The 229,476-nt window shown below is 67.7% G+C and carries 218 protein-coding genes and 1 pseudogene (2 of these 219 running past the window's edge); 96 read left to right on the top strand and 123 right to left on the bottom strand.

What is annotated here, in order from left to right; genetic code table 11:
- The 6 genes from ACH438_RS32035 to ACH438_RS32010 form a co-directional block, all read right to left on the bottom strand.
- On the bottom strand, positions 1-195 hold the 5' end (the start) of the coding sequence (locus ACH438_RS32035) for a hypothetical protein (RefSeq protein ID WP_397012017.1). 936 nt of this gene lie to the left of the window's left edge; 195 of the gene's 1,131 nt are visible here — the first part of the coding sequence; it begins with the start codon at positions 193-195; its stop codon lies beyond the left edge, outside the window.
- A gap of 374 nt (positions 196-569) precedes the next feature.
- Complete coding sequence (locus ACH438_RS32030; protein ID WP_397012015.1) at positions 570-818, bottom strand: hypothetical protein; 249 nt, start codon at positions 816-818, stop codon at positions 570-572.
- 117 nt (positions 819-935) lie between these two features.
- Complete coding sequence (locus tag ACH438_RS32025; RefSeq protein WP_397012013.1) at positions 936-1,292, bottom strand: nuclear transport factor 2 family protein; 357 nt, start codon at positions 1,290-1,292, stop codon at positions 936-938.
- Positions 1,293-1,424: 132 nt separating this feature from the next.
- Positions 1,425-1,988, bottom strand: coding sequence for a hypothetical protein (locus ACH438_RS32020; RefSeq protein WP_397012011.1), 564 nt, complete (start codon positions 1,986-1,988; stop codon positions 1,425-1,427).
- A 133-nt stretch (positions 1,989-2,121) separates the two neighbouring features.
- A complete protein-coding gene (gene cbiE / locus ACH438_RS32015) occupies positions 2,122-3,366 on the bottom strand; it encodes a precorrin-6y C5,15-methyltransferase (decarboxylating) subunit CbiE (protein ID WP_397012009.1) in 1,245 nt (414 codons plus the stop codon).
- Positions 3,363-4,124 (bottom strand): SDR family NAD(P)-dependent oxidoreductase, encoded by a 762-nt coding sequence (locus ACH438_RS32010; RefSeq protein ID WP_397012007.1) that lies wholly within the window; start codon positions 4,122-4,124, stop codon positions 3,363-3,365. Before ACH438_RS32010 ends, cbiE begins: the two co-directional genes overlap by 4 nt.
- Before the next feature lie 43 nt (positions 4,125-4,167).
- Between ACH438_RS32010 and ACH438_RS32005 the strand changes: the two genes are divergently transcribed.
- Entirely contained in the window at positions 4,168-4,581 is a 414-nt protein-coding gene (locus tag ACH438_RS32005) for a PPOX class F420-dependent oxidoreductase (protein WP_397012005.1), read from the top strand.
- A 98-nt stretch (positions 4,582-4,679) separates the two neighbouring features.
- Positions 4,680-5,831 carry a serine hydrolase domain-containing protein gene (locus ACH438_RS32000; RefSeq protein WP_397012003.1) on the top strand — a complete coding sequence of 384 codons (1,152 nt, stop codon included), beginning with the start codon at positions 4,680-4,682 and terminating at the stop codon, positions 5,829-5,831.
- A 1-nt stretch (position 5,832) separates the two neighbouring features.
- On the opposite strand, the gene ACH438_RS31995 is transcribed toward ACH438_RS32000, so the two are convergent.
- Complete coding sequence (locus ACH438_RS31995) at positions 5,833-6,960, bottom strand: M24 family metallopeptidase (protein WP_397012001.1); 1,128 nt, start codon at positions 6,958-6,960, stop codon at positions 5,833-5,835.
- A gap of 47 nt (positions 6,961-7,007) precedes the next feature.
- Between ACH438_RS31995 and ACH438_RS31990 the strand changes: the two genes are divergently transcribed.
- Positions 7,008-7,979, top strand: a complete 972-nt coding sequence (locus ACH438_RS31990; RefSeq protein WP_397011999.1) for a 5'-3' exonuclease H3TH domain-containing protein — start codon at positions 7,008-7,010, stop codon at positions 7,977-7,979.
- Here the strand turns inward: ACH438_RS31990 and ACH438_RS31985 are convergent, their stop codons facing one another.
- The 13 genes from ACH438_RS31985 to dop form a co-directional block, all read right to left on the bottom strand.
- Complete coding sequence (locus ACH438_RS31985; protein ID WP_397011997.1) at positions 7,980-8,390, bottom strand: hypothetical protein; 411 nt, start codon at positions 8,388-8,390, stop codon at positions 7,980-7,982.
- A gap of 69 nt (positions 8,391-8,459) precedes the next feature.
- Positions 8,460-9,209 (bottom strand): DUF4333 domain-containing protein, encoded by a 750-nt coding sequence (locus tag ACH438_RS31980; RefSeq protein ID WP_397011995.1) that lies wholly within the window; start codon positions 9,207-9,209, stop codon positions 8,460-8,462.
- Positions 9,210-9,333: 124 nt separating this feature from the next.
- Positions 9,334-12,024: a DEAD/DEAH box helicase gene (locus tag ACH438_RS31975; RefSeq protein WP_397011993.1), complete on the bottom strand. Its 2,691-nt coding sequence runs from the start codon at positions 12,022-12,024 to the stop codon at positions 9,334-9,336.
- Positions 12,025-12,027: 3 nt separating this feature from the next.
- Positions 12,028-12,996 carry a twin-arginine translocase subunit TatC gene (tatC, locus tag ACH438_RS31970; RefSeq protein ID WP_397011991.1) on the bottom strand — a complete coding sequence of 323 codons (969 nt, stop codon included), beginning with the start codon at positions 12,994-12,996 and terminating at the stop codon, positions 12,028-12,030.
- Between the two features lie 94 nt (positions 12,997-13,090).
- Positions 13,091-13,372 carry a Sec-independent protein translocase subunit TatA gene (gene tatA, locus ACH438_RS31965; protein WP_397011989.1) on the bottom strand — a complete coding sequence of 94 codons (282 nt, stop codon included), beginning with the start codon at positions 13,370-13,372 and terminating at the stop codon, positions 13,091-13,093.
- 66 nt (positions 13,373-13,438) lie between these two features.
- The gene (locus ACH438_RS31960) at positions 13,439-14,470 is read right to left on the bottom strand and encodes a 2-dehydropantoate 2-reductase (protein WP_397011987.1); all 1,032 of its coding nucleotides are present in this window, start codon (positions 14,468-14,470) and stop codon (positions 13,439-13,441) included.
- Positions 14,467-15,528 carry a helix-turn-helix transcriptional regulator gene (locus ACH438_RS31955; RefSeq protein ID WP_397011985.1) on the bottom strand — a complete coding sequence of 354 codons (1,062 nt, stop codon included), beginning with the start codon at positions 15,526-15,528 and terminating at the stop codon, positions 14,467-14,469. The genes ACH438_RS31960 and ACH438_RS31955 overlap by 4 nt, the downstream gene beginning before the upstream one ends.
- On the bottom strand, positions 15,525-16,517 hold the full coding sequence (locus ACH438_RS31950; RefSeq protein WP_397011983.1) for a helix-turn-helix transcriptional regulator: 993 nt from the start codon (positions 16,515-16,517) through the stop codon (positions 15,525-15,527). The genes ACH438_RS31955 and ACH438_RS31950 overlap by 4 nt, the downstream gene beginning before the upstream one ends.
- A 230-nt stretch (positions 16,518-16,747) precedes the next feature.
- A complete protein-coding gene (pafA, locus tag ACH438_RS31945) occupies positions 16,748-18,106 on the bottom strand; it encodes a Pup--protein ligase (RefSeq protein ID WP_397011981.1) in 1,359 nt (452 codons plus the stop codon).
- Between the two features lie 192 nt (positions 18,107-18,298).
- Positions 18,299-19,066: a proteasome subunit alpha gene (gene prcA, locus ACH438_RS31940; protein ID WP_397011979.1), complete on the bottom strand. Its 768-nt coding sequence runs from the start codon at positions 19,064-19,066 to the stop codon at positions 18,299-18,301.
- Positions 19,063-19,917, bottom strand: a complete 855-nt coding sequence (prcB, locus tag ACH438_RS31935; protein ID WP_397011977.1) for a proteasome subunit beta — start codon at positions 19,915-19,917, stop codon at positions 19,063-19,065. The genes prcA and prcB overlap by 4 nt, the downstream gene beginning before the upstream one ends.
- On the bottom strand, positions 19,914-20,108 hold the full coding sequence (locus ACH438_RS31930; RefSeq protein WP_397011975.1) for a ubiquitin-like protein Pup: 195 nt from the start codon (positions 20,106-20,108) through the stop codon (positions 19,914-19,916). The genes prcB and ACH438_RS31930 overlap by 4 nt, the downstream gene beginning before the upstream one ends.
- A 138-nt stretch (positions 20,109-20,246) precedes the next feature.
- Positions 20,247-21,746 (bottom strand): depupylase/deamidase Dop, encoded by a 1,500-nt coding sequence (gene dop, locus ACH438_RS31925; RefSeq protein ID WP_397011973.1) that lies wholly within the window; start codon positions 21,744-21,746, stop codon positions 20,247-20,249.
- Positions 21,747-21,890: 144 nt separating this feature from the next.
- Here dop and ACH438_RS31920 point away from each other — a divergent pair, with 144 nt between their 5' ends.
- The gene (locus ACH438_RS31920; protein WP_397011971.1) at positions 21,891-23,102 is read left to right on the top strand and encodes a DUF418 domain-containing protein; all 1,212 of its coding nucleotides are present in this window, start codon (positions 21,891-21,893) and stop codon (positions 23,100-23,102) included.
- Between the two features lies 1 nt (position 23,103).
- Here ACH438_RS31920 and ACH438_RS31915 read toward each other — a convergent pair whose 3' ends face one another.
- A complete protein-coding gene (locus ACH438_RS31915; protein WP_397011969.1) occupies positions 23,104-23,808 on the bottom strand; it encodes a TetR/AcrR family transcriptional regulator in 705 nt (234 codons plus the stop codon).
- A gap of 95 nt (positions 23,809-23,903) precedes the next feature.
- On the opposite strand from ACH438_RS31915, the gene ACH438_RS31910 reads away from it, so the two are divergent.
- Both ACH438_RS31910 and ACH438_RS31905 read left to right on the top strand, forming a co-directional pair.
- The gene (locus tag ACH438_RS31910; protein WP_397011967.1) at positions 23,904-24,815 is read left to right on the top strand and encodes a diiron oxygenase; all 912 of its coding nucleotides are present in this window, start codon (positions 23,904-23,906) and stop codon (positions 24,813-24,815) included.
- Positions 24,812-25,159: a DUF4873 domain-containing protein gene (locus ACH438_RS31905; RefSeq protein ID WP_397011965.1), complete on the top strand. Its 348-nt coding sequence runs from the start codon at positions 24,812-24,814 to the stop codon at positions 25,157-25,159. Before ACH438_RS31910 ends, ACH438_RS31905 begins: the two co-directional genes overlap by 4 nt.
- A 16-nt stretch (positions 25,160-25,175) precedes the next feature.
- On the opposite strand, the gene ACH438_RS31900 is transcribed toward ACH438_RS31905, so the two are convergent.
- Positions 25,176-25,865, bottom strand: coding sequence for a TetR/AcrR family transcriptional regulator (locus ACH438_RS31900; protein ID WP_397011963.1), 690 nt, complete (start codon positions 25,863-25,865; stop codon positions 25,176-25,178).
- Between the two features lie 129 nt (positions 25,866-25,994).
- On the opposite strand from ACH438_RS31900, the gene ACH438_RS31895 reads away from it, so the two are divergent.
- Positions 25,995-26,450, top strand: a complete 456-nt coding sequence (locus tag ACH438_RS31895; RefSeq protein WP_397011961.1) for a nitroreductase family deazaflavin-dependent oxidoreductase — start codon at positions 25,995-25,997, stop codon at positions 26,448-26,450.
- An 8-nt stretch (positions 26,451-26,458) separates the two neighbouring features.
- Here ACH438_RS31895 and ACH438_RS31890 read toward each other — a convergent pair whose 3' ends face one another.
- From ACH438_RS31890 to glnA, 4 genes are all read right to left on the bottom strand, one after another.
- Positions 26,459-26,821 carry an arsenate reductase family protein gene (locus tag ACH438_RS31890; protein ID WP_397011958.1) on the bottom strand — a complete coding sequence of 121 codons (363 nt, stop codon included), beginning with the start codon at positions 26,819-26,821 and terminating at the stop codon, positions 26,459-26,461.
- A 24-nt stretch (positions 26,822-26,845) separates the two neighbouring features.
- A complete protein-coding gene (locus tag ACH438_RS31885; RefSeq protein ID WP_397011956.1) occupies positions 26,846-29,047 on the bottom strand; it encodes a hypothetical protein in 2,202 nt (733 codons plus the stop codon).
- Between the two features lie 228 nt (positions 29,048-29,275).
- The gene (locus ACH438_RS31880) at positions 29,276-29,635 is read right to left on the bottom strand and encodes a nuclear transport factor 2 family protein (protein ID WP_397011954.1); all 360 of its coding nucleotides are present in this window, start codon (positions 29,633-29,635) and stop codon (positions 29,276-29,278) included.
- A 75-nt stretch (positions 29,636-29,710) separates the two neighbouring features.
- A complete protein-coding gene (glnA, locus tag ACH438_RS31875; protein WP_397011952.1) occupies positions 29,711-31,147 on the bottom strand; it encodes a type I glutamate--ammonia ligase in 1,437 nt (478 codons plus the stop codon).
- A gap of 334 nt (positions 31,148-31,481) precedes the next feature.
- Between glnA and ACH438_RS31870 the strand changes: the two genes are divergently transcribed.
- Together ACH438_RS31870 and ACH438_RS31865 are read left to right on the top strand one after the other, a co-directional pair.
- The gene (locus tag ACH438_RS31870; RefSeq protein WP_397011950.1) at positions 31,482-33,284 is read left to right on the top strand and encodes an AMP-dependent synthetase/ligase; all 1,803 of its coding nucleotides are present in this window, start codon (positions 31,482-31,484) and stop codon (positions 33,282-33,284) included.
- A gap of 10 nt (positions 33,285-33,294) precedes the next feature.
- A complete protein-coding gene (locus ACH438_RS31865) occupies positions 33,295-34,500 on the top strand; it encodes a PucR family transcriptional regulator (protein WP_397011948.1) in 1,206 nt (401 codons plus the stop codon).
- 15 nt (positions 34,501-34,515) lie between these two features.
- On the opposite strand, the gene ACH438_RS31860 is transcribed toward ACH438_RS31865, so the two are convergent.
- Both ACH438_RS31860 and ACH438_RS31855 read right to left on the bottom strand, forming a co-directional pair.
- Positions 34,516-35,763 carry an FAD-dependent oxidoreductase gene (locus tag ACH438_RS31860; RefSeq protein WP_397011946.1) on the bottom strand — a complete coding sequence of 416 codons (1,248 nt, stop codon included), beginning with the start codon at positions 35,761-35,763 and terminating at the stop codon, positions 34,516-34,518.
- A gap of 18 nt (positions 35,764-35,781) precedes the next feature.
- Positions 35,782-36,267, bottom strand: coding sequence for a MarR family winged helix-turn-helix transcriptional regulator (locus ACH438_RS31855; RefSeq protein WP_397011944.1), 486 nt, complete (start codon positions 36,265-36,267; stop codon positions 35,782-35,784).
- A gap of 151 nt (positions 36,268-36,418) precedes the next feature.
- Between ACH438_RS31855 and ACH438_RS31850 the strand changes: the two genes are divergently transcribed.
- Both ACH438_RS31850 and ACH438_RS31845 read left to right on the top strand, forming a co-directional pair.
- A complete protein-coding gene (locus ACH438_RS31850) occupies positions 36,419-37,657 on the top strand; it encodes an alpha/beta hydrolase family protein (protein ID WP_397011942.1) in 1,239 nt (412 codons plus the stop codon).
- Between the two features lie 33 nt (positions 37,658-37,690).
- A complete protein-coding gene (locus tag ACH438_RS31845; RefSeq protein WP_397012123.1) occupies positions 37,691-38,134 on the top strand; it encodes a pyridoxamine 5'-phosphate oxidase in 444 nt (147 codons plus the stop codon).
- 22 nt (positions 38,135-38,156) lie between these two features.
- On the opposite strand, the gene ACH438_RS31840 is transcribed toward ACH438_RS31845, so the two are convergent.
- The 4 genes from ACH438_RS31840 to ACH438_RS31825 all read right to left on the bottom strand — a co-directional run bounded on the left by ACH438_RS31840 (position 38,157) and on the right by ACH438_RS31825 (position 40,268).
- On the bottom strand, positions 38,157-38,480 hold the full coding sequence (locus ACH438_RS31840; protein ID WP_397011940.1) for a hypothetical protein: 324 nt from the start codon (positions 38,478-38,480) through the stop codon (positions 38,157-38,159).
- Complete coding sequence (locus ACH438_RS31835; RefSeq protein ID WP_397011938.1) at positions 38,473-38,772, bottom strand: hypothetical protein; 300 nt, start codon at positions 38,770-38,772, stop codon at positions 38,473-38,475. The genes ACH438_RS31840 and ACH438_RS31835 overlap by 8 nt, the downstream gene beginning before the upstream one ends.
- Positions 38,773-38,871: 99 nt before the next feature.
- Positions 38,872-39,312 carry an SRPBCC family protein gene (locus ACH438_RS31830; protein ID WP_397011936.1) on the bottom strand — a complete coding sequence of 147 codons (441 nt, stop codon included), beginning with the start codon at positions 39,310-39,312 and terminating at the stop codon, positions 38,872-38,874.
- Positions 39,313-39,356: 44 nt separating this feature from the next.
- Complete coding sequence (locus ACH438_RS31825) at positions 39,357-40,268, bottom strand: RNA polymerase sigma-70 factor (RefSeq protein WP_397011934.1); 912 nt, start codon at positions 40,266-40,268, stop codon at positions 39,357-39,359.
- 210 nt (positions 40,269-40,478) lie between these two features.
- Between ACH438_RS31825 and ACH438_RS31820 the strand changes: the two genes are divergently transcribed.
- Positions 40,479-42,536 carry a CocE/NonD family hydrolase gene (locus tag ACH438_RS31820; RefSeq protein WP_397011932.1) on the top strand — a complete coding sequence of 686 codons (2,058 nt, stop codon included), beginning with the start codon at positions 40,479-40,481 and terminating at the stop codon, positions 42,534-42,536.
- 219 nt (positions 42,537-42,755) lie between these two features.
- Positions 42,756-44,498, top strand: coding sequence for an SDR family oxidoreductase (locus ACH438_RS31815; protein ID WP_397012121.1), 1,743 nt, complete (start codon positions 42,756-42,758; stop codon positions 44,496-44,498).
- A gap of 18 nt (positions 44,499-44,516) precedes the next feature.
- On the opposite strand, the gene ACH438_RS31810 is transcribed toward ACH438_RS31815, so the two are convergent.
- Positions 44,517-45,632: a PDR/VanB family oxidoreductase gene (locus ACH438_RS31810; protein WP_397012119.1), complete on the bottom strand. Its 1,116-nt coding sequence runs from the start codon at positions 45,630-45,632 to the stop codon at positions 44,517-44,519.
- Positions 45,633-45,676: 44 nt separating this feature from the next.
- Positions 45,677-46,555: a metal-dependent hydrolase gene (locus tag ACH438_RS31805; RefSeq protein WP_397011930.1), complete on the bottom strand. Its 879-nt coding sequence runs from the start codon at positions 46,553-46,555 to the stop codon at positions 45,677-45,679.
- 164 nt (positions 46,556-46,719) lie between these two features.
- On the opposite strand from ACH438_RS31805, the gene ACH438_RS31800 reads away from it, so the two are divergent.
- Positions 46,720-48,222 carry an ABC1 kinase family protein gene (locus ACH438_RS31800; protein WP_397011928.1) on the top strand — a complete coding sequence of 501 codons (1,503 nt, stop codon included), beginning with the start codon at positions 46,720-46,722 and terminating at the stop codon, positions 48,220-48,222.
- Here ACH438_RS31800 and ACH438_RS31795 read toward each other — a convergent pair.
- Positions 48,155-49,699: an ArnT family glycosyltransferase gene (locus ACH438_RS31795; protein WP_397012117.1), complete on the bottom strand. Its 1,545-nt coding sequence runs from the start codon at positions 49,697-49,699 to the stop codon at positions 48,155-48,157. The genes ACH438_RS31800 and ACH438_RS31795 overlap by 68 nt on opposite strands.
- 156 nt (positions 49,700-49,855) lie before the next feature.
- Between ACH438_RS31795 and ACH438_RS31790 the strand changes: the two genes are divergently transcribed.
- Positions 49,856-50,362 carry a nitroreductase family deazaflavin-dependent oxidoreductase gene (locus tag ACH438_RS31790; protein ID WP_397011925.1) on the top strand — a complete coding sequence of 169 codons (507 nt, stop codon included), beginning with the start codon at positions 49,856-49,858 and terminating at the stop codon, positions 50,360-50,362.
- Positions 50,363-50,365: 3 nt separating this feature from the next.
- Here ACH438_RS31790 and ACH438_RS31785 read toward each other — a convergent pair whose 3' ends face one another.
- Complete coding sequence (locus ACH438_RS31785; RefSeq protein WP_397011923.1) at positions 50,366-50,746, bottom strand: nitroreductase family deazaflavin-dependent oxidoreductase; 381 nt, start codon at positions 50,744-50,746, stop codon at positions 50,366-50,368.
- A gap of 153 nt (positions 50,747-50,899) precedes the next feature.
- On the opposite strand from ACH438_RS31785, the gene ACH438_RS31780 reads away from it, so the two are divergent.
- Positions 50,900-51,418 carry an NUDIX domain-containing protein gene (locus ACH438_RS31780; protein ID WP_397012115.1) on the top strand — a complete coding sequence of 173 codons (519 nt, stop codon included), beginning with the start codon at positions 50,900-50,902 and terminating at the stop codon, positions 51,416-51,418.
- Between the two features lie 130 nt (positions 51,419-51,548).
- Here the strand turns inward: ACH438_RS31780 and ACH438_RS31775 are convergent, their stop codons facing one another.
- The 7 genes from ACH438_RS31775 to ACH438_RS31745 are packed head-to-tail and all read right to left on the bottom strand — an operon-like array spanning position 51,549 to position 58,642.
- Entirely contained in the window at positions 51,549-52,697 is a 1,149-nt protein-coding gene (locus ACH438_RS31775) for an ABC transporter substrate-binding protein (RefSeq protein WP_397011921.1), read from the bottom strand.
- Positions 52,694-53,467 carry an ABC transporter permease gene (locus ACH438_RS31770; protein WP_397011919.1) on the bottom strand — a complete coding sequence of 258 codons (774 nt, stop codon included), beginning with the start codon at positions 53,465-53,467 and terminating at the stop codon, positions 52,694-52,696. Before ACH438_RS31770 ends, ACH438_RS31775 begins: the two co-directional genes overlap by 4 nt.
- A complete protein-coding gene (locus ACH438_RS31765; protein WP_397011917.1) occupies positions 53,464-54,315 on the bottom strand; it encodes an ABC transporter ATP-binding protein in 852 nt (283 codons plus the stop codon). Before ACH438_RS31765 ends, ACH438_RS31770 begins: the two co-directional genes overlap by 4 nt.
- Complete coding sequence (locus tag ACH438_RS31760) at positions 54,312-55,238, bottom strand: ABC transporter permease (RefSeq protein WP_397011915.1); 927 nt, start codon at positions 55,236-55,238, stop codon at positions 54,312-54,314. Before ACH438_RS31760 ends, ACH438_RS31765 begins: the two co-directional genes overlap by 4 nt.
- A gap of 41 nt (positions 55,239-55,279) precedes the next feature.
- Positions 55,280-56,362 carry a TIGR03842 family LLM class F420-dependent oxidoreductase gene (locus ACH438_RS31755; RefSeq protein WP_397011913.1) on the bottom strand — a complete coding sequence of 361 codons (1,083 nt, stop codon included), beginning with the start codon at positions 56,360-56,362 and terminating at the stop codon, positions 55,280-55,282.
- 22 nt (positions 56,363-56,384) lie between these two features.
- Complete coding sequence (gene hydA / locus ACH438_RS31750) at positions 56,385-57,809, bottom strand: dihydropyrimidinase (protein ID WP_397011911.1); 1,425 nt, start codon at positions 57,807-57,809, stop codon at positions 56,385-56,387.
- On the bottom strand, positions 57,806-58,642 hold the full coding sequence (locus tag ACH438_RS31745; RefSeq protein ID WP_397011909.1) for a nitrilase-related carbon-nitrogen hydrolase: 837 nt from the start codon (positions 58,640-58,642) through the stop codon (positions 57,806-57,808). The genes hydA and ACH438_RS31745 overlap by 4 nt, the downstream gene beginning before the upstream one ends.
- A 123-nt stretch (positions 58,643-58,765) precedes the next feature.
- On the opposite strand from ACH438_RS31745, the gene ACH438_RS31740 reads away from it, so the two are divergent.
- Both ACH438_RS31740 and ACH438_RS31735 read left to right on the top strand, forming a co-directional pair.
- Positions 58,766-60,160, top strand: coding sequence for a PLP-dependent aminotransferase family protein (locus ACH438_RS31740; protein WP_397011907.1), 1,395 nt, complete (start codon positions 58,766-58,768; stop codon positions 60,158-60,160).
- A 117-nt stretch (positions 60,161-60,277) separates the two neighbouring features.
- Complete coding sequence (locus ACH438_RS31735) at positions 60,278-61,009, top strand: peptidylprolyl isomerase (protein ID WP_397011905.1); 732 nt, start codon at positions 60,278-60,280, stop codon at positions 61,007-61,009.
- A gap of 25 nt (positions 61,010-61,034) precedes the next feature.
- Here ACH438_RS31735 and ACH438_RS31730 read toward each other — a convergent pair whose 3' ends face one another.
- From ACH438_RS31730 to ACH438_RS31720, 3 genes are read right to left on the bottom strand one after another with little or no spacing between them, the layout of a single operon-like run.
- Positions 61,035-62,567 (bottom strand): serine/threonine-protein kinase, encoded by a 1,533-nt coding sequence (locus tag ACH438_RS31730; RefSeq protein WP_397011903.1) that lies wholly within the window; start codon positions 62,565-62,567, stop codon positions 61,035-61,037.
- 4 nt (positions 62,568-62,571) lie between these two features.
- Positions 62,572-63,798, bottom strand: coding sequence for a hypothetical protein (locus ACH438_RS31725; protein ID WP_397011901.1), 1,227 nt, complete (start codon positions 63,796-63,798; stop codon positions 62,572-62,574).
- A 4-nt stretch (positions 63,799-63,802) separates the two neighbouring features.
- Positions 63,803-65,323: a serine/threonine-protein kinase gene (locus ACH438_RS31720; protein WP_397011899.1), complete on the bottom strand. Its 1,521-nt coding sequence runs from the start codon at positions 65,321-65,323 to the stop codon at positions 63,803-63,805.
- A 233-nt stretch (positions 65,324-65,556) separates the two neighbouring features.
- On the opposite strand from ACH438_RS31720, the gene ACH438_RS31715 reads away from it, so the two are divergent.
- Positions 65,557-65,961 (top strand): hypothetical protein, encoded by a 405-nt coding sequence (locus ACH438_RS31715; RefSeq protein WP_397011897.1) that lies wholly within the window; start codon positions 65,557-65,559, stop codon positions 65,959-65,961.
- Between the two features lie 85 nt (positions 65,962-66,046).
- Here the strand turns inward: ACH438_RS31715 and arc are convergent, their stop codons facing one another.
- On the bottom strand, positions 66,047-67,807 hold the full coding sequence (gene arc / locus ACH438_RS31710; RefSeq protein ID WP_397011895.1) for a proteasome ATPase: 1,761 nt from the start codon (positions 67,805-67,807) through the stop codon (positions 66,047-66,049).
- Positions 67,808-68,037: 230 nt separating this feature from the next.
- On the opposite strand from arc, the gene ACH438_RS31705 reads away from it, so the two are divergent.
- From ACH438_RS31705 to ACH438_RS31690, 4 genes are all read left to right on the top strand, one after another.
- Positions 68,038-68,478: a hypothetical protein gene (locus tag ACH438_RS31705; protein WP_397011893.1), complete on the top strand. Its 441-nt coding sequence runs from the start codon at positions 68,038-68,040 to the stop codon at positions 68,476-68,478.
- Between the two features lie 31 nt (positions 68,479-68,509).
- Positions 68,510-68,935 (top strand): hypothetical protein, encoded by a 426-nt coding sequence (locus tag ACH438_RS31700; RefSeq protein ID WP_397011891.1) that lies wholly within the window; start codon positions 68,510-68,512, stop codon positions 68,933-68,935.
- A gap of 158 nt (positions 68,936-69,093) precedes the next feature.
- Positions 69,094-69,324: a helix-turn-helix domain-containing protein gene (locus ACH438_RS31695; RefSeq protein WP_397011889.1), complete on the top strand. Its 231-nt coding sequence runs from the start codon at positions 69,094-69,096 to the stop codon at positions 69,322-69,324.
- A gap of 2 nt (positions 69,325-69,326) precedes the next feature.
- Entirely contained in the window at positions 69,327-69,815 is a 489-nt protein-coding gene (locus tag ACH438_RS31690) for a Clp protease N-terminal domain-containing protein (protein WP_397011887.1), read from the top strand.
- On the opposite strand, the gene ACH438_RS31685 is transcribed toward ACH438_RS31690, so the two are convergent.
- Positions 69,741-70,799, bottom strand: a complete 1,059-nt coding sequence (locus tag ACH438_RS31685; RefSeq protein WP_397011885.1) for a DUF418 domain-containing protein — start codon at positions 70,797-70,799, stop codon at positions 69,741-69,743. The genes ACH438_RS31690 and ACH438_RS31685 overlap by 75 nt on opposite strands.
- A gap of 123 nt (positions 70,800-70,922) precedes the next feature.
- Positions 70,923-71,756, bottom strand: coding sequence for a tRNA (adenine-N1)-methyltransferase (locus tag ACH438_RS31680; RefSeq protein ID WP_397011883.1), 834 nt, complete (start codon positions 71,754-71,756; stop codon positions 70,923-70,925).
- 111 nt (positions 71,757-71,867) lie between these two features.
- Here ACH438_RS31680 and ACH438_RS31675 point away from each other — a divergent pair, with 111 nt between their 5' ends.
- Positions 71,868-72,755, top strand: a complete 888-nt coding sequence (locus ACH438_RS31675; RefSeq protein ID WP_397011881.1) for a RecB family exonuclease — start codon at positions 71,868-71,870, stop codon at positions 72,753-72,755.
- Here ACH438_RS31675 and hisG read toward each other — a convergent pair.
- From hisG to ACH438_RS31645, 6 genes are all read right to left on the bottom strand, one after another.
- Positions 72,752-73,603, bottom strand: a complete 852-nt coding sequence (gene hisG, locus ACH438_RS31670) for an ATP phosphoribosyltransferase (RefSeq protein WP_397011879.1) — start codon at positions 73,601-73,603, stop codon at positions 72,752-72,754. The two genes, ACH438_RS31675 and hisG, sit on opposite strands and share 4 nt — an antisense overlap.
- 87 nt (positions 73,604-73,690) lie before the next feature.
- A complete protein-coding gene (locus tag ACH438_RS31665; RefSeq protein WP_397011877.1) occupies positions 73,691-73,954 on the bottom strand; it encodes a phosphoribosyl-ATP diphosphatase in 264 nt (87 codons plus the stop codon).
- Positions 73,955-74,072: 118 nt separating this feature from the next.
- The gene (locus tag ACH438_RS31660; RefSeq protein ID WP_397011875.1) at positions 74,073-75,875 is read right to left on the bottom strand and encodes a choline/carnitine O-acyltransferase; all 1,803 of its coding nucleotides are present in this window, start codon (positions 75,873-75,875) and stop codon (positions 74,073-74,075) included.
- Between the two features lie 208 nt (positions 75,876-76,083).
- Positions 76,084-77,445 carry an NAD(P)/FAD-dependent oxidoreductase gene (locus ACH438_RS31655; protein ID WP_397011873.1) on the bottom strand — a complete coding sequence of 454 codons (1,362 nt, stop codon included), beginning with the start codon at positions 77,443-77,445 and terminating at the stop codon, positions 76,084-76,086.
- Between the two features lie 140 nt (positions 77,446-77,585).
- The gene (locus ACH438_RS31650) at positions 77,586-78,422 is read right to left on the bottom strand and encodes a class I SAM-dependent methyltransferase (protein ID WP_397011871.1); all 837 of its coding nucleotides are present in this window, start codon (positions 78,420-78,422) and stop codon (positions 77,586-77,588) included.
- Between the two features lie 14 nt (positions 78,423-78,436).
- The gene (locus ACH438_RS31645) at positions 78,437-79,273 is read right to left on the bottom strand and encodes an arpA protein (protein WP_397011869.1); all 837 of its coding nucleotides are present in this window, start codon (positions 79,271-79,273) and stop codon (positions 78,437-78,439) included.
- Positions 79,274-79,638: 365 nt separating this feature from the next.
- On the opposite strand from ACH438_RS31645, the gene ACH438_RS31640 reads away from it, so the two are divergent.
- The 3 genes from ACH438_RS31640 (at position 79,639) to ACH438_RS31630 (ending at position 84,015) form a co-directional block, all read left to right on the top strand.
- Positions 79,639-80,853, top strand: coding sequence for a glycosyltransferase family 4 protein (locus tag ACH438_RS31640; RefSeq protein WP_397012113.1), 1,215 nt, complete (start codon positions 79,639-79,641; stop codon positions 80,851-80,853).
- On the top strand, positions 80,850-82,949 hold the full coding sequence (locus tag ACH438_RS31635) for a glycogen debranching N-terminal domain-containing protein (RefSeq protein ID WP_397011867.1): 2,100 nt from the start codon (positions 80,850-80,852) through the stop codon (positions 82,947-82,949). The genes ACH438_RS31640 and ACH438_RS31635 overlap by 4 nt, the downstream gene beginning before the upstream one ends.
- 139 nt (positions 82,950-83,088) lie before the next feature.
- On the top strand, positions 83,089-84,015 hold the full coding sequence (locus tag ACH438_RS31630; protein ID WP_397011865.1) for a toprim domain-containing protein: 927 nt from the start codon (positions 83,089-83,091) through the stop codon (positions 84,013-84,015).
- Here ACH438_RS31630 and ACH438_RS31625 read toward each other — a convergent pair.
- Positions 84,012-84,728, bottom strand: coding sequence for a response regulator (locus tag ACH438_RS31625; protein WP_397011863.1), 717 nt, complete (start codon positions 84,726-84,728; stop codon positions 84,012-84,014). The two genes, ACH438_RS31630 and ACH438_RS31625, sit on opposite strands and share 4 nt — an antisense overlap.
- Positions 84,721-85,980, bottom strand: coding sequence for a sensor histidine kinase (locus ACH438_RS31620; protein WP_397011861.1), 1,260 nt, complete (start codon positions 85,978-85,980; stop codon positions 84,721-84,723). Before ACH438_RS31620 ends, ACH438_RS31625 begins: the two co-directional genes overlap by 8 nt.
- Positions 85,981-86,144: 164 nt before the next feature.
- On the opposite strand from ACH438_RS31620, the gene ACH438_RS31615 reads away from it, so the two are divergent.
- The gene (locus ACH438_RS31615; protein WP_397011859.1) at positions 86,145-86,744 is read left to right on the top strand and encodes a hypothetical protein; all 600 of its coding nucleotides are present in this window, start codon (positions 86,145-86,147) and stop codon (positions 86,742-86,744) included.
- Here ACH438_RS31615 and ACH438_RS31610 read toward each other — a convergent pair whose 3' ends face one another.
- Together ACH438_RS31610 and ACH438_RS31605 are read right to left on the bottom strand one after the other, a co-directional pair.
- Positions 86,745-87,062 carry a hypothetical protein gene (locus tag ACH438_RS31610; protein ID WP_397011857.1) on the bottom strand — a complete coding sequence of 106 codons (318 nt, stop codon included), beginning with the start codon at positions 87,060-87,062 and terminating at the stop codon, positions 86,745-86,747.
- A 132-nt stretch (positions 87,063-87,194) separates the two neighbouring features.
- The gene (locus ACH438_RS31605; protein ID WP_397011855.1) at positions 87,195-88,154 is read right to left on the bottom strand and encodes a helix-turn-helix transcriptional regulator; all 960 of its coding nucleotides are present in this window, start codon (positions 88,152-88,154) and stop codon (positions 87,195-87,197) included.
- 62 nt (positions 88,155-88,216) lie between these two features.
- On the opposite strand from ACH438_RS31605, the gene ACH438_RS31600 reads away from it, so the two are divergent.
- A complete protein-coding gene (locus ACH438_RS31600) occupies positions 88,217-89,341 on the top strand; it encodes an epoxide hydrolase family protein (protein WP_397011853.1) in 1,125 nt (374 codons plus the stop codon).
- Here ACH438_RS31600 and ACH438_RS31595 read toward each other — a convergent pair.
- From ACH438_RS31595 to metH, 5 genes are all read right to left on the bottom strand, one after another.
- Complete coding sequence (locus ACH438_RS31595; RefSeq protein WP_397011851.1) at positions 89,338-89,748, bottom strand: MmcQ/YjbR family DNA-binding protein; 411 nt, start codon at positions 89,746-89,748, stop codon at positions 89,338-89,340. The two genes, ACH438_RS31600 and ACH438_RS31595, sit on opposite strands and share 4 nt — an antisense overlap.
- Positions 89,749-89,800: 52 nt before the next feature.
- On the bottom strand, positions 89,801-90,472 hold the full coding sequence (locus tag ACH438_RS31590) for an HAD family hydrolase (RefSeq protein WP_397011849.1): 672 nt from the start codon (positions 90,470-90,472) through the stop codon (positions 89,801-89,803).
- A gap of 117 nt (positions 90,473-90,589) precedes the next feature.
- Positions 90,590-92,092, bottom strand: coding sequence for a carboxylesterase/lipase family protein (locus ACH438_RS31585; RefSeq protein WP_397011847.1), 1,503 nt, complete (start codon positions 92,090-92,092; stop codon positions 90,590-90,592).
- A gap of 122 nt (positions 92,093-92,214) precedes the next feature.
- Positions 92,215-93,987 (bottom strand): protein kinase, encoded by a 1,773-nt coding sequence (locus ACH438_RS31580; RefSeq protein ID WP_397011845.1) that lies wholly within the window; start codon positions 93,985-93,987, stop codon positions 92,215-92,217.
- A gap of 81 nt (positions 93,988-94,068) precedes the next feature.
- The gene (metH, locus tag ACH438_RS31575; protein ID WP_397011843.1) at positions 94,069-97,647 is read right to left on the bottom strand and encodes a methionine synthase; all 3,579 of its coding nucleotides are present in this window, start codon (positions 97,645-97,647) and stop codon (positions 94,069-94,071) included.
- A gap of 232 nt (positions 97,648-97,879) precedes the next feature.
- On the opposite strand from metH, the gene ACH438_RS31570 reads away from it, so the two are divergent.
- A complete protein-coding gene (locus ACH438_RS31570; protein WP_397011841.1) occupies positions 97,880-98,773 on the top strand; it encodes a PAC2 family protein in 894 nt (297 codons plus the stop codon).
- 145 nt (positions 98,774-98,918) lie between these two features.
- On the opposite strand, the gene ACH438_RS31565 is transcribed toward ACH438_RS31570, so the two are convergent.
- Complete coding sequence (locus ACH438_RS31565) at positions 98,919-99,224, bottom strand: hypothetical protein (RefSeq protein WP_397011839.1); 306 nt, start codon at positions 99,222-99,224, stop codon at positions 98,919-98,921.
- Positions 99,225-99,414: 190 nt separating this feature from the next.
- Between ACH438_RS31565 and ACH438_RS31560 the strand changes: the two genes are divergently transcribed.
- Positions 99,415-100,608, top strand: coding sequence for an XRE family transcriptional regulator (locus ACH438_RS31560; protein WP_397011837.1), 1,194 nt, complete (start codon positions 99,415-99,417; stop codon positions 100,606-100,608).
- A gap of 25 nt (positions 100,609-100,633) precedes the next feature.
- Complete coding sequence (locus tag ACH438_RS31555) at positions 100,634-101,398, top strand: DUF2127 domain-containing protein (protein WP_397011835.1); 765 nt, start codon at positions 100,634-100,636, stop codon at positions 101,396-101,398.
- An 81-nt stretch (positions 101,399-101,479) separates the two neighbouring features.
- Here the strand turns inward: ACH438_RS31555 and ACH438_RS31550 are convergent, their stop codons facing one another.
- Positions 101,480-101,986, bottom strand: coding sequence for an RNA-guided endonuclease InsQ/TnpB family protein (locus ACH438_RS31550; protein WP_397011833.1), 507 nt, complete (start codon positions 101,984-101,986; stop codon positions 101,480-101,482).
- Positions 101,877-102,674 (bottom strand): RNA-guided endonuclease InsQ/TnpB family protein, encoded by a 798-nt coding sequence (locus tag ACH438_RS31545; protein ID WP_397011831.1) that lies wholly within the window; start codon positions 102,672-102,674, stop codon positions 101,877-101,879. Before ACH438_RS31545 ends, ACH438_RS31550 begins: the two co-directional genes overlap by 110 nt.
- Before the next feature lie 149 nt (positions 102,675-102,823).
- Here ACH438_RS31545 and ACH438_RS31540 point away from each other — a divergent pair, with 149 nt between their 5' ends.
- Genes ACH438_RS31540 through ACH438_RS31530 form a run of 3 tightly spaced genes read left to right on the top strand, consistent with a single transcriptional unit; the run spans position 102,824 to position 110,306 of the window.
- Complete coding sequence (locus ACH438_RS31540) at positions 102,824-104,638, top strand: TIGR02677 family protein (RefSeq protein WP_397011829.1); 1,815 nt, start codon at positions 102,824-102,826, stop codon at positions 104,636-104,638.
- Positions 104,638-106,053 (top strand): TIGR02678 family protein, encoded by a 1,416-nt coding sequence (locus ACH438_RS31535; RefSeq protein WP_397011827.1) that lies wholly within the window; start codon positions 104,638-104,640, stop codon positions 106,051-106,053. The genes ACH438_RS31540 and ACH438_RS31535 overlap by 1 nt, the downstream gene beginning before the upstream one ends.
- Positions 106,050-110,306: a TIGR02680 family protein gene (locus ACH438_RS31530; protein WP_397011825.1), complete on the top strand. Its 4,257-nt coding sequence runs from the start codon at positions 106,050-106,052 to the stop codon at positions 110,304-110,306. The genes ACH438_RS31535 and ACH438_RS31530 overlap by 4 nt, the downstream gene beginning before the upstream one ends.
- A gap of 56 nt (positions 110,307-110,362) precedes the next feature.
- On the opposite strand, the gene ACH438_RS31525 is transcribed toward ACH438_RS31530, so the two are convergent.
- Positions 110,363-110,719: a DUF4189 domain-containing protein gene (locus ACH438_RS31525; protein WP_397011823.1), complete on the bottom strand. Its 357-nt coding sequence runs from the start codon at positions 110,717-110,719 to the stop codon at positions 110,363-110,365.
- Between the two features lie 251 nt (positions 110,720-110,970).
- Here ACH438_RS31525 and ACH438_RS31520 point away from each other — a divergent pair, with 251 nt between their 5' ends.
- Positions 110,971-114,909: a hypothetical protein gene (locus ACH438_RS31520; protein ID WP_397011821.1), complete on the top strand. Its 3,939-nt coding sequence runs from the start codon at positions 110,971-110,973 to the stop codon at positions 114,907-114,909.
- A 238-nt stretch (positions 114,910-115,147) separates the two neighbouring features.
- Positions 115,148-116,344 (top strand): hypothetical protein, encoded by a 1,197-nt coding sequence (locus tag ACH438_RS31515; protein ID WP_397011819.1) that lies wholly within the window; start codon positions 115,148-115,150, stop codon positions 116,342-116,344.
- Positions 116,345-116,916: 572 nt separating this feature from the next.
- Here the strand turns inward: ACH438_RS31515 and ACH438_RS31510 are convergent.
- The 5 genes from ACH438_RS31510 to ACH438_RS31490 form a co-directional block, all read right to left on the bottom strand.
- On the bottom strand, positions 116,917-117,186 hold the full coding sequence (locus ACH438_RS31510) for a hypothetical protein (RefSeq protein ID WP_397011817.1): 270 nt from the start codon (positions 117,184-117,186) through the stop codon (positions 116,917-116,919).
- 257 nt (positions 117,187-117,443) lie between these two features.
- Positions 117,444-118,841, bottom strand: coding sequence for a metallophosphoesterase (locus ACH438_RS31505; protein WP_397011815.1), 1,398 nt, complete (start codon positions 118,839-118,841; stop codon positions 117,444-117,446).
- A 268-nt stretch (positions 118,842-119,109) separates the two neighbouring features.
- On the bottom strand, positions 119,110-119,685 hold the full coding sequence (locus ACH438_RS31500; RefSeq protein ID WP_397011813.1) for a M15 family metallopeptidase: 576 nt from the start codon (positions 119,683-119,685) through the stop codon (positions 119,110-119,112).
- Positions 119,686-119,787: 102 nt separating this feature from the next.
- Entirely contained in the window at positions 119,788-120,333 is a 546-nt protein-coding gene (locus ACH438_RS31495; protein WP_397011811.1) for a M15 family metallopeptidase, read from the bottom strand.
- 18 nt (positions 120,334-120,351) lie between these two features.
- Complete coding sequence (locus ACH438_RS31490) at positions 120,352-122,028, bottom strand: fumarate hydratase (protein WP_397011809.1); 1,677 nt, start codon at positions 122,026-122,028, stop codon at positions 120,352-120,354.
- 187 nt (positions 122,029-122,215) lie between these two features.
- Between ACH438_RS31490 and ACH438_RS31485 the strand changes: the two genes are divergently transcribed.
- The 7 genes from ACH438_RS31485 (at position 122,216) to ACH438_RS31455 (ending at position 128,090) form a co-directional block, all read left to right on the top strand.
- The gene (locus ACH438_RS31485; protein ID WP_397011807.1) at positions 122,216-122,728 is read left to right on the top strand and encodes a MarR family winged helix-turn-helix transcriptional regulator; all 513 of its coding nucleotides are present in this window, start codon (positions 122,216-122,218) and stop codon (positions 122,726-122,728) included.
- A gap of 175 nt (positions 122,729-122,903) precedes the next feature.
- Positions 122,904-123,797, top strand: a complete 894-nt coding sequence (locus ACH438_RS31480) for an STAS domain-containing protein (RefSeq protein WP_397011805.1) — start codon at positions 122,904-122,906, stop codon at positions 123,795-123,797.
- Positions 123,798-123,812: 15 nt separating this feature from the next.
- Positions 123,813-124,199, top strand: coding sequence for an STAS domain-containing protein (locus ACH438_RS31475; protein WP_397011803.1), 387 nt, complete (start codon positions 123,813-123,815; stop codon positions 124,197-124,199).
- Positions 124,189-124,602 carry an anti-sigma regulatory factor gene (locus ACH438_RS31470; RefSeq protein ID WP_397011801.1) on the top strand — a complete coding sequence of 138 codons (414 nt, stop codon included), beginning with the start codon at positions 124,189-124,191 and terminating at the stop codon, positions 124,600-124,602. The genes ACH438_RS31475 and ACH438_RS31470 overlap by 11 nt, the downstream gene beginning before the upstream one ends.
- The gene (locus tag ACH438_RS31465) at positions 124,595-125,248 is read left to right on the top strand and encodes a SpoIIE family protein phosphatase (protein ID WP_397011799.1); all 654 of its coding nucleotides are present in this window, start codon (positions 124,595-124,597) and stop codon (positions 125,246-125,248) included. The genes ACH438_RS31470 and ACH438_RS31465 overlap by 8 nt, the downstream gene beginning before the upstream one ends.
- Positions 125,245-127,563 carry a SpoIIE family protein phosphatase gene (locus tag ACH438_RS31460; RefSeq protein ID WP_397011797.1) on the top strand — a complete coding sequence of 773 codons (2,319 nt, stop codon included), beginning with the start codon at positions 125,245-125,247 and terminating at the stop codon, positions 127,561-127,563. The genes ACH438_RS31465 and ACH438_RS31460 overlap by 4 nt, the downstream gene beginning before the upstream one ends.
- 191 nt (positions 127,564-127,754) lie before the next feature.
- The gene (locus ACH438_RS31455; protein ID WP_397012111.1) at positions 127,755-128,090 is read left to right on the top strand and encodes an STAS domain-containing protein; all 336 of its coding nucleotides are present in this window, start codon (positions 127,755-127,757) and stop codon (positions 128,088-128,090) included.
- A 91-nt stretch (positions 128,091-128,181) separates the two neighbouring features.
- On the opposite strand, the gene ACH438_RS31450 is transcribed toward ACH438_RS31455, so the two are convergent.
- Positions 128,182-129,222 carry an LLM class F420-dependent oxidoreductase gene (locus ACH438_RS31450; protein WP_397011795.1) on the bottom strand — a complete coding sequence of 347 codons (1,041 nt, stop codon included), beginning with the start codon at positions 129,220-129,222 and terminating at the stop codon, positions 128,182-128,184.
- A 139-nt stretch (positions 129,223-129,361) separates the two neighbouring features.
- Here ACH438_RS31450 and ACH438_RS31445 point away from each other — a divergent pair, with 139 nt between their 5' ends.
- Positions 129,362-130,012, top strand: a complete 651-nt coding sequence (locus ACH438_RS31445; protein WP_397011793.1) for a cyclodeaminase/cyclohydrolase family protein — start codon at positions 129,362-129,364, stop codon at positions 130,010-130,012.
- Between the two features lie 232 nt (positions 130,013-130,244).
- Positions 130,245-130,994, top strand: coding sequence for a L,D-transpeptidase family protein (locus ACH438_RS31440; protein WP_397011791.1), 750 nt, complete (start codon positions 130,245-130,247; stop codon positions 130,992-130,994).
- An 18-nt stretch (positions 130,995-131,012) separates the two neighbouring features.
- On the opposite strand, the gene ACH438_RS31435 is transcribed toward ACH438_RS31440, so the two are convergent.
- Complete coding sequence (locus ACH438_RS31435) at positions 131,013-131,861, bottom strand: bifunctional 5,10-methylenetetrahydrofolate dehydrogenase/5,10-methenyltetrahydrofolate cyclohydrolase (RefSeq protein ID WP_397011789.1); 849 nt, start codon at positions 131,859-131,861, stop codon at positions 131,013-131,015.
- Positions 131,862-132,045: 184 nt separating this feature from the next.
- On the opposite strand from ACH438_RS31435, the gene ACH438_RS31430 reads away from it, so the two are divergent.
- The 5 genes from ACH438_RS31430 (at position 132,046) to ACH438_RS31410 (ending at position 136,334) form a co-directional block, all read left to right on the top strand.
- Positions 132,046-132,906: a YdcF family protein gene (locus ACH438_RS31430; protein ID WP_397011787.1), complete on the top strand. Its 861-nt coding sequence runs from the start codon at positions 132,046-132,048 to the stop codon at positions 132,904-132,906.
- A gap of 73 nt (positions 132,907-132,979) precedes the next feature.
- The gene (locus tag ACH438_RS31425; RefSeq protein ID WP_397011785.1) at positions 132,980-133,885 is read left to right on the top strand and encodes a putative protein N(5)-glutamine methyltransferase; all 906 of its coding nucleotides are present in this window, start codon (positions 132,980-132,982) and stop codon (positions 133,883-133,885) included.
- Positions 133,882-134,577: an HAD family hydrolase gene (locus tag ACH438_RS31420; protein ID WP_397011783.1), complete on the top strand. Its 696-nt coding sequence runs from the start codon at positions 133,882-133,884 to the stop codon at positions 134,575-134,577. Before ACH438_RS31425 ends, ACH438_RS31420 begins: the two co-directional genes overlap by 4 nt.
- Positions 134,578-134,907: 330 nt before the next feature.
- Positions 134,908-135,957: an alkaline phosphatase family protein gene (locus ACH438_RS31415; RefSeq protein ID WP_397011781.1), complete on the top strand. Its 1,050-nt coding sequence runs from the start codon at positions 134,908-134,910 to the stop codon at positions 135,955-135,957.
- Between the two features lie 89 nt (positions 135,958-136,046).
- Positions 136,047-136,334 (top strand): hypothetical protein, encoded by a 288-nt coding sequence (locus ACH438_RS31410; RefSeq protein ID WP_397011779.1) that lies wholly within the window; start codon positions 136,047-136,049, stop codon positions 136,332-136,334.
- 50 nt (positions 136,335-136,384) lie between these two features.
- On the opposite strand, the gene ACH438_RS31405 is transcribed toward ACH438_RS31410, so the two are convergent.
- The 8 genes from ACH438_RS31405 to ACH438_RS31370 all read right to left on the bottom strand — a co-directional run bounded on the left by ACH438_RS31405 (position 136,385) and on the right by ACH438_RS31370 (position 144,725).
- Positions 136,385-136,816: an SRPBCC family protein gene (locus tag ACH438_RS31405; protein WP_397011777.1), complete on the bottom strand. Its 432-nt coding sequence runs from the start codon at positions 136,814-136,816 to the stop codon at positions 136,385-136,387.
- A 47-nt stretch (positions 136,817-136,863) separates the two neighbouring features.
- Positions 136,864-137,658 carry a 5'/3'-nucleotidase SurE gene (surE, locus tag ACH438_RS31400; protein ID WP_397011775.1) on the bottom strand — a complete coding sequence of 265 codons (795 nt, stop codon included), beginning with the start codon at positions 137,656-137,658 and terminating at the stop codon, positions 136,864-136,866.
- Between the two features lie 94 nt (positions 137,659-137,752).
- Entirely contained in the window at positions 137,753-138,454 is a 702-nt protein-coding gene (locus ACH438_RS31395; protein ID WP_397011773.1) for a cupin domain-containing protein, read from the bottom strand.
- 146 nt (positions 138,455-138,600) lie between these two features.
- The gene (locus tag ACH438_RS31390) at positions 138,601-139,104 is read right to left on the bottom strand and encodes a hypothetical protein (protein WP_397011771.1); all 504 of its coding nucleotides are present in this window, start codon (positions 139,102-139,104) and stop codon (positions 138,601-138,603) included.
- 23 nt (positions 139,105-139,127) lie between these two features.
- Positions 139,128-140,228 carry a hypothetical protein gene (locus tag ACH438_RS31385; RefSeq protein ID WP_397011769.1) on the bottom strand — a complete coding sequence of 367 codons (1,101 nt, stop codon included), beginning with the start codon at positions 140,226-140,228 and terminating at the stop codon, positions 139,128-139,130.
- 723 nt (positions 140,229-140,951) lie between these two features.
- On the bottom strand, positions 140,952-142,118 hold the full coding sequence (locus ACH438_RS31380; RefSeq protein ID WP_397011767.1) for an SPFH domain-containing protein: 1,167 nt from the start codon (positions 142,116-142,118) through the stop codon (positions 140,952-140,954).
- Between the two features lie 176 nt (positions 142,119-142,294).
- Positions 142,295-143,119 (bottom strand): SDR family NAD(P)-dependent oxidoreductase, encoded by an 825-nt coding sequence (locus tag ACH438_RS31375; protein ID WP_397011765.1) that lies wholly within the window; start codon positions 143,117-143,119, stop codon positions 142,295-142,297.
- A 34-nt stretch (positions 143,120-143,153) separates the two neighbouring features.
- Entirely contained in the window at positions 143,154-144,725 is a 1,572-nt protein-coding gene (locus ACH438_RS31370; protein ID WP_397011763.1) for a succinic semialdehyde dehydrogenase, read from the bottom strand.
- Between the two features lie 102 nt (positions 144,726-144,827).
- Between ACH438_RS31370 and ACH438_RS31365 the strand changes: the two genes are divergently transcribed.
- The 4 genes from ACH438_RS31365 to ACH438_RS31350 all read left to right on the top strand — a co-directional run bounded on the left by ACH438_RS31365 (position 144,828) and on the right by ACH438_RS31350 (position 146,980).
- Entirely contained in the window at positions 144,828-145,496 is a 669-nt protein-coding gene (locus ACH438_RS31365; RefSeq protein ID WP_397011761.1) for a TetR/AcrR family transcriptional regulator, read from the top strand.
- A 22-nt stretch (positions 145,497-145,518) separates the two neighbouring features.
- Complete coding sequence (locus ACH438_RS31360) at positions 145,519-145,881, top strand: cupin domain-containing protein (protein ID WP_397011759.1); 363 nt, start codon at positions 145,519-145,521, stop codon at positions 145,879-145,881.
- 42 nt (positions 145,882-145,923) lie between these two features.
- Positions 145,924-146,253 carry an ArsR/SmtB family transcription factor gene (locus ACH438_RS31355; RefSeq protein ID WP_397011757.1) on the top strand — a complete coding sequence of 110 codons (330 nt, stop codon included), beginning with the start codon at positions 145,924-145,926 and terminating at the stop codon, positions 146,251-146,253.
- Positions 146,254-146,398: 145 nt separating this feature from the next.
- Entirely contained in the window at positions 146,399-146,980 is a 582-nt protein-coding gene (locus tag ACH438_RS31350) for a GNAT family N-acetyltransferase (protein ID WP_397011755.1), read from the top strand.
- A gap of 29 nt (positions 146,981-147,009) precedes the next feature.
- On the opposite strand, the gene ACH438_RS31345 is transcribed toward ACH438_RS31350, so the two are convergent.
- The 3 genes from ACH438_RS31345 to ACH438_RS31335 form a co-directional block, all read right to left on the bottom strand.
- Positions 147,010-147,933: a hypothetical protein gene (locus ACH438_RS31345; RefSeq protein ID WP_397011753.1), complete on the bottom strand. Its 924-nt coding sequence runs from the start codon at positions 147,931-147,933 to the stop codon at positions 147,010-147,012.
- Between the two features lie 220 nt (positions 147,934-148,153).
- Positions 148,154-148,708, bottom strand: a complete 555-nt coding sequence (locus tag ACH438_RS31340) for an adenylate kinase family protein (RefSeq protein WP_397011751.1) — start codon at positions 148,706-148,708, stop codon at positions 148,154-148,156.
- A 32-nt stretch (positions 148,709-148,740) separates the two neighbouring features.
- Positions 148,741-149,148 (bottom strand): hypothetical protein, encoded by a 408-nt coding sequence (locus ACH438_RS31335; RefSeq protein ID WP_397011749.1) that lies wholly within the window; start codon positions 149,146-149,148, stop codon positions 148,741-148,743.
- Positions 149,149-149,556: 408 nt separating this feature from the next.
- Here ACH438_RS31335 and ACH438_RS31330 point away from each other — a divergent pair, with 408 nt between their 5' ends.
- From ACH438_RS31330 to ACH438_RS31320, 3 genes are all read left to right on the top strand, one after another.
- On the top strand, positions 149,557-150,081 hold the full coding sequence (locus ACH438_RS31330; RefSeq protein WP_397011747.1) for a DUF6879 family protein: 525 nt from the start codon (positions 149,557-149,559) through the stop codon (positions 150,079-150,081).
- Positions 150,078-150,902: a helix-turn-helix domain-containing protein gene (locus tag ACH438_RS31325; protein WP_397011745.1), complete on the top strand. Its 825-nt coding sequence runs from the start codon at positions 150,078-150,080 to the stop codon at positions 150,900-150,902. The genes ACH438_RS31330 and ACH438_RS31325 overlap by 4 nt, the downstream gene beginning before the upstream one ends.
- Positions 150,903-151,061: 159 nt before the next feature.
- The gene (locus ACH438_RS31320; RefSeq protein WP_397011743.1) at positions 151,062-151,430 is read left to right on the top strand and encodes a YbjQ family protein; all 369 of its coding nucleotides are present in this window, start codon (positions 151,062-151,064) and stop codon (positions 151,428-151,430) included.
- 54 nt (positions 151,431-151,484) lie between these two features.
- On the opposite strand, the gene ACH438_RS31315 is transcribed toward ACH438_RS31320, so the two are convergent.
- Positions 151,485-152,438 (bottom strand): GlxA family transcriptional regulator, encoded by a 954-nt coding sequence (locus ACH438_RS31315; RefSeq protein WP_397011741.1) that lies wholly within the window; start codon positions 152,436-152,438, stop codon positions 151,485-151,487.
- Positions 152,439-152,511: 73 nt separating this feature from the next.
- On the opposite strand from ACH438_RS31315, the gene ACH438_RS31310 reads away from it, so the two are divergent.
- Entirely contained in the window at positions 152,512-152,895 is a 384-nt protein-coding gene (locus tag ACH438_RS31310; protein ID WP_397011739.1) for an avidin/streptavidin family protein, read from the top strand.
- 4 nt (positions 152,896-152,899) lie between these two features.
- On the opposite strand, the gene ACH438_RS31305 is transcribed toward ACH438_RS31310, so the two are convergent.
- Entirely contained in the window at positions 152,900-154,021 is a 1,122-nt protein-coding gene (locus tag ACH438_RS31305) for an epoxide hydrolase family protein (protein WP_397011737.1), read from the bottom strand.
- Positions 154,022-154,141: 120 nt separating this feature from the next.
- On the opposite strand from ACH438_RS31305, the gene ACH438_RS31300 reads away from it, so the two are divergent.
- Both ACH438_RS31300 and ACH438_RS31295 read left to right on the top strand, forming a co-directional pair.
- Positions 154,142-154,696: a CGNR zinc finger domain-containing protein gene (locus ACH438_RS31300; protein ID WP_397011735.1), complete on the top strand. Its 555-nt coding sequence runs from the start codon at positions 154,142-154,144 to the stop codon at positions 154,694-154,696.
- A gap of 223 nt (positions 154,697-154,919) precedes the next feature.
- Positions 154,920-155,837, top strand: a complete 918-nt coding sequence (locus ACH438_RS31295) for a TIGR03620 family F420-dependent LLM class oxidoreductase (RefSeq protein WP_397011733.1) — start codon at positions 154,920-154,922, stop codon at positions 155,835-155,837.
- On the opposite strand, the gene ACH438_RS31290 is transcribed toward ACH438_RS31295, so the two are convergent.
- The 6 genes from ACH438_RS31290 to recC all read right to left on the bottom strand — a co-directional run bounded on the left by ACH438_RS31290 (position 155,759) and on the right by recC (position 167,496).
- Positions 155,759-157,246: a flavin-containing monooxygenase gene (locus ACH438_RS31290; protein WP_397011731.1), complete on the bottom strand. Its 1,488-nt coding sequence runs from the start codon at positions 157,244-157,246 to the stop codon at positions 155,759-155,761. The genes ACH438_RS31295 and ACH438_RS31290 overlap by 79 nt on opposite strands.
- Positions 157,247-157,292: 46 nt before the next feature.
- Positions 157,293-158,135, bottom strand: a complete 843-nt coding sequence (locus tag ACH438_RS31285; RefSeq protein WP_397011729.1) for an alpha/beta fold hydrolase — start codon at positions 158,133-158,135, stop codon at positions 157,293-157,295.
- A gap of 23 nt (positions 158,136-158,158) precedes the next feature.
- Entirely contained in the window at positions 158,159-160,300 is a 2,142-nt protein-coding gene (locus ACH438_RS31280; protein WP_397011727.1) for an AAA family ATPase, read from the bottom strand.
- A complete protein-coding gene (locus tag ACH438_RS31275; protein WP_397011725.1) occupies positions 160,297-160,539 on the bottom strand; it encodes a hypothetical protein in 243 nt (80 codons plus the stop codon). The genes ACH438_RS31280 and ACH438_RS31275 overlap by 4 nt, the downstream gene beginning before the upstream one ends.
- Positions 160,536-163,880 carry a UvrD-helicase domain-containing protein gene (locus tag ACH438_RS31270; RefSeq protein ID WP_397012109.1) on the bottom strand — a complete coding sequence of 1,115 codons (3,345 nt, stop codon included), beginning with the start codon at positions 163,878-163,880 and terminating at the stop codon, positions 160,536-160,538. The genes ACH438_RS31275 and ACH438_RS31270 overlap by 4 nt, the downstream gene beginning before the upstream one ends.
- A 292-nt stretch (positions 163,881-164,172) precedes the next feature.
- A complete protein-coding gene (recC, locus tag ACH438_RS31265; RefSeq protein ID WP_397011723.1) occupies positions 164,173-167,496 on the bottom strand; it encodes an exodeoxyribonuclease V subunit gamma in 3,324 nt (1,107 codons plus the stop codon).
- 199 nt (positions 167,497-167,695) lie between these two features.
- On the opposite strand from recC, the gene ACH438_RS31260 reads away from it, so the two are divergent.
- The 5 genes from ACH438_RS31260 to ACH438_RS31240 all read left to right on the top strand — a co-directional run bounded on the left by ACH438_RS31260 (position 167,696) and on the right by ACH438_RS31240 (position 172,562).
- Positions 167,696-167,881, top strand: a complete 186-nt coding sequence (locus ACH438_RS31260; protein WP_397011721.1) for a hypothetical protein — start codon at positions 167,696-167,698, stop codon at positions 167,879-167,881.
- 108 nt (positions 167,882-167,989) lie between these two features.
- The gene (locus ACH438_RS31255) at positions 167,990-168,868 is read left to right on the top strand and encodes a tat pathway signal sequence (RefSeq protein WP_397011719.1); all 879 of its coding nucleotides are present in this window, start codon (positions 167,990-167,992) and stop codon (positions 168,866-168,868) included.
- 185 nt (positions 168,869-169,053) lie between these two features.
- A complete protein-coding gene (locus ACH438_RS31250; protein ID WP_397011717.1) occupies positions 169,054-170,502 on the top strand; it encodes an NAD(P)/FAD-dependent oxidoreductase in 1,449 nt (482 codons plus the stop codon).
- Positions 170,503-170,631: 129 nt separating this feature from the next.
- On the top strand, positions 170,632-171,573 hold the full coding sequence (locus ACH438_RS31245) for a hypothetical protein (protein ID WP_397011715.1): 942 nt from the start codon (positions 170,632-170,634) through the stop codon (positions 171,571-171,573).
- A gap of 209 nt (positions 171,574-171,782) precedes the next feature.
- Positions 171,783-172,562, top strand: a complete 780-nt coding sequence (locus ACH438_RS31240; protein ID WP_397011713.1) for a hypothetical protein — start codon at positions 171,783-171,785, stop codon at positions 172,560-172,562.
- A 75-nt stretch (positions 172,563-172,637) separates the two neighbouring features.
- On the opposite strand, the gene ACH438_RS31235 is transcribed toward ACH438_RS31240, so the two are convergent.
- Positions 172,638-173,903 (bottom strand): MFS transporter, encoded by a 1,266-nt coding sequence (locus ACH438_RS31235; protein WP_397011711.1) that lies wholly within the window; start codon positions 173,901-173,903, stop codon positions 172,638-172,640.
- A 68-nt stretch (positions 173,904-173,971) separates the two neighbouring features.
- Positions 173,972-174,232: a TetR-like C-terminal domain-containing protein gene (locus tag ACH438_RS31230; protein WP_397011709.1), complete on the bottom strand. Its 261-nt coding sequence runs from the start codon at positions 174,230-174,232 to the stop codon at positions 173,972-173,974.
- A gap of 28 nt (positions 174,233-174,260) precedes the next feature.
- Here ACH438_RS31230 and ACH438_RS31225 point away from each other — a divergent pair, with 28 nt between their 5' ends.
- Complete coding sequence (locus tag ACH438_RS31225) at positions 174,261-174,674, top strand: hypothetical protein (RefSeq protein ID WP_397011707.1); 414 nt, start codon at positions 174,261-174,263, stop codon at positions 174,672-174,674.
- 55 nt (positions 174,675-174,729) lie between these two features.
- Here the strand turns inward: ACH438_RS31225 and ACH438_RS31220 are convergent, their stop codons facing one another.
- From ACH438_RS31220 to ACH438_RS31210, 3 genes are read right to left on the bottom strand one after another with little or no spacing between them, the layout of a single operon-like run.
- Positions 174,730-175,380 carry an urease accessory protein UreD gene (locus ACH438_RS31220; protein WP_397011705.1) on the bottom strand — a complete coding sequence of 217 codons (651 nt, stop codon included), beginning with the start codon at positions 175,378-175,380 and terminating at the stop codon, positions 174,730-174,732.
- Between the two features lie 8 nt (positions 175,381-175,388).
- Positions 175,389-176,096, bottom strand: a complete 708-nt coding sequence (gene ureG / locus ACH438_RS31215; protein WP_397011703.1) for an urease accessory protein UreG — start codon at positions 176,094-176,096, stop codon at positions 175,389-175,391.
- Positions 176,097-176,144: 48 nt separating this feature from the next.
- On the bottom strand, positions 176,145-176,744 hold the full coding sequence (locus ACH438_RS31210) for a TetR/AcrR family transcriptional regulator (RefSeq protein WP_397011701.1): 600 nt from the start codon (positions 176,742-176,744) through the stop codon (positions 176,145-176,147).
- A gap of 67 nt (positions 176,745-176,811) precedes the next feature.
- Between ACH438_RS31210 and ACH438_RS31205 the strand changes: the two genes are divergently transcribed.
- From ACH438_RS31205 to ACH438_RS31195, 3 genes are read left to right on the top strand one after another with little or no spacing between them, the layout of a single operon-like run.
- Positions 176,812-177,657: a class I SAM-dependent methyltransferase gene (locus ACH438_RS31205; RefSeq protein ID WP_397011699.1), complete on the top strand. Its 846-nt coding sequence runs from the start codon at positions 176,812-176,814 to the stop codon at positions 177,655-177,657.
- Positions 177,658-177,688: 31 nt separating this feature from the next.
- Positions 177,689-177,949, top strand: coding sequence for a hypothetical protein (locus tag ACH438_RS31200; RefSeq protein ID WP_397011697.1), 261 nt, complete (start codon positions 177,689-177,691; stop codon positions 177,947-177,949).
- Complete coding sequence (locus ACH438_RS31195) at positions 177,946-178,362, top strand: hypothetical protein (protein ID WP_397011695.1); 417 nt, start codon at positions 177,946-177,948, stop codon at positions 178,360-178,362. Before ACH438_RS31200 ends, ACH438_RS31195 begins: the two co-directional genes overlap by 4 nt.
- Positions 178,363-178,402: 40 nt before the next feature.
- On the opposite strand, the gene ACH438_RS31190 is transcribed toward ACH438_RS31195, so the two are convergent.
- The gene (locus tag ACH438_RS31190; RefSeq protein ID WP_397011693.1) at positions 178,403-179,035 is read right to left on the bottom strand and encodes an urease accessory protein UreF; all 633 of its coding nucleotides are present in this window, start codon (positions 179,033-179,035) and stop codon (positions 178,403-178,405) included.
- A gap of 142 nt (positions 179,036-179,177) precedes the next feature.
- Between ACH438_RS31190 and ACH438_RS31185 the strand changes: the two genes are divergently transcribed.
- Complete coding sequence (locus ACH438_RS31185; RefSeq protein ID WP_397011691.1) at positions 179,178-180,155, top strand: zinc-binding dehydrogenase; 978 nt, start codon at positions 179,178-179,180, stop codon at positions 180,153-180,155.
- A 15-nt stretch (positions 180,156-180,170) separates the two neighbouring features.
- Here the strand turns inward: ACH438_RS31185 and ACH438_RS31180 are convergent, their stop codons facing one another.
- A complete protein-coding gene (locus tag ACH438_RS31180; protein ID WP_397011689.1) occupies positions 180,171-180,404 on the bottom strand; it encodes a hypothetical protein in 234 nt (77 codons plus the stop codon).
- A gap of 118 nt (positions 180,405-180,522) precedes the next feature.
- On the opposite strand from ACH438_RS31180, the gene ACH438_RS31175 reads away from it, so the two are divergent.
- Together ACH438_RS31175 and ACH438_RS31170 are read left to right on the top strand one after the other, a co-directional pair.
- Positions 180,523-181,524 (top strand): MauE/DoxX family redox-associated membrane protein, encoded by a 1,002-nt coding sequence (locus ACH438_RS31175; protein WP_397011687.1) that lies wholly within the window; start codon positions 180,523-180,525, stop codon positions 181,522-181,524.
- A 76-nt stretch (positions 181,525-181,600) separates the two neighbouring features.
- On the top strand, positions 181,601-183,346 hold the full coding sequence (locus ACH438_RS31170; protein ID WP_397011685.1) for an amidohydrolase family protein: 1,746 nt from the start codon (positions 181,601-181,603) through the stop codon (positions 183,344-183,346).
- Here the strand turns inward: ACH438_RS31170 and ACH438_RS31165 are convergent, their stop codons facing one another.
- Complete coding sequence (locus ACH438_RS31165; RefSeq protein ID WP_397011683.1) at positions 183,347-183,961, bottom strand: TetR/AcrR family transcriptional regulator; 615 nt, start codon at positions 183,959-183,961, stop codon at positions 183,347-183,349.
- Positions 183,962-184,033: 72 nt separating this feature from the next.
- The gene (locus tag ACH438_RS31160) at positions 184,034-184,924 is read right to left on the bottom strand and encodes an SDR family NAD(P)-dependent oxidoreductase (RefSeq protein ID WP_397011680.1); all 891 of its coding nucleotides are present in this window, start codon (positions 184,922-184,924) and stop codon (positions 184,034-184,036) included.
- A gap of 139 nt (positions 184,925-185,063) precedes the next feature.
- Between ACH438_RS31160 and ACH438_RS31155 the strand changes: the two genes are divergently transcribed.
- Positions 185,064-185,903: a hypothetical protein gene (locus ACH438_RS31155; RefSeq protein ID WP_397011678.1), complete on the top strand. Its 840-nt coding sequence runs from the start codon at positions 185,064-185,066 to the stop codon at positions 185,901-185,903.
- Between the two features lies 1 nt (position 185,904).
- Here the strand turns inward: ACH438_RS31155 and ACH438_RS31150 are convergent.
- A pseudogene (locus ACH438_RS31150) lies at positions 185,905-186,111 on the bottom strand (PaaI family thioesterase); the annotation flags it as partial.
- 51 nt (positions 186,112-186,162) lie between these two features.
- The gene (locus ACH438_RS31145) at positions 186,163-187,659 is read right to left on the bottom strand and encodes an MFS transporter (protein ID WP_397011676.1); all 1,497 of its coding nucleotides are present in this window, start codon (positions 187,657-187,659) and stop codon (positions 186,163-186,165) included.
- Positions 187,660-187,773: 114 nt separating this feature from the next.
- Between ACH438_RS31145 and ACH438_RS31140 the strand changes: the two genes are divergently transcribed.
- Both ACH438_RS31140 and ACH438_RS31135 read left to right on the top strand, forming a co-directional pair.
- Positions 187,774-188,442 (top strand): TetR/AcrR family transcriptional regulator, encoded by a 669-nt coding sequence (locus tag ACH438_RS31140; RefSeq protein WP_397011674.1) that lies wholly within the window; start codon positions 187,774-187,776, stop codon positions 188,440-188,442.
- A 151-nt stretch (positions 188,443-188,593) separates the two neighbouring features.
- Positions 188,594-189,376, top strand: a complete 783-nt coding sequence (locus ACH438_RS31135) for a VOC family protein (protein ID WP_397011672.1) — start codon at positions 188,594-188,596, stop codon at positions 189,374-189,376.
- A 57-nt stretch (positions 189,377-189,433) separates the two neighbouring features.
- On the opposite strand, the gene ACH438_RS31130 is transcribed toward ACH438_RS31135, so the two are convergent.
- Both ACH438_RS31130 and ACH438_RS31125 read right to left on the bottom strand, forming a co-directional pair.
- Positions 189,434-189,844, bottom strand: a complete 411-nt coding sequence (locus tag ACH438_RS31130) for a YchJ family protein (RefSeq protein WP_397011670.1) — start codon at positions 189,842-189,844, stop codon at positions 189,434-189,436.
- Positions 189,845-189,857: 13 nt separating this feature from the next.
- Positions 189,858-190,268 carry a nuclear transport factor 2 family protein gene (locus ACH438_RS31125; protein WP_397011668.1) on the bottom strand — a complete coding sequence of 137 codons (411 nt, stop codon included), beginning with the start codon at positions 190,266-190,268 and terminating at the stop codon, positions 189,858-189,860.
- A gap of 98 nt (positions 190,269-190,366) precedes the next feature.
- Between ACH438_RS31125 and ACH438_RS31120 the strand changes: the two genes are divergently transcribed.
- Entirely contained in the window at positions 190,367-190,918 is a 552-nt protein-coding gene (locus ACH438_RS31120) for a PadR family transcriptional regulator (protein WP_397011666.1), read from the top strand.
- Between the two features lie 18 nt (positions 190,919-190,936).
- Here ACH438_RS31120 and ACH438_RS31115 read toward each other — a convergent pair whose 3' ends face one another.
- The 9 genes from ACH438_RS31115 to ACH438_RS31075 all read right to left on the bottom strand — a co-directional run bounded on the left by ACH438_RS31115 (position 190,937) and on the right by ACH438_RS31075 (position 205,835).
- On the bottom strand, positions 190,937-191,605 hold the full coding sequence (locus tag ACH438_RS31115; protein WP_397011664.1) for an O-methyltransferase: 669 nt from the start codon (positions 191,603-191,605) through the stop codon (positions 190,937-190,939).
- Positions 191,606-191,622: 17 nt separating this feature from the next.
- Positions 191,623-193,344, bottom strand: coding sequence for an urease subunit alpha (locus tag ACH438_RS31110; RefSeq protein WP_397011662.1), 1,722 nt, complete (start codon positions 193,342-193,344; stop codon positions 191,623-191,625).
- Positions 193,344-193,655: an urease subunit beta gene (locus tag ACH438_RS31105; protein WP_397011660.1), complete on the bottom strand. Its 312-nt coding sequence runs from the start codon at positions 193,653-193,655 to the stop codon at positions 193,344-193,346. The genes ACH438_RS31110 and ACH438_RS31105 overlap by 1 nt, the downstream gene beginning before the upstream one ends.
- 4 nt (positions 193,656-193,659) lie before the next feature.
- Entirely contained in the window at positions 193,660-193,962 is a 303-nt protein-coding gene (locus tag ACH438_RS31100) for an urease subunit gamma (RefSeq protein ID WP_397011658.1), read from the bottom strand.
- Between the two features lie 102 nt (positions 193,963-194,064).
- On the bottom strand, positions 194,065-194,454 hold the full coding sequence (locus ACH438_RS31095) for a PaaI family thioesterase (RefSeq protein WP_397012107.1): 390 nt from the start codon (positions 194,452-194,454) through the stop codon (positions 194,065-194,067).
- A gap of 278 nt (positions 194,455-194,732) precedes the next feature.
- Positions 194,733-195,413 (bottom strand): formyltransferase family protein, encoded by a 681-nt coding sequence (locus ACH438_RS31090; RefSeq protein WP_397011655.1) that lies wholly within the window; start codon positions 195,411-195,413, stop codon positions 194,733-194,735.
- Positions 195,410-198,406 (bottom strand): non-ribosomal peptide synthetase, encoded by a 2,997-nt coding sequence (locus ACH438_RS31085; protein ID WP_397012105.1) that lies wholly within the window; start codon positions 198,404-198,406, stop codon positions 195,410-195,412. Before ACH438_RS31085 ends, ACH438_RS31090 begins: the two co-directional genes overlap by 4 nt.
- A 183-nt stretch (positions 198,407-198,589) precedes the next feature.
- The gene (locus ACH438_RS31080; RefSeq protein ID WP_397011653.1) at positions 198,590-205,351 is read right to left on the bottom strand and encodes an amino acid adenylation domain-containing protein; all 6,762 of its coding nucleotides are present in this window, start codon (positions 205,349-205,351) and stop codon (positions 198,590-198,592) included.
- Positions 205,352-205,454: 103 nt separating this feature from the next.
- Positions 205,455-205,835: a tautomerase family protein gene (locus ACH438_RS31075; protein WP_397011651.1), complete on the bottom strand. Its 381-nt coding sequence runs from the start codon at positions 205,833-205,835 to the stop codon at positions 205,455-205,457.
- 81 nt (positions 205,836-205,916) lie between these two features.
- Between ACH438_RS31075 and ACH438_RS31070 the strand changes: the two genes are divergently transcribed.
- Positions 205,917-206,282, top strand: coding sequence for an ArsR/SmtB family transcription factor (locus tag ACH438_RS31070; protein ID WP_397011649.1), 366 nt, complete (start codon positions 205,917-205,919; stop codon positions 206,280-206,282).
- Positions 206,283-206,369: 87 nt separating this feature from the next.
- On the opposite strand, the gene ACH438_RS31065 is transcribed toward ACH438_RS31070, so the two are convergent.
- Complete coding sequence (locus tag ACH438_RS31065; RefSeq protein ID WP_397011647.1) at positions 206,370-207,077, bottom strand: hypothetical protein; 708 nt, start codon at positions 207,075-207,077, stop codon at positions 206,370-206,372.
- A 116-nt stretch (positions 207,078-207,193) separates the two neighbouring features.
- Here ACH438_RS31065 and ACH438_RS31060 point away from each other — a divergent pair, with 116 nt between their 5' ends.
- The 11 genes from ACH438_RS31060 (at position 207,194) to ACH438_RS31010 (ending at position 218,454) form a co-directional block, all read left to right on the top strand.
- Positions 207,194-208,231: a FecCD family ABC transporter permease gene (locus ACH438_RS31060; protein WP_397011644.1), complete on the top strand. Its 1,038-nt coding sequence runs from the start codon at positions 207,194-207,196 to the stop codon at positions 208,229-208,231.
- On the top strand, positions 208,228-209,304 hold the full coding sequence (locus ACH438_RS31055) for a FecCD family ABC transporter permease (protein ID WP_397011642.1): 1,077 nt from the start codon (positions 208,228-208,230) through the stop codon (positions 209,302-209,304). Before ACH438_RS31060 ends, ACH438_RS31055 begins: the two co-directional genes overlap by 4 nt.
- Positions 209,301-210,116: an ABC transporter ATP-binding protein gene (locus ACH438_RS31050; RefSeq protein ID WP_397011640.1), complete on the top strand. Its 816-nt coding sequence runs from the start codon at positions 209,301-209,303 to the stop codon at positions 210,114-210,116. Before ACH438_RS31055 ends, ACH438_RS31050 begins: the two co-directional genes overlap by 4 nt.
- Before the next feature lie 146 nt (positions 210,117-210,262).
- Positions 210,263-210,670, top strand: coding sequence for a BlaI/MecI/CopY family transcriptional regulator (locus tag ACH438_RS31045; protein ID WP_397011638.1), 408 nt, complete (start codon positions 210,263-210,265; stop codon positions 210,668-210,670).
- A 39-nt stretch (positions 210,671-210,709) separates the two neighbouring features.
- Positions 210,710-211,651 (top strand): M48 family metalloprotease, encoded by a 942-nt coding sequence (locus tag ACH438_RS31040; protein WP_397011636.1) that lies wholly within the window; start codon positions 210,710-210,712, stop codon positions 211,649-211,651.
- Entirely contained in the window at positions 211,644-213,065 is a 1,422-nt protein-coding gene (locus ACH438_RS31035) for a DEAD/DEAH box helicase (RefSeq protein WP_397011634.1), read from the top strand. Before ACH438_RS31040 ends, ACH438_RS31035 begins: the two co-directional genes overlap by 8 nt.
- A 156-nt stretch (positions 213,066-213,221) precedes the next feature.
- On the top strand, positions 213,222-213,350 hold the full coding sequence (locus ACH438_RS31030) for a hypothetical protein (protein WP_397011632.1): 129 nt from the start codon (positions 213,222-213,224) through the stop codon (positions 213,348-213,350).
- Positions 213,351-213,402: 52 nt separating this feature from the next.
- A complete protein-coding gene (locus ACH438_RS31025; RefSeq protein ID WP_397011630.1) occupies positions 213,403-214,839 on the top strand; it encodes a GuaB1 family IMP dehydrogenase-related protein in 1,437 nt (478 codons plus the stop codon).
- 300 nt (positions 214,840-215,139) lie between these two features.
- Complete coding sequence (locus ACH438_RS31020) at positions 215,140-216,516, top strand: hemolysin family protein (protein ID WP_397012103.1); 1,377 nt, start codon at positions 215,140-215,142, stop codon at positions 216,514-216,516.
- Complete coding sequence (locus tag ACH438_RS31015) at positions 216,509-217,573, top strand: hemolysin family protein (RefSeq protein WP_397011628.1); 1,065 nt, start codon at positions 216,509-216,511, stop codon at positions 217,571-217,573. Before ACH438_RS31020 ends, ACH438_RS31015 begins: the two co-directional genes overlap by 8 nt.
- Positions 217,570-218,454, top strand: a complete 885-nt coding sequence (locus ACH438_RS31010) for a 3-methyladenine DNA glycosylase (protein WP_397011626.1) — start codon at positions 217,570-217,572, stop codon at positions 218,452-218,454. The genes ACH438_RS31015 and ACH438_RS31010 overlap by 4 nt, the downstream gene beginning before the upstream one ends.
- On the opposite strand, the gene ACH438_RS31005 is transcribed toward ACH438_RS31010, so the two are convergent.
- The gene (locus tag ACH438_RS31005; protein WP_397011624.1) at positions 218,451-219,260 is read right to left on the bottom strand and encodes a helix-turn-helix domain-containing protein; all 810 of its coding nucleotides are present in this window, start codon (positions 219,258-219,260) and stop codon (positions 218,451-218,453) included. The genes ACH438_RS31010 and ACH438_RS31005 overlap by 4 nt on opposite strands.
- A gap of 96 nt (positions 219,261-219,356) precedes the next feature.
- On the opposite strand from ACH438_RS31005, the gene ACH438_RS31000 reads away from it, so the two are divergent.
- The 4 genes from ACH438_RS31000 (at position 219,357) to ACH438_RS30985 (ending at position 223,677) form a co-directional block, all read left to right on the top strand.
- A complete protein-coding gene (locus ACH438_RS31000) occupies positions 219,357-220,286 on the top strand; it encodes an alpha/beta fold hydrolase (RefSeq protein WP_397011622.1) in 930 nt (309 codons plus the stop codon).
- Between the two features lie 150 nt (positions 220,287-220,436).
- Positions 220,437-222,014, top strand: coding sequence for an LVIVD repeat-containing protein (locus ACH438_RS30995; protein WP_397011620.1), 1,578 nt, complete (start codon positions 220,437-220,439; stop codon positions 222,012-222,014).
- Positions 222,011-222,724 (top strand): DUF305 domain-containing protein, encoded by a 714-nt coding sequence (locus ACH438_RS30990; RefSeq protein ID WP_397011618.1) that lies wholly within the window; start codon positions 222,011-222,013, stop codon positions 222,722-222,724. Before ACH438_RS30995 ends, ACH438_RS30990 begins: the two co-directional genes overlap by 4 nt.
- 95 nt (positions 222,725-222,819) lie before the next feature.
- A complete protein-coding gene (locus ACH438_RS30985) occupies positions 222,820-223,677 on the top strand; it encodes a hypothetical protein (RefSeq protein WP_397011616.1) in 858 nt (285 codons plus the stop codon).
- Positions 223,678-223,729: 52 nt separating this feature from the next.
- Here the strand turns inward: ACH438_RS30985 and ACH438_RS30980 are convergent, their stop codons facing one another.
- Positions 223,730-224,701, bottom strand: coding sequence for a sigma-70 family RNA polymerase sigma factor (locus ACH438_RS30980; protein WP_397011614.1), 972 nt, complete (start codon positions 224,699-224,701; stop codon positions 223,730-223,732).
- A 101-nt stretch (positions 224,702-224,802) separates the two neighbouring features.
- Here ACH438_RS30980 and ACH438_RS30975 point away from each other — a divergent pair, with 101 nt between their 5' ends.
- Entirely contained in the window at positions 224,803-225,198 is a 396-nt protein-coding gene (locus ACH438_RS30975) for a PPOX class F420-dependent oxidoreductase (protein ID WP_397011612.1), read from the top strand.
- Positions 225,199-225,333: 135 nt separating this feature from the next.
- A complete protein-coding gene (locus tag ACH438_RS30970) occupies positions 225,334-225,981 on the top strand; it encodes a PaaI family thioesterase (RefSeq protein ID WP_397011610.1) in 648 nt (215 codons plus the stop codon).
- Here the strand turns inward: ACH438_RS30970 and ACH438_RS30965 are convergent.
- The 4 genes from ACH438_RS30965 to ACH438_RS30950 are packed head-to-tail and all read right to left on the bottom strand — an operon-like array spanning position 225,978 to position 229,072.
- A complete protein-coding gene (locus ACH438_RS30965) occupies positions 225,978-226,343 on the bottom strand; it encodes a VOC family protein (RefSeq protein WP_397011608.1) in 366 nt (121 codons plus the stop codon). The genes ACH438_RS30970 and ACH438_RS30965 overlap by 4 nt on opposite strands.
- 53 nt (positions 226,344-226,396) lie before the next feature.
- A complete protein-coding gene (locus ACH438_RS30960; protein WP_397012101.1) occupies positions 226,397-227,686 on the bottom strand; it encodes an acyl-CoA dehydrogenase family protein in 1,290 nt (429 codons plus the stop codon).
- Between the two features lie 10 nt (positions 227,687-227,696).
- On the bottom strand, positions 227,697-228,329 hold the full coding sequence (locus tag ACH438_RS30955; RefSeq protein WP_397011606.1) for a TetR/AcrR family transcriptional regulator: 633 nt from the start codon (positions 228,327-228,329) through the stop codon (positions 227,697-227,699).
- On the bottom strand, positions 228,326-229,072 hold the full coding sequence (locus ACH438_RS30950; protein ID WP_397011604.1) for an SDR family NAD(P)-dependent oxidoreductase: 747 nt from the start codon (positions 229,070-229,072) through the stop codon (positions 228,326-228,328). The genes ACH438_RS30955 and ACH438_RS30950 overlap by 4 nt, the downstream gene beginning before the upstream one ends.
- A gap of 195 nt (positions 229,073-229,267) precedes the next feature.
- On the opposite strand from ACH438_RS30950, the gene ACH438_RS30945 reads away from it, so the two are divergent.
- On the top strand, positions 229,268-229,476 hold the start of the coding sequence (locus tag ACH438_RS30945; RefSeq protein WP_397011602.1) for a malate synthase G. The gene runs 1,993 nt beyond the window's last position; only the first 209 of its 2,202 coding nucleotides appear in the window; the start codon lies at positions 229,268-229,270; its stop codon lies beyond the right edge, outside the window.

Raw genomic sequence — 229,476 nt, 5'->3', positions numbered from 1 at the left:
GTTGTCGTAGTTGTCGGCGATGGTGACTATGCGGTCGCCGCGGTGGTGGCGCACTTCGCAGCCCCATTTCCGCGCGAGGGCGTCGACGATGCGGTCGACGATCAGTTGCAGGGCGTGGGGGCCGGCGGTGGGGTCGGTGAGGTCGCGGATGGTCAGGTCGTGGGCGAGTTGATCAGCGGAGAGGTGGGCAGACATGGCGAGCTCCTGGGTGAAGGGCGGTCGAAGGGGTGCGGAAACCCCCGAGCCCTCGAGACAGATGCTGCTGCGGGTCAGCTCGCTGAACGTGGCGAGATTCGGCCCCGGCGGCACCTCGGGAGGGCGCGGGGGCCGAGAAATCGGTGCGTACGCACGACGATGGCCACACCTGGGATCCTAGCCACGGCGGCCGACGCCTTCCACCGAATTGTCTTGCGGCTAGCCTGCAATCACCGCTGAGGGATCGAGCGGGGCACAGAGAGCTCCAGGAGTCGGACGGAAAGACAAGTCCGAGAACTTACCGATCGGAATGAATCCGCACACGGTATTGACTCGCCCCGATCCAAACCCTGTCCGGCGCACCCGCTCCGGGACTACGGGCTGGGCTGGGGCAGCTTGACATCGCAGTTGGTGACCTTGGGATTGGCCCCGGTGTAGTTGAGCGGACCGGCCAGGATGGTGACCGCGATGGTGCCGGCACTGGCGCAATTGGTGGACGCGTTGTCGTAGTAGTGCCGCTGCCCGGCGGCCACGGCGCCGATGATCAGCCACACCACCAGCAGCAGGGTCACCACACTGCCGAGCCGCACGCCCCCTCGCACTCTGCTGTCTCCATAGATCATGTCGATCACTCCGTCTGTCGATTCCGGACATTCGGGTCATCCGGATCTGCGGTGGCGATACCCGCCCCGACCCCGGGCAAACGGTGGCGACGCACTCCCGTACCGGCGGTTGGTGATTCAGAGCTGGTTGTTCCACATGCGGAACATGCGGCGCTTGGCCCGCTTGTCGAAGGTCACCGTCCACAGATTCGCGAAGGTGCCCAACTCCCGATAGCGGCCGATGCCGTCGATGGCGGCCGTATCACCGTTGATGGTGAGGATCTTCCACTCGAATTCCCACCCGCCCTGCTGCCATTGCCAGCGCGAGCGCCATCCGTCGACGATCGCCTCGCGCCCGGCCCAATCGGTCTGATAAGGCCATTCGTGATACTCGGCCGCCGGGGTGAACAACGCGGCGATGTCCTTCTTGCTGTTGCTGGTCCAGGCCCGCACATACCCGTCGACCCAGTCGCCTACCTGCTGTTCGGTCACCATCGCAGTTCCGCCCTTCGGAGTCGGTCCGGCGGCCGCGTGCTGTGCCGCCCGGTGCCGTCAGGATGTCTCCTGGAGCAGGCGGGTGGCAGGGCGCGTCTTCCTGGGTGCCCGGTTCCTAGGAACGGTGGGTGGTCACCAGTCGGTGGTGCGGCGGCGGATCACGCGGCTCCAGTCGCGATCCCAGGCGGTGGCGCGGCGGCGGGCCAGCAGCCAATCGGCGGCCCGAAACAGGATCAGGGCGCCGCAGCAGATGGCGGCCAGGATCAGCATGCCGATCTCGATGCCGTGGGTGCGGGCGTCGTGCACCGAGCGTGGCGGCCAGGTCTGGTGGCCGGAGGGATCGACCCAGATCCGCATGGTATCGCCCTTTTTCGCACCCGCGGGCACATCGATGGTCGCGGTGTAGGGGTGACCGTTGGCCGTCCAGGTGACGGCGGTCGCGGGCTGCACCACCGGCACCCGCTGATCGACCGGAAGCATGACCGGATCGGCGGCGATCGTGGCCGTGACGGCCGATTTTCCGCTGTTCTGTGCGGTAATGCGGGCCGCGGCGTGCGCGGCCGCGGTGCTGCCGCAGAACACGCCGATCGGCACCGCCGCCAGCAATACCAGCAGCAGGAACAGGCGCAGCACCCCCTCGACGCGATCGGATCGCCGCATGAGCCGGTTGCGGCTCCACGGCGCCGTACGCAGCACTCGCCGCATCCTCGACGGATACCCTGCCATCTCGATCGCCTCCCGCTCCGGCGCGCCGACCATCCACCACCGGCCTACCCGCCGGTGCGGCAGTGAAACAAGTTTCCTACCAGTATGATTCAGCGGCGCCGAATCAGGCGCCGATCGGGCTCTTCACCACAGACCACTGGGTCACGGGCAGGTGCGGGCGCCAGGAGGTGAACCCGCCGAGCGGTTCGGCGCGATAGACCTGGAAGCGACGCAGCTCCCCGCCATGGGCCGCGGCCAGCCGCAGCAGCAGCGATTCCGATTCGGCGGTCACCGCATTGGCCACCAGCCGCCCACCCGCAGGCAGGCGCTCCCAGCAGGCTTCGAACATGCCGTCCTGGGTCAGTCCGCCGCCGATGAACACCGCGTCCGGGGCGGGCAACGCGGAGAACTCGGCCGGGGCGGGTCCGCGGACCTCGACCTGCGGGACGCCCAGCGCCGCGGCGTTCTCGGTGATCTGTTCGCGGCGGCTGTCGAGGCGTTCGAAAGCGACTGCGCGACAGCTCGGGTGCGTGCGGCACCATTCGATGGCGATGGTGCCCGAACCGCCGCCCACATCCCAGAGCAGTTCACCGGCGGCCGGTGCCAGGGCTGCCACGGTCAGGGTGCGGATCTCGGACTTGGTCAGCTGACCGTCGCCGCCGTACACCGAGTCCGGCAGACCCGGGAGCCGGCTCAGGCGCGGGGCATCGGCGCTGCGGACGCATTCGATGGCGACGATATTGAGCGGATCCCCCGCCGCCGCATCCCAGTTCGCCGCGAGCCCGGAGGCGATGTGTTCCGCCGGTCCACCGAGCTGTTCCAGGACCGTGAGCCGCGATTCGCTGAAACCATTGTGCGACAGCAGATCCGCCAGCCGGGCAGGTGTGTGCTCGTCGGGGCTCAACAGCAGAATCCGGCGGCCGTCGGCTAATTCGGGCAGTACCGTCTCCAGTCGCCGCGCGACCGCGCTGACCACCGGCGTTTCGGCCAGTGCCCACCCCAGCCGTGCGCAGGCCAGGGCGGCCGAGGACGGCTGCGGCAGCACCCGCAATCGGTGCGCGCCGACGAGTCGGGTCAGTGTCACGCCGATCCCGAAGAACATCGGATCACCGCTGGCGAGCACGCAGAGCCGCTGTCCCGCATACCGTTCCAGCAGACTCGGCAGCGCGGGCACCAAAGGTGAGGGCCACGCCACCCGTTCGGCAGCGCTCTCCTCCGCCGGAACCAGCGCCAGCTGCCGCTCCGACCCGAAAAGCACCGCCGCCCCGGCGATCTCACGCCGGGCCGGCCCACCGAGACCGTCCCAGCCGTCCGCCCCGATCCCCACCACGGCGATCGGGGCACTGTCGCCGTGCGACGGCACGCTCATCGCGGCGCCCGCCGCCACAGCGACGGTGGCACCAGATGCATGGCCAGGAACACCAGCCGCAGCGCGCGCGGCACCACGGCGGTGCGAGCGCGCCGATACAGGCCCGCCACCACGGCATCCGCGACCTGATCCGGCGTGCTGGACAGCGGGGCGGGTTCCATCCCCGCGGTCATACGGCCGATCACGAATCCGGATTGCACCAGCAGCAGGTGAACCCCGCTGCCGTACAACGCATCCTGCAGCCCGCGCGCGAACCCGTCGAGCCCGGCCTTGGCCGAACCGTAGACGTAGTTGGCGCGCCGCACCCGGATCCCCGCGATCGAGCTGAAGACCACGATCTGCCCGTCGCCCTGCGCACGCAGTAAGTTAGCCAGACTGGTCAGCACGTTCACTTGTGCCACGAAATCGGTGTGCACCACCGCCACCGCATGCGCCGGATCCTGTTCCGCGCGCGCCTGATCCCCGAGTATGCCGAAGGCCAGCACCGCCACGCCGATGCGCCCGTGCTCGGCGATCACCTTCTCCAGCAAGGGCTGATGGCTGCTCAGGTCGTCGGCGTCGAATTCCATGCAGTGCACGGCCTTCGCCTCCGAGGTCACCAGCTCGCGGACCTGTTCCTGTAACTGATCACTGCGCCGCGCGGCCAGAATCACCACCCGGCCGGGCGAGAGTCGCCGCGCCACCTCGAGTCCGATTTCACTGCGCCCGCCCAGCAGCAGTACGACGCCCTGGTCGACGTCCCGCGATCCGAATGCCATGGCCCACAGTTTGCCATCCGCGCGGGTCGGATAGCGTCGGGATATGACCAGTACCGCCGCGCGCCCGCGACTGTCGCCGGCCGCCGAGGAATTCCTCGCCGAACGCCACATCGCCACCGTGTCCACGCTGCGCGCGAACGGCACCCCGCACATGGTCGCGGTCGGCTTCACCTGGGATCCCGAGGCCGGGATCGCCCGCATCATTACCGACCGGTCCACGGTGAAGGTCAAGAACGTGCGCCGCACCGGATACGCCGCGGTCAGCCAGGTCGACGGCGCGCGCTGGCTCACCCTGGAGGGTCCGGCCACCGTCCTCGAGGACGCCGACTCGGTCACCGCGGCCGAACAGCGCTACACCGGGCGCTACAAGACCCCGCGCGAGAACCCGACCCGCGTGGTCATCGCCATCACCGTGACCCGCGCGCTCGTCAGCCAGCGGCTCAAAATCGCGGACTGAACCGGGTCCGGTCACCGAATCTCGCGGCGACCGACCAATTTCCGGCGCGAGCCCCGTCTACCTTCTCGAATTCATCTGATCAGAGAAAGGATTCGGCCATGGTCGGGCTGGACGATGTCATCGGTAAACACATCACGAGCGGCGCGCTGCCGGGCGCGGTAGCGCTTGTCGCGCAAGGCGATCGCTACGAGGTCGCCGCGGCGGGCCTGGCCCACGCGGGCGGCACGGTACCCATGGCGCCCGATTCCATCTTCCGGCTGGCCTCGCTGACCAAGATGGCCACCGCGGCCGCGCTCATGATGCTGGTCGACGACGAGACGCTCGGCCTGCACGATCCGGTCGCGCTGTGGCTGCCGGAACTGGCCCACCCCATGGTGGTGCGCACCCCGTTCAGCCCGATCGACGACGTGGTCCCGGCGCACCGGCCCATCACCGTGTTCGATCTGCTGAGCTCGCAGGCCGGGTATGGCTTCGCCTCCGATTTCACGCTGCCGGCCATGCAGGCGCTGTTCCCGGTCCAGCCCGACGGGCGCGAACCGCGGCGCTTCCTGCCCGCCGACGAATGGCTGGCCGCGCTGGCCCGCGTTCCCATGCTGTGCCAGCCCGGCACCGCCTGGCTCTACGACGTCTGCTCGATGTTGCAGGGCATCCTGGTCGCCCGCGTGTCCGGGCAGTCCCTGCCGGATTTCCTGGAGGAACGCCTCTTCGCGCCCCTCGGTATGGGCGACACCGGGTTCATCGCCCCCGCTGCCACTCGTGACCGGTTCACCAGCTACTACCGGGTGGGCGATACCGGTCTCGAACTCGCCGACGCGCCCGATGGCCAGTGGGCGAGTCCGACCCCGCAGCCGATGGGCAATGGCGGCTTGGTCGGCACGGCCGGTGACTGGCTGCGGTTCTGCCGTCTGCTGCTGGCCGACGGCGTCACCGAGGACGGCCGAAGGCTGTTGTCGGACAAGGCCGTCCGGCTCATGACCACCGACCACACCACGCCGCGCACCCGCGAATTCGCCGACCTGTTCCTCGAGGGCCAGGGCTGGGGTTTCGGCGGATCGGTGGACATCGCGCCACTGCAACCGTGGAACATCCCCGGCCGCTACGGCTGGGTGGGCGGCACCGGGACCACCGCCCACATCACGCCCGCCACCGGCGCCATCGGCATCCTGCTCACCCAGGTCGGTCAGCACAGCCCGGTGCCGGACCCGTGGATGATCGACTTCTGGCGCTACACAGCCGAATTCGCCGCGTGACTCACAACCGGGTGAGGCCGTGCGGGCGCGTGTTCATCGACTCGCAGCCGTCCTCGGTGACCACCACGATGTCCTCGATGCGCGCACCCCACTGGCCCGGGAAGTAGATGCCCGGCTCGATGCTGAACGCCATGCCCGGCTCCAGCACCAGGTCGTTGCCGGCCACAATGTAGGGCTCCTCGTGCACCGACAGGCCGATGCCGTGCCCGGTGCGGTGCACGAAGTACTCGGCCAGCCCGGCCGCGGCGAGCACGTCGCGTGCGGCGGCGTCCACCGATTCCGCGGTCACGCCCGGGCGGGCGTGCGCCACGGCGGCGGCCTGCGCCTTTTCCAGCTCGGCGAACTGCGCCGCCACTTCCTCGCTCGGTTCGCCCAGCACATAGGTGCGGGTGGAGTCGGAGTAGTAGCCGGGCGCGACCGGGCCGCCGATATCGATGACCACCACATCACCGTCCTCGATCACCCGCGGCGACACCAGGTGGTGCGGGTCCGCGCCGTGCGGGCCGCTGCCCACGATCACGAAATCGGCCTCCAGATGGCCTTCGTCGACGATGGCGGCGGCGATATCGGCGCCCACCTCGGCTTCGGTGCGGCCCGCGCGCAGGAACTCGCCCATGCGTGCGTGCACGCGGTCGATGGCCGCACCCGCACGCCGCAGCGCGTCGATCTCGCTGGGGTCCTTGGTCATTCGCAGCTGGCGCAGTACCGGGGTCGCCGAAACCGGCAGTGCGCCCAGCTGATCCGCGATCGGCAGCAGGTGCAGGGCGGGCATCACATCCGTAACGGCCACGCGCGCACCGGCATTCAGCACGCCCTTGACGATCCGGTACGGATCCACGCCGTCCACCCAGTCCAGGACCTGCAGTCCCAGCTCACCGGTGGCCGAATCCTTCAACTGGGCCAGTTCCATCTTCGGGATGACCACCGAGGGCGTCTCGCCGCTCGCGGGGATCACCAGGCAGGTCAGCCGTTCGAAGGACTGCGCCCCCGATCCGAGGAGAAACCGCAGGTCGGGACCGGGAGTGATGAGCAGGGCATCCAGATGCGCATTCCGCGCCAGCTCCGCCGCCCGCTCCAACCGCGCCCCGTAGACCTGCGCCGGAAACCGTGACTCGTCATGAGAGCTCATGCCCATCGACGTTACCCGGTCGGAGGGAGACGGTAGGGTCGAGGTCCATGAGCACCCCCGCCGCCGGACCGCTGCTGCTGCTCGACGGAGCCAGCCTGTGGTTCCGCGCCTTCTACGCCATCCCCGAGAAGATCACCGCCCCCGACGGGCGGCCGGTCAATGCGCTGCGCGGATTCACCGATATGGTTGCGGCACTGGTCAAACAGCATGCGCCGAGCCGGCTGGTGGTGTGCCTGGATCTGGATTGGCGACCGCAGTACCGGGTGGATCTGATCCCGTCCTACAAGGCGCATCGGGTTGCCGAAGAATCCGCGGGCGCCCCGGCCGGCGGCGTCGAGGCCGAAGAGGTGCCCGACACGCTCACCCCGCAGGTCGACATGATCATGGCGGTCCTGGCAGCCGCGGGCATCGCCACCGCCGGCGCCGAGGGACTGGAAGCCGATGACGTGATCGGCACCCTCGCCACCCGCGAGAACCAGGACGAGGTGATCGTCGTCAGCGGCGACCGCGACCTGCTGCAACTGGTGCGCGACACCCCGGCACCGCCGGTGCGGGTCTTCTATGTGGGCCGCGGCCTGGCCAAGGCCGAGCTGTGGGGACCGGCCGAGGTCTCGGCCAAATACGGTGTGCCGGAAGAGAATGCGGGCCCCGCCTACGCCGATATGGCCACCCTGCGCGGGGACGCCTCCGACGGCCTGCCCGGCGTCGCGGGCATCGGCGACAAGTCCGCGGCACAGCTCATCTCACGCTTCGGTTCGGTGGAGGCGCTGCGCGCGGCGGTCGTTGATCCGGAATCGGATCTCGCCAAGGGTGTGCGCGCGAAACTCGCTGCGGCCGACGACTATCTGAAGGCCGCCGCCCCGGTCGTCCGCGTGGTGCGTGACGCCGAGGTCGACTACTCCGGTCCGGATCTACTCCCCCGCACGCCCGCGGATCCGGATCGGCTGGCCGAACTGGCCGTCACCTACAACGCCGAAAACCCGGTCAAGCGGCTCATTTCGGCGCTGGCCAAGCGCTGATCAGCGCGGCGGCGCGATCGGCCAGGTCTCGGGCTTGCCGTCCACGCCGGTGATCAGCGCTTCGGTGTAGTAGCCGTTGACCAGCTTGTCCAGCGTGATGTGCGTCGGTGCGCTGGCATCGTGGCCGCCCGCGCAATTGGGCACGCAGACCCGGCTGTATTCGGTGCCGTCACCCTGCGCGGTATCCGCGCCCCAGCTGGTCCAGTTGATGTTCTTGACCCACAGCCCGCCGTCGCCGCAGGCCAGCAGCATGTCCGCGGGCTGGCTGACCGGCTTGTTCGCGGTGCAGTCGTTGACCACCGGTGTCGAATCCGCTTCGGCGGCACCGAGACTCGGCTGTGCGATGCTCGCGACCGTCGCGGCCACGGCGACCGCGACGCCCCAGCGGGCCAGGTGTGCAAGGTTTTTCATAGTTCCCCCGTAATACGGCAATGGGCGTCCGGATGACCCGCTGGGTTATCCGAACGCCCATCCGAGACGTTAACTGGGACGACCGACCTCATAGGTCCCGTCATCCTTGGTGATCTTGATAGTGACCTTCTTGGCCTCGCCACCCACCTTGAGGGTGCAGTCGAAGGTGTGGTCCACCTCGACCTTCTGGCCCGACGGGCAACTCACGTTCTGCACGTCGTCGATGCCGTAGGAATCCTTGAGCACCTTCGTGACACCGTTCTGCACGGCCGAGTTGTCCAGCTTGTCCTTCGACGTCAGCGCGAACACACCGACGACGACCGCGGCGATGACGATCAGGACCACCACGCCCGCACCGACGAACAACCAGGTCTTCTTCTTGCCGCCACCGGAGGCGGGCTGCTGCGGCTGCGGCCACGGCTGTCCCGGACCGGGCTGGCTCAGCTGCGGATTCCAGCCTTCCTGGCCGGGCTGCTGGGGCCACTGCGGCTGGCTCTGCTGCCAGGGCTGACCCGGAACCTGCTGCTGCGGTGCGCTCTGCTGCCATTCCTGGCCGGGCGCCGACTGCTGCCACTGCGGCTGACTCTGCCCCCACGGCTGACCCGGAACCGGTTGCTGCGGCTGGCTCTGCCCCCACGGCTGCTGCGGAGGCTGCTGCTGTCCACCCCACTGCGTGGTCGGTTCCGCCGGAGGCTGCGCACCCCACTGCGGAGCCTGCCCGGCGCCGGGCGCGGGCTGGCCGCTACCCCACTGCTGCGTCGGATCGTTGCGTCCCTCCCCTGTGCCAGGGGCGTCGTTCGGTCCATAAGGGCCGCTCATTGGCTTGCCTCCACTCGCATCCGTCTCACACACGCTACCCCCCGAGCGGGCGCACGCTCGTGAACCCACCGCGGTCGGTGTCCTTGGAATCAAATCACAGTCGTATGTCTCGCGCCCACACCTACTACGCCGCGTCGACAGCTACCACGCCGCGGCGAATCGCCCGCACCGCCTTGGATGCCGTCGCCGCCACCTCCACATCGTCGGCGGTGTTGTGGATCTGATCCAGCAGGTCGATCACCTGACGGCACCAGCGCACGAAATCGCCCGCGGACAGCGAATTTCCACGATCACCGCTGGCCAGCAGGGCATCGGCGAGATCATCGCCACGCGCCCAGGTGTAGATGCCGGTGACGAAACCGAGATCGGGTTCGCGGGTGGGCTGCAGGCGATGCCGGGCCTCGTCGGCACGCAGCTTCGTCCACACCCCGATAGTCGCATCCACCGCACGCCGGATGGGCGCGGTCGGACCGGACGCACCCAGGTAGCCGCCCTCCTGGCGGGATTCGAACACCAGGATCGAGACCACCGCGGCGAGTTCGGCCGGGCCCAGGCCACGCCAAATGCCTTGGCGCAGGCTCTCGGCCACCACCAGATCGGCTTCGGCGTAGATGCGGGCCAGGCGGCGCCCGTCGGCGGTCACCTCACCGTCCTCGACATAGCCGCGTTCGTCGAGCAGCCCGAGGATGCGGTCGAAGGTGCGGGCCAGCGAGTTCGTCGTGGCCGCGACCTGCTGGCGCATGGACTCGGTCTCGCGCTGCACGCGGTTGTAGCGTTCCCCGATGCGCGCCAGCTGTTCTCGATCGGGCCGGTCGTGCCCGGGGTGATTGCGCAGCGCGCGGCGCAGCGCCAGCAGCTCGTGATCGTCGGCGGCCTTGGACTTTCCGCCGTGCCGGCCCCGGCTCGGCGCGACCAGCCCGGTGCTGCGCAGCGCCGAGGCCAGATCCCGGCGCACCCGCGCGGTGCGGTGGTCCACATGCTTGGGCAGCCGCAGCCGGCCCAATGTCTGTGCCGGCGTGGGGAAATCGGCGGCCGAGACCCGGCCCGCCCATTTGTCCTCGGTGAGCACCAGCGGCCGCGGATCACCCGGTGTGGCATCCGGTTCCAGGATCACCGCGAGGCCTTGGCGGCGACCGGACGGGATCGCCACCACATCACCGCGGCGCAGCGTGGTGAGCGCGGCGACCGCGGCCTGGCGGCGATCGGTGCGGCCCTGGCGTTCGATATCGCGTTCACGGCCGCGAATGCGTTCGCGCAGTTGGATGTACTCGAGGAAGTCGTCATCGCCGAGCTGGGAGCGCAGTTTGCGCATTTGCGACTCGTTGCGTTCGATGCCGCGCACCAGGCCCACCACCGAGCGGTCGGCCTGGAACTGGGCGAAGGAACGCTCCAGCAGCGCCCGCGACTCCGAGGCGCCCATCCGGTCGATCAGATTGATCGACATGTTGTAGCCCGGGCGGAACGAACTGCGCAGCGGATAGGTCCGGGTCGAGGCCAGACCGGCCACCGCGCTGGTGTCGACCTCGGGCTGCCACATGACCACCGCGTGGCCCTCGACATCGATGCCACGCCGCCCCGCACGACCGGTGAGCTGCGTGTACTCCCCCGGCGTCAGCTCGGCATGGCTCTCGCCGTTGAACTTGACCAGCCGTTCCAGCACCACCGTGCGCGCGGGCATATTGATGCCCAGAGCCAGTGTCTCCGTGGCGAATACGGCCCGCACCAGGCCGTGCACGAACAGTTCCTCGACCGTGTGCCGGAAGGCGGGCAGCATCCCGGCGTGATGAGCGGCGAATCCGCGATGCAGCGCCTCGCGCCACTCCCAGTAGCCCAGCACCTCGAGATCGCTGCGCGGCAGGTCACCGGTGTGCTTCTCGATGATCTCGTCGACCCGCGCCCGCTCGTCGGGGCGCGAGAGGTCCAGTCGCGAGCGCACGCACTGTGCCAGCGCGCCATCGCAGCCCGCGCGGCTGAAGATGAACGTGATGGCCGGCAGCAGCCCTTCCTCGTCGAGGCGCGCGATCACCTCCGGGCGCGGCATCGGCCGGAACGAGCGCCGCGGCCCGCCCCGATGACCGGGCACCGCCCAGTTGTCCATGCGGTCGGTGGCCTCGCGGTGCTTGATGTAGCGCTGCAGATCCTGATCCACCATCACCTTGGCGTCACTGGACTTGGGATCGAACAGGTCGAACAGCCTGCGGCTCACCATGACGTGCTGCCACAGCGGCACCGGCCGGGTCTCGTCCACGATGACCGCGGTATCCCCGCGCACCGTCTCCATCCACGCACCGAATTCCTCGGCATTGCTCACCGTGGCCGACAGGCTGACCAGGCGCACTTCCGGGGGCAGGTGCAGGATGACCTCCTCCCACACCGCGCCGCGGAAGCGGTCGGCCAGGTAGTGCACCTCGTCCATGACCACATATGAGAGCCCGTGCAGCGCATCGGATTCCGCGTACAGCATGTTGCGCAGCACCTCGGTGGTCATGACCACGACCGAGGCGTCCGGGTTGATGGACTGGTCACCGGTGAGCAAGCCGACCGTCTCGCGGCCGTATCTTTCGGTGAGATCCGCGAACTTCTGATTCGACAGCGCCTTGATCGGCGTGGTGTAGAAACACTTTCCGCCGGAGGCCAGTGCCAGATGCACCGCGAACTCGCCGACCACGGTTTTACCGGCGCCGGTGGGCGCGCAGACGAGCACACTGTGCCCGCCTTCCAGCGCCGCACACGACTGCCGTTGGAACGGATCGAGATCGAATTTCAGTTCGGCGGCGAATGCCGTCAGTTCGCCAGCAAGCGACCTTGATGTCACTCGTCAGAGAGTATCCGAGTAATCCGACATGCCTCGAGTGGTTTTCTCCGGCGGTGTCGCGGCGACCGGTTCGGGCGCCTCGACCGGGCTCGGCGCATCCAGGCCACCGGGCTCGTACAGCGGGGACGCCTCGTCGTCGGAGAGGTTCGCCCATTCGGCGTTGCGGGCCTTGCGCTTGTCGTTGACGCGCGCGATCTGCACCGCCACCTCGAACAGCACGGTCAGCGCGAGGGCCAGCGCCAGCATGGAGATCGGGTCCTGCGGAGTCACGATGGCCGCGAAGACGAACAGGCCGAAGATCAAGCCGCGCCGCCACTTCGTGAGCCGCTCGTAGGTGAGCACCCCCATGAAGTTCAAACCGACTATGAGCAAGGGAGTTTCGAAGCTCACACCGAAGATCACCAGCAGTTTGATGATGAACCCGAAGTACTGCGAACCGCTCAGCGCGGTGATCTGCACATTGCTGCCGATGCCCATCAGGAACCGCAACGCGTGCGCGACCACCCAGTACGCCAGCACCGCACCGGTCACGAACAGCAGCGCGCCCGAGGTCACGAACGACAGCGCGTACTTGCGTTCCTTCGAGTACAGGCCCGGGGTGATGAACCCCCACAGCTGATACAGCCAGACCGGGCAGGCCAGCACGATGCCCGCGGTCAGACCGACCTTGAACCGCAGCATGAACTGCTCGAACGGCGCGGTCGCCAGCAGCCGGCACTGGCCGTCGGGGCTCAGATTCGCGCGCAGATGCGACGGCAGATCACAGTAGGGGCCGGTCAGCACATCGCCGAGGCTCTTGATGCCGAAGAACGACGCGTCGTACCAGATGAATCCGATGATGGTGGTGAGCGCGATGGCCGCCAAGGCGATCAGCAATCGGCGCCGGAGCTCCTCGAGGTGCTCCACCAACGACATGGTGCCGTCGGGGTTCGTGCGGCGCTTGCTGCGCCGGGGATCGAACGGAATGCGCATGGTGTGTGTTTATGCCTCGCTGCGAGTGAACGCCCCGGACCCGGACAACGACTCACCCGGGATGAGCACGGCTCATCCCGGGTGGTGCGAGGGCTCAGGCCTTGTGCTGGTCGTTCGGCTGCGGTGCGGCCGCGGGAGCGGCCGGCGGCTGGGCCGGAGGCAACTGCTGCGGCTGCACTGGCTGCTGGGCCTGCGCTTCCGGAGCGGCCTGGCCCGCGCTGCTGTTCTCGCCCGACATCTGGCTGACCTCGGACTTGAAGATCCGCATGGAGCGACCCAGGCTACGGGCCGCATCGGGCATGCGCTTCGAACCGAAGAACAGCAAGAAGATCAGCACGACGATCAGCAAGTGCCACGGGCTGATGGCGCCTGTCATTCCAATTACCTCCAAAGACTGTGGTGGGTTCGATGCTACCGGACCCGCATATAGCGAACGTTCTTGTCAACCCTTGTTTGCCGCGCCGCCACGGGCCGCGGCGCGCAGCTCGGCCAGCAATTCCGCGCCTGACCAGGTGCGGCGGTCACCGTTCTCCGCAGCTGTCACGAGTTGGACGAGCCTGCGGTTCACCGGTGTGGGCACATCGACCAAAGTGCCCAAGGTCACGATTTCGCCACAGAGCCAAGCGATTTCGGTCTTACGCCCCGCGGCCAGGTCATCGGCCATGGACGAACGGGCCACCGGATCGATGGCCAGCACCTTGCCGGCAACCCTTTGAAACATACCGTCTGGAACGGTCAGCAGTCGCGTCATGAGCTCGGGCGGGACCGGCGTGAGCCGGGCCGGGCGAATCCGGGCGTGCGCCATGACCGTCAGCGCCTCACGCTGGGTCAGGGCCAGGCAGCGGCGGTAATCGCGGGTGCCCAGCTCCTCGCGCAGCGGACGCCCGGACAGGGCATTGATGGGATTGTTCAGATTCAGCAAGAGTTTCGCCCACTGGATCGACAGCAGATCCGCGCGGCGATCGAAACCCAGCCCCGACGCCTTGAACACCGGCGCGAAACGGTTCAGCACCGGATCATCGGCGATCTCCACCGCACCGGTGGTGCCGCGATGGAAATGCCCGCCACCGTGCTGCACGACATTGAACATGACCATGCCGGCCAGCACCACGCAGGTGGGCAGGATCTCGCGGATGACCGCGTCGTTGCCGATGCCGTTCTGCAGGCTGATCACCACGGTCCCGGGCTTCAGCACGCCGACGAGCTGCTCGGCCGCCGCGGCCGTACCCGCGGACTTCACCGCGATGAGCACCAGATCGGTATCCCCCGACGGCTCGGTCGCTGTGTGAAAGGCCGTGGGCTGGACCCGCACATCGTGGCCGTCCAGATCGGTCAGGCGCAGCCCGTGCGCGTTGATCTCGTCCAGGATGCGTGGCCGGCCCACGAACGTGACGTCCGCACCCGCCGCGGCCAGTTTGCCCCCGACGAACACCCCGATACTGCCGGCGCCGAGCACCGTCACGCGAAAACTCAAGCGGGACCGACCTCCTCGAATCCCGGCGTCTGTAGGACGCCGTCCGCCGCCAGCTCCGCATACGCCGACAAGGCCGTACCGGAACGATCGCGCACCGCGGCCACCAGCTCCTGCGGGCCGAGCACGGTCACCCCCGCACCGAATCCGAGCAGCAGGCGCGCCATCCAATCCAGGGTGGCGAAGCGCATGGTGGCCTCGACACTGCCGTCGGGATGCGTGGTCACCCGGTGCATCGGATACTGATCCACCACCCAGGCGTAGTCCGGGCGAATCAGCAAGCGCGCCAACGGCACCGCCGGATCGTCCACGAACAGGTCCAGGGCCGCGGTCTCGTCGGTGGCATCGGCGGGCGGGCGCGCGGGCTCGTCGAGCTCGGTGGCCTCCTCGATGCGGTCCAGCCGGAACAACCGCACACCCTCGGCCTGGCGGCACCAGGCCTGCAGATAACTGTTGTTGTCCACCAGCACGATTCGGATCGGGTCCACCACGCGTTCGGAGACCTCGTCGCGGCTGGCCGAGTAGTAGACCAGGCGCAGCGCGTGCACGTTCTCCAGCGCCGAGCGCACGGTCGCCACCGAAGGCGCCTCCACCGGCACCGGCAGCGTCGGGCCCTCGAATTTCGTTCCGGAGATGGCGGATTCGATCTTCGCGATGGCCGAGTGCGCCGCGCTCGGATCGACCATGCCGGGCAGGTCCGCGATCGAACGCAACGCCACCAGCAGGGCCGTCGCCTCCGGGGAGGTCAGCCGCAGCGGGCGGTCGATGCCCGCGGAAAAGGTGACCTCGATGCTCTCCTCGGAGAAGGACAGATCGATCAGATCACCGGGGCCGTAACCCGGAAGTCCGCACATCCACAGCTGATTCAGGTCGGTCATCAGCTGCTTGGTGCTCACGCCGAGTTCCACGGCGGCCTCGGCGGCGCTGATGCCCGGATTGGCCTGGAAGTACGGGACCATGTTCAGCAGGCGCGCCAAGCGCACCGACAGCCGGCTGCCGGCCGCGGCGGCCGCGCGGTTCTTGCCGTCCGAGGGGCGGGTCACCCGTATCGGCTCGCTCATCGGGAGACCTCCGTCCGCTCCAGCACCGACTCCAGCCGGGCAATCACGTTGTCGCGCAACTCACGTGGCGCGATCACCAGCGCGTCGGCGCCCAGACCGGTGATGAGCCGGGCCAGCCAGTCGCGCGAGCGGATCGGCACCTCCACGATCGAGCCGGGCCGGCCGCCGATCACGCGGTCCTCCATGGTGGCGCCCATGCGGCGGATCTCCTGACCGCGGCCCTTGGCGACCCACACCGTGGCCGAACCGGTGATCGGGGTCTGCGCGGTCACCTCGGCGACCAGGGCGCGCAGGTCGATGTCCTCGGGCTTGTGCACGGTATTGGCCGGGCCGTATTCGACCACGTCCTCACCGATGCGCGAGATGCGGAACACGCGGGTGGCATCGCGGGCATTGTCGTGGCCGACCAGGTACCAGCGGCCGCCGTGGGTGACCACACCCCACGGTTGCACATCGCGTTCCACCGGATCGCCGTGCGACTGGCGATGCTGGAACTTGACCGACCGACCGGCATCGATGGCGGTGAGCAGCTTGCCCAGCACCGGTTCCGAACCACGCGTACGCGCCGGCACCGCGGGCACCGCCGCCACCCCCGCATCGGGTTCCAGATGGATGCCGGCCGCGCGTAGCTTGAGCAGACCGCCCTCGGCGGCCGCCGCCAGCTCCGGCGACTCCCACAACTGCACCGCCACCGCGACCGCGGCCGCTTCCTCACTGGTCAGATCGATATCGGGCAGTTCGTACGCATCCCGGTTGATGCGGTACCCCTCGACGCTCGAATATCGGCTCACCGGACCGATTTCCAGCGGAATCCCCAGATCGCGCAGCTCGTTCTTGTCGCGCTCGAACATTCGGCTGAACGCCTCGTCGCTCGCGGACTCCTCGTACCCGGCAACACTGTCCCGGATCCGCTCCGCGGTCAGGAACTGCCGGGTGGAAAGCAGCGCGATAACCAGATTCATCAGCCGCTCAACCTTGGATATCGCCACGGGATAGAGAGTAATGTGCGCCGCCGGACGACGTCGGGGCCGGTGCCCATTTCCCCACAGCATTCTCTGCCCTCCGCTGCCCTCCGCTGCCCTCCGGGCGGGTTCGCGGCCCTGAAAGTCTCGTTCTTCCCTCCCTCCGCTCCTCCGCTTCGCTCCCCCGCTCCACTCAGTCCAGACCGAGACGGGCCGCGAACCTCGAAGGTTCACGGCCCGACCGTTTTTGGTGCTGTCTACATGGAGGCGATGAGGCGATCCACGCGCTCGTCGACCGAGCGGAACGGGTCCTTGCAGAGCACCGTGCGCTGGGCCTGATCGTTGAGCTTGAGGTGCACCCAGTCGACGGTGAAGTCGCGCCCGGCCTCCTGCGCGGCGGTGATGAAATCACCACGCAGCTTGGCGCGGGTGGTCTGCGGTGGCGTGGTGACCGCCGCGTCCACGGCCTCGTCCTCGGTGATCCGCTTGGCCAGGCCCTTGCGCGCGAGCAGGTCGAAGACGCCGCGGCCACGCTTGATGTCGTGGTAGGCGAGATCGAGCTGAGCGATCTTCGGGTCGGACAACTCCATGTTGTAGCGGTCCTGGTAACGCTGGAACAGCTTGCGCTTGATGATCCAGTCGATCTCGGTGTCCACCTTGGCGAAGTCCTGCGCCTCGACCGCGTCGAGCGTGCGGCCCCACAGATCCACCACCGCGTCCACCTGCGGATCGCGGTCGCGGTTGCGGAGGTGCTCGACGGCGCGGGCGTAGTACTCGCGCTGGATGTCGAGCGCCGAAGCCTGACGCCCGCCCGCCAGCCGCACCGGACGCCGGCCCGTGAGATCGTGCGAGACCTCGCGGATCGCGCGAATCGGGTTGTCCAGAGCGAAGTCTCGGAACGTCACACCCGCCTCGATCATCTCCAGGACGAGCGAGGCCGTGCCCACCTTCAGCATGGTGGTCGACTCGGCCATATTGGAGTCGCCGACGATCACGTGCAGGCGCCGGTACTTCTCGGCGTCGGCATGCGGCTCGTCCCGCGTATTGATGATCGGCCGGGACCGGGTGGTCGCCGAGGAGACGCCCTCCCAGATGTGCTCCGCGCGCTGCGAGAGGCAGAACGTGGCGGCCTTGGGCGTCTGCAGCACCTTGCCGGCGCCGCAGATGAGCTGACGGGTCACCAGGAACGGCAACAGCACGTCCGAGATGCGGGAGAACTCGCCGGCCCGCACGACCAGGAAGTTCTCGTGACATCCGTAGGAGTTGCCGGCGGAGTCCGTGTTGTTCTTGAACAGGTAAATATCGCCGCCGATACCTTCCTCTGCGAGTCGCTGCTCGGCATCTATGAGTAGATCCTCGAGCACCCGCTCACCGGCCCGGTCGTGGGTTACCAACTGCACCAGGCTGTCGCATTCGGCCGTCGCGTACTCCGGATGCGAACCGACATCGAGGTAGAGCCGGGCACCGTTGCGGAGGAACACGTTCGAGCTACGGCCCCAAGACACCACCCGGCGGAACAGATACCGGGCCACCTCGTCAGGGCTCAACCGACGGTGGCCGTGGAACGTACACGTCACACCGAATTCGGTCTCGATCCCCATAATTCGTCGCTGCACCCTATCGACATTACAGCGATGAGCAGCGTCAAGAGGGTGGTCGAGCAGACATGATGCAAACGTCTTGGCAACGATTTCGCACGGGATGTCATACCGCACCCGGTGTAGCCAGCGAAAAAGCAAGGCCCCTTTGCACTCTGCTAGGCAGAGTGCAAAGGGGCCTCATCCCGGATATCGGGATTCGCTTCGGGCCTAGGAGGGGTCGCCCGCTCCCGGCTTGTCGGCCTCGGCGGCAGCCTTGGCCGTGGCTTTCTTACCGGTGATCAATTCCTGCAACGCCGCACCCTGCACCCGGCGGAAGGACCGCCGCGGCCGGGACTGCTCCAGCGTCGCCACCTCGAGCGAGGACGAGCCGACGGTCCGCTTCTCCTTGTCACCCTCGGGAACGGCCTTCTGCAGCGCCTGCATGGCCACGGTGACCGCGGAATGCAGGTCCATGCCCGCCTGGTAGGAAGCCTTGAGGGCGGTGACGATCGGCTCGGTATTGCCGCCCATCACCACGAATTCCCGTTCGTCGACAATGGATCCGTCGAAGTTGATCCGGTACAGCACCGAGTTCGATTCCTGCTCCGGATAACCCACCTCCGCGACACAGATCTCCACCTCGAACGGCTTGAGCTGATCGGTGAAAATCGTGCCGAGGCTCTGCGCGTAGAGATTCGCCAGGAAGCGCCCGGTGACATCGCGCCGGTCGAACTGGTAGCCGCGCAGATCCGCCTGCAGAATGCCGCCGCGGCGCAGGCTTTCGAACTCGTTGTACTTGCCGACCGCGGCGAAACCCACCCGGTCGTACAACTCACTCACCTTGTGCAGTGTGGCCGAAGGGTTCTCGGCCACGAACACCACACCTTTGTCGTACACCAGCACCACGACACTGCGGCCACGTGCGATGCCCTTGCGCGCGAGCTCGGTCTTGTCGCGCATTATCTGTTCGGCCGATGCGTAATACGGCAGTGTCATGCTTCGCCGCCCCCTTCCGCGGCCAGCGCGGACCGATCGTCCACGACCGTGCGCGTGATCCCCGCCAATCGATCCTCGGTAACCTCAACGGAGCCTTCGGAATCGATGACGATCGCCGTCGGATAGATGCCCCGCATGGTGTCGGGGCCGCCGGTGGCGGTGTCGTCATCGGCGGCGTCGAACAGCGACTCCACGGCGATGCGAAGCGCCTGGTCCTGATCGATACCGCGACGGTAGGTCTTCTTCAGCGACGACTTGGCGAACAGGGAACCCGACCCCACCGCGGTGTAACCGAAGCGCTCTTCGCTGCGACCGCCGACCACGTCGTAGGACACGATGCGGCCCTGCTTGTCCGCGTCCAGCGCGTCCGGATCGAAACCGACCAGCAGCGGCACCACCGCGAGGCCCTGCAGGGCCGCGGGGAGGTTGTCGCGCACCATCTTCGACAGCTTGTTGGACTTGCCGTCGAAGGTGAGGGGGACGCCCTCGATCTTCTCGTAGTACTCGAGCTCCACCGCGAACAGGCGGATCATCTCGATGGCCATGCCCGCGGTGCCCGCGATGCCGGCCGCGGAGAAGGTGTCGGTGATGTACACCTTCTCGATGTCACGGCTGGCGAGCAGGTTCCCCTGGGTAGCCCGGCGATCGCCGGCGATCAGCACGCCGCCGCGGAAGGAGACCGCGACGATGGTGGTGCCGTGCGGGGCGATATCCGCCGGCGCACCCGAGGGAGCGCCGGCGCTACGGAAATCATTGCCCGGCAACAGTTCCGGGGCGTGCATCCGCAGGTATTCCGAGAAGGAGGATTGGGCGAACCCCGTCTGGAGCCGCAGGGGGTCACCTTGGGTCACTGGCCGCCCTTCTGCACGTAGGCGCGGACGAAGTCCTCCGCGTTCTCTTCGAGGACATCGTCGATCTCATCGAGCAGGTCGTCGGTTTCCTCGGCCAGTTTCTCGCGGCGCTCCTGTCCGGCAGCACCGTCCCCGACTGGGCCCTCGTCCTCGTCGCCACCACCGGTGCGCTTGGTCTGCTCTTGTGCCATAGCAGCCGACCTCCTCTGTGATCATCGGCGAGCACCGGTGATTACCCGATGCTCGTTCCACAACACTACCTATCAGCGGGGACAACATGCCGGATTAAACCCGAATGTGGCTCCGCCGCGATCTTCCGTACGCAAGCCCTAGTGCGTGAGTTGGCGCACCAATTCCGCGGCGGTGTGCACTCCGTCCAGGAGTTTGCCGACGTGGTTCTTGGTGCCGCGGCGCGGTTCCAGCGTTGGAATCCGCACGAGCGAATCCCCGCCCAGGTCGAAAATCACCGAGTCCCAGCTGGCCGCGGCGATATCGGCGCCGAAGCGGCGCAGGCATTCACCGCGGAAGTAGGCGCGGGTGTCGGTGGGCGGGTTGGTCATCGCCTCGAGCACGTCCTGCTCGTTGACCAGGCGCTGCATCGAGCCGCGGGCGACCAGCCGGTTGTAGAGGCCCTTGTCCAGGCGGACATCGGAATACTGCAGGTCCATCAGGTGCAGTTTCGGGGCGGCCCAGGTCAGGCCCTCGCGGTTGCGCATGCCTTCCAGCAGGCGCAATTTGGCGGTCCAGTCCAGCAGATCCGCGGTCTCCAGCGGGTCGCGCTCGAGCAGATCCAGGACATGGGCCCACTTCTCGACGACGTCCTGCACGCGCGGATCGTCGTTGCCGATGCGGTCCATGTACTTCTCGACGCGGTCGAGGTAGATGCGTTGCAGCGCAAGGCCGGTCAGTTCGCGCCCGTCCGAGAGCGCGACGGTGGCGCGCAGGGTGGGATCGTGGCTGATGGTGTGCACGGCGGTGACCGGGCGGGCCAGCTGCAGATCCGAGAGATCCTCACCCGCCTCGATCAGATCGAGCACCAGCGCGGTGGTGCCGACCTTCAGGTAGGTCGACCATTCCGCCAGGTTGGCGTCACCGATGATGACGTGCAGGCGGCGGTACTTGTCGGCATCGGCGTGGGGTTCGTCACGCGTGTTGATGATGCCGCGCTTGAGCGTGGTCTCCAGGCCGACCTCGACCTCGATGTAGTCCGCGCGCTGGGAGAGCTGGAAGCCGGGCGTATCACCGGACTGCCCGATGCCCACGCGGCCCGAACCACACACCACCTGACGCGAGGCGAAGAACGGCGTGAGCCCCAGAATGATCTGGTTGAACGGCGTTTCGCGGCTCATCAGATAGTTCTCGTGGGTGCCGTAGGAGGCGCCCTTGCCGTCGACATTGTTCTTGTACAGCTGCATGCGCGGGGCGCCCGGCACGCTGGAGGCATAGCGGGCGGCCGCCTCCATGACCCGCTCGCCGGCCTTGTCCCAGATGACCGCGTCGATCGGGTCGGTGACCTCGGGCGCGGAGTATTCGGGGTGGGCGTGATCGACGTAGAGGCGGGCCCCGTTGGTGAGGATCATGTTCGCCGCACCGACCTCGTCGGCGTCGATGACCGGCGCGGGCCCGTTGAGCCTGCCGAGATCGAAACCGCGCGCGTCGCGCAGCGGGGATTCCACCTCGTAGTCCCAGCGCGTGCGCTTGGCGCGCGGCACGCCCTCGGCCGCGGCATAGGCGAGCACCGCCTGGGTGGACGTGAGAATCGGGTTGGCCGACGGCTCGGAAGGCGTCGAAATGCCGTACTCGACCTCGATTCCGATGATGCGCTGCATGGTGACGAGCCTAGGCGACGCCGGCGCGAATCGGGCGCGCCCGGGTCAGGGTTGCCCCGGAATCCCTGGTCATTCCGGAGAGGGATGCGCCGTCGTCCTCACGAGCGATCCGCCCGCACCCACCCGCGCGGCACGATTGCCCCCATGGCCGAACCGCTACCCCCGATTCCCTCAGGCGGTTCGGCCATCTCGGCGATCGAGGCCCCGAATTCCGTTCCTGGACATGCGGGTTCGTCCCGGCTGCCCGCGCTCGACGTGCTGCGCGGCATCGCCATCCTGGGCACATTGGGCACCAATATCTGGATCTTCACCGATGCCGACGGACTGCTCGGCTACGTGCGCGGCGCCGATCAGCCCGCCGGGGCCTGGCTGTGGACGGAAAAGATCCTGGAACAGCTGGCGCAGGGCAAGTTTCTGGGGCTGCTGACCATCATGTTCGGCATCGGGCTGGCAATTCAGCAGCAATCCGCGGTGCGCGGCGGGCGGCGCTGGCCGGGCGGCTATCCGGTGCGGGCGGGGCTGTTGTTCCTCGACGGGCTGGTGAATTTCCTGTTCGTCGCCGAATTCGACGTGCTCATGGGCTATGCGGTGACCGGGCTGGTGGTGGCGTTCATCCTCGCGCGCAGCCCGCGGGCGCAGCGCCGGTGGCTGATCGTGGCGGCGAGCATCCACCTCGCGATACTGACCGTTCTCGGGGTGGGGATGGCGCTTGCGCCCCACAAGGATTCGGGCCCGCCGACGCGGCTGGCGCCGAATCCCTATGTGGACGGCTCGTTCTGGGATCTGGTGGTGTTCCGCGTCCAGCACGCGCTGGAGTTCCGGTTGGAGCCGATCTTCATCTTCCCGATGTCGATCGCGTTGTTCCTGCTGGGTGCGTTCCTGTTCCGGACCGGGGTGTTCGAGGCGCGGGGTGCGCGCATCCGCAAGCGGCTGATGATCATCGGTTTCGGCATCGCCGCGCCGATCGATCTGATCGCGGGTGTGCTCGGCGACAATCTGCTGCTGACCCGTTACGGCACCGCGCCGTTCGTGTCGCTGGGCATTCTCGCGCTGGTCGCGGAGTTCTACACCCGCCGCCCCGCGCCGGGTGTGGTCGCACGGCGCTTCGCCGAGGTCGGCCGGATGGCGTTGAGCTGCTACATACTCCAGAACCTGGTGTGCGGATTCCTCTGCTACGGCTGGGGTCTCGGCCTGACCTCGCTGGTATCGCCGAACGCGCGAGTGCCGTTCACCGTCGGCGTCTATCTGCTGGTCTGCGCGCTCATGCTGGCCTTCGCGCACTTCTGGTTGCGCCGCTTCGCGCGCGGCCCGGTGGAGTGGCTCTGGAATCGCGGCTACACCGCGCTGACTCGCTGAGTCAGGCGCGCGCGACCTCGGCGCGGGCGATCACGTCGGCGATCACCGTATCGCGGGTGAGCGGGACGTCCAGGCTGCGCGCATTGCCTTCCAGCAGGGCCAGCACCGATTCGGTGAGGATGCCTTCGACCTGTTCGGAGGTGAGGGTGGGGGCGGCGCGCCAGCTGTTGACGACGCCGTCGACGAACCCGACCATGCCGAAGGCCATGGGGCGGGCCCGATTGCGGTCGATGCCGAAGCGGCTCAGGGATTCGGCGAACAGGTCGGCGAGCTGACCGCCGATGCGGTCGCGGGCGCCGGCCAGCGCACCGGAGGATTCGCTGTGCGGGTCGGCGGCGGTGAGGAAGCGGTGCAGATGCGGGTGGCGTTCGATCCAGCCGACATAGGTGCTGATCGCGCCGCGCACAGCGTCTTTCATGGTGCCGTCGGGGCGCAGGCGCGGAAGCAGTTCGGCGAGCAGCGATTCCAGGATGTGGCGGCGGATGGCGTCGTCGAGGTCGGCGCGGCCGTCGAAGTGGCGGTAGACGACCGGGCGCGGCACGCGCAGGCGATCGGCGATCTGCTGCACCGAGATATCGGTGCCGTGCTCCTCGATGACGGTGACGGCGGCATCCAGCATGTCGGCGCGGCGGCGGGCCTTGTGGCCGTTCCAGCGAGTGCTGCGGCCGTCGGCGGCGGGCGGCGTGGGTGAGCTGGTACCGGTCATTCGCCTCACGATACCTACCCGTTCATTGACCGCTACAGCATGTAGCACTAATCTGAGTGTAACAGCCTGTATCAGTAAAAGAGTCAGGAGCCGTCATGGGCGACGACGTTGTCACCAAGGACGCGGCAATCTCCCGCGAGTCCTTCGCACAGCGCCTGCTGATCGGATCGGTGAAGAAGTCCTACGACCCCGTGGTCGACATGGACTGGGACGCACCGCTGGACCCCGGCAAATTCTTCCTCCCACCCGAGGTGGTCTCCCTCTACGGCACCCCGCTGTGGGACGCCATGACCCCCGAACAACGCCGCGAACTCTCCCGCCAGGAACTGGCCAACGTGCTCTCGGTGGGCATCTGGTTCGAGAACCTGCTCAACCGGCTGCTGCTGCGCGAACTCATGTCCGGCGACCCCACCTCGCGGCACGCGCACTACACGCTCACCGAAATGGGCGACGAATGCCGGCACATGATGATGTTCGGCAAACTCATCGACCGCATCGACGCGCGACCCTACTGGCCCAGGCCCGCAGGACGACTCGTGATCAGCTCCCTGCAGGTGTTCCTGCGCGGGTCCATGGTGTGGGTGGGCGCACTGGTCGGCGAGGAGATCTTCGACGCCCTGCAGCGGCGCACGCTCGACGATCCGGAACTACAGCCACTCGTGGCGCGCGCCATGCGCATTCACGTCACCGAGGAGGCGCGCCACATCGGGTTCGCACGAGATGCCCTGGCGCGCCGCGTACCCGAGCTGTCGCGTTCCGAAATCGCCTACACGCGGCTGTGTGTCGCGGTGGCGGCGCCGCTGTTCGTCTACCTGCTCACCAACCAGCACATGTACCGGCGGGCCGGTCTGGACGATCCGCGCGCCGCGCGCCGGGTGGCGCGGCGCAATCCGGCGGCCAAGCGCGCCTTGGGCATCGGGGCCGCGAGCCTGGGCGCCTTCCTGGAGAAGCAGGGGCTCATGGGCTCGATCGGCAAGCGGATCTGGCAGCAGCAGGGGCTGCTGTGAGGTTCGGGCGGCGCCGCAGCCGCCACGCGGATCTACCCGAGACACCCGAACCCGAACCGGCGCCGGAGTATTCGGGGCCGGCGCTGCTGGACGCACCCGGTATCGAGGTGGCCGTGACGGTCAGCCTGAACGGGCATCTGGACCCGATAGACGGCGTATTTCACTGGTACGGGCGTATTTCCGCGGCCGAAGGCGTCGACATGCCGGATCCCGGGCGCGGGCAGGTATTCCTGACCGTGCCCGGCAGCGCTCCCGCGCGGGGCGTGCTGCAGGAGCGCGATCCCTGGGACAATCTGCGCATCACCGGCGTGGGCACGCCGCCGTTTCCGTTGGAAGCGGCCTGATTCCGGCGAGGCAGGCTCAGGCGGGCAGGCCGACGAGGTCGGCCATGGTGTCGATGGCGTAGTCGAAGAACGGACCGGCCGGATCCATGCTGTTGTTCAGCTGGCCGATCAGTTCGAAGGTCACCACGCCGAACATCTGCGTCATCGCCAGGAACGTGCGCGCCACAGTCGATTCCGGTAGGCCGGGCCCGATCATCGCTGCGATGGCGGCGGATTGGGCCGACAGGTCCGGGGCGAGGGTCTCCTGCGTGGGCGCGAGGGCGCCGTCCTGCCATGCGCGAAACACCAGACCGAGGATCGCGACGCCGGTCCGGGATGCGGGGCCGATGGTTTCCTGCGGCGCCTCGTAGCCGGGCACCGGCGAGCCGTAGATCAACGCGTACTCGTGCGGATGCGCACGGGCCCACGCGCGCACGGCGCCGGCCGCGGCGCGCCACTGCGCGCGCGGCGTGGCCGCGTTCTCGACGGCTTTCTCCACGTCCTCGCCGAGGGCGTTGTACGCGTCGATGATCAGCGTGGTGAGCAGCTCGTCGCGACTCGGGAAGTAGCGGTACAGCGCGGAGGAGACCATGCCCAGTTCGCGGGCGATGGCGCGCAGGGAGAGTGCGGCGGCGCCGGATTCGGCGAGCTGGCGGCGGGCGGCGTCGGTGATCTCGCGGGTGATTTCGGCTCGGGCCCGGGCGCGGGCGGTGCGGGGGACGCTCATTCGGACAGTGTGCCACGTTTCGGATCGGCAGCATATTTCGAGAGCACTGCTCTTGACAGTCGGGTCCGGATGCGTGGACACTGTCCTTATCAGAGAGCACTGCTCTCGCATCGAGCGAAGGAACACCTCATGGACGCCCACACCGCCGCCACCCGCTACCTCGGCCCCACCGGCCTGGACCCGATCATGAACCGCATCTTCAACCTGGTCCCCCGCCTCGGCATCAGCGTCGCCGGCTCCCGCCTGCTCGCCGTGCGCGGCCGCAAGACCGGCGAATGGCGCACCACCCTGGTCAACCTGCTGACCACCTCCGACGGCACCCGCTACCTCGTCGCCCCGCGCGGCCACACCCAGTGGGTGCGCAACCTGCGCGTCGCCGGCACCGGCGAACTGCGCTTGGGCCGCAAAACCGAAACCTTCACCGCCGTCGAACTCCCCGACGCCGACAAGATCCCTGTCCTGCGCGCCTACCTCGAGCGCTGGGGCTGGGAGGTCGGCAAGTTCTTCGAAGGCGTCACCAAGGACGCCACCGACGCCGAATTGGCCGACATCGCACCGGGTTTCCCGGTCTTCGCCCTCTCCTGAGAACGCGCTCAGCGCAAGGCGTCGAGGGATTCCTCGTCGCGGGCTACGTAGGCGCGGCCGGCGGCGGTGATCACGATGGGGCGCTGGATGAGGCGGGGGTGCGTCGCGAGGGCTTCGATCCAGCGGTCGCGGCCGGCGGGGGTTTTGGCCCACTTGGCGAGGCCCAGTTCTTTGGCCTGGGCTTCGGCGGTGCGGGTGATCTCCCAGGGTTCGAGGCCCAGTTTGCCGAGGGCGGCGCGGATTTCGGCGGCGGTGGGAGGATTGTCGAGGTAGCGGCGCTCGACGTAGTCGGCGCCGGTCTCTTCCAGCACCGCCTTCGCGGTGCGGCTCTTCGAGCACTGGGGGTTGTGCCAGATTTCAGTCGCTGCCATGGCTGCAGCCTAGGCGGAACGCTGTCAATACCAATCCACGACCCAGTGGTACGGGCGCATCCAGTACAGGCTGGCATCGGGCGGAATCGGCGTGCCCCACCGTTGTTCGGCGGCGACGAGCAGGCCCTGGTACTCCGGGGGCGGCTCGCCCTCGTGGATCTCTTCCAGGTGCCGGCGCCAAGTGTTGATCATCAGCGGCACGGCCTGCTGATCACTCTCGTAGGCCCACTCGACCGACTCGAACATGAGCGTGTCGACCGCGGCATTGCTGGCATTGCGGTCACCGGTGCTGAGCGAGTGCAGGAATGCGGAGATGAGTTTGTAGGCGATCGCGTCGTGGCGCGAGGTCTGCCCGTTCTCGAGCGCCCAGATACCGCCGTAGGTCGGGCCGTGCTCATCGATCCAGACCGCATGCGCTTCGGCGAACCGATCATCGAAGATCAGCGCCGTCAGCAGGCTGAGCACCGACTTGCCGAGAATCAGCATGTCCGGATTGCCGGTCGAGACGGCTTCGTCGATCAGCGCGCGAAAGGCGGCCGCGGCGACCGCGGGCCGTCCCGCTTCCAGCAGCGCATCGGCGGTCTCGCCACCGGCAACCTGATCTGCGGGCGGCTGTTTGGACCCCGGAATGAGGTTCACTCCCCCGGTGGTCGGCAGCAGCTGCGTCGCGGTCGTATCGGCCGGTGAGGACACCCCGATCATCGACAGCGACGGCACACCGGTCAGCGGATCCTCCGAAATCAGTGGCCGCTCACCGCCCGGTGGCACCAGCGGGCGGACCTCGGCGAGCACATCCTGCGAGTTCAGCATCGTGGTCTGCGCATCACTCGATGCCGCGAACTCCGACGGCGGATACAGCGGGGCCTGTCCCCCGCCGAACGGATTACCCTCTCCCGGACCGCCTACCAGCGGATTCCGCGCGGCCGCCGGCTGAAAGTAGGGATCGGGCGCACCAGGCCCACCGGCGAATGAACCTGCCGGACCAGGAAACTCGAACTCCGGATCAGCGGCATTCACACCACCGCCGAAGGAACCCGCGGGCCCCGCGAACTCGAACTCCGGATCAGTGGCATCCACACCACCGGCGAAAGAACCCGCCGCGCCCGGAAACTCGGGCTGCGGGACGCCCGTACCGACACCACCGGCGAAGGAGCCTGCCGGGCCCGGAAATTCGACCCGCGGCTCCCCCGCAATGAACGAACCTGCTGCGCCCGCGAATCCGGGCTGCAGATCACCGGCATCCGGAGCGCCGGGCGGCTGGTTCGTCAGGCTCGGAGTTCCGGCCAGCTGATCGGCGTCACTCAGGCGGTCTGCCAGCGGGTTTGCGCGGTCCGCGATTCCCGGCGACGGATCGACCAGGTTCGGTTCGGCGGCCGGAAAGTGCGGTGTGCCGGGAAATCCCGGCGGCGGGTCACCGGGAATGGGGCCGCCGGTGAAGGGTCCTGCCGGGCCTGCGAAAGCGGGCTGTAGATCGCCGGCACCCGGGCCGTTGACCGGCGGGTAGGCCGGGCCGGGAGCTCCTGCCAGATCGATCGGGGGCGGGCCGGCGGGTGGTGCGCTGGGGATTCCGAGTGGGGCGTCCTGCATGACCGGGGAGTTCTGCAGGTATTCCAGTGCCACGCGCGCGAATTCGTTGTCGTGGCTGGTCAGCCAGTCGCGCCCGGCGCGGAGCAGGTTGATCTGGTGGGCGCCACCGCCGTTTTCGATGGCGGCGCACAGGGCGTAGTAGCCGTAGGCGCGGGGTTCGTCGCGGCCTTCGCCCTCCACGACCAGCAGTTCGGCGTATCTGCTTGCCAGGTCGTGTCTTTCGATGTCGCCGAGCAGGGTGCAGGCGGTCATGGCCGCCATCAGCACTTCGTCGTGGTCGCCGTGCGCGCGGCGCAGGTCGATGCAGCGGTCGGCCATGGTGACGGCGCTGTCGGGGCGGTCGAGCTGGGTGGCGGCCTCGATGGCCATCGAGTACATGGTGGCGAGGGTGGCGGGCGGGATGTCGGCGGGGAACCGGGCGGGGCCGTGTTCGGCCAGGTGCAAGGTCTGGGCGAAATCGCCCGCGGCGAAGGCGGACCGGAAGCGGTAGGAGACGATCCAGCCGTAATCCTTGGGGTCGGGCGCGGTGGTCAAGGCGTCGTCGAATGCGGTCAGGCGCGCGAGGGCAGCATCGGCCTGCCCGGCATCCAGCATGCCGCTCGCCTCGTTCATCACTTCGACGAACGCACTTCGATCCATGGCCATGTCGCCTTCCCGCATAATTCAGCCCCGGATCGTATGGCGCACCGCACGACTCGCGGGCGCAGTGAGGGCAACGTCATAGTTTGAAATCGCCCCGCATGACCGGCCTTGCGCCCCAGTCACATTCGTCACCCTAACCCGCACCCCCGACAGTGGAGCAAAGGCGCAGGCACTGCCGTTGTTTCGCAGTGCCCGCACCTCGCTGTGCGACTTCTCCAGGCTAGCTCAGGCCGGAACCTTGTCCAGGAAGCCCTGTACGCGGCCGATGCGGCCGTCCTCAAGGGTGATCACATCGAAGCCGATCACCAGCGGTTCGGTGGCGCCGGGCGCGCCGAGGGTCCAGGTGAACCGGGCGATGTCGTGATGCCCGTCGACGGGTCCGAGCCCGAATTCCAGTCCCGCGAACTGTTCCTGTGCGCCGGCGACCATGGCGTCGACGGCTTCGGTGCCGCGGAGGTCCACCAGCGGATCGGTGAATTCCACGTCCGTCACGTACAACTCGTCGATCAGTGCGCGGCGCTTGCCCGCGTCCTTCTCGTTCCAGGTGTCGATGTAGCGCTGTGCAATGGTGTCGTATTCGCTCATGCGCCAAGCTTCTCGGACTCGGTGCATGGAGTCGATTACGTGTCAGGTAATGCTGTGGCCTGCCACGATGGCGTTCTAGACGTCGTAGTAGAGCTCGAATTCGTAGGGGTGCGGGCGGATGTTGATCTCGGCGATCTCGTTGTCGCGCTTGATGCGGATCCAGGTGTCGATGAGGTCCTCGGTGAACACGCCGCCCTGGGTGAGGTATTCGTGATCGGATTCCAGGCGATCGATGACCTCGGAGAGGCTGCCCGGCGTCTGGGTGACTTCGGCGCTCTCCTCGGGGGTGAGTTCGTAGAGGTCCTTGTCGACCGGGATCGGCGGCTCGATCTTGTTGGTGATGCCGTCCAGACCGGCCATCATCATGGCGGCGAAGGACAGATAGGGGTTGCCGGAGGAGTCCGGGCAACGGAATTCGAGGCGTTTGGCGGCCGCGCTGGTGCCGGTCACCGGAATTCGGACGGCGGCCGAGCGATTGCGCTGGCTGTACACCAGATTCACCGGCGCCTCGAAGCCGGGCACGAGCCGCTTGTAGGAATTCACGGTCGGATTGGTGAAGGCCAGCAGGGACGGCGCGTGATGCAGCAGCCCGCCGATGTAGTGCCGGGCCAGATCCGACAGCCCCGCGTAGCCCGCCTCGTCGTAGAACAGCGGTGAGCCGTCCTTCCACAGGGATTGGTGCACGTGCATGCCGGACCCGTTGTCGCCGAACAGCGGTTTGGGCATGAAGGTGACGGTCTTACCGCCCGCCCAGGCGGTGTTCTTGATGATGTACTTGTAGAGCATGAGGTCATCGGCGGCGGCGAGCAGCGTGTTGAACCGGTAGTTGATCTCGGCCTGGCCGGCGGTGCCGACCTCGTGGTGGCCCTTCTCCAGGTCGAAGCCCGCGGTCATGAGATTGGTGCACATCTCGTCGCGCAGGTCCACGTCGGCGTCGTAGGGGGCGACCGGGAAGTAGCCGCCCTTGGGCCGCACCTTGTAGCCGCGGTTGGGTGTGCCGTCGGGGTTGTGCTCGGCCCCGGTGTTCCAGTCCGCGGAGACGGAATCGACCTCGTAGAACGCCCCGTTCATGGTGGTGTCGTAGCGGACGGAGTCGAAGATGTAGAACTCGGCCTCGGGCCCGAAATAGGCGGTGTCGGCGATGGCGGTGGAGCGCAGGTATTCCTCGGCCTTGCGCGCCACGTTGCGGGGGTCGCGGCTGTAGGCCGCGCGGGTGTGCGGGTCGTGCACGAAACAGTTGATATTGAGTGTCTTGGCGGCCCGGAACGAATCCAGTTGCGCGGTGCGCAGGTCCGGCAGCAGCAGCATGTCGGATTCGTGGATGGCCTGGAATCCGCGGACCGAGGATCCGTCGAAGGCGATGCCGTTCTCGACCAGATCCTCGCCGAACATGCTCGCGGGTACGGAGAAGTGCTGTTGCACGCCGGGGACATCACAGAAGCGGATGTCGACGTATTCGACTTCCTCGGCGTTGATGAATTCCTGCACTCCATTGGTAGTAGGGGTGATCACCGCTGGCTCCTCACGGCCGCACCGCTACCCGATCGGACGGCTCCCGGTGGGTATCCGGCGGTCCTCATTAGTGCTAACACGATACGTCGATCGCGGTGGCGTCCGGACTCGAATTCGCCTGCGTAACAAGATCATTCGTTAATTCTGGGATACGCGGTCCGCAGGCGCGATATGGCGACGGTAAACCTTCCCCATAGACTTGTGCATCATGCACAAACTGAAAAGCGCAGTTCTTGTCCATTGCCACTGGTTCCGGGCGCCCTTTGTGCGGTCTGCTGGATAGCATCCCGAGGGCACGCCTGCCCTCGTCGACGCTCGAGCCCTGAGGTAGGTCGTGAATTCATCAACGGTTGCCGGCCCCGCCCCGCGCACGCTGTGCGAGGCGTTCCAAGCCAATGTGACCCGCTATCCGGACGCGGTCGCACTGCGCACCATGGGCGGCGGCACCACCGTCACCTGGCGCCAGTACGGCGACCGGGTGCGCGCCATCGCCACCGGACTCGCGGCCCGCGGCATCGGCCACGGCGACACCGTCGCCCTGATGCTGACCAACCGGCCCGAATTCCATCTCATCGATACCGCCGTGCTGCACACCGGCGCGACACCGTTCTCGGTGTACAACACCAATCCGGTGGATCTGCTCGTCTACCAATTCGGCAATGCCGGCAACAAAGCCGTGGTATGCGAGGGCCAGTTCGCGCCACAGGTTTTGCAAGCCGTGGAAAAAGCGGCGGCCCAAGGCATTAACGTAGAGCTCGTGATCTGCGTGGACGAGGACGTGGCGGGGACGGTCTCACTTGCCGCGATCGAGGCGACGGAGAACGAGGACTTCGATTTCGAGGCCGCCTGGCGCGCAGTCGATCCCGAGGATCTGCTCACCATCGTCTACACCTCCGGCACCACCGGCCCGCCCAAGGGCGTGGAGTTGACCCACACGAACTTCCTGGAGAACGCCCGCGTGGTCGAGGAGTTCGGCGGCGGGTCGACCGAGGATCGAGTGGTCTCCTATCTGCCGGACGCGCACGCCGCCAATCGCTGGTTCGCGCACTATCTCTCGATGATCACCGGCGCGCAGATCACCACCTGCCCCGACCTGAAGAAGGTCGCCGAGGCGCTGATCGAGGTGCATCCGACGGTGTTCCTGGGCGTGCCGCGGGTGTGGGTGAAGGTCAAAGCGGCACTGGAGGATCGGTTCGCCACCGAACCGAGCCCGATCAAGCGCCTGCTGGTGGACTTCGCCATTCGCACCGGCCGTGCCCGCGCCCGCGCGATCTCCGCGGGCCGCAGCCAGAACCTGCTGGAGAAGGCCCAATTCCAGCTTGCCGACCGCCTCGTGCTGTCGGCCGTCCGCGAGCGGCTGGGCCTGGACAAGGTGCGCATCGCCGTCACCGGGTCCGCGCCGATCCCGAAGGACACCCACGAGTTCTTCCTGGGCCTGGGCCTGCCGCTGTGCGAGGGCTACGGCATGACCGAATGCACCGCCGGCGCCACGGTCGGGCGCCCCGAACGCATCAAGATCGGCACGGTCGGCACCGCGCTGCCCGGCGCCGAGGTCCGCATCGCCGAGGACGGTGAGGTGCTGGTGCGCGGCAAGATGGTGATGCGCGGCTACCGCAATGCGCCCGACAAGACCGCCGAGACCATCGACGCCGAGGGCTGGCTGCACACCGGCGATATCGGCGAACTCGACGCCGAGGGCTACCTGTCGATCGTCGATCGCAAGAAGGAACTCATCATCAATGCGGCCGGCAAGAACATGTCGCCGACCAATATCGAGAACACTGTGACCGAATCCACACCGCTGGCGGGCACGGTGGTCGCCATCGGTGAGGGCCGCGCCTACAACACCGCACTGATCCTGCTGGACCCGGATCTGGCCGCCGCCTTCGCGGAGCGCCACCAGCTACCTGACCGCACCATAACCGCCCTGGCCACGGATCCGACCGTGCTGGCGAGCCTGCAGGAGGGCATCGATGCGGCCAACACCAAGCTCTCCCGGGTGGAACAGATCAAGAAGTTCGCAGTCGTCCCGGAGGTGTGGACACCGGGCAACGACTGCCTCACGGCGACCGGAAAACTCAGGCGCAAACCCATAGCTACCGCATACGCGGCTACTATCGAAGCGCTGTACGCGTAGTAGGAGAGTTATGCAGACGCGAACCCGGGACCGAGCGCTGGAAGAGCTGTATCGGCGTGCGGTTGCGGCCAGGGAAGAATTCCCGACCGCGCTGCCGCCGTACCGAACCCTGCCGCAACCGCTGGTCGCCAGCGGTTTCGAACGCGGGGCCAAGCTGAATGTCGACCTGTTCTTCGACTTCCTGCGCAGCGGCATCACCCCGACCGAGGACGACACACGAGAAATCGTGGAGATCGCGGTCGGGCGGGTTCGCGACGGAGAACCCCTCGAGGAAGTGCTCGGCCGCTATCGCGCCGGGGCCGAGCACATTTGGCAGCGCCTGCGCGATGCCGCCTCGACCGCCGAACGCGAACTGCTCGCCGATGCCGCACTCCCCCTGCTGCACTACGTGACCGTGGTGACCACGCGCATCGCCACGGCCTACGTGCAGCGCGTGCACGATCCGCGCTGGGAGCTGCTGGAACGGCGCCGCACCATCGCCGATGCGCTGCTGACCGGCCACGATCCCATCGAATGGGCCGACGAACCAGCGATCGCCGTGCCCGATGCCTTCCTCGTCGCGGTCTTCCGGCTGAGCTCGGCGCGCATTGCCGATACCAGCGAACTGCGCCATCGCATCGAAGCCATTCCGGGGGTGTTCCTGCGCCTCGACAGTGGCGGCTGGACGGCGCTGCTTCCTTTGCAGCCCGGCGATGACGGGACCGCTACCGCGGGGTCCCTGGCTTCGCGGCTGCCGATGCTGCCTTCTGGGCAGTCTGCACAAATCGCGCATCGCGCGAACCCGCCCGCGCCGTTCTGGGTGGGGGTGTCCATGGCGCGCACTCGTGCGGAGGTTCCCGAGGTTTTCGCCGAGGCTCGCCTGCTCGCGGAACTGGGCCGGTGCCTGGATCGGCCGCAGGTGGTGTGCCGGCGCGCGGATCTGATGTTCGAATACACCGTCGCCGCAGGCGGTTCGGCGCGGGCCGGGCTGGCCGCCGTGCTCGCGCCCCTCGATACGCAGCCGCTGCTGGCGGAGACGCTGGAAGTGTTCGTGGACACCGGTTTCAATCAGCTGGCCACGGCACGGCTGCTCAATATCCACCGCAATACGGTCACCTATCGGCTGGCTCGCGTCCACGAGCTCACCGGCCTGGATCCGCATCGGCCCACCGATGCCATGACATTGTCCGCGGCGCGGATTGCCCGGCGACTCGAATCGGCCTCGTTCGCACCGTGATTCGCGGGCCGGTGGTCAGTGCACGGTGACACGATGCAGTCGAGGTAGGGCACGCAACAGGATCCAGAGCCGCACCGGGTTCGTGCCTTTCAGGCGGCGCAGTTGCTTGGAGGCGTCGTCCACGGCTTCGAACGCGTACGGGATCATTTCATCCTGGTAGGCCGTCAGCGCTTGTTCGAGTGATTCACCTTGCGCGACGGCATGTTCCAGTTTGCTCGCCAGCAGGGCTGCATCGCGCAGGGCGGTATTGCCGCCGTGTGCACCCGCCGGAGGCATCACGTGGACCGCGTCCCCCATCAGCGTGACTCGCGACAATTGCCACGTGCGCGGGCGCTGCGCGATCACCAGCGGCACTCGCATCGTGAATTCCGGCTGGGATTCGGCGATGAGTTCCCTTATCGCAGGGTGGAATTCGCCGACCAGGTCGGTGGCGAATTCGTGCAGTTGCGCCGAGGTGGGCTGGGAATCGGTGAACGGTTCGTCGCCGCCGGGAAAGACCAGACCCCACATCACATAGTCGTCGTCCACGGGTGCCTCGGTGTCGGGCGCGAGCCGCGCGAACGCCGCCGAGGGCCGCTCGCGAAATCGCATGGAGGTGAAGAACACCGATCGTCCCGGCTGGTCGCCGATGGCCAGTACCCCGCTCGAGGTGAGCGTCGGCGGCATCATGCAGCGGTCTCCGACCTGTAGTGGAGTGCGGCCGTACAGCGCGCGCATGCCCGAATCGATCGGTTCGCAATCGGGTAGCACCGCGGCCCGCAGTGCCGAGCCGATGCCGTCGGCGCCGACGATCACGTCAGCACGCGTCGAGGTGCCGTCGGCGAAGTGCAGTGTCGCGCTGTCGTTGTCCTGCTCGACGCCGATCGCGCCCTTGCCGAAGTGCACGCGGTCCTCGAGGCCGCGCAGCAGGATCGTGCGCAGGGTCTGGCGATCCATCTGGCCGGTCTGGTCGGTTTCGTTCTCGTCGAAATGCAGGGCGAACGCGTCGCGCAGGTCCTTGTTGGTGAACCGGAAGTATCCGCCTGGCGCGCCGGAGACCGCGGATATCAGCTCGAACAGTTCGGCCGGAACGCATTGCCGCAGGGCCGCTCTGCCGTTCTTGTCGACGGTGACGCGGTAGCCCTGGCGGCGTACGACCGGGCCGGCGTCACGCTCGTAGACGTGGACGTCGATCCCCGCGCGGTGCAGGGATTGCGCCAGACACAGCCCGGCCAGGCCGGCGCCGGCGATGGCGATCGAGGGTCGGGAGTTGCTGGTATCCATGGTATTTCCGCCTCTGTGTCAGATTCGGCTCCAGCCGAATCGATTCGGATTGCGCGACCCTGCGCGCTGTTGTTGCCCGGGGCCCGCCGTGGCCCAGGATTCGATCAAGCGGTCGAGCAGTGCGGTGAGGGTGACGACGTCCTCGGCGGTCCAGTCGGCGATGACCGCGGCGAAGACCTGGTCCCCCACGTCCAGGAACTGGCGGAGTTCGGCCCGGCCGGCCTCGGTGGCCTCGACCAGGACCGCGCGCCGGTCGACCGGGTCCGGTGCGCTCGTGGCCAGGCCCGAATCCGAGAGCGCGCGAACATGTCTGGTCACCGAGGAAGGCAAGGCGTCGAGTCGTTCGGCGATCTCACCGGCGCGTAGTGGCCCGGATTCGGCCGCGAGCTGGAGCACGCCGACGCGGACCGGGTCGTAGGCCCGCGAGGTGCCCTGCCGCATCGCCTCGGCGAAGCGGGAGGTGGTGCGCGCCAGCTCCGAGATCTGGTCTTTGTTTGCTTCCATGAAACAAATTTATCATTTGTTTCATGGAAGCAAAAGAGTTTGCTCCTGGCTCCCGGTTTTTCCTGCCACGAGACTCGCCGTCAACGGGGACGTTTAGGACGAATGCGATCTGCCAGGATGGGGCGCATCGAGGAGGAAGAGAGGGGTGTCGATGCGCCGCAGGCAGGCGTTCGCACTGGCTGCGGGTGTGCTACTGGCGGCCGTGTGCCCGATCGTGAGTGATCCGAAGCAGGCCGCGGCCGATGGGCGGACGCGGATCACGCTGCCACCGCTCAGTGGCCGCTACCCGGTCGGGACCATCGATCTGCATCTGGTGGACACGCGGAACGATCCGTGGCGCGCGGGCGAGCCGCGCGAATTGATGGTGACGGTGGCCTATCCGGCGCAGCCCGGCGGGACGCGGGCGGCGTGGGTATCGGAGCCCGTGGCCGCGGTGCTCGATCGCAGCGCGCCCGAATCGCTGGACATCCCGGCGGATACGGTCGACTGGGCCTACACCCGGCGGCACGCGGTCGAGGCCGCAGCGGTCGATGATTCCGGGCCGTGGCCGCTGGTGTTGTTCTCCCCCGGTCTGGGCAGTCCGCGTGAGCTCAATACCGTGCGCGTCGACGATCTGGCCAGTTACGGCTATGTGGTGGTGTCGATCTCCCATACCGGGGACGCGGAGGTCGTCGAATTCCCCGACGGCCGGCTCGTCACCGGAATCCCCGATCGGAACCAGACCTACGTCGAGACCGCGCTGGATACCCGGATCACCGATACCCAGTTCGTCCTGGACGCGATGAACCGGCTACGCGACGGCGAGAACCCCGATGCCGGGAACCGCAGTCTTCCAACCGGTCTGGCGGAGGCGTCGGATCTGGACAAGGTCGGCATGTTCGGGCATTCCCTGGGGGGTTACACGGCCGGTGAGGTCATGTGTGTCGATCCGAGGGTGCGCGCGGGGGTCAATCTCGACGGCGGGATGGCGCTGGGCAGGCTGCGCAGTATCACCGAGCACGGCGTGGATCGCCCGTTCATGCTGATCGGCTCCGATCCGATCATCGACCCCGCCAGCGGGCGCACCTACGAGCATTCCCACGCCACGCCGCAACTGGACTGGTCGTGGACCCAGTTCTGGCTCAATCAGCGGGCCTGGAAGCGAGACCTGCACTTTCACAACAGCTCCCACTACAGCTTCACCGACCTGCAGGCCGTCATCCCCCAGCTCGCGGAACTCATCTCGCCGAAGGCCTGCCACCAGATGGTCGGCTCGATCGATCCCACCGAGTCCCTGCAAGCCCAAAGCGCCTACCTGACCGCCTTTTTCGACCTGCACCTGAACCAGGTCCCCACCACCCTGTTCGACACGAACAGCCCCGACTACCCCGATGTCCGCTTCGTCTCCTGACCACACGATTACCGAGTGCGTAGACTTCCCCAGGTGACGGATCTGGGCGATTTCGAACGGCTCATCGGCGACGACCACGGCCTCTGCGTCGTCTCGACCCTACGCCCCGACAACACAATTCAGTCCTCCTTGGTCAACGCAGGCGTCCTCAAACACCCCCTGACCGGCGAACCTGTAGTAGGCATGGTCCTCCGCGGCGGCACCCGCAAACTCACCAACCTCCGCGCCCGCCCCCGCATGACCGTGGTGGCCCGCTCCGGCTGGCAATGGGCCGCCGCCGAAGGCCCGGCCTGGATCACCGGCCCCGACGACCCCACCCCCGCCATCGACCCCGAACGCCTCCGCCTCCTCCTCCGCGAGGTCTTCACCGCCGCCGGCGGCACCCACGACAACTGGGAAGAATACGACCGAGTAATGGCCACCGAACGCCGCGCCGTAGTCCTCATAACCCCCGACCGCATCTACAGCAACGGCTGAGAGCCCGTACTCACGAGTCGAATCAGGCAGCGTGCCGCAGGAATTCGAGGATCAACGGCAGGTCGGCAGTGGTGAGCGGCCGTGCCGTCCGCGTGGATACATCACGTTCGATCAAGGACCGGATATAGGCCGACTGCGACAACCCGAGTTCGGTGGCTCGCGCCTTGCATCGAAGGTCGAGTTCCGGCGTCAACTTCACCGAGCGCGGGATCGTCGTTCCGGTCGTATCGAAACCTAGAGACTCCGGAGTGGCTTCTTGCGATGCGTCCAGTTCCAGTGATGCCATGATCCGCTCGGTTAGTGCGGCCACATCATTGATGCTCATGTCGTCGAAAGAGTCAGTCATTGCGGTGCTCCCATCGTTCATGGTCGGCGATCAGTTCGGGGGTGGGGTGGAGGGCATTGATCACGTACAGGTCGCGGCCGTCGATGCGGGCAATGATCACCAGCAGTTGCCCACTGTCGGTGCGGCCCATCAGCACCGACGCCTTTATCCCGGTCGTGTGATCGACACCGGATAGCAGCCGCAGTGACCGTTGCCCGCGCAGCCACGCGCTGACAAGGTCGTAAAGATCGTCGAGGTCAATACCTGATCGGGCCAGCAGCGTAGCCAGTCCCCAAAACCACGTAATTGCCACACCAACCAGACTACCACAGACTACCGCAGGTCAAGGCCATAATTTACCCGTCGGACCGACCTGCAACGGACCTACATGAGCACCTCCCACATCCTGCCGTCACCCGAGATCGGCGGCGCAGGCGTCGAGGATTCGGCCGAAGACGTGGGCTATGACGGGTTTGGCGAGGTGGCGGGTGATGAAGGGGGCGGCGAGGGGGAGGGCGGCTTCGGTGGTGGTGGTCCAGGTGACGTGGGTGCCGGTGGGGACTTCGGTGAAGGTCATGCGGCCGCCCTCGTGGCGGGAGGGCGGGAAGCTGCGGTCGACGGTGTAGGCGTAGGAGTGGGGGGCGTCGTAGGCGGTGATGCGTTCGTGGAATCGGCCCAGGAGCCAGGTGTGTTTGCGGAGGGCGCCCACTCCCCAGGGGGCGTCTTCGCCGGGGCGGGTGAGGGTGTCGCGGAGAACCCAGGGGCTGCGCTCGTAGTTCGTTGTGACGGCGCACCATTCGAAGACCCTGTCGATGGGGGCGGGGATGGTGCGTTCGACGGTGATCGTTTCCATGACCTTCGGACACCGCTCCTTCGCGGACTGTGACAGGTCGGCCGTCAGGTGGGTTGGGCGGCGCGGTCGAGGAGGTGGGTCTTGTCGGCGAGCTGCAGTTTTTCCGGGTTGCGGATTGCGTAGAGGGCGGTGATTCGGGTGCCGTCGGTTTCGATGAGGAGGATGGAGTCGAGGGCGCCGGTTTCGGGGGAACGGGCCATGAGGGCGGGGAGGGCGTTGAAGGTGGCGGGTTCGTAGTGCATGCCGGACATGGCGTTTCGGGAGAGGGCCAGGAGGAATTTGGCTACCTGTTCGGCGCCGGTGATGGGGTGGCGGGCCGCGGTGACCACGCCGCCGCCGTCGGAGATTTGGACTACGTCGGGGGCCAGCAGGTCCATGAGCGGTTGGACTTCGCCGGTTTGGGCGGTGTGGAGGAAGCGGGCGATGACCGCGCGGCTGGTGTCGGTGTCGGGGGTGAAGCGTTTGCGGCGGGATTGGATGTGGGTGCGGGCGCGGTGGGCTATCTGGCGGACCGCGGGGGCGGATTTGCCGATCATGTCGGCGATTTCGGCGTGGGTGTGGCCGAAGACTTCCGACAGGACGAACACGGCGCGTTCGGTGGGAGTAAGAGTTTCGAGAACCAGGAGCATGGCCATGGAGACCGATTCAGCCAGCAGGACATCGTGGCTGGCGTCGTTTTCGGTGCGGATGGGTTCGGGGAGCCAGCTGCCGATGTAGTCCTCGCGGCGGCGGCGCACGGTGCGCAGGCGGTTGAGGGCTTGGCGGGTCACGATTTTGATCAGGTAGGCGCGGGGGTGCTCGACCGCGGCGGGGTCGATGTCGCGCCAGCGCAGGTAGCTGTCCTGCAGGACGTCCTCGGCGTCGGCGGCGCTGCCGAGGAGCTCGTACGCGATGGTGAACAGCAACGGCCGTAAGGTATCGAAGGTTTCCGGCTCGCCCACCCCATGCTCGCTCACCCTTCGGATCCTCGTCGAAACGCGGGGGCAGTGCAATGGTCTCGGTGACGTGTCGGGCTTGGTCGGGTGCACAAGCCGGTGGTGCGGGGTTCTGGGGATTGCCGGTAGCGGTGGGCGGTGACTGTGCGGTGTGCTGAATTTCGACGACGGGGTCATGTGGCGGCGCCTGCCTGCCCGCTGGCCTCCCGACCTATTCGCAGAGGTAGATCGTTGAAGATCATTCCCGGGGCGCGGCTTTGCCGGTGGGCCCCTCTCGCCGCGGCGGGCCTGTCCGCGCTGGCGGTGACCATTACGTTCACCACGCCGGCCGGGGCGGTGCCGGTGTCGGGTCCGGTGCCGAGCGCGCCCGCGAATTTCGGCCTGCCCGCCGATTATCAGCCGTCGCCGGAGAAGTACGGCGTGGGTTATGAACTGGGACATGTGGTTCCGCTCTCCGACGGCACCCAGTTGCAGGCCGAGGTGCGGTATCCCACCGATCCGGCGACCGGGCAGCGCGCCGCCGGGGACTTCCCGGTGGTCGTCAACTTCACCACCTACGGTGCGGTGACCAGTGCGCTGACCGCCGCGATCACTGGTGTCATCGACGATCTGCACATTCAGCTGCCCGATAACCTCAAAGACGCTCGGCGCGTGATCAATCAGGCCACCTCCGCGCAGGACATGCTGGTCAAGCACGGCTATATCGAGGTGATCGCGGATGTGCGCGGCACCGGCGGTTCCACCGGCGCCTGGAACCCGGCCTCCAAGCAGGACGGCCAGGACGGTGTGGAACTGGTGGACTGGGCGGCGAAACTGCCCGGCTCCAATGGCAAGGTCGGCATGTTCGGCTATTCGTTCCCGGCCCTGGACGCCATGCGCACCGCGGAGGCGGTCGGCCCGGATTCACCGCTCAAAGCCATTGTGCCGATTGCCATGCCGAACAATATCTTCAACGAGGTGCTCAATCACGACGGCATGATGAGCCCGCTGCTGCTGACGGCGATCTGCTTCATGGTGCCGTATCTGAGCCTGATCGGGCCGTTCCTGACGGCGGTGGTGTCACCGCAGACCTTCCTGACCTCGCTGATCGATCATTTGAAGGCGGTCATCGCCAACGACAGCCCGATCAAGCTGCTGATCGAGGGCTACGCGGGCGGCCCGCTGGCCTATGACACCTCGTGGTGGCAGGAGCGCCGCTTCGAGACGGATATGCACAATCTGACCGATCGTGGCATCGCGATGTATCAGATCGGCGGCTTCTGGGACCTCTATCAGGAGGGCCCGATGCGCAATTACTCGCAGCTGCAGAACCTTTCGGCCGGCCGCGATCAGTTCGCGCCCATGGCGCCGGATCAGCAGCCCGACGGCCGCTACCAATTGCTGATGGGCCCTTGGTATCACGTGGCCATCGGCATGGGCCCGGGTTCACGGCTGGACACCGATCAGATCACCCTGGCCTGGTTCGACCGCTGGCTCAAGGACATCGACAACGGCGTGGACAAGACCGACACACCGTTGCATGTGATCGATGCCAATAACAATGCGGCCGATACCGCCCGCTACCCGTTCCAGCAGGCGGCGGTCACGCAGCGCTGGTTCGACGGTGATCGCTTGAGCGACAAGCCGCCCACAGTCACCGATGCCTCGGACAAGCTGGACTACACCGGCATCGACAATCTGTGCAATCGCCAGACCCTGGGCCAATACACCGCCGGCCTGCTGGATTTCGTGTTCCGCGTCTTCAATGCGTTCAACCCGTGCACCGAATGGGTGCAGCAGCCGACGGCGGGCATGAAGTACACGATGGATCCGGTGACCGAGCCGACCGTGCTGGCGGGCCCGTCCAGCGTCACCCTGTACGCCTCGTCCACCGGCACCGATGCCGCCTTCCAGGTGTGGCTCGACGATGTGGCGCCGGATGGTTCGTCGGTGAACATCACCGGCGGTTCGCAATTGGCGAGTCAGCGCACGCTCAACGATGACAAGACCTGGCGCTCCCCCGACGGCCTGGTCTATGCGCCCGAGCATGTGATCACCACGGAGAACGAGCAGCTGCTCACTCCGGGTGACGTGGTGAAGATGGAGATCAAGCTGCGCCCGACCTGGTACCGCCTGGATCCGGGTCACGCCCTGCGGGTGCGCATCACCACCGGCACGTTCCCGTCCACGATTCCGATCCCGACGGATCTGCCGCGGCTGCTGGGTACCTCGCAGCAGATTCAGCGCAATGCGGCGTTCCCGTCGAGTCTGGTGGTGCCGCTGGCACCGGCGAGCAGCTTCTCACGCTAATGGAATCAGATTGTCCCAGACACTCGTTGACACGAGTGCCTGGGACGATTCAAGCTGAACTCCACAACTGTCCGAGACAGAGGGAGAGCAGCAGTGGCGCCGCGAACCGACACCAGAGCCGAGACAGCCGACACCGGGAAACCCCCCACCCCCAAGCGACCCGCACGGCGGGCGAAACGCACTCAGCCGCAGGTACTCACCGAACCCCGGCAGCGCACCGTGCGCAACGGCGATATCGAACTCGCCGTCTTCGAACAGGGCCAGCTGGACGGTCCGACCATCGTCCTGGTGCACGGCTGGCCCGATTCACACCATTTGTGGGACAACGTCGTTCCGCATCTGGTGGACCGGTTCCACGTCGTCACCTACGACTCGCGCGGGCACGGGCAATCCACGAATCCGCCCGATTACCAGGCCTTTCGAATCCCGGAACTGGCCACCGACTTCTTCGCCGTGCTCGATGCGGTGAGCCCGGACGCGCCGGCACACGTGCTGGCCCACGACTGGGGGTCGGTAACAGTCTGGGATGCCGTGTGCGAACCCGATGCCGAAACCCGCATCGCCTCGTTCACGTCGGTCTCGGGCCCCAATCTCGATCATGCCGGGCGCTGGGCGCGCAAGCGTTTCGCCCGCCCGACCCCGTTCAATCTGGCCGGGCCGTTGGCGCAATTGGCCTCGGTGGCCTACCAATTCGCCTTCATGGCCCCGATGACGCCCGCGCTGGTGCGTTTCGGGCTGCGCGAGCAGACCTTCCGCCTCGGCCTTCGCCTGGCTCAGGGCACGCCGTTCGAGCAGGTCACCCTGGGTGACAGCTTCACCGCCGACGCCGCCAACGGCCTGAAGATCTATCGCGCGAACCTGGTGGTGGGCAAGGTGTTCTCCGCGCGCGACCGCCATACCAAGGTGCCGGTGCAGTTGATCGTGCCCGCCTACGATCCGGCGGTGCGGCCCGCGGTCTACGCCGACGAATCCGAGTGGACCGATCAGCTGTGGCGGCGGGATCTCAAAGCGGGCCACTGGGTGCCGTATTCGCATCCGCAGGTGCTCGCGCGCGCCGCGATCCAGCTCATCGACGCGGTCTCCGGCGCCGAGCCGTCGCGCGAACTGCGCCGCGCCGAGGTGGGCCGCCCGCGGCCTCGCCCGTTCGACGATCACCTGGTGGTGGTCACGGGCGCGGGTTCGGGCATCGGCCGCGAGACCGCCCTCGCCTTCGCCCGCGCGGGCGCGGAACTGGTCATCTCCGATATCGACGAGGCGGCCGTGCGCGAAACCGCCACCCTCATCGCCGAATTCGACGGCCTGGCCTATCCGTATCGCCTCGACGTCTCCGACGAGGCCGCGGTCCAGGCACACGCCGACGAGGTCGCCGCGGTGCACGGTGTCCCGGATGTGGTGGTCAACAATGCCGGTATCGGCCAGGCCGCCCCGTTCCTGCACACGCCGAGCGAAAGCTTCAAACGCGTCTTGGACATCAACTTCTTCGGCGTCGTCAACGGTTCGCGCGCCTTCGGCCGCTTGATGGCCGACCGCGGGACGGGCGGTCACATCGTGAACGTGTCCAGCATGGCGGCCTACACCCCGCAGCAGGGTTTCAGCGCCTACTCGACCAGTAAGTCGGCGGTGTTCACCTTCTCCGATTGCCTGCGCGCGGAACTGGCCAAGGACGGTATCGGCGTGAGCACCATCTGTCCCGGCATCGTGCACACCAATATCGTTCGCACCACCGAGTTCTCGGGTGTCGGCAGCGAGAAGGAGCAGGCCCGCCAGCAGTTGTTCGACACGCTCTACCGCTGGCGCAGCTATCCCCCGTCCAAGGTGGCCAAGGCGATAGTGCGTGCGGTGCAACACAACAGCGCGGTCGTCCCGGTGACCCCGGAGGCGTGGGCGGCCTATTACGGCACCCGGCTGACCCCGCCGTCGCTGCTGCGCTTCGGCGCGGCGCGGGCCGCGCTGGCCCGCTGAGGACCGGTGGTCCTGGATCTACCGCAGCGAGCTCGGTAGATCCAGGACCAGCCGGGCACCGGGCGCCGCGCGTGAGACGCAGATCAGCATGTCCCCCTGCGACCGCTGCGCGTCGTTGAGCACGGTGTCCCGGTGGTCGGCCGCTCCCATGAGCACCCGCACCTTGCAGGTGGTGCAGAAGCCCTGGCGGCAGGAATAGGCGACCGACGGTTCAGCCGCGGCGACGACCGACAGCACGGTGCGGTCGGCGGGTACCTCGAGAATCTTTCCGCCCCAGCCCAATTGGACGGAGAAGGGTTGCCCGTCGCGGATGGGCGGCGGCGAGAAGCGCTCGTGGTGGAATTCGATCTGCGGGACGGTCGCCACGCGCGCGGCCACCGCGTCCAGCAGCGGCGGCGGACCGCAGACGTAGACGGCCTGTCTCGCGTCGAGGTCGGGGACCAGGTCCGCGCCGGTGGGCAGGCCGTGCAGGTCATCGGTGCGCACGGTTACGCGGCTGCCGTAGGCCAGGATCTCGTCGAGGAACGGCAGCGAATCCCGATGCCGGCCGGTGTAGACCATCGACCAGTCGGCGCCGGCGCGGTCGGCGGCGCGCAGCATGCCGAGGATCGGGGTGATGCCGATACCGCCGGCGATGAAGCGGATGCGGCGCGCGCCGACGTCGTGCCCGGTCAGGGTGAGCGGAAAGGCATTGCGCGGCCCGCGGATTCCGATCAGGGCGCCGGGCCGCACCTCGTCGTGCAGTTCGATCGAACCGCTACCACCGGGTATGCGCCGCACCGCGATCCGATAGTGGAACGGATCGCCCGGATCACCGCACAGCGAATACTGGCGCATGCGCCCCGACGGCAGCACCACGTCCAGATGCGCGCCGGGCCGCCAGGAGCGCAGTACCGCGCCCTGCGGATGCGCGAACACGAAGCTCACCACATCCTGATCGGCGGCGACCACCTCACGCTCCACGAGCACGAGCTGCCGCGTGTGCACACCCGGCGGGGCGCCGGCCGGGGTGCCACGCGGGGAGAGCCACGCCAGCACCCGGGCACCGGGCGCGATCAGCTTGTCCGCCAGCCGCAACAGCGGATCGTGGCGCAACGGCGCCCAGAAGGCGGGTGGCACACCGCGCGCACGCATTTCGGCGATGCGCCCCTCGATGGTCTGCAGTTCGGGTGCTCGGGTCATGAAGCGTGCGCCATCTTCGCCGCGGGCGATTTCGCCAGATAGGCCACGGCCTGGGCGGTGTCGCCGGTGTCTTCGGGGTTGTAGTCGGCGCGAACGAAGGAGGCGAAACCGTTGCCGATCAGCCGCCAGCGCGGCAGCACCCCGCGCCGCATGGCACTGTTGACCTCGCGAAAGACCTTGATCGGCCCCATGTTCCGCAGGGTCGGGTCCTGCCGGACCAGCCACCACGCGACGGCGATGAGCCCCAGCGGCAGACCGGCGCTGGCGCCGAGGTAGATGGTGACCAGCCGGGGTCGGCGCGCCCCGAAGTAGCGTGCGACATCGAAGGCGACACTGCGATGTTCGACTTCTTCGGCGCCGTGCCAGCGGAACAGATCGGTCAGGGCCGGATCCGCTTGCAGGGCTTCGAAGTCCTGGTTGAGCAGCCAGTCCCCGCCGAGGGCGGTGAAGTGTTCCACCCCGGCGATGGCGGCGAGCATCTGCACCACGACCCGGTGCCGCAACTGCTCGGGCAGCGTGTCCAGGCGCGAGATGGCCCGGTCGAAGAGGTATTCGACCTCGGTCAGGATGGGTTCGGGGTCGATGCCGTGGCGCTGCAGGAATTCCCAGATGGCGCGATTGTGGGATTCGGCGTGCTGGCTCTCCTGGCCCATGAAGCCGATCATCTGTTCGCGCAGTTCAGGATCGGTGACGTAGGGCAGGGCCCGGCGGAACATCTCCACGAAGCCGCGCTCGCCCAGCGGCAGGATCAGATTGAGACCGGAGATGGCGTGGGAGGCGACGGGTTCGCCCGGTATCCAGTGCAGCGGTGAGTGCGAGAAGTCGAAGTGCACCTCGCGCGGGCGCAGCGCCACCGGGCCCACGTGCTCGTTCATGATCATCACCTTTCGACTCGGACAGTGCGGGCAGCCCCGTTGCCGCCCGCACATTCCGGTCACTCTCCACTGTAATTGTCTGAGACAGATCAAGCCATGAGTTGAGGCTATCCGAAAAGATCGGCCGCATGACACACTGAGACACTCGATCTCGGAGGTCATCGATGCCCGAACCGCGCCAGGGATTCCGAAGACTGCGCCGCCGCACCGTTTCCGACACCGTCGGACAACCCCCCACCCGCACCGCCGTACGCAATGCCAAGATCGTCGCGCTGCCCGTCGCCTATGCCGCGCGCCGCGCGGGCGGGCCGGTACAGCGGGCCTTCGGGAAATCCGCCCGCGAGGTCGAACTCGACATCCAGGCACGCACCGCCCAGCACATGTTCGAGGTGCTCGGCGAGCTCAAGGGCTGCGCAGCCAAATTCGGCCAGATCCTGGCGCTCTACGAACTCGCCCTCCCGCCCGCGCTGGGCGAACCCTATCGGGAGGCGCTGAGCAAGCTGCAGGATTCCGCGCCCGCCATGCTGCCGGCCTCGGTCAGCGCCGCCATGGCCGCGAGCCTGGGCCCGGACTGGCGCGACAGTTTCCAGGAGTTCGATCTGCGCGCGAGCGCGGCCGCCTCGGTGGGTCAGGTGCATCGCGCGCGCTGGCACGACGGCCGCACGGTCGCGGTGAAGCTCATGTATCCCGGCGCCCGCGAGGCGGTGCACTCCGATCTGGAGCAGTTGCGCCGCCTGGCCCCGATCGGCACGGTCTTCGCACCCGGCATGGATATGCGCGCCGCGGCCGACGCCTTCTCCGAATGCATCAGCGCCGAACTCGATTACACCGCCGAGGCCGCCAATCAGCGCGCCTTCCACACCGAGTACGCCGACGACCCGGACTTCCTCGTCCCCGAGCTGATCCACCAGCAGGGCGATGTGCTGATCAGCGAATGGGTGGACGGCATCCCGCTGACCCGGGTGATCGAATCCGGCGCCCAGGAGGAACGTGACCGGGTCGGAATCCTGGTGCTGCGCTTCGTCATGTCGAGTTTCGCGCGCACCGGCCTGCTCTACACCGATCCGCATCCGGGCAACTTCCGTGTCATGCGCGACGGCCGTATCGGCGTCGTCGACTACGGCGCCTGCTCGGCGATCCCGCCCGAATTCCCCGCGGTGGTCGGCGATATCGGGGAGGCCGCCCTCAACGGCACCGACGCCGACCTCGAGACCACCCTGCGCCGGCACGGATTCGTCGCGCCGGAAAAGGATTTCGACATCGCGGCGCTGGTCGAGCTGATCGACCCGATTCGCGAGCTGTTCCTGGAACCGGTCGTGCACATCACCATGCGCTGGCTGCGCGCCCGCGTCCTGCACGCGACACAGCCGACGCTGTCGAATGTGGGCCGGCAGTTGAAGTCGCCGCCGGAGTACACCCCGATCGGGCGGACCATCCTGTCCACCGCGGGCGTGTTGTGCCAGCTGGGCGTGCAGGGCCGGTTGCGTGACGAATTGACCGCTCCCCTACCGGATCTGGCGGCCGCGGTGGAGCGCTATCAGCTCGGCGAGGGCCCCTCGACGGTGGTCCTGCTGCACGATCGGCGCCGGCAGCACGCGCTCAGAGGTGCATCCAGTTCGGCCACACCTGCGCCCACGGCTTCTTCAGGCCCGTACATCTCCAGATAGTGACGTTCTGGGTATTGCCGGAGAAGCCGAGCCGCGTATCCACCTTCCCGACCGCGTCGACATGGTCGAACTGGGTGCGCAGCACGGCTTCGTAGCCGCCGACGGCGAGCACCGCGCTGGCATCGTCGGGCGGGGTGCCGAAGTAGCCGAAGCCGCGGCTGGGACTGTAGATCGGGGGCAGTTGCTTGCGCCCCATCTGGTCCAGAGCGCTTGCCTGCCAATAGGTGTCGGCGATGATCACCGTGTGCGCCCGCTCGGCCGGTGGCAGCGCGTCGTAGTCGCGGACGACCTCGTCGGTGAGTTCGTGCCAGCCGAAGGAGCCGTAGGTGCCGATATTGATGGCCGCCTCGGCATCGTCCTTGGGCGGGTGGATGTCCCCGGCCGCGCGCCACGGGGTCGCGTACAGCACGAAAACCGTTGCGGCCAGCGACAGTAACGCCGTGCCCGTCACCAGTACCCGCCGCCAGACCGGTTTCACCCGTTCGGCCGTGGCCACCAGGGCGAATGCGCCCGCGGCGATCATGGCCGCGTACATGCCCGCCGCGTAGTAGATCCGCCCGCCGGTGGCGATGAACGCCACGAACAGCGCGATCAGCGTGGCACCCAGAAACCGGAAGGGCCGCAAGGAATCCCAGCGCAGCAGCGCCCACAGGCCCCAGATCAGCAGCACCGAACCGAGATAGCCCGCCAGCATGACGGCCATCGGCACGAACAGCACCTTGCCACCGAAGATCCCCTGCTCGTCGGCGATGATGCGGCCCATCTCGAGCTGCGGCCAATCGTGTTTGTGCTGCCAGAGCAGTTCGGGCACGGTCGCGGCCACCACGATCACCCCGCCCACCCACAGCAGCGGCCGCCGGACCAGCTCGCGCGGCCCGAACACCAGGCTGGTTACGGCCACCGCGAGCCAGAAGAACGGGATCAGCCATTTCACCTGCATGTCCACGGCGGTGATCAACGCCGCGGCCAGCAGCAGCCAGTCGTTGCGGGTGTGCACCCACCGCACCACCAGCCAGGTGATCATCGCCCACAGCGCGGTATCCACCGCATTGGTGGTGAGCATCGCGCCCTGCAACAGCAGAAACGGTGAGGTCGCATAGCCGAGCGCGGCCAGGGCCTGCGCCCAGCGCCCGCCGCCGAATTCGCGGGCGATCATGGCGCACAGCACGATCGCGACTACGGTCAGCAGCACCGCGGGCAGCCGCAGCACGAAGAACGAGCCGGGGTCGATGGTGTCCATGAGCCGGGCCAGCAGCGGCAGCACCGGCCCCTGGTCGGCGTAGCCGACGGAAGGCCGGCGCCCGGCGGCCAGGAAGTACATCTCGTCGCCGAAGTAGCCGTATCGGGTGGCCGACAGCAGCAGCACGATGGCGGCCGGGCCGGTCACGGCGAGGATTGCGGGCCAGGACAGCGGCGGCCGGGCCTCGGGCGCGGCGTGCCTGCCGGACGAACCTGGTCGAGCCGGAAGATCAACCACGTCGGTCAACGGTGTGCTCCTGGAACGGCGGATTACTGCTCCGGACATCGGTGAATCTACCCGGTCGGGCCGGGAGCCCGTCCCAGCGACGCGGACCGTCCTATACTCGATCGGTATCACGATGCCGTGCAACACATTTCAGCCGAGGAGGCCGGCATGACCGATCAGACCCCTGGATCCAACCCCTACGGCACCCCGTCGACGAGCGGGCCGCAGCCGATCCGCTCGTATCAAGGCGCCCTCAACCGGGTCATCCGCGTATTGCTGCGGATTCCGGTGCTGGGTGAGCAGGTGGGCAAGAGCCTGCTGGTGCTGTACGTGGTCGGGCGCAAGTCCGGCAAGGTGTACGAGGTGCCGGTCGCCTATACCCGCCACGAGGGCGACCTGCTGGTGGGCACCGCCCTGCATCCGTGGGTGAAGAACATCCGCAAGGACGTCCCGGTGCAGGTGTCACTGGGCGGCTCGCGCCGGCGCACCGCCGATGCCGAGCTGGTCACCGACAGCGAATCGGTGGTGCGCCTGTCGGAGGTCCTCGCCCGCGACAACAAGCAGTGGGCGGCCTTCAACGGCGTGGGCCTGGACGCGGCGGGCAATCCGAACAAGGCCGACGCCTATCAGAGCTGGCAGCAGGGCTCGGTGATCATCCGCCTGCACCTGCACTGAGGCTCAGTTCTCCGGGCGCGCCTGCAGGTAGTACTCCGCGGACAACGCGATCAGCACCTGCCGCACACCCGGCGGCGCCCACGACGCGGAGGCGTCGTGCCCGAGGACCGGGTCGGTGAGGGTGATGACCCGCCCGCGCGTCTCGAAACCGAAGCTGCCCGCCGCCCGAATGTTCTTGAGCCAGTCCACCTTCGGCCCGTAGGTGAGGGCGATGCGGTAGCCGCCGTCGCGCTGGAAGACCATGACCGGGGCGCGGTATTCGCGGCCGGATTTGCGGCCGTGGTGGATGACGATGCCGAATCCGGGCGCGAAGCGCGCGAACACGCCCAGCACCGGGTTGGACACCCGCCGATTGATCTTGGCCAGGGTCTGCGGCAGCGGCATGGCCTCGTCCTCTCCGACGAAAACGGTTGCGTCCCAGAGGCTACGCCGCCGCCCCCGCGGGTGCGCCCGGGATGGCCGCTGCGAACCCCGCATCGTTAGGGTGCAGAGGTGACCGCCTGTCCGGGCGGCGGGCCGGAAGGAGCGCGCACCACCATGTCGGAGCTGATCGCGGTATACGACGCCGCGGGCCGGGAGATCGGCGCGGAGGATCGTGCGGTGGTGTACGCGCAGGGCATCTGGCATGCCAGTGCGGGCGTGCTGGTGCGTTCCCGCGACGGGGACCGCGTCTATGTGCACAAGCGCACCGACACCAAGGCCGTGTTCGCGGGCATGCACGACTGCCTGGCCGGTGGTGTGGTGGGCCCGGGCGAGGATCCGGCCGAGGCCGCGTTGCGGGAGCTGAGCGAGGAGCTGGGCATCGAGGTCGGCCCGCACGACGAGCCGCCGCTGCCGCTGGTCAGCGCGGCCTGGGACGGCATGTGGGCGGGTAAGCCGATGCGCTGTCATCTGTTCGCCTACGAGGTGCGCTACGACGGCCCGATCCGCCATCAGCCCGAGGAGATCGTGGACGGCTGGTGGTGGACCGATGACGAGTTGCGCGCGCATCTGGCCGATCCGGACTGGCCGTTCGTCCCCGATACCCGCGAGATGATCCCGGATCTGCTGCGCTGAGCGGCCCGGCACAACGGTCAGCCCATCGAGTCCCGCGCGAACTCGATGGGCTGAACATCTGAAGCATGCATGATTCAGATAACTCTCGGGGCCGTTTTCCCTGTGAATCCGGCCGCGAGCCTGTTGGTGCTTATTTGCCGCCCTCGGTGAGGGTGACGGTCTTCGGCGTGTACCCCGCGCCGGTCACGTCCACGCCCTGGGCCTTCAGCATCACCAACGCCTTGACGACGTAATCGTTGGTGTAGGCATCGGCATCGGGATCCTTGGTCAGCACGGTCTGACCCTCCTGATTGCGGGTGGTCTTCGCGATCTGCACGGTGTGATCCCACGCGGCCTTGTTGATCGTGCCGACCCCGTCGGGCGAGGGCCAGATCAGCTTGTTCACCTCGTTGATCTGCCACTCCTGATGACTGGCCCCCAGCGTCGACCCGGCCGCAACGGTGATGTCGCGGCACTTTTCGAGATTGTCGCGGCAGAACGCCCAGCCCTTGAGCGAGGCCGCGATGAACTTCACCGTCTGATCGGCGTACTTCGGATCCTTCAGCTTCGCCGAATTGGCCCAGATGGCATCCTGCAGCATCCCCACGCCGTCGGACTCCCAGTCGATGAGGTTGAAATCGTCGGGGCTGTAGAGCTTTCCGGTGGCCGGGTTCTTGACCTCGAGCACCTGGGCGTACTCGTTGTAGGACATGGCCTGTGCGGCATCGATATCGTGGTTGAGGAAGGCGTTCATATCGAACTGCTGCTGCACCAGGGTGACGTCCTTGGCGGGGTTGAGGCCCGCCTTGGTCATGCCGGCGAAGAGTTCGAATTCATTGCCGTAGCCCCAGTTTCCGACCTTCTTGCCCTTGAGGTCCGCGGCGGTGGTGATGTTCTGGGATTTGAAGGAGATCTGCTTGGTGCCCGACCGCTGGTAGATCTGCGCCACATCGGTGATGCCGGCCCCGGATTCGCGCGAGGCCAGCGCCTTGGGCACCCAGGCGACGGCGTAATCGGCCTGGCCCTGGGCGAGTACGGTCTGCGGCACGATATCCGTTCCGCCGTCCAGGATCTGGACGTCCAGGCCCTGATCCTTGTAGAAGCCCTGATCCAGCGCGGCCAGATATCCGGCGAACTGGCCCTGTTTGAACCATTGCAGCTGCAGCTTCACCTTGGTGAGACCGTTGGCGGTGGTCGTCGAGGAATTGTCGGTGGTGCTGCATCCGGTGAGGGCGGCCAGGCCCAGGGCGGCCGCCGCGAGACAGGCCCGGAAGCGGTAACGGCGTGCGGTGGATCTCATTTCGTTCTCCAGAAGGTGGTGCGGGGACGACGGGTGAGCTGCTCGAGCAGCAGCACGACGGCCAGGAACAACAGACCGAGCACCATGGCGGCGGTGACATAGGCCCAGGCCCTGGGATAGGCGGTATCGGCGGCGGCCGAGGTGATGCGACTGCCCAGCCCGTGCTGCAGCCCACCGAAGTACTCGGCGATCAGGGCCGCGATCACCGCGCCCGGCGCGGCGATCCGCAGACCGGTGAACAGGTGCGGCAGCGCGGCGGGCAGCCGCACGGTCCGGGTGACCTGCCAGCCGCTGGCGGCATAGGCGGTCATGAGATCGGCGTGCACGCGCGGGACCTGACGCAATCCCCGGGTGGTGCTGACGAAGACGGGAAAGAACACCACGATGGTGGCCACCAGCCGGCGCGGCAGATCGGTGGTGGTGGAGTACATGGAGTTGAGCAGCGGGGCCAGCGCCACGATGGGCACCGCCGCCGCTCCCATGGCCAGCGCGCCGAGCACCCCGTCGACCGTCCGGAACCGCACGGCCAGGATGGCCGCGGCGATACCGAGGACCGCGCCGACGATCAGCCCGACGAGCGCGTTGACACCGGTGGCCTGCGCGGCCTGGGTGACCGCATCGAAGTTGTCCGACAACGCCTTCCAGATGGAGGACGGCGAGGGCAGCAGGAACGACGGCACCTTGCCCACGACCGTCACGATCTGCCACAGCGCGAGCAGCGCGATGCCGAAAACCACCGGCGGCAGCCAGGTGTGGAGCAGTCTTCTCATCGCACGTCCCGGCCCGCCACGGATTCGGCCGCGCTGCCGTGCCCTTCGTGCAGCGCCGCGCGCACGGCGGCGACCGAGGCGAAGAACTCGTCGCTGGAACGCACATCGTCCTCGCTGTCGCGGCCCCAGTCACCGGTCCCTAGCACCGCGGTGATGCGGCCCGGACGCGGCGACATGACCACCACCCGATCCGACAGGAACACCGCCTCGGGAATGGAGTGGGTCACGAAAAGCACCGCGGCGCCGGTCTCCCCGGCAATGCGCAGCAGCTCGCCCTGCATGCGTTCGCGGGTCATCTCGTCGAGCGCGCCGAAGGGCTCGTCCATGAGCAGCAGCGGCGGTTTGCGGGCCAGCGCGCGGGCGATGGCCACACGCTGCTGCATGCCACCGGAGAGCTCGGCCGGGAAGCGCTGGGCGAAGTCGGTCAGGCCGGTGATGTTCAGCAGTTCGGCGCTGCGTTGCCGTCGTTCTTTCTTACCGACGCCGTGCAGTTGCAGCGGCAGTTCCACGTTCTCCTGCACGGTCCGCCAATCCAGCAGGCCGGCCTGCTGGAAGGCGATGCCGTAGTCCTGGTCCAGGCGTGCCTGCCGCGCGGTCTTGCCGTGCACCACAACGGTTCCGGTGGTGGGCTGCTCGAGATCGGCGACGATGCGCAGCAGCGTGGACTTGCCGCATCCGGACGGTCCGATGAGGGAGACGAATTCCCCGGCCGCCACGGTGAGCGATACGTCCTGCAGTGCGGTCACCCGGCCCGCGGTGAATACCTTGCCCAGTTCGCGCAGTTCGACCGCGGGCGTCGAATCCGCTGCTGCGACACCGTCTCCGGCGCGCGATGTCTCGACGGTCAACGGGAACCTCCTGAGGAAACGCCGGCGGGCCGGCTGTAGCGGCGCAGGGCCAGCTCGGCCAGTGACACCAGCGTGGTGAGCACCAGCCCGAGCAGTGCGGCCGTCAGCACGGCGGCATACAACCGCGCGGCATTACCGGTGGACTGCTGTGAGAACACGATGATCTGGCGGCCGATCCCGCCCGCGGTGCCGGTGGATATCTCGGCCACCACCGAACCGACCACCGCGGCCGCCGCGCCCAGGCGCAGCGCGGGCAGCAGATGCGGGACCGCCGCGGGCAATCGCAAGTGCAGCAACGTCGCCCACCAGCCGGCCGCGCAGCTGTGCAGCAGTTCCACCGAGGCCCGCGACGGCGACTGCAGCCCGCGCAGCATGCCGATGGCTACCGGGAAGAACACCAGGTACGAGGCGATGACCACGATCGACATCCAGGGTTGCCACGGCTGTCCGGCGATCACGATGCGCCCACCCCACCCGGCCACCAGCGGTGCCAGGGCGATGAGCGGAACGGTCTGGGAGACGATCACATACGGCAGCAGCCCGCGTTCCACCCAGGCGAACCGTTGCATGATCACGGCGAGTGCCACCCCGACCACGGTGCCCACGGCCAGGGCGAGCAGCGCCAATTCCAGTGTGAACAAACCGGTCCGGACCAGCGTGGCCCCGACCGTGGTGCGGCCGTCGGACTCCTCCAGCACGGTCAGGACGTTCCATACATGCGGCAGCGCCCCGTCATTGGTGCGCGGCAGCACCCGCTGCTGCCCGATGCTGACGCCGTTGGCGGGCACCAGCAGCTTCACCAGTTCCCAGACGACCAGCAGCAGCACCAACGCTGCGATCGGGTAGAGCACTCCGCTCGCCCGGCGACCGGTCGTGTATGCCCGGCGCAGGATCGAATCCGGTTCCGGCACAAGAGATTCCACGCCCGATCCCCCTTCGGGGACCGGGCGCTGTAGTGCGGCGGTCATGTCGTGCTCGCCGCCTCGGTGGAATTCGTTCCGGCCACGGGGGCGGCCGTGTGCTCGGTCGCGGTGACCGGATGGGCGAGTCGCGGCAGTACGGATTCGCCGTAGGCCTCCAGCGTCGAGGTCTTGGCATCGTGCTGCAGGTACACGGCGAACTGGTCCACGCCCAGGTCTTCCAGTTCACGCAACCGGGCCAGCTGCTCGTCCGGGGAGCCGAGCAGGCAGAAGCGGTCCACGATGGCATCCGGCACGAAGTCGGCGTGCGTATTGCCCGCCCGCCCGTGCTGGTTGTAGTCGTAGCCCTGCCGGCCCGCGATGTACTCGGTCAGCGCGGCCGGAACCTCGCTGGCCGCACCGTATTTGGCGACGATGTCGGCGACGTGGTTGCCGACCATCCCGCCGAACCACCGGCACTGTTCCCGCGCGTGTTTCAGCGCGGCCGCGCTGCCGTCGGTGACATAGGCGGGTGCGGCCACGCAGATCCGCACATCCTTCGGATCCCGCCCGGCGCGTTCGGCGGCGCCACGCACCCGCGCGATGGTCCAGCGGGTGATGTCGGGGTCGGCGAGCTGCAGGATGAATCCGTCGGCCACCTCCCCGGTGAGATCCAGCACGCGCGGCCCGTACCCGGCCGTCCACACCGGCAGCCGCGAGGCCGAGGCCCACGGGAACCGGATGGTGGTCTCACCGATCTCGGCGCTGCGGCCATTGCCGAGTTCCCTGATCACACCGATGGATTCGCGCAGTTCCGCCACCGTGGCGGGCCGCCCGCCGAGTGTGCGCACGGCCGAGTCGCCCCGGCCGATACCACAGATGGTGCGGTTGCCGAACATGTCGTTGAGGGTGGCGAAGGTGGAGGCGGTGACCGTCCAGTCCCGGGTGGACGGGTTGGTCACCATCGGCCCCACCACCACCTTGCGGGTGGCGGCGAGGATCTGGCTGAAGATGACGTAGGGCTCCTGCCACAGCAGGTGCGAGTCGAACGTCCACACGTGCGAGAAGCCGTGCGTCTCCGCGATTCTCGCCAGTTCGATCACGCGGGACGCGGGCGGAGTGCATTGCAGCACTACACCGATATCCATGCGGCACACTCCGATCGGTACATCAGATGAGGTTCTGCGACAGTTCGCGTTTGACGAACCGGCCGTGCCCGGCGCGGCCCAGATACTGCCCGCCGTCGATGATCACGCGACCGCGCGAGAGCACGGTGTCCACGTGGCCGTCGATCTCGTAGCCCTCGTAGGCCGAGTAGTCCATGTTCATGTGATGGGTCTTGCCCAGCCCGATGCTGGTGTGCCCGTTCGGGTCGTACACCACGATGTCGGCATCCGCGCCCGGGCTGATGATGCCCTTGCGCGGATACATGCCGAACATGCGCGCCGGCGTCGTGCAGCACACGTCCACCCACCGTTCCACGGACAGCCGCCCGTCCTTGACGCCCTGGAACATCAGATCCATCCGGTGCTCGACGCCGCCGATGCCGTTGGGGATCTTGCTGAAATCGCCGATGCCCATATCCTTCTGGCCCTTCATGCAGAAGGGGCAGTGATCGGTGGCCACGGAGGTGACGTCGCCGGTGCGGATGTAGCGCCACAGCTCGGACTGATGGCCCTCCTCGCGCGAGCGCAGCGGGGTCGAGCACACCCATTTCGCACCCTCGAAACCCGGTGCGCCCAGCTGATCTTCGAGCGAGAGATAGAGGTATTGCGGACAGGTCTCGCCGAAGACGTTCTGCCCCTTGCCGCGTGCGGTCGCGATCTGCTCGAGGGCCTGTTTGGCCGACACGTGCACGATGTAGAGGGGTGCGCCGGTCACCTGCGCCAGCATGATGGCGCGGTGGGTGGCCTCCTCCTCCAATTCCCAAGGGCGCGAGACGCCGTGGAAGTAGGGAGAGGTGTCCCCGCGCTGTATCGCCTGCTCGACCAGGACGTCGATGGCGATGCCGTTCTCGGCGTGCATCATCAGCAATGCGCCCAGATCCGCGGCGGACTGCATGGCACGCAGGATCTGCCCGTCATTGGAGTAGAACACGCCCGGATAGGCCATGAACAGTTTGAAACTGGTGACACCCTCGGACACCAATTCGGCCATGCCCTTGAGGGATTCGGCGTTCACATCGCCGACGATCTGGTGGAAGCCGTAGTCGATGGCGCAGTTGCCGCCGGCCTTGGCATGCCAGGCCGCCTGACTGTCCTGCACGCGCTGACCCGGCGTCTGCACCGCGAAGTCGACGATGGTCGTGGTGCCGCCCCACGCCGCCGCGCGGGTGCCGGTCTCGAAGGTATCGGAGGCCTCGGTGCCGCCGAAGGGCATCTGCATATGGGTGTGCCCGTCCACGCCGCCCGGGATCACGTACTTGCCGGTGGCGTCGATGACGGTGTCGGCGCTGCTCGCGAGATCCACGCCGAGCGCGGTCGAACCCGGTTGCAGCACAGCGGCTATGGTCTCGCCGTCGATCAGGACATCGAGGAGCTGGGAGCCGGTCGGCGACACCACCGTGCCGCCGTGGATGAAGACCCGATTGCTCACGGCTCGACCAGCTTTCCGTAGGCGTCCGGGCGCCGGTCGCGGTAGAAGGCCCAGCGGTCGCGCACCACCTTGATCAGGTCCATGTCGAGGTCGCGGAGGACCAGTTCAGGGGCGGTGTCGGAGGCGACCTCGCCGACGAACTTGCCCTCCGGATCGACGAAGTAGCTGGTGCCGTAGAAGTCGTCGTCGCCGTACTCTTCGATGCCGACGCGGTTGATGGCGCCGATGAAGTATTCGTTGGCCACCGCGGAAGCGGGCTGTTCCAGCTTCCAGAGGTAGGCCGAGAGTCCCCGGGAGGTTGCCGAGGGGTTGAAAACGATCTCCGCGCCGGCCAGGCCGAGCGCGCGCCAGCCTTCGGGGAAGTGCCGGTCGTAGCAGATGTAGACGCCGACCTTGCCCACCGCGGTGTCGAAGACCGGCCAGCCCAGGTTCCCGGGCCGGAAGTAGAACTTCTCCCAGAAGCCCTGCACCTGCGGGATGTGGTGCTTGCGGTACTTGCCCAGATAGCTGCCGTCGGCGTCGAGGACCGCCGCGGTGTTGTAGAGCAGGCCCGACTGCTCCTGCTCGTAGACCGGCAGCACCATCACCATGCCGAGTTCCCTGGCCAGGGCCTGGAAACGCTCGACGGTGGGGCCGGGTACGGACTCCGCGTACTCGTAGAACTTCGCGTCCTGCACCTGGCAGAAGTACGGCCCGTAGAACAGCTCCTGGAAGCAGATCACCTTCGCGCCGGCCGCCGCGGCCTGCCGGGCGTAGTCCTCGTGCGCCTTGATCATGGATTCTTTGTCACCGGTCCAGTTCGTCTGGACCAGCGCAGCTCGAACGATCGCCATGCTTTGTTATACTGCACTTCGAACCAATTCCGTTGTGTTACAAGGAAGCGGAAACAGTTTCGAAATAGTAAATCCTGGGGCCGGTGTGGGTTGCACGCCGGTCGCCCACGCAGAATTAACCTTGTGACAACGGAACTCGGGCCGCCCGACACGGGCCTGGCCGGCACCCTGGACGACCGCTCCGCGGCCGGTATCGCCGCTGCCGTGAGCCGCCGAATCCGTTCCGGCGCACTGGCTCCCGGCACCCGCCTGCCCACCGTGCGCGAACTCGCCCGCGAACTCAGGGTCTCCCCCGCCACCGTCAACCAGGCTTGGCGGGCACTCGCCGCTACCGGCGCCATCGTGGCCCGCGGCCGGGCCGGCACCTTCGTCGGCACGACGGCACAGGCCGCTCCGGTCGCGGGGCGATACCAGCGACTGCACTCCCAGTCCGACAACACCTTCCGCATCGACCTCTCCCGCGGCACCCCCGATCCGGCCCTGCTGCCCGATCTCACCGCCGCCCTGCGCGTGCTGGCCCGTGAGGACGCCATCGACGATCTGTCGGCCACCTACCTCGGTGAGGCGGTGCTGCCGGATCTGGAGACCACCGTGCGCGCGGACTGGCCGCTGCGCTCGGAACGCTTCACCGTGGTCGACGGTGCCCTCGACGCGGTCGACCGGCTGCTCAATGCCCATATTCGCCTCGGTGATGCGGTGCTGGTCGAGAATCCCTGTTTTCCGCCGTTTCTCGATCTGCTGTCCCGGATCGGCGCGCGGGCGGTCCCGGTCGGCATGGACGAATCCGGGCTGCTGCCCGAGCAGGTGACCGAGGCGCTCACCCGCCACGGGCCCGCCGCCCTGCTGCTGCAGCCCCGCGCCCAGAATCCGACCGGCGCCTCCATGACCGCCCGGCGGGTCCGCGAACTCACCGACGTGCTGGCCGGGGCACCGATCCTGATCATCGAGGACGATCACTCCGACGGCATCGCGCACGCGCAGGTCCGCTCGCTCGGCAGCCGGCTGCCCGCGCGGACGGTCCACATCCGTTCGTACTCCAAATCCCACGGCGCCGACCTGCGCCTGGCCGTGGTCGGCGGACCCGCCGCCTATCTGGACCCGGTGATCGAGCGCCGCATGCTCGGTCCCGGCTGGTCCAGCCGCCTGCTGCAGCGCGTGCTGCTGCACATGCTCGCCGACGACACCGCCCGCGCCACCGTCGCCGACGCCCGCACCACCTACCGCGCCCGCGCCGCCACGCTCCGAAAAGCCCTCTCCCGCCACGGGATTCACGTCCCACCTGGCGACGGCATCAACCTCTGGTTCCCCGTCGCCGATGAGAACGCGGCCATGATCTCGCTCGCGGCCGCGGGGATCAAGGCCGCTCCGGGCGGGCCGTTCGAAGTCACCGACAATCACACCGATCACCTGCGTCTGACGGTCGCGGCCCTGCGCGATGCCGAGATCCCGGAGGTGGCAAGCCGACTCGCTACCGCCGCCGCGGCCGTGCCCACCTACCGGCGCATCCGCCGCGCCTGACGAACCGCCGCGCCCGTGTCTCGCTGCGGGTGGTTTACCGTACCGACCGTCGTGGTACATGGCAGGATGCGCCACGACATCCACCCGACGCACGTGATTCGACGGAGGCTCCCACCAGTGAACAGCGGCCAGCACACGCAGCGACCCGGTATCGAATTACCTCGGGCGCACCATCCGGCGCGCCGAGCGGCCCGCCGCGGACTCGCCGCGGCAGCCGCGGGACTCGCCCTCGCGGCCGCCATGACCACCGGTCCCGCGACCGCCGCGCCTGCCCCGCTGCACATGGACGCACCCGGTTGCATGCCCGCCGCGCCCGCACAGCCCAATGGCATGCAGTGGCCCGCGGAACCGCAGATGACCATCGACACCGGCAAGGCCTACAACGCGACCCTCGCCACCAACTGCGGCGCGATCACCGTCGCGCTGAGCGCCGACAAGGCGCCGCACACCGTGAACTCGTTCGCTTTCCTGTCGGATCAGCACTACTTCGACAACACCAAGTGCCACCGCCTCACCACGCAGGGCATCTTCGTGCTGCAGTGCGGTGACCCCACCGGTACCGGCACCGGTGGTCCCGGCTACCACTTCGCCGATGAGAACCTCGCCGGCGCAACCTATCCCGCCGGCACCGTGGCCATGGCCAACGCCGGGCCCAATACCAATGGCAGCCAATTCTTCCTGGTCTACGCCAATAGCCAGCTTCCTCCCAGCTACACCCCGTTCGGTCGCATCACCACCGGCATGGACGTGCTGACCAATATCGCCGGCGCCGGCACCAAGGACGGATCCGCCGACGGCGCACCGGCTTCCGATATCGTCCTGACCTCGGTGACCACCGCCCAGGGCTGAGCCGCGTTTCACAGGGCAACGAGTTTCACAGAGGCGCGGAGTTCCACCAGCCGTCCACGAGATCCTGGCCGGTGCTGCCACCGACCACGGTGATCCGGCAGAAATCGCGTGCGGCGCCGTCGAACACGATCTGCAGCGTGCCACTGTGCGGGGAGTCCAGTCCGGGTCCGGTGCCCCACATGATGCGGCCGCTGCCCGTGGATCGCTGCCAGTCGCGCTGACCGGTGAGTGTCACATCGCTGTCCGAGCTCTGGTCGATCGGTTTCCGGCCCGGATCGCAGGTCACGAAGAGCGCATCCACCAGAGCGCCGCCGCCACGGCAGGTCATCCCGCCCGCCTGATCCGGTGACACGCTCAGCGTGGTGTGCTTGCCATCGGTATCGGTCGGAGTACAGCGCAGGTCCTGGGCGCCACTCGCCACCGGCACGGGCGGCAGCAGCGATGGGAACGCGTCGACCATGTATTGGAAGGGCCCCCAGCCCACCGCGGCGGCCGTCGAGGTGGCGGCGGTGGAGGTCACTGTGCTCGAGGTCGTCGCGGCGGTGGGTGCCGAGGAGGTCGCGACCACGGGCGTCGAATCGTGCGGCCGGACAAGGAACACAGCGACGACGGCCGCCACGGCAACCACGACCGTGGCGGCCAGCAGCGCCTGCACCCGGCGGGAAGGCCGTCGCCATCCGCTCGTGTGCGTATCGAAAGCTGCTGTCGCGCCCGAGTCGAACGCCGCCGTCGCGGCCGCGGCGAGCGCACCACACGACTCGTATCGTTGCGCCGGATCCTTCGCCAGTGCGCGGGCGACGACCGCGTCGAGGGCAGCGGGCAGTGCGCGCGCATATCGTGACGGCTGCGGGGGCGCCTCCGTCATATGTGCACGCACTTGCGCGGCGGCCCCGGTCTCCGGGAAAGGGGCCGAACCGGTGAGCAATTCGAACAAGGTGCAGCCGAGAGCGTAGACATCGGCCCGGTGATCGGCCGGCTGTCCCGCGAGCAGTTCCGGCGCGGCATAGGAGAGGCTCCGCACGAGATCACCCGCGACGGTGAGCGTCCCGACATCCGCGGCCGACCGGGCCAGCCCGAAATCGGAGACGTACACCCGATCCGGTTCTCCCCCACGCGATTCGAGCAGGATATTCGCCGGTTTGATATCGCGATGCAGCAGCCCGCGCCGATGCGCCTCGTCCAAGCCACGCGCCGCCTCACGCACGATGTGCAGCGCCCGCGCGGGCTCGACACCCGCCGGATACCGGCGGATCAACTCGCCCGCATCGATGCCGTCGGCGAATCCCATGGCCAGCCAAAGGCATCCGCGCTCCAGGCCGCGGTCGTACACCGCGACCACATTCGGGTGTTCGAGGGTCGCCACCAGCTCGGCCTCGCGGGCGAAGCGGGCGCTGAACTCGAAATCCCCACTGTGCGAGGGCGACAGCACCTTCAGTGCGTCGTGCCGCGGCAGCCGGGGATGTGCCGCCAGATAGACGGTGCCCATCGAACCGCGGCCCAGCACGCGCTCGATACGGTATCCGGCGAAGACGGTGCCGGGTTCCAAGATCTCCGACATCTGCCTAACCCATGGTGATGAGCAGCCCGTACTCGGCTGCGGCCCGCTGTGCCAGGACCTTCGGATTCTCCCCCAGCATCATGGCGATGTAGCGGCCGTAGACGACGCGGCAGTCGTACTTGGCATCGGTGCCCGCCGCCCGGTCGCTGTGATCCCCGCACAGGGCATCGGCTATGCCCGACGGCGCGCCCGCGACGTGGAAAGCGGTGTCCCCCATGATCTTCTGGGTCATCTCGCTGTAGCGCTGCCGTGCCGCCGCCGCGGTCGTGAACCGTTCCAGCTGCGTCATGCCGTTGACGGCCTCGAGATCGATCGACTGGTTCTTGCCACGCAGATTCCACAGGTAGGAGGCGCGCGGCCCGAACACCACGCCCTCACTGCGGACCACCGCATTCCACTCCGCGACGCCCACCGGCATATCCGTGACGACCGCCGGATACGACCACCGCCGCGGCGCGGACGGCACCATGCGCGCCAGCATCCCCTGCTGATCCAGCGGCAGCGCCGCGATCCGCTCCGCCGGCGTGGGCGCGAAGTCCCGCAAACGGCGCAGCTGCGCGTCGAACGCCTTCTGCGCCAACCCGGTCAGGGCATTCACATCGGTGGAGGTGTGCCCTGTCAGCACACTCACCACATAGACGCCGTCGGACATGGTCGCGGCGAGGGTGGGCACCGACGGCCGCCAATGCGCATGCGCGGCAGGATATTGCGGAATCGGCACCGACACGTTCTGCGGATTCACCGCGGCATCGACCGAATCGATCTCCTGCGCCGCGCGCTGTGCCGCGTCCGCGTCCGGGAACCGCAGTATCACCACCGACAGCAGCCGCGCCTGCCCGACGGTGGGCGTGTAATCGGGATTATCGACATCGGAGCCGCCGTCCGCGCACCCGGCCAGCAGCCCCTCCTTCGCCAGCACCGCCCTGGCCGGCTGGGCCAGCAGCATCGACGCCTTGGCCGGCGTCGACAGCAGCATCACCCCGTCGGCGGCGATCGAATACTTCAGCGCGGGATCGGCTTCGACCGGATCGATCAGCACCTCGGCCATGCGCGCCGACTCCAGGATCCGGCCGTATCCCTCGTTGCCGTCGGCCGGCATGGCCAGCGGCTGCACCCCGTACGCACCGGCATCCAGGGACTTCGGATCCGGGTACGCGCCGGACGGATGTCCTTGCACCACACAGCCACTCGCACACAATGCGACGACGACAGCCAGAGCGCTCAGCAGCATCCGGTTACAGCGGGGCATTCGGCCACCACCCCGCACGCAGTTCCGCACCCGTGGTCGAGACGCCGAGCACCTCGATCCGGCAGAAGTTCCGTTTCGGGTCATCGAAATACAGATCCAGCACTCCCCGCGACCGACCGTCCAGCGTTGTCCCCGTACCCGATTCGGCACCGTAACCCCAGAACAGATGCCCGGTCCCGGACGGCCGCGTCCACGCCTCGTCGCCCTCCGGGCGCGCGATCTCCAGATTCGGCGAGATCCGCGACCGATCGGTATTGCACTGCAGATTGACCGCATAGGCAGGATCGGAGTTCCCCACGCACTCGAGCTCCGCGACCGGGCCGCTCACCGAGAACCCGTGCAGCTCGATATCGGAGCCGATCGGATCACACGAGGTCAGCTCCTGGTATCCGGCCCCGAACGGCACCGGCGGCAACAGATCCGGAAAGGCCTGCGGAATGAACCCGTACACACCCCACTCCCCCGGTTCCGTGGTCCCGGTCTGCGGGCTGACATACACGACCTGCGCCGCAGTGGAGGCGGCCGGACGCAGCCCGTACATCACCGCGGCCGCGGCCACCACCGCGACGAGCGCGATCACCGCGCCCGCCAGCAGAATTCGCGTCCGCCGCCCGATCCTGACCGGTCGAGGCTCGGGAACGTCCCGGCTGTACCGCGGTATGCCGGGAGCCGTCAATGCGGCGCGCGCGGCCGCGGCCAGCTCGCCACAGCTGCGGTATCGCTCTCCGGGCGCTTTCGCCATGGCCTTGGCCACCACGGCATCGAACCCCACCGGCACCAACGGATTCGACTGCGAGGGTCGCGGCGGCGCCTCGTGCATATGCGCGTAGATGACCGCGCCGGTACTGGTCCGCGGAAACGGCACCGAAGCCGTCAACATGTGAAACAGCGTGCAGCCCAGGGCATACACGTCGATCCGATGATCGAACCGCCCCTCCTCGAACTGCTCGGGTGCGGCATAGGCGAGAGTCCCGGTGAAGCCGCCGTCGGCGGCCAGCGTCGTGGAATCATCAGCGGGACGCGCGATACCGAAATCGCTGACCAGCACCTGATCCGGCCGATCCGGTTCCTCGGCAATGAGGATATTGCCCGGCTTCACATCACGATGCAGATGCCCGGACCGATGGATCTCATCCAGCCCCTGCGCCACCTCGGTCAGAATATGCACCGCCCGAAAGGGATCCAGCCCGATCTCGCTCCGCACGATCAACTGCGACAGGTCGATCCCGGCCACATACTGCATGGCGATCCACAGCCGGCCGTCCTGTTCACCGCGATCGCGTACCGCCACCAGATTCGGATGTCGCAGCCGCGCCGCCACTTCCGCCTCACGCAGAAACCGCGCCCGGAACTCCGCACCCGCGGATCGCTCGGCCGACAACACCTTCAGCGCGTCCTTGCGCGGTAGCCGAGGATGCTGCGCCAGATACACCGCGCCCATTCCCCCGGAACCGAGTGTGCGTTCGATCCGATATCCCGCGAACACCGTCCCCTCGGTGAAATCCAACGGGGTCCCCTCCCGAAACAAGCTGTCTAGCAGTAGATCTGCACGGGAGCATAACAGCGATCTCCGGGGTGCGGCGTTCCGTCCGCTATCGCCGATGTGCTGTCGCGCACCCATCAGGATTGATGGTGATCCAGGTCACTCACAGGAACAAGCCTGTTACACGCAGCGAACTCTCAGCGATGGAGTGATCGATGCCGAACATCAGTCGAAGTTCGAATGAGGGGAGACAGTTCATGAATGCCCGAAGCGTCACCAGGATCGCCATTGCCACCACGGCCGCGGGCGCGGCCGTCGCCCTCGGCACCGGTACCGCGGCGGCCGACGAGTGGCCGGTCCAGCAGCCCAACAGCGCGATCTCGGTCGACGATGTGACCGGATTCCTCACCCCGTCCGATCTGGACTACTGGAATCCGCTGGTCAATCGCATGCGCGTGACCTCGCCGTACGGCAACACCACTCGCGTGGTGTGCACCTCGTTCCATGGGGTGACCATGTCGTGCTTCCAGGCCGACCGGGACGGCAATCCGCATCAGCTGGTGCGGTTGCAGGCCAATTTCCCGAATGTCACCGGTTCGTCCGCGCCGGGCGGCGGGGTGGGGCACTACGTGTACCCCGGCTACCTTCCCGGCATCGGCTGAGCCGCGAGGCTATTGCCGGGCAACGTGAAGGGGCTCGCTTCCGAAAGGAAGCGAGCCCCTTGCTCGTTGCGGCTACGCCGCCGGCTTACAGGTACTGGCCGGTGTTCGACTCGGTGTCGATGGCGCGGCTGGCGCTGGCGTTCTTGCCGGTGACCAGCGTGCGGATGTAGACGATCCGCTCGCCCTTCTTGCCCGAAATGCGAGCCCAGTCATCCGGATTCGTGGTGTTGGGCAGGTCCTCGTTCTCGGAGAACTCGTCCACGATCGAATCGTAGAGGTGCTGGATGCGCAGGCCGGGGGTGCCGGTCTCGAGCACGGACTTGATGGCGTACTTCTTGGCCCGGTCCACGATGTTCTGGATCATGGCGCCGGAGTTGAAGTCCTTGAAGTACAGGACTTCCTTGTCACCGTTGGCGTAGGTGACCTCCAGGAAGCGGTTGTCATCGCTCTCGGCGTACATGCGGTCCACCACTCGCTCGATGGTGGCCTGCACGCACTTGCCGCGATCGCCGTCGAACTCGGTCAGATCCTCCGAGTGCAGGGGCAGCGTCTCCGTGAGGTACTTGGAGAAGATGTCCTGCGCCGCTTCGGCATCCGGGCGCTCGATCTTGATCTTCACATCGAGGCGGCCGGGCCGCAGGATGGCCGGATCGATCATGTCCTCGCGGTTGGAGGCGCCGATGACGATGACGTTCTCCAGGCCTTCGACACCGTCGATCTCGGAGAGCAGCTGCGGCACCACGGTCGTCTCGACGTCGGACGACACGCCCGAACCACGAGTACGGAAGATCGAGTCCATCTCATCGAAGAACACGATCACCGGAGTGCCCTCGGACGCCTTCTCGCGAGCCCGCTGGAAGATGATCCGAATGTGCCGCTCGGTCTCGCCCACGAACTTGTTGAGCAGCTCGGGACCCTTGATGTTGAGGAAGAAGGACTTGGCCTCCTTGGCATCCTCACCACGCGCCTCGGCGATCTTCTTGGCCAGTGAGTTGGCAACCGCCTTGGCGATCAACGTCTTACCGCAACCGGGAGGACCGTAGAGCAGCACACCCTTCGGGGGCCGCAGCGCGTATTCGCGGAACAGATCCTTGTGCAGGAACGGCAGTTCCACCGCATCGCGGATCTGCTCGATCTGGCGCGACAGACCGCCGATGTCCTCGTAGTCCACGTCGGGCACTTCCTCCAGCACGAGGTCCTCGACCTCGGCCTTGGGGATGCGCTCGAACGCGAAACCCGCCTTGGTGTCGACGAGTAGCGAATCTCCCGGCCGCAGTTTGCGAATCGGGCGATCCGGATCTTCGAGATCATCGACGTCGACGAGCGAGGCCAGCGGTCCGGCCAGCCAGACCACCCGCTCCTCGTCGGCATGCCCGACCACGAGCGCACGGCGCCCGTCATCGAGAATCTCACGCAGCGTGCCGATTTCACCGATGGCTTCGAACACCCCGGCCTCGACGACGGTCAGTGCCTCGTTGAGACGCACGGTCTGACCGTAAGCAAGGGTGGTGGTGTCGATATTCGGCGAACACGTCAGCCGCATCTTCCGTCCGGAAGTGAACACATCGACCGTCTGATCGTCGTACACGCCGATGAGAACGCCGTAGCCGGAGGGTGGCTGGCCCAGGCGATCCACTTCCTCGCGGAGAGCCACCAGTTGCTGGCGTGCTTCCTTCAAGGTGTCCATCAGTTTGGTGTTGCGAATCGTCAGCGAATCGACGCGCGCTTCCAATTCCCGTGTGCGATCCGGCGTGTCGGCGAGTTGCCTCCGGAGTGCAGCCGCCTCGGCACGTACCGCCTCGAGTTCCCTCCAGGCTGCCGAATCCGAATGTTCGATGGGGCTCATGATGCTGCTCCTCCCAGTCCCGGTCTATCAACGCTACCGGGCTCTAACCGTTCTCGCTTTCCGACATGGTTTCGTCGTGATCACATCTAGGCTGCGGCGCACTATTCAGGCCAGCATGTTAGCCTCCCCTAACGTGTGTCCGGCGAGTTAACAGCCGGCCGTAGCCCGAAAGAGTGCCGTCGATGCTCCTTCCCACCAGTCGTCCTACCGGTATGCGCAACGTCGCGCAGGTGCTTCGTGTTTCCGTAGCTACCGTCGCCGCGGCGCTAGCCGTTACCGCAACTTTGACCGGCTGTGGCTCCAACGACAAGAGTTCTTCGCAAAGTTCTTCCGCGCCGGCGCCCACCGCGGATCAGCTCCAGGGCGTCCTGACGGCCTTCACCGATCCCGCGAAATCGGCCGATGACAAGGCAAAACTCGTCATCGACGGCGACAAGCGGATCAGCAATATCAACACCATGAACCAGGGCCTGGCCAACTACCAGGTCGGTTACAAGGTCGGCGACATCAAGGCGGACGGGAACAAGGCCGACGCCAAGGTCTCCATCACCTCCCCGCACGGCACCATGCCCGATGTCCCGATGAGCTTCCAGTACACCGACGGCAGCTGGAAGCTCTCCGATTCCGGCGCCTGCACCCTGCTGGGAGCAGCGCGCGCGGCCTGCCAGTAAGCCCCACCTTCCCGAAAGGCATGTAGTCCCCATGTTCGCCCGTTCCGCCCGACTATCCCTGGCCACCCTCGGCGTCACCGCCGCCCTCATCTCCGGCGCGGGCCTGGCCCACGCCGATACGCCCGCGCCCTCGGCCGACGATCTGCAGTCGACCCTGACCAAGTTCACCGACCCGGGCATCGCCGCCGGTGACAAGGCGCAGCTGATGGTGAACGGCGGCGCGCACACCGCCAACCTGGACAAGATGAACCAGGGCCTGGCCAACTACGGGACCATCGGCTGGAACGTGTCGAACGTGCAGGCCAACGGCGACAACGCGAATGCGTCGGTCGCCATCGTCTCCCCGCACGGCACCATGCCGGGCGTGCCGATGACCTGGCAGCACTCCGCTGCGGGCTGGCAGCTCTCCGAGGGCACCGCGTGCACGATCCTCGCCATGGGCAAGGCGCCCTGCTGAGAGATATATCTTGCGGCGCCGGTCTCCGGTGCACCGAAGACGCCCTTCCGGCTCGGCCGGAGGGGCGTTTTTCGTTCCGCGCCCGCGTGTTTCGGCTCACCTCCCTGTTAAGCAACATTGGTTGACTAACGCCGGATTAGTCAACTAGAGTTGCTCTCATGCCCGATCTGGATATCCCCGATTCCACCGACCCCGCCGGCCGACTCGCCGCCGTCGTGGCGCTGCGGCGCCTGGCCGATCGGCTCGAGGACGTCGCCGTCGAGGAGGCCATGCGGGCCGGCTGGAGCTGGCCGCAGGTGGCCGAGGCGCTCGGCGTCACGCGCCAGGCGGTGCACAAGAAGCACATCCACCGGCTCATCGCCGCCGGTGTCAATCTCAGGAGGCGTTGAACATGCCGGTAATCGACAAGAAGGTCCTCGGGAAGTACTTCGAGGCGGTCATCCTGCGCGGCGTGCAGGAGGCACAGCAGGACGGTTCGGCCACCGTCGAGGCGCAGCATCTGCTGCTCGGCGTCGCCGCCCAGGACGGCACCGAACCGCAGCGCATCCTGCGGGCCGCCGGACTCGACCACGACGGGATCCGCGCGGCGCTGGACCGCGAATTCGAGCAGAGCCTCGCCGTCGCCGGTGTCACCGCCAGCATCGCCGATCTGCCTCCGGTCCCCCGCTTCGACCGCAAGCCGGGGCTGGGCGCCACCGGCAAACTCGCGATCGAGCGCATGGCGACCTCGACCACGAAACGTGAACTGCGCCCGCAACATCTGTTGCTGGGGATCCTGCTCGCCGAGGTGGGCACGGTGCCGCGGCTACTGGCCGTCGCGGGGGTCGACCGCACCGAACTCATTGCCGCGGTGCGCGATTCCCTCGACAGCGCCAGATGAGCCGACCGGATTCCTGCGCAGCGGGACGACGGTGAGCCAGGTGGCGCAGCGCCACAGCCATTCGCACGGGCCGTACCTGAAGGTGCGCAGCCAGTACGTGCACAGGATGGCCTGCACGGCCACGAACAGCGCGGTGAAGCCGAAGGTGACCACCGCGTAGTTCCAGGCGCGAATATCGCAGACCGCCGCGAATATCGTTGCCGCGGCGGCCTGGACGAGGAAGTTCGTCAACGCCATCCGGCCCAGCGGCGACAATGCCGCCAGCATCGGACGCCGCATCCCGGTGCGCAGCAGCAGGAGCAGACCGGTCACGTAGACGGTCGAGGTGGCCAGCATGGCGAACTCCTCGACCACGGACCCGAGCACGGTCCCGGAGTCCGGATCGACCGCGTTACCGGCGATCGCCACCGGTAGCGCGATCAGGAACGCCGCGCGAATCTGCTTGCCCCAGCGAGCCGGATCGGCGTGGATCCCGTATTCGACGGCGGTGGCGCCCAGGATCAGCAACCCGGCGGTGATGGCCGGGATCTTCACGAACTGGCCGTCACCCTCGCCCAGGAACGGCAGGGACACCAACAGGAACACGATCCCGGCCACCAGCATGCCGCGGCGCGGCAGATAGGAGATCGGCAGCAGGACAACCAGTCCGAAGCTCGCATAGACCACCAGTTGCAGGTTCCCGTCGAGCAGGAACACCTGGAACACCCCGAAGGCGAGCAGTGCGAGCAGCCGCCGCACCAGTACCAGCCGCGGGCGCGGAACGTGCTCGGCCGCACTGTGCAGCACCAGTCCGAAGCTGAGGCCGAACAGCAGGCAGAAGATCGTCACGAACCGATGCAGGAACAGGTCGTTGTAGAGCGCGGCCTCGATCGAATCGGCCACGGGGTAATCCTTCTTCCCCACGGTCAATCCGAAATTCACCACCGGCAGCCCGCAGAGCGCCAGGCCCCGCACCGCATCGATTTCCGGAATCCGTTTCGCCACACCGCCATTCGAACACCGGCGATCGGTGCGAGGCGTCGGCCCACAGGCGAGATCCCGCCTCCGACCACGGGATGACGTGGCGGGATCCTCAGCCTGCGGTGGGAGCTCCGGGTGGACCCGGGTCTAGCCCTTGGACGGTCGCCGCTGCGGGCGCGGTGCGGTCACGCCGTCGGCGAGGCGGCGCGCGCTCACCAGGAAGGCGGTGTGGCCCTGCATGCGGTGCTCAGGGCGCACGGCCAGCCCGACCACGTGCCAGCCGCGGACCATGGATTCCCAGGCGCGCGGTTCGGTCCAGCACTGCTGGCGGCGCAGCGCCTCGACCACCTCGGAGAGCTGGGTGGTGGTGGCGACGTAGGCCATGAAGACACCGCCCGGGATGAGCGCTTTGGCGACCGCGTCCAGGGCGTCCCACGGCTTGAGCATGTCCAGGATGATCCGGTCGACCTGCTCGCCGGAGTACTCGGCGACGTCGCCGAGGGTGAGTTCCCAGTTCTCGGGGCGTTCGCCGAAGAATCGCTCGACGTTCTTGACCGCGTGCTCGGCGTGGTCCTCGCGGATCTCCCAGGACACGACCTTGCCCTCGGGGCCGACCGCGCGCAGCAGCGAGCAGGTCAGCGCGCCGGAACCGGCGCCGGCCTCCAGCACCTTGGCGCCGGGGAAGATATCGCCCTCGTGCACGATCTGGGCGGCGTCCTTGGGGTAGATGACCGCGGCGCCGCGCGGCATGGACAGCACGTAATCGGTGAGCAGCGGGCGCAGGGCCAGGTACGGGGTGTTCTTCGCGGAGTTGACCACGCAGCCCTCGTCGGAGCCGATGAGGTCGTCGTGGTTGATGTGCCCGGCGTGGGTGTGGAATTCCTTACCCGCCTCCAGGATCACCGTGAACTTGCGCCCCTTGGCGTCGGTCAGCTGTACCCGGTCACCGATCTGGAAAGGCCCGGTCCGTCTGGCCGTCATGGATCTCCGTTCTGTGTAGATAGCGCATCATGCCGAGTGCAGTAGGTGCTGTGACATTGCCGCGTCGAATTCGTGCTCACCTTGTCGGTGCGTGCGTCTAGCCTGCCAGGTATGTCGGTACCCGCGATCACTACCCCGGAGACTGAGGGCTCGGCCCCACGGGGCCCAGCGCTTTCCCCTTCGCGGGCAATCGATTTCAAACAGTGTCCGTTGAAGTACCGGTTGCGGGCCATCGATCGGATTCCGGAGAAGCCCTCGCGGATCGCGGTGCGTGGCACGCTCGTGCACTCGGTGCTCGAGGCATTGTTCGGGCTGCCCGCCGGTGAGCGCGATATGGATCATGCGCTGACCCTGATCGTCCCGGCATGGGAGCGATTGCGCGCCGGGCGGCCCGAGGTCGACGAGCTGATCGCCGCCGCGGACCTGCCCGCCTTCGTGGCCGAGGTGCAGGAGCTGGTCGGGGTGTACTTCCGGCTCGAGGATCCCTCCGGATTCGAACCGGACTCGTGTGAGACCTATATCGAAACCGAACTGGCCGACGGCACTCCGCTGCGCGGCATCGTGGACCGCATCGACCGGACCGACGGTGGCGCGTTGCGGGTCATCGACTACAAGACCGGCCGCGCGCCCGGGGTGGCCTACGAGACCAGGGCGTTGTTCCAGCTGAAGTTCTACGCCCTGGTGCTCATGCGCATGTTCGGGTCGGCGCCGGCCGAGCTACGCCTGATGTACCTGGCTGACGGCACCACCCTGAGCTACGAGCCCGATGCCGAGGAACTGGACCGGTTCGAGCGGATCGTCTCCGCGCTCTGGGCGGCCATCACGACCGCCGCCGAGACCGGAGACTTCCCGCCCAACCGCAGCTGGATGTGCCAGTTCTGCGAATTCAAGGACCTGTGCCCCGAATTCGGCGGCACCCCACCGCCTTTCCCGTCCGGCGAGACCGAATCTCGCCCGTCCGGCGAGACCGAATGTCTCCCGGCCGGTGACTCGGCCTAGAAGGCGCGGCAGGACCGGATGTCGGTGGCCAGGATGGCCTTGGCCCCGAGATCGGCGAGCTGGTCCATGACCTCGTTGCCGTTCTTGCGCGGCACCAGCGCACGCACCGCCACCCAGCCGGGATCGGTGAGCGGGGACACCGTCGGCGACTCCAGGCCCGGGGTGATCTCCACGGCCGCGTCCAGCAGCTCCTTGGGGCAGTCGTAGTCCAGCATCAGGTACTGCTGGGCGAACACCACGCCCTGGATGCGGGCCACGAGCTGGTTGCGGGCCTTGTCGCGGTGATCGGAGCCCTTGGCCTCGATCAGCACACCTTCGGAGTCGCACAGCGTCTCACCGAAGGCGACCAGGTTGTGCTGGCGCAGGGTGCGGCCCGAGCCCACCACATCGGCGATGGCATCGGCCACGCCGAGCTGGATGGAGATCTCGACCGCGCCGTCGAGGCGGATGACCTCGGCCTCGATGCCGCGCCGCTGCAGATCGCTCAGCACCAGGTTCGGGTAGGAGGTGGCGATGCGCTTGTCGTAGAGGTCCTCGACCTTCCAGTCGCGCCCGGCGGGGGCGGCGTAGCGGAAGGTGGAGCGGCCGAAGCCGAGGGAGAGCCGTTCCTGAACGGGCGCACCGGAATCCAGCGCCAGATCGCGGCCGGTGATGCCGAGGTCGAGCTCGCCGGAGCCGACGTAGATGGCAATGTCCTTGGGCCGCAGGAAGTAGAACTCGACCTGGTTGACCGGATCGATGACGCTCAGGTCCCGGGCGTCGGAACGCTTGCGGTAGCCCGCCTCGGACAGGATGGCGACGGCGGATTCGGACAGAGCGCCTTTATTGGGGACGGCGACGCGAAGCATGGGGTGTCCTTTCGGGACGGATGGGAGGACATGAATGACAGGGACGTTCGGATTCGTGCCGTACCGGGGGTACGGCGAGTCGTCGCGTCACAGATGTCGGTAGACGTCCTCGAGCCGCAGTCCGCGGCCCACCATCAGCACCTGCGTCCAGTAGAGGAGCTGGGAGATCTCCTCGGCAAGTTCCTCATCGCTCTGGTACTCGGCGGCGATCCAGACCTCGCCGGCCTCCTCGAGCACCTTCTTGCCCTGCGCATGCACGCCGGCGTCCAAGGCGGCGACGGTGCCGGACCCCTCGGGGCGGTTGGCGGCACGATCCTGCAGCTCGGCGAACAGGGCTTCGAAAGATTTCACGGTGAGCCATTCTCGCAGACGGCCGCATACGGCCCGCAATTCGCCCGGTGTGTACCTGGTTGCCAGGTGAGCGTGCCGCGGGCGCGAGGCCCGCGGCACGGTGGTTCACGCGGTCATTTCACACGGTCAGCAGGTCGGCGAGCTCGGCGACCGCCAGGCGGAGGTTGTCCGCGAACTTGTGCATCTCCCCCGCCACCGACTTGGGTGTGGCGAGGTAGAGGTTCCAGCGGTCGGGCAGCAGCACGTAGGCGATGCCGATGCATTTGGGGCTCGTCGACCCGAAACCGAAGAACCGGATATTGACCGACGGCGCCGAGCTGGTGCTCAGGTAGTCGTCGCGGGAGATGATCCAGCCGGGGCTCGAGTAGAACGCCATCGGCGCGGTGGCCCCCAGCTGTTCGCCGCGGCGGCGCTGGATCCATTCCAGCTCCCACAGATGCTGTTCCGGCGCGTCCCCACGCTGGCATTCCTGCGCGCGCCGCACATGCGCCTCACCGGCCGTGCGCAGCGCCACCAGCTTGCGGTCCCGGTCGACCTCCGGGTTCTCCATGGCCGCAACGAAATCCAGGATCTCGGGGGTCACCACGCGCATGGCCTCGGTGCGCCCGTTGCGGAACTGGCGGGTGGCGATGGATTCGTAGGTGGCCCCGATCAGCCCCTTGCTGCGCTGGTGCGCGAGCTGATAGCTCAACTGCGCGAACGCATCCGGGGAGATACCGAGCTTCTTGATGTGCCCGGTGCCGAAGTCGAACGACACCGTGGTGGTGGCGTTCTCGGCGGCGTACTGGGCGAACGAGGCTGCGGCCGAGGCGATCTCGGTGCGACTCTCGGGGCCGAGGGTGAACTCCACCGGCTCGGTGGCGGGCAGCCCTTGTGGCTGTGCGCCGGCCTGCGCGGCGTGGTCGGCGACGCTCTGCTCGAGCAGGGTGTCGACGAAGGACAGGATGGTGGTGCCGTCGAGCCCGCAGTGCTCGACATTGATGCCGGCCTGCCCGTCGGAGAACACGATGAACGACACCGACTTGTCGAACCAGCGGTTACCGCTGTCACCGTGCAGCAGTTGATCGCAGGCGTGCAGTTCGTTGCGCGGGGCGAAGTCCTCCAGGTTGATGCAGAACAGCGCCGTCTCGATGGTGTCGAAGGCCTCGGCATTGAGCGGGCGCAGCGCGGCGTAGACCGGCGCCCATTCCGCGCGCGCCAGGCTGGTGAGATGCCCGGGTGAGGCATTGGTGGCCGCGCGCCTCGCGCCGGCCTTCATCACCCCGCGCAGTCCGGCGGCGAGGTCCTCGGGGGTGTAGGGGATGCCGCTGGGCCCGACGACATCCATGCGGAACATATTGCCGCGGTAGAACACGATGATGTGCCGGGCCTCGGAGTGCCCGGGCCATTCCGGGCTGTAGGGCACGCGCACGGTGTCCTGCGGCGCGCCCGGAATCCGGGTCTCGGAGAACAGGAACTTGTTCTGCGCCATATTGAGTCGCTGCCCGCGCTGGGTGGCGGGCGGGATCTCTTCGCGGTCCAGGCGCAGCTTGTAGTTGACGGCGGCCGCGGTCAGGGCGGCGGCGCGCTCGGCCTGGTCGGCGGTGGTGGAGCCGGCCAGCACGGTGTCGTCGCGGAAGAGGAAGAAGAAGTTGGCGTTCAACGCGATTCGGTCGCGCCGGCCCAGGTAGCGGGAGGGCCAGAACTCGTCGAGCCAGCTGCCCACGCCGGGTTCGGCGTCGTAGCGTTGCAGGTCGGCGTGCAGGGTGCGGGCCGGACTGTCCGGGCGCAGTAGGTCTTCGACGGTGGCAGCGGTGGCGGCGTATTGGTCCCCGGTCAGCAGTGGCGCGCACCAGTGCAGGAACCGGGTGCAGCTCTCCTCCAGGGTTGGCAGCGGCACGCGGGGCAGCTGCTCGTCATAGGCGAAGGTGCTGTCGCTCAAGGAATGTCCTCGTGGTCGATGGATGGGTCCGGGGCAGCCCGCTCGTGCGCATGTGTGTCCGCCCCCCGGTCACAGTCACAACGCACCATTCTGGTCATCGAACCGCCCGGCGCGCCAGGATTCGCGGGAATCCGACACGCCGGGCGGGAGAAAGCTGTTTTACTGCGCCACAACAGTTTCGGTGCGAGTGCCCGAACCCTCCCCCGGATCAGGCCGTCTGATCCAGCGACTTGAGCAGCAGCGGCACCTCGTCGGCGGCCAGGTAGCAGCCGGTCTGCTCGAAACCGCCGATGGTGTGGGTGCCGTAGTCGCCGTAGCCGATCCGCAGGAAGTCGTCGCCGCTGAGCCCGTGCACGGTCCAGTCGAAGGCGACCCGGGCGCGCGCGACCAGGGTCCGCAAGGCCATCAGGTGGTAGCCGCGGGCCACGAATTGCGCTGGGATGCCGCGCAATCCGATCTTCAGCGGGCGGGCGAGCGCGTCCTTGCCGCCGAGATCGACCACCATGCCCAGGTCCGGATGCTTGTAGGGCTCGAGCTGCTCACCGCGCAGCGTGGCCGCGAGGTTCTTGCCCAGATGCCGGCCCTGGCGCATGGCGTGCTGGGCGGTGGGCGCGCAGATCTTGTCCTCGCCCTCGGCCAGATCCGGGACCGCCGCCGCGTCACCGCACGCCCAGACGCCGGGCTGGCTCGGCACGCTGAGTTCGGCGCAAGCCACGATGCGGCCGTGATCGGTATCCGCGCCCAGGTGCCCGGCCAGCGGGCTGGGGGCCACCCCGGTGGTCCACAGCACCGTGCGGGTGGGGATGAAGCGCCCGTTGGTGAGCGTGACACCGTGCGCGGTGACCTCTTTGGCCGAGGCGCCGGAGATGAGTTCGATGCCGCGTTCGGCGAGGATCTTCTTGCAGTTCGCGCCGAGGCGTTCGCCGAGTTCGGGCATGATCCGGTCGCCGTGGGTGACCAGATGCCACTTCACCATGCTCGATTCGAGTTTGGGGAAGTAGCGTCGCGCCGCGGCCTGGGTGACCTTGTTGAGCACGGCGGTGGTCTCGGTGCCGGCGTAGCCCGCGCCGATGGTGACGAAGTTGAGCCGTTCGCGGTCCTCGTCCTCCTCGCCGCGCACGGCTGCGACATCGAGCTGCCGCAGCACGTGGTCGCGCAGGAACATGGCCTCGGGCAGAGTCTTCATGCCGAAACCGTGCTCGTGCAGGCCGGGCACGTCGAAGGTCTTGGTGATCGATCCCGCGGCCAGCACCAGGTGGTCGTATTCGAGGGCGAGTTCACCGCCCGAGGGCCGGCGCACGATGCACTGCCGCGTATCCGGATCGACGCCGATGGCCATGCCCGGCACCACCTCGGTGCGGCGCAGCACGCGGCGCAGCGAGACCGAGATCGAGCGCGGATTGAGTACTCCGGACGCGACCTGCGGTAGCAGGGGCAGGTAGAGCAACCCGGCGTCGGGCGTGACGAGTTGGACGAATGCCTCTTCCGGTCGCAGATGGCGTTCCAGGTAGCGGGCGCACTCGACACCCGCGAAGCCACCGCCGACGATTACGATCTTCGCTGGTACCACCGTTTCACCGTAACCTTCGTCGGAGCATTTCAGGGGAAACCCAGGTGTGGTTCCCGGATACGTCTGTCTAGACGATGCCTTATCGCCATGCGTCTCGCAGTGTTCATCGGCGCGGCGACGCCCAATGTTTACCGGGCCGCTCAGTGTTCGGTGGCGACGCTGAATTTGGGCCGGGACAGATACAGCTGGGCGTAGAGCCAGCCGTCGGATTCGTGGCCTTCGGGGTCGATCCCATTGGCGGCCAAGGTGTCCAGTACGCGCTGTTGCTCGTCGGCGGAGGCGAAGCGGCGCTGCTGGTGCAGGCCGGGTACGCGTTCGGTGCGGTAGCCCAGTGCGGCCAGGTGCGCGGAGATGGGTTCGAAGCTGTACATGCGCAGCACGAAATGCGCCATCCAGGGCAGTTTTCCGCCGTGTGCGCCCGCGACGCGCAGCAGGGTGCGCTCGGTGATGTAGCCGACGCAGCCGGTGGAGATTACCAGGTCCGCGCGCGCGAGGATGCGGCGCTGGGCCTCGGTGGGGTCGGCGGCTTCCAGGTCGGCGTGCACGGCGCCGTGCAGGAAGCCCGCGGCGCGACCGTAATCCAGGGCCGGGCTCGAGGCGTCCATGCCGAGGAACCGCACGCCCGGTAGCTGGTCGCGGGCGGCGAGCAGTTCGCGGTCGTGGGCGATGAGGTCGGCGGTGCGGGCGTCGGGTTCGCTGAATTCGCGGTAGTGCTCGGCGAGTTCGGCCATGGTCAGGTCCAGGCGCAGCAGGGCCGCGTTCACGCCGTAGGAGCAGCCGATATCGAGCACGGTGGGTGCGGCGATGCCGGTGGCGACACGGTGATCGGCGATGAACCGTTCGAAATGGGGTTTGGCCAATTCCGGTATCCGGTAGTCCAATTCGGACATACGGGCGTAGTAGGCGCGGGGGTCGGGACGCTCGTAGATGTCGTCGAACGAGGCTTTTCCGGTGGTGGTGTGTAACGAAACCGGCACGTGTTGGTTCCCTCTCAGTCGAGCAGTCGATCGCCGCGGACGCCGCCCGCGGCCAGATGGTCCGGTAGGACCCGGCCGAACAACTGCCGGGAACGCTCGGCACTGCCGATCACGCCCCGGATATCGCTGTAGGCGAAGATCGCCGAATGTCGTTGCACGGTCCCGCCGACCGGGGCCACCCGGTGCAGGGAGAAACGGCCCTGGAACAGCTGCAGATCACCCGGACGTAGCTCGAGGCGGCGGATCAGCTGGTCGCCGTGGCCGGTGAGCACGGCGTGCACGTCGTCGAGATGCTCGGCCGTGCGCGAGCGAATATTGGGGCAATACTCGAACACCCCACCGCATTCGGGTTCCTGGGTGAGCATGCTGACAGTGAACTCGTTGGTGTCGAAATGCCAGGGATGCGACATACCGGGCGCGACCACATTGAGGCAGAGGCCCGCCAAAGGGTCGGTGTACTCGTGCAATTCGCTCAAACCGAAGCAATCGGCCACGAAGCGCTGGAACCGGGCATCGGTGTAGAGGCGCTGGATGAGCGCCTCACGCGGGATGAGATCGCGTGCCACGAAGGCGTTTCCGCGGCGCAGTACGATGCGGCCGGGATGATCGGGCGGTAGCTCGGTATCGAGGGGAATGTTGTAGGCATTCACCTGCTGCACGGTGTAATACGCGTGCGGGGCCAGTTCCACGCCCTCGCCACGTAGTGTCGCCAGCTCGCCGGGGCGGATGAAACCGCGTAGGACACAACAACCATCGGCCGCCAGTTCGACCCGCGCCGCCCGCACGGCCGCCGTCCACCGCTCGCTACCCGGTGCGTCGAGCGGATAACGCGCGATATCGACTCCGGGCACGGAAGCTTCCACTCCCCTGCCGTTCGTATCGCACGCGTCGGCCCGACCCCCTGTCCCAACCATGCGGCTCATTCTGTCCATAAAACCGGCCGACACGCCCGGGAAGCTCTCCGATTGTGGATTTTCACAATTCCTGCTAGCGGCAGTTTTCGTGCGGGTGCGGACTGTTAGCTGTACCCGCTCCCGACCGGCATAAACATACATATAACCATCCGGTTACGAATACGGTCGAAGTCCGAATACTTCCTTGCCGAGTGGTTACCCCGGTGCCAGAGTGGATGACGGTTTGGCTCAATTCAACCTCAACGACGAGGAGCTTTGAAATGAGTTACCGACTTTCGGACAAGGCATCATTGGCGAACGCCATGAATTTGCTGAGTCCAGATCCCGTCTATTCTTCGCAGGCGGGAGCGAATATCGAGGAAAATCGTTCTCTGCATATCGTGCTGGTAGCTCCGCCGTACTTCGACATCCCGCCCGCCGGCTACGGCGGCGTCGAGGCCGTCGTCGCGCACCTGGCCGATGAGCTGGTGGATCAGGGCCATCGGGTGACACTGCTCGGCGCAGGTCGCCCGGGCACCCGCGCACGATTCGTCCCGGTATGGGACGAGACGTTGCCCCACCGGCTGGGCGAGCCCTACCCCGAGATCGTCAACGCGATGAAAGCCTGGCGCATCATCGAGGAATTGCACGCCACCGACCCGATCGACATCGTGCACGACCACACATTTGCCGGACCCGGCAATGCGGCCGCCTATCGAATGCTGGGAATCCCGACCGTGGTGACCGTGCACGGGCCGGTAGACGCCGAAATGGACAATTACTACCGATCGCTCGACCGGAGCGTACAGCTGGTCGCCATCAGCGACCGGCAGCGCCGATTGGCGCCGGATCTGAATTGGATCGGCCGCGTCCACAACGCGATTCGCCCCGAAGAATGGCCATTCCGCACCGAAAAGCTCGATTACGCATTGTTCCTGGGCCGCTACGCCCCCTACAAGGGCCCGCACCTGGCCCTGCAGGCCGCGCACGCGGCCGGGCTGCGGCTGATCCTGGCCGGCAAGTGCAACGAGCCGCCGGAGAAGGCCTTCTTCGAGGAGGCCGTGCGCCCGCTGCTCACCGACACCGACGATGTCTTCGGCGAGGCCGACGCGGTCGCCAAGCGGCAATTGCTCGCCGGCGCACGGTGTCTGCTGTTCCCCATCCAATGGGAGGAACCCTTCGGCATCGTCATGATCGAGGCGATGGTCTGCGGCACACCGGTGATCGCGCTGCGCGGCGGCGCGGTCGAGGAAGTGGTGGAACACGGTGTGACAGGCTGGATCTGCGACAGCCCCGAGGAACTTCCCGAGGCCATCGCGCGGGCCGGGGAGATCGATCCCTACGCCTGCCGCCAGCGGGTCGAAGACCTGTTCTCCACCGGCAGCTTCGGCCGCGGCTACGCGGCGGCCTACCACCGGGTGATCGCGAAAGCCGCTGCGCGCGTGCGGCCCGCGACCGCGGTGATCCGGACGAATCGACTCCCGGGTCCGAACGGCGCACGCCGCAGCGGCACCCAGTTGCGGAGCGGCCGTCGATGACCGTCTTCAACGCCGGCCCGCCGACGCCGATCGACGGCGGGACCGGCGTTGTCACGCTGGTCGAGGCGAGCACCTTCTGCCTGTCCGATCAACTGGGCGATATCCATCCGGGCACCGCGCAGGGTCTGTTCTACCGCGATGCCCGAGTGCTCACCCGCTGGGAACTGCGCCTGGACGGGCAACCGCCCGAACAGCTTTCGGTGGTGCTGCGCGATCCGTTCCGAGCGCGGTTCGTGGCGCGCAAGCCGCCGCCGCACGGTGTCGCCGATGCCACGGTGCTGGTGCAGCGCCGCCGCATGATCGGCGAGGGCATGCGCGAGGTCGTCACCGTGCAGAATCTCGGTGACGAGGACACCGCCATGACCGTGACCCTGGATGTCGACGCGGATTTCGCGGATCTGTTCGCGGTCAAGGAGGGCCGGGTGAGCGGTCACGGCTGCGAACTCACCGCCACCGCCGACACCCTGCGCCTGACCGACCGCACCGATCCCGGACGCGAGGTGGCCATTCAGGCCGACGGCGAGCCGGCCATCCAGCCGGGCACGCTGTTGTGGCACATCGTGATTCCGCGCCGGGGCTGCTGGCATACGGTGATCCAGTGCCGGCCGGTGATCGGGCATCGGGCCGCGCCGATGAGTTTCGACGAGGGGGACGAGGACAGTCCGGCCTACAAGATCCGCCGCTGGCGCGCCACCACGACCAGCCTCACCGCCAGCGGCGCGGGATTGAACGCCATATTGCAGCGCACCGAAAGCGATTTGGGCGCACTGCGGCTCGACGATCCCTCCGACGGCACCTCCTATGTGGCCGCGGGTGCGCCGTGGTTCATGGCGCTGTTCGGGCGCGACAGCCTGCTCACCTCGTGGATGGCGTTGGTGCTGGACTCCGACCTGGCCTTGGGGACGCTGCGGCAGCTCGCGAAACTACAAGGCACGCAGGACAATCCGGTAACCGAGGAGGAGCCGGGCCGGATCATGCACGAGCGGCGCTACGGTCCGGGCAGTGATCGGGTGCTGGGCGGTTCGGTCTATTACGGCACCGTGGACGCCACCCCGCTGTTCGTCATGTTGCTGGCCGAATGCCGGCGCTGGGGAGTGGACGCCACGGCGCTCGCGGCCCTGCTGCCCGCCGCCGATGCCGCGCTCGCCTGGATCGACGACTACGGCGACAGTGACGGCGACGGGTTCGTCGAGTACCGGCGCAAAACCGATCGCGGACTTGCCAATCAGGGCTGGAAGGACAGCTGGGACGCGATCGCTTTCGCCGACGGGCGCCTGGCCGAACCGCCGATCGCGCTGTGCGAGGTGCAGGGCTATGTCCATGCGGCGTGGCTGGGGCGCGCCGAACTCGCGGAGTCCGCCGGTGATACCGCGACCGCGGCGCGACTGCGCGCGCAGGCCGAGGCGCTGCGAGCGCGCTTCGACGAGGCGTTCTGGATACCGCGGCACGGCTGTTACGCGCTCGCCCTGGACGGGTCCAAGCGGCAGGTCGATGCCGTCGCCAGCAATAACGGCCACTGCCTGTGGACCGGCATCGTGCCGGACGAGCGGGCCGAGGAGCTCATCGCCCGGCTCGGCGCCGCCGATCTCGACAGCGGATTCGGCCTGCGCACCCTGTCATCGACCGTGCGGCGGTTCAATCCGATGGGCTACCACACCGGTTCGGTGTGGCCGCACGATACGGCGATCACGGTCGCGGGACTGCTGCGCTACGCCCATGTTCCCGGCGCCACCGAGCTGGCCGAGCGGCTGGCCGGCGGACTGCTGGAGGCGATCCTCGAATTCGGGGCGCGCCCACCGGAGTTGTTCTGCGGTTTCGGCCGCGCCGAGCTGCATATGCCGGTGCCGTATCCGACGTCGTGCTCGCCGCAGGCCTGGGCGAGTGCGGCGCCGCTGCTGCTCATGCGGTCCTTCCTCGGCCTGCTGCCCGATGTGCCGGCACGCACGCTCACCATCGCGCCGCGGCTACCCGAGCGCGCGGGCACGGTCCGGCTCACCGATCTGCGGCTGGGCCCGGCGACGGTCACCATCGAAGCGAGCGGGCGTGAGGCCTCGATCCAGGGGCTGCCCGCGGAGTGGCAACTGAACCGGCTGTGAGCCCGCCGGTGTGCGCTCGTTCGCGCGCACACCGGTAAACACGTTCGCGCGGACGTTGATAACCTTTGCGCCACAGGGTCATTCACCGTGGTTGACACCTCTCTCGAACCGGGTACACCGGTAGTGAGAGGACCGCAGCATGGGGACCAACGGATCCTGGGACACCATCACCGGCGCATTGCATCGCGTTTCCGGGCCGGGGAAGCGCGGCGGCGACTGGATGACCTTCCTGTGCCCGGTGCACGAGGCCGACGGCCGGCATCACCATCCCTCCCTCGGCGTGGTCTACAACCGGCAGCGGCAGCGCACCATCGTCAAATGCTTCGCCGGCTGCTCCGACGAGGAAGTGCTCGAACGCCTCGGCCTGCATATCCGTGACCTGTTCGACGGCCCGCCACCCGATCGCACCGGCCCGCGCCGGACCGGGCCGGCACCCGAGCTCGCGGTGGCCGATCGGGCCTTGCTCGCGGCGGGACTGCCGTTGTCGGTGCACAAACCCGATCCCGGCCCGCAGCTGGGCCGCCCGCGCCGGGTCGCCGCCTACATCTATCGCCTCGCCGACGGTACGCCCGCCGGGCGGGTCATCCGGGTGCGTACGCTGTATCGGCGCGGTCACGTGAAATCCTTCTGGCAGCAGCGCCGGACCGAATACGGCTGGGAATCAGGTGGTTTCGCGCCGCTGCCGTTCCATCTGCCCGAGGTGATCTCCGCGGTGCGCGCCGGGCGCGAAATCTACATCTGCGAGGGCGAATCCGATGTCCTCACCGCCACCCGCGCGGGCCTGACCGCCACCTGCAATGCGGGCGGCGCACAGGGCTGGCGGCGCGAGCACGCGGACTGGCTCGACTGCGCCCCGCGGGTGTGGATCGTCGCCGACCGGGATGCCCCGGGTTATCGGCATGCCGCCAAAGTCGCTGCGACGCTGAGTGATCGGGTCGGCGAGATCCGCATCGTGCAGGCCCGCGACGGCAAGGATCTCACCGATCACTGCAATGCGGGCCACGATATCTCCGACCTGGAACCCGTGCCGGTGCTCGACGAGCATTTCCGCCGCGCTTCGGCCTAGTGGGTGCCGGGTACCACCGTGCCGGATTCGTAGGCGAATACGACGAGCTGGGCGCGGTCGCGGGCCTCGAGTTTGGTGAGCAGGCGGCCCACGTGGGTCTTGACCGTGGCGATGCTGACGTAGAGCACGGCGGCGATCTCGGCATTGGAGCGACCGGCGGCGATGTGGCCGAGCACTTCTCGCTCCCGATCGGTCAGCGCGCTCAGGGCGTCCGCGCGCGGGGCGGGGGCGGCGGGGCGGCGGGCGAAGGCGTTGATCATGCGGCGGGTGATGCTCGGGGTCAGCAGGGCGTCACCGTGGGCGACGACCCGGATCGCGTGCAGGAGTTGTTCGGGCGGTGAGTCTTTGAGGATGAAGCCGCCCGCGCCGTTGCGCAGGGCGCGGAAGACGTGTTCGTCCTGGTCGAAGGTGGTCACGATCAGCACATGCGGCCCGCTGCCGGGCAGGTCGCCGTCGGCGGTCGTCTTCCGGCTGTCGGCGGCGATGTGCTGCATGGCTTCCAGGCCGTCCATGACCGGCATACGGATGTCCATCAGCACCACATCGGGGCGCAGCTGGCGGGTGAGCCGCACCGCTTCGCCGCCGGTGCCGGCCTCGCCGACGACGGTGAGGTCGGGTGCGGAGTCGACCAGGATGCGGAATCCGGCCCGTACCAGCGCTTCGTCGTCGGCGATCAGGACGCGGATCGGGTCGGCGGGTGCGTGGTCAGGCATGGTCCTCCTCGGTGATGGGGAAGGTGGCGGTCACGGCGAATCCGCCGGTAGCGCGCGGGCCGGCCGCGAATCGGCCGCCGAACAACGAGACTCGCTCCCGCATGCCCGCCAGGCCGAGACCCGATCCGCTGGTATCGATCTCGGCGGGCGGGCCGTCCGGGGATCCGTCGTCGGTGATGACGGCGGTCAATTCCGCCGGGGCATGGCGGATCTCGACGCGGGCGTGTTCGGTGTGCGCGTGTTTGACCACATTGGTCAGGGCCTCCTGCACGATGCGGTACACCGTGGTCTGCAACAGCGCCGGATACTCCCCCGGCACCCCGATCACCTGATATTCCACCACGAGTCCATCGTGGCGCAGCCCGTCGACGAGCCCGGCCACCTCGGCCAGTCCCGGCTCGGCGAGCTCATCGTTCCACCCGGGTTCGCGGAATTGCGTCAGCACGCCGCGCAGTTCGCGCAGCGCCGAGCGGCTGGCGGTCTCGATGGTGGTCAGCGCCCGGTGGGCTTCTTCCGGGTTCTCGTCGATCAGCAGCCTGGCCACCCCGGATCGCACGGCCACCATGCTCAGCGTGTGCGAGATCAGATCGTGCACATCGCGCGACACCCGCAATCGTTCCTCGGCCCGGATGCGCCGCTCGGTCTCGGCCGCGTGCTGGCGCTCCTGCTCGGCCAGACTCCGCTGATACTCCCGCCGCGTCCGGAACATATCCCCCAGCAGCCAGGCCGGCGCCGCGATCAGCGGTTGCACGAAATCCTGATCCTGATCCGAATACGCATGGAACGCATACGATCCCGCCGCGCACAATGCCACGAGCGCGATCCCGGTGGCGATCAAGGATTCCCGCCGCGGCCGCCGATCCGCCAGCGTGAGCACCGCGACCGCGATCACCGGCCCGGTATTGCTCACCCACGGCGTGAACCGCACATCGGCCAGCGAGGCCGCGCACAACACCACCGTCACCGCGACGAGCACCGCCAGCGGCCACCGCCGCCGCACCACCAGCGGCGCCGCGGCCGCGACCCCGAATCCCGCGATCTCCGCCGTGGACCCGATCCCGCGCGTCATCCCGACCAGCAGCGGCCCGGTGAACAGCACGAAGCATCCGACCGCGATCGCGATATCGATCGCGTCGGGCCCGATCGAGTCCTCCCGATGCCGGACCATCCACCGCTCATGCCACGGCGGTTCCGGCCGCGCGGCCGCGCTCCACCCGTCCGGGGCAGCCGAGAGTACTGAGGTAGACGACATAGACCGACGGTAATCGCCGCTCCGCCGCCCGCGCATCGGACCACGGGCCAGCCGCCGCGTCATCCCCAGGTCTGACCCGCCCCGAACCTCCGCCCGCAGACCAAGCCCACGTCCCGGCCCCAGGATGACGACTCGGCACCCACCCGCCCGCCAAGGTTGACGACATGAATCCACAAGGCGCCGAACGCACCTCGCCCCAACCTCATCCCACCCACCGACCCGCATCGCACACCACGGTCCAGTCGCGCCTGTCCCGCCCACTGACGGCGCTCGCCGCGTTCTCCGTCACAACGGGCGTCATAGTCGGCGGCATCCAATACGCCATGCGCTCCCCCCAGCGGGAAGCGCACGTCGCAGGCACCGCCGCTTGGTGGCAACACCTCATCGTCCTACTGCTCGCGATCGCGATCATCATCGTGCTGGCCCGCCGCGGTTTCCGCCCGGCCGACCTGCTGACCCCACTGACTTCCCAAGCCGCACAACGCCTCCGCACCACAGCGAAGGCCGCCACCCACCACCCCGGCCCCGCCCTCCGCCTCCTTCTGTCCTTCCTGCCGCTGCTGATCCTGGTCTACCTGCCGTGGCGCATGGGCGAACAAATCCTGGGCGGCCTCGACCCCAACTTCACCGCCAACGCCTGGGGCGGCCCGGGCTACTTCGGCGCGATGGCGTGCCATTACATGGACTGTGCACTGCTGATGGGCGTATCGGCCGGGCTGCTGCACCTCCTGCTGCTCCCGGCCACCGCCCCTGCCGAGCGCTGACTACTGCGGGCTGTACCCGTGATAGTGGTCCGGTCCTTCGTCGTCGCTGATGTGCCCGCCGCCGGCGCCGCCCTTACCCCCGCCTCCGCCTTTGCTGCCGTGCGGTTCGTTCCCCCAGGTGTCGGCGTCGCCCGGGTCTTGGCTGCACGGGCATTTGGATTCGCTGCTGTTGTCGACGGTCGTGCCGGTACTGCCGTGGTTGTGGTGGCTGTACCCGGGGTCGACCGCGCGATTGTGACTGTCGGCGTGGGCGAGCGGCGCGGCGAGCACTATCGCTCCTGCCGCCAGGAAAGCGATACGTATCGCACGTTCGAGCATTGGTCCGGCCTTTCTCGATGCGCGCAGTGCCCAAGTGGCGCTGCGTGTTTCGATCCTGGCGGGTGGGCGATAATTTTCTGATCCACGAACCCGTCAAGTTGACGGTTTCCTGATGCGGCGGTCTCCGGCTGTTTACACCTTTGTCCCGACCGCGCGCTGGTATCGGGCGATCAGTGTGTGCAGTGCCTCGACCAGTTCGGGGGCGTCGATGATTTCGAAGTCGGCGTCGAGCAGGCCGAGATAGAGGGCGAGCATGCGGGGGTCGTCGGAGCCGGGTTCGAAGGCGCAGGTGGTGTCGGACAAGGGTTCTACGTCGACCGAGATGGGGATCTTGGCGCGGACGTGGGCGGCGCTGGCGTGCACGATGATTCGGGCGCGGAAGCGCCAGGTGGCCTCGCCTACACCGCGTTCGACGCGGGTGGCGATGTCGGCGTCGGGGGGTAGGGGGCGGGGGGTGAAGCGGGGGCCGGTGGGGGTGCGAGGGTCCATGCGGTCGACGCGGAAGGTGCGCCAGTCGTCGCGGTCGAGGTCCCAGGCGAGGAGGTACCAGCGTTGGACGTGGCTGACCAGGCGGTACGGTTCGACCGTTCGGCGGCCGGGGGTGCCGGAGTGGGTGCGGTAGTCGAAGCGCAGGCGTTCGTGGTCGCGGCAGGCGGCGCCGATGGCGGTGAGCACGTCGGGGTCGACGCGGGGGCCGCGGGCGGGGATCGGCATGGCGTGCTGGAAGGCGCTCACCCGGTGCCGCAGGCGCGAGGGCAGGATCTGCTGGAGTTTGGTCAGGGCACGTACCGCTGTTTCCTCGATGCCGGCGACGGAACCGCTTGCGGCCGTGCGTAGTCCGATGGCCACGGCGACGGCTTCGTCGTCGTCGAGCAGCAGCGGGGGCAGCGCGCCGCCGACGCCGAGCCGATAGCCGCCGTCCACGCCCGGGCGCGCTTCGACCGGGTAACCGAGTTCACGCAAGCGGTCCACGTCATTGCGGATGGTGCGGGTGGTGACGTGCAGGCGTGCAGCGAGTTCCGGGCCGGTCCAGTCACGCCGGGACTGCATGAGGGACAGCAGTCGCAGCAGTCGCGCGGAGGTCTCCAACATTTCTCGATCGTAGTTCGCAATCGCGGAACGAACCTTTCCGCAATGGTTCATAACCTTGGTTCATGAGCAAAGAGATCCGCCCCTTCCGCATCGAGATTCCGCAGTCCGACCTGGATTACCTGCACGATCGCCTGGCCCATGCGCGTTGGGCCGCTCAGATCCCCGGCACCGGCGCGGAGCGCGGCATCACCGCCGCGCGGTTGCGGGAGCTGGCCGAGTACTGGCGCACCGAATACGATTGGCGCGCACAGGAAGCCGCGCTCAATGCCTTCCCGCAGTTCACGACCGAGATCGACGGTCAGACCATCCATTTCCTGCATGTGCGTTCCGAGCGCCCGGATGCGCAGCCGCTGCTGCTGACCCACGGTTTCCCGAGTTCGGTGGCCGAGTTCAGCAGTCTCATCCCGCTGCTCACCGATCCGGCCGAGGGTCAGGCCTTCCATGTCATCGCCCCGTCGCTGCCCGGGTATGCGTTCTCGACCCCGTTGAGCGCGGCGGGTTGGTCGATGGGCCGGACCGCGCGGGCCTGGATCGAGCTCATGGCCCGGCTCGGCTACGACCGCTACGGCGTGCACGGCGGGGATGTGGGCAGTGGTGTGTCGGGCATGGTGGCCGGTTTCGATGGCGGGCATGTGACGGGTGTGCATGTGGTGACCGATCCGCAGACCGCCTCGAATGTGGCGACCTTCCTGCCCGGTCTGGCCGACAGCCTGGATCCGAACGACCCGGTGGACAAGCTGATTCTGACCCGGATGGACGAATTCCGCCGGGACGGTTCGGGTTACCTCGCCATCCAGAACAGCCGCCCGCAGACCATCGGTTACGGTCTGACCGATTCGCCGCTGCTGCAATTGGCGTGGATCGCCGAGAAGTTCGAGAACTGGACCGATCTGCCGATCGATCTCGATCAGCTGCTCACCACGGTGTCGCTGTTCTGGTTCACCGGTGCGGGGGCCAGTGCCGCACACACGCTCTACGAGCAGGCCCATTCCACCGATTGGGGTGCACCGGCGGCGGTGCCGCAGGGTTTCGCGGTCTTCGGCGCGGATGAGACTGTGCGCCGGGTGGTTCCGGCTCCGGCCGATGCGCATTGGACCGAATTCGCGCGCGGGCGGCACTTCCCGGCCATGGAGGATCCGGTGAATCTGGCCGGAGATCTGCGGGCCTTCTTCGGGCCGTTGCGCTAGCCGCGCGTCCCGGATCGCCGATCGGCGCCCGTTTCCCGCTGCGGCGGGAGGCGGGCGTCGAGTTCGGCAATGAGCCGTTTGGGCGCGACCATGCGGTAGGCGTCCTCGACGATCTCGGCGATCTCCGCCCAGTCGACGTCGACGTCGAGATACACGCCGAGCCAGCCGCGATGCCCGACATAGGGCGGCCGGAAGAACCGTGCGGGCTCGGCCGCGACCAATTCCTCCTGCACGCCCGCGGGCGCGGCGCACCAAAACCCGTAGCGGTCGTCGTGGTGATGGTCGGACAGCATGACGAACGTCTTCTTGTCGCGCACGAACCAGGTCGGCTCGCCGTGACTGAGGCGTTCGGTCACCTCCGGCAGCGCGGTACACAGTGCGCGCAGCGAGGCCGGCGGATCACCCATGATTCGCAGGCTAGTCCGCACCGGCGGCGCGGGCTTGGACGAATGGGAAAGCTCAGCTGGCGCGGGCGGCGCGCAGACCCGATAGCTCGGTGTGGGTCAGCCCGATGAGGCTGTCGCGGAAGACCCGCCCCGGTCCCTCGGGCACCGCGATCTCGCACGGCACCACCAGCAGCGTGCAGCCGGCGGCCTCGGCGGCCAGCGATCCGGTGGGTGAATCCTCGATGGCGACCGCGTGTTCGGGTGCGACGCCGAGCAGTTCGGCGGCGCGCAGGTAGAGATCGGGTGCGGGTTTACCGTGTTCGACCTCGTCGGCGCAGACCGTGGCGTGGAAGTTGTCGCGGCCCAAGGTGTTCAGCGCCAACTCCGTCAGCGACCGCTTGGTATTGGTGACCAGCGCCATCGGCACCCCCGCCGCGCGCAGCCCCGCCAGCACATCCTGGGCGCCCGGCCGCCACGGAATCGGCCCGTGGAACAGTTCGGTGACCCGCTCCTCGATCCAGTCCGCGGCCGCGGTGGTGGCCTGCGGGGTCGCCTCGACGCCCAGCCCCGCGAACAGGATTCGCATGGCATTGGGTCCCGACGCCCCGATCAGCGCGTGCCGGATGGCATCGGTCAGCTCGTGCCCCATCTCGGCCGCGAGCTCCCGCAATGCCATATCCCAGAGCTTCTCCGAGTCGAGCAGCGTGCCGTCCATGTCCCACAACACCGCATCCAACCGCGCCACCGCGCCGCCACTCCTTCCGCACCCCGACATCCGGGGCCATATCCAGCGAGAACCGCCGCCCAGCCTATCGGTGCCCACCGACACCGCCCGAGGCCGGGCAGCAGCAGCTCGCCGCGCTCAGTGCCGGAAGGCCGCGTGCAAGGCGTCGAGCTCGTCGAGCGCGCGCGGCGCGCCGGTCGAGGAGGCGGGACTGCCGAAGTGCCGCACCAGCGGCGCCGCGCTCTCGTATCGCGCCCAGCCGGGATCACCGTGCACCGCGAAATCGACCCAGGCCCGGTGCATTTCATCGGCCAGCGGCTGCGGCGGGTTGGGTCCGGTCAGCGTCTTGCCGAGGGCGAGTGTGTCGAAGACGAACGGAATCTCGAGGGCATGACACGAGCCGATCCCGTCGATGCCACTGGGCCAGCCGAATTCGTAGACGTGGCAGGCGGTACCCGCCGAGGAGACGATATCGGCGATCCGCATGGTGTCGGTCCGGAAGGCCACATCGGTGATGATCGCGCTGTAGATATCTCCCGGCGTGGCATCGGGCCGTGCGGCGAAGTAGATCTTCGCCACGTCCGGATCGATCCCGCTGCGTGCCAGCAATGCCGAGAGCGCAGTGGCGGCCATGGCGGCGGCCAGTCCCGCGGGGACGGTGAAGAACCGGAATTCCTCGGAGGTATTGCCGATCAGCAACGGCCGGATGCGTTCCGGCCGTGCCACCAGGGTGTCCGCCTGCGGACCGGGCAGTACTTCGCCGTCGGCCACCGGGAACAGGCTCATGACGCCGAGCCCGCTGGCGATCACCGACGCACCCCAGCGTTGCGGATCGGGTTCGAGGGTCAGGGCCAGGCCGATCGCGTCCTGTGCGGACTGCAACCGCGACGGCTCGACCGCCGCGAATTCCGCTGCCGTCGCACCGATCCCGAGAAACTCCGCGATGGCGGCGGTCACCTGGGCGGCATCCGCCGGATCGGCCACCGCGGAACCGTTGCCGCTCTGCATGATCGCGCGCTCGAACAGTCCGGCCGAGAGCGGGGAGGCCAGCAGGCTCCCCACGCTCATGGCGCCCGCGGATTCACCGAAGATCGTGACGCGGCCCGGATCTCCGCCGAAGGCGGCGATATTGTCCTGCACCCACTGCAGTGCCAGCAGCTGATCATGCAGGCCGCGGTTCATGGGCGCGTCGGGCAGCACCGCGAATCCCGAGATGCCGAGCCGGTAGTTGATCGAGACCAGCACCACCCCGTCGCGGGCGAAGGCGCTGCCCTCGTACAGCGGCAGCGAATTCGCGCCCCGGGTGAACGCGCCGCCGTGGATCCACACCATGACCGGCAGCCCGGAGCCGCCCGGATCCGGTGTCCACACATTGAGATTCAGGTAATCGTCACCGATGACCGGCGACTCGCCCAGTAGTGCCCGGATCGGACCCGGATACGGCGATTGGACGCAGGCGGGCCCGAGGTGCTGTGCCGGGCGCACCCCGTCCCAGCTCGGCGCGGGCCGGGGCAGTTCGAAGCGCGCCGCGCCGATGGCGGGTGCCGCATAAGGGATTCCGAGAAACGCGCTGATTCCCGCTTCGGTGCGCCCGCGAATCCTGCCGCCGCGCACGGTCACTTCCGGTTCTGTCTCACTCACCACGCCACCACCGCATGCATCATCGGCCTGCTCTCCTCTCCCCGCCGATCGATCGGCGGGCCGTGATCAGAGTCACAGGCGGGGCGGGCGGTCGTCAACCGCCCGCCCCGTCGGGTGCGCGCTCAGACCCCGGAGGCGGTGATCAGCAGGCGACCGGTCGAGGAATCCAGCTGCACCCAGCGGCTCTCGCTGGTCGTCTGGCCGTTCTTGAGCACGTAGGTCAGGTTCACGACGGCACGGTTGCTGCCCTGTGTGGTGACCCCGCCGACGCTGACCGACGCGATCCCGCCCCAGAACTGGGAGTAGGCGCCGTAGCCGCCGGTGGAACTCTGATAGCCGGGCGACAGCTCCGACCACGCGCCGCTCACATTGCCGGGCAGCATGCCGTAGTAGCCCTGCACGAAGGAACTCACCGACTGCACCGAGGCCGGACCGTACGGGGTCGTCGTCACCGGGGGCGTGGTGGTCGGCGGCAGCGTCGTGGTCGGCGGGACGGGCGCATTGCTCGGCACGGGCGCTCCCGGCACCAGGCCCGAGGTCGGGGCGGGCACGGTGGTCGGCGCGACGGCGGAGGCGGGCGGGTTCGAGCTACGGGTCGCCTGCCCGGCGGTGCCGCCCGATTGCGGCTGGGCATTGCCGCCGCCGTCCGCCGGTGCGCCGCCCTGTGGTGAGGAGGCCACCGCCGTGGTCGGATTCACCGGCGCGGTGGCCGGGCTGGTGCCGTTGGCCGCGGGTGCATTGCTGCTGCTGTTGCGGTTCACCGCGACCGCGACCACGCCCGCGATGATCAGCGCGCCCACGATGCCGGCGGCGACCAGGGCGAGCAATCGCCGATTCCGGTCCATGCCACCGTTTTTCGACCCCGGTGGTCCCGGCGGCACCGGCGTCTGGGGCGCGGTGCCCGAGCCGCCGGATCGCGAGGCGCCCATGTCCACGTGCACGGTGGGGTCGGTGGCATTGGCCGTGGACGCGCGGGCGGCGGAGGTGGCCAGCACCGTGGTGGCGCCCGAAGCATCCACTGCCGCAGCGGCATTCGCCGCCGGCATCACCTTGGTGACCGGCAGCGGTGCGGGCGTGCGGCCCTCGGCCACGGCCTGCAGCTGCTCGGCGGCCTGGACCATGGTGGGCCGGTCCGCCATCTCGGCGGCCAGCAGTTCCATGAGCACCGGTCCGAGCGCGCCGGCCCGCTTGGGCTCCGGCACGGTCGCGCGCGCCACCGAATGCAGTACGGCCAGCGGGTTGTCGCCCTCACCGAACGGGGGCGAGCCCTCCACGGCCGCGTAAAGCGTTGAGCCCAGCGCGAATACGTCGGAGGCGGGTTCGGGGTTCTCGCCGCGCGCGACCTCCGGGGACAGGTAGGCGGGCGTGCCGGCCAGGAAGCCGGTGGAGGTGACGGTGACATCGCCGATGGCGCGGGAGATGCCGAAGTCGGTGATCTTCACCGTGCCGTCGTCGGCGACCAGGATATTGGCGGGCTTCACATCCCGGTGCACGATCCCGGCCTTGTGCGCGGCGGCGAGCGCCTCGGCGACCTTGGCCCCGATGCGGGCGACCTCGGCCGGATCGAGATGGCCCTTCTCGCGCATGAGCGCCGCGAGACTGACCGCGTCGACGTATTCCATGACCAGCCAGGGCTGGCCGTCCTCCTCCGCCACATCGAAGACCGTGACGGCATTGGGGTGATGCAGGCGTGCGGCGATGCGCCCCTCACGCATCGCCCGCATCCTGGCCTCGACGGCCTGGGACCGGGTCAGCCCCGGTGTCAGCAGCAGCTGTTTGACCGCGACCGTGCGGCGCAGCCGAACATCGGTCGCGCGCCACACGACCCCCATCGCACCGGTGCCGATCGGATCCGTAAGTCGGTACCGCCCCGAAATCAGCCGGTCTGCGCTCATGTGGTTGTGCCCCTCCTGCTGGCTTTCGCGCCGAGCCACCCTGCACCGTTGCGCGAAAAGCCCGGAAACCTCTTGGAAATTCTAAGCGTTGAAGTACTTGGCTTCCGGGTGCAGCAGCACGAACGCATCGGTCGACTGCTCCGGATGCAGTTGCAACTCCTCGGACAGTGTCACCCCGATCCGGCCGGCGTCCAGCAGGTCGACGAGTTTGGCGCGATCCTCCAGATCTGGGCAGGCGCCGTAGCCGAACGAGTACCGAGCGCCACGGTATCCCAGTTTGAAGTATTCCTGCACATCGGCAGGGTCCTCATCGGCGACCGAATGTCCTTCCAGCGTCAGTTCTTCACGCACGCGCCGGTGCCAGAACTCGGCCAGCGCCTCGGTGAGCTGCACGCCGATGCCGTGGACCTCGAGGTAGTCGCGGTAGTTGTTCTCGGCGAAGAGCACATTGGCGAAATCGGCGATCGGCTGTCCCATGGTGACCAGCTGGAACGGCAGCACATCCACCTGACCGGTCTGCACTGCGTGTTCGCGCGAGCGGATGAAATCGGCGATGCAGAGGAACCGGTCGCGTTGCTGACGCGGGAAAGTGAACCGATACCGTTCCGGCGCATCGGGTTTCGGCTCCGTGAGAACAATCACATCATCGCCCTCGGAGACCGCCGGGAAGTAGCCGTACACCAGCGCGGCATGCTGCAGCACGCCCTCGGCGGTCAGGCGGTCCAGCCAATACCGCAGCCGCGGACGGCCTTCGGTCTCCACCAGCTCCTCATAGGAGGCACCCTCGCCGCCACGCTGACCGCGCAGCCCCCACTGACCCAGGAACAGCGCACGCTCGTCGAGCAGACCCGAGTACTCGCTGACCGATAGGCCCTTGACGATGCGGGTCCCCCAGAACGGCGGCGTCGGCACCGCCAGATCGGCGGCCACATCCGAGCGCGCGGGCACCTCGACCGGCACCTCGACGGCCTTGCGCTGCTCGGCGATGCGCTTGGAACGCTCGTGGCGCGCCTTGCGCTCGGCGGCCTTCTCCCGCGCCGCGATGGCCTCGGGCGAATCCGGATCGATGCCACCGCCGCGCTTGAGGGTCATGATCTCGTCCATCAGCCGCAGGCCCTCGAAGGCGTCGCGCGCGTAGTGCACATCGCCCTGATAGACCTCGGTGAGATCGTTCTCGACGTAACCGCGGGTGAGCGCCGCGCCACCGAGGAGCACCGGGAACTGCTCCGCGACGCCGCGGGTGTTCATCTCCTGCAGGTTCTCCTTCATGACCACGGTGGACTTCACCAGCAGTCCGGACATGCCGATCACGTCGGCGCGCTTGTCCACGGCGGCCTCGAGAATGGTCGAAATCGGTTGCTTGATACCGAGATTGACGACCTCGTAGCCATTGTTGGACAGGATGATGTCCACCAGGTTCTTGCCGATATCGTGCACGTCGCCCTTGACCGTGGCCAGCACGATGCGGCCCTTGCCGGAGTCGTCGGTGGACTCCATATGCGGTTCCAGGTGCGCGACAGCGGTTTTCATGACCTCGGCCGACTGCAGCACGAACGGCAGCTGCATCTGGCCCGAGCCGAACAGCTCACCGACGGTCTTCATGCCCGACAGCAGCGTCTCGTTGATGATCTGCAGCGGCGGCACCTCCTGCATGGCCGCGTCCAGATCGGCTTCCATGCCGGCCTTCTCACCGTCCACGATGCGCCGCTCGAGGCGCTCGAACAGCGGGAGCGCGGCCAGTTCCTCGGCGCGCGAGGCCTTGGAGGAGGCCGCGGACACGCCTTCGAACAGCGCCATGAGCTTCTGCAGGGGGTCGTAGTCCTCGGTGCGGCGGTCGTAGACCAGATCGAGGGCGACCTCGCGCTGCTCCTCCGGAATCCGGGACATGGGGAGGATCTTGGAGGCGTGCACGATGGCCGAATCCAGACCGGCCTCCACGCATTCGTGCATGAACACCGAGTTCAGCACCTGCCGCGCGGCCGGGTTGAGGCCGAAGGAGATGTTCGAGAGACCCAGCGTGGTCTGCACTTCCGGGTGCAGGCGCTTGAGTTCGCGGATGGCCTCGATGGTTTCGATGCCGTCGCGGCGCGACTCCTCCTGGCCGGTGCCCAGGGTGAAGGTCAGGGTGTCGATGATGATGTCGGACTCGTCGAGTCCCCAGTTGCCGGTGATATCGGCGATGAGCCGCTCGGCGATCTCCACCTTGTGCGCGGCGGTGCGAGCCTGCCCGTTCTCGTCGATGGTCAGGGCCACCACGGCCGCACCGTGTTCGGCGACCAGTGCCATGGTCTGCTGGTAGCGCGACTCCGGTCCGTCACCGTCCTCGAAGTTGACCGAGTTGACCGCGCAGCGCCCGCCCAGATGCTCCAGACCGGCCTGCAGCACCGGGGTTTCGGTGGAGTCCAGCATGATCGGCAGGGTGGACGCGGTGGCCAGGCGCGACGCCAGTTCGGCCATGTCGAGGCTGCCGTCGCGGCCCACATAGTCGACGCACAGGTCCAGCATGTGGGCGCCGTCGCGGGTCTGGTCCTTGGCGATGTCGAGGCACTTCTGCCAGTCGCCGGCCAGCATGGCGTCGCGGAAGGCCTTGGAGCCGTTGGCATTGGTGCGCTCGCCGATCATCATGATCGAGGCGTCCTGCTCGAAGGGCACCGCGGTGTAGATGGAGGACACGCTCGGCTCGTGGGCCGGGGTGCGGCGGGCCTGCTCGACCTCGCGCACCGCGGCGGCCACCTGGCGGATGTGCTCGGGGGTGGTGCCGCAGCAGCCGCCGACCAGCGAGAGCCCGAACTCGGACACGAACTGGCTCAACGCGATCGCCAAATCCTCGGCGCTGAGCGGGTATTCGGCGCCATTGGCGCCGAGAATGGGCAGACCGGCGTTCGGCATGACCGACACCGGCAGCTGCGCGTGCTTGGACAGATGACGCAGGTGCTCGCTCATCTCGTCCGGACCGGTCGCGCAGTTGAGGCCGATCATGTCGATGCCGAGCTTCTCGAGCGCGGTCAGCGCGGCGCCGATCTCGGAGCCGACGAGCATGGTGCCGGTGGTCTCCACGGTCACGTGCGTGATGATCGGGATGCGCCGGCCCGCGCGCAGCATGGCATTGTGGCTGCCGGTGATCGCGGACTTGACCTGCAGCAGGTCCTGGCAGGTCTCGATGAGGATGGCGTCGGCGCCGCCGTCGAGCATGCCGAGCGCGGCCTCGGTGTAGGCATCGCGCAGGGAGACATAAGGAGCGTGGCCCAGGGTCGGCAGCTTGGTGCCGGGTCCCATCGAGCCCAGCACGTAGCGCGGGGTGCCGTCGGCGGAGGGGCCCATCTCGTCGGCGACCTCGCGGGCCAGCCGGGTGCCGCGCTCCGACAGATCGCGGATGCGATCGGCGATGTCGTAGTCGGCGAGGTTGGGCAGGTTGCACCCGAAGGTGTTGGTCTCGACCGCGTCCGCGCCGGCCTCGAAGTAGGCGCGGTGGATGTGTCGCAGCACGTCGGGGCGGGTTTCATTGAGGATCTCGTTGCAACCCTCGAGGCCACGGAAATCGTCGAGCGTGAGATCCGCGGCCTGCAGCATCGTCCCCATCGCACCGTCCCCGATCACAACACGTTTACTGAGCGTGTCGAGTAGGGTGGTGTCGAATTCGGCGCGGCTGCGTACTGACATGTACTCAAGAGTAGTGGGATGCGCAGACAACCTGTATCCGACTGTGTCTTCTGCCTCCGCTTCGCTCCGGCGGGTTCGCGGCCCTGTAAGTCTCGGTCTTCCCTCCTTCCGCTCCTCCGCTTCGCTCCCCCGCTCCACTCAGTCCAGACCGAGACGGGCCGCGAACATGAGCGGCGGGGGTCGATTGCGCGTCGTTTATACGCAGGTGTGCGGCACACCGTAGGCTGACCGGGTGAACGCCAGTGAATCCCCGGTGCCACCGGAATCGGACCTTCCCACCCTGCGGGATCCGGTGCTCGTCGCGGCCTTCGAAGGCTGGAACGACGCTGCCGACGCCGCCAGCGGTGCGGTCGAGCACCTGGAATTGATCTGGGATGCGCAGCCGCTGGCTGAGCTCGATTCCGAGGACTACTACGACTATCAGGTGAATCGTCCCACCGTGCGTCAGGTGGATGGCGTGACGCGGGAGATCCAGTGGCCGTCGACCATGCTGTCGGTGTGCTCGCCGCCGGGCAGTGATCGTGATGTGGTGCTGCTGCGCGGTGTGGAACCCAATATGCGGTGGCGGTCCTTCTGCAGTGATCTGCTCGAATTCGTGGAACAGCTCGGCGTGTCGACGGTGGTGATCCTGGGTGCGCTGCTGGCCGATACCCCGCACACCCGCCCGGTGCCGGTCACCGGAACCGCCTACAGCAAGGAAGCCGCCGAGCGCTTCAATCTGGAACAGACCCGCTACGAGGGCCCGACCGGCATCACCGGCGTCTTGCAGGATGCCTGTGTGCGCGCGGGTGTTCCGGCCATCTCCTTCTGGGCCGCGGTGCCGCACTACGTTTCTCAGCCGCCGAATCCGAAAGCCGTGATCGCACTGCTGCACCGGGTCGAGGATGTGCTCGATGTGGAGGTGCCGCTGGGCGGGCTGCCCGAGCAGGCCGAGGAGTGGGAGGCCGCGGTGAACGAAATGACCGCGGGCGATGAGGAAATCGCGGAGTACGTGCGCTCGCTCGAGGAGCGTGGCGATGCCGAGGTGGATCTGTCGGAGGCCATGGCCAAGATCGACGGTGACGCCATCGCGGCCGAGTTCGAGAAGTACCTGCGCCGGCGTGGGCGCGGCGGCTTCGGGCTCTAGCGAACATCCCCGATAGCACGCGCTGCCGCAAACTCCGAGTTACCATTCGCCAACCAGCCAGTCGGTACTGAAATCCGGTCCCAGCACCGGATTTCAGTACCTTCTGTTCTGTTTGTGAGCTTTCCGTACCGGATGGTTCGCGAGCTCAGTGCTCGACGGTCCACACCTGCGCGGAGGCCTCGTGGGCCAGCTTCGCGATCAGCAGGTCACGCGGAATCGTCTGACCGGCAAGATGATCGAGAGACGGCACCACCACGTGGTGCGCGTCGGCACGCTTGAGCTCCGCGGTCAGCTCCGCGAACGCGGTGCCGTCACCCGAGGTCGATTCATGGAACGTCGCGGCGAAGCACAGTCCGGCCGACTGGGCCAGCCCGCACATGGCGTCCTCCAGCTCATCGGTGCGGCCATCGGCCAGGTCGTCACGCACGTACCCATAGATCAACGCTTCCACCCGAACCTCCGTTGGATTGGGGATCGCTGTTCTTTAGTGTGCCCGTAGTCAGCTTGGCGTACGCGAAGATGCAATTGCAGATGTCAACCCACTGACATTCGCGTGCCCTATCCGGGTCCATCCGGCGTTAACTGGTGAGATACTACAGAGCGTGTCCGCTGGTGACGATCGACCCGTCTGGGCTGTCCGAATGCGCGCCGAACGCGATGCTCGGGGGTGGTCTCAAGCGGATGCGGTCCGCGCGGTGCGCGCCAAATCCCCCCACAATCTGCCGACCGACAGCACGCTGTTGCGCAATTGGCGGCGTTGGGAATCGGGCGAATCACGCCCCGACGACTTCTACGCGCCGATCATCGCGGCCGCCTTCGACACGGTGACCGCGGCTTTCTTCCCCAAGGCCCGCCCGAATCGCGACGATGAGCTGTTGTCGGCCACCGGGATGGACACGCTCGAATTCATCGGCCGGCTGCGCATGTCGGACGTGTCCTCAGCAACCTTGGACGCCATACGGATAACCGCCGACCGGTTGTGTTCGGAGTATCCGTGCGCCGATCCGCACGAGCTGCACTCGGAGGGGACGGCGTGGTTGCGGAGGATTACCTCCCTACTGGACGGTCGCCTTACTCTCGCGCAGCACCGCGAAGTCCTGGTGCTCGCGGGTTGGGTTGCCCTACTGGTCGGTTGCGTTGATTACGACCTCGGCTGGCGCACCGCCGCCGAAGCCACCCGTCGGGCCGCGCTCTCGCTCGGGCAGGAAGCCGAGCATGCCGAAATCATCGGCTGGGGTGCGGAAATGGCCGCTTGGTTCGCGCTGACCCAGGCGAACTACCGCGGCGCCGTCGAAGCCGCCGAGGCCGCGCACTCCGACACCATGAATCTGGGTGTGGGCGTACAGCTCGCGGCCCAGCGGGCCAAGGCCTGGGCACGACTCGGTGATCGGCGGGAAGTGGAAAACGCGCTCGCCCAGGGCCGTTCAATTCTGGACAAACTCGAACATCCACCCAATCTGGACAATCACTTCGTGGTGGACCCGCGGAAGTTCGACTTCTACGCCATGGATTGCTGCCGGGTCTCCGGCGACGACCGGCTCGCGGAAAACTATGCCCGCCAGGTCATTCAGAGCAGCACCCGCCCCGACGGCAGCATCCGCAAACCCATGCGGGTGGCCGAGGCGCATCTCACCCTGGCGGTCGTCGCGGTGCGCGATCGCAATCTGGAGCTCGCCCTGGACGAGGGCCTGCGCGCCTTCGCCGGCAAGCGCCGCTCACTGCCCTCGCTCATGTGGATCGCCGGCGAAACGGCCCGCGAACTGATCGAGCGCTACCCCGGCGACCCGCGCACCCATACTTATCTCGATCAACTGCGGGCCCTGGCGGCAGGCTGAGTGATCTCCGGTTAGGCTCCCGCCCATGGACTTCAGTCTGTGGACCTGCGCTGCCCGAGGGCACGAGACCTTTGCCCCGAACGAGCCCGAGCTCGCGGCACGCCTCCATGTGGCCACCCCGGCCGGCGAGTCCTGGCGCTGCCTGCGCTGCGGCAACTTCGTGCCCGGCGAGCCGCGCGGCAGCGGCCCGGCCGACGACGCACCCGAGGTGCCGCGCGGGCGGCTGCTGCGGGACAAGTTCATCATGCGGCTGCTGGCCGTGGAGCGGATCATCCGCTGCGTCGTGTTCATCCTGCTGGGCGCGGGCGTGCTCAAACTGCGCGGTTCCCAGCAACATTGGAAGAGCAACTGGGACAACGACATGCCGATGGTCCGGCAGCTCGCCGATCAGATCGGCTGGAATCCGGACCATTCCAAGATCATCCGCAGTATCGACAAGGCCTTCACCCTGTCCCCGCACGTCCTGGTGTGGATCGCGGTGGGGCTGTTCGTCTATGCGCTCATCGAACTGATCGAAGCCGTGGGGCTGTGGCTCGGGCAGCGCTGGGGTGAGTACTTCGCCGTCATCGCCACCGGCATCTTCCTGCCGCTCGAGGTCTACGAGCTGACCGAGAAGGTCACCGTGCTGCGGGCCGGCGCGTTCATCATCAATGTGGCCGCGGTGGTCTGGCTGCTCTGGTCGAAGCGGCTGTTCGGTCTCAACGGCGGCGGCAAGGCCTACTACGCCGAGCACCACGACGAGAGCCTGCTCACCGTCGAGCGCTCGGCGGTCGCCACCCACACCGCCTGAGTTGCAATCGGACCGTGGCCACCAGGGTATTAACCTCACCCCGTTGATTCCTCTCTGCCTCGGAGGGCAAGGATTCGTGGCTCAAACAGCCTGAACGCTCAGCGAGCGCCCCGGTCTTATGTTCTCGACACCAGCAGGGTTGAAACCAGCCCTGTTCAGTACCACCAATGCGGCGTTCTCGTCCCTGTTCGACTCGAATCCGCAAGTTGTGCAGTTATATACGCGTTCGGACAGCGGCAGACGGCGCTTGGCTCTTGCACCGCAGACACCACAGTCCATCGTGGTATAGGCAGGATCGATCAATCGCAACTCACGACCGTGCTTGCGCGCCATGTTCAACAGTTCCATCTTGACCATGCCGATGGCGGCGTCAGCAGCTTTGCGGGCCATGGTCGACGACGCAAGAAACCGAGGGTGAAAGTCCTCCACGGCAATCCGATCAAAATCTTGCACCACAGCCTTCGCCCACTTCCGGGCCTCATCTTGACGGCGCCTCGCCACTTTCTTCTGCAGCTTGGCCGACCGCCGCTTCGCGGCGCGGTACCCGGTCGAAGCAGGTTTGCCCCTGGGCGACTTCCGACGGGCCATCGTCCGCTGATAGCGAGCAAGCTTCACAGCAGCGGCCCGACCATGCTGGGGGGTGCGGCAGGTTATGCCCGTCGCTGGTAGTGGTGGCAGTCTCCGTCACGCCCCAGTCGATGCCGATAGCGCGGCCTGTCGGTGGCAACGCCTGAACTCTCACGGCCACCACGAAGGACACATACCAGTGCCCCAACCCGTCTTGAAAAACACGGGCGCTCGTAGGCGGAGCCGGAAGCTCTCGCGACCAGACCACCCGGAGTACCGCGCCACCTGCCAGACGCAGGAGATCATCCTTGATTCGGAACCCCCGTCGCGAGTAGTTCAGCGAGGGACGAGCGATGCCTTTCTTCTTGAACCGTGGCATCCCGGTGCGCCGATGCTGCGGCACTCTCGATTCGATGTCCTTGATCGCCTTCGAACGAGCCCTGCCGAAGTCACGAATCATCTGCTGCTGCGGCACCGATGGGCCTGCGCTCAGCCATTCATGCTCGCTACGCCACCCGGTCAGCTTCTTGTCCAGCGCAGCCGGTCCTATCGGCATACCACTTTCACGCGCTTGCCGAGACGTTGCAACACACTGGTTCCAGACCCATCGGCATCGATCCCAGTCGGCAAGGAGTGCACAACGCGCCGTGTTCGACACGCGGAGACGGTACGTGTAGCGCCCGTTTACAACCCCATCCGACTCGCACATGCGTTCGCATGTTTGCACAATTCACAACGCCACGTTGGGATTTCCGCACTCTTTCTGGTCTCGCTGCCAAGGACTCACCCAAACGAGAGCTGGAGCGACGCGCTTCCGCCCCGTCCCGAAGGCCACTGCGACCACGCTATTCTTCTCCGGTGACCGAGTCCGCTGACGGATTGCTGACCGACCCGACGGGGGGCGGTGCCGAGGAGTTTCCAAGCGCGGAGAGGCGGAGCGACGCCGACCGGCTGCGGTTGTTCTCCTTCGCGACGGCCGAGAAGCGGGCGGACTACCTGTGGGTGCTGCGGGCCTTCGATACGGCCCGCGCGGCGTACGTGGTGTTGCTGCACGCCTCCGATGTCGCGGAGACGCTGACGCGGTGCCCGGGTGCGCCGGCGTTGACGCCGACCGAGGTCGGGCCGCTGCTCGAGCAGTTGCATCAGTGGGGCGTGCTGGAACGCAGTTACGACGGGACGCGGGCGGCGACGCTGGCCGAGTATCGGAACCGGCATTTCGTGTACCAGTTCTCACAGGCGGGGTATCAGGCCTATCGCGCGGTCTCCGATGTACTGGCCGCGCGGCTCGACGAGGCTGCGCTGTCACGACTGGTGCTGCCGGAATTGCTGGCCGATCTGCACACCCTCGCCGAGGCGAATCGCGGCGGAGACGCGCCACGCGTGTACCGCCTGCTGAACCGCCTCGATCGGGCGCTGTCGGATCTGGCCGAGCGGGCCGCGCATTTCTATCTGACGCTGGGCGATCTGGTGCGCACCACCGAGGCGACGCCGGAGGCGTTCCTCGCGCACAAGGACGCACTGCTGGCGCATATGCGCGAATTCTCCATGGACCTGGCGCGATTCGCGCCGCGGCTGGCCACCGCCATCCTCGAGGTAGAGGAGACCGGGGTCGACGAACTCATCGAGCGGGCCGCCCGCGTCGATGAGCGCGTCCTGCTGAATGCGACCGAACGCGAGGCGGATTGGCGCGCCCGCTGGGAGGGCATGCGCGACTGGTTCGTGGCCGACGGCGAGAGCGGGCTCACCGAATGCGAGCGCATGCGCGAGGCGACCATGAGCGCCATCGCCGCCGTGCTCTCCCTGCTGCGCCGCGTCACCGAGACCCGCAAGGGCGGCGTCTCCCGCGAATCGGCCCTGCGCCACCTGGCCGGCTGGTTCACCGCCGCCCCCACCGCCGATGCCGCGCACGCCCTCTACGACGCGGTCTTCGGCCTCGGCCGCCCCCGCCACCTGGCCATGCAGCACCCCGACGCCGACGTCATCCCCGCCATCCGATCCTGGTGGGACGCACCGCCGTTGGAGATCGCCCGCACCCTCGCCGAAACCGGCCGCCCGCCGACCCCCGGCGCTCCCGCCCGCCTGCAACGCAATGACGCCGGCATCCGCCGCCTGCGCCAGGCCCAGCTCGACGCCCAGCGCGCCCGCGCCGAGGCAGCCCAATCCCTGGCCTCCGCCGACGTCCACGACCGCGAACTCGACGAAGGCGAAACCGAGGTCCTGCTCCGCCTGCTCGACGCCGCCTCCACCGCCTGGGTCCCGGTCAGCGGCCGCGTCTCCAGCACCGGCTCCGACAGCGGCGTCACCCTCACCGTCTCCGAATTCGACGGCTCCACCGTCGTCCGCACCGCCCGCGGCCTCCTCCACCTCAACGGCCGCCAACTCCAGGTCCGCGAGACGTCAACTCTCCGCAAGACGAAAGCGCCCGCACCGCAAGGGAAACGCGCAGGATCCAAGCGGCCTGGCGCAGCGAACGGAGAACTCCAGCACGGGAGCATCACCACCGGTGGAGACCCGTCGGGGCAGGCCGACCGCACGGCCGACAGCGGTTCACCAGTCACGAGCATGGTCGACTCGGATCCGACCGATCTGCCCAATGCCGGTGCCGGCTCGACCGACTCGGGCGCAAATGATCAGACCGTCGCGGACGCAGCTGCCGGAAAGGAGGTGGGCTGATGCATGCGCGGTCCATTGATTCGCTGGCGCTGGACAGTTATCAGCGGGCGGCTCGGGTGATGCTGGCCAATCATCTGGTGACGCGAACTTATCCGGATCGGATTGCGCTGCCGTTGATTCGGCGGTGGGCCACCGAGTTGCGGGAGGATCTGGCGGAGCTGTTCGGGTATCGGCTGGAGGTCACCGAGACGACGGCGCGGTTGTTCCCGGTGCTGGATCGGCTGGATGCGGGGCGACCGGCGCGGACCACCGGGGAGCGGCTGTTCGATCGGCGGCGGTATGCGTATCTGGCGTTGTCGCTGGCGGCGCTGGGGCGGGCCGGGGATCAGATCACGTTGTCGGAGTTGGCCAATCAGGTGGCCGCCTATACCGAACGGGTGGATGGGCTGGAGCTGGCGCCGGATCGGGCGGCGGATCGGGATGCGTTCGTGGATGCCGTCGGCTGGCTGGCGGCGCGGGGCGCGGTGACGCTCGCGGACGGCGATGCGGGCGGGTGGGCGACCGATCCCGAAGCGGGCGAGGCGCTCTACGACATCGATCGGGCGGTGGTGTTCGCCTTGTTCCGGCCGCCGCGGGCGCTGCAGCATCTGCAGAGTGTCACCGGGCTGCTCGGCGAAGAGGCGGGCGGTTCCGACATGCGTTCGGCCACCGCGGCTTCGGCGGCGCGCAAGGTGCGGCGGGCGCTGGTGGAGCAGCCGGTCGTCTATGCCGATGAGCTGGACGAGACCGAGCGGGCGCTGCTGGGCCAGGAGAAGCTGGTCACCGAGGTCGAGTATGTGACGGGTCTGCGCGCCGAACGCCGCGCGGAAGGTGTGGCGCTCATCGACAGTTCGGGTCGGCTCTCCGATGTGCGGTTCCCGGGCACGGGCACGCTCGCGCAGGTGGCCCTGCTGCTGGCAGGTGAGATCGCGGATCTGGTGCTGGATATCGACAATCCGGTCGAACGCCGGCCGCGACCGGAGCGGCCGTTCACCGATCTGGCCGAGCAACTCGACTCCGCGATCCCCATGACCACGGTCTTCGCGCCGTTGGCCGATGCCGTCGATATCTTCGGGTTCGACGAGGACTCGAACGAGCCGGAGGAACCGGAGATTCCGGACTATCCGTTCGTCGAATCCTCGTGGATCCGCGACACCGTGCAGATGCTGACGGCCCGCTACGGCAATACCTTCGCCGCGCAATGGCAGGCCGATGTGCCGGGTCTGATGGCGGAGGTCGTCTCGCTGCTGGAGCGGTTGCGCCTGGTCGAACTGGTGGACGGCGGGTTACTGATCCTGCCCGTGCTGGCGCGCTATCGCGGCGCGATCGTCACCATCCGCACCCGTGCGGAGACCGAATTGTTCATTTCTCCAACGCAAGTCGGCGCGGAGCAGTCCGCCGTGAGCTCCACAGAGAAGGGATCCGGGAACCGATGACCGACCTCATTCACGGTGGCATCCGCTTCGTCCCCACCCGCGCGGGCATCGTCAACCTGTGGGACTACCGCGACCAGGAGTTCTGCTTCGCCGACGGCCGCCTGGTGTTGCGCGGCCCGAACGGTTCGGGCAAGACCAAGGGCCTGGAGGTCCTCTACCCCTTCGTGCTGGACGGTCGCATCGAGCCGCGGCGGCTCAACCCGTTCGCGGGTGAAGAACGCACCATGAAGTCGAACCTGCTGTACCGCAAGCAGGAATCGGCGTACTCCTACGTGTGGATGGAGTTCGCGCGCGGCGAATGGGACGACCCGGAGGTCGTCACCATCGGGATCGGCATGCGCGCCACCCGCTCTTCGGACAAGGTGACGCGCTGGTATTTCGTCGCGGACGGCCGTGTCGGCGTGGACTTCTCGCTGCTCGGCCCCGATGATCGCCCGCTGACCCGAAAGCAGCTGGCCGAGCAGATCGGCTCCGACGCCATCGTGGACCGGCCGGTCGAATACCGGTCCGCCATCGACGCCCGCATGTTCGGTCTCGGGCAGCAGCGCTACGACCAGCTCATCAATCTGATTCTGACGCTGCGCCGTCCGCAGCTGGCCAAGAACCTGGACCCGCGCGGCTTGTCGCAGGCGCTCACCGACGGTCTGCGCCCGCTCGACGAGCAGCTCATCCTGGACGCCGCCCGCTCCTTCAGCGATATGGAAGAGGTCGGCCGCACCCTCGAGGGCCTGATCCAGGCCGACACCGCCACCCGCACTTTCGTCGACGTCTACCGCAAATACCTTGCCGTGCAGGCGAAGACGGATATCGACCAGGTCCGCACCCGCCTCGACGCCGTCACCCACGCCAGCACCGCCCTGCACGCCGCCGCGGCCCTGCGCAAGCGCCGCGAGACCGACCGCGCCGCCGCCGAGACCCGCGCCGAGGACGCCGACCGCGCCTACGAGCAGGCCCTCTCCGACCGCGAAACCCTGCAGCGTTCCAGCGCTTACGAGGGCAAGCAGCAGCTCGACGATCTCGCCGACGCCGTCAAACGCCTGGAGACTTCGGCCGCCGTCCACACCGACAAGTCGCTGAAGGCCCGCCAGACCGTCGACCAGCGCAACGAGGAATCCGAACGCGCCCGCTCCGCCGTCCAGCATGCCGCCTCGGCCCTGTCCCGCGGTGAGGACGAACTGCGTTCCGCCGCAGAGGAAGCCGGCATCCCCTGGACCGACCTTCCCGAACAGGCCCGCGCCGACCACCTCACCACCACCGTCCGCTCGCACGCCGAGGAACGCGACGCCGACGTCCGCGCCGTCCGCCGCGCCCTCACCCTGGTCGACGCCGCCGTCACCGAGCGCACCCGCGCCGAACGAGCCGCCCAGCGCGCCACCGAACTCCGTGACTCCGCCGCCGCCGAACTCGCCGAAACCGAAGCGGCAGTGGCCCTCGCCCGCTCCAATACCGCGGCCTCCCTGCGCGAATGGTGGGACACCCACCGCGAGGTCTACTCCCCCATCCGCGAGGGCCTCTTCGAAGCCATCGACGACGCCCTCGGCCAGGTGGGCACCGAACAGGTCGCGGTCACACCCGCCGAGGTGCTGGCCGAGCGGACCGAGCCGCTGACCGAAGAGGTCCGCGGCCGCCGCCAAGAGGCCCGCACCCGCGCCGCCCAGGGCAAGGCCCGGAGCGCGGAGTTGCGTGCCGAGCGGGAGCAGGTCGCGGCCGAACGCGATGACGCCCCACCGGCTTTCGCCGCGCGGACCGATGTGCGCGGTGAGGTGCCGGGCGCGCCGCTGTGGCGGTTGGTGCGGTTCGCCGACAAGGTCACACCCGAAGCCGCTGCCGGTATCGAGGCGGCGCTGCAGGCCTCGAACCTGCTCGATGCGTGGGTGTGTGCCGGTTCCGAGCTGCCGGCGCATGCGTCGGAGCAGTTCCTGGTGCCGCTACCGGCGAAGGAGCGACCCTCCGGGCGCACGCTCGCCGATGTCCTTGTCGTCGAGGATGATTCGGACACCTTGACGGTGCCGCGGCAGACCGTGGCCGATGTGCTGGCATCCATCGCGCTGCACGAAACCGCGACGGCGAAGAAGAAGGACAGCTCGGCCGGTGTGTCCGGAGCCGCCGCGCAGCCTGTCGACGGCTCGCTCGCCATTGCCACCGACGGCCGATTCCGTCAGGGCGTACAGGTCGGTCGCCATTTCAAGGCCGATGCCGAGTTCATCGGCACCACCGCGCGGGCACGCCGGCGGGAGCTGCGGTCGGCGGAGCTGGCGGCGGCCATCGAGACCGCCGAGACCGAGGTCGCGACCGCACTGGCCGAGGAGCAGGCCGCCACCGATGAGCTGGCGCGGATTTCGGCCGCGGCCAAGGCGCTTCCGCGGACGACCGCGGTGACCGCCGCCCTGCGGGCCGTGTCCGAGGCGGCCGGTATGTTGCGGTCGCGGTCCGAGGCGGCCGGACAGGCCGAGCGGGATCTGGATCAGGCCGTGGCCGAATACTCGGCGGCGGACAAGAAGGTTCGGGCCATCGCCGCCGATCACAAGGCGCCGCGGGATCCGGCCGAGCTGGATGCGCTCGCTGCCTCGGTGCGGCACTTCGAGAATGCGGGCACCGCGCTGCTGCGTCTCCGCGGCGATCATCAGCGCGAGCATGAGCGGGCCCGCGAGGCGTCGGACCGGCTCGATGAATCCAAGGATCTCGCCGAGGCGTTCGCCGAGGAAGCCGAGGCCGCGCGTAGCGGTTACGAGGAGCAGCTGCGCAAGCTGGAGACGCTGCGAGAAGCCTTGGGCGCCGGTGCCGACGACATCGATCGGGAACTCGAGCTGGCGCGCGAGCGCATCGATGCCGCGCGTGCCGAGCAGAAGGCGGCCCGCAAGGCGGCACACGAGGCCATCGAGGGTGTCGGCACCGCCGAGGGCGCGCATCGCGCCGCGCACGACACGCTCGGCACCGCGCTCACCGAATTGCTCGCCGACGTACGGCATCTGGCCCCGTACGCCCGTCCGGACCTGCTCAGCCTGCTGGGCGCGCCCCCGGAGAGCCGCTGGCCCAGCAGTGATGCGGCTTGGTCGACCCCGGAGCAGCTGCTCTACCGCATCGAGAACGGCGACCCCGAGCAGGAGCCGAAGGTGCTGCCCGACGAGGTGGCCGAGCTGTTCGAGAACCTGGCCACCGCAACATCTTCGGTACGAGCCGGTGAAGCGGCCCGCAAGTCGACCCGCAGCAATGTCACCACCGCCCTGCAGGAATTCGACGCGGCCCTGGCGGCGGCCCGGCAGGATTACCGCCTGCACTGGGATGCCGCCGACGGCCTCACCGTCGTGCAGGTCCACGACGATCACGGCCTGTCCGCGCTGGCCGATTTCGCGGGCCGCATCGGCTCCGCGCGCCGCGATCAGGAGCTGCTGCTCACCGACGCCGAGCGCCGCATCCTCGAGGACGCGCTGCTGACCGGCCTGGCCCAGCAGATCCACGAACGCACCAGCGACGCCCGCGATCTCATCTCCCGCATGGGCATGGAGATGAAGCAGCGCCGCATGTCCTCGGGCAATACCATCGGCGTGCACTGGGTACTGGCCGACAACCTGTCCGAACCGGCCCGCGCGGTCTGCAAACTGCTGGATCGGGATTCCTCGGAGCTCACCCCCGAGGACTTGTCCACCATCCGTGCGTATTTCGCCGCCGAGATCCGCACGGCCCGCGCCGCGCATCCGGAGCGTTCCTTCCCCGAGATCCTCGCCGCCACCCTCGATTACCGCGCCTGGCGGGTGTTCTCCTTCACCATCATCACCGCCGACGGCACCGAGGACCGCCTCACCGTGGCCCGCCACAGCGCGCTCTCCGGTGGCGAACAGTCGGTCTCCCTGCACCTTCCGCTGTTCGCCGCCGCCCACGTGATGCTCGACTCCGCCGACCCCCAGGCCCCGCGCCTGCTGGCATTGGACGAGGCGTTCGCCGGCGTCGACGACAACGGCCGCAGCGAACTCCTCGGCCTGAGCGTCCAATTCGACCTGGACCTGTTCATGACCGGCTACGACCTCTGGATCACCTACCCCCACGTCCCCGCCTGCGCCCACTACGACCTGGCACACTCCGCCGCCGAGAACACCGTCAGCGCAACCCTGCTGGTCTGGGACTCCGCCGACCTGCTCGCCGAACACGACGGCACCGACCTCACCGCCGCCCTCGGCTCCCCCAACCGCCGCCGCCTCCCCCACGGCCTGGAAGGCGCGATCCCCATGGACGAGGAACTAGAGCTGACTTCCTGACCCTCGAAACCGGTAGGCACTCATCCCCCTGCGATGCGTGCCTACCGGCTCGGCGGTTACGACCCGTTACAGGCCCACCGCTCGGTGTACGAGTCCGAGTACCAGTGCGCCGAATTCTCGGCCTCGGCAATCGAATCGCCGCGGCCACCGGTGTAGTCACCGGTGCTGGGTGAGTAATCGATGGCGCCGCAGTGGAAGAAAGTGGTCAGCACCGAGCAGTCCGAGTAGCCGCACTGGTCCAGGGCCGCCGATTCGGCGTCCGACTCCGATCCGTAGTTCAGACCCCATCCCATGGCGCCGCTGCGCGCCACGGCGATCGCACCGTAGTAGGTGTACGCGTGCGCGGTGGCCGGAACCAGGAACGACACCGCGATGGCGGATAAAGCGACGAGTCCTATAAGAATCCTTTTCATGGTGTTCCCCCGATGAAGCGTTGAGACGATTCGACGCTACGAACCTGTCGGCGTAATCCCTAGAGCTTTGCCGCTGGTCACGCGCGAAACACCAGGTCAGCGCCTTGTACCGGTTTTCCGGTCCGGAAACCCCGAAATGCCTTTGGCCAGCGGGTTTTCGGGATCCGCGGCAGCTTCGGCCCTGCGGGGCGGAACCGGTGGTTAGCGTCGGCGCCGTTCATGTCAGGGTGTGAGGGGTTCGGGAGGAAGTCATGGTTTCGGGGGCAGGCGAGTCACGCTGGCAGGAGACGCCGCGCGCCGCGTTCGCGCGGCGGTTCGCGGAACTGTATGAGGCGGCGGGTAATCCGAAGCTGAAGCGGGTCGAGTCGGCGGCCAAGGCGCGGATGGCGGCGGCGCAGCCGCGGGGGCCGTTCGCATCGGCGCAGCGGATCAGCGATTGGCGGACCGGGCGCAATGTGCCGGCGAAGTTCGACTTCTTCCTGCCGGTTTTGCTGCCCCTCGTCGACGAGGCGCGCAAGGCGACCGAGCCGGTGCCGCAGCTGCTGTTGTCGGTGCGCGAATGGGAGGAGTTGTGGCGCAGCGCGGATGGCTGGAATCCGGATGCGGCGGATGCTCCCAGTCCCTATCTGGGCCTGGAACCTTTCGGCCGCGCGGATACCGAGGTGTTCTTCGGCCGCACCCGGCCGACCGAGGAAGTGGCCGAACTGATTCGGCGCGTGACCGCGGCGGACGGCAGTGGCGGGATCGTCATGTTGGTCGGGGCGTCCGGAGCAGGGAAGTCCTCGTTGCTGGCCGCAGGAGTGATCCCAGCCCTGACCGGCGACGGCAGCGTCGCAGGTGAAGACTGGGCCGGCGCGACACTCACTCCTGGCGCTGATCCCCTGGCGGCCTTGACTTCCGCGCTCGGCGGCACAGCCCCGCAGGAGTGGGCGACGGATCGGCCCCGACTGGTCGTGGTCGATCAGCTGGAGGAGCTCTTCACCCTCGGCGCCGGCGACCAGCAGTGCGACGAATTCCTCTCGGCCCTACAAGAGTTGGCCCTGCCCAGGCCTGCCAACCGGTCGGTCGTCATCCTGGCGATCCGTGCCGACTTCTACGGCCGTTGCCTGGACTACCCCATCCTCGAGGAATCGCTGAAGCACCGCAGCTACCTCCTGGGCCCGATGCGCCTGAACGAATTGGCCGCCGCCATCACTCGCCCCGCCGAGCTGGCCGGCTACCGCCTCGAACCCGGCCTCGAAGAGCTCGTCATCACCGAATTGTGCGGCGCGAGCGGCCGAGCCGACCGCCGCGGTTACGATCCCGGCGCACTCCCCCTGCTGTCCCACGTCATGCGCGCGACGTGGCAACGCCGCGACGGCGGCCGCCTCACCATCGACGGATACCGCGCCGCCGGTGGCGTTCTCGGCTCGGTCGCCGCCACAGCCGAACACGCCTGGGAAGGCCTCTCCGAATTCCAGCGGTCCGCCGGCAAGCAACTCCTCCTGGAATTGATTGCCATCGGCCAGGACTCGAAGGACACCCGCCGCCGAGTCCCCCGCGCCGACCTCATCGGCCTCGCCGTCCACACCGCCGAAGCCGCCCTGGAAGCCCTCACCCGAGCCCGCCTCATCACCGTCGACGCCGACTTCGCCTACCTCACACACGAAATCGTCCTCGACGCCTGGCCCCGCCTGCGCGGCTGGATAGACCAGGACCGCCTCGGCTACCTGGAACGCCAACGCCTGCAAACAGATGCCGCCGACTGGCAGTCCGCCGGCCGCGACCCCTCCCGCCTCTACCGCGGCGCCCGCCTCGACGCCCTCGCCGACCTCGGCGACGACGACCCGATCGGCTCGATCCCCCGAGACTTCCTGGCCGCCTCCCGAACCGCCCACACCCGAGCCCGCCGCCGCTCCCACACCATCAAGGCGATCTTCGGCCTCCTCGGCGTGATCGTCACAGTGCTGGCCGCAGTGGCCTTCATCCAACGCGATTCCATGTCGTCCCAGCGCCAGGACGCGATCGTCGCGGCCGTGCTGGCCAACGCGGATCGACTACAGGACACCGACCCGTCGATCAGCGCACAACTCGATCTCGTGGCGAACAACCTGCGGCCCAACGATCCTGCGATCCGGGCGCGCCTGCTCAGCACCCAATTGCTGCCGCTGGGAACACCGCTCCCCGATGCCTCGGCCCGGGACGACTTCGTGGTGCCGGTGGCCTATCGCCCGGACGGTCACGTCATGGCGACGACCGATGGCAAACGCATCAGCCTGTGGGATGTCACCGATCCGCATCACCCGAAAGCGGCGGGCGCCATCGATCTGCACAAGCACGTCCTCATTTCCGAGCTTGCGTTCAGCGGTGACGGGAATGTGCTGATATCGGCGGACACGAGCGCCGGCGCAACCCTGTGGGACGTCCACGATCCGCAACACCCGGCGGCGGTGGGCCGGCCCATTCCAGGGAGCCAGGTGGACATCACCGCATACGGGTTCGCGGTGAGCGGATCGACGCTGGCAGTGACGACGGCCGCGAACACGGTGCAGCTCTGGGACATCCGAAATCCGGCTGCCCCGCTGCTGCTGCACACACTCTCGGGCATCCACAGGGGCAACATTTCCGCGGTCGCCTTCTCGGCGGACGGAACTCGATTGGCCACCGCCAGCACCGATGATCTCGTAGTACGGCTCTGGGATACCACGAATCCGGCAGCGCCGGTCGCGCTCGGGACGTCGGCACTGACCGGAATGACGCAGCCGAACGCGATCGCGTTCAGTCCGGATGGGCATCTGCTGGCCGTGGCGGGCGACGGCCCGAGCGTACCGCTGTGGAACATCGACGATCCACGAAACCCACGCTCCGTCGGCACGATTCAATCCGGGCACACCGGTCGGATCATTTCGCTGCAGTTCGCGCCCGACAATCGGACAATCCTGACCGCCGCGGTGGACGGCGTCGCGAAACTCTGGAAACTCGACGACCTCACCCAGCCCCGCCCGTGGGGCACGCCCCTGCAGACGGCCGAGCACAATACGTTCGCGGCCACCTTCAGCCCCGACGGCCGCACCGTCGTCACCAATGGCACCGACGGCACCGTCCGGCTCTGGTCGCTGGCGGACGAATTGCTCGCCGGGCTTTCGGAAGGGTTGCTGGGGATGGCATTCAACCCCGACGGCAGCCTCCTGGCAGTGTCGTGGGACAACGGCGAGATCCAGCTCTGGGATACGCACGACCCGCGACATCCACGGCGCCTCGCCCGGCGCGAGCACGGCGACTGGGCCAGCAGTCTCACCATCAGCCCGGACGGCCGGACGCTCGTCGGCTCCGAGGGGGAATTCACCTCGCTCTACGACATCACCGATCCGACGGCGATCCGGCCGCGCGCGCGCTGGCAGTCGCTGCCCAACCCGACCGGCGATCCGATGAACAATGTCCAGTTCGCCTTCTCCCCCGATTCGAAAACCCTTGTCACGATGGGTGACAACTTCACCGGCGCGAATGTCACCGAGCACGGATACCTGCAGGCCTGGGACATCTCTCAGCGCGAAAAGCCCACCTCGCTGCAGTCTCCTGCCGAGCTGGGCGATGTCGTGCGGTCCGCCGATCATGCTCGAACAGGCTCGATCCTGGCGACGACGCTGGGCACCCACACCATTCAGCTGTGGCGGCTCGTGAACGGCGCCCCGCCGAGCAGGATCGGGTCACCCATCACCGAACCGGACGCGGACGGCCTGGTCCCGGCGCTGAGTGCGGACGGAAAGCTCCTGGCCGCTCTCGTGAACGGAGCGCTCGAAGTATGGGACATCAGTGATCCCGTGCACCCGGAACCGGTCGTATCCACCACGCACGACGCGCAACTGACGAACTTCGAAGTCATGTTCAGCCCGGATGGAAACACGCTCGCCACGGTCGGCAATCCGGACGGGGTACGCCAAGCGACGCTCGTGCTCTGGAATTTCGCCGATCATCGGCGCCTGGTTCCGGCGCCGCAGACCCTCATCCCCGCAACGAACTACGGCAACGTGGTCTTCAGTCCCGCGCCCGGGACGCTCGCCGGGCAATGGTCCGGCGGCATACAGCTGCTCGATCTGGATGTGCGACACGCCGAGGACCGCATCTGTTCGGTTACGAGGGATGTTCTCACTCCGGACAATTGGAGCAAGTATGTCCCGCAACTTGCCTTCCGCCGCCCGTGCGGAGCCTGAAGTGATCGGTTCCGAGCAACCGGCAACCCCACTGGACGTGGGGTCCGATCGACCCCCCGTCCTGCCCCGATCATCGATAGCTCTCAGCGTGTCGCATGGCGGCACGCCGTAACGATTGGACCTTCGGCAAATCAACAGTTTCGCCGATGGGCATTTATCGACTAGAAATGTTAGCCGTGCCGATCCTCCGTACCGGAAACACCTGTCAGCCATCGCAACTCCCTGGACGGGGGTCCAAATGACGATCGAACATCCCCATGAGGACGACGTCTCGCAGCTGGCCCGGCGGGTCGAGAAGGCCCGTGGTCGGCTTGCCTACCAATACGATCCAGCGCTCACCGATGCGCTGTCGGAAAACGAACTCATCGCCGAGCGGGACCTAGCCGAGCGCATCCGCGAGCAGGAGCGTGCGCAACGCTGGAAACATGCCGAGGCGGCCGCGGGCGCGGCCGACCGCGCCCGGCAGACCACCGAAGAGATTGAGAAGGCCGACATTCGAGACCTTTTGATGGCTCGTAAGGCCATCGCCGCCCAGCGGCGCGAATCGAGCCCGCACGCAAAACTGGCCTCCCTGTACAAGCACCGGGCGTGGTCGCAGCGCGCTCTCGCCGGTGTGGTGGCCGCCGGAATGCTCTGGTCCGCGGTCAATGTGCAGCACAACATCGCACCCGGTGGTGCGAGCGATCCGCTGTACTGGTTCAGCTATCTGCTCGAAGGCATGATCAGTGTCTGCCTCGTGATCATCATGATCGGCACCAACAAGGTCGCCGAATGGGGTGTGATCGACAGCCGCCGGCAGGTCATCGTCGCCGAATTCGCGCTGCTGGCACTGACTGTCACGCTGAACACCTACCCGTATCTGAAGACGGGCAGCTGGTACGACGTGGCGGTGCACGCCATCGCACCGGTCATGATCGGTGTGGCGCTGCTGATCCACAATTCGGCCGCCGCCCGCTACGGGCTCGCCATCGTGCGCGCCACCGACCAGATCCGGGATCTACCCGACCCCGGCGAACAGATCCGGCGCGCCATGCCCACCGTCGTCGCCTGGCCGCAGCAGCGCCAGTCCGGCCAGAGCATGCCCCCCGCCACCCCGGCCCTGACGGCCGCGCCCGAGGCCGAAACCGTCGAAGCCGCAACGGTCGTGGAGAGCACCCCTACCAAGGCCGAGCCCGTCGCCGCTGAGGCGCCGAAGCCGGCCGAGAAGGAACGCCGCACCTCCGCCACCGCCAAGCCGCGCAAGGAGGCCGAGGAGGAGGAACGCTCCCCCCTGGCCGATATCGCCGACCCGGTGCCCCCGCTGAACGTCTACGACACCGGCCAGTTCCGCATTGCCGAGACCCTCGAGCAGGAACTCGCCGAACTCCAGGCGGCCCGCCGCCGCGCCCGCGCCGCCTCGCGCTCGCGCAACGGCGCCTCGGCCAACGCCGAGTAGCACGCGCCCACGGCACCGCCGAGATTGCCCGCAGGACAACGGTCCTGCGGGCAATTGGCCGTCTGCACCATCCCGAGGAGTGCCTGCCGCGCACACCCGGGACCGTCGGCCCGCGAATCAGCAAGGTCGAGCAGCGCGCCCTGAAGGCCCGTTGCGGCCCCAAGGCAATCTCGACTACGCCAGCAGCCATCCAACGCGCTGACGGCCACGTGAGGCGCCCGCAATGGTCATGTCCGCCAATGGACATGACCGCGCGAGGCACCGCGGCAGCGGGAAACCCGCTCGGAGGCAACCGAGCCGGGGCGACGAGCCGGTGCGCAGGAGGGATTCGGGCCGGTGCGCAGAGGACATTCGAGTGGGCGCGGCCGGCCCGGCTCCGGCACGCCATCTTCCTGATCGACCGGCAACGCGCCCGGCAGACCCCGTCTACCCATCGGGGACACGCCCGGCAGACCCGTTCCCAATCGGCAATGCCCCCGGCCACGGAAGGCCGGGGGCGTTCTATAAGCGATGCGCCCATGTCAGGGCTGGTGGTGCGGCGCAGCGGGTTTCAGTGGCCGCGCGCCACCTGTTCAGTGGCCGCGCGCCACCTGGTCGGCGGGGATGACCACGGCGGGGCGGGGCTGGGCGGGGGTGCCGCCGTGCTGGGCGTAGCCGAGCCAGCCGGTGCCGACGAAGATGGCGAGCAGGACCGCGGTGGGGAGTTCGAAGGCGAGCCAGCCGGGGGTGAAGACCACTTCGCGGACCTGGCGGACGGGGCGGCGGGGAGTCGCTTGGACGGGCGGGCGTTGGTTTCGCAGCGTGCCGTGGGTCGAACCGCCGTGCCTGCCTTGCCTGGCCACCCAAATGCCTCCGTAGCTAGATATGTGCCGCACACCAGCATGCCGAAACGCGGGCGTGTGCACAGCGGCGAATGACCGGACAACGCGATGTCCGGTCGGCTCTCGTATTGCTCGCAAGAGTATGCACAAGATCGCCCGGAATTCGGGGAACAATCACCGGACATACCGGTACGACACGACATTCCGCGGCGGGTCGTGCACGGCGCGCGGGATGATCATGATCCGCGAGGTTGCCCGATGGTTGTCACCCCGCGCGGTCAGCGCTCCGCACGCGCCGAGGCGAGACCCGAGAAATCCCGCCGGACAACGTGATTGCGATCCCGGCAGCTGCCCAGCGCGTGATCCGGGTGCAGACCCAGATACTGACGGCGCGTGCGGGTGCTCCAGCAGCGGGCCGCCTCCGCGCGGGTCTTGTAGTAGTTCACCATGTAGCCGCCCTCGTAGATCCGCAGCAGCGCATACCCGCCCGGATATTCCTTCATCGCCGCCACCTCGAGGAACTCCACGCCCATCCCGGAATCGGCGCGGTTCAACCGATTCCGGTGCGTGTGCCCGCTGTGATGCAGGAACACGCCCGACGAGCGATGGTAGAGCGCGTGCAGGGCGCCGGCGGTGAAGCGATCCATGACGAATCCGGGCCCGCCCGGATTGCTCACGGCCGCATGCCGGGTCACCGGGTGATGGCCGAAAACCAGGGTGGGCCGGTCCGGATCGGAGTAGAGCAGATCGCGCAGCTGCTCGAGCTGCTCCCGGGACAGCGTGCCGCCCGCGCCCTTCGGCCGGGTGGTGTCCAGCCCGACGATCCGCAGTCCGCCCGCGAAGTACTCGACGAGCTGGCCGCGCGGATGGAAGACCGCACCCCAGTGATCCTCACCCGATTTGGCCGGCATGTCGTGATTTCCGCGGCAGACGAAGTAGTCCCGGCCGAGTTCACCCCAGCTGTCCAGCGCCGCACGCACCGCACGCGACTCCTCCGCGGTGCCCGAACTCGTCAGATCGCCCGCCGCGACGAGATGATCCGCACCCCGATCCGCGCCGCGCAGCTCGTCCAGCGCCGAGCGCAGCATGACCTCGGGGTAGTGCTCGGTATCGAGCTTCAGCCCGTCACCGAACCCGCCCCAGACGATGCCGCTGCCGAGCTCGCCGTAGTGCAGGTCATTGGCCAGCGCGATGGTGCGCAGCAGCCGCCCGGGCGGCGGTGTCAGCGTGGTGAAAATGCCGGTGGATTCCGGGGTTCCGGCCCGCCGCGTCACCAGGGTGCGGGCGGGGACCGCGCGGCGGCCGTCCGAGTACGCCTCGAACCGATAGGCGCGACCCGGTTCCAGCCCGGTGAGCTCGGCATAGTGGAAGGCCGTGCGCCGCTCCTCGTAGTGGGCGGTGAGCATGGGCCCGCCGTCCGCGGGCGCGATCCGCACCTCGGTGTCCGCGACCACCGGCCACAGCCGGCCGGCGCGGCCGCGGGTGCGGGAGGTCCAGGTCAGGATGGCCGAGGTAGCGGTGACGGTCACCACCTCGAGATCCGAGGCCACCACCGGATTCCGCACCGCGCGTGCGGATTCCACGGTGAAGACGGGTCGTGGCGCGCGCACCGCGACGGCTGCCGCCCCGGTCGCCGCATTGGCCAGCCAGATGGTTCGAAGTCGCGGGTCCAGCATGGGGATCTCCGTCCGCCGAGCCAGGCGCCGTCCCGGCGACCTGCCGCCCATTGCTACAGGTCGAACGGTACGGTTCGCAGTTGAACGCCCCGCCGACCTTGTATGACGGCTCAGCTGCTGTAATCAGACAATTCCCGTGCCCGATCCACCGACCCGTCACCCCGAATTCGCCCCCGGCACACATCCGTGCCGAATTCGATACCCGGGACGGGTTTCGAGGGCCGTCCCGGCAGTTCCGCCCGGAATCACGCCGTGCGGCCGTCCGGGCTCAGCGCATACTCGCATCGGGCAAGCGCGCCGGGCAACCCTCCCCGGGCCGGGTGGCGAGCTCGAAATGCCACCACTCGTTGTCGTACATCCGGCACAGGCCCCAGCGATTCCCGTTGTCCTCCAACCATTGCGCCCCCGCCCGCGGCCCCACATCGATCGCGTGCCCGGTCACATGCGTCGACTCATCGGGCGGCAAGACCCAATGACGCGCCGCCTCCGCGCTCCCGTATGTCCGTATCCCGTCCTCCCACAACCACTCCTGCTCCCCCGGCGTCCGATACCCCGACGTAATCGACAAGGTCACCCCCTCGGACTGCGCCTCCGCCGCCGCCTGCCCATACGCGGCCGCCAACTCCGGATCCAGCCCCTCCGCCCCCGCCGCGATCGCCGTCGCCGTATTCGCTCCCGCCGGGGTTCCGTTCGCCGCCACAGCCGGCGTGATCGCCCTGGCGGGCGCGGCGGCCGGTCGCGCGTGCGCGGTGGTGCCCGTCGCCGTCACCCCGACCAGCCCCGCGCCCGCCAGCAACGCCGCCACAGCCGCCCGGCCGACGCCGGGCGCCGCTTTCGCGGCCATCCGGCGAGGCTCCGACGCCGCCCCACCATGTCGCTCCACCCGCATCAACCCGCCTCTCGCCGATTCAGCTCTGCCGGACAGCTTTCGCACCGCCGACGCGACTCAGCGCATGCTGGCGTCGGGAAGCCTTGCGGGGCAGGCGAAGCCCGGGAGGGTGGCTACTTCGAAGTGCCACCATTCGTTGTCGTACATGCGGCACAGGCCCCAGCGGTTGCCGTTGGCTTCCAGCCAGGCCGCGCCCTCGCGGGGGCCGACATCGATGGCCTGGCCGGTGACGTGGGTGGATTGACTCGGGGGCAGCACCCAGTGGCGGGCGGCGTCGGGGCTGCCGTATTCCCGGATACCGTCTTCCCACAGGCCTTCCTGCTCGGCGGGGGTGCGGTAGCCGGAGACGATCCACAGCGGAACGCCTTGGGCGTGCGCCTCGTTCGAGGCGAGGTTGTAGGCGAAGGCCAGCATGGGCTGCAGGCCGTCGGTCCCGGTGGGCGAGGGCCCGAGGGAATCCACCTGGCGCACAGGCGGTTCCGGGGCGATCGATGCGGGGTCCGCCGGATCGGCTGCCGCGCTGGGCAGCGTGGCGCACACGGCGGCCGCTGCGGTCAGTGCGACTACGGCGGCGGTGCGCATTGCGGCGCGGCTGTCCCGCATCGATCGTCCTCCTGAGGGTTAGACGCGCTCCTTGGAGCGCTCACGCACGCGCAGTGCGATGGGCTTGGTGGTTTCGGCGAAGAAGTCGTTGCCCTTGTCGTCGACGACGATGAAGGCGGGGAAGTCCTCGACCTCGATCTTCCAGACGGCTTCCATGCCGAGCTCAGGGTATTCGAGCACCTCGACGGACTTGATGCAGTCCAGGGCGAGTCGCGCGGCGGGTCCGCCGATCGAGCCGAGGTAGAAGCCGCCGTGCTCCTTGCACGCCTTGGTGACCTGCGCGGACCGGTTGCCCTTGGCCAGCATGACGAAGGACCCGCCCGCGGCCTGGAACTGATCGACATAAGAGTCCATGCGCCCGGCGGTGGTCGGGCCGAACGAGCCGGAGGCGTACCCGTCGGGCGTCTTGGCCGGGCCGGCGTAGTAGACGGCCATATCGCGCAGGTACTGCGGCATCGGGTTGCCCGCGTCGAGCAGGTCCTTGATCTTGGCGTGTGCGATGTCACGCGCCACCACCAGCGGCCCGGTCAGCGAAAGCCGGGTCTTCACCGGGTATTTCGACAGTTCGGCACGAATCTCGTCCATCGGCCGGTTGAGGTCGATCTTGACCACGTCACCGCCGAGGATGGAGTCGGTCTGCTCCGGAAGGTAGTGCGCCGGTTCACGTTCCAGCTGCTCGAGGAACACGCCCTCGGGGGTGATCTTGGCCAGCGCCTGCCGGTCCGCCGAGCACGACACCGCGATGGCGACCGGGCAGCTCGCCCCGTGCCGCGGCAGCCGGATGACCCGCACGTCGTGGCAGAAGTACTTGCCGCCGAACTGCGCGCCGATCCCGAAGGACTGGGTCAGCTTGAAGACCTGCTCCTCGAGCTCGAGGTCGCGGAAGCCGTGCGCGGCCATCGAGCCCTCGGTCGGCATATTGTCCAGGTAGTGCGCGGAAGCGTATTTGGCTGTCTTCAAAGCGAATTCGGCCGAGGTACCGCCGATCACGACCGCCAGGTGGTACGGCGGGCAGGCCGCGGTGCCCAGCGAGCGGATCTTCTCGTCCAGGAACTCCAGCATGCGATCCGGATTCAGGATGGCCTTGGTCTCCTGGTACAGGAACGACTTGTTCGCCGACCCGCCACCCTTGGCCATGTAGAGGAACTTGTAGGACGGCTGCGCGGGATCGCCTGCCTGCGAGTACAACTCGATCTGGGCGGGCAGGTTGTTGCCGGTGTTCTTCTCGTCCCACATGGTGATCGGCGCGAGCTGGGAGTACCGCAGGTTCAGCTTGGTGTAGGCGTCGAACACGCCGCGCGAAATCCATTCCGCGTCGTCGACTCCGGTGAGCACGCCCTCGGACTTCTTGCCCATCACGATGGCGGTACCGGTGTCCTGGCACATGGGCAGGATCCCACCGGCGGAGATGTTCACGTTCTTCAGCAGATCCAGTGCCACGAAGCGGTCGTTACCGCTGGACTCCGGATCGTCGATGATCTTCCGCAGCTGCGCCAGATGCGCCGGCCGCAGGTAGTGGCTGATGTCGTGCATCGCCTCCGCGGTCAGCATCCGCAGCACCTCGGGATCGACCTGCAGGAAGGTCCGCCCGCCCGCCTCGAACGTGCTGACACCTTCGGTGGTGAGCAATCGGTAAGGCGTCTCGTCCTTACCGATGGGCAGCAGATCCGAATACAGGAAATCAGGCGCGGTCACGAATCGCACTCCTCGAGCAGGGCTGGGGCTGGTCAGCCAACGGTTCAAGCAGACCGACTCTATCGACCGCCCCCGCTTCCCCTGCCGTTAGGGAAGGCTTACCACCCGCTCGGCCACAGGTTGCACCTTCAACCCCGGCGGTGTTACCTGTCCATGATGCGCTTGTCGTCGGGGGGAAGGACTTAGCATGGCAGCAGAGATCGGGAGTGGAACTGTGACCGAAACCCGTTGGCTCGACGATGTCGAGACGCGTGCGTGGCTGGGGTTCGTGTTCACTCGTGACCTGATTGCTGCTGCCGTGGGACGGGATTCCCTACGCGAGGCCAATCTCACCTACGTCGAGTACACCGTGCTGGCCCGGCTCGCCGACGCGCCCGATCATCAGCGCAGTTTCGCGGAATTGGCTGCGGTACTGGAGTGGTCGCAGAGCCGGCTCTCGCATCAGATCACCCGGATGGAGAAGCGGGGGCTGGTCGCCCGGGAATCGATTCCCGATGACGCGCGCCGCACCGCGGCCGTCCTCACCGACAAGGGCGCACAGGTCCTCGACGGCGCGGCGCCCGCGCATGTGGACAGTGTGCGGCGTCACATGATCGACGTGCTGGACCGCGGCCAACTCACCGCACTCGCCGACATCTACGACACGTTGCTGGAACATCATCGAAGACCCGAGGCCCGTGACGGTCATCATTCTCGATAATCAACCTGCCGACCACTGTTTGGTTTGGCACCCATTGGGTACTGGGTAAGACTAGGCTCGGCACCGGCTTCCGACCCCGGTCGGCACCGAGCGCACGGCCGGCAAACCGGACTCCGGTTCCGCCGACCGAGAAGTGAGCACCCGACCTGGCCTTACGAAAGGGGCAGGAGTTTCCATGTCCGACGTGTCCATCGGCCTCTCGCCGGACTCGCTGCCGGCGGGTTCCGTCGACAACCTGCTTCCGCAGCTGGTCGAGCACCTGCGGCAGAACCGAACCGAACTGCGCGAGGAGTGGGCCCGTCGTATCACCGATGCCCAGCTGCTGACCGCCATGACCCCGGAGGAGATCTTCTCCGAGGCCACCTCGGTGTACGACAACTACGTGGAGGTGCTCGAAACCGGTAGCGTCGAGGCGCTGCAGGCCTATGCGCGCGACCTGTCCGAACGCATCATCCCCCGAGGCGTCGAAACCGACGAGGTCCTCGGCATCGTGCTGCTGCTGCGAGATGTGCTGGCCCGCTCGCTGTTCGAGAAGTACCAGGCCGATTTCGAACTCCTGAACAAGGTGCTCGACGCCTACGAGCCCGCCGCCAACCGCATCGCCAATACCGTGGGCGTGTCCTTCGTCCAGGAGCGCGAGCGCGTCATCCGCCAGCAGCAGGAGGCGATTCGAGAACTCTCGACTCCTGTGCTCCAGGTGCGCGAGCAGTTGCTGATTCTTCCCATCATCGGCGTGCTGGATTCCCAGCGTGCGCGGCAGCTCACCGAGCAGCTGCTACGCGCGATTCGCGCCAACCGCGCCAAGGTCGTCGTCATCGATATCACGGGTGTGCCCGCGATCGACTCGACCGTGGCCAACCACCTGGTACAGACCGTCGACGCATCGGGCCTGATGGGCGCGAGCGTCATCATCACCGGTCTGTCGTCGGAGATCGCGCTCACACTGGTCACCATCGGCCTGGACCTGTCCAAGATGAACGCCGTGGGTGACTTGCAGGGTGGCATCGAGGAGGCGGAGCGGCTGCTCGGCTACGAGGTGTCGCGTGTGACCGATCGCGACGGACGGTAACCCGGGGCGGGCCAGATGCCGGTACCCATTCTGAAGCAGGGCACTTATCTCATCGCGTCGGTGCAAGCGGCACTCACCGACGCGGATACCGAACGCTTGCAAGACGATTTGATGAAGTACGTCAGCAGGTACCGGGCACAGGGGATCATCGTCGATGTCACCGCAATCGACGTAATGGATTCCTTCGCAGCCAGATCGCTGCGTACCATCGCCCACATGACCAAGCTCCGAGGCGCGGAAACGGTCATCGTGGGCCTGCAGCCCGAGGTCGCCTTCGCCATGGTTCAACTGGGCCTCACCTTCGAGGACATGCACACCGCACTCGATCTCGAGGAGGGGCTGGCCTGGCTGAATCGTCAAGTGCCCAACCGCCGACGAGACGGTCGTGACCGTGGCCGCTGAAAATGTGGTGATCCAGGTCAAGGTGTCCAACGACATTGTGACCGCTCGGCAGGCGGGGCTCGAGATGGCAAGCAAACTCGGGTTCTCGCTTTCGGATCGCACCATGATCGCGACGGCCATCTCGGAGGTGGCACGCAATATCACCAGTTATGCCGGTAGCGGTGAGATCCGGCTCAATGTGCAGGATCGCGAGGGCCGCAGATCCATGGTGGTGCAGGCCCAGGATCAGGGCCCCGGCATTCTGGATATCGACCGTGCGATGGAGGACGGCTATTCCACCGGACACGGTCTGGGACTGGGTCTTCCGGGTGCACGCCGCCTCATGGACGGCATGATCATCAACTCGAAACCCGGGCAGGGCACGCTCGTGGAGATGTGGAAGTGGGTGCCCACCAGTGCGTGAGGACGGTTTCATCGGCGCGATCGAATGGGCCGTCGCCGGCCGCGCGCTACCGGGACAACGGGTTTCGGGAGATCGCTGCGTGGTACTCGATGCGGGTGGGGGTTCCGCGCTTTTCGCCGTACTGGACGGTCTCGGTCATGGAGCGGCCGCGGCCGACGCCTCCGATCGCGCGGCGCAGGTGCTGTCGGAGAACCGGGCCGAACCCTTGGACGTGCTGATGCTGCTGTGTCATCGGGCCATGTCCGATACCCGCGGCGCGGCAGTGTCGCTGGCGCTCTTCGATTCCGCGGACCGGCTGCACTGGCTGGGCGTGGGCAATGTGGATTCCCGGGTGGTCGCCGCGGCGCCGGGCAAACCGGCCGTGCGCGCGGCCGCGCTGCTGGTGGGCGGCATCGTCGGCTATCTGCTGCCGCCGACGCTGGTGTCGCAGACCGTCTCGGTGCGGCCGGGTGATCTGCTGCTCATGTCGACCGACGGCATCACCAGCGACTTCGCCGACGGCATCGATCTGGCCAAACCGGCGTCCGAGATCACCGGTGAAATTCTCGCCAAGCACGCCAAGGACACCGACGACGCGCTGGTGCTGGCGGCCCGGCATCGAGGACATACGCACACCCATCATCCGCCGGCGGGCACCCCGAAATGAGTGCCGTGCTGGCAGCTTTCCGCGACGCGTATGCCGCCGCGCTCCGGCTGCATCTGCGGGCGCCGAATCAGAACAGTCTCGCCGAGGGCTACGAACTCGGGCGGCGGGCGCTGGTCGAGGGCGTGAGCATTCTCGACCTGACCGAGCATCACTTCCGGATTCTGGAAGACGAAGGGCTGGTGCCACTGCCGGACGGCACCGACCGGTCGGAAGCGGCGCTGGAGTTCCTGCTGCAGACCATGGCGGCACTGGACGTGGCGACGCGCGGCTTCCTCGACGGCACCCGGCGTTATGAGCAACAGCGTTCCCGCGCAGACGATCTCGCCGGGCGCGACGCCTTCCGCACGGCGCTGGTCGAATCGCTGCAGGACGGGTTCTTCGTCGTCGACTCGCAGGGCACGCTGGTCGAGGTCAACTCCTCCTTCGGCGCGCTCACCGGCTACGGGCCGGACGGTGTGCCCTACTCGCTGCCCTACCCGTGGGCCTTCCCCGAAGGACCCCGCTACCCCGATCTCGGCACCGATGCCGCGCGCTTCGTGATGCCGATCCAGCATCGCGACGGGCGCCGGCTGTGGCTCGCGGTCAGTACCAGTTCGCTGGTGAAACCCGAGAACGGCGAACGGATCTTCGTCGGGACCATTCGCGATGTCACCGCCGAACACGATGCGCAGGCCCGTGATCAGGCGGTTTCCCGCCTGGCGACCGCGGTGGGCGCGGCGACGAGTGTCGTCGAGGTGCTCACGGTCGGTCTGGAGGAGCTGCGCCGCACCATCGGCGCCGAAACCGCGGTGGTGTCGGTCTGGCCGAATCGGCACACCGGGCCGGAACTCTATGTCTCCGAAGGAGATACGGACAAGCCGCCCAATGAGCTGCAATCCCACCACACCACGCGCGGTGGCAACTCGGCACGCAACGGCGATCATCCGGCCCCGGCGGACGGGAACGAGACCCGGCAGGTGCTCGACGCACGGGCGCGGGCACTGCTGGATCGGGCGCGATTGCGGCCGGGCCGCACCATGTTCGCCATTCCCGAGGGCGCATCCAGCTCGGAGGGCATTGTCGCGCCGCTGGGCGAGGCCGCCGATTCGGCGCTGTGGCTGCGTTTTGCCGCGCCGCGGGTCATCACGCCCGGGGACTGGGCCTTGTTCTCTTTGCTGGTCGGGCATTTGAGCCTGGCCGTGCAGCGGGCCCGGAACTTCGACCAGGCGCGATCGACCTCGCTCACCCTGCAGCGGGCCATGCTGGGCCCGATCGAACTGCCGCCGCGGTTCTCGGTGCATTACGAACCGGCTTTGCCGCCCTTGGAGATCGGTGGCGACTGGTACGACGTGGTGCGGCTCGAGGACGGCACCATCGGCCTGGTGGTCGGCGACTGTGTCGGCCGTGGCCTGGCCGCCGCCGTGGTGATGGGCCAATTGCGCACGGCGGCACGGGCACTGCTGCTGCGCGGTGCGGGCCCGGCGCAGCTGCTGTCCGAACTCGATACCGTGGCCGCGCGGATTCCGGGCGCCATGTGCACGACCGTGTGCGCCGCCATCCTGGATCCGGTGCGCGGGCTGATCCGCTACTCCAGTGCCGGGCACATGCCGCCGGTGCTCGCCGAACCCGGTACGCGCGGAAGGCTTCTCGAAGGCGGGCGCGCGGTACCGCTGGCCACCTTCGATCCGCCGCGCCGCCCCGAGGCCACCACACCGATGACGCCCGGCTCGACCCTCGTGCTGTTCACCGACGGGCTGGTCGAGCAGCGCGGCGTGGATATCGACGAGCGGTTCGTGGAGCTCGCCGACGAATTGACCGGCGCCGCGACCCAACTGCCGCGCGAGGTGGCCGATGCGGTGCTGTCGCGGCTGCGGCCCACCGGCGGCTACGACGATGACATCGCCATGGTGGTCTACCGGCAGCCGCCGGAACCGCTGCGGCTCGACGTGCCCGCGGATGCGAGCCAGCTCTCCGTCATGCGGCGGGCGCTCAAATCCTGGCTCGCGGCCGCCGCCATCCCGCAGGACCTGGCCGGTGACCTGATCTCGGCCGCGAACGAGGCGTGCAGCAACAGCATCGAGCACGCCTATCGGGACGGCAGCCCGGGGCGGGTGGAGCTGACCGCCGAATCCGGGCTGGACACAGTCACTCTCGTGGTGACCGACACGGGTACATGGAGACCGTTGCCCGCGGATCCGGGTGATCGCGGGCGCGGCATAGCCATGATGCGGGCACTCACCGATCGATTGGACATCGATCACACGCCCGGTCCCGGCACACTGGTACGGATGACGGTGCGGTTGCCGGCGGTATCTTTCTCCGCCGGAAGGGTATGACACACCAACGGCACAAAAGCGCCATCCGGACGCTGTCAACACCGAAATGATGCGGTAACTAGGCTTTTCACATGTTGTGTCAGCTACCGCCGCGATGCCAATGTGGAAGACGATGCAACACGAACGGACGGATCATGGCAGATTGTTCTAACGTGACCAACACTTCCGGAGACGCTCCTTTCGGCGACGCGATGACCACCTCGGTCACCGTGCAAGACGATGCGACGGTGCTGACCGTGGCCGGTGAGGTCGACCTCGCGACAGCGCCCGCGCTGGAGAACGCCATCGACAGCACCCTGGCCGGCAAACCCGGCGCACTCGTCATCGACCTGTCCGAGGTGAGCTTCCTCGCCTCCGCGGGCATGGCGGCCCTCGTGGCCGCCCACAAACGCGCCGGCGGCACCCGCATAGCCGTGGTGGCCGATGGCCCCGCCACCAGCCGCCAACTCAAAATGACCAACCTCGACCAGGTTTTCGCCCTCCACCCCACCCTCGACGACGCCCTCAGCGCCCTCCGCCAGAACTGAACAGCCCCCGATGTAGCGCTGATCGGCAGGACCAGACGCAAACGCCCCGACCACCAGTGGTGGTCGGGGCGTTCTTGTTCGGACCGGGGTGTCAGTCGCAGATCGCGCGGAGCTGTTCGACCAGCTTGACGCGGTCGGCCGGGGTGGCGGCCAGGGGGACGACGTTGAGGGCGGTGACGCCGGCCTCGCGGAAGGCGGCGACTCGCTCCTTCACGAAGCCGGGGGTGCCGATGAGGGAGATGTCGCGGACCAGGTCGTCGGGGACCACCTTGGCGGCCTCGTCCTTCTTGCCGGCGAGGTAGAGCTCCTGGATGCGGTCGGCTTCGGCGCCGTAGCCGTACTTGGTGGCCAGGGTGTGATAGAAGTTCTTGCCCTTGGCGCCCATGCCGCCGATGTAGAGGGCCAGGTGCGGCTTGACGAATTCGCGCAGGGGCTCGACGTTCTCGCCGATGGCGAGGGCGGGACCGGCGAAGACGTCCAGGTCGCCGAGGGCCGGATCACGCTTGGCCTTACCGGCTTTCAGCGATTCGCCCCAGATGGACTCGGCCTGCTCGGGCAGGAAGAAGATCGGCTGCCAGCCCTCGGCCATTTCCGCGGCGAGCTCGACGTTCTTGGGGCCGAGCGCGGCGAGCAGCACGGGGATGCGTTCGCGCACAGGGTGATTGATCAGCTTGAGCGGCTTGCCCAGCCCGGTGCCCTTACCCTCGGGCAGCGGCACGGTGTAGTACTTGCCCTGGTACTCCAGGCGTTCGCGCTTCCACACCTTGCGGCAGATCTCCAGCACCTCGCGGGTGCGGCCGATGGGCGCGTCGTAGGGCACGCCGTGGAAGCCCTCGATCACCTGCGGGCCCGAAGCGCCCAGGCCGAGGATGTAGCGGCCGTCGGAGACATAGTCCAGCCCGGCCGCGGTCATGGCGGTCAGCGTGGGTGTGCGGGTGTAGAGCTGCAGGATGCCCGAGGCCAGCTGCACCCGTTCGGTCTTCGCGGCCAGGTAGCCGAGCGCGCTCACCGCGTCGAACGAATACGCCTCCGGCACGAACACGATGTCGAGGCCCGCTCGTTCGAGGTCGGCGACCTCCGCGGCCACCTCTTTGAAGCCGTCGGTGTAATTGATCGACAATCCGATACGCATGATTCGGACCTTACCGGCAACCGGTCAACAACCTCGCGGCGGCCGGGTGTCGCCCTGCGCGGGCCCGCCGCGCCCGAGCCGGTACGGTAGTCGCGGACATCGCACGAATTCGCCGCAATCCCAAGGGAGGCCACCCCTCATGACTCAGGACGCCACGCAGGCCACCACCTTCGGTGACTCGACCCTGCGGGGATACCTGGATCAGCTGGCCGCCAAGGTGCCCGCGCCGGGCGGCGGGGCCGTGGCCGCGCTGCATGCCGCGCAGGGCGCCGCGCTGGTCGCCATGGTCGCGCGCTACACCACCCGCGCCAAGGATGCCGAGAACCGGCCGGTCATCGACCGGATCATCGAGGCCGCCGACACCGCCCGCGAGCGCTCGCTGGCCCTGGCCGACGCCGATGCCGCCGCCTTCACCGCTGTCGGCAATGCCTACAAGCTGCCCAAGGACACCGACGAGCAGCTGGCCGCGCGCAAGCAGGCCATCACCGAATCGCTGCTCAACGCCGCCCGCGTGCCCGCCGCCGTGGTCGCCGAGGCCGACGAAATCGTCTCTCTCGCAGCCGAATTGCTGCCCATCGGCAATCCGAACGTGGTCACCGATATCGGCGCGGCCGCCGACGCCGCCCGCTCGGCCGCGGCCAGCTCGCAGCTGAACATCGCCATCAATGTGGCCTCCCTCGATGCGGGCGCGGGCGCGGAGTTCGCTCCGGTCCTGAAGCAGATCGAGGAGATCATGGCCCGCGCCGACGCCCTGCACACCGACGTCGTCTCGGCCATCACCACCGCCTAGGACCTGCGGGAATCCGCCGGGCCCGGACCGGGCCGGATCGTACCCGATTACTGTGCCCCGTTCTGTTACGGAACGGGGCACAGTCGTTTCCGCTCCACTACCGGGCGACACGGGCTTCGCAAAGGCTCCACGCCGGGACATAGGTCACGAAGCGGGCACATTTCCGGATGGGAACGATCATCAGGCCATAGTCTGAGAAATCCAGGCCCACACCCTTTCGAAGGGATGGAACATGCGGAAAGCGCTTCGCTACCTGTTCGTCGCTAGTTTTGTCGCGGCGGCAGCCGCATTCGGTTCCGGGGCCGCAGGCGCGGCCATGGCAACCCCCGGTCTCCCGGCCGTGCAATCGTTTTCATTGAGCGAAGGCCAGGTGGTCGGCATCGCAGCCCCGGTCACCATGCGTTTCGCCGCCCCGATCACCGATCGGGCCCGTGCCGAACGCGCCGTCGACGTCCGCGCCGACACCTCGCTGGCCGGCACCTTCACGTGGCAGGACAACCAGCAGGTCACCTGGACCCCGACCCACTTCCTGCCCGTCTCCTCCCCCATCACGGTGTCGGCGGGCCGTAGCCATATCCGGTTCGAAACCAATGGCGGCACCACCGCGGACGCCGACATGTCCGCGCACACCTTCACGGTGTTCATCGGTGGCGCCCCGGTCCGGACCATGCCCGCGTCCATGGGCAAACCCGGCCGCGAGACCCCGGTCGGCACCTTCCCGGTGTTGTCCCGTGAGCGCACAGTCATTTTCGACTCGCGCACCATCGGCATCCCGCTCAACGACCCGGAGGGCTATTACCTCACAGGCGAATTCGCGGAACGCCTGACCTGGGGCGGTGTCTACGTGCACTCCGCGCCCTGGTCGGTGGACTCGCAGGGCAACGCCAATGTCAGCCACGGCTGCATCAATCTCGCTCCCGCGGACGCGGAGTGGTACTACGACAATGTGGGCATCGGCGATCCGGTGACCACCCACTGGTAGAAAACTGCCGCACTGCTCTCAGCGTGCTGATTCTGCGGCCTGGACCACGTGGCGCAGGAGCAGCGCGGTGGTGACCTGACCGACGCCGCCGGGCACCGGAGTCAGGGCCGAGGCCTTGCCGGTGACCGAGGCGGCATCCACATCTCCCACGAGATTGCCGTTCTCGTCTTCATTCGTGCCGACATCGATGACCACCGCGCCCTGGCGGATGTGCTCGGCGGTAACGAGTCCCGCGCGACCGACCGCGGCGACCACCACATCGGCGGTCGAGGTGACCGCGGGCAGGTCGGTCGTCCGCGAATGCGCGACGGTCACCGTGGCGTTCTCGGCCAGCAACAGCTGAGCCAGCGGCTTGCCGACCACATTCGAGCGGCCGATCACCGTGACATTGCGGCCCGACAGCGGAATGGCATGGAACTTGGCCAGTTCCACCACGGCCTCCGAGGTCGCGGGCGGGAAGCCCGGCAGGCCGGAAGCCAGCAACCCCAGGGACAGCGGGCTGACCCCGTCCACATCCTTGGCCGCGGCGATCGCCGAGCCCACATCCTCGAGGCTCACGCCCTTGGGCAGCGGCGTTTGCAGCATGATGCCGTCCACCGAGGCGTCCCCGGAAAGTTCGGTAAGCTTGCTGCGGATCTGCTCGGCGGTGGCGTCGACACCCAGATCGACGTTCTCGCAGGCAATTCCATTACGTTCGGCCGCGCGGTTGAGTGACTTCACATACCACGTGCTGGCCGGATCATCATTGGCGATCACCAGCGCCAACCGGGGCGACCGGCGTGCTTCGGTGAGCGCGGCGGCGCGTTGCTTGGTATCGGCATTGATGGCGGCGGCGAGTTCCTTGCCGGGGAGCGAAGTCGTATCCACGGAATCACACCCTATCGCGACGCAAAATCACAATGACAAATCACCGACATCCACGGCGCGCAGTCGTATCGTGTCCCCATTCGGTACCGAGTCAACAACCAGCAAAGCATGTAGGTAGCCAGCAACACAGTGTGTAGATAGCCAGCAAGAAAGCAATGCGTGACCCCGACGAAAGGTCCAAGCAGTGCAGATCGCCCGGCGTTTTCCCACCCTCCTGGCGGCCACCGCCGCCGCTCTGGCCCTCTTCGGAACCGGTGCCGCGCAAGCGGACCCCGGACAGCTCTACAACTCCGCACAGGACAACTTCACCGACGGCAACGAGCAGGCAGGCCTGTCCGATCTGCGGCAGCTGCTCACCGAATCCCCCGATGACGCACAGGCGTTGTCACTGCAGGCCATCTGGTCCGATTACACCGGTGACCTGGTCACCCGCGAGGTGGCGCTGAACCGGCTGAACGGGGTCAACCCCGGACTGGCCGACGGCACCCGCAATGTCTTCCACGCCATCGGCGCGGCCGTGGGCACGCTGCCGAATCCGATTCCGGCCATTGCGGGTCCGCAAACCGGCATCGCGGTCATGGGTTACGGGCTGCTGCCCGACGGATCCATGCGGCCCGAACTCGTGAACCGGCTGCAGGCGGCCTGGCTGCAGGCGATCGTCTCGCCGCTGTCGCCGATTCTGGTGACGGGCGGCAACCCGCAGAACGGCATCACCGAGGCGGCGGCCATGCAGGGCTGGCTGATCGGGCACGGGATTCCGGCGAGCCGGATTCTGGCCGACCATCGCGCGGGCTCGACCGTGCAGAACGCCCTGTTCGGCGTCGGCATGCTGCGTGACGCCGGCGCGACCAGCGCCATCGTGGTCACCTCGCCCAACCACATTCGCCGCGCCGTCGGCGATTTCATCGTGGCGGGCATGCCGGTGGTGGGTGCGACCACCTCACTCGAACAGCTGGTCTCGCAGTTGCCCCCGCCGTCCCGCAGCGGTCAGCGCGGCATCTACCTCGACGCCACCCGCACCCTGCGCCTGCCGACCGAACGCTGATCGAACCTTCCCGGTCGATCGGGGCCACACCCCGGTAGACCCGGTCGAATGTCCGAGTGTGCACAATGGCTCGGTGAGCGCTCCCGACACCGATACCCTCGTGGCCCGCCTGCGGGCCGCCGGATGCGTGTTCGCGGAGGACGAGGCAGCCCTGCTGCTCGGCGCCGCCACCGACCCCGCCCACCTGGAATCGCTTGTCGTACAGCGCATTGCCGGTTACCCACTGGAACATCTGCTGGGCTGGGCCGAATTTCGCGGGCTGCGCGTCGGGGTCGCGGCCGGAGTATTCGTACCCAGACAGCGGACCGGCTTCCTGGTGGAGCAAGCGGTGGCGCTGGGCCGCGGTGCGCTGACAACCGCCGATGTGGCTACGACTCGGACTGCGACGAAGGCTACGACGTTAGCTGCGACGAACACTGCGACGGAAGTTACGACAGACGCCACCTCTGCCGTGGGCGATCGCACGCTGGTGGCACTCGATCTTTGTTGCGGCTGCGGCGCACTGGGTCTGGCGTTCGCGACCGAGGCCGCGGCCGCAGGTATCCACGTGAATCTCACGGCCGCCGATATCGAGCCGGCCGCGGTAGCGTGCGCTCGCACGAATCTCGCCGCACTGGGCGCGTCCGTGTACGAAGGTGATCTGTTCGACGCGATTCCCGTGGATTTGGCCGGGCGCGTGGACATTCTGCTTGCGAACACGCCTTATGTCCCGTCGGCCGAAATCGCCCGGATGCCGCCGGAGGCGCGCGATCACGAGCCGCGGGTGGCGCTCGACGGTGGTGCGGACGGGCTGGATATTCTGCGGCGTATCGCGGCCGTCGCGCCGGAGTGGCTGGCGCCGGGCGGGCATCTGCTCGTCGAGGAGAGCGAGGAGCAGGCGAGCGCGGCGGCCGAGATCATGCGGCGGCACGGGCTCATCGCGCGGATCGCCGAGGATGACGAGCTGGGTGCCACCGTCGTGATCGGAACCCGCCCATGACGATTCGCGGCATCCTCTTCGATGTCGACGACACGCTCATCGACTACGCGGGCACGGCCCGCAACGGCATCCTGAAGCATCTGGCCGCGGAAGGGCTGCTCGACCGGTTCAGTGCGCCGGACGAGGCGGTAGCACTGTGGCGGGCCCTCGAAGAGGAGGACTATCCGCGGTATCTCGCGGGCGAGCTCACCTTCACCGGTCAGCAGCAGTCGCGCACGCGGCGGTTCCTCTCGCATATCGGCGTGACCTCCGACGATCCGGTGGCGTGGTTCGCCCGCTATGTCGCGCTGCGCGACACCGAATGGCTGGTCTTCCCCGACGTCCCGCCCACCCTGCGCGAGCTGACCACTCGCCTGCGCCTGGGTGTGGTCTCCAATTCCTCGCGCAACCACCAGCGCATGAAGCTGGGCGCGGTGGGCCTGCTCGACCATTTCGGCGAGGCCATCCTCTGCTCCAGCGAATTCGGCACGCCCAAGCCGGATCCGAGCATCTTCCACGCCGGCTGCGCCATGCTCGACCTCGCGCCGGAAGAGGTCGCCTATGTCGGCGACCGCTATGACGTCGACGGTGTCGGCGCGAGAGACGCAGGCCTGCAGGCCTATTGGCTGGATCGCACTGAGCTCGGCGTCACCGGCGGCGATGGAATCACCGTCATCCACTCCCTCGCGGCCCTGGGCCCGTTCTCACCGTAGGCTCAGCGACTTCGCAGAAAGTGTGCAAGACGAGCCAGGTGAACACTGCCTGACCTCCGCGTCGAAAAGTGCACCGGAAGCCGGATCCGAACAAGCAGAACGCGCTTCCGTGACGAGGATCCCGAGCATTCGCCCAGTTTCACGACCAAAGTGCATGACACGTCTCGTAAATCGTGTCCCGGACAGGCAACCCGCCATCTGGTTTCATATTTGGTTATGTTCCAGCAATCTCATTGAGCCACAACGGATGCAGATCACCGCATGAATCGTCGGTGAACAGTCCCGCGAAGGTCTAGACCGCAAGCGGGGCCGCTTGGCACGGTCTAGACCATGGAACTTCCAAACAGAAATGTCCTGAACTCCCTGGCTATCACCCTCTTTGCCGCACTGCCGGCACTCGCAGGGGTCGCGGCGGCCGCACCCGCATCCGCCGACGCCACCGTCAACAAGGTGGTCGTCATCGGGCTCGACGGCACGATGTACAAGAAGGTTCAGGAGGCCAAGGCGCCCAATCTACTGAAACTCGCAAGCGAGGGCACTCTCGGGCAAACCTCCATCGCACCCCACACCACCATCTCCGGCCCCTCCTGGGCTACGGTCCTGACCGGCGTATGGGACACCAAGCACGGCATCTACGACAACAACGTCACCGCAGCGCCTTTCGCCAAATACCCGACCGTCTTCACCCAGCTGGAGAAGGCCAACCCCAACCTGAAGACCGAATCCATCGCCACCTGGCACACCATCGGCATCATGGCCGGTTCGGGTGATCCGCACGCCGACGTGAACATCGGAACCCCCGACCAGCCCGACGATCCCACCGAGGCCAAGATCGATTCGGTCACCGCCGACACCAGCGCCGCGGCCATCGCCAACGACGCCCCCGATTTCCTCTTCACCCACCTCGACCAGGTCGACGAGGCCGGCCACGGCCACGGCGGCGCCTCCCCCGAATACCTCGAAGCGGTCAAGCGAGTCGACGCCGAGGTAGGCAAGATCGTCGCCGCGGTCGACGCCCGCGCCAAGTCCCACCCCAACGAGAAGTGGAACATCCTGGTCACCTGCGACCACGGCCACAAGCCCGGCGGCGGCCACGGCGGTCAATCCGCCGACGAGACAGCCAATTTCCTCATCGCCCGCGGGCCCGCCTTCAAGGCCGGCGTCACCAACTCGACGAACTCCCTCGTCGACATCACCCCGACCGCGGTGGCACTGCTCGGCGTCAAGCCCAGCCCCGACTTCGACGGCAAGCCGATCGCCGGCGGCGGTGGCACCGCTCCGAGCACCGGTTCCTTCGGCCTCGACCTCCCCGGCACCGGTTCCGGCAACGGCTCCATCAGCGAAGCCGAACCCCTCGAAATCCCCGCCGACCAGAACTGACCCGGACGCCGGCCCTGCCCACCTCCACGCGGATCGGGCCGGCCTCCGGTTTCTCCCACGGTGAAAACCCACCAGCGAAAGACACAACCATGAAACCACAGCACCCCGCCCGCACCTTCCTGGCCAAGTCCCTCGCCCTCGCCACCCTCGCGGCCGCCCCCCTCGCAGCCGTAACCCTCACCGCCACACCCGCATCCGCCGCCACGGCCACCCCGGTAGGCCTCACCACCGGCTCCGCCGACACCGCAGGCAACCTCAGCCAGATCCTGACCGGCTCCTCCAACTCCCTCGACGCCCTCAGCCGCCTCCTGGGCGGATCCGGTTCCGCCTCAGGCTCTTCCAGCTCCAACAACAACGGCTACACCTACAACCACTAGCCCATCCCCCGAGATCCCCGGCCGCCTCCCGCAGCCGGGGATCTCCCTCGTCATCCCCCCAACCGGGCCGCATAATCCGCAAGATCATCAGCCATCCGCTGCATGACCTTCGGAAGAACGAACGGCATCAGCCACCCGACACCGGCCCGCATCCCATAAGTCCCACTCCACCGAATAGCAGTACCCCCGCTGGTAGTCACCTCCAACTCAACAACAGCCCGATAGTCCTTCAAAGCAAAATTGAACGCATCCTCATACGAAATCGACCGCCCCTCAACAACTCCCGTCAACCGCTCCCCCGTAACCGACCGCCCACTCCGAAACGCCCGCACCGCCCCCACCCCATCCCGCCCGAGGGGATCGAGCCCACTGGACCGCCCCTCCACAAGCTCATCCAACCCCGAAGCCCACCGCGGCCAACTCCGCCCATCGATCAACAGCCCCCACACCCTTTCGACCGGAGCCGACGTCGTGGATTGCACTCGATACTGAGGCACCTCATGTCCTTTCGTCGCTTCATGCAGGCGAATTACCAGTGCTCCCTCAGTTGTTCGTCGAGGACCTTCATGGCCGGTTGCGGGACCACCAAGTCCAGGCTAAGCGGGCTGACGGAGACTCTGCCCTGCGCGAGGGCGTGGAGATCCGTTCCGGCGGAAGCGTTCTCGAAGCTGACGAGCGGACTCCTCATCCGATATGTGGTCCCGCTCTTGTGAAACACCTGGCCGTAGGCGTTCTTGAACGGCACCGTTATCTCGAATTCGGTGTCCGTACGAGCTTCGAACGGGATGTTGACAGACAGCAAGTCAAAGCCCGCAACGGCTTCCGAACGCAGCAGGATGTCGATGATCTTGCAGGCGATCGCGGCCGCGTGCCGGTAGATGTGGAAGTTCTCCCGGTCGAAGAAGTCGATCTCGTTCTCGCGTTCGGGCGGGATGTAGAGCGAGAAGGCGACGGATCTGATGCCGTCGATCGCCGCCTCCATCGCCGCTCCCACGGTCCCCGAGCTGAGGATCAAGCCGTGGCCTACGTTCTCGCCGATATTGATTCCCGAGACCGCGATCTTCGGCTTCCCATCCAGGACGTGATACAGGCCGACCTGAACGCAATCTGCCGGCGTTCCGGTTACGGCCAGCATCGGAACGCCTTCTACCTCTACGTTCTCGATCTCGAGGTGCGCGTGTGCCGTCAGAGACTTGCCGACCCAACTCTTCTGAGTACTGGGCGCGATCGCGCAAACCGTGTATCGCCGGAGTAATGCACGCAGCAGTGGATAGAAGCCGATCGACGAATATCCATCGTCGTTGGTCAGCAGTATGTCCGGCATGACCCACCTCTACGACCGTGTCCAGTCGAGCAGCCCACTGGTTATAACCAGTTGTGACACTAGAGGCGGCCATGGACCCTGTCAACGCACAGGATTAGCGATGCCGGGTGATCACCACCGGTTTGATCTCGGTGGGCACATTTGCGAAGGCCGACTCGGGGACACCGAAGGCCGCGGCAAGGACGTTGCGGGGCAAGGCATTCAGCGAGCCGACTATTCCGATGTCGTCGTTGGGTTCCTTGGCGCTGGTGTTGAAGATGACGAGGACTTCGAGAGGGACGTCGGGGCTGGCGTTTTCGAAGTAGTGGAAGTGGCCTTGGGGGGCGAAGACGAGGTCGCCTTGGCCGGCTTCGAAGACATTGTTGCGGTAGCCGCCTTCGGGGTGGGTGCCGAGGATGGTCCAGCGGGCCTTGCCGGAGATTATGTAGTTGAGTTCCCAGGCGGAGGGGTGCCAGTGGGGTTCGCGGAGGCCACCTACTTCGAGGTGGACGAAGTAGACCGAGCCTTGCTGGCCGCGCAGGATGGGGAAGGTGTCCTCGTTGGCGCCCTGGAGGTAGCCGCCGTCGTAGTTGTCGCGGTCGGCGGCAGTGAGTTTGAAGAGGTGTGACGCCTGGTTGAGGTTGGTGTCGAGTTCGCCCTGGGTGCCTGATGGGGTGGCGGCGGGTGGAGCCGCTGCGGCGGCGCCGACGAGGCCGCCGCCTACCGCGGCCGCCGCTACCGCGCCCGCGCCCAGTACGAATCGACGATCTATGCCGCGATGGCCGTTGGTCTGCTGTGCGTTCGACTCTTCCGACATGCCGGTAATCCCCTCTCGTACCCACTGAATCGAATACGTCGGCGCTGGTCACAGCGCTGACGCCTACCTATTCGAATCGTAGGCCGCTCATCGCGAATTTCGTGAGATCGGTGGGTGAAAACGAAATTCGCGATGAATCGGGGCGGCTAGTTCGCTTCCAGGGACTTGCGTATCTGAGCCTGGATGTCGAGCTGGGTGCGGACGCTGGAGAGGCCCGCTTGCAGTTCGGCGGTGGCGCTCGTGGTGGAGGCCGAAACGTATTGCGCCACGCCGTCTTCGATGGATTGCACCGCCTGGGCGGCGGCCTCGCGCTGCCGTTCGCGGTGGGGTGCGGGCAGGGCGGCGATGGCCACCAGGCGGTCGTCCCAGGCCAGGGCGGCCTGTTCGAGTTCGGCGCGCAGGACGATGGTGGTGCCGTCGTCGAGGGCATTGGCGGTGCGCAGGGTAGTCATGGCATCGCGCAGGCGGCGGTGCAGGCGGGGTTCGGGATCGTGCGAACCCGCCCAGGAGGCGGGAGCACGCGTGGGCGTGCCCGGCACCACCTCGTTGGCGGCCGAGACCGACTGCTTCTGCTTCGACGACACCACCATGACCGCGGCCACCACCGCGGCAATGACGATCAGCAGTAGGAGGACCAGCGTCAACACCATTGCGAACACACCTCTCTCATCGGTCAGTTGTGATGCTTGGGCGTGGGCGTCACATGGTTACCCGGCGCGGGACCCGACCCGTGATGCATATGCGAGTACACCAGCACGATGACCAGGATCACCGCGATCACGGCCAGGATCGTGGAGATGATCTTGACCTTGCTCCACGGCCGATCACCCGACACCTGACCGGTCAGGCCGTTGATGTACACCTGATAGGTCTTGTCCATGTAGACGACCGTGAGCAGCCAGATCGGCAGCAGCAGATGCTTGTACGCCAGCCAGTTCCACGCGGTCTGCAACTGGTGGATGCGCTGGTGATCACCGCCGATATCGTGACGCACCGTCGACTCGATGGCCTGCTCCATGCGCTGCTGCGCCTCGGGCAGAGTCTCCTCGGCATCGTGGTCGTAGGTGCGGCACAGGTGCCCGGCCACGAACTCCGGTGAGTAGGTCCGCGCCTGCTCCACCGGCCACGGCTCCAGTGCGCGAATACGATTGCGGCTCAGATTGTCATTGGCCAGCACCGGCAGATCGGCGAACTCGTTGCCCACCTGACCCTGCACCGGATACCAGCGAGTCCGGGTCTCATAGATCGGATCCCCGTCCGAATCCGTGCCGACCCGCACCTCGTAGTTGTCGCCGCGCTCACCGGTGTACCAGGATTCGGTATCCGCGTCGTAGGTGAAATACGCGGTGTACAGGCTCGAAAACGCCCCGATCTTCCGGTATTTCCGGAAATTCGACGGCGCGAACCAGCGGCCCGACACCCACTTCTCGACGAGGTCGTGCGCCTGCTTCTCGCCGATATGGAACGGCACCACGCCGTCCACCGGCAGCCGAGCCGGCGCATTGTGCACATCGTCGCGCTGAATCGGCGTCGCGCAGTACGGGCAGCGCGTGGCGGTGAGGCTGCCGTTGAATCCCGTGGTCCCACCACAGTTCTGGCACTTCACCTCCCACTCCCCCGTCACCTGCGGGCCGGCCGCCTGCGACTGCCGCGCCCGCAGATCCGCAATGGCGGGCGCCAATTCCCGGGCCTGCACGGGCGTATCGGCAGCCTGGATCGGCGACCGATTCCCGCAACTCGGGCACAGCAAATCCTGCCCCACCGGATCGAACATCAACTGCGCACCACACGCGCTACACGGATAGGTTCGAGTCAGCTCCGTCTTGTGCAACATGGCCCGATCAGGCGCATGCGGAACCTGTTGCGGCGCAGCATGACCCACAGGAGGCTGTTCCACCTCGGGCACCGGCATCACAAACACCGGCTGCACAGTCATCCCACCTGGCTGCTGCGGCATCCCACCCGGCAGCGGCGGCGGACCCGCGGGCCGCGGCATGGTGGGCATCGGCGGCGGGCCTGACGGTCCCAGACCCATCTGCTGCGGCGCACCCGGCATCGGCGGCGGCCCCGACGGTCCAGACCTCATCTGCTGCGGCGCACCCGGAATGGGCGGCGGCACAGGCATTCCCGGACGAGCCCCTCCCGCGGGCGGCGGTGGCACCGGGCTCCTTGGAACGGTCCCCTGCGGAAGCGGTGGCGGCATCGGACTTCCCGCGCCGACACCTTGCGGAAGCGGAGGCGGCACCTGGCCGGGCACGGGCTGGCCGGGTACGGGCGGCGTCCACGGTTGGGGTTCGCGGGTTTGCGGGAGTGGGGGCGGGCCGGGTTGCTGCGGCGGCTGATTGTCGTTCACTGTGGCTCACTCGATACGGCGGATACGACGATCGCGCCTGTGCTGCTGGGGAATTCGGGGCACTGCCGGGTGGGTATGTCGGATCCCACCCGGCCGGCGCGTCGTACGGCGTCGAAGGCGAGCCGAGGTGCCGGAGGGCGGACGCTACTGCGGGGGCAGCGGCGGCGGAGTACCCGGCAGCGGGGGCGGGGCGGCGAAGAGGGTCTGCAGCGCCGGCACCGTGGAGGCGGGAGCCCATCCGGGCATGCCCTCGGTCCAGACATTGGTGTCGCGGGTCAGCTGCCCACTCGCGACGAACTGGCGTAGCTGATCCACCGGATACGGTCCCGCGGCCTGACCGCCGTTGTCGAAGTGGAACGGCTGCTGCCCCGGAAGCGGCGGCGCAACGGGTTGCGGAGCCTGCGGGGCCGGAGCCTGCTGCTGCGGCTGGGCGTAGCTGCCCTGCATGGCGCCCGCCATCTGCCCGCCCAGCACCACACCCATCCCGGCCTGCATCGCGGCACCCATTCCGCCGCCAGGGTTCTGCGCGGCGGCGAGCATGGCGTCGGCGGCCTGCATCTGCTGATACCGGTTGAGGTCCACATTGTTCATGAACCCGCCGGCCTCCACACCGCGCGCGACACCGCGGGTCATGGCCTGCTGGATCTCCTCCGGCAGCGAGATGGTCATGGTGACCTGCTCGACGCCGACGCCGAACGGCGCGAGCCGCTGGCCCACGAATTCCTGCAGCTTGCCGGACAGTTCGACCTGCCGTCCCTGCAGATCGATGGCGCCCAGCCCGCTGGCCAGCACCATGTCCGAGAAGGACAGCGCCACATTGTTGCGCAGCATCTCGCTCAGCACATCGGCGTCGACCTCACCGTTGGTGCCGATCATCTGGCGCAGGAACACCTCGATATCGGTGACCCGCACATTGGCGGTGCCGTTGGCGCGGATCTGCACCATGCGGAAGTCGGGATCGCGGACGGTGACCGGTTGCGGTGTCCCCCAGCGCATATCCGTCACCGCGCGGGTGTTGATGAAGTACACCTCGGACCGGAACGGCGAGTTGAAGCCGTGCTTCCACCCCTGCAGGGTGGACATGATCGGCATGTTCTCGGTGGTCAGCGTGTAGTGGCCGGGCCCGTACTTGTCCGCCAGCTGCCCGCGGTAGACGAAGACGGCCTGCTGCCCCTCGCGGACGATCAGCTCGGCGCCGTTCTTGATCTCGTTGTCGTAGCGGGGAAATCGCCACGCCAGCGTCGTACGCGTATCGTCCAGCCATTCGATGATGTCGACGAATTCGCCACGGATCATGTCGAACAAGCCCATTGAGTCTCTCTTCCTCCCTCGGGCGCAGCACGCCCCGCAGCGCGAGTATTGCATAACGGCATGCGGTGCCGGCCCCCGTCATCTCAGTATCCGATGACACCACACCAAGTGTTAACGAATCATGAAGACGGCCCGTGCTTCCGCACGGGCCGTCTGCGACGATCGGGGATGGCTGCCTATTTGCGGCCGGTGAACTCGTCCATCGAGTGGTAGACGCCCACGGTGTTCAGGTAGAAGTCCCGTACGCGTAGTGGCAGCAGGCCGGAGATGGCGCGGTTGAGCCGCGACGTCCACGGCATGACGACCAGCGCCGACCCCTTCTTCATCTCTTCCCAGGAGGTGTTGACGACCTCGTCCTGTTCCAGGATCGGGGTGAACCAGAAGCCCTTGGCGCCGTCGAACATTCCGGTGTTGATGTAGGTCGGGCAGACCGTGGTGAACTTCACGTGCTCGTTGCCGGACTGCTCGAGCTCGAGCCGCACCGAATCCGACCAGCCCAGCGCCGCCCACTTGGATGCGGCGTACACGCTCATGCGCGGGTTGGCGACCAGACCGGCCGACGACGCGATGGTCATCACCCGCGACTCCTGGCCGTTCTTCACCATGGCGGGCAGGAATTCCAGCGTGATGTACATGGGCGCAAGGGAATTGATCGCCATCGTCTTGTCGATGTCGGCGCGGTTGGCGGTCTCCCAGAAGTACCCGTTGCCGCGCACGATGCCCGCATTGTTGACCAGCACATCGATATCGCCGACCTCGGCGCGCACCGCCGCGCCGGCCTCGGCGATGGCGTCACGATCGGACACGTCGACCACATAGTGGTGGATCTTGCTGACGCCCTGCGCGGCCAACTCGGCCGCGGTGTCGCGCAGCGCCTGCTCGTTGATGTCCCACAGCACCACATCACTGGCCTGTTCGCTGACCGCCCGCTGCGCAAAGGTTTTGCCCAGACCCATGGCGGCGCCGGTGACCAGGACCTTCTTGCCCGCTGCCGTCTTCATTTCCCGCTGTACCCCTGTCTCGTGTGTGTGCGGATCACTTCTGCCGCAAGGTCTTCATGACGCCCAGGTAGAGCGTCATGGTCTTGGCCCACAGTTGCTCGGACATGCCCGGCAGTGGAGCGATGGGCAGTACGCGCTGCACCGCGATGGTCTGGGTGTCGATGTATTTCAGCAGGCCCTCGGGTCCGTGCCGGCGACCGGTGCCCGAAATACCCAGGCCGCCCGACGGTGCGGCCACCGAACCCCAGGCGGCGATGAAGCCTTCGTTCACGTTCACCGAGCCGGCGTTCACGCGCGCGGCGACCTCGCGGCCGCGGTCGGTGTCGCGGCTCCACACGCTGGCGTTCAAGCCGTAGGCGGTGTCGTTGGCCTGGGCGATGGCTTCCTCGTCGCCGCGCACGCGGTAGACGGAGACGACCGGGCCGAAGGTCTCCTCGCGGAAGACGGTCATGCCCTCGCGGACGTCGGCGAGGATCGTGGGCTCGTAGAAGTACGGGCCGAGCTCCGGTCGCGCCTTGCCGCCGGCGAGCACGGTCGCGCCCTTGGCGACCGCGTCGTCGACGTGCTTGCTGACGGTGTCGATCTGGCGCGGGAAGGTCAGCGAGCCGATCTCGTAGCCGAAGTCGAGGGTCTTGCCGAGGGTGAGTTTCTTCGTGTTCTCGACGAATTCGGTGACGAACTGGTCGTAGACGCTGTCGTCCACATAGATTCGCTCGATCGACTCGCACAGCTGGCCCGCCGAGGCGAAGCAGGCGCGCACCGCGATCTTGGCGGCGGCGGAGACATCGGCGTCGGCGAGCACGAGCAGCGGGTTCTTACCGCCCAATTCGAGCGAGTAGCCGATGAGCCGCTCCCCCGCCTGCTGCGCGATGGTGCGGCCGGTGGCGCTGGATCCGGTGTAGTCGACGTAGTCGGCGCGCGCGATGACCTCGGCGCCGACGACCGCACCGCGTCCTAGTACGGCCTGCCACAAGCCCTTCGGCAGTCCCGCGCGTTCGGCGATATCGATGGCCCACAGCAGGGTCAGCGCGGTCTGGTTGTCCGGGCGCCCGATGACGGCATTGCCGGCGAGCAGCGCGGGCAGCGCATCGGAGGCGCCCAGCGCGAGCGGGTAGTTCCACGGCGAGATGACCGCGACCACGCCCTTGGGGCGATTGCGCACCTCGACCTGGGTGAGCACGGGCATGACGCCGCGCGGCTTGCGGTGCGCCAGAATGCGTTTGCCCTCGGCGGCGTAGAAGCGGGTGTTGACCGCGACGTCGGAGACCTCGTCGAAGGCGTGCACGCGGGACTTGCCGGTCTCGATCTGCACGATGTCGAGGATGGTGTCCTGTTCGGCGAGCACCAGATCGTGGATGCGGCGCAGCAGGGCGGCACGCTCCTCGACCGGGACCCGGGCCCATTCCTGCTGCGCGGTGCGTGCGGTGGCGAAGGCCGCCGCGATATCGGCGACCGAGGACTGCGGCAGGTCGGCGATCTTGCGTCCGGTGGCGGGTGCGAACACCTCGACCGAGGGCGCTCCGCCCGCGCGGGCGTGGCTCAGCAGGCGCTGTACCAGGTCGAATGGTAGTGCGTCGGCCGCGGCGAGCTGCGGGGCTGTCGTCATTGGTCGCCCTCTCGAGAGTCCGGCCCGAGTTCGAGCCCTCTATTTATTGAACACCAGTGTTACGTGAACACCAGTGTTAGATTAATAGGCGTGACGCACCTCATGTCAAGCCGTCGCGGCCGGCCACCGCAGACCGAAAAACAGGCCGACCAGGTGCGCGCCCGCATAGTCCTGGCCACCGCCGAGGTGTTCGCCGCGCACGGATCCCGCGGGCTGAACGTGGCCCGCATCATCGAGCAGGCCGGACTGGCCCGGCCTACCTTCTACCGCTACTTCGCCAATGCGGTGGAACCCCTGCACGCGGTGCTCGAGGTCTCCAACGAGGACCTGGTCGGCGGCATCCGCTCGGCGCTGGAACGGACCCAGGAACCGGTGCAGCTCGGCATCAACATGATCGACGCCTACCTGTATTGGGCCAGCGGGCACGGGCCGATGCTGGCCCCGCTCTTCGCGGAACTGCACGATCCGGGCTCGCCCGTGTCCACCTATCGCGAACAAGCCCTGGAAGATATCCGGGCGCTGATCCGCGTCAAGTTCGCCGAACTCGGCCGGCCCGCGCCCACCGACCTGGATCTGGATACGTCACTGCAGATCTGCGAGTACGTCGTCTTCCGCATCTCGGCCGCGGCCCCGCACGCCGAACCCGATCCGGAAACCATTGCGGCAGCACGTGTCACGATGATCCGCGGCGTGCTGGCCATGCTGGGCCGGCGCGCGGATGTCGAATACGCACTCACCATCGACGGTATATTCGATTCGGGCGCTTCGTAATTCGGCCTCTACGATGGCGATCATGTCCGAAACTTCCGAACAACAGCTACCCGCCACCGTCACCCGCACCGTCGTGCTCGACGTGGACGTGACTCCCGGCAAGCCGACCGACCGCATCCAGGCGCGCCGCATCTCGATGGCCGCGGGCACCGCCGCCGGCCTGCACGTGCACAACGGTCCCGTGGTGGGCAATATCGTCTCGGGCTCGGTGGCCTACCGCGTCGAGGGCGAGCCGGAGGTCGTGCTGCGACCCGGCGACGTGTTCTTCGAACCCGAGGGCGCCCGCATCGCGCAATTCGACGCCCTCGACGAAGACGTCGTCTTCCTCGGCTTCTTCCTGCTGTCCGCCGATCAGGAACCGAAGCTCGAGCTCCTGGAGAGCTAGACCTCGTATCGACGAACCCCGATTCGTCGGTAAGCTGGGGCGATGACCCCGAGTGAGGAACCGGATCCCGAGATGGTGCGAGCGCTCCGCGCGCTCGCCAATCCGGTTCGGCTACAACTCCTCTCCTGGCTCCGCGACCCCGAGCGCCACTTCGACCTCACCGGCGCCACCATCGACCCCCACGAACACGGCGTCTGCGTCAGCCACATCCAAGCCAAAGTAGGCCTCGCCCAATCCACCGTCTCCGCCTACATGGCCGAACTCGAACGCGCCGGCCTCGTCCGCTCCACCCGAATCGGCAAGTGGACCCACTACAAACGCGACGAACCCCGAATCTCCCAACTCGTCACCACCCTCAGCCAGTCCCTCTGAACCAATGTCGGCAGAGGCAGTACTGGTTCACGCCCGGGCGTTGTGGGAAGGGCTCGCGGCAGTCCCCGTCTCCTTCGCCACTGGTCATCTCGAAGTGGTGGTGTCACCAGAGTCGTTGATGTGCCCGCCAGGATGGGCCGGTGCCGTGGTCTTGCAAGATTCGGCAATCATCACCGCACCCGATCCCGCTGCGGCAGAGAAGATCCGAACCGCCACCGCACAGATATCAACCCCGGAAATCGTCATCCCAGAGCGTCTCGGCACCGTCCTGGATATCGCAGAGGTACGGGGCCCCGCAGCGCTGGCCTACACCAGCGACAAGCTCTTCCAACCTGCGCCACTGGGCGCGAGCACAATCGAGCAATTTCCCGCCGGAGATCCCGCACTGAATGAACTCCTGGAATCGTCGCCAGAGGCCGACAGAGACGAGAGCGGATTGGACGAAATCACCTCGCCCGCCTTCAGTCTGCGCTCAGCCGGATCACTCGTCTCCGCCGCCGGACACCAACTATGGCCGAACCACACCGCCCACATCTCAGTCTTCACCGCCCCCGATCAGCGCGGCCACGGCCTAGCCCGCACCACCGCATCCGCCGCCGCCCAACACGCCCTGACCTCCGGCCTGATTCCCCAATGGCGAGCCCGCACACCAGAATCCAGGCGAGTCGCAACCACCCTCGGCTTCCACGAACTAGGCACCCAACTCAGCTTCCGCTTACAGCCCTGACCCGGCACCGTACGAAGTCGGGCGCCTTGTTATCGGTACAGGTCGCCTACCCAAGGTTCGGAGCAGAAATGTTCCTCGGCTGTCGCTGGATCGATCCCCGCCGCAACCAAGGCCGCATTTCGGTCGGCCATCGCCCGACCATCCGTCACGTCGGTGCGGCCGCTGGTGCGGTCCAGTGCGCACTTCGCCGAACCGTTGGTCTGCCATTGCGGATGGTACGGATCAGCGGATGCCTCGACGTCGAGCACTGCCAACGTCACCAACTTGTCGTCGACGAATCGATACAGAGTCACCACACCGCTGCCCGCGCCGCCGTGCGTGTAGATGGCAATGAACCCGTCGACGGTCTGCTGCACCCCTTGCGGAAACCCGAACATCGTTCCTGCGAAGGAGAATCGGTCGGAATCTCCGATGGCGTGCCACACTGCGACATCTTCGCCACCGGTGCCGCCCGAAGTGGTCACCACTAGTAATTCCTGACGTCCGGTCCCATCAAGGTCCGACAGAAAGGGCATTTCGTACCCGGGCCGGTCGACTTGCTGGCGCAACGTCTGCCGAAACCGCCCTTGCGTGTCGTAAACGTTGATCGTTATCGCCGGCGAACCCAACACCTCGAAAAGCAGGCCCGTGTGATCTTCAGCGCGTAGCACACAGTGCAATCCCGGATCAGGGTCCGGCCCTTCATAATTGGACTTCACGTCGCCGCAGTCGAGCAGACCGGCCAACCGCCCCGGCAACGTACTGCGAACCGGATTCTCCGATGTCGTGACCGGCACGGAACTCGTCGGCTGCACCGTCGTCGACGGCATGCTGCGCGCGCTGGCCGGCGCTGTCGTCGACGACACCAGGACACTCGGGCCATCATGATCGGCTGAACAACACACGCACATCAATCCGACACTGCACAGCACCGACGCCCGAACAGCCTTGTGCACAATATCGATCAGTCTCATCGCCCACCCCGTCGTATGTGTCCCTCACCCCCGGTATCCCCGCGCAAACGCCCCAGCGTTAACACCCCTGAACTTCGGTCAGCGCGTATCTACCGTGCGAGGATCGCGTGGATTCCGCGCCGGTCGGAGCGGTAGGCGAATGGCGGTGAACCTCCCGGCGAGTCGGTTCAGTGACTTTCATGGAGCTGGGACCCAAGCCCCTTGTACCGCAAGTACCTCTTCACCTCAGGTCGAGTGCGGTCAGTGCACGGACGCGGATCAGGTCTTCGTCGCCGACGGCATCGATCTCGGTGGCTCGATCGCCGTAGTGCTCGAATACCGAGTCGGCGTTATGTTGCTGATGGCGATATTCGCTGCGGACTTCCGCGCCGGACATGACCGACACGGGCCACTGCTGCAGGATCACCTCCACGGGCACCACGAAGCGCAGCACTCGGTCGAGGCGAGTGCCCAACCTGCTCAGGGCAGCGTCCAGGTCGCGGGCGCACTCGGCCGTGTAGGGGTAGCCGGACAAGACGAAGCCGTCCGCGACGTCGGGCTCAGCCAATCGATCGGCCACGACGCGACCAGCCAGTGGGATGGGCGTTCGGGCCGCGGGCCCGCTTACCAGATACTCGTCGACTTCACGCCCCAGCGGCGTCCGCTTGGTCCCGCACGCACGCACCATCTCTTCGAACGAAAAGCCTGGTACCCCAAGCTTTTCAGCAAGCATGTCACGTCCATCCAGATGCATGAAGCCTTCACCGAACGGCGTCGCGAGCAAACCGATCCTCACTCGAACAACCGTAACCCCCTCCACCGCGAGAGCTAAGCATCGCCGCCATCTGGGATACCGGAATATCGGAATGGCTGAAGGGCAAGAGTCAATCTGGTCTGGCGGGCAGCGTCTTCGCCGGCGGCCCAGCGGAATCGGCCGGCGGGTTTCACCGTCAGCAGCTCCGCGAACTTGGTCACCACGACCGGTGAACCTCCGACGTGATCAAGGTTCGGAGTGATCACTACGGCCGCGTCCATCTGCCGGAGTGCGTTGTGTAGCTTCTGGATTCCGGCCTCGATGTGGTCGGCCACGATGACGTGACCGATCCGAAGGTTCTGTTCGGTCGCCCGCTGCCTGGCGTAGAACTCCGCCCAGTCGAGCCGCGCCTTCGTCGCCACGAGCGGCCTGTAGAGGAAGATGACCGCCTTGGCCGGCGGTCCCTGCGGAGTGTCGGTCATATCCGCCCCTGTCGTCGTCGGTAGAGCCGCTCGGGAGCGGTGACCTGCGCCGGCCCCGAACGCCCGACATTGACGCTAGGGACAGGTAGAGGGCTCTGACCAGTAGTTTGCTGTTCTTTGCAGGGATTAACTGCAAACCATTGACCTGACCTGCGGATAAGGATCACCCTCGTAGGTGAATTATCAAAACTCTGACCGTCAGGTATCCATCATGCTTCTGCGCTTCCTCGGAGTAGACACTCGTAACGGCGGTTCGCCGACGCTGTACGCCTCGGATCGAGAGACGTACGTGGTCCTGGGATGGGAAGTCCCGGAATGTCACCGATCCCGCAGCGCTGGACGCGATCAGCGCGCCGGCCGGGGAACGCAGTATCGAAGTACCGATGGGAAAGGAAATCCGCCCGGACGATGCGACTACTCACCAGTGAGGAGCAGGAACAGCTGTTCAGGAACTGCCGGCGGCGGGCATTCCATCTGGAAGTCCAAGACAGCTACGCGGTGGAGGACGAGGCCGAAGCCTTGGCCAAGTTCCTCGAAACCGGCGAGTTCGAATACGACCCCGAGTGGCAGCACTGGGATGACCTCATGCGGGAGGTCACCGAGTCCGGTCGCCTTGTTCAACGAGTACGCGTGGTGACCGAACCCCATACCGACTACACCCGATTCCTGTATGCCACAACGGGAAGCAACATCGACTCGGGCGAGGACATTCGCTGGCTCCCCCGCCATGCGATCGCTCCCGCGGAACTGACGACAGATGATTGGTGGCTCTTCGACGACGACGCGGTAGCGTTCACAACCTTCAGGCCCGACGAAACCCTGGGAGGGTTCGCGGTCACTCGTGATCCGAAGATCGTCGAGTACTGCCGAACCGTCCGAGACCGCGTGTGGCCCTTGGCGATACCGCACGCGGAATATCGCATCACGCAGTGAGCAGCGTCCAGCAAGCACGAGAAACCCTCGGTGCACGGCTCCGAGAACTCCGGAGACAATCCGGCCTGACAGGCCTGGAGCTGGCCAGGCTCGCAGGCTGGGACAACTCCAAAGTGTCCCGATACGAGCACGGCAAACAGACCCCCTCCGAACAAGACATCCACACCTGGTGCGCACTGACCAACGCGCCCCTGCACGTCGCCGACCTGATCGCCTCCGTACGAAACGTCGAAGCAGCGTGGCTGGAGTGGAAACGAATTCAGACCCACAACGCCCAGAAGAAGACAGCGCAGGTCGAGACCGATTCCAAACTGATCCGCGGCTACGACCCGGACCTCGTCCCAGGGCTGTTGCAGACCCGCGACTACGCGACTGAAGTTCTCAGAGAGTGCATCCAGTTCATCGGCGGCCCCGATGACCTGCCCGCTACCATCGAAGCGCGTATGGAACGTCAGCAGGTCTTCCGGAAAGGAACCCGGCGCTTCCACTTCCTGATCGCCGAACAAGCGCTGTACACCACGGTCGGATCCAACGAGATCATGATCCACCAGCTCGAACGCCTTGCCGCCCATGTCCGTTCATCACGCGTCGCGATAGGGGTGATCCCGAGGACCGCAAGGTTCCGGGTACCAGTGACCAACTTCCTGATGTACGACGTTCGACAGGTCCACGTAGAAACCGTCAGCGCCGAACTCACGATCACCCAACCCCGCGAAGTAGCGCTCTACGACCGAGCATTTCAAATCTTGGTCCGACAAGCGGCCAAAGGCGAGTTGGCCCAGGAACTGATCAATACAGCCCTCGAAGTACGGTCCACATAACCCAGAGGGGGTACCCGGGGTTCATCTACCTCGCTGGTCATACTCCCGCCATTCGACCCGCGACCTGAGGATGACGGGAGTCGGGACTTCAGGGCGATGCCGAGGAAAGGGCGAATGCAGAGGATCGGAGGGGTAGAGAATCGGACGAGAGGACATGTTGTGAGCATCAATGAGTTCGGTGCGGCCGCGGGTTCGCGTACGGACGCGATGATCGTCAGCACTATGAACGATCTGCCCGGGTATGAGGTGGTTGAGGTGCTCGGGGATGTTTTCGGGTTGACGGTGCGGAGCCGGCATCTCGGGTCGCAGATCGGGGCGGGGCTCAAGTCGATGTTCGGCGGAGAGCTCAAGGGGATGACGAAGATGCTGTACGACAGCCGGGTGGAGGCTCAGGAGCGGATGATCGAGCTTGCCCAGGAGAAGGGGGCGCAGGCGATTCTTGCGATGCGCTTCGATGCCAACGACTTCGGTGACAGTGGCCAGGAAATCTGCGCTTACGGCACCGCTGTCAGAATCCGCAAGCTGTAGTCGGCGCCGCTGGCAGCCGAGCCCTCTCCTCACACGGCGAATGGCCCTGACCTGTCAGGGGGTTGGGGGTGGGGTGAAGGTTTCTCGGTAGTGGTGGGGGTTTACGCCGGTGGCGGCGCGGAATTGTTTGCGGAAGTTGGTGGGGTCGGGGAGGCCTACGGCTGCCGCTATGGATGAGATGGGGAGGGTGGTGGTTTGGAGGAGGGTGGCGGCGTGGGTGAGGCGTTGGGATTGGACCCAGGCTGCGGGGGTTACGCCTAGTTGGGATTCGAAGCGGCGGTGCAGGGTTCGGGGGGAGAGGTCGGATCGTTTTGCGAGGGCCTGGAGGGTCAGGTCTTCGGAGAGGTGGGATTTGCACCAATCCAGTAGGGGGGACATGGATTCCGGGGGGTGGCCTCGGTGGGGTGGGATGGCGTATTGGCGTTGGCCGCCCACTCGGTGTGGGGGGAGGACCATGTGGCGGGCGAGAGTGTCGGCGAGGGTGGGGCCGGAGTGGCGGCGGACCAGGTGGAGGGCCAGGTCGGCGGCTGCGCCGGAGCCGCCGCTGGTGGCTACGTCGCCGTGATCTATGAAGAGGACGTCGGGGGTTACCTCGATGGAGGGGTGACGGTGGGAGAGGTCTTCGGTTTGGGACCAGTGGGTGGTGGCGGTTCGGCCGTCCAGTAGGCCCGAAGCCGCGAGTAGGTAGGTCCCTGAGCACAAGCCGGCGAGGGTGGCGCCGTCGGCGTGCGCTCGCCGGAGGGCCTCGAGGAGTGAGTTGGATGGGGGCTCATCGGGTTTCGGCCAACCGGTGAGGAATACGACGTCGGCGTCGGTCAGTGCGTTCAGGCCGTGCTCTACGAGGATCTGGTAGCCGGCCTTGGTTCGGATCTGGCCCGGGTGTTCGGCGGCGACTCGGAAGTCGGCCCAGGGCGGGACACCATCTCGTTCGATGCCGAAAATATCTGCGACGCAGGCGAGTTCGAAGGATGCCTGCGGCTCGGCCACCAGCGCGACGACACGAAGCATTTGGCATGATAACCACAAATAGAGGCAAATATGCCACTCACGATCGGCGGCCTCGCTCGACGACGCTGAAAGTATGAACAACACAACCGACACTTGGACCGGGACCTGGATCAACGAATACGGGTCGCACCTGCACATCACCGACGACAGCGACGGCCGCATCGAAGGGACGTTCACCACCGCGCTCGGTGACAGTTCCTTCGCCGGTGCGACCGTGCCGATCATCGGGTTGAGCAAGGGGAACGCGCTGCATTTCGCGTTCAGCACCGCCCAGGCCCCCGCGGCGATCGCCTCGTTCACCGGGCTGCTGCGCGAGGACACGCTGCACATGGCCTGGCATGTGGCTTCTGACCGGGCCGTGAAACGACCGCGGCCGGGAGCGGAACCTACCGAAATCGAGCTGCCCTGGGCGCATGCCGTACTCGCCAATACGGACTCGTTCCGCCGCCGAGCATGAGGGATCAGCGGAAAAGACGGAAGAACCCGCGCACCTGCTCGACCAGCGACTTCGGCTGTTCCAGCGCGGCGAAGTGGCCACCATGCGGCAGTTCCTCGAACCAACGCAGGTCGGTGAAGCGCCGCTCGGCCTCCCGCCGCGACGGACGGGTTATGTCGCGCGGGTAGACCGACAGCCCGCACGGCGCGGTCACCTTGGCCCGGAAGTTGGCGAAGCTCTCCCAGTACAGGCGCGCCGACGACGTGGCCGACGCAGTGAACCAGTAGACCGAGATCTCATCGAGGATCTGCTGCCGCGACACCGCGTCCTCGGGATGGCCGTTGTTGTCCGTCCAGGCCCAGAACTTCTCGGCAATCCAGGCGGCCTGGCCCGCCGGGGAATCGGTGAGGCCGTAGCCGAGCGTCTGCGGCCGGGTCGCCTGGATCGCCGAGTATCCCCGGCCGGTGCGCTGGAACTGCTTCTCCGCGTTGAGGTTCGCCAGTTCCGCGGGCGTCGGGTCGTCGAACGTGCCCGCCGCCACGGATCCCAGGTTCAGGTGCACGCCGGCGACCCGCTCGGGCGCCACCTCGCCCAGCGCGCCGGAGACCGCCGAACCCCAGTCACCGCCCTGTGCGCCGTACCGCTGGTAACCGAGCGAGACCATCAACGTGTCCCACGCGCGCGCGATGTGTTCGATGCCCCACCCGGCCGTCGAGGGCTTGTCACTCCAGCCGTACCCGGGCAACGACGGCGCGACCACATGGAATGCGTCCGCTGGGTCACCGCCGTGCGCGCCCGGATCGCTCAGTGGGCCAAGGATCTCCAGGAATTCGAGCACCGAACCCGGCCACCCGTGCGTGAGCACCAGAGGGAACGCGTCCGGCTCCGGTGAGCGAACGTGCAGGAAGTGGATGCCCAGCCCGTCGATGATGTCGCGGTACTGCGGGAAAACGTTCAGCCGCTCGGCGAACCCGAAGTCGTAGTCCTCGGCCCAGCTGCGGCAAAGCTCCTGCGCATACGCCAGCGGCAGACCCTGTGACCAGTCGTCCACCGGCTCGGGCTCGGGCCACCGCGTCCGTCGCAATCGCTCCCGCAGGTCCGCGATCTCGCCTTCGGTGATGCTGACCTCGAATGGCTCGGCAGACATGGCGAGACTCCTTACCGGTCAAGGCGTTATCAGATCAGAGGCAGGTCGACCGTCAATACGCATGTGACATGCAAAAGTTACTATGGGTGTCACGCTATGTACGAGGAGGAGACACGTCAAATGCTTGATGCGTGTAACACCGAGTCGGCGGTCCAGACGGCCGTGGATCTTGCCAACACCTTGATGCCGATCAAGGGACAGGACACGCTCGAGACCGTGGAGCAGCTGCGAGACTTCCTCGATGACCACTCCCTGGCCGGTGTGCGGCAGCGCCTCACCCGCGCCGACCTGGCGGAGGTCCGCGCAGTGCGCGAGACGGTTCGTGGTGTGCTCGAACGAGCGAGCACCGACGCGGCCGGGGCCGCGGCCCTGATCAATGACGGCCTGCGTCGCAGCCGCGCCACCCCGGCGCTGCGCCACGATCACGACCGCTGGTGGACCGAGGTCACCTCCGACAGCGACCGCTGCTCGGCACACCTGGCAGCGACCACGCTCAGCGCACTGGCCTCCGTGATCGCCACGCTCGGTCCGACTCGTCTCGGCGTATGTGCCGGGCCGACCTGCCGGGCCACTTTCGTGGACCTCTCACGCAACGGCTCGAAGCAGTACTGCACCCGGACCTGCACGCACCGGGCCAGCGTCGCGGCCTACCGGAGTCGGAACAGCTCGAATTGAGTGTCGGCACATGCCCTGTCAGGGTCGACTCCGGGGTTCCGCACGAGCCGGTGATCGGAGGCCGGGCGTGCGAATCGCAGCGGATCTCGACCACCTGGGCAAGACCGTAGCCCGGTAGTCAGCTCGAAAAGCTCTCCCACCACGCTTCTTCCACTCTCCTGGCATTCATATCGAGAATCTGCGATACTTCGATTTATCGGTACCACACGTTCGAAGGAGACCAATGAGCGGCATCGACGGCATGGATCTGGGCAAGTTCGGCGTCTGGACCTTCGACTTCGAGCAACAGCCCGCGGCACTCATCCGGGAATCCGCGCAGGAACTCGAGGAACTCGGATGGCAGGCGCTGTGGATCCCCGAAACCGTTGTGCGCGAAGCCTTCACGCACGCGGGGCTGCTGCTCGCGGCCACCGAGCGGATACACATCGTCAATGGCATCGCCCAGATCGCCTCACGCGAGGCACGGCGCACCTTCGGCGCGGCGACACTACTGGCCGACGCCTACTCGGACCGGCACGTGCTCGGCCTGGGCTACGGCGGCAAACGCCCGGATGTCAGCCCGCTCACCGCAATGCACGACTACCTCGACGAACTGGATGAACTCGGGCAGGAAAGCACCCTGCCGCCGCAGCCGATCCGCCGCATCCTCGCCGCCTACGGTCCGAAGATGCTGGAGCTGGCCCGGGATCGCTCGGCCGGCGCGCACACCTATCACGTGAATGTCGCGCACACCGCGCAGGCGCGCGAAATCCTCGGCCCCGGCGCGTTTCTCGGCGTCGAGCACGCGGTGGTCTTCGAAACCGATCCGGACAAGGCCCGCGAGATCGCGCGCACGCATCTGGCCGGATACCTGCAGAGCCCGTACAACTTGGCCAAGTTCCGCCGCCTCGGCTACACCGAAGCCGATCTCGCCGATGGCGGCAGTGACCGTTTCGTCGATGACCTCGCGTTCTGGGGCGACCTCGACCACATCGTGGCCAAGCTGAACGAGCATGTCGAGGCGGGCGCGGATCACGTCGGCATCCAGGTCCTGGGCACCCGCCCCGGCAGCACGGCCATGCCCTACTGGCGGCTGCTCGCCGAAGCGCTGGTCTCCCCCGCCGGTTCGAACACCATCGCCGAGTCGGTCACCGCGCCGTAGCGCAGTTTCGGCAGATCACGCAGGTAGTTCATGCGCAACCGCCATGGCGTGCGGTCGCCTTGCTTGGGCAGGATATCCACGGAGCGCAGCACATATCCGGGCTCGAAATCGAGGAACGGGGTGGTGCCGACGGACGGGTCCCGCACCGGCGTCGCCTTGGCGTAATCGTGCGCATCCATATGCCGCAGCAGGCGAACGACATACTCGCACACCAGATCCGCCTTCAAGGTCCACGAGGCATTGGTGTATCCGATGATGTACGCGAAGTTCGGCACATCGGACAGCATCATCGCCTTGTAGGCCATGGTGTCGGGCAGGTGCACCTTGTCGCCGTCCACCTCGAGATCGACGCCGCCGAACGGGATCAGGTTCAAACCCGTTGCCGTGATGATGATGTCGGCCTCGAGGTCCCGGCCCGAACCCAGGTGCAGGCCGGTCTCGGTGAAGGTGTCCACGGTGTCGGTGACCATCTCCAGCTTGCCGTGGCGGATGGCGCGGAACAAATCCCCGTTGGGCACCAGGCACAGTCGCTGATCCCACGGGTTGTAGCGGGGATTGAAGTGGGTGTCGATGTCGTAGCCCTTGGGCAGCCAGCGCTGCTGCAGGCCGTGGATCCAGGCGCGCATGCGCTTCGGATAACGTTGCGACAGTTGATACATCGCGGTGCTGAGCAGCACGTTCTTGGCGCGCGCCACCCCGTAGGCGGCCTTCGCGGGCAGGAGGCGCCGCGCCTGGTTCGCGAAGCCGTCACGCGCGGGCAGGGAGATGATATACGAGGGCGACCGCTGCACCATCGTCACCTGCGCGCCCTGCTCGACCAGCGCCGGGCCCAGCGTCACCGCGGTCGCGCCGGACCCGATGATCACCACTCGCTTACCGTCGACGTCCACCCGTTCCGGCCAGTGCTGGGGATGGATGATCGGTCCCCGGAAGCGTTCGGTGCCAGCGAAATCCGGCGTGTACCCCTGGTCGTAGCGGTAATACCCGGAGCAGCTGAACAGGAAGTTCGCGGTAATGGTGACCGGCTCCCCCGCATGGTCGGCCGTCACGGTCCATTGATCATCGGCCGACGACCATTCCGCGCGCACCACCCGGTGCCGGTAGCGGATGTGGCGGTCGATGCCGTTCTCGGCGGCGGTCCCGCGCACATAGGCGAGGATGTCGTCGCCGTCGGCAATCGCCTTCTCCCCCAGCCACGGCCGGAATCGGTAGCCCAGGGTGAACATATCCGAATCCGAGCGGATGCCCGGGTAGCGGAACAGATCCCAGGTTCCGCCGAGCGCCTCGCGCATCTCGAAAATGGCGTAGGTCCGCCACGGGAAGGCCTGCTGCAGATGGTAGGCCGCATCGATACCGGACAAACCGGCTCCGACAATGAGCACATCGACGTGCTCGGGCACGCTCGTCATGCCTTCCATACTCGCGCACCAAGGCCCACGCTCGCGAAGAAAAAGACTACGAACGGGCCAAGAAATCGCCGATCACGGCCGCGACCCGCCGCGGATCCCCTTTGTCGAGGCCGAAATGATCGAGACCGGAGAGGGTGCGAACTTCACTTTCCGGGATAACCCTGGCCAGCCGTGCATGATTGGCGTCGGTGGTGGGCCGGCGGTCCTTGTCGCCGTCGAGAATCAGCACGTCAGCTATGATTTCGGCATAGTTCGGGTAGGTATTGTCCAGGCGCGCGAGCTCCCGATGCTCGCGCAGGTTTTCTGGCAGCTGCCCGACGACCGTGTCCTTTTCGGGAGCTTTCATGAACATCGGCATCATGCGGCGGAACATCCAGCGCGGCATCCGGCGCACCGCATCCGGGCCGTTCGAGCGGACGAATTCGACGAACGCATCGAATGGCTTGCCCTGATTCAAGAACTTTTCGTAGGCCGGCATCCAGTCGGTGGGTATCGAACCGTCGATGGATACGCCGGGCTCGTAGACCGCCAGCTTGGTGATCGCCGGATTCTTCCGGGCCGCTTCGAGGGCGACCGCGCCACCGAAACTGTGGCCGACGACCAGGCTCGCACCGGTCTTGTCGAGCAGCGCCGCCAGGTCCGCGACATCGGTTCCGATACGGTAATCCGCCGGCTGGGGCGCACTGTCGCCGTGTCCGCGTCGCTCGATGGTGTGCACGGTGAACCGTTCACCCAGCGCCGCCGCGAAGCGGCCGTATCGGCTCGCCAGCGACAGGGCGCCCGGCACCACGACCACGCCCGGGCCCTGCCCGACGGTCAGATACGGAATCCGGGCGCCATCCGCGGCGATCACGCTGTCGCGCGCTTGCTCAGGTGCTGCATCGGCCATGAGAATCCCCTCCGGCCAGGACTTTACGCCCGCAAACCACTCGCTCGCAGCACCCTTCGCCCGATCGCGGCGCGAATGGACTCCTCGGTGCCGAGCACCCGCACATGCTTACGGGCACGAGTAATGGCCGTATACAGCAACTCCCGCGTCAGCAACGTCGACTCCGGTCCGGGCAGTACCACGGACACATCGTCGTACTGGCTGCCCTGACTGCGGTGAATGGTCATGGCGTACACCGTCGTCACACCCGGGAACTGGGTGGGATGCACCAGATACGGTTCGGTGCCGCGCTGCAATGCCGCCCGCAGCGTCCCATCCGGGATACGGACGATGACGCCGGTATCGCCGTTGTAGATCCGCGCCTCGTGATCATTCGCGGTGACCAGCAGCGGCTGCCCCGGATACCAGTGCCCCACACCGGAATCCGTATTGATCCCCGCCGCGGCCACCCACCCCGCGGCCATCCGATCCCAGCGCTCCACACCGTAGGGCCCCTGCCGATGCGCGCACAGCAGCCGATGCGATTCCAGCGCGGTCAGCGCCGCGATCGCATCCCCGGCAATGGCCGCCTCGGTGGCGGCCCGCGACGCACGCAATACATCCGCGCGCACCTCGGTGATGTCATCCGGCGCATGCAACGACAACTCGGTGCCCCCGGCGGCCAGCAACTCCAGCGCGGTATCCGCATCCCCGGCCCGCACCGCCACCGCCAGCTCGGCAATCCGCCCACCGAACCGCCGCCCGCGCGTGAGCCGGACAATCCCGCCGCGCAACCGTTCCCGCTCCCGCGGCGTCAACGCATCCGGGTGAGCCGCGGCCTGTCCCCACGTACCGCCGGGCTCGTCGTCACGTGCGGGATCGCCGACCATGTCACCACGATCGCCGGACGCGGCGCCACGTCCACGACCCGCCGGCACTTCGCTGCGCCCACGATCGCCGGACGCGGCACCAGATCCACCACCCGCCAACAGTTCGCTGCGCCCACGATCCCCGGACGCGTCACCAGATCCGCGACCTGCTGACACTTCGCTGCGCCCAAGATCGTCACGCCGAGCCGCCGGATCCGCCGCCACGGCACCGAATTCCGCGCCCAGCACCTGCTCCAGCGCCGGATTGGGTTGCCCCAGTACAGGTCCCGCGACCAGGTCGGCGAGCACCGCGCCCGCGTCGACCGAGGCCAGCTGGTCCGGGTCGCCGACCAGGATCAGCCGGGCGTCCGGGCGGACCGCGGGGAGCAGTCGGCTCATCATGGTCAGCGACACCATGGAGGTCTCGTCGACCACGATCAAGTCATAGGGCAGGCGGTTGAATTCGTTGTGGCGGAAGCGGCCCGCGCCGCCGCGCTGCCAGCCGAGCAGGCGGTGCAGGGTGGCGGCGGTGAGGTCGGGCAGGCCGATATCGCCTGCTTGCTCGCGCACGGATTCCTGGAGTCGAGCCGCGGCCTTGCCGGTGGGTGCGCCGAGCGCGATGCGCAGTGCGGGCGCGCCCGGAATGGCTTCCTGATGGGCCACGAGCAAGGCGAGTACGCGGGCGATGGTGTGGGTCTTACCGGTACCCGGGCCACCCGCGACCACTGTCGTCCACTGGGTCGTCGCCAAGGCCGCAGCCAGTCGCTGCCGGTCCGGCGGCTCATCCGGCGCGCTCTGCTCGGGGAAGAGCCGATCCAGTTCGCGGCGAATCAAACCCGCGTCGACCATCGGATAGCTGGCCGCCCGCTCGGTCAGCACCCGGCGGATCGTCTCCTCTTGCCGGTAGTACCGGTCAAGATAGAGCAGCGGCCCACTCTCCGCGCCACCCGCCGGATCGATCAGCCGCAGCGGCCGCAACGGGCCCGCCGGGCTGCCGCACACCAGCGGGCTCACCCGCAGCGCGGCGATCACCTGCTCGACATCCGGCCACGGCAGAGTCGCCGGATCGATGGACGTCTCCTCGGTCCCCTCCGCGTCGACGCCGATCTCGTGCATGCGCCGCACTTCCAGGCACACCGACCCGGATCGCACCGCTCGCACCGCCAGCGCGGTCGCGAAAACCGCGGCCTCCGACTGCTCGCGCCCCAGCCGCGCCAGCCGCAGCGCCACATGCACGTCCGCCGCCGACAGCACGCCGGCCGCATTGAACACCTGCAACAGCCCGGTCCCGCGCTGCGCCAATTGAATAGCCGTCACCCAGCCACCTCCACAATCGACCGCCCGAAGAACCAGGTCCGGGCCCCCGCCCCCGCCCCCGCCCCCGGCACCGGCACCGGCACCGGCACCGGCACCGGCAGGGTGCGCCAGCTGCAAGTCGGCGACCGGAAGGCATGGCGTCCGTAATCCACCCGCGCAGAGCCGCTTTCGCCATACGCGATCATCGAGCCGCTTTTGTCGTAGGCGCTCATCGAGCCGCTTTTGCCGTCCGCGGTCATCGGCTCGCCCCTGTCGTCTCGCCGGCCAGCAGCGCGGACAGCGCGATGACCAGGTCGGCGGGCGGATACCAGTCGAATACTCCTGCGCCGCCGGGGGTTTCGGGGCCGATCATGCCGCGCACGAACAGGTAGCGGATCCCGCCGAGGTGCCGGGCCGGGTCGTAGCCGGGCAGCCGCCAGCGCAGATACCGGTGCAGAGCAACGGAATACAGCATGGCCTGCAACGGGTAGTGCGAGCGGATCATCTCAGCTGCCATGCGCTCGTGCGTGTAGTGGGCCACGGTGAGATCGCCTGTGCCGAGGCGGTTGGTCTTGTAGTCGACGACCACGAAACGCGGGCCGTCGATGCGCAGCACGGCATCGATACTGCCGGTGAGGAACCCGCGCAGCGGGGTGTCGTCGAGGGCTTCCAGATGGTCGGCGTACGGCGCGAACACATCATCGGCGGGCAGGTGCCGGCGCAGCAGGTCGGCCAGGCGCGGCACCGTGACCCGGGCCGCGGCGGGTGAATCACCGCCCGCCAGCGGCAGTTCGAAGTCGAGTTCGCTGAGCCGGTCCTCGGTGGGAATGCTCGCCAGGGTGCCGAACCCGATGGGCGTGTGCATGACCGCCAGCAGCGCCGAGGACAGCACCTCGGGATCGGCGTCGAACATCTGCTCGGCGACCGCGTGATCGCATCGGTCGCGGATCTCGGCGGCCAGGTCCGCGGCATCGGTGTCGACGTACTCGAGCACCTCGTGCACGAGCGTGCCGAACTCCGCACCGTAGGGCAGCGAATTCATCAGCGAGGGCGCCGCATTCGCGAGCACCGCCAGCTCGTCGGCGAGCACCGACGGCGCCGTCGGCTCATCGGACACGCCACCGCCCTCGGGCGTATCAGTGGCGGGCATGGCCTCGTGGGCACCGGCGGTCAGCGCCGAATAGGAGGTGCGCCGCCAATCCTGGTCGAGGGCCCGATCGAAACGCGCCACCGCCAGCCGCTCGGCCGTCCCCGCTGTCGCATCCCGGCGCAAACGGGCCCGGGTGATCTTCTGAACCGGCTCGATCGAGATCAGGTCCGGTTCCACGGTCGAGGCCGCCCACGCCGAGAAGCGTTCCAGCACCACCGAATCGGCGGGCACCGCGGCCTTGTCCGCCACGATCGGACTACCCGGCTCACGGCCCAGGATCATGCGGTGCAACGGCGCGGTCTGGGTATCGAAGGCCGGCGCCCACCAGGCCACCACCTGCGCGCCCGCACGAGTCAGCGCCACATACAGCAGTCGCAGTTCCTCCGCGGCCTCCTCGGCCTCGGCGCGCATCCGGCGCGCCGTGTAACCGGGAGCGTCCGGACCACCGACATCGAGCACGCGACGACCCTGCTCGTCGTGGAACAACAGTGTCGGCGGATTGCGCAGCTTGGCGGCATCCCACGCGAAAGGCAGATAGACGACAGGGAATTCGAGACCCTTACTGGCGTGCACGGTGGCGATCTGCACCGCCGCCGAATCCCGGTCCAGGCGGCGACTGCGGTCGGCCACACTGCCCGATGCCGGATCTCGCACCCGATCCGCCAGCCAGCGCGTCAGCGCCGACAGGCCCAGCCCCTCCCGCAGGGCGGCATCGTCGAGCAACTGGGCGATCTGCCGCAGGTCGGTGAGCTGGCGCTCGCCACCTTCCAGACCGAGCAGGCGCGGCGCCAATTTCGTTTCCGCGCTCATCTTCTCGAAGACCGCCGCGAATCCGGCACGCGCGAACACGCGGGCCGAATCCCGCAGTTCCGCACTGAGCCGACCGACCAGATCCGCGCCGCCCGAGCCGATCTCCTCGGCGCTCAACCCCAGCAGCGCGGTCCCCGCCGCCAATCGCACCCGATCACCGCGATGCGGCTGTTCCAGCGCGTGCAACACCCACAGCCACTGCATGGCCGCGGGCGTGCCGAACACACTCGCGCCGCCCGCCAGCACCGAGGCCACCCCGGCCAGTTCGAGTTCCTTGCGCACCAGGTCGAGTTGATTGCGATTGCGCACCAGCACCGCGATATCGCCGGGGCCCAGCGGCCTTTCGTCTGGCGTTCCGGCATTGATCGTGGTCCCCGACTCCAGCAGGCCCACGATATCGGCCGCCACATCCGCGGCCACGCGTTCGCGCTGCCGGCCCACGGTCGGAAAACCGGACTTGTTGAGCGGGCCCGCACCGGACCGCGGAAAACACCGCAGCCGCAAGGGAATCAGCCGCTCCGAAGCCCCGTCGAGCCGGGAGAAAGGGCGCGTCGCGGCCACCCGGTGCACGGTGATCTCCTTGTGCCCCAGCGCCGCACCGCCGTGCAGATGTTCGAGGGCGGCCAGCAGCCCTGCATCGCTGCGCCGGTTGGTGGTCAGCTCCCGGCGGCTGTCGGCGTGCGCCACCGCGTCCAGGTAACTGAGCACCTCCGCGCCGCGGAAGGCATAGATCGCCTGTTTGGGATCACCGACCAGCACCAGCGTGGAATGCCCGTGGAAGGCGCGGCGCAGAATATCCCACTGCAGCGGGTCGGTGTCCTGGAATTCGTCGACCAGCGCCACCCGGTAGCGGTCGCGGATGCGGCGGCAGGCGCGCTCACCGTGCTCGGCGTCGGCGAGCACCTCGTGCAGCAGCACCAGCAGATCGTCGAAGTCACGCAGGCTCGAAAGCCGTTTGCGCCGTGCGGTTTCCACCCGGGCCTCGGCGGCGAAGGCCACCCGCTCCCCGGCCGGATCGTCTTCGCTCTCGGCCTCCGGCACCAGCACCGCATGCCGGTCATTGACCGCCGCGGTGGCCAGACGCTGCGCCTCGGCGGGACCGAACGGTGCGGGCGTGCGCGCATAGCGGCTCAGATACAGATCGTCGGCCACCGTGGACACCACGTCCTCGATGCTCTCGACCTGCCGCACACCGCGATCCTGCTCGCCCGCCAGTCCCAGCTCGTCGAGCATGCGCTGGCAGAAACTGTGGGTGGTGGCAATGGTGCCCGCGTCGAAATCCGACAGCGCGGCCAACAATCGCTCCCGCCGCTCGGCCACCTCCCCCAGATTGCCCTGGGCCAGATGCCGGATCAGCTCGTCCGGCGCATTCCGGGCGCGCTCCGGATCCATCAGCGCCGCAGCCACTCCGACGAACCGATCGCGGGTGCGCTCCCGCAGTTCCTGGGTCGCCGCCCGGCTGAAGGTCACCAGCAGCAGCTCCGAGATATCCACGCCCATCTCGGCCACGAACCGCACCGCCAGGCCGACGATGGCATAGGTCTTGCCGGTTCCCGCGCTGGCCTCGAGCACCGTAGTGCCGACCGGCAACGGGCCGGTCAGCGCGAAACCGTTCCCCGAATCCGCGTCATCCACGGCCATCTCACCCCCAGCTGTATCGACCGCGGTCACCTCGAGACTCAGGTCGGCGCCGAGGTCGAAAAGGTCTGTTTCCTGTGCGGGTTCAGGTTCGGCCGGGGCAGTCTCGACGGGGACGGGCTCGGTGCGGTGGCGCGCACGGGTCCGTGCGGGGGCGGGAGCGAGTTCGGCGTCGGTCAGGGAGAACAGGTCGTCTGTCATCGCGTGTTCTCCCTCTCGGTGCCCGGCCGAACAAGGCATGTGAAAGCCCGTGAGCAAGGCAGGTGGTCGACGAGCCGGCATCTTCTCGCCGTCCTCACGGCTGGCTCTGATTCTCGTTGGTGAGCAACGGATTCCAGAGGCGGCACGCCAAGGCGCCGAAACGGGTCGGTTCCCCGGCGTCGGCGGACGCCTCGGTGAGCTGATGGAACCGCGGGGCGGGACCGAGAACATAACGCAGATACCGGTCGGTGTGTTCACCGAAACGGCCCGGACCGTCCTTGCCGCCGTCGAATTCGTGTTCGGCGGCGAGCAGCGCATCCTCGGGCGTAGCACCGGACAAACGGCGTTCGGCGTACGTGGCTGAAGCCGCCGGAGCGATCGGAAGCGCCTCGGACAATCCGAGATCACGCAGATCCACCAGATCTCGCAACAGGGTGCGCGCCAACGGCGCATTCGGCGACTTCAACGTGGACTGCCACGCGGGCCGATTCATCTTGCCGCGCCCGATGGTGACGGCCCGCCAACTCTGATGATCGCCGGTAGCGGCCAGCGCCAGCAGCCGCACCCACGCCGCCACCCGATGCTTGGGCGCCAGCCGCGAATAGGTAGTCCGCAACAACGCGTCATCGTGCACATCCGGCACCGTGCCGGTGAGGCGACGCCCGTCGCCGAGATCCACCGCGATATCGATCGTGCGGGCCGGGATTTCGTGCATGGGCTGTGCCACCCGGACCAGCCGGTCCACCGTGGACTCCACCTCGTCCAGCACCGCCGCACCCAGCCCGAACGGCGGCAGCGTGCCGCGCCGCCATTCGGCCGCGCGCAGCACATTCGGGTCGACGCCGGTGAGCCGCGCACCCAGCATGCGCTCGCCCATATTCCATTTGGTGAGCCCGTCGAGTTCGATGGGCAGCCGGTCGGCGATCTCCTCTTCTTCCTCGGGCACGCGAATGCCCAAGCGCTGCCACAGGAATGCGCGCACCGGATGCTCGGCAAAAGCGACCAGATCGGACAGTTCCACATCGCCACGCTCGGTAGCGGGCAACGGCGCGGCCAGGAAAGGTGGGCGCGGCTCGGGCGTACGCGCGGCGGCGAGGGCGCCGGCCAGCGCGACACTGTCGAAACTGAACGGTTTCTCGGCATCGAAGTTGCGGCGATCGAAGGGCTGCAACGGATGTCGCGTGATCACGCGGTCCATGGCGTCCGCACCCACATGCGCGCGCACCGTGTCGAGCACCTCGGCCAGCGGAATCGCGGGCGGGCGATGCGCACCGCTGACCGGATCGGATCCGGTGTGCAGCAATACCAATCGCTCCCCCGTCGCCATGATGGCATCCAGCAGCAGCTGCCGATCCTCACTGCGCGGATCCCGATCCCCCGGGCAGCGATGCCGCGCCAGCACATCGTCACCGTCCACGCCGCCGGCGCGCGGGAACACCTCGTCGTCGAGGCCGAGCAGCACCACCACCCGGTGCGGCACCGACCGCATCGGCACCATGGTGCACACGGTCAGCTCGCCGGTGCGGAAGTTGGCGCGCGAGGCCCGCCCCGACAGGCGCGCCGACAGCAGGGCCGCAATATCGCTGAGCCGCAAGGGCGTCTGCCCCGAGAACTCGAGTGCCGCCGCGAGCTCCCGCCGTGCCTGCACGCCCATCCAGCCCTGTGTCACGGGCACATCGGTGAGCAGATCGAGGGCGCGGCCCAGTACCGCCGCCCATTCGTCGGCGGGTCGTGCGGTGCCCGCCGGTTCGTCGAGGGTGGGCCCGCGCAGATCGCGCAGGCACACTGCGAGCCGGTCCACGAATTCCGCGAAGCGCCCGGCCACATCGATGTCATTGCTGTCCACATCGTCGAGTGGCAGCACCAGATCCAGCCAGTCCTCACTGGATTCGCCGGCGGCCACGCCGAGCAGAATGCGATCCACCGCGGCATTCAAGGTGTTCTGCGCGAAGTCGCCGAGGCCGAACGCCTGTCGCTGCCGCTGCCCGATCCCCCACCGCGCACCGGTTTCGGCGGCCCAGTCGCGCAACCGCTCGATATCGTCGTCGTCGAATCCGCAGCGCTGCCGAACCGGTTCGGCCGCACAGAGATCCAGCACTTCGGTGGCCGTCACCCGGCCGTCGGCGAGTTCCAGCAGCGTTGCGATCACGTCCAGCAGCGGGTTCACCGCGCGCTGTGCGCGGTCGGCCAGCCGCACCCGCAGCCCGTGTGCGGGATGCCCGGGTTCGGCGCCATCGAGGGACCACTGCCCGAAGGCGGCGCGCACCAAGGGCGCGTACCGCTCGACATCCGGGCACATGACCACGACATCGCGCGGTTCCAGGGTGGGGTCGGCGGCGAAGATCGCGAGCAGGCTGTCGCGCAGCACTTCCACCTGCCGCGCCGGACCGTGGCAGGAATGCACGGTGATACTGCCGTCTGCCAGCACCGATTCCGGCATGAGCGACCATCGGTCCTGCCGGATGGCGGCCTGCAACTCCGACAGCAGGGTGCGCGGGGCGACGGTGTCCGGGCGTGGGTGATAGGTGTCGATGTGGTCGTAGCCCGCCAGCCGTTGCTGCAGTTCCCGCACGTCCCGGCCCAGCGCTGCCAGTAGCGGATGCCGTACGCGCACACCGGAATTCGGGATGACCTCGGCGTCGGCCAGTTTGGTCCACAGGGCGGGACTGGGATGCACCAGCCACAGGTGTACCTGGCGGCCGACGGACAGTGCCGACAACACTTCCAACTGGTCGGTCGTCAATCGGGTGACGCCGAACAGCGAAATGCGCTCGGGCAGCGCCACTGCCGCGGGCTCGGCCCGCACGCGCGCACACGCGGCGGTGAGTCGTTCGGCCGGGCTCGCCACGCCGACGGCCGCGCGCAGTCGCCGCCACAGCAGCGGTTGCCAGCGCAGATCCTCGGGCAGTTCGTGTCCCGCGCCATCGGTGTCATTACCGGCCGCCCAGTCCGTAATCATGGCGGGGCGTTGCGCACCATAACTATCGAACAACGACGCAATCCGGGCAGCCGTCGCATACCGCCGCCCCACCCGATGGCCGCGCGGATCACCGTTGCCCAGATGCCTTGCCAGCACCCCGCTCCACGACTCGCCGAGCACCGAGTCCAGCACCGGCAGCAGCGTCCACACCGAACGCTCGGGCGCCCACGGATCCCGCTCCGGATCGATCCCGGTCGCCTCCGCCAGCACCGCCGACACCAGCGCCGCGGGATCGGCGAAATCGATATTGGCGGACACGCCGTCACCGTTCGCCCCCGCACCGAGCACCGAGGCCAGCCGCTGATTCAGCCAGCGCTCGATCCCCTTGGCCGGAACCGCGACCACTTCCGGAGTGAACGGATCACCGAGCGGGTCGGCGAGCAGCTCGGCCAGCGCGGCGGCGAGCGTGTCCGCTCGCTCGGCCCGGTGAATGTGCACGAGCTGTGTTTATACAGTTGGCGAACGACATGCAAACACCGAGCACTTCGGCTCGCCGGGTGACGCCCGCCACATGCCCGCGATTTGCTAGGGCGCGTCACTCTGAAATTCGCATGTGGTATGCGACAGTGCTTTTCGCGGGGCTCGCTTGTTGCTAGGAAAGGCTGGTTTGGGGTCCATGTCTGCGTCGGTGCTTCCCATGGTGCCCAGAGGCGGTTTCACCGTCCGCCGGGTCGGAGACCGGTGGGAGCTCGTCAACTCACGGCACTACGGCCGCGCGGTGGTACTCAAGTCCTGGCCACGCGATCGGCACACCGAAGCATTCGAACACTGCTATCGCCTCAACGGTCGCAGTATCGAGGAACTACGGGCCGCGTTCCGCTGATTCCGGGGTGCTGCGAATCCCGCTGGGACAGTGTCGATTCGATAACACACGACCACGCCGACCTCAAGACGTGCATATCGGGCACTTGCCTGTCTATTGTGATCCCTCGTGCGTTCCTCGATGGCCCGGCGCGTGGCCACCTCCGCAAGTGTCCTCGCCGCCACGGCGCTGATTCCCGCCGCTCCGGCCTTCGCGCCGATTGCCGGCGCCTTTCCGGTGCACACCCAGAGCACAATCGCCGGATTCGATGCCGACCTGAGCAATCGCATCGCCGCGGTCGACAACTATGTCGCCGGCCGGCCCGGTGTGACCGGTTATGTTGTGCGTGACCGCGTCACCGGCGGAATGTATCGAAATGCGAACGCCGACACCACGTTCTGGACCGCGTCCACCATCAAACTGGCAATCGCGGAGGATCTGCTGAACCGCGCTCGCGTCGGAGCCATCCAATTGGGCCCCGACGATCGCGCGCTCATGGAGTCCATGCTGGCAACCTCGAACGACGATGCCGCCGACGCGCTCTGGAACAAGTATTCCGGCATCGACCGCATGGCCTTCGAGAACGCCTTCCACGCCAACGGCATGACCGGGCTGACCCCGTACCCGCCCACCACCTCCGTCGAGCAGATGAAACTGTTCCCGGACTGGGGCTTCCAGAAGTGCGCCCCCGCCGACCTGGACCGGCTGATGGACAACGTCCTCAACCGCATGCACCCCGACGACAAGGCCTACCTGCTCGACCGCATGCGCAAGGTCGACACCAACCAACACTGGGGCGTCTGGGGCGCGGGCGCCTCCATGAGCCCCGGCCTGAAGAACGGCTGGTCCGACGAACAGGGCGGCTGGGTCGTCAACTCGGTCGGCTTCGCCGGCCCCGGCGAGCGCTACACCCTCGCCATCATGACCGACCAGGGCCCCAACGGCAGCTACACCGACGGCGAGGAGACCACCACCAAGGTCGCCCAGATGCTGTTCGCCGGCCGCTGATTCCGGTGTATCGGACAGGGCGGTCGCGCTAATCCCCGCTGCACGGCCGCCCATATTGTATTTTCGAAGAAACAACTGAACGTTCGGTCTCCGATTGGTCCTGATTGGTCGTCTCGCCGCACGTCCAACTACTCTTGGGCGTGATGTGCCGATATTCCCACCGTCTGGCTAGGAGCAGGGACTAGATGAACGCCGATAATTCCGTCGCACAACGCCACCGCGTAGTGGTGATCGGGTCCGGGTTCGGTGGACTGTTCGCCTGCAAGCACCTGCGCAAGGCCGATGTGGACATCACCCTCGTTTCCAAGACCTCCACACACCTGTTCCAGCCGCTGCTGTACCAGGTCGCCACCGGCATCCTCTCCGTCGGCGAGATCGCGCCCGCCACCCGCATCGTGCTGCGCAAGCAGAAGAACGTGCGGGTCATCATGGGTGAGGTCACCGATATCGACGTCGAGAACGGCACCGTCACCTCCCGGCTGCTCAACCAGGACTACTACACCCCGTTCGACAGCCTCATCGTGGCCGCGGGCGCGCAGCAGTCGTACTTCGGCAACGACCACTTCGCCACCTACGCCCCCGGCATGAAGACCATCGACGACGCGCTCGAACTACGCGCGCGCATCCTCGGCTCCTTCGAAGAGGCCGAACTGGCCACCGATCCCGAGACCCGCGATCGGTTCATGACCTTCGTGGTCGTGGGCGCGGGCCCCACCGGCGTCGAATTGGCCGGGCAGATCGCCGAACTCGCCGACCGCACCCTGGACGGCAGCTTCCGCAATATCGACACCCGCGACGCGCGCGTCATTCTCGTCGAGGGCGCGGGCGCGGTGCTGGCGCCGATGGGCCCCAAGCTCGGCACCAAGGCCAAGCAGCGGCTGGAGAAGATGGGCGTCGAGATCCAGCTCAATGCCATCGTCACCAATGTCGACGCGCGCGGCGTCACCATCAAGGACGCCAAGGACGGTTCCGAGCGGCGCATCGAATCCGCTTGCAAGGTCTGGTCGGCCGGTGTGCAGGCCAGCGAGCTGGGCAAGATCCTGGCCGAGAAGTCCAAGGGCACCGAGACCGATCGCGCCGGCCGCGTGATCGTCGAGCAGGACCTGACCATCAAGGGCTACCCGAACGTCTTCGTGGTCGGCGACCTGATGTCGGTGCCGGGCGTGCCCGGGCAGGCGCAGGGCGCGATCCAGGGCGGCACGTACGCGGCCAAGGCCATCAAGGACGGCATCGCCGGGCACAAGCCAGAGGAACGCAAGCCGTTCAAGTACTTCGACAAGGGCTCGATGGCCACGGTCTCCCGCTTCAATGCGGTGTGCCAGGTCGGCAAGCTCGAGTTCAGCGGTTTCATCGCCTGGCTGGCGTGGCTGGGCCTGCACCTGTGGTACCTGGTCGGCTTCCGCTCGCGCTTCGTGACCGTGCTGGAGTGGTTCGTGTCCTTCCTGGGCCGGCACCGCGGCCAGATGGCGGCCACCGAGCAGTGGGTGTTCGCGCGGCTCGCGCTGGAGGCGCTGGACGATCCGGACGAAGCGCGCCAGCTCGCCAAGCAGATCGGCAGCGAATCCTCTTCGGGGAACGGCAAATCCGTGGCGAACGAAAAACCGGGCAGTTCCACCGAACAGCGCGCGGGCTGACCCGCACCGATCCCCTAACGACACCCATGCTCTGACCCCGGTCCGGTCCAACGGTTGACCCGACCAATCCGGCACACCGACCGGATCCGAATGTTCGACATCCGTTGACATTCGAGAGAAAGGTCATTCATGGGCAAATGCCAACCGGTCGATCGGTTTTCGCCCCGGCGGCGCATCGGGTCCCTCGCGGTCGCCGGTGCGTTGCCGCTGGTCGCAGCGCTCGCCAGTGCGGGAACCGCTGCCGCGGAACCGGTCACCAGCGATGAGGGCCAGCAGCAGCCGGCCGTCGTCGAGAACCAGCCCGGCCCGAATCAGCAGCCGGGCCAGCAGCAGCCGATGGTCGTGCAGACGCCCTTCGGCGACCTGAACGTCCCCGTCCCGTCGAACATGACCAACGGGGTGACGTCCTACCTCGGCGCGACCGCCGCCGACGCGACTCCCATGGCCGACGCCACCGATGTGAGCACCGTGCAGGTGCCGCTCACCCACGTCGCCCGCAACTCGACCGTCGGCGTGCGCGATATTCCGAACGCGCCCCTCGCCCCGGTCGATGTGAAGGCGCTGCACGCGCCCGACCCGATGTCGGTCCCGGACGTGGCGCCCATCGCCGCGCCCGAGGGCAAGCTGCGCTTCGGCGACACCCAGGTCGACATCCCGAATTTCCTCACCCCCGATCAGGCTTCGAAGGTCAACGCGCTCTCCGCGGGCGCGGAGGCCGAGGTCGCCCGCACCCTCGACTCGGCGGGCTTCCAGCCGAGCCGTTCGGATCGCATTGCCGCGACCACCATCGGCACCGCCGCCCAGGGCGCGGCCATCGGCGTCGGGGCCGCGGCCCCGCTCGAGGTGGCCGGCGCGCTCATGGGCGGCTTCGTCGGCGCCATGGCGGGCACGCCGTTCGCACCGGCCGGCTGGGTCTTCGGGCCGGCCGTCGGCGCCAGCGCGGCCGTCGGGCTCATCGGCGGCGCCGCGGGCACCATCGGCGCCGGCATCGGCGCGGCAGTGGGCGCGGCGAACGGAGTCATGGCTCCGGCCACTCCGGGCGCACCGGGCGGAGCAGCCAACGCCGGCTGATCCAGATGGCAGCTACGGCTGGGTGATTCACGATCTGCCGGGGCCGGGACTCCTCACCAGGGGTTCCGGCCTCGGTCGTCTACGGGGAAGATCACGAGGCTAATCTTCGGCAATTTCAATGCAATTCGGTCTTCCGGGACAGGACCCATCCAGCTGACCGACGGGTCCGAATGTCGGGCGTCGAATGTTCCCCGGAAGAAAGGCCCTCTATGGCCGCAGGTAAGCACCGAGCCCTCAACCCACATCGCAACAAAGTCGGCAATGTGGTTGCGGCGGGCGCCGTTCCGCTAGTCTTGGCGATCATCGGACAAGGCACCGCCAATGCCGCTCCGGCAGACGCGAATCCGGTGACGCAGCACGACGACGCACCTCAGCAGCAGTGGCCCGCTGCGGGTGCACCCAATGTGAATCCCTACGAGGGCCTGCACATTCCGGGCAACACCGACAGTTCCATCCAATGGTCGCGTCCCGCCCCGGACAAGAAGTACCTGGCACCCGTCGGCGCGCTGCATGCGCCGCTGCCGGTGCCGGCCGTGCCCCCGATCGCCCCGCCGCCCGGTCAGTTCCGGTTCGGCGATGTGTCGGTCCCGGCACCGGACTGGATCAACAAGGAACAAGCGATCCAGATCAATGACAATTCCGCTCAGGTCGAGGCGAATCTCGCCACCTTCCTCGACTCGGTCGGAATGGAGCGCAGCCGGTCCGACCGCATCGCGGGTCAGACCATCGGCACCGCGGCCATGGGCGCGGTCGCCGGCGCCGCCACGGCGGCCCCGATCGAGCTCACCTCGGCCGCCGTCGGCGGCATCCTGGGCCTGGTCGTCGGCGCCGGATTCGTGCCGGTCGGACTGGTCGCCGGTCCGGCACTGGGAGCGGCCATGGGTGCGGGCGTCATCGCCGTGCCCGCAGCCATCGCCGGAGCCGCGGTCGGTGCGGCCGTCGGTGCGGTGAACGCCTTCAACGCGCCACCGCGCGTCGTCGGCGACTAGATAACCGCTGCCCGGCAGCAGTTTTCGCCGAAAGTTCGTCGTGTGACGGGAACCGGGGGTGAGAGCCGGTTCCCGTCACTCGAGCGGTTTACGGCCCGATATCGGACCCCATACGCCGATCAGCGCCACCATCACCAGCAGCGCCACGGTGATCACCGCGAACACCGGGCCCGAACCGTGCCGATTCAGCAACGGCAGCAACAGGAACGGCTGCACCGCGGTACTCAGCTTCGACATCGCGTAGGTCGCACCCGAGGCGGTACCGCGCACGCTCGCCGGGAACGACTCCGGCAGATACGTGTGGATCGCATTGGAGAACACATTGCTGGCCATGGTGAACAGGCCGCCGGAGAGCAGGATGAGCGGCACCGAGCTCGCCACCCCGAACACCAAGCCGAACACGGCCATCAGCGCCGCGCTGCCCATCACCAGATACTTGCGCTCGACGCGTTCCATGAGCGGCACCGCCAGCAGCGAACCGAGCGGATAGCCCAGATACGTGACGGCCAGATAGCTCAGCGAGTTCACCACCGTGAACCCCTTGCTCTGCAACACCAGTACGGCCAGCGTGCCGAAACCGTAGTAGCCGAACACCTGCAGGATCATCACCACCGAGAACAAGGTGGTGCGACCGCGGAAGGGCCGCCGCAGGATCTCCGCGAACGGCACCCGCTGCGGGCGCTGCTCGCGATGCGCCAGCCACTGTTCCGATTCCGGCATCTGCCGCCGCGCCACGACCACCAGGGCCGCACCCAGACCGCCGAGCACGAACAGCCAGCGCCAGCCCGTCACCCCGAACGGATGCAACGGCACCAGCCAGCGCGCCAGGAATCCGACCGCCGGCACCGCGAGGAAACCGATCGTGTACGCGATGGCGATCATCCGGCCGCGCACCTTGGCGGGCATCATCTCCGACAGGTAGGTGTCGGACAGCGTCATCTCCGCGCCGATGCCCAGACCCGCCAGGAACCGCGTCACCATCAGGAACCAGACATTCGGGCTGAACGCGCCCAGCAGCGTGAATCCCGCGTACACAGCGATATTCACCATGTACATTCGCCGGCGCCCGTACACATCCGACAACCGGCCCAGCACCAGCGCGCCCAGGAACTGGCCCACGAACGCCGAGGCGAGAATGCCGCTCAGCTCGTAGGTGGACAGGTGCAGCTGCTGCTTGAGCACGCCGGTGATCGTTCCGGCCAGGAACAACTCGTAGAGGTCGAAGAACAACCCCATCCCGACCAGCGCGACGAGCCGGTAGTGCGCCCGGCCCAGCGGTTGTTCGTGCAGCGGTATCGCCGCGACGGGGCCTGTCCCCCGCACCTCACCATGCATCGACATCGACGGCAATTCCTTCACTCACTCATGACACCAACCACCCGGTTACGAAACCGTAAGACCCGCACCGGCTATTCCGCCTTATTTCCCACACCGTGGAATCGGCACACCCCATCGACGACCGCCTCGACGAAGCTCGCGTCGAAATCCCTGCCGGCCAGCAGCTTCCGGAAGACGAGGGGTCCGGCCAGCTGATCGATGACCAGGTCGATATCGGTGCCCGGCGGCAGGTCGCCACGGGTGCGGGCCGTGTCGAGAAGGGACCGGAAGCCACCCGAACCGGCCTCATAGAGCGCCTTTTTCAGCTGTGCGAAGGCCGGATCCCTGGTCACCCGGTTCGGCCCGCGTCCGGCCCTGGCGGTGGGCGCGGTCGCCCTCGCGGCCGGATTGGGCTGGCTCTCACGTCTCGGCGGCACCACCACCTTCCTGAGCGGACTGGCAGGTCCACTCTTACTCACCGGTGCAGGCGTCGGCCTGTCGTTCGTACCTTTGACACTGGCCGCGGTCGTGCGCACCGACGAGGCCACTTCCGGGATCTCCTCCGCAGTGATCAATACCTGCCAACAGGTCGGCAGCAGTCTGGGATTGGCCGTCTTCGGCACCATCGCCGCCACCGCCACCCGCCATCGCGGCGGCGGCATGGCCGAATCGCTGGCACACGGCTACGGCGTCGCCTATCTCATTGCCGCGCTGAGCGTGCTCGCCGCCGGCGCCATCGCAGTCCTGACCGTCCGGGAGGCATCCGATCCGTCCGGCTCCCCCGCACTCGCCTGAATCGAGGAACCACAGCCGGAGCCGCGAATATCGGCGGCGCCTGCGGCGGAATGAATCACACGCGCAGCAGGCTCGCGGTGCGGGTGAACAGCGTCCCGCCGGCCGCCAGCGGCAATAGGGCCGCATCCATTCCCTGCGTCGCGGCGGGGCGATCATCGGGGTAGGTCAGGATGCTTTCCAGCGCACGGGGAGCGGTCAGGGCGTCGTCGGTGATCGCCTCGCCGCCGAGTTCCAGGCAGTGCCGGAGCAAGGGAGTGTCGCCGATATCGGCGGTCAGCTCGCCACTCCAGAAGCCGTGGTCCTCACCGGTCCGGCCGATCTGAATCCGTTCGCGCAGGCGCAGTTTCGCGCCTTCCGCCAGCTGGACCGTCGTGAGCGTCTCGTGCTCCGCACCGCCCGCGACCACGGTCGGCTCCGGATCGAAATCCAGTTCACCGCCCGCCGCCACCTCGAAATGCCAGTGCGCGAACGACTTCGGCGTACCACGCCCGGGCAGGGCGATGGTGGCGGCCACCGAACGCACGTTCAGGCGCGCGCCGGGACCCACCGTGATCACGATATCGAGCTCGTCGCCACCCAATGGTGTGGCGGCCGTGCCGATGAAATGCACCGTGTCGATCCCGGTGCGGCGCGCCGACAGGCCGCCGACCGCGTGAATCCGCGGCAGCGACCCGGCGACGGCTTCGATCCGAACTTCAGTGCGCATTCACTGCCTCAGTGCGCAATGCCCGCGGCCGCATCGTGTTCGGCGGCGTGCTTCAGCTGCTCGCGCACCCAGTTCAGTACCGGCGTGGCGGCCGGATCCTCGGTGAGCGAGGTGAACACGAAGGGGCGGCCCTCGCGCACCTTGGTCGAATCCCGGTCCATCACCGACAGATCCGCGCCGACCATGGGTGCGAGATCGGTCTTGTTGATGACCAGCAGATCCGAATAGGTGACGCCGGGTCCGCCCTTGCGCGGCACCTTGTCGCCGCCGGCCACGTCCACCACGAAGATCTGGGCGTCGATCAGGCCGGAGGAGAAGGTGGCGGTCAGATTGTCGCCGCCGGACTCCACCAGGATCAGATCCAGGGGCGGGTTCGCCTCGATCAGGTCGTCGATGGCGTCCAGATTCGCGGTGATGTCGTCGCGGATGGCGGTGTGCGGGCAGCCGCCGGTCTGGACCGCGGTGATGCGCTCGTCCGGCAGGACGGCGTGGCGGCGCAGGAAGTCGGCGTCCTCGGTGGTGTAGATGTCGTTGGTCAGCACGGCCAGCGACAGCTCATCGCGCAGTTGCCGGCACAGGGCGGCCACCAGCGCGGTCTTGCCCGACCCGACCGGTCCGCCGACGCCGATGCGCACCGGCTCTCCTGGGGTGCGTTCCCGCTTGGGACGGTCATGGCTGTGATCGTGCGGTTCCCCGTCGATCAGGTGTGGTGGCATGTTCGCTCCTTTCGGTAACCATCCTTGCCCACGTACGTAAACCGGGTGTTACCTGGTCGGCATACTTGTCAGGGCGCCGGCCACGACCGAGGCGACGATTCCGTTCACTTCCTCGGGGGTGGGAGTGTGTGTGCGGTCGGCGAAGAGCAGGTGGCCGGAGCCGATGAGGGTGTGTGCGAGGGCGTCGATATCGGCGTCGGCGGTGAGCCTGCCGCGTCCGCGTTCGTCCTCCAGATAGGTCGCGATCATGGCCGTGGCCTCGGACAACAGCGGGACGCCCCGCGGCCAGGTCTGCCGTAGTCGCGCGCGTAGTTCGTCGCGGAAGGTGACGAGGCTGACCACCGCCACGGCCACGGTTTCGAAGATCGCGGTCAGTCCCACCCCGAGATTGCCGACGACCGTGCCGGTTCCGGCGGTCGCGCGCAGCGCGGGCACCTGTCCTTCGATCCGGGCGGCCCGATCCAGCACCAGTTCGGCGAGGAAGTCGTCGAAATCGGTGAAGTGCCGGTGCAGTACGCCTTTCGCGCACCCCGCCTCGGCGGTGACCCCGCGGCTGGTCAAGGCGCTCGGCCCGTCCCGCAACAGGATCCGCTCGGCGGCGGCGAACAACTGCTGGCGTGGATCGCGAATGGCTACCCCGGTCGGCACGCACGACTCCTTCTCGATCGGCCGCCCACCCTTGCCGAGTGGGCGCACGCCCACTTAGAGTGGGCGCATGGTCACTCTACCTCCGGAGCCAGCCCGCCCCGACACCCCCGAACCCCATCGCTACCGGCAGATGGCCGAATCCTTCGGCGTCGACTCCGCCCGCTACGACCGCACCCGCCAGCCCTACCCCGAGGCCCTCATCAAGCGCATCGCCGCCGCGAGCCCCGGCCCCGGCCCCGAAATCCTCGACGTCGGCTGCGGCACCGGCATCGCCGCCCGCCAGTTCCGCACCGAAGGCTGCACCGTCCTCGGCGTCGAACCCGACCCCCGCATGGCCGATTTCGCCCGCAACACCGGAATCCCCGTCGAGACAGCCACTTTCGAAACCTGGGACCCCGCCACCCGCACCTTCGACGCCGTCATCGCCGGAACCGCCTGGCACTGGGTCGATCCCGACCAGGGCATCCCCAAACTCGCAAAGCTCCTGCGCCCCAACGGCCGCTTCGCCGCCTTCTGGCACATCTTCGAACCCCCCGCCGCCGTCCAGGAGGTCATAACCGCCGCCTTCCGCCGAGTCCTGGCCGACCAAACCCCACCCGACGCAACCGCCGTCCTCCGCGGCGCCGGCTCAGCCCGCCACGCCTACGACACCTTCGTCACCAGAGTCGCCGACCAACTCCGAGCCACCGGCCAGTTCACTGAACCCGAAGAATGGCGCCACACCTGGCAACGCCCCTACACCCGAGACGAATACCTCGACCAAATCCCCACCATGGGCGCCTTCACCCGCCTCCAACCCACCCAACTCGAGCAACTCCTCACCGCCGCAGGCAAAGCCATCGACCAACAAGGCGGCACCTTCACCATGGACTACACCACCCTGGCAATTACAGCCGCCCGCAATCACGAGTAATGCTTCAAGCATTACTGATATGCTTCGCGGCATGGCCGAGAATAAGACCACGATCACCACTCGCCCTGCCACCCGGGATGAGCTACAGACGCTCGCGAAGCCCAACGAGTCTCTCGATGCGGTGATCAACCGTCTCATCGGCCACTACAAGTCGTCACAGAGCCGTAACCGCCTGGCGTGGGAGAACCGCATCGCAGCAGATCGACAGAATGCGAGCGCGGTCGCGTGGGCCGAGCGCCAGGCCGACCGGCTCGAGGAACGACTCGCACAGCGACAGGCGGCACACGAGTGAGCGCCGGATATGTACTCGACGACACCGTCATTCACGCCCACGCCTTCGGCGATCCGAACGTCTCCAACCTCATCGCGGTTCTCGACAGCCGCGACATTCGGATCGCGGTACCCGCGCTGCCACTCGCGAGCAGTCTGATCGGACTGTCCGACGATCAGCGAGCCCAGGTCAACGGCCTGGTCGACAATCTCGATGCCATCCAGATCGCAGCGTTGGCCAGCACCGACGATGCAAACGAACTGGCCGAGGTCGCCGCCTCGGGCACCGAACCCATCGACCTGCCCGCCGCCCATACCGTCGCGGTGGCTCGCTATCTCGACTGGGAGATCATCACAATCGACCGGTCACGGTGGACGGAGGTCGAACAGCGACTGCCGTTCCGCGTAAGCATCGTCGAATTCACCGACGATTGAGCAGCGGTTCGCCGTCGTAGTTCGACGAATCCCAGCATCGTCACGAGGCGAAGAGGGGCATTTCTCGGGTGAGGTGGCGTTCGGCGAGGACGTCTTGGAGTGGGTCGGATAGGGCGGCTAGGGCTTTTGTTGCTTGCCGGGCTGTGCGGTCGCAGACTTCGGTCAGGCGGATGGTGCAGGCGGCTACTGCGGCCGGGTCGAGGGCCAGGAGGCGTTGGGCTGCGGTGGCTGCGCCGGTCATGGTGGTGTAGACGACTACTCCGGCGATTTCTTCCGGGGAGGCGCCGGCGGTGGCGCCGACCATGCCGAAGACGGTGGAGAGGTGGGGGCGGGGGGCGATTTCGGGCCAGTGGGCTTGGGGCCAGACCTGTTTGGCGAGGCGGAGGAGGCCGCGGCCTTGGGCGCGGGAGGCGGCGCGGGCCGCGGGTGCGGGGGTGCGGGCGTCGGCTTCGAGGTCGGCGCGGGCCGGGTCGAGGGTGCCGGCGCAGACGGCGGCGGCCAGGGAGGCGGCGACCGCGCCCGAGGTGCGGATGCGGCGGCGGAGGTAGAGCTCGACGCTTGCGACGTCGCGGATCAGGCCGGAGCTGATGGCCTCTTCGACGCCGCCGGAGTGGACGTGGCCGCCGATGGGCAAGCGGGAGTCCGCCAGGGTGAGCAGGGTGGCGAGGCTCATCGCTGAATGTCCGGGTAGTGCATCGGACGATCCTATGCGCAGCCTCGAACACCCGTGCAGCGCCCCGAGCGCCGGCTTGACCTGAACCTTGCTCGAGGTTGCAGGCTGGACTCCGACCACGTGATCGAGATCAGGAGTCCCCTTGCACGCCATCCGTCTTCACGAGTTCGGCCCGGCCGAGAACCTTCGCTACGACACCGTCCCCGACCCGGAGCCCGGCCCCGGGCAGGTCCGCATTCGCGTCGCCGCGGCCGGCGTCCACCTGATCGACACCGTCCAACGCCAGGGCCGCACCGAAGGACCCATGGTCCTCCCCTCCCTGCCATCCATCCCCGGCCGCGAGATCGCGGGCACCGTCGACCGCGTCGGCCCCGACACCGACGAATCCTGGCTCGGCCGAGCAGTAGTCGCCCATATCGGCATGGCCCCCGGCGGCTACGCCGAACTCACGGTCACCGAAGCCGAACGCCTGCACCCGATCCCGGCCGGCCTCGACCCCGCCGCGGCGGTAGCCATGATCGGCACCGGCCGCACCACCCTCGGCATCCTGGCCTTCACCGACATCACCCCCGACACGGTCGCCGTGGTCACCTCCGCCGCAGGCGGCATCGGCACCCTGCTGGTCCAGTACCTGAAGTTCTTGGGCGCCACCGTGATCGGACTCTCCGGCAGCCCGGAGAAAGCCGAGCAGGTAGCCCGCAACGGCGCCGATCTCTCCCTCGACTACCACGCCTCCGAGTGGCCCGACCAGATCCGCGCGACCTACGGCGACCGCCCCGCCACGATCCTGTTCGACGGCGTGGGCGGCAAAACCGCCCGCGCGGCCTTCGACCTACTCGCCCCCGGCGGCATCCGCCTGATCTACGGCTGGTCCGACTCCCCCATCGAAATCACCGAGGCCGAGCACGCCGAACGCCACGTCACCTCCCAGGTCGTCCTCGGCCCCAAGATGCTCGAACTGGGCGGCGGCCTGCGCACCCTGGAAACCCGGGCCCTGGCCGAAGCCGCGACAGGCCGCCTGCGCCCCGCCGTGCATCCCTTCCCGCTCTCCGAGGCCGCTATCGCGCACCACGCTCTCGAATCAGGCGCCACGACGGGCAAGGTCGTACTCGTCCCGTGAGGATCCCAATTGCCGCTACTCGTCGCCCCATCCGCAGGTGACGTTGCCGTTTCCGTCGTCCTGGCAGACGGTTCCCGAGGCGCAGGGCCGGACTATCCATTCGCCGTTGGAGCAGGTGGCGTAGTTCTGCGAATCCCAGCAGACGTCCGTCACCTCCGAGCTGTCACACGAACCACCGTCATGGACGCCGATGTCGTTCTCGGCATCGGCGGCGTCGGCGGCTGTCGCGGTTTTGGTCTCTTCGGTCATTGAAGAACTCCTTCCACCGGTGCGAGCTGTCCGTCCAGTGAAGCAGCCGCCGCCTTTGCGAAGGCGGGTAATGACATTGCAAGCGTTGCGAATTCGCAAGATGTGTCATGCTGCGGAGATGTGGTGGGAGCCGGCGGCGTGGGCGGTGCGGATGGTCTTCGGCGCGGTGTTCGCGGTCGCGGCCTACGGCAAGTTCACGGCGCGGGACGCCACCGGGGAGGCCTTGGCCGCGTTCGGGGTCCCGATGCGGTTGACGCCCGCGGCGGTGTGGGCGCTGCCCGCGGTCGAAGCCGTGGTGGCGGCCGCACTGCTGGTGCCATATGGCTGCGTGGCCTCCGCCGTGGCGGGAGTGCTCTTGCTGGCTGGATTCACCGCGGCCGTCGGCTGGCGGCTGCGGCGCGGTGATCGACCGGCCTGTGCGTGTTTCGGCGAGCCCAGCGCGACGCCGATCGGGATGCGCACCTTGGTTCGCAATCTGGGACTGCTCGTGCTGGGCGGCGTGGCGGTGGCGGCCACGCTGCGATACCCGGATCTCCCCGCGACGGGAATCAGCGGTGACCGGCTGCTGATCATCAGCGTGGCCGTCGCCCTGGCCGCGGTTCAGGTGCGGCAGGGGCTGATGCTGCACGCGTTCCGTTCCCGCGCCGGCGATTCGAGCACGATGGCGCTGCAACTGGAGATCGGTTCCCGCGCACCGGATTTCGAGCTGCCCTCCACCACCGGCGTCACTTCCCTACGGCAGCTGCTGACCTCGGGCCGATCGCAGATGTTGATCTTCCTGCATCCGGGTTGCGGCCCGTGCAAGTCCATCGCGGGCGACCTGCCCGCGCTGTCGGCCGGAATCCGCGAGTACGTCGATGTGGTGGTGATCGGCTCGGGCACCTTGGCGGAGAACGCACTGTGGCGCGACGAGTACGGCATCGGCGACTACCTCGTTCAGCAGCGCAACGAGATTGCCCGCCGCTACGCGATCTCCGGCACGCCGACCGCGATACAGGTCGGACCCAGCGGCAAGATCGAATCCGCGCCGGCGCCCGGTGCGGGTGGCATCCGCGGGCTGTTCCGGGAGAACCCTTCGATCCCGGAGCGCGCGGCGGCAAAGGCGTCGAACCGATCATGACCTATCAAAGATAAAAACAGAGTGGTCGAAATATATCTGCTACCGTGAGCCACACTGACACGGGTGGAGGCTCTGCATGTTCGACATCGTCATCAAGAACGGACTGTGGTTCGACGGGACCGGCGCGGCGCCGGTGACGAGGACGTTGGGGATACGGGACGGGAAGGTGGCCGCGGTCGCCGATGGTGAGCTGGACGGGGGTGCGGGGGCCACTGTTATCGAGGCGGCGGGGCAGTGGGTGGTGCCCGGGTTCATCGACGTGCATACCCATTACGACGCGGAGGTGCTGCTGGCGCCGGGGTTGCGGGAATCGGTGCGGCACGGGGTGACGACCGTCGTGCTCGGGAATTGCTCACTGTCGACGGTGTATTCGGATGCGGAGGATGCCGCGGACCTGTTCAGCCGGGTGGAGGCGGTGCCGCGGGAGTTCGTGGTGCAGGCGCTGAGCGAGGGGAAGACCTGGAAGACTGCCGCGGAGTATGTCGAGGCGCTCGAATCGCTGCCGCTCGGGCCGAATATCGCGCTGTTCCTGGGTCATTCGGATCTGCGGGCGCATGTGATGGGGCTCGGGCGGGCCACCGATCCGGATATCGCGCCCACCCGCGACGAGCTCGATCGCATGACCACGCTGCTGGACGAGGCGCTCGAGGCGGGACTGCTCGGTATGTCGAGCATGGAGGCCGCGATCGACAAGCTCGACGGGGATCGGTTCCGCTCACGGGCCCTGCCTGCCACGTTCGCCCGTACCCGGGAGCTGCGCGCGCTCACTCGCGTGCTGCGCAAACGTGATCGCGTCCTGCAGAGCGCCCCGAATCAAATGGCGCCGTGGACCATTCTGCGGTTCTTCCTGGAATCCAGTGCGCTGTTGCGCCGCCGCCAGGTCCGCACCTCGCTGCTCACGGCGGCGGATGCCAAGTCGATGCGGGGTGTGCATCTGCTGATGGGCTGGGGTACCCGGCTCATGAATACCCTCGTGCGTTCCGATGTGCGCCTGCAACATCTTCCGGTGCCGTTCGAGCTCTACTCCGACGGCATCGACCTGCCGGTGTTCGAGGAGTTCGGGGCGGGCACCGCCGCGCTGCATCTGCGAGATCAGCTGGCGCGCAACGAGCTACTGGCCGATCTCGAATACCGCCGCGGTTTCCGCCGCGAGTTCGATCACAAGCGGATGCCGGGCCTGTGGCATCGCGACTTCCACGATGCCGTCATCGTCGAATGCCCCGACCCCGCCGTGATCGGGAAGAGTTTCGGCCAGCTCGCCACCGAACAGGACATTCACCCGATCGACGCCTTCCTCGACGTGCTGGTCGAGCACGGTGAGCGAAATGTGCGCTGGCACAGTGTGCTTGCCAATCATCGCCCCAAGGTGCTGGACAAGCTCGCCACCCAGCCGAGCGTGCATATGGGCTTCTCCGATGCCGGCGCGCATCTGCGGAACATGGCGTTCTACAACTTCGGGCTGCGGCTGCTGGCGCGGGCGCTCGCCGCCGAACTGGCCGGGCGGCCCTTCCTCGCCCTCGAGCAGGCCGTGCATCGCCTGACCGGTGAGCTCGGCGCCTGGTTCGGCGTGGAGGCCGGCACCTTGCGGCTCGGTGATCGCGCGGATTTCGTGGTGATCGATCCGGCCGCCTTCGACGGCACGCTGGATGCGTATCACGAAGAGCGCGTGCCGTTCTACGGCGGACTGAGCCGGATGGTCAACCGCAATGACGCGGTGGTGACCGCGACCGGCATCAATGGCCGGATCGTGTTCCGCCAGGGCGATTTCACCGACGATTACGGTGTCGGCGCCCGCACCGGCCGCTTCCTGAAAGCGGCCTGATCACTCGGTCTCGTCGACCCGATACTGCCGGACCATCTCGGCGAGCAGCCCCAGCCGCTGCTCGTCGAGTTCCGGCCACGGGTAGGGCACGGCGGTCAGCCCTTCCCCGTCGAAGAAGTGCATCGACATGAGCAACAGCAGATCCCGGCGGTCCGCGGCGAATTCCCGGAACGCCGGCACCGCATCGGCCGCGGTGAAGATCGCCCCGACGTATTCGATGACGACCGGTGCCAGCCGCTCCCGCAGATCCGCATCGGTGCGCGCGGCGACCTGCAATTCGATCCACACCGAATTGATGGGCGCGCGAGCTCTTTCCCGCAGCAGCCCCAGCACGGTGGTCACGTCCCGCTGATCCGGCACCGGCGCCAGGTCGGCGGTGAACTGCTCGATCTGCCGGCGCGCCACCTCGGCGGCCGCGGCCAGCATCAGATCCAGCACGGTGGCGAACCGCCCGAACAACGCACCGTGCGATACCCCCGCGCGAGCGCAGATCTCCTTGGTGGAGGTGCGCGCATACCCGACTTCGACGATGGAGGCGATGGTGGCGTCCACGAGCCGGGCGCTCGTCTCGGCGCGGCGTTCGGCCTGCGTCCGCCGCACCCCAGCCTCGGTCATCACTCTCCCTCGCAACCAGTCACCGGCACCCGATACAGAAAAACTACCGTGTGCCGCGCGAGGCGAGCGGATTCAGCGCCCGAACCCGCGTTCCATGAAGCGCTGCGCCGCGCCGCGCGTGAGGTCGGTCCAGGCCTGCACGGGCCCGGTCCACCAGGGCGAGATCTCCCGCGGGCGCGAGACCACGGCATGACAGACCAGGTCGGCGGCCTCGTCGGCGGTGAGGCCGGGTACGCCGGAGAAGTCGGTGGGCGCGCTCATGCGGGTGTGCACGAGCGGCATGTAGATGGAGGTGGTGGTCACATTGTCGGCCGCGATTTCGGTTGCGACCGTACGCAACCAGATGTCGAAGGCGCCTTTGGAGGCGCCGTAGGCCGACCAGCGCGGTGCGGGCGGCATACGCAAACCCCAGGTGGAGATGTTGACGATGTGCCCCTGGCGGCGTTCGCGCATCGCGGGCAGCAGGCTCAGCAGCAGCCGGACCGGGCCCAGGTAGTTGACGTCGATGGTGCGGGTGAAATCGTGGAAGCGATCATAGGATTCGTCGAGGGCGCGGCGAATCGAACGGCCCGCGTTATTGATCACCACATCGATGTGACCGTGTTCGGCGAGCAGGGCGCGGGCCAATTGGTCGACGGCCTCGAAATCGGTGATGTCGGAGCGGTACACGTGCGCGCGGCCGCCCTCCGCGCGGATATCGGCGGCGACCTGTTCCAGGTCCTCGGCCGAGCGGGCGACCAGCAACACGATCGCACCGGCGCCCGCCAGCTTCTTCGCCGCGGCCTTGCCGATGCCGTGTGAGGCGCCGGTCACCAGGATGATCTTGCCGGTGACGCTGTCGCGCAAGGATTTCTCGCGCGGCCGGGAGGTCGGGTAGAAGATCCTGGTCGCTACGCGCTCGGCGAACGGCCGGCCGTTCGAACCGGCCGAGTTGTCGCTGTTCGGCGCCGAATTGTCAGCCACGACTCCGACTGTAACTGCACCAACCGGACACGATCGAGAGCTGAGTGGAAATACCCGGTGCGCGAGGCATTTTCACACGCGTGTCGCACCCGCCCGTACCGAAGAATCAACAACGGAACACGGGGAAGGACGGGGAATCATGACGGCACAGCCTCCGGAACAGCGCACACCGGACCATGTCTCATTCGGCGGCTGGATCGTCCGCGGCATCGCCCTGGCGATATTCCTGCCACCGCGGCTGCTGTGGGAGGCGGTCAAGTTCGTCTCGCGGACCATCGCGCGGTCTTGGGCGTACTTCCTCGACCATCTACTCGAACCCACCGCGAAACTGCTCCGGGATTGGGTGTTTCGTCCCGGCTGGAAATTCGTCAAGAACTATCTGTGGCGCTGGCTGATCCAGCATGTGCTGTGGAGTCTGGTGCTGACGCCGCTCGGCGCGCTGCTGGTCCAGTTCGTCCTGCAGCCCTTCCGCCACGTCATCGAGCAATGGGTGTGGCGGTTGCTGCTGCGCCCGGGCCTGATCCTGTTGTTCCGGGTGCTGGAATTCGCCATCACCTGGCTCATCGTCCGACCGGCCGGATTCCTGTGGCGGCGCCTGCTCCGGCCCGGATTCACCTGGCTGACAGCCGAAGTGCTCGATCCGGCCGTGCACGCCCTCGGCCGCGGTCTGGGTTTCTGCTACCGCTGGTTCCTGCGGTGGCCCGCACGGATGTGCTGGCGTTGGATCCTGCGCCCGCTGATCTATGCCTTCGTCGTATCGGTCCTGTTCGGCTGGCGGATCGCGACCATCGTGACCCGGATCCTGGTGATCACGCCCTGCCGCCGGCTGTATCGCACTGTGCTGCAGCCACTCGCGGCCGCCACCGCCCGCCTCTGGCGTGACCACATCGCCCGCCCGGCCCGCTGGACCTACCGCACGATCATCCAGCCGATGAGCAAGCGGGCGAGCGAAATGTGGACCCTCGTCTTCGGCCGATAGGTCAGCGCCCGAGCACGCTGTCACCACGCAGGGTCATCACCGTGCTGATCACCGAGGCGACGGGTTTGCCGTCGCTGCGCAGGACATCGCATCGGTAGCGGGTGATGGTGCGGCCCGAGTGTGTCGGCCGCGCACGGGCCGTCAGGGTGTCCGCCCACACCGGTCGCAGGAATGCGGTGCGAATATCGATGCTGGTGAACGATTCTCCGCCTTTCGCCTGGCTCTGGCGAACCCGTCCCACGACGACCTCGCGGCGGCCCTACGCCGGGTGCGGCGCGTGCTCACCGTCGTCTGATCGCGCGCCGCCCTTGGCGAAGAACGCGATCACCGCCATCGCGGCGAGCAGCACCGCGCCGGTCGTGGTGGCGACATGCATGCCGTTGACGAAGGATTCGCGCGCGGAATCGATCAGGGCGGTATTGCCGCCCGCGTCGGTGATGGTCTCCCCCAGCGTCGCCTTGAAGTCGCCGCCGGAGCGGAAGACCAGTGCCGCAAGCGAACCCAGCAGCGCCAGCCCGAGGCCGTTGCCGAGTTCGAAGCTGGTCTCCGAGATGCCGACGGCCGATCCGGCGCGTTCGGCGGGCACCGAGGACACGGCCACCTCCGAGACGAGGGTGAAGGCGGTGCCGAAGCCCATGCCCGCCACCACGGAACCGGCCACGTACCAGCCGATTCCACCGTCCACGCCGACGCCGAGCAGCATGAGGTTGCCGGCCGCGGCCATGCTCAGCGCGAGCACGAAGGCGGTCTTGGTGCCGAGCGCGCGCCCGATGCGCGCCCCGCTCATGGAGCATACGAACACCACCACGGCCATGGGGATCCCGAGCAGTGCGGCTTGCAGCGCATCGCGTCCGGTGACGGTCTGCAGGTACATGCCGGTCAGGTAGCTCATACCGGCGAGCGCCAGCATGCCGACGGTGCTGGAACCGATGGCGACGGAGAACAGTCCGCGCCGGAACAGGCTCAGGTCCAGCAGTGGTTCGGTGAGGGTGCGCTGGCGGCGGATGAACAGCACCAGCAACAGCAGGCCCACGACGCCGATGCCGATGGCGGGTGCGTCGACTCCTTCCGCGGCGCAATGCTTCACGGCGTAGACGAGGGGCAGGATGCCGCCGATGGACAGTGCCACGCTGGGCAGATCCAGCGGCCCGCGCCCGGTCGACTTGTGCTCGGGCAGCAGCAGCGGCCCGAAGACCAGCAGTACGAGCAGTACCGGGATGTTGATCAGGAAGACGGAACCCCACCAGAAGTGGTGCAGCAGTACGCCGCCGATGATCGGCCCGACGGCCGAGCCGCCCGCGAAGAAGGCCGTCCAGACGCCGATGGCGGTGGCTCGGGCGCGCGCCTCGGGGAACAGCGTCGAGATGAGTGCCAGGCTGGAGGGCAGCAGGGTCGCCCCGCCCATACCCATGAGGGCGCGCGCGGCGATCAGTACCCCGGCGCTGGGCGCGAATGCGGCCAGGATGGAAGCCAATCCGAAGATGCTCGCCCCGGCCAGCAGGATATTGCGCCGCCCGATGCGGTCGCCGAGGTTGCCCATGGTGATGAGCAGGCCGGCGATCATGAAGCCGTAGATGTCCAGGATCCAGAGCTGCTGGGCGGCCGAGGGATCGAGGGAGTCGGTGAGGGTGGGCATGGCGAGGTAGAGCACCGACATGTCCATCGATACCAGGAGCACGGGCAGCAGGAGCACTGCCAGGCCCAGCCAGGCGCGGCGCGTCGTCTTCGCGTCGGGACGCGCGAGAGTACTGGTCATCACCTATCCTTCGGGCTGATTTCGGGCTGCTGAACGACAAGCGCGCGTACGCCGTACGCGCGGTCCGGAGTACAGTGTACGCATGCCTGGTACTGGAAGGAAACAATTCGTCCGATGACCGAGGCCAAGCTCACCCGGGCCGCCATTGTCGACACCGCCATCGACCTGGCCGACGAGTCCGGACTCGACGCTCTCTCCATGCGCCGCATCGCCGAACGGATGAGCGCCGGCGCCATGTCGCTGTACCGCCACATCCCCAACAAGGACACCCTGCTGGCCGCCATGACCGACGAGGTCTCGCGGCGCAATACCTACCCCGACGCCACCGGCCAGGCCTGGACCTGGCGCGATCGCGTGCGCATTGCCGCCGAGGTGGATTGGCAGCTCTACCAGCAACATCCGTGGGTCCTGTTCACCTTCGCGGTGCCGCGCTACAACTTCGGTGCCCACAGCCTGGTCGTCTTGAGCTGGCTGGTGGAGGGTTTCCGCGAACTCGGGGTCGACGCCCGCGAGGCCACCCGCATGGCCCTGGCGGTGTGGAGTTACATCGCCGGTGTAGCTTTACAGGAGGTGAGCGCGAAACTGTTGCAGGCCAGGGACAGTGAACCGGGCGAGCGCTCCGGTCTCACCGCCCTGCTGGAGGGCACGCCGTTGTGGCCCACCCCGCCGGCTTTGGCGGACCTGCACGGTCTCGGCGATACCGCCCTGCTCGATCCGGCGCATCTGCTCGAGACCGGCCTGGACGCACTCTGCGACGGCTTCGAGGCCCGCGCGCGATCCTGACCACGCGCGGGGCTCGCCCGATTTCGTGGCGGGCCCGATGAATATCGCCACCCGGCATCGTCTGCACGTTTGCACAGGCTGCATTCCTGCGTGGTTTGCGCGTGCGCATCGATCGTCACGAGAAGACCGTCACGAAAGACGAGGAGAGCACATGCCTTCCGATTTCATTCCGGGCGCACCCGGCTGGTTCGACGTCACCTCCCCAGATATCCCCGCCACCGCCGAGTTCTACGGCGCCCTGTTCGGCTGGACGGCCCGCGACACCGGCCCGGACAACGACCACTACACCCTGTTCCTGCAGGATGACGCGCTGGTCGCGGGCATCGTCACCGCCGCCACCCCCGACGGCGGCAGCAAGCCCGCCGTCTGGCTGCCGTATTTCGCGGTCACCGACTGCAAGGCCGCGGTCGCGACCGCGGTCGATGCCGGAGCGGGCGTCTTCATCGGCCCCACGAATGCCGGTGGCGCGGCCGAATTCGCCGTCCTCACCGATCCCGACGGCGCGCCCTACTGTGTCTCGCAACCGCTTTCGAACCCGGGCACCGAGCGCTTCCGCGCGGTGAACAATCCCTGCTGGGTGCAGTACGCTGCGGTCCGCAATCCGGCCGAGGCCATGTCGCATTACGCGAAAGTGCTCGGCTGGCATTACGAGAACGCCGCCTGGGAGACCGCGGCCGAGAATCCCTACCAGGCCCTGACCGCGGGTGGCGGCGGTGGCGAGTTCGGCGGTGCGGCCCTGGCCGCGCCCGGTCAGCCCGCGCCGTTCTGGTCCGTCACGTTCCGGGTCGCCGATACCGATGCCACCGCGGCGCGTGCCGCCGAACTCGGGGGCACGGTGGTGCAGGAACCCCAGGACATGCCCGGCCCGTCCCGTCTCGGCGTCCTCGCCGATCAGGCGGGCGCCGCCTTCGCGATCATGTCGGTTCAGGGCTGAATCCCACTGGCCGCCGGGCCGATTCGGGTTTCGCGGGGTGACCCGGACCGGCCGGGGTCAGTGCTCGATATCGCCGTCGAGATAGACCCAGGCGCCGTGGTCGCGGCGGAAACGGCTGTTCTCGTGCAGGACGCCCGCCGCGCCGCCCGCCCGGTAGTGGGCGCGGAATTCGACCGTGCCCTCGGTGTGGAAGGGCCCGCCGCCGGTGCTGCCGACGATGTCGAGGCGTTCCCAGCTCATGCCGGGATCGAAATCCACGTCGGCGGGCCGGGTTCGGGGATCCCAGCTGCGCAGCAGATAAGCCTCGTCGTGGACGGCGAAGGCGCTGAAGCGCGAGCGCATCAACTGTTCGGCGGTGGTGGCCTGTGCCGCGCCGCTGTGCAGCCGCCCGCAGCAGTCCGCGTATGTCGCGGACTGCCCGCACGGGCAGTCCTCGGGCATCGGGCGGGCTCTGCGGCGCTTGGACATGCGGACGATTCTGTCAGTTCGCGGCGTAGAAGCTGCGTCCGCCCGGGCCGCCGGAGACCGACCAGACCTCCACGATGAGCCCGTTCTCCGCGCGCAGGATGTCGGTGCCGTGCAGCACGCGTTCGCCGCCGTCCCCGTCGGTCAGGGTCGCCCGGTAGGGCCGGGCCACGATTCCGGTTCGGCTGTCGTCCATTTCGACGACCGGCACTCCGTCGGAGGAGAACCGCACGCCGGGCACCTGCCCGTGGAATGCCGTGACCTGCGTGGCGAGGGCCTTGCGGTCGTGGATGTCGTCGTAGACGTCCGCGCCGGGCTGGGCGTAGCGCAGGGTGAATTCCGGGGCCATGATCTGCTCGACCCGGTCCAGGTTCAGGTTCCACATATCGGTCCACAGTTCGAACAGTTCGATGCCGAAGTCACGCATGCCCACTCCTTGTTAGTATCATTGATACGGTCTCGATGGAATGAACATATAGTCTCACTGATATGATGTCAACAGGGCACCATGAAAGGGGTTGCAGGATGGCCGAACTCGGTCCGCAGGACCACATCGTGCTGGGTCTCATCGCCCGGCACGGACCGCTCACCCCCTACGAACTCAAGGCCCGGCTCGAGGAGAGCGTCGACTACTTCTGGCCCATCCCCCACGCTCAGCTCTATCGCGTCCCGCCGCGCCTGGCCGAACAGGGACTCCTGCGCGAGGAAGCCGAGGAGGGCGGGCGCCGGCGGCGGGTCTTCCACCTCACCGACGCCGGGCAGGCCGAACTGACCCGCTGGCTGGCCGATCCGAGCGCACCGCCCCCGGAGACGCGTGATCCCGCGCAGCTCAAACTGTTCTTCGCCGATCTCGGCGCACAGGGAGACGTGGTGGGACTGGCCCGCGCCCAGGCCGCGGAACACCGCCGCTGGCTGGACCTCTACCGCAAGCTACGCGCGGAGATCGATCCCGAGGACAATGTGGGCGCGGTCTCGCGCGCCCGCATCCTGCAACTCGGCATCCGGCACGAGCAGGCGTACGTGGAATTCTGGGAGGAGCTGGCAGCGCACCCGGACGGTCACGCTGCCGGCTCCTGACACCGTTGCCGCGCTGGGTTATTCGTCGCCCAGCACGAGGGCGTAGGCGAAACCGTCCCAGCCCTTGCTGCCGACGGTCTGCAGCACGGTGGCCTCCAGACGCGGTTCGGCGGCGAGCAATTCGATGACATCACGGCTCGCGCGCACCGCCGCATCGGACGAATCCGCCTGTGCGATACCGCCGTTGCGCACCACATTGTCGACGATGATGACCGAGCCCGGCCGGGTCAGCTTCAGCGCCCACTGCACATAGTTCGAGTTGTTGACCTTGTCGGCATCGATGAACACCAGATCGAACGGCTCGGGCTGCTCCCCGGCCAGCACCGGCAGCGAGTCCAGCGCCGCGCCCACCCGGATCTCGACCCGCTCCCCCACGCCCGCGCGGTCCAGGTTCTTGCGCGCGACCTCGGCGTGCTTGGGCTCGTATTCGAGGGTCACCACCTGCCCCGCCTTGCCGACCGCGCGCGCCAGCCAGGTGGTGCTGTACCCGCCGAGGGTGCCGATCTCCAGCACCCGGCGGGCACGCACGGACAGCGCGATCAGATGCAGGAACTTGCCCTGTGCGGGCGAGACGTCGATATGCGGCAGCCCGGCCGCATCGTTGGCCCGCAACGTTTCCGAATCCTCGTCGCCCACCAGGGTATTCACGAGGTAGTGATCAACTTCGGCCCATTCCGAATTCGTCATGAGCCGAGTCTGCCACCTCAGAACAGGAAATAGCGCTGTGCCATCGGCAACTCCGCAGCGGGTTGCTCGTCCCACACCTCGCCGTCGATGCGCACGGTGAAGGTGTCGGGTTCCACCTCGATGCGCGGCATGGCGTCGTTGCGTGGCATATGGGCCTTGGTGCGCTTGCGGACATTGGCCACCGGCACCAGTTTCCGGTTGATCCGCAGGCGATCGGCGAGCCCGTCCTCGATGGCCGCCTCGGAGACGAAGCTGAGCGAGGTGCCCGCCGCCACGATCGGTGAGGCGCCGAACATGGGCCGCGGCAGCACCGGCTGCGGTGTGGGGATCGAGGCGTTCGCATCACCCATGGCGGCCCAGGCGATCATGCCGCCCTTGAGCACGGCGTGCGGCCGTACGCCGAAGAACGCGGGCTCCCACAGCACCAGATCGGCCAGCTTGCCCACCGCGATGGACCCGATCTCGTGATCGAGTCCGTGCGCGACGGCCGGGCAGATGGTGTATTTCGCGACGTAGCGCTGCACCCGGTTGTTGTCGGCGGCACCGTCGCCCGCGAGCGCGCCGCGGCGGCGCTTCATCACGTGCGCGGTCTGCCAGGTGCGCAGCACCACCTCGCCGATGCGGCCCATGGCCTGGGCGTCGCTGCCGATCATGGAGATCGCGCCCATATCGTGCAGCAGATCCTCGGCGGCGATGGTGGAGGGCCGGATGCGGCTCTCCGCGAAGGCCAGATCCTCGGGGATCTTGGGGCTCAGGTGATGACACACCATGAGCATGTCCAGATGCTCGTCGAGGGTGTTGACCGTGTGCGGCCGCGTCGGGTTGGTGGAGCTGGGCAGCACATTGAGATACGAAGCGACGGTGATGATGTCGGGTGCGTGCCCGCCGCCCGCGCCTTCGGTGTGATACGAGTGGATGGCCCGGCCGCGGATCGCGGCGAGGGTGTCCTCCACGAATCCGGCCTCGTTCAACGTGTCCGAGTGCAACGCGACCTGTACGCCGGACGCGTCGGCCACGGTGAGGCAGGCGTCGATGGCCGCGGGCGTGGTGCCCCAGTCCTCGTGCAGTTTGAATCCGGCCACGCCGCCGCGCAATTGCTCCCACAGCGCCTCGGGCCGCACCGTATTGCCCTTGCCGAGCAGCACGATGTTCACCGGCCAGCCGTCGGTGGCCTCGAGCATGCGGCCCACGTGCCAGGCGCCCGGGGTGACGGTGGTGGCCTTGGAGCCCTCGGCGGGTCCGGTGCCGCCGCCGATCAGGGTGGTGATGCCGCCGGTGAGGGCCTCGTCGAGGATCTGCGGGCAGATGAAGTGCACGTGACAGTCGATGGCGCCCGCGGTGACGATGCGCCCGTTGCCCGCGATGATCTCGGTGGAGGGCCCGACCACCAGGTCCGGGTGCACCCCGGTCATGGTGTCCGGGTTGCCGGCCTTGCCGATGGCGCTGATCCGGCCGTCGCGAATGCCGATGTCGGCCTTGATGATTCCCCAGTGATCGACGATCACCACACCGGTGATGACGGTGTCGGGGGTGCCCTCGGCGCGGGTGGCGCGGGCCTGGCCCATGGATTCGCGCAGCACCTTGCCGCCGCCGAAGACGGCTTCGTCCCCGGCGAGACCCGGTCCGCCGCTGCGGTCCTCGGTGATCTCGATGAGCAGATCGGTGTCGGCCAGGCGGATGCGGTCGCCGGTGGTGGGGCCGAACAGTTCGGCGTAGCGGGCGCGGGAGAGTTCGGCCATCAGGCGTCCAGCTTTCCGGGTGGGGTGAGGCTGATTCCGTGCACTTCGCGGGTGCCGCCCAGCGGGACCAGCGAAACCCGCTGTCCCAGGCCGGGTTCGAAGCGGACCGCGGTGCCGGCGGGGATGTCGAGGCGGCGGCCGTGCGCGGCCTCGCGATCGAAGTCCAGCGCGGCATTGGCCTGCGGGAAGTGCACGTGGCTGCCGACCTGCACGGGCCGGTCGCCGGTGTTGACGACATCGAGTTCGATGCGGTCGGCGCCGGGATTGAGCTCGATAGTGCCCTCGGCACAGAGATATTCGCCAGGGATCATGGCACTAACCGATCGGGTTGTGGACGGTGACGAGCTTGGTGCCGTCCGGGAAAGTGGCCTCGACCTGGACATCGTGGATCATCTCCGGGATGCCGTCCATGACGTCGTCGCGGGTGAGCACGGTGCGACCGGAAGCCATCAGCTCGGCCACCGAACGTCCGTCCCGAGCGCCCTCGAGCACATGGTCGGTGATGATGGCGACCACCTCGGGATGATTGAGCTTGAGTCCGCGTGCCTGCCGCCGCCTGGCCAGCTCGGCCGCATAACTCAGGAGCAGGCGTTCCTGCTCGTGCGGCGACAGTCGCATGTGGACTCCTCGTCGGGTCTTCGTTCGGGTCGACGGCAATTTTGGCACGAGCCGGGTTACCGGCTTGTTTCGCAATGTCTATGCTTTTCCCGCCGTGCGGGATCAGTTCTGCGGGTACAGATTCTGCAGTCGGACCTGGCCGCGGGCCACGGTCCGGCCCTGCTCATCGGTGATGACGACGACCCACAGCTGCTGGGAACGGCCGCGGTGCACGGGGGTGGCCTCACCGCGCAGCACGCCCTCGCGGACGGCCCGCAGGAAGTCGGTGTTGTTGTTGACACCCACCACGGTCCCGCGGTCGCCGAGCCAGGCGCCGCCCGCGACGCTGGCGAGGGTCTCGATGATCGTGCAGTAGACGCCGCCGTTGACGATGCCGGCCGGCTGGTACAGCTGCGGGGTGACCACCCATTCCCCGGCCACGCGGTCACCGGTGAGCTCGGTGAACTTCAGTCCGATGAGGTCGCTGAAGGTGCCCTCGCTGAACTTGTTCATCAGCTCGGGAGTCACATCGGCCATGGACTTGATCGATGAGGTGTCTTCGGTCATATGCACACATTTGCACAGCGCTCGTACCCGAAGACTGCGGGCTCCCCGGCGACGACGAGGGTCGCCACAACGAACGCTTGCAAGTTAGGTAAGCCTGACCTACACTGAGTGCGGCGTCAGGATCGAGCGAGGCCCCGAGGGCTGCGGCGGCCCCGATCCCCTGCCGGCGGTGGGTTCCAGGACATGAATTCCCTGGAGCCCACCGCCTTCTCATTTATGCGGACCTACCCGCGCGACGAGGCGGCCGCCAATTCCGGGTAGTAGCCGGCGAACACGCCTACCGCGGTGGCGCGGCCGAACTCCGGGTGATCGGTCATCTCGCGCAGGGCATCGAGGGCCCTGCGGCCGTAGTAGCCGCCGGTGTCCGGCGATTGCGGGCGCGCTGTCACCCGTTGCGCGGCAATGTCTTCCAGATTCCGTTCGAAGAGCTGGGTGCAGGCGCGCAGGCCGGCGATCATGACGTCCTGGAAGGTATCGCCCGAGCCGATGTCGAAGGCTTCGATATCGATGATCGCGCCGGTGTCGATGCCCGCGTCGATCTCGTGCAGCGTGGCGCCGTAGGTGCTGTCGCCATTGAGGATGGCGTGGGCGATAGCGGCCTCGGGCAGGCCCCGATGGCGCGGCAGCAGGCCGTTGTGGATGTTGTAGACGCGGAAACTTCCGTCCAGCAACGGGTCTCGCAGGATGGTCACATTGTTGATCGAGAAGACGATGCCGTCGGTGCTGGCCACCCGCAGGTCGGTGGCGGCCGCATTGACATCGTCGATACCCAGGATCGGCAACTCGCGCTTGCCCGCGGCAGATTCCTGTCCGGCGGGCAGGACGACGAGATCGATCGGATGGCCTGCGGCGGCGGCGAAATCGACGGCACGCCAGAGCAGGGAACCACTGCCGAGGAAGATCATGCGGTCACCCCCGCAGCCGCGGCGACCGCGTCGGACACCCGTTCCACTGTCAGGTGATGCATGAGCCCTTCCACCTGGGCCACGAACGCCTGCTCACCGTCCGGTCCGACGAGTTCGCGCGAGACGCGGGCCAGCATTTCGACCGTGGCCAGCGAGTCGCCGCCGAGTACGAAGAAGTCGGATTCGGGGCCGATATCGGCGGCGTCGCAGCGCAATACGGCGGCCCAGATCTCGGCGATGCGGCCCGGCAGGTCGTCCTCGGCGGCCTCGGCGACGGCTGCGACCGGCGCGGCCGGTTCGCTCACCAGCGCGGCGAGGCTGGTGCGGTCCAGCTTTCCGTTGCTGGTCAGCGGCAGTTCCGCGAGCGTGTGGAAGGTGCTGGGGATCATGTAGACCGGGAGGCGCTCGGCCAGGAAGTCGCGCAGGGCAGCGTGATCCGGTTCCTGCGGCCCGCTGACGAGGAATGCCTCCAGGACGTCGTCGCTGTGCTCGTCGCGGCGGCGGCTGATCACGGCGGCGGCGGTGATCTCGGGATGGGATTCCAGGTGGTGGCGGATCTCCTCGGGTTCCACCCGGTTGCCGCGGATCTTCACCTGGTGGTCGACACGGCCCGCGAACTCCAGCGTCCCGCCGGCCGTGCGCCGCACCAGGTCTCCGGTCCGGTACGCGCGTTCGCCGTCGAGCGTGACGAAGCGTTCGGCGGTGAGTTCGGGGCGGTTCAGGTAGCCGGCGGCCACCTGGGCTCCGCCCAAATACAATTCGCCGGGTTCGCCGTCGCGCACGAGGAGACCGTCGGCATCGAGGAGGTGCTCGGTGGTGCCGGGCGCCGGGGAGCCGATCGGTACCGCTGTTCCGGCCTTGATCTGTGCCGGCAGCACGTACGAGTGGGAGACGAGGCTGACTTCGGTCGGGCCGTAGCTGTTGACCAGCCGGACCTCGGGTCCGAAGAATTCGCGCGCCCGGCGGGCGAGGTCGGCGGTGAGCTGCTCACCGGCCAGCACGACGGTGGTCATGCGCTGCGCCTGAATGCCCTGGCGCACCACCACTTCGGCGAGGCTCGGGGTGAGCAGCACCGTGTTCGCGCCGTCCGCGCCCAGCAGCTGGGACAGGGTCACGTGGTTCACCTCGCCGGGTGCGAGCACCACGGCGCCACCTGTGTAGGCGGCGGAAACCATGGCCATGCAGGCCATATCGGCTGCGGGCGTGTGGTAGTGGCCGTAGCGGGTGTCGGCGTCGAGGCGGTACCAGTCGGTCGCGGCGCGCAGGTAGTGCAGTACACCGTCGTGGGTGACCAATACGCCCTTGGGTTTTCCGGTGGAGCCGGAGGTGTAGGTGACGTAGGCGGTGTCGCCGGGTTCGACCTCGACTTCGGGCCGCGGCAGGCCGGATTCGGGCAGGTCCTCCAGGACGAGCACCGGCACCGTGTCGCCGACGATGTCGGCGTAGCGCCTTTCGATCAGGCACAGCCGCACTCCGGAATCCTGCAGCGTCTGACGGATCCGTTCCTGCGGATGCTTGGGGTCCAATGGCAGGAAGGCCGCGCCGGCTTCGAGGATGCCCCACTGCCCGGCCATGGCCTGCAAGGTCCGGCCCGCCAGGATGGCGACGATGTCGTTGCGGCGCACGCCCTCGGCGGCCAGCGTCGCGGCGATCGCGGCCGATCGGGCGCCGAGGCCGGCGTAGGAGAGCGAGCCGTCGGGTCCGGTGACCGCCGTCGCGTCCGGTCGCTGGGCCACGTGCCCGCGCAGCACATCCACCAAGGTCAGCGGACCATCGTAGACCGGGGTCGCGACCGAATTCTCCTGCTGTACCGCGGCTTCCGGAGCGGACTCGGTATCCGGGAGCGCACGCTCGATCGCGTCGAGCAGTCGTTCGAGCCGCTCGGGAATGCCCTGGCCGTTGCGGCAGGAGACCAGGATCTCGGTGGTCGAATCCGATTCGACGAGGGCGAAGGAGATCGGCGCGAGTCCGGTGTGCGCGGGGATGGTCACCACGCTGCCGGGTGTGAAATCCGGGGTGGTGAAGTCCGCGGTCGGCATCTTGCCGGCGTGGGAGATGATGGCCGAGCACAGGTTTCGCCCGGTCGCGGCGCCGAGGCCGTCGACGGTGCGGACCGTGGCGCGGGCCACCGCCGCCGGAATGCGGGCCAGCCCGCCGCTGCCCATCTGATCGAGTTCGGAGCGGCGCACGAGCCCGGACATCATGCGGGCGTTGAGCTGACGCCAGTCCTCCCCCGGCGTGCAATCCAGGAACAGCGGCAGGGTCAGGTTCGCCGTGGAGGCGAGTTCGGGTGCATGCCTGCGCAGGTCGACCGGGATCATGATGCGTGAGCGCGGGCCCGAGGCCGCGACCACGGTTTCGGCGACGCGCGCCACCAGCGCGGAACTCACCGCGGGCACGCTGCGCCGTCGCAGCAGGAACAGCGGCTCGCCCGCGACGCGGCGGCCGTGCCCGATCGGCGAGCGGAAGGCCATGCGCATCGGCACGGCTTTTCCGGTGGCGCCCAGCCGCTGTACCAGGTCGTGGTCGGCGGTGGCGTCGGTGGCGCCGGCCGGTTCCGTACCGCGCAGGGCGCGGAAGACATCGGTGGCCCACAGCTGCAGGCCCTTGGCGTCCATGATGCCGTGGAAGGCCCGGAAGACGACGGTGACGGGATCACCGGTCAGCAGCAGCACTTCGCTCATCGGCTCCGGCCCGGAGGTGCGGGCGATGGGGCTGCCGAGCACCGGATCCGTTTCCAGCCGTTCGTAATCGATCCGCGCGCCCTCGAGCACCCGGACCTGCGGGGCTTCGGAGACGGCGACCCATTCCCGCCCGTTGCGCCGCAGCCGTGCGCCCGGGCAGGTCTCGGCCGCGAGTGCGACGGCGGCCCGCAGCCGTTCCGGGTCGATGCTGCCCGCACCGGCGACGGCGATCTGGATCAGGAAGGGCGGATGCACATCTCGCGCCGATAGATACATCTGCTCCGTAGGAGAGATGGGCCGACGGAACACACTGGTCAAGATCGACTCCTCGAAAATCGGCGATCACGCTATCGCCGTATAACTGAGATCACGCACAGCGGCGACAGTGCCGCGGATCACGGGGCCGAGAATGCATGCTCGCCGAGAATGATTGCGCTGGAAAAACTCTCGCGCGACGACGACATCCTCCCGATACAGCCGGCCAATGGACGATCACATGCTAGCCACCGGCGGCGACGGAAGGAATTCCGACGCCAGGAAGGCACGGACATAGGTATCGAGCACAGCATGGTCGATCGGCGGGCAGGCAATTCCACAACCGGCGAGCGCCCGCCGCGCGTTGGTGTCGTCCAGCACGATCTCGGCGCCGCCGCCGAAACTACCACTGACCAGGGCGGCACGCACCAGCGAATCATCGCCTGCGGCCGCGCGCAGGCGTGCTTCCTCGGCGAATCGCAGCTGGATCGTTTCCACTGTCTCTGTCCTGATCGGCAGGCCGTGGCGGGCGAGGGATTCGAAGACCTCCCGGACCGCGACCGGTTTCTCGTTCACCAGGTGATATTCGATATCGGTGGCCGTACCTAGGGAGATCGCGACTATTGCGCTCGCGACGTAGGTCACCGGCACCAAATCCATTGTGGCCGCACCGATATCGGGGGCGGCGCCGAGGATTGCCGCGGCGCGGATCATGTTCCAGAACGAATCGTCGGGACTGTTCCGGCCGATTCGGAGGTCGCCGGAGACCAGTCCGGGACGGTAGATGCGCACGGGGACGCCCCGCTCTCCCGCTTGCAGGATCAGTTGTTCGGCCACCCATTTGCTGGCGATATAGCCGTGCTCGGGTAGTTCGTCCGCGCCGATCCTGGTGCCCTCGTGGACTCGGAGTTGTCCGCTCGTGGTGGAGATGACGGTGTTGGCGCTCGAGACGAAGTGGACCGGTTTGATCTGCCGGGTGGTGGCCAGGCGCAATACTTCCCGGGTGCCCTCGACATTGGCGGCGCGCAGCCGCGAGTACGGCTCGAGGTGATTGACCCGCGCGCCATTGTGGTAGATCGCGTCGATCCGGTCGGCGAGCCGCGCGTATTCGGTGTCTGTCAGCCCGAACGCCGGTGCGGCGAGATCGCCCGACACAGGAACGATCCGGGCCTCGAAGGACTCGTCCCACAGCTCGTAGGACCGCAGGGCCGCACGAATCCGATCGCGCCCGTGGCCCGCGCTGTCGGCGCGCACCAGGCACCACACCTGGGCGTCGGTGCGATCGAGCAGCTCGCGCAGCAGGTAGGCGCCCACGAATCCGGTTGCACCGGTGAGCAGGACATCACGCATGCGCCGCGGGCCCGGTCCGGTGATCCCCGGTTCGAGCACCGCATCGGCCAGGAGCGGGGCCGGGCCCTCGGACGGCGCGTCGTCACCGGTCGCAAGCGCGGCGAGCCCGCGCACGGTGGAGGTCCGGAACAGTGCGGCCACGGGCAGTGCGAGGCCGAGCCGGTCCGTGAGCGCCTGTTGCAGCGGGAAGGTCAGCAGCGAGGTGCCGCCCAGGGCGAAGAAGTCGTCGTCGGCGCCGACTCGTTCGCGGCCGAGGATCTGTGCGAAGACCTCCGCCACCAGCTGCTCGGCAGGTGTGGACGGCGCCCGGAAGGTCGCGGCCTCGAATACCGGCTCCGGCAAGGCCTTACGATCCAGCTTCCCGACCGGTGTCAGCGGGATCTCGTCGAGCACCACAATCGCGGCCGGCACCATGTGCCGTGGCAGACCACGGGCGGCGTGCTCGCGCAGCTGATCGGGATCGAGTGCGTGTCCCGCGGCCGCACGCACATACGACACCAATACCGTGGCGCCGTCGGCGGTTTCACGGCCCAGCGTGGTCACGAAGTCGACGTCGTCGTGGCCGCCGAGCACCGCGTCGATCTCGCCGAGTTCGATGCGGAAGCCGTGGATCTTCACCTGGAAGTCCGTGCGGCCGAGGTATTCCAGTTCCAGGCCCTGCGGCCCGGTCACCCAGCGCGCGAGGTCACCGGTGCGGTAGATCCGCGCACCGGGTGCACCCCACGGGCAGGCCACGAACCGTTGCGAGGTGAGTCCGGCGCGGTCGTGATAGCCGCGCGCCATGGCCGCACCGGTCAGATACAGCTCACCGGCGACACCCGGCGGCACCGGCCGTAGTCGCGAATCCAGGACCAGTGCGGAGCGGCCCGGTATCGGGCGGCCGATGGTGATGGGCTGTCCCGCAACCAGCGTCGTGTAGGTCGCGCCGATGGTCATTTCGGTCGGGCCGTAGCCGTTGTAGTAGCGCCGGCCCGGCTGCCAGGCGGTCAGCAGGTCCGGTGTGGTGACATCGCCACCGGCCGAGATCAGTTCGAGCGCGCCGAGTCCGGTGGGATCGAGGGTGCCGAGCAGTCCGGGGGTGAGGACCGTGTGCGTGACGCCTTCACTCCGCAACAAGCTGTCGAGTTCCGCACCGCCGAGCACCTCGGGGGCCGCGATCACGAGGGTGGCTCCGGTGGAGAAGGCGCACAGCCATTCTTCGATCGATTGGTCGAAGCTCGGGGAGCAGATGTGCAGCATCCGATGGTGTGGCTCGAGCCGGTACGCGTCGATCACGTAGTCGAGGAGCCCACCGAGTCCGGCGTGTGTGACGGTGACGCCCTTGGGCTTACCCGTCGACCCCGAGGTGTAGATCAGGTACGCCGGATGCCGCGGATCGAGAGGTGCGCGCCGGTCGGCGTCGGTCACCGGCGCCGCGGACAGTGCCGCGCAGTTGTTTTCCGTGGCGGGGTCGTCGAGGGCGAGCCAGTCCAGCTCGCCGGGTAGTTGTGCGAGATGTGCCGCGGCGGTGAGGCCGAGCGCGGCGCCCGCATCGGTGACCATGTGCCGCACCCGATCCTGCGGGTAGGCCGGGTCGACCGGTACATACGCGGCGCCGGTCTTCGCCACCGCCAGCACGGCGGCGACCATGTCATAGGATCTCGGAAAGGCCAGCGCCACGAGGCTTTCCGGGCCGATATCGCGGCCGATGAGGTGCCGTGCCAAGCGGGAGGAGTATTCGTCGAGCTCCCGGTAGGTGATCGAACGGTCGCGGTAGCGCACCGCGATCTGTTCCGGAACCAACCGCGCACCCCGGGTGAGCAGGTCCGGGAGCAGGCCGTCGATCGTCGACGGTGATCCCTGAACATCGGTCAGCAGTGCGTATTCGGCCGCGTCGAGCAGCGGCAGATCTCCGACCGGAGTGTGCGGCGCGGCGGTCACGGCCGCCAGCAGCCGGGTGAATCTCTCGGCGAAACCGCGCACGGTCGCCTCGTCGAACAGGTCGCGGGCGAAGGTGAACAGCGCGTCCATCCCGCCGGCCTCGCCACCGGATTCGCTCAGGGTCAGTGACAGATCGAACTGTTCGGTCTCGATCGCGAAATCGACCGCACCGACCCGCAATCCGGGCAGCTCGAAGGTGCTCTCCGGCAGATTCTGCAGTGTCAGCGAGACCTGGAACAGCGGATTCCGGGCCGTCGACCGCTCCGGCTCGAGCAGTTCCACCAGCCGTTCGAACGGCATATCGGCGTGCGCGTACGCCTGCAGATCGGTCTCCCGGACCCGGGCCAGCAGCTCGGTGAAACTCAGTGCGGGCGGTATCTCGGTGCGCAGCACCAAGGTATTGACCAGCATGCCGATCACGCCGTCGAGGGCGGGATCGTCACGCACGGCCGCCGGGGCGCCGAGGACGATGTCGGTGGTACCGGAGAGCCGGGCGAGCAGCACCGCGAAGGCGGTGTGCACCACCATGAACAGGGTCGCGTTCTGCTCGCGCGCGATCTCGCCCAGCCCGCGCCGCACCTCGGCGTCGATCGAGAACGGCACCCGCCCACCGCGGAACGAGGACACCGCCGGGCGGAGGCGATCCGCGGGCAGGCCGAGCTCGGCGGGCGCACCGGCCAGCGCACTGCGCCAATACCGCGCCTGCTGCGATAACGGGCTGTCCGGATCCGCGTCCGAACCGAGCGCATCCCGCTGCCAGACACTGAAATCCGCGTACTGCACGGGCAGTGGCGCCCACTGCGGCGCGGCGCCGGCCGCGCGGCTCGCGTAGGCCACCATCACATCTCGGGTGAGCGGGCCCATCGACCAGCCGTCGCAGCAGATGTGGTGTGCCACGAGAACCAGTACATGTTCGGCGGTTTCCGTACCGGTGAGGCGGAGCAGCTCGGCCCGCACGGGCACTTCGGTGGTCACGTCGAATCCGGCGGAGACGAGCCCGGCGATGCGCGGTGCCAGCGCATCCGCCGTCACCGGCTGTGGCGTGAGGTCCGGGACAGCTTGCCCGGCGGGCAGGATGACCTGATGGGCGATGCCGTCGCGCTGCGGGTACAGCGTGCGCAGTGTCTCGTGGCGCAAGATCAGATCCGCGACGGCGCACTGCAGTGCGGTCACATCCAGCTCACCGGTCAATCGCACGGCGACGGGAACGTTGTAGGCCGCGGAGGCGGTGTCGAAGCGGTTGACGAACCACATCCGCTGCTGTGCCATCGACAGCGGGACCGGATCCGGTCGCGGGCCCGCCACCAGTGCGGGTCGCCCGCCGGTGCTCGCATGCCGCATTGCGGCGGCGGCGAGCGCGGCCACCGTCGGCTCCTCGAACACCAGCCGTCCCGGAATCCGAGTGCCCAGGGCCGTACTCACCAGGGATGCCACCCGGGTGGCCAGCAGCGAGTTGCCGCCGAGTGCGAAGAAGTTGTCGTCCAGTCCGATTCGTTCGACGCACAGCACCTCGGCGAACGCCCCGGCAACCAGCTGCTGCACCGGATGCGTCGGTGCGCGGAAGGCGGCCGTCTCGACCACCGGGGCCGGGAGGGCGCGGCGATCGAGCTTGCCGTGTGCGGTCAGCGGAATCGCGTCGAGCACGACGAAGGCCGACGGCACCATGAATTCGGGCAGGGTCCGCGCCGATTCGGCGCGCAGCGCCGCACAATCGGGCTGCCCCACCAGGTACGCCACGATGCGCTGATCCCCTGGCGTGTCCTCGCGGACGACGACCGCCGCATTGCGCACCGATTCCACGGCGAGCAGCGCGGATTCGATCTCCCCCAGCTCGATGCGGAAGCCGCGCACCTTCACCTGATCGTCGGCGCGCCCCAGGTATTGGAGGTTCCCGGCCGCATCCCATTTCGCCAGATCACCGGACCGGTACAGGCGCGATCCGTGCACATCGAACGGGTTCGCCACGAAGCGCCCGGCCGTCAGCGCGGACCGCCCGAGGTAGCCGCGGGCCAATTGCGCGCCCGCGACATAGATCTCGCCCGGCACCCCCGCCGCCACCGGCTTCATCCGCTCGTCGAGCAGCAGGATCCGCAGACCGGGAATGGCCGAGCCGATACCGGTCCGTCCGGTCGTGGTGATCCGATGCTGGGTGGTGTGCACGGTCGTCTCGGTGATGCCGTACATGTTCACCAGTTCCGCGCCGCCCTCCCCGTGCCGGGCGCGCCAGTCCGCGAGCCGGCCGTTATCGAGGGCCTCGCCGCCGAACACGATGTACAGCAGCGACAGTGGCGTCAGACCGGGGATCTCCGCGGCTCGGCGGTCGGCCTCGGCGAGCTGGTAGAACGCCGAGGGCGTCTGGTTGAGGACGGTGACCCGCTCGGTGCGCAGCAACTCCAGGAACTGCTCGGGTGATCGCGAGGTCTCGTAATCGACGACGACCACGGTACCGCCGTGCAGCAGTCCGCCCCACAGTTCCCAGACCGAGAAGTCGAACGCATAAGAGTGGAACATGGTCCACACGTCGCGGTGATCGAAGCCGAACTGCCGCTGCGTGTTCGCCAGCAGGGTCACGACATTGCGGTGCGGGATCTGCACGCCTTTGGGGCGGCCCATGGAACCCGAGGTGTAGATGACGTAGGCCAGATTGCCCGGCAGCAGCGCGGCCGACCGGTCCGCGTCGGTGATGGGCGAATCGTCGAAGTCGGCGAGATCGGCATCGTGCACGTCGACCACGGGCGCCGTGATCGGCAGGCCGGTTCCCGAATCGGTGATGGCGCACACCGGTTCGGCGTCGGCGAGCAGGTAGGCGATCCGCTCGGCCGGGTAGGCCGGGTCCACCGGCAGATATCCGCTGCCCGACTTCACCGTGGCCAGCAGGGCGACCACCAGTTCCAGGGAGCGCGGCAGGGCCACGGCCACCAGCGTCTCGGGTCGCGCGCCCAGCGCGATCAGCTTGCGCGCCAGCCGATTCGACAAGATGTCGAGCTCGCGGTAGGTCAGCCCGCGGTCACCGAAGCGGACGGCGGTGGCATCGGGCACCGCGTGGGCCACGCGGTCGAACAATTCGGCCAGCGTCGTATGCGGTCCCAGGTATGCGGTGCACGGGAATACGGTGCGCAGAAACTCGGCGATCGACTCCGGCAGGGTGCGTGCGGCCCGCCGCACGCCCTGCGCCGCGACCTCGGCCTGCGTCACGATCACGCCGGCCGGGCCGTGGACGTAGGCGATGTCCTCGGGTTCGATCGGGCGCAGCCGATCCTCGTAGGTCACCGGTTCATCGGAGAATTCGGCGAGTTCGTCGCGGAATTCCGGACTGTCCATTCGCAGCCACGCACCCGGCCCGCTCGGCGCGGATCCGGCCGCCAGGCTCAGTACCGTCTGCGCCGCAACGGTATTCGAGTCGTCGACGACGAAGCCCGCACCGGTTTTCGCCACCGCCCACATGGCCGTGACGGAGTCGATGGATACCTCGCCCGTGATGGCGACGAGATCCCCCGGCCCGATCTCGCGCCGAATCAGCAAGCGCGCCAACCGCGACGAGTCGCCGTCGAGTTCCCGATACCGCAGCACCTCACCGCAGAGTGCTACCGCGATTCCGTCAGGGTCGTTCTCGGCTGCCAGCGCCAGCAGGCGTGGCAGCTTGGTCACGCGTGCCCGGCGCGTCCGAACGGACCTGCCGCGCACCCGTTCCTTCACCGTCCGGCCCGCAACGGACGCGTCCTTCTGCACTTTTCATCTCCCGGCGGACATTGTCTCGACTAGAACACTTCCATCCTGAACGATTGACCAGAAAATTTCGCTGAACGGTTACCAAACAATTGGTCCAGACCAGCTAATCGACGAGTGACGCGACCCCGTTACCCACCGACCAGTCGACGGGGCTGTTCTCGGTCAGCGTGATGACCACGTCCTCGCGGCGAACGCCGGCCTTCTCCTCGAGATTGGCCACGATCCGGCGGTAGAGGGCCTTCTTGCGTTCATCGGTGCGGCCCGCGACCAGGGTGATCCGGATGAAGACGACATCGTGGCGCTCGATGCCCAGATAGGTGGGGTCGAAGATCAATTCGCCGGTGCCGCGGGTGCCGATGATCTGGAATCGATCGCCCGGCGGGATGCCGATGGCGGCCACGAGGGCGTCGTGCACGCCGTCGGCAATGGCCCGCAGCACGGCGGCCGAGCGGTTCGGACCTGCGTCGATGGTGACGAGAGGCATGGGTGGATCCTTTCCAATATGTTCGACAGTAGGCGAACATACTCCGATGTTCGCCTACTGTCGAACATGTAGAGTGAGGGAATGGCAAGCCGAACCGCCGTCCCGCTCACCCACCCCGACCGCGACGCCCTCTCCCTGATCGAGGTCCTCTCGGCACTGAGCGATCCACTGCGGCTGGCCATCGTCGCCAATCTCGCCGACGGGTCCGAAATGCCTTGCACCGCTTTCGAACTGCCGGTCAGCAAATCGACCCAGAGCTGGCATTTCCGCACCCTGCGCGAAGCCGGTGTCATCCGTCAGCGCGACGACGGCACCCGGCGCCTGAACTCCCTGCGCCGCACCGATATCGACGCCCGCTTCCCCGGCCTGCTCGACCTCGCCGTCCGCGAAGCCGCCACCCTGTGTCCACCGGTCCTGGCCGAACGCCGGACCTGCACCCGCCCCTGACCTGTAGCCCGCGCGAGCCGGGCGGGTGTCATCCCGCCCGGTCGCCGCGCAGCCGATCCCCCGCCCCGAATCCGGGGTAGGTCGGCGTTATCTGACAAAGCAGGTCCGCCGCACGGGCAGACCACGATCCTCCAGGGCGGCCAGCATGGCCTGCCCGCGCCGCGCGCCCTCCGCCGAGGAGGTGCCCGACAGGGCCGGCACGTAAGTCGCCGCGCCCACAACCGATTCCGCGACCAGCGCCCAGAAACGCCGCGCGCCCAGTCCCGCACACCGGGCCAGGGCTTCCTGGACCAGGGTCAGCGCCGGTTCCCAGCGGGCGGCCAGCCACACATACATGGCCGGTTCACACGGCAGCGCGACGACACCCGGTTCGCCGGTGAGCTCGTCACCGTCGAGTACGCGAATCGTGGTGTCCGCCAGTCCCGCCCAGTCGATGCCACCGTCGTTGTCGGTGTGGATCCACAGGTTCTCCAGGCCCGGATCCCAGGCGCGGCCCTCGGCCACCACCATGGCCATGACCCGTCCCACCACGGCGTGGATCAGGGCGGTCGCCACCACCTCGGCGGCGATATCGGCATTGCTCATCTCCGCGGCGTGCCGGCGGTACATGAGCTCGATGCGGCCTTCGCGGATCCCGTCGGCCAGCCGCCACCACCGGCGCTTGCCTTGTTCGGACATGGCCGCCACGGCGTAGACGCGCGGGTGGTCGGGTTGCAGGGCGCGCAGTCGATTACAGGCACGGCCGAAGGCGATCCGGGAATCGCGCGGCGGGCACATGGTTACGGGCTCGAGCATCGAACCTCCTCTAATCATCAACTATTCCTGCCTCTGGGTTTCCAACAAGAACGGAAAGATAGGTTAGGCTTACCAGACTTGTCGAGCAATGAATGTGTCAGGAGTAGTTCGTCACCGTGCCCGCCGTAGTCACCACCAGACGGCGACGTCTGTTCGGACTCCTCGTCCTGGCCGTGCTTTTGCTGTGCGCAGTGGCCGCCAGCATCAGCCTCGGATCACGGCTGTTGCCCCTGCACACCGTGTGGGACGCCCTCACCTGCCCGGGCGGCCTACCCCTGTCCTGCCCCGCCCAGGGCACGGCCGAACAGATCGTGCGCGAATTACGGCTCCCCCGAACCGGACTCGCGCTGATCACCGGCCTCGCCCTCGGCATGGCAGGCGCACTCATCCAGGGGTATACCCGAAATCCGCTGGCCGACGCAGGATTGCTCGGTATCAATGCGGGCGCAGCATTCCTCGCGGCGCTCAGCATTCACCTGCTCGCGCTGACCTCGGCCGCACAGTTCATCTGGTTCGCCTTCGCCGGAGCGCTGCTCGCCGGAGCGGTGGTCTTCGGGGTCTCGTCACTGGGCGGCGGTAAGGCGAGCCCGCTGAGCCTGGTGCTGGCCGGTGCCGCGGTGACCGCGTTCCTGCAGGCGATGACGAATGTCGTGGTGCTGCTGGACAGCAGCGCCCTGGACGCCTACCGCTTCTGGGTCGTCGGCGATGTCGCGGGACATGACGTATCGGTGTTCTGGCAGGTCCTGCCGTTCCTCATCGCGGGCGCGATCCTGGCCGTGATCGCCGGGCCCGGCCTGAATCTGCTGCAACTCGGCGACGATGTCGCCCTCGGACTCGGAGTCAATCTGGGCCGCACCCGCGCGCTCGGTCTCACCGCCGTGGTCCTGCTCGCGGGCGGCGCTACGGCGGCCGTCGGCCCGATCGCCTTCCTGGGCCTGATCGTCCCGCATCTGGCCCGCAGCATCACCGGCCCGGATTACCGCTGGCTGCTGCCCTATTCGGGCGTGATCGGCGCGATCACGCTGCTCATCGCGGATACCGCCGGACGCCTGATCGCCCCGCCGGGTGAGATCCAGGCCGGAGTCACGCTGGCCGCTCTCGGCGCGCCCTTCTTCATCCTGCTCGTCCGCCGCCGAAAGCTGGTGAGTCTGTGACCCTCTCGACCGTGCGCCCGACGGTCCGCGTCGGCGGCTTCTCCACCGTGCTGCGAATCCGCGCGGTACTCCTCGTGATCGCACTGGCCGTGCTGCTGTTCGGCCTGTTCGCCTGGGATATGTCGGTGGGCGACTTCCGGATTCCGATCGGGAAGGTGTTCGACGTGCTCGGCGGCGGGGGCACCCGCGCACAACGCTTCGTGATCATGGACTCCCGGCTGCCGCGCGCCTGCGCGGCCGTGGTGGTCGGCGCGGCACTGGGATTGGCGGGCGCGGTGACACAGTCGATCCTGCGAAACCCGCTGGCCAGCCCCGATATTCTCGGCATCACCTCCGGCGCGAGCGTCGGCGCCGTCGCCGTACTGATCGGCGTGGGCGGCGCGGGCACCGGAATCGCCGCGGCACTGGGTGTTTCCATCGCGGCCCTGCTGGGCGGACTGCTCACCGCGGTGCTCATCTACCTGCTCGCCTGGGGCCGCACCACCAGCGGGGACAGCGGGGTCATGGGATTTCGCCTGGTGCTCATCGGCATCGGCGTGAACGCTGCGCTGCTGTCGGTGGTGAGCTGGCTGCTGACCCGGGCGACGCTCACCGATGCGTCGCACGCGCAGCTCTGGCTGACCGGCTCGCTGAACTCGGCCAGCTGGTCGACGCTGGTTCCGGCGTCCATCGGGCTGGGCATCGCGGTGCTCGTGTGCGTCGCCTCGACACGGACCTTGGCCACCATGCGATTCGGGCCCGACACCACCCGGATCCTCGGTGTCCGCATGCAGACCCAGCAGGCGGTGCTGATCGCGGCCGCCGTGGTCTGCGCCGCGCTCGCGACCGCCGCGGTCGGGCCGCTGGGCTTCGTGGGCCTGGCCGCGCCGCAGACCGCGCGCCGGCTGCTGCGCACCCCTGGTGAGCCGATCATCGCCTCGGCGCTGGTCGGCGGTATCGCCGTGGTGGGCGCGGATCTGCTCGCGCGCACGGTGTTTCCCGTGCAGGTGCCGGTCGGCGTGGTCACCGCGGCGGTCGGCGGACCGTTCCTGCTCTACTTGCTCGTACGTACCAATCGGAAGGCCACGCTATGACACTCGCCGCGGAGCATCTCACCCTCGGCTACGGCGACCGGGTCATCGTGGACGGGCTGTCGGTCGATATCGCGCCCGGGGTGATCACCACGGTCATCGGGCCCAACGGCTGCGGGAAGTCGACGCTGCTGCGCTCGCTGGGCCGGCTGCTGCGCCCCAAGTCGGGCCGGGTCCTGTTGGACGGCAAGGCCATTTCGACCATGAAGACCAAGGATGTGGCGCGTCTCATCGGCATGCTGCCGCAGACGCCGGTGGCGCCGGAGGGGCTGACCGTCGCGGATCTGGTTGCGCGCGGGCGGCATCCGCATCAGTCGTGGCTGCGCCAGTGGTCCTCCGATGACGAGGCCGAGGTGGCGACCGCGCTCGAGCAGACCGGCATCGCGGAGCTGGCCGGGCGCACGCTCGACGAACTCTCGGGCGGGCAGCGCCAGCGCGCGTGGATCTCCATGGCGCTAGCGCAGGGCACCGACATTCTGCTGCTGGACGAGCCGACCACTTATCTGGATCTGGCGCATTCCCTCGAAGTGCTGGATCTGGTGGACCGGCTGCACGACGATTTCGGGCGGACCGTGGTCATGGTGCTGCACGATCTGAATCTGGCCATCCGCTACAGCGATCGGCTGATCGTCATGCACGACGGGCGGATCGTGGCACAGGGCACACCTGCCGACATCATCGACGCCGAGCTGCTGCACGAGGTTTTCGGCCTGCGCGCCGAGGTGCTCGAGGACCCGGTTTCGGGCCGCCCGATGATCGTTCCGATCGGCGCCCGGCACGTCCGCGGCGCCGATCACCTGGCCGCACAGCACTGATCACCCGCCCGGCAATGACGCCGGTCACTCCGCCGCGCCGGTCAATGCCCCGGTCCGGGCCGCTATGACCAATACCACACCAGCTACCGACCGGTTACGACGACCTGTAGTACGCATTCATGTCGGAGTCTCCGTAAACTTGTGGGATGGCAGGTCTTGGTGAACTCGAGAAAGCGGTCATGGACCAGTTGTGGTCGGCCGACGAACCACAAACGGTCCGGCAGGTCCATGAAGCTCTCGCCGCGCGCCGCGAACTCGCGTACACCACGGTGATGACCGTTCTGCAGCGCCTGGCGAAGAAGAATCTGGTGGTACAGCAGCGCGACGACCGCGCCCACCGCTACGCCCCCGTCCACACTCGCGACGAACTCGTCGCCTCCCTCATGGTCGATGCCCTGCAGCAGGCCGACGAAGTGGGCAGCCGCCGCGCGGCTCTGGTTCACTTCGTAGAACAGGTCGGTGCGGACGAGGCTGCCGCATTGCGCGACGCACTCGCTAAGCTCGAAGCCACCGAGGCGGCCCGCAAGGAGTCAGGAGACCCCAAGCAGCCCTGATGCCTCGGCCCCGAGCCCCACAATGCAGTGAGCTGAGGAATGGACGTAACTGCGCCGGTTTTCGCCGGTCTCGCCTTACTTCTGGCGGGACCGGTCCCGGCGCTGCTCAGCCGAAGCAAGTGGCCGTACCGGAGTCCGCGTGCCGCACTGGTGCTTTGGCAGGCCATCGCCCTGGCCGCCGTGCTCTCCGCGTTCGGATCGGGCCTGGCCATCGCGAGCCGGCTGCTGGTTCCCGGTGACGACGGCCGGCCCACCACCACCCCCAGCGCCGAGATCGATGCGGTCGGGCTGCCGTTCTGGCTGGCCTACGTCACGGTTTTCGCGCTCACCCTGCTGGTCGGCGCCCGCCTCATCTGGTCGGTGATCCGGGTCGGCATCCACACGCGCAGGCGGCGCGCGCACCACCGTATGCTGGTGGACCTGCTCGATCAGAGCGGCGTGCAACGCAAGTCGGCCGATATCCGTGTGCTGGCCGCCACCGAACCCATTGCCTACTGCCTGCCGGGGTTGCGCCGCCGCGTGGTGCTCAGTCAGGGCACCGTCACCAATCTTTCCGATGAGGAGCTCACCGCCATCGTCAGCCACGAGCGTTCGCACCTGCGTGCCCGCCACGACCTCGTCCTCGAGGCCTTCACGGCCGCGCACGAGGCCTTCCCGCGGGTGGTCCGCTCCAAATCCGCACTGGATTCGGTGAAATTGCTCATCGAGCTGCTGGCCGACGATTCCGCGGTCAAGGTCACCGGGCCCACGCCGCTGGCCCGCGCCCTGGTGGCCTGTTCGAATTCGACTGCGCCGCAGGGCGCCATGGCGGTCGGCGGTCCGACCACCCTCATCCGTATCCAGCGCCTGGCCGGTCCCATCGGAGACATGCGCGTCGCGGCAGCCGCGTATGTGGCCGCCGCCGCGATCCTGGTGGTGCCGACTCTGGCCGTGGCCATTCCGTGGCTGGTCGAACTGAGCCGATTGCTGAATCGTGCCTGAGCCCACGAGTTTTGCGGCGCTGGGCCTGTCGCCGGTGCTGGTGCATGCCCTGCGCCGGGACCGGATCGAGCAGCCGTTTCCCATTCAGGCCGCGGTGATTCCGGACATTCTCGCTGGTCGCGACGTATTGGGCCGGGCCGCAACGGGTTCGGGGAAGACCCTCGCATTCGGGTTGCCCATGATGGTCCGGCTGGCCAAGTCGCCCAGCCTGCCCGGTCGCCCGCGCGGGCTGATCCTCGCGCCCACTCGCGAATTGGCGATCCAGATCGAATCGGCGCTGGACGAACCGTCATTGGCGCTCGGGCTACGGCTGGCCACCGCGGTCGGCGGGCTGCCCATCAAGAAGCAGGAAGAGCGCCTGGCACGGGGGGTTGACGTACTCATCGCCACGCCGGGGCGGCTCGCGGATTTGCTGGGACGCAAGGCCGCGCATCTGGGCGATGTGCGGGTCGTCGCGGTCGACGAGGCCGACCACATGGCCGAGTTGGGCTTCATGCCGCAGCTCACGGCCCTGCTCAACAAGATTCCCGAGGATGCGCAGCATCTGCTGTTCTCCGCGACGCTGGACGAGACCATCGACGCGCTGGTGCAGCGGTATCTGAACGATCCAGTGCAGCATGCAGTCGATGCCGATCCTGCTGCCGCTCCGAAGCGTGCGAAGGGCGCCGCACCGGACTCCGCCGAATCCGGTGCCGCCGAGGCGGATTCCGGGCAGCTGGCGGCCGTCCCGGATATCGCCCACTACACGGTGCACATCCGCCGCAGCGACAAACGGAATGTGGTCACCGAGATCGCCGCGCGCAAGGGCCGCACGCTGCTGTTCGTCCGGACCCAGTACGGCGCCGACAAACTCGCGCGCCGCCTGCGCGAGATCGGCATCTCCGCGGTCGCCCTGCACGGCGGCAAGGTGCAGAACCAGCGTTCGCGCACCCTCGCGGCCTTCGCCGAGGGCAAGGCCGATGTGCTGGTCGCGACCGATGTCGCGGCGCGCGGCCTGCACATCGACGACGTCTCCCTGGTCGTGCACGTGGACCCGCCGGAGGATCCGAAGAGCTATCTGCACCGCACCGGGCGGACCGCCCGCGCCGGTGCGTCGGGCACGGTGCTCACCCTGGTGAGCGAGGACGTCCGCGCCGAGGTCGAGACCCTCACCCGCCAGGCCGGCATCACCCCGGTCGAACTCGAGGTCCGCCCCGGTGACGCCCGCCTGGCCGAGCTCACCGGCGCACGCCGCGCACCCGGCGCCCCGATCGCCGACCCCTCCGCCTTCGTGGCAGCGCAGACCGATCCCATTGCGGCCGAAGCCGATTCGGCCCGGACCCGCAAGCGTCCCGGCCCGCCCCGCGGCGAGAGCCGCAAGCACACCAAGAAGCGGGGCAAACCGGACTCGGCCCGCCGCCGAACCACCCGCTGACCCGACACGCGCGACAGTGCCGGACACGCCCGCTATTACCGGTGAATTTCCGTCACTCCCAGCCGACTCCCAGCCAGTAGCAATTCCCCGGCAATCAACATGGTGACCATACGGTTTCCGCCCGGAGCCCGCCGCGGGTCGCGCAACGCTAGCCGAGTGCGAGTGCCTCGCCGCTTCGAGGCCGGGGCGATCACACTCGCCCTCGACACCGAAGGCCGCGGCCACATTGCCAACGCTGTGGGCGACGAGCCGCTCGAGGTGCTGTTCATCCCGTACGTGGGATGATTTCCGGCCCGGTTGCCACTACTCGTACAGCCTTCAGCTACCATGGCGTAACGTGCAGTTTCTTCCTGGGCAGAACCCGCCCTACGACCTGACCTACGACGACGTCTTCCTCGTCCCGAGCCGGACGGATGTGGCGTCGCGATTCGATGTCGATCTCTCCACACTGGACGGGACCGGCACCACCATTCCCCTCGTGGTCGCGAACATGACCGCTGTCGCCGGCCGCCGCATGGCCGAGACGGTGGCGCGCCGCGGTGGCATCGTGGTGCTGCCGCAGGATCTTCCGATCCCGGCCGCCGCGGAGACCATCGGCTTCGTCAAGAGCCGCTCGCTCACCGCCGACACCCCGGTCACCCTCGGCCCGGAGGCCTCGGTCTCCGACGCTCTGGCGCTCATCCACAAGCGCGCGCACGGCGCGGTCGTGGTGATCGAGAACAACCGGCCGGTCGGCGTGGTGACCGAGGCGTCCTGCGCGGATGTGGACCGCTTCGCGCGGCTCAGCACCGTCGCCGAGACCGACTTCGTCAGCGCCCCCGCCGACACCTCCCCGCGTGACGTCTTCGACCTGCTCGAGGCCGGTCGCGGCCACGTCGCCGTGCTGGTCAACCCCGACGGCACCCTGGCCGGCGTGATGACCCGCACCGGCGCCATCCGCACCGGCATCTACCAGCCGGCCGTCGACGCCAACGGCAAGCTGCGCATCGCGGCCGCGGTCGGCATCAACGGCGACGTCCCGGCCAAGGCCAAGGCCCTGGTCGACGCGGGCGCCGACGTGCTGGTCATGGACACCGCGCACGGCCACCAGCAGAAGATGCTGGAAGCCCTCGCCTCGGTGGCCAGCCTCGGACTGGGCGTGCCGCTGGTGGCGGGCAATGTGGTCTCCGCCGCGGGCACCCGCGACCTGATCGCCGCCGGCGCGGACATCATCAAGGTCGGTGTGGGTCCCGGCGCGATGTGCACCACCCGCATGATGACCGGCGTGGGCCGCCCGCAGTTCTCCGCGGTCGCCGAATGCGCTACGGCCGCAGCCGAACTGGGCAAGCACGTGTGGGCCGACGGCGGCGTCCGCCACCCGCGCGACGTGGCGCTGGCGCTGGCCGCCGGCGCCGCCAACGTGATGATCGGTTCCTGGTTCGCCGGCACCTACGAGTCGCCCGGCGACCTGCGGGTGGACCGCGACGGCAACCGGTACAAGGAGTCCTTCGGCATGGCGTCCAAGCGTGCCGTGGCCGCGCGTACCGCCACCGATTCGGCGTTCGACCGGGCCCGCAAGGCGCTGTTCGAGGAGGGCATCTCCTCCTCGCGCATGCGGCTGGACCCCGAGCGTCCGGGCGTCGAGGACCTGATCGACCACATCACCTCGGGTGTGCGCAGCTCCTGCACCTACGCGGGTGCGCGCAGCCTGACCGAGTTCCACGAGCGCGCCACCCTGGGTGTGCAGTCGGCCGCCGGCTTCGCCGAAGGCCGTCCGCTGCCCTCCGGTTGGTGAGCGCCCGGTAGTACTGCACAGCAGAACCCGGCGGGGTCTCCGGTCTCGAATGATCGGCTCCTCGCCGGGTTTCGCGCGTCCGGACCCGCCGTGCAGAAACCGTAAAGGGCACCCGGTAGCATGGGCGTACCCGGATCCCGCTCACCGCGGGTATCCGCCGAGCACATCCACCGACCCCTGCGAAAGGAACAAGTTGTCACCCGCGTCCGAGGGCGCCGCACAGGAGGGCTCCTCTACCGAGCCGGGTGACAAACCCGGCGTTGTTCTACCGGCACTACAGACAGCCAGGTGGTGCTGACCGTGTCAGCCGTGCTCACCATTCTCAGTTTGATCGGCTTCATCGCATTGACCGCGGGTACCGCGTTGTTCGTTGCGGCCGAATTCTCGCTCACCGCATTGGAACGCAGCACCGTGGAGGCGCACGCCCGCGAGGGTGACCGCCGAGCCCGGCAGGTGCGCCAGGCGCATCGCACGCTCTCGTTCCAGTTGTCCGGCGCGCAGCTGGGTATCACCATCACCACGCTGATCACCGGCTATATCGCCGAACCGGTGCTGGCCCGGCTGCTGGAGCCGCTCTTCCGCGCCTGCGGCCTGAGTACCGGTACCGCGCACGGGATTTCGCTGGCGCTGGCGCTGCTGCTGGCGACCTCGCTGTCCATGATCTACGGCGAGCTGGTGCCCAAGAACATCGCCATCGCCTCACCGCTGAACACCGCCCGGTGGACCGCGGGCCCGATGATCGCGTTCTCCATGACTTTCCGCTGGCTCATCAATGCCCTCAACGGCGCCGCCAACTGGGCGGTGCGGCGCATGGGCGTGGAGCCGGCCGAGGAATTGCGTTCCGCGCGTTCACCGCAGGAGCTCGGCTCCCTCGTCCGCACCTCCGCCCTGCACGGCGCGCTCGATCAGCGCACCGCGCAGGTGGTGGACCGCTCGCTGGAATTCGGTGAGCGCACCGCGGAAGAACTCATGACCCCGCGCGTGAAGATCCACGCGCTCGATCGCGACGACACCATCGCCGATCTCATCGACGCCGCGCGCGAGACCGGGTTCTCCCGCTTCCCCGTCATCGACGGCGACCTGGACAACACTCTCGGCGTGGTGCACGTCAAACAGGCCTTCCTGCACCCGATCGCGGCCCGCCGCAAGGTGCAGCTGGAGACCATCGCCAAGCCGGTGCCGATCGTGCCCGCCAGCCTCGACGGCGACGAGGTGCTCGAACGGATCCGCGCCGACGGCATGCAGGTGGCGCTGGTGGTCGACGAATACGGCGGCACCGCGGGCATGGTCACCATGGAGGACGTCATCGAGGAGATCCTCGGCGATGTCCGCGACGAGCACGACGAGGAAGAGGTCGAGGTGCGCCGCACCCCGGCGGGCTGGAACTGCTCGGGCCTGCTGCGGGTCGACGAGGTCTCGCGCACAACGGGATACGACGCGCCCGAAGGCGAGTACGAAACCCTCGGCGGCCTGGTGCTGACCCGGCTGGGCCGGATCCCGCAGGCCGGTGACGAGGTGCTGCTGCCGCAACCGGGCAACGGCCATCACCCCGAGCCGCACACCCGTGGCGGCTGGATCGCCAAGGTGGAACGGATGGACGGGCGGCGACTCGACCGGATCCTGCTCCGCCCCGTCGACGCCGAAGAGCTCGCGAGCTGGGAGCGCGACCATGGGTGACGCGTACGCGGTGTTGCTGGCGCTGGCGCTGTTGCTGGGCAACGCCTTCTTCGTGAGCGCGGAGTTCGCGCTCATCTCCGCCCGCCGCGACCGCCTGGAAGCCCTTGCCGCACAAGGTAAGCGGAGCGCCAATACGGTCATCGAGGCCGGGCAGAATCTGTCCATGATGCTGGCGGCCGCGCAGCTGGGCATCACCATCTGCTCGATCCTGCTGGGCCGCGTCGGCGAGCCGGCGGTGGCGCATCTGCTGCAGCAGCCCTTCGATCTGCTGGGCGTGCCGGATTCGCTGCTGCACCCGATCTCCTTCGCGCTGGCGCTGGCGATCGTGGTGGTGCTGCACATCCTGATGGGCGAGATGATCCCGAAGAACATCGCGCTCGCCGGGCCCGAACGCGCGGCGCTGCTGCTGGTTCCGCTGCATCTGATGTGGTTGCGGCTGGCGCGGCCGCTCATCGCGGTCTACAACTTCGCGGCCAATATCACGCTGCGGGCGCTGCGCATCGAACCCAAGGACGAGCTGGATTCCACGGTGTCCTCGGTGGAACTGGCGGAGATGTTCGGCGAATCGCGGTCGGAGGGACTCCTCGACGAGGAGGAGCACCGCCGGCTCACCCAGGCGCTGGGATCGAGTGATCGCGTGGTCGCCGATGTGATGGTGCCACTGGACAAGACCCGCTCGGTGCCGCTGCGCGGGGACGGCACCACCCTCGGCGATATCGAATCCGCGGTCGCCGAAACGGGTTTCTCGCGATATCCGGTGCGCGCGGCCGACGGGTCCATGGTCGGCTACCTGCACGTCAAGGACGTGCTCGACCTGGTCGCCGACGACGAGGCGGGCCCGGGCACCCCGATCCCCCGCACCGATATCCGCCCGCTGCCCACGGTCAGCATGGGCACCACGCTGTTCGAGGCGCTGGCGCGGCTGCGGCGCACCAACTCCCATCTGGGCCGGGTGGTGGACAGCCGCGGCAATACCGTGGGCATCGTGGCGCTCGAGGATCTGATGGAGGAGTTCGTGGGCACCGTCCGCGACGCCACCCATCGCATCGCGGAATGACCGTGGCGGCAACGGATTCCGAGATCGTCCTGCTTCCGGCGGGCGAGTGGCGCGCACGCGCCGCCGCCCACCGGGAGCGGGTGGATGCGCTGGTCGGGCCGTATCTGACTGCGCGCGCGTCGGGTTCGAAGCATCCGGTGATCGACTTCCTGTTCACCTATTACGGGCACAAACCGGCGCAGTTGAAGCGCTGGCACCCGGGTTTCGGTATCGCGCTGGCCGATGCCGCCGAGTATGCCGGGACCCGCGGCTACCACGAGGTTGCCGCCGGTGCCGCGTGGACCGCCGATCCGGCGTTCCTCGAAAAGCGCCGCGATACGGTCGAGTTCGTGGCCCGGCTGCTATCGGCGACCGCCGCGCGCCCGGCGCAGCTGTCCTGCTTCGGGCTGCACGAGTGGGCGATGGTCTACCGCACCGACGATGTCCGCCATCAGCAGGTCCCGCTGCGCCTCGGCACGGCGGGCACCGATGCGGTCGTCGAGTCGATGCAGTTGCGCTGCACGCATTTCGACGCGTTCCGCTTCTTCACCCCGGAGGCGGTCCCGCGCAATGTCGAACCGCTCACCCGGGAGTTGCAGGTCGACCGTGAGCAGCCGGGTTGTCTGCACGCGAATATGGACATCTACAAGTGGGGCTTCAAGCTGACCCCGCTCATCGGTTCCGATCTGCTGCTGGAGTGCTTCGAACTGGCTTGTGCGGCACGCGAACTCGATATGAAGGCCAGTCCGTACGACCTCCTGGAATTCGGCTACGAACCGATTCGTATCGAAACACCGGCCGGGCGCGCCGAATACGTGCGCAGCCAAGCCGATATCGCCGCACGAGCCGAGACCCTGCGCACACGCTTGCTGGGCGACTGTCGCGCACTGTCCGGGCATTAGCCCCCGGCGGACGGCCAGGCCCGGTCGTCGACCGTGAGGAAGGGTTCGGCGGCGGCGGATGCCGGTGGGGCGCCGGTGAATTCGCGGATATCGCGATGCAGGTGTGATTGGTCGGCGTAGCCGGTGTCGGCCGCCACCAGTGCGGGCGCCTGTCCTTGCACGAGCCGATGGACGGCATGGTCGAAGCGGACCAGCTTGGCCGCCCGTTTGGGAGTCAGGCCGACCTGGGCACCGAATCGGGACCACAGTCGTTGCCGGCTCCAGCCGACCTCGGCGGCCAACTCCTCGACCCGATAGCGGCCGCGACTGCCGACGATCCGGCGCCATGCCCACGCGACCTCCGGATCGGCCGGGTGCCGGTCGTGTAAACGTGCCGCCAGCGTCGCTTCGATCAGTGCGAATCGCTGCTGCCAGCAAGGTGTTTCGTGCAAGCGTTCACACAGCCGCGCCGCGTCGCGCCCCCACAGCTCGTCGAGGCCGACCAGGGTTCCGCCCAGTTCGCTGACCGGCATGCCCAGTACCGCGGACGCGGCCAGCGGTGACATGCGTACCTGTACGCATTCCAAGGCTTCCACGCGCAGTGGGACCGGATCGCGGATCAGGCCCAGCGCCAGGCTGCCCGCCCGTACCCTGCCCGCCGGATCATCGATATCGAAGCGGCTGTCACCGAATTCCAGCAGCACCGTGACGGCCGGGTGTGGGATGGCACGCAGCGATTCCGAGCCGCCACCGTGAATACGGAATCCGGCCATGTCGAAGCCTCGTAATGCGAGTGCCCGCGACGGTCGCGCGATCTCCCAGGACACGTATCGATTCTAGGCCGCTGACATTTCTTCAATACGGATCCGTTGCCGTGCAGCAGCGTTGGGTGCGTGCATACCGCTCGACCCGAGGAGAACCCAATGAACGAGCACACGGCCGCCGCGTCGAATCGATGGCGCGCCATAGGAACGATGGTCATCGCCGCACTACTGGCCCTGTTGACCGGCGGCACGACGGGAGTGGCGACCGCGCGGGCGGACGACGCCCGGGACCGGATGGTGAATCTGCCGGGCGGCGCCCTGCATGTCGTCACCGACGGGACACCGAGCACCCGTGCCGTGGTGCTGATTCACGGGCTGGCCGGGTCGACCGCGTGGTGGGATCCGGTGGTGCCCGCGTTGAGCGATCGGTACGTGGTGCGGATCGACCTACTGGGACACGGGAAGTCGGACAAGCCGGATAGCGGATACAGCATGGAGGAGCAGGCGAGCCGGGTGGCGGCCGTACTGGACGACCTCGGTGTGCGGCAGGCGATCGTGGTCGGTCATTCGACCGGCGGCTATGTGGCGACGGCCTTGGCGGCGCAGCGCCGTGACCTGGTGACCGCTATCGCGTTGGTGGACACCGGGTCCCGGCTGGACGCGTTCACCGACAACGGCCCGGCCGGCGCCCTGCTGGCCGTGCCCTCGATCGGGCGGCTGCTGTGGCCGATCCTGCCGGATGCCGCCATTCGCGCCTCCCTGAGCAGCGCTTTCAATGACGATGTCACGATTCCCCCGCAGATCGTCGCCGATGTCCGCGGGATGACCTACCGCAGCCTGACCGCGACCTCTGCGGCCTCCGACACTTTCCTGCAGCAGCGCCAGGAACCGGCACGTCTCGCCGAGCTGGGCCTGCCGGTCATGGTGTTGTTCGGTACGCGGGATCGGCGCTGGCCTGCGGCGTCGTTCCAGGATTACCGCGCGGTGCCGGGTGTTCGCCTCGAGTCCCTCGACTGTGGGCATACGCCCATGCTCGAGGAGCCCGGCCCGACCGGTGCGCTGTTGCACGATTTCACCGCTGCGCACTGACCCCGACCAGGGGCTTCTGCAATTCGTCCCAGACAGCCCCTACCGGCCAGTCAGTTTATGAGTTAGGTTCTCGAGACGTAACCGTAACCACACTGCGCATCGGATGTGTGGGCGGTCACGTGAGTTTCGGAGAAGTTCGGGGGTACCGCGATGAGGCGGTTGACTGGGATACGGCGATCCAGGGCCGGGGTGCTGGCCGCGGCCGCGCTCTTGGGCGTGGCCGTGCTGCCGATCGGCGGCGCGTCCGCGGATCTGCAATCCGATATCCAGAATCAGGTGCAGCAGTTCCTGGATGTCGGGCGCACCTCGGTGCCGCGGGCGGAGTGCGGGCCGGATTCGATGCCGGAGAACGGGATGCAGGGCGATGTGCCCGCCGCGGATCGCGACAGCGGGCGCAGTACCCAGGGGTATCGCTGCAATATGTCGTTCGTGGGCGGGTATACCGGGCGCGGTGCGGGTATCACTTCCGCCAGCTACGACCATTGCTCGTACACGGGCTCGATGTTCCCGGGCAATATCCTCGGGCCCGCGCAGGGTGTGCAGGTGCTGGATGTGTCGGATCCGGCGAATCCAGTGGTCACCGGGAGTCTGACCGAACCCGCCATGCTGGCCGGGACGTGGGAGTCGCTGAAGGTCAATGCCGCGCGGAAGCTGTTGGTGGGCACCGGTGTTCCCATCGGTGAGGGCGCGGGATACCTGTCGGTGTACGACATCTCCGACTGTGCGCACCCGCGGCTGCTCAATGCCGGTGCGGGCACGAATCTGCTGATGCCGCTGCCGATCACGACCCACGAGGGCGGGTTCTCCCCCGATGGGCGCACCTACTGGGCCTCGGGCATCGCGCCCGGGTTCGTGAGCGCGGTGGATCTCACCGATCCGGTGAATCCGCACGTGATCTGGCAGGGGCTCACCGGGATCGAGGCGCACGGGTTCGGCATCAGCCCGGACGGGAATCGCATGTATCTCTCGGCGCTGGGCGGGTTCACCGTGCTGGATATCAGCGCCGTGCAGCGACGCGATCCGAATCCGCAGGTCAATCACATCGGCCGGGTGTTCTGGACGGACGGCTGGGCCACCCAGCACAGCATTCCGGTCACCTATGACGGCAAGCCCTACCTGTACACGGTGGACGAGGGCGGCGCGGGCGGGGTGAAGCTGGTCGACATCTCCGACGAGAACAATCCCAAGGTGGTCAACAAGATCAAGCTGGAGATCAACCTGCCCGAGCATCAGGATTCGGCGATGGCCTCGGCCATGGGCGGCTCGGTCTTCTCCTACGACGCCCACTACTGCGCGGCCGATCGCCCGGACAATCCGACCGCATTGGCTTGTGGCTGGGAGGAATCCGGCATCCGGGTCTTCGATGTGAAGGACCCCTTCCACCCCCGCGAGATCGCCTACTTCAACCCGCCCGCGAAGAAGGGCCAGAACCTGCAACTCTGGAACTCCCCGCATGCGCTGGCCTCGATCATCGGCTTCCCGCTCATGGAGTTCCCGTCGGCGGCCCGCGCCATGCTGGAGGGCAAATTCGATCCGGCCAAGGCGCTTTCGGCCCGCACCGGGCAGATCGCCTTCGGTGACCTGTCCACCGACTGGTGCTTCTCCCCGCCCGAATGGCACGGCAGCCAACTCTGGACCACCTGCAATGACAACGGTTTCATGGTGCTGCAGCTGGCCGACAACGTGTACACCGCGCCGGGCGACCAGCATTCGGTGATCGGCTCATGAGGACGCGCCGTGCCGACCGCATCCGGCGCCGGCTGCGCGGCTTCGGCTATCGCTGGCGGCGACCGGCCGGGTTCACCGTGCTTGCGCTGGCGCTGCTCACCGCCGGTTTCCTGGTGCGGCCGCTGATCGTGCCCGAAAGCGTCTCCGCCGCACCGGTTCTCACCCCGGTAGAGATCGGCTTCTCCCAGGACATGCTGACCCACCATGAGCAGGCCCTGTTCCTGGTGGAACGCCTGGACCCGGGCGCCGACCCCACGGTCCGCCGTCTCGCCCAGCAGATCGCCGATACCCAGCGCACGGAGATCGGCACCATGCTCGGCTGGCTGCGCCTGGCCGACGCCTCCCCCTCGAATGTGCACCCCATGGCCTGGATGCACACGAAAGGCGCAGGCACAGCCGACAATTCGATGGCGGGCATGCCCGGCATGGGCATGCCCGCGACTCAGCCGGGCACGAGCATGCCCGGCATGGCCACCCAAGCCGAACTCGATCGCCTGGCCACCAGCCGCGGCGCCGACGCGGAAACCCTGTTCCTCCAACTGATGTTGCGCCACCACCGCGGCGGCGTAGCCATGGCTCGGGCCGTCGACCAACTCCTCGCCTCCGGCCCGGTCAAGGAAGCAGCGCGTGGCATGATCACCACCCAGAGTCAGGAAGCCGGGCTCATGGCCCTGCTGCTGGCCCAACGAGGTGCACAACCACTGTCCTGACACGTGATTTCGTCACAGCGCGGCGCGCCGACCCCACACCGACGATTCCGGACATCGGGCCCGCAATTCCACTGCCAGCCGCTAACTTTCGCCGCATGCCGTCCTTCCAGCACGAAGGTCTCGTAGAGCTGTTCCGCACGCAGCCGACCCTCGCGGCAGGTTTCCTCGCGGATGTCTTCGACGTCGCAATCCCGGATTTCGCCGCAGCCCGCACAGAATCCTGCGACTTCACCGATATCGGCCCGCGCGAGTTCCGCGGCGACACAGCGTTCGTCCTCTCCGACGGCACAGCCACACCATTGCTCGGCATTGTCGTAGAGATCCAGCTGGGTAAGGACGAGACCCGGAAGTGGAGCTGGCCAGTGTATGTCAGCACCCTGCGAGCGCGACTGCAGTGCCCGACCTATCTGCTGGTTGTCTCGCCGGATCCTACTGTGGCCACCTGGTCTCGCCGACCGATCGAGCTCGGACATCCGGGGCTCGTTCTGCGCCCGCTCGTGTTGGGACCGGAACTGATCCCGGCTGTCACAGACCCCAAACTCGCAATCGATGTACCCGAACGCGCCGTGCTCTCAGCCATTGCACACGCTGACAGCGAACAAGCCGACGCGATCTTCACAGCGCTCCTGGCCGGTTTGCAGGAGACGGATGATGAGCACGGGAGAATGTACTATGACCTTGTCCTCGCTGCGCTGTCCACTACAGCGAAGAAGCGACTGGAGGCGATGATGGCGATCAAATACGAGTACCAGAGCGACTTCGCACGCCGGTACGTTGCCGAGGGTCGCGCCGAAGGAGTGGCACGAGCAGTGCTGACAGTGCTCGAAGCCCGCGGCGTCTATGTCTCGCAGACCTCGGAGGACCGCATCCGGCAGTGCAAAGAACCTGAGTTGCTCGAAATCTGGTTGCGGCGAGCAGCGACGGCCGAGTCCGCCGACGATCTGTTCGTTTGACCACACCGCTAGATGCCCGTACTCGCGAGCTGTTCGACGCCGTGAGAGCTTCTCAGGCGGGCTGGTGGTCCGGGAAGCCGCAGTGGCGCACCAGGTCCGGATCCGAGAAGACCGTGATGCCGAGTAGCTGCCCGTCGCCGATGGTGAGTACGACAACGCCGTAGGGCTGGTAGACCTCGCCGTCGCGGTGGTATGCGACGGCGGCGGGGCTGCCGTTGATCCAGGTGGGGAGCATGCGCCAGTCGCCGGGGGCGCCGACGGCGTAGGCGGCCAGGAAGGCCACGCAGGTTTTCTTGCCGGAGAACCAGGTTCGCGAGGGCGGTAGTTCGATCAGGGCATCGCGGTGCAGGATGCGTTCCAGGGCTGCCGCATCGGAGTTCTCGAAGGCGCGCATGTATTCGTCGAGCAATGCCTGGCCGCGCGGATCGGTCGGGTGGTTGGGCCGGGCTGCGGTGTCGGCGATGTCGTCCAGGTGGGCGCGGGCGCGCTGGAGTTGGCTCTTGACCGCGGCGGTGGTGGTGCCGAGCAGGTCGGCGACCTCGGCGGCCGGGAAGTCGAGCACCTCACGCAGCAGGAAGACCGCGCGCTGGCGGCCCGAAAGGTGTTGCAGGGCAGCGATCACGGCCAGGCGCAGGCTGTCGCGGGTGGCGGCCACGGTGGCCGGATCATCGGCGTCGGAGGTGACCAGCGCATCGGGCAGCGGGCCCAGCCAGCGCACATCCGGATCGGTGGTGGCCGCGGCATGCGGGTCAGCGCTGGCGGCGTCGAGTCCCGAGGGCAGTACGCGGCGCCCGCTCGCGGTGAGTGCGGTCAGGCAGGCATTGGTGGCGATCCGGTAGAGCCAGGTGCGCAGTGAGGAGCGGCCCTCGAAGGCGCCGTAGGATCGCCAGGCGCGCAGGTAGGTCTCCTGCACCAGGTCCTCGGCATCGTCGAGCGAGCCGAGCATGCGGTAGCAGTGCGCGAGCAGCTCGCGCCGGAACGGTTCCGTGCGCCCGGTGAACTCCGCCGAGAGATCATGCGTCACCCCGTCTATTTTGCTCCGATCGCACCCGATTCCTTTCGGGCACCGCCGTGGTCCATATGTGCGTACCGATTCCCGATTCCCGATACCCGGAGGGGCATACCGTGACCACCGCACTCGATACCCGTACCCGCGAGCTGTTCGACGGCCCGCATACCGCGATCCTCGCCACCGGCGATGCCGAGGGCCGGCCGCAGTCCTCGGTCATCTTCGCCATGTACGACGGCGATACCGTCGTCTTCAGCACGATCAAGGGCCGCTTGAAGACTCGCAATATGGACCGCAATCCGTGGGTGAGCCTGCTCGTGCTGAGCAAGGAGACCGGGGCCTACGCCGATATTCGCGGCCGGGTCGAGATCACCGAGGATCCGGAGAAGAAGCTGCTGTATCAGATGTACGACCGCTACATGGGCGGCAAGACCCCGCCGCCCGAGCCGGAGGCCGAGCGTCTGATCGTGCGCATCGTCCCCGAGCGCGTCTACGCCTTCCCCCCGCGCTGACCGCCGCGGCAGTGCGGAAATTCACTGGCGATCATGGGTCCTGATTTCGATATCGTCGATTCATGACCCAGGCCGCGGCACTGCTGATTCCGGACCGGTATCCACGGCTATCCGGAGATCGCCTTCGGTGGTTATGTGGCGGGCGTGCTGGCCGGGCACCACGGTGCGCAGACCGTGCGCGTGGACTTCCGCCGCGCGGTCCCGGTCGGCGCCCCGCTGCAGCTGACGACCACCGGCGACGTGACGGCCCTGACCGATGGCGAGGGCACACTGCTCGCCTCGGCCGCGGCCGCCACGCTCGACCTCACCGTCCCGCCCGCACCCAGCTGGGCCGAGGCGAAAACTGCTTCCGAGCAGGCGCTTTCGTCTCCGCACCGGCCGGTCGGCGACTGCTACGGCTGCGGTGCGGCCTGTGCACCCGGGCAGGGACTGCGGCTGTTCCCGTGGGGTCTGCCCGATCGCGAGATCATGGCGTCGGCCTGGACGCCGGATCCGGGTCTGGCGGGCGAAACCGGTGAGCTCCCGCCCGAAAACGTCTGGGCCGCACTCGATTGCCCGGGCGGCATAGCGGCCTGGCATTACGCGAAGATGGCCCGCGGGGCCGTCACCGCGGCCCTCACCGCCACCCAGCTGCGCCCCGTACCGGCCGGTGCCGAATACGTCTCACACGCTTGGCTGCTCGGCCGCGACGGCCGCAAACACACTGTCGGCGTGGCACTCTCGACCGCCGACGGGGAACTCTGCGCGCTGGGCGAGGCGCTGTGGATCGAGCCCAGAACCTAGCGGCGAGCCGCGATTTGATAAACGTTGCCGAACGGGTCGCGCACCATGGCGCGGTGGTCGCCGTAGGGGGTGTCGAGCGGCGCCTCCACGGTGACCGCGCCCGCCGCCAGCGACCGTTCGTAGGTCGCGGCGACGTCGTCGACATAGATGTAGAGGAAGGCCGGGAACGCCTCTCGTTCACCGGCTCCCGACACCATGACCAGTGAATCGCCGATGCGAACCTCGGTGGGCCGGTTCGCTTCGACCTCGCCGGCCGCGTCGAAGACCGTCCGCAGGAATTGGACCGTGGCGGCCTGATCGCCGACCACCATGCGCGGTGTGACCGAATGGAACCCTGGCGGAGGAACCGATGCCGTAGCCATGCCGAGAGTCTCGCATGCGACATCGGGCCTCGGTCATGGCTTTCGGCGATCGGTTACAGGTTGCCCACCGTGTGTTCGAGGCGGCGGGCGACCAGGTCGCGGGCCTGCTCGCGCAGGGCGGGGCGGTAGCCGCTCGGGTAGACGGGGTCGCCGGGGGCGTAGGTCTTGAGGACCTCCTTGGCGAGGGTGATCTTGTGGACCTCGGTGGGGCCGTCGGCGATGGCCATGACCTGCGCGTAGTTCATCATGTCGATGAAGGGGAGGTCGGTGCTGACGCCGATGGCGCCGTGCAGGTGCATGGCGCGCTGGGCGATATCGTGCATGACCTTGGGCATGGCGACCTTGATGGCGGCGATGTCGTGGCGGACCTTCAGGTAGTCCTGTTCCTTGTCGATGCGCCAGGCGGTGCGCAGCACCAGCAGCCGGAACTGTTCCATCTCGATCCAGGATTCGGCGATCTTCTCCTGGGTCATCTGCAGGCCGCCGAGCACACCCTTGCGCATGGGGCGCGAGACGGCGCGTTCGCACATCATGTCGAAGGCCTTGCGCACCAACGCGACCGTGCGCATGGCGTGGTGGACGCGGCCGCCGCCGAGGCGGGTCTGGGCGACGATGAAGCCCAGCCCCTCGGTGCCGAGCAGGGAGTCGGCGGGGATGCGGACGTCGGTGAAGCGCAGGTGACCCTCGTGCTCGCTGAAGCCGGGGACGGTGAAGTTCCGCACGATCTCCAGGCCGGGGGTGTCGGCGGGCACGATGAACATGGAAAGCCGCTGGTGCGGCGGCGCTTCCGGATCGGTCACGGCCATCACGATGTGGAAAGTAGCGAATTCGGCGGCGGAGTTGAACCACTTCTCGCCGTTGATGACCCAGGAGTCGCCGTCGCGCACCGCAAGGGTCTTGAAGGCAGTGGGGTCGGAGCCGCCGGTGGGTTCGGTCATGGCGTAACAGGAGCCGATTTCACCGTCGAGCAAGGGCAGCAGGTATTTCGCCTTCTGCTCGGGGGTGCCGAAGTGGGCGAGGATTTCGGCATTGCCGGAATCCGGGGCCTGGCAGCCGAACACGAGCGGCGCCCACAGCGAGGTGCCGAGCACCTCGTTGAGCAGGGCGAGCTTGAGCTGTCCGTAGCCGGGGCCGCCGAGTTCGGGGCCGAGGTGGCAGGCCCACAGTTCCTGGTCTTTCACCTTCTGCTGCAACGGCTTCATCAGGGCCCGGATCTCGGGATTCTGCCGGTCGTAGGGGTTCGGGTAGAGCAGATCGAGGGGTTCCACCTCGGTCTTCACGAACTCCGCGACCCAGTCCAGCTTCTTCTGGTAGTCCGGATCGGTCTCGAAATCCCAAGCCACGGTCAGCCTTTCATCGATGGTCGGCCGGTGCGGCGGCACCGTCGAGGATGGTGGTGAGCAGAATGTCGGCGATCTCCGCGGGGCGGTACTCGCCGTCTTCGCGGTACCAGGCGGTGACCATGTTCAGCATGGCCACCACGCTGAGGGTGACCACGTGGTCGTTGGTGCGCAGCAGGCCCGCGGCGTGGCCCTCGTCGAAGACGCGCTGCCAGGCGCGCTGGATGCCGTCGCGGAATACCTGCAGGTCGGCCTCGCGTTCGGCGGTGAGCGCACCGGCGTCGCGCAGGGCGATGGTGACCTCGTGGCGGTGTTCGACGATCAGCACCACATGCGTGCGGACCAGGCTGCGCAGCTTGGCGATCGGATCGAGGTCGCTGCCGGCGATGCGTTCGGCCTCGTCGCGCATGAGTTCGGTGTAGGTGCGCCGGATCTGGAAGAGCAGTTCTTCCTTGGATCCGATGTGGTAGTACAGCGCCCCGCGCTGGATGCCCGCGCGGTCGCCGATCTCGGCGACGCTGGTGGCGTGAAAACCCTTCTCCGCGAACAGTTCCATGGCCGCGCGCATGATCCGCTCGCGGGTCTCGCCCGGATTGACCTCGGCGGCGGGCGGGCGGCCGCGCCGGCGAACGGATGCGGCGCTCATCGGTATCCGCCGTCGAGGGCGAGGGTGGCGCCCGTGCAGAACGCGGAGGCATCCGAGGCGAAGTACAGTGCGGCGCCGACGATATCGGCCGGTGTCCCGATGCGCCGCAGGGCGGTGTGCTGTACCAGGTGGTCCCGCATCTCCGGCGGCCAGGCCTTGGCGATATCGGTGTCGAAGGCCCCGCAGCGAATGGTGTTGACCCGCACCGCCGGTGCGTAGGTCCGAGCGAGGCCGTTGCCCATGGCCTCCAGCCCCGCCTTGGCGGCCGCGTAGGGCACGGCGAGCGGTTCGGGATGGCTCGCTTCGATCGAAGATATATTCACGATCGACCCGGTCCCGGCCACGGCCATGCGCGCCGCGATGAGCGCGGAGAGCCGGAAGGGCCCTTTCAGGTTGGTGGCGATCACCTTGTCGAACATTTCCTCGGAAACCCGGTCCAAGCTGGGGTAGAGCAGCGACATGCCCGCGTTGTTGACGAGCACGTCGACCTGTCCGAAGGCCGTGTAGGCGGCCTCGACGAGGGCCTCGCACTGGGCCCAGTCCCCCACATTGCAGGCCACCGGCAGTGCTTCGCGCCCGTATTTCTCGCGTACGAGCGTGGCCAATGCCCCGCAGGCGTCGAGTTTGCGGCTGGCGATGATCACGTCCGCGCCGGCGTCTGCGAATGCGAGCACCATCTCGCGCCCGAGCCCGCGACTACCCCCGGTGACCAGAACGACCTTGCCGGACAGCGTGTTTCCCATGGATTCGCACCTTTGCGCACCGAGAACTCTGAAATGTTCCAGCCAGTACATTAAATGTACCGCCCGGAACATTCAAGCCCCCGCACACCTCCCCTGAGGTGCACTTCACCCGATCCCGCGCACAGTCCCCATCTACCCGCGAGTAGCATTACGGGCGTACTTTTTCCACCCGGCTTCTCGAAATGAGGCATGTAGATGACAGAGCGGATCCAGGTCGGCGGGCTACAGGTTGCCAAGGTGCTCCACGATTTCGTGGAGAACGAGGCGCTTCCCGGCACCGGCGTAGATTCCGCCGCGTTCTGGTCGGGTGCCGAGGCCGTCATCAACGACCTCGCCCCCCGTAACCGTGCTCTGCTCGCAGAACGCGACGACATCCAGGCCAAGATCGACGAGTGGCACCGCGC

It is taken from the genome of Nocardia sp. NPDC020380 (assembly GCF_044386975.1).
Taxonomy (GTDB): domain Bacteria; phylum Actinomycetota; class Actinomycetes; order Mycobacteriales; family Mycobacteriaceae; genus Nocardia.
Note: the sequence above shows the minus strand (reverse complement) of the source record. Positions and strands in the feature narration are given on the sequence as shown.

Bases quoted from the DNA above. Each gene is read 5' to 3' on its own strand.
- ACH438_RS31900 (WP_397011963.1), bottom strand. From the start codon at position 25,865: ATGAGCGTCCCCCGCACCGCCCGCGCCCGGGCCCGAGCCGAAATCACC.
- ACH438_RS31530 (WP_397011825.1), top strand. From the start codon at position 106,050: ATGACCGACCTCATTCACGGTGGCATCCGCTTCGTCCCCACCCGCGCG.
- ACH438_RS31440 (WP_397011791.1), top strand. From the start codon at position 130,245: ATGCGGAAAGCGCTTCGCTACCTGTTCGTCGCTAGTTTTGTCGCGGCG.
- ACH438_RS31560 (WP_397011837.1), top strand. From the start codon at position 99,415: ATGCGCGCCGAACGCGATGCTCGGGGGTGGTCTCAAGCGGATGCGGTC.
- ACH438_RS32005 (WP_397012005.1), top strand. From the start codon at position 4,168: ATGACCAGTACCGCCGCGCGCCCGCGACTGTCGCCGGCCGCCGAGGAA.
- ACH438_RS31335 (WP_397011749.1), bottom strand. From the start codon at position 149,148: ATGACCGACACTCCGCAGGGACCGCCGGCCAAGGCGGTCATCTTCCTC.
- ACH438_RS31050 (WP_397011640.1), top strand. From the start codon at position 209,301: ATGACACTCGCCGCGGAGCATCTCACCCTCGGCTACGGCGACCGGGTC.
- ACH438_RS31355 (WP_397011757.1), top strand. From the start codon at position 145,924: ATGACCCCGAGTGAGGAACCGGATCCCGAGATGGTGCGAGCGCTCCGC.
- ACH438_RS31800 (WP_397011928.1), top strand. From the start codon at position 46,720: ATGCCCGAACCGCGCCAGGGATTCCGAAGACTGCGCCGCCGCACCGTT.
- ACH438_RS31755 (WP_397011913.1), bottom strand. From the start codon at position 56,362: ATGGATATCGGTGTAGTGCTGCAATGCACTCCGCCCGCGTCCCGCGTG.
- ACH438_RS31545 (WP_397011831.1), bottom strand. From the start codon at position 102,674: ATGTGCGAGTCGGATGGGGTTGTAAACGGGCGCTACACGTACCGTCTC.
- ACH438_RS31785 (WP_397011923.1), bottom strand. From the start codon at position 50,746: ATGCCGCTGCCGCAGACCCTGGCCAAGATCAATCGGCGGGTGTCCAAC.
- ACH438_RS31110 (WP_397011662.1), bottom strand. From the start codon at position 193,344: ATGGCCGAACTCTCCCGCGCCCGCTACGCCGAACTGTTCGGCCCCACC.
- ACH438_RS31070 (WP_397011649.1), top strand. From the start codon at position 205,917: ATGGCAAGCCGAACCGCCGTCCCGCTCACCCACCCCGACCGCGACGCC.
- ACH438_RS31980 (WP_397011995.1), bottom strand. From the start codon at position 9,209: ATGAGCGGCCCTTATGGACCGAACGACGCCCCTGGCACAGGGGAGGGA.
- ACH438_RS31895 (WP_397011961.1), top strand. From the start codon at position 25,995: ATGGACGCCCACACCGCCGCCACCCGCTACCTCGGCCCCACCGGCCTG.
- ACH438_RS31485 (WP_397011807.1), top strand. From the start codon at position 122,216: ATGGCAGCAGAGATCGGGAGTGGAACTGTGACCGAAACCCGTTGGCTC.
- ACH438_RS31630 (WP_397011865.1), top strand. From the start codon at position 83,089: ATGGGGACCAACGGATCCTGGGACACCATCACCGGCGCATTGCATCGC.
- ACH438_RS31620 (WP_397011861.1), bottom strand. From the start codon at position 85,980: ATGTCGTCTACCTCAGTACTCTCGGCTGCCCCGGACGGGTGGAGCGCG.
- ACH438_RS31135 (WP_397011672.1), top strand. From the start codon at position 188,594: ATGCCTTCCGATTTCATTCCGGGCGCACCCGGCTGGTTCGACGTCACC.
- ACH438_RS31330 (WP_397011747.1), top strand. From the start codon at position 149,557: ATGCGACTACTCACCAGTGAGGAGCAGGAACAGCTGTTCAGGAACTGC.
- ACH438_RS31790 (WP_397011925.1), top strand. From the start codon at position 49,856: ATGACCGATCAGACCCCTGGATCCAACCCCTACGGCACCCCGTCGACG.
- ACH438_RS31205 (WP_397011699.1), top strand. From the start codon at position 176,812: ATGGTCACTCTACCTCCGGAGCCAGCCCGCCCCGACACCCCCGAACCC.
- ACH438_RS31445 (WP_397011793.1), top strand. From the start codon at position 129,362: ATGACTCAGGACGCCACGCAGGCCACCACCTTCGGTGACTCGACCCTG.
- ACH438_RS31745 (WP_397011909.1), bottom strand. From the start codon at position 58,642: ATGGCGATCGTTCGAGCTGCGCTGGTCCAGACGAACTGGACCGGTGAC.
- ureG (WP_397011703.1), bottom strand. From the start codon at position 176,096: ATGCCACCACACCTGATCGACGGGGAACCGCACGATCACAGCCATGAC.
- ACH438_RS31505 (WP_397011815.1), bottom strand. From the start codon at position 118,841: ATGCTGGACCCGCGACTTCGAACCATCTGGCTGGCCAATGCGGCGACC.
- ACH438_RS31930 (WP_397011975.1), bottom strand. From the start codon at position 20,108: ATGGCACAAGAGCAGACCAAGCGCACCGGTGGTGGCGACGAGGACGAG.
- arc (WP_397011895.1), bottom strand. From the start codon at position 67,807: ATGAGCCCCATCGAACATTCGGATTCGGCAGCCTGGAGGGAACTCGAG.
- ACH438_RS31955 (WP_397011985.1), bottom strand. From the start codon at position 15,528: ATGAGCGAGCCGATACGGGTGACCCGCCCCTCGGACGGCAAGAACCGC.
- ACH438_RS31415 (WP_397011781.1), top strand. From the start codon at position 134,908: ATGGAACTTCCAAACAGAAATGTCCTGAACTCCCTGGCTATCACCCTC.
- ACH438_RS31100 (WP_397011658.1), bottom strand. From the start codon at position 193,962: ATGCGACTGTCGCCGCACGAGCAGGAACGCCTGCTCCTGAGTTATGCG.
- ACH438_RS31345 (WP_397011753.1), bottom strand. From the start codon at position 147,933: ATGAGACTGATCGATATTGTGCACAAGGCTGTTCGGGCGTCGGTGCTG.
- ACH438_RS31095 (WP_397012107.1), bottom strand. From the start codon at position 194,454: ATGAACAAGTTCAGCGAGGGCACCTTCAGCGACCTCATCGGACTGAAG.
- ACH438_RS31385 (WP_397011769.1), bottom strand. From the start codon at position 140,228: ATGTTCGATCCGGTGGGGCAGGATTTGCTGTGCCCGAGTTGCGGGAAT.
- ACH438_RS31995 (WP_397012001.1), bottom strand. From the start codon at position 6,960: ATGAGCTCTCATGACGAGTCACGGTTTCCGGCGCAGGTCTACGGGGCG.
- ACH438_RS30950 (WP_397011604.1), bottom strand. From the start codon at position 229,072: ATGGGAAACACGCTGTCCGGCAAGGTCGTTCTGGTCACCGGGGGTAGT.
- ACH438_RS31675 (WP_397011881.1), top strand. From the start codon at position 71,868: ATGTCGGTACCCGCGATCACTACCCCGGAGACTGAGGGCTCGGCCCCA.
- ACH438_RS31165 (WP_397011683.1), bottom strand. From the start codon at position 183,961: ATGACCGAGGCTGGGGTGCGGCGGACGCAGGCCGAACGCCGCGCCGAG.
- ACH438_RS31480 (WP_397011805.1), top strand. From the start codon at position 122,904: ATGTCCGACGTGTCCATCGGCCTCTCGCCGGACTCGCTGCCGGCGGGT.
- ACH438_RS31045 (WP_397011638.1), top strand. From the start codon at position 210,263: ATGGCAGGTCTTGGTGAACTCGAGAAAGCGGTCATGGACCAGTTGTGG.
- ACH438_RS31850 (WP_397011942.1), top strand. From the start codon at position 36,419: ATGCGCCGCAGGCAGGCGTTCGCACTGGCTGCGGGTGTGCTACTGGCG.
- ACH438_RS31915 (WP_397011969.1), bottom strand. From the start codon at position 23,808: ATGACCGGTACCAGCTCACCCACGCCGCCCGCCGCCGACGGCCGCAGC.
- ACH438_RS31105 (WP_397011660.1), bottom strand. From the start codon at position 193,655: ATGATCCCTGGCGAATATCTCTGTGCCGAGGGCACTATCGAGCTCAAT.
- ACH438_RS31235 (WP_397011711.1), bottom strand. From the start codon at position 173,903: ATGTCGATGCATGGTGAGGTGCGGGGGACAGGCCCCGTCGCGGCGATA.
- ACH438_RS30965 (WP_397011608.1), bottom strand. From the start codon at position 226,343: ATGGCTACGGCATCGGTTCCTCCGCCAGGGTTCCATTCGGTCACACCG.
- ACH438_RS31140 (WP_397011674.1), top strand. From the start codon at position 187,774: ATGACCGAGGCCAAGCTCACCCGGGCCGCCATTGTCGACACCGCCATC.
- ACH438_RS31120 (WP_397011666.1), top strand. From the start codon at position 190,367: ATGGCCGAACTCGGTCCGCAGGACCACATCGTGCTGGGTCTCATCGCC.
- ACH438_RS31290 (WP_397011731.1), bottom strand. From the start codon at position 157,246: ATGACGAGCGTGCCCGAGCACGTCGATGTGCTCATTGTCGGAGCCGGT.
- tatA (WP_397011989.1), bottom strand. From the start codon at position 13,372: ATGACAGGCGCCATCAGCCCGTGGCACTTGCTGATCGTCGTGCTGATC.
- ACH438_RS32000 (WP_397012003.1), top strand. From the start codon at position 4,680: ATGGTCGGGCTGGACGATGTCATCGGTAAACACATCACGAGCGGCGCG.
- ACH438_RS31890 (WP_397011958.1), bottom strand. From the start codon at position 26,821: ATGGCAGCGACTGAAATCTGGCACAACCCCCAGTGCTCGAAGAGCCGC.
- ACH438_RS31090 (WP_397011655.1), bottom strand. From the start codon at position 195,413: ATGATCTTCCTCGGCAGTGGTTCCCTGCTCTGGCGTGCCGTCGATTTC.
- ACH438_RS30955 (WP_397011606.1), bottom strand. From the start codon at position 228,329: ATGAGCGCCGCATCCGTTCGCCGGCGCGGCCGCCCGCCCGCCGCCGAG.
- ACH438_RS31830 (WP_397011936.1), bottom strand. From the start codon at position 39,312: ATGGAAACGATCACCGTCGAACGCACCATCCCCGCCCCCATCGACAGG.
- ACH438_RS31715 (WP_397011897.1), top strand. From the start codon at position 65,557: ATGAATGCCCGAAGCGTCACCAGGATCGCCATTGCCACCACGGCCGCG.
- ACH438_RS31285 (WP_397011729.1), bottom strand. From the start codon at position 158,135: ATGGCCGATGCAGCACCTGAGCAAGCGCGCGACAGCGTGATCGCCGCG.
- ACH438_RS31985 (WP_397011997.1), bottom strand. From the start codon at position 8,390: ATGAAAAACCTTGCACACCTGGCCCGCTGGGGCGTCGCGGTCGCCGTG.
- ACH438_RS31240 (WP_397011713.1), top strand. From the start codon at position 171,783: ATGGCCGCAGGTAAGCACCGAGCCCTCAACCCACATCGCAACAAAGTC.
- ACH438_RS31920 (WP_397011971.1), top strand. From the start codon at position 21,891: ATGGCCGAACCGCTACCCCCGATTCCCTCAGGCGGTTCGGCCATCTCG.
- ACH438_RS32010 (WP_397012007.1), bottom strand. From the start codon at position 4,124: ATGGCATTCGGATCGCGGGACGTCGACCAGGGCGTCGTACTGCTGCTG.
- ACH438_RS31840 (WP_397011940.1), bottom strand. From the start codon at position 38,480: ATGACTGACTCTTTCGACGACATGAGCATCAATGATGTGGCCGCACTA.
- ACH438_RS31175 (WP_397011687.1), top strand. From the start codon at position 180,523: ATGTGGTGGGAGCCGGCGGCGTGGGCGGTGCGGATGGTCTTCGGCGCG.
- ACH438_RS31550 (WP_397011833.1), bottom strand. From the start codon at position 101,986: ATGGCCCGTCGGAAGTCGCCCAGGGGCAAACCTGCTTCGACCGGGTAC.
- ACH438_RS31115 (WP_397011664.1), bottom strand. From the start codon at position 191,605: ATGACGAATTCGGAATGGGCCGAAGTTGATCACTACCTCGTGAATACC.
- ACH438_RS31910 (WP_397011967.1), top strand. From the start codon at position 23,904: ATGGGCGACGACGTTGTCACCAAGGACGCGGCAATCTCCCGCGAGTCC.
- ACH438_RS31880 (WP_397011954.1), bottom strand. From the start codon at position 29,635: ATGAGCGAATACGACACCATTGCACAGCGCTACATCGACACCTGGAAC.
- ACH438_RS31885 (WP_397011956.1), bottom strand. From the start codon at position 29,047: ATGGATCGAAGTGCGTTCGTCGAAGTGATGAACGAGGCGAGCGGCATG.
- ACH438_RS31810 (WP_397012119.1), bottom strand. From the start codon at position 45,632: ATGCGTGCGCGCGGTGTGCCACCCGCCTTCTGGGCGCCGTTGCGCCAC.
- ACH438_RS31535 (WP_397011827.1), top strand. From the start codon at position 104,638: ATGCATGCGCGGTCCATTGATTCGCTGGCGCTGGACAGTTATCAGCGG.
- ACH438_RS31700 (WP_397011891.1), top strand. From the start codon at position 68,510: ATGTTCGCCCGTTCCGCCCGACTATCCCTGGCCACCCTCGGCGTCACC.
- ACH438_RS31805 (WP_397011930.1), bottom strand. From the start codon at position 46,555: ATGAACGAGCACGTGGGCCCGGTGGCGCTGCGCCCGCGCGAGGTGCAC.
- ACH438_RS31375 (WP_397011765.1), bottom strand. From the start codon at position 143,119: ATGAAGACGGCAGCGGGCAAGAAGGTCCTGGTCACCGGCGCCGCCATG.
- ACH438_RS31365 (WP_397011761.1), top strand. From the start codon at position 144,828: ATGTCAAGCCGTCGCGGCCGGCCACCGCAGACCGAAAAACAGGCCGAC.
- tatC (WP_397011991.1), bottom strand. From the start codon at position 12,996: ATGCGCATTCCGTTCGATCCCCGGCGCAGCAAGCGCCGCACGAACCCC.
- ACH438_RS31515 (WP_397011819.1), top strand. From the start codon at position 115,148: ATGACGATCGAACATCCCCATGAGGACGACGTCTCGCAGCTGGCCCGG.
- ACH438_RS31260 (WP_397011721.1), top strand. From the start codon at position 167,696: ATGGTGCCCAGAGGCGGTTTCACCGTCCGCCGGGTCGGAGACCGGTGG.
- ACH438_RS31155 (WP_397011678.1), top strand. From the start codon at position 185,064: ATGACGGCACAGCCTCCGGAACAGCGCACACCGGACCATGTCTCATTC.
- surE (WP_397011775.1), bottom strand. From the start codon at position 137,658: ATGCCGGACATACTGCTGACCAACGACGATGGATATTCGTCGATCGGC.
- ACH438_RS31420 (WP_397011783.1), top strand. From the start codon at position 133,882: ATGACGATTCGCGGCATCCTCTTCGATGTCGACGACACGCTCATCGAC.
- ACH438_RS31275 (WP_397011725.1), bottom strand. From the start codon at position 160,539: ATGACCGCGGACGGCAAAAGCGGCTCGATGAGCGCCTACGACAAAAGC.
- ACH438_RS31730 (WP_397011903.1), bottom strand. From the start codon at position 62,567: ATGTCGGAGATCTTGGAACCCGGCACCGTCTTCGCCGGATACCGTATC.
- ACH438_RS31615 (WP_397011859.1), top strand. From the start codon at position 86,145: ATGAATCCACAAGGCGCCGAACGCACCTCGCCCCAACCTCATCCCACC.
- ACH438_RS31125 (WP_397011668.1), bottom strand. From the start codon at position 190,268: ATGCGTGACTTCGGCATCGAACTGTTCGAACTGTGGACCGATATGTGG.
- ACH438_RS31610 (WP_397011857.1), bottom strand. From the start codon at position 87,062: ATGCTCGAACGTGCGATACGTATCGCTTTCCTGGCGGCAGGAGCGATA.
- ACH438_RS31725 (WP_397011901.1), bottom strand. From the start codon at position 63,798: ATGCTGCTGAGCGCTCTGGCTGTCGTCGTCGCATTGTGTGCGAGTGGC.
- ACH438_RS31865 (WP_397011948.1), top strand. From the start codon at position 33,295: ATGCAGACGCGAACCCGGGACCGAGCGCTGGAAGAGCTGTATCGGCGT.
- ACH438_RS31180 (WP_397011689.1), bottom strand. From the start codon at position 180,404: ATGACCGAAGAGACCAAAACCGCGACAGCCGCCGACGCCGCCGATGCC.
- metH (WP_397011843.1), bottom strand. From the start codon at position 97,647: ATGTCAGTACGCAGCCGCGCCGAATTCGACACCACCCTACTCGACACG.
- ACH438_RS31475 (WP_397011803.1), top strand. From the start codon at position 123,813: ATGCCGGTACCCATTCTGAAGCAGGGCACTTATCTCATCGCGTCGGTG.
- ACH438_RS31410 (WP_397011779.1), top strand. From the start codon at position 136,047: ATGAAACCACAGCACCCCGCCCGCACCTTCCTGGCCAAGTCCCTCGCC.
- ACH438_RS31605 (WP_397011855.1), bottom strand. From the start codon at position 88,154: ATGTTGGAGACCTCCGCGCGACTGCTGCGACTGCTGTCCCTCATGCAG.
- ACH438_RS31780 (WP_397012115.1), top strand. From the start codon at position 50,900: ATGTCGGAGCTGATCGCGGTATACGACGCCGCGGGCCGGGAGATCGGC.
- ACH438_RS31635 (WP_397011867.1), top strand. From the start codon at position 80,850: ATGACCGTCTTCAACGCCGGCCCGCCGACGCCGATCGACGGCGGGACC.
- ACH438_RS31190 (WP_397011693.1), bottom strand. From the start codon at position 179,035: ATGAGCCTCGCCACCCTGCTCACCCTGGCGGACTCCCGCTTGCCCATC.
- ACH438_RS31360 (WP_397011759.1), top strand. From the start codon at position 145,519: ATGTCCGAAACTTCCGAACAACAGCTACCCGCCACCGTCACCCGCACC.
- ACH438_RS31855 (WP_397011944.1), bottom strand. From the start codon at position 36,267: ATGGAAGCAAACAAAGACCAGATCTCGGAGCTGGCGCGCACCACCTCC.
- ACH438_RS31600 (WP_397011853.1), top strand. From the start codon at position 88,217: ATGAGCAAAGAGATCCGCCCCTTCCGCATCGAGATTCCGCAGTCCGAC.
- ACH438_RS31145 (WP_397011676.1), bottom strand. From the start codon at position 187,659: ATGACCAGTACTCTCGCGCGTCCCGACGCGAAGACGACGCGCCGCGCC.
- ACH438_RS31220 (WP_397011705.1), bottom strand. From the start codon at position 175,380: ATGCGCACTGAAGTTCGGATCGAAGCCGTCGCCGGGTCGCTGCCGCGG.
- ACH438_RS31370 (WP_397011763.1), bottom strand. From the start codon at position 144,725: ATGACGACAGCCCCGCAGCTCGCCGCGGCCGACGCACTACCATTCGAC.
- ACH438_RS31625 (WP_397011863.1), bottom strand. From the start codon at position 84,728: ATGCCTGACCACGCACCCGCCGACCCGATCCGCGTCCTGATCGCCGAC.
- ACH438_RS31770 (WP_397011919.1), bottom strand. From the start codon at position 53,467: ATGAGAAGACTGCTCCACACCTGGCTGCCGCCGGTGGTTTTCGGCATC.
- ACH438_RS31860 (WP_397011946.1), bottom strand. From the start codon at position 35,763: ATGGATACCAGCAACTCCCGACCCTCGATCGCCATCGCCGGCGCCGGC.
- ACH438_RS31495 (WP_397011811.1), bottom strand. From the start codon at position 120,333: ATGCGGGACAGCCGCGCCGCAATGCGCACCGCCGCCGTAGTCGCACTG.
- ACH438_RS31250 (WP_397011717.1), top strand. From the start codon at position 169,054: ATGAACGCCGATAATTCCGTCGCACAACGCCACCGCGTAGTGGTGATC.
- ACH438_RS31390 (WP_397011771.1), bottom strand. From the start codon at position 139,104: ATGGTGTTGACGCTGGTCCTCCTACTGCTGATCGTCATTGCCGCGGTG.
- ACH438_RS31450 (WP_397011795.1), bottom strand. From the start codon at position 129,222: ATGCGTATCGGATTGTCGATCAATTACACCGACGGCTTCAAAGAGGTG.
- ACH438_RS31040 (WP_397011636.1), top strand. From the start codon at position 210,710: ATGGACGTAACTGCGCCGGTTTTCGCCGGTCTCGCCTTACTTCTGGCG.
- ACH438_RS31245 (WP_397011715.1), top strand. From the start codon at position 170,632: ATGGGCAAATGCCAACCGGTCGATCGGTTTTCGCCCCGGCGGCGCATC.
- ACH438_RS31015 (WP_397011628.1), top strand. From the start codon at position 216,509: ATGGGTGACGCGTACGCGGTGTTGCTGGCGCTGGCGCTGTTGCTGGGC.
- ACH438_RS32025 (WP_397012013.1), bottom strand. From the start codon at position 1,292: ATGGTGACCGAACAGCAGGTAGGCGACTGGGTCGACGGGTATGTGCGG.
- ACH438_RS31555 (WP_397011835.1), top strand. From the start codon at position 100,634: ATGGACTTCAGTCTGTGGACCTGCGCTGCCCGAGGGCACGAGACCTTT.
- ACH438_RS30990 (WP_397011618.1), top strand. From the start codon at position 222,011: ATGAGGACGCGCCGTGCCGACCGCATCCGGCGCCGGCTGCGCGGCTTC.
- ACH438_RS31310 (WP_397011739.1), top strand. From the start codon at position 152,512: ATGAACAACACAACCGACACTTGGACCGGGACCTGGATCAACGAATAC.
- ACH438_RS31130 (WP_397011670.1), bottom strand. From the start codon at position 189,844: ATGTCCAAGCGCCGCAGAGCCCGCCCGATGCCCGAGGACTGCCCGTGC.
- ACH438_RS31305 (WP_397011737.1), bottom strand. From the start codon at position 154,021: ATGTCTGCCGAGCCATTCGAGGTCAGCATCACCGAAGGCGAGATCGCG.
- prcA (WP_397011979.1), bottom strand. From the start codon at position 19,066: ATGACACTGCCGTATTACGCATCGGCCGAACAGATAATGCGCGACAAG.
- ACH438_RS31010 (WP_397011626.1), top strand. From the start codon at position 217,570: ATGACCGTGGCGGCAACGGATTCCGAGATCGTCCTGCTTCCGGCGGGC.
- ACH438_RS30995 (WP_397011620.1), top strand. From the start codon at position 220,437: ATGAGGCGGTTGACTGGGATACGGCGATCCAGGGCCGGGGTGCTGGCC.
- ACH438_RS31075 (WP_397011651.1), bottom strand. From the start codon at position 205,835: ATGCCTCTCGTCACCATCGACGCAGGTCCGAACCGCTCGGCCGCCGTG.
- dop (WP_397011973.1), bottom strand. From the start codon at position 21,746: ATGCAGCGCATCATCGGAATCGAGGTCGAGTACGGCATTTCGACGCCT.
- ACH438_RS31990 (WP_397011999.1), top strand. From the start codon at position 7,008: ATGAGCACCCCCGCCGCCGGACCGCTGCTGCTGCTCGACGGAGCCAGC.
- ACH438_RS31380 (WP_397011767.1), bottom strand. From the start codon at position 142,118: ATGGGCTTGTTCGACATGATCCGTGGCGAATTCGTCGACATCATCGAA.
- ACH438_RS31395 (WP_397011773.1), bottom strand. From the start codon at position 138,454: ATGTCGGAAGAGTCGAACGCACAGCAGACCAACGGCCATCGCGGCATA.
- ACH438_RS31170 (WP_397011685.1), top strand. From the start codon at position 181,601: ATGTTCGACATCGTCATCAAGAACGGACTGTGGTTCGACGGGACCGGC.
- ACH438_RS31580 (WP_397011845.1), bottom strand. From the start codon at position 93,987: ATGAGCGCAGACCGGCTGATTTCGGGGCGGTACCGACTTACGGATCCG.
- ACH438_RS31520 (WP_397011821.1), top strand. From the start codon at position 110,971: ATGGTTTCGGGGGCAGGCGAGTCACGCTGGCAGGAGACGCCGCGCGCC.
- ACH438_RS31065 (WP_397011647.1), bottom strand. From the start codon at position 207,077: ATGCTCGAGCCCGTAACCATGTGCCCGCCGCGCGATTCCCGGATCGCC.
- ACH438_RS31295 (WP_397011733.1), top strand. From the start codon at position 154,920: ATGAGCGGCATCGACGGCATGGATCTGGGCAAGTTCGGCGTCTGGACC.
- ACH438_RS31775 (WP_397011921.1), bottom strand. From the start codon at position 52,697: ATGAGATCCACCGCACGCCGTTACCGCTTCCGGGCCTGTCTCGCGGCG.
- ACH438_RS31525 (WP_397011823.1), bottom strand. From the start codon at position 110,719: ATGAAAAGGATTCTTATAGGACTCGTCGCTTTATCCGCCATCGCGGTG.
- ACH438_RS31200 (WP_397011697.1), top strand. From the start codon at position 177,689: ATGGCCGAGAATAAGACCACGATCACCACTCGCCCTGCCACCCGGGAT.
- ACH438_RS31500 (WP_397011813.1), bottom strand. From the start codon at position 119,685: ATGGCCGCGAAAGCGGCGCCCGGCGTCGGCCGGGCGGCTGTGGCGGCG.
- ACH438_RS31270 (WP_397012109.1), bottom strand. From the start codon at position 163,880: ATGGCCGTGGATGACGCGGATTCGGGGAACGGTTTCGCGCTGACCGGC.
- ACH438_RS31690 (WP_397011887.1), top strand. From the start codon at position 69,327: ATGCCGGTAATCGACAAGAAGGTCCTCGGGAAGTACTTCGAGGCGGTC.
- ACH438_RS31300 (WP_397011735.1), top strand. From the start codon at position 154,142: ATGCTTGATGCGTGTAACACCGAGTCGGCGGTCCAGACGGCCGTGGAT.
- ACH438_RS31595 (WP_397011851.1), bottom strand. From the start codon at position 89,748: ATGGGTGATCCGCCGGCCTCGCTGCGCGCACTGTGTACCGCGCTGCCG.
- ACH438_RS31455 (WP_397012111.1), top strand. From the start codon at position 127,755: ATGACCACCTCGGTCACCGTGCAAGACGATGCGACGGTGCTGACCGTG.
- ACH438_RS32030 (WP_397012015.1), bottom strand. From the start codon at position 818: ATGATCTATGGAGACAGCAGAGTGCGAGGGGGCGTGCGGCTCGGCAGT.
- cbiE (WP_397012009.1), bottom strand. From the start codon at position 3,366: ATGAGCGTGCCGTCGCACGGCGACAGTGCCCCGATCGCCGTGGTGGGG.
- ACH438_RS31680 (WP_397011883.1), bottom strand. From the start codon at position 71,756: ATGACGGCCAGACGGACCGGGCCTTTCCAGATCGGTGACCGGGTACAG.
- ACH438_RS31315 (WP_397011741.1), bottom strand. From the start codon at position 152,438: ATGCTTCGTGTCGTCGCGCTGGTGGCCGAGCCGCAGGCATCCTTCGAA.
- ACH438_RS31000 (WP_397011622.1), top strand. From the start codon at position 219,357: ATGAACGAGCACACGGCCGCCGCGTCGAATCGATGGCGCGCCATAGGA.
- hisG (WP_397011879.1), bottom strand. From the start codon at position 73,603: ATGCTTCGCGTCGCCGTCCCCAATAAAGGCGCTCTGTCCGAATCCGCC.
- ACH438_RS31640 (WP_397012113.1), top strand. From the start codon at position 79,639: ATGAATTTGCTGAGTCCAGATCCCGTCTATTCTTCGCAGGCGGGAGCG.
- ACH438_RS30985 (WP_397011616.1), top strand. From the start codon at position 222,820: ATGCCGTCCTTCCAGCACGAAGGTCTCGTAGAGCTGTTCCGCACGCAG.
- ACH438_RS31460 (WP_397011797.1), top strand. From the start codon at position 125,245: ATGAGTGCCGTGCTGGCAGCTTTCCGCGACGCGTATGCCGCCGCGCTC.
- ACH438_RS31695 (WP_397011889.1), top strand. From the start codon at position 69,094: ATGCCCGATCTGGATATCCCCGATTCCACCGACCCCGCCGGCCGACTC.